Below are 210697 nucleotides of genomic sequence, written 5' to 3' on the forward strand. Positions count from 1 at the left end.
CATTTGATGCAGACTTCTTTTTTGCTCGTTCGACTGATCAACGAAATTTTGAAAAGTGCTTAATCTCTTGCCTAATGATTCCGATATCTATAAAGCGGTACGTACAAGTATGCGATCATGACCTGTCGGTTGCCGACAGCGTTTTACATCAGGACTGTACCGCTATCATGAACTACGAAAAGGACGGGGTCGGGCATGGATCGTAAAGATATTATTCTCTGGAAACGCAACAAATTGGTGAGTTACATGATGTGGGCGATCGTCTCGATCAGCGCAACGCTGGCGATTATCGTACCGGAGTTTTTGACCGTCGTACTGATCTCTTTGATCGTACCGGTAGTGGTCACCGTCGCTAATATTTTCAAAAAGTGGATTCGGATCGTTCCCTGGATCGTTACGGTCTGGGTCATCGCAAGCGCAGTCGTAATCAATCTCGAACAAGTCAGTATTGTGCAGGGAATTCTCATCCTGCTGCCGCTGCTGCTGTATCCAAGCAGCAGGCACTACAATATTTCGTTCGGGATCGTGCTGGTTTATTTTAGCGCGCATATGCTCGTGAAGCCCGCGGCCGATGCGGCCGTCTTGTTCAATGATCTCGTCAGCCTGAGCATGTTCGCCGTGTCGGGGATCATTCTGATCACGCTGTCGAATGTGAACAAGAAGCTGTTCCTAAGCAGCGAGAAGCGCCGGGAAGAAGTGGAACAGTCGCAGGTTCGCGTCGAGGCCATGCTGAACCGGGTCCGCGAGTCGGTGGAAGGATTGACCGGATTCACCGAAGAATTGAAACGCAAAGTCCACGATACCGTTTCGGTCTCCGACGAAATCACGATCGGTTTCGGCGAAGTGGCGCGCGGCGTAGAGCTGCAGGCGGCCAACGTGGCCGAAATTTCCGAATCGCTGGCCGTTACGGACAGCCATATTCAGGATGTGGCTTCGTATTCGCAGCAGATGAAAGGCATTTCGGCGGATATGGCCGGAAGCACGGAAGTCGGCAGTTCGAAAATGGATCTGCTGAATACGCAGATGGACGATCTGTATGCGGCGATGACGACGACAGCCGAAGACATGCAGAACTTCAACAAGGAAAGCGAGTCCATGACGACGATCCTGAACGGCATTTCCGATATCGCCCGTCAGACGAATCTGCTGGCTCTGAACGCCGCGATCGAAGCGGCCCGGGCCGGCGAACATGGCAAAGGCTTTGCGGTCGTATCGGACGAGGTACGCAAACTGGCCGAACACTCGGGGCAGTCGGCGACGGACATCGGCGCGATTCTCGCTACGCTCCAGGGCCGTACTCGCGAGCTGACCCAACGTTTCGATCAGATGCAGGCTTCGCTTGAAGAAGGGCGAGAAGGGGTCCGGACGGCGGAAGAAGCTTTCCGGACGATCAACGACAGTTCGCGCGAAGTGCTGACGCAGGCTTCGAATATGCAGAGCAGTTCCGTGACCATGCGGGATTCTTCCAGCCGGGTCGTGGGCGAAGTGACGGAAATCTCCAGTCTGACGGAGCAGTCCAGCGCCGCTTCGCAGGAAATTCTGGCAGGCATGGAGCAGCAGCGCGAGCTGACCCGTCAGATGGTTGCCAGCTTCCGGGAGCTGGAAGAATTGATCGTGGGACTGAACGAACTGGTGGCGGATTCCGACGAAACCTCGGCCGGCCGGATCGACGCGGTCCCGGCGAACCGTGCCCGGATTTCGAGCGATCAAGTACCGGCTTAAGCCCGGAAAGAAACCGTATCATACCCAAAATGGAAAGTGAAAAAGAAATACAAAATAAAAGTAAAAGTCAAAAAACAGCCCGCGTCCGCTGCGGGCTGTTTTTTTGACTTCTTTTATCTGCATCTTGTTGGCGGCTGCTTCATCCATTTACGGGTGGTGCGGCTCGTCTTTCGTTCAAATAGGAGGCTCGTCTTCATGCAGTTCGACGGATTTCAGCAGCAGCCGGGAAGTTCCCGTGCCGCTCGGATCTTCGATCTTGATCCCGACCGTTTTGACCTTGGAGAGGTCGACGCCCGGCGAACCCGCCGCAGCCGGCAGCGCCAGGGTAAGCTGCGTATAGCCGGAGGAATCGACGGACACGGAAGCGCCGCTGTCGGACCAGGTCCAGGCATCTCCGGTCTTAATGAACAGCCGGGCTTTCGCGCTGCCTTCGGACAGTTTCACGCTGGCGGACAGTGTTCCCAGCCCGTCGATATTCAAGCGTTCCGGGTTTACGGCCAGCTCGAACGATTCGTTGAAGTTTCCGTTCGCATCCTGTCCGGTGTTGGCCAGGTCAAACGTCGTACTCAGCGCCTGTTCGGTCTCGTCGAACACAGGAGGCTGCGCCTGGGCGCTGGCTCCGTCGGAGATGTTCCAGCCGGAGAGGTCTTCGGCCGAAGCGAATCCGTACAGAAGGCCGGGAGCATGCGCATCCGGCTGTCCGCCGCCGCCATCGGCGAGATCGGGCAGCGAAGGATCGTAAAGAGCGCGGATATCGTCAAAATAAAGCGTTCCTTCATGCGCCGCGCCGTCCATGGCATTCACGTACAGATTGAAATTCTGGACCTGGCGCAGTCTTTCCGGGGTTAGAGGCCCCGGCTTGCCCCAGCTCATTTCGGCCAGATCTTTGAGAGGGATGACCACATGCCCGTTTTGCCCGGGAATAACGGTCGGATAAGCTTCGAAATAACCGCCGTCGATCACCAGCTGCACGACCAGTTTCAGCGGCTGCCCTTGCCGGGCATATCCTTCGGCGCCGTCCGATGCAATCCACAGACCGAGGCCGTTATAATCCGACCAATCAAGCACGCCGAGGCTTTTGCCTACGCCCGTATAACCGGCATTGTTCAGTTTATAATCCAGTTTCATGCCTTGGCTGCCCGCAGCTTTGCGGTCCGGGCTGAGCGAGACGGAAATATCGTCGCCGCCCGCTTTGGGATATTTGGCGGACAGAGCGTCGTCGCTGGAGCCGTAAGATTCGAAATCGTCGACCCGGGCCTTATCCGCTGCCGGTTCGGCATAGGTCCGGTACAGACCGATGTCGTCGATATAAATCGGCAGCTCGCCGGATTGCACGAAGCCGCTGCCAACGATCGAAAGAGCGAGACCCGAAGCCGCTGCCGTCTTCGAAGTATCGTTCAATTCGATCGAAGCGTCGAATCGGTAATACGCGGCGCCGCCGAGCGTAACGGTCGGCAGATCGGACAAAGCCCGGTAAGTGCTGTCCATGCCGTACTTGTTGTCCCAGTCATCCGGCAGCTGCACGATTCCGCGTACGGCGGCCGTTCCGGTGTCGTTTTGCGCCGCTGCGGGAATCCAGGCCCTGAATTTCACTTTCCCGACTTCCGCCAGCCGGATGCCTTCCAGGCCCTCGGGAGTCAGCTGCAGCTTCAATTCCTGCCAGGTGTCGCCAGCCGTCAGGCCTTCCAGCACGCGCACGGCGAGTTTGCCGTCGCCGTCCGGTGCGGCATATCCCAACTCGGTCCGGATCGCCGAGCCGTTTCCGGCCGAACCCGACCACGTTCCATTGCTTTGGATCGAGCCCAGCTCGCTTTCCGAGCCGAATGAAAGAGTACGCAGCGGAAGTTCCTTGATCTTCACAAAGACCGTCAGCTGCTGGACCAGCGGCTCGGGCAAAGCTCCGTACGCTTTGACGGTAATCGAAGTCGAAGTGCCGTTCAGAGCGGCATCCGGATTCCACACGGCGGAATAGTAACCGTCCTGCCCCAACGTCATCGGGATTTCCGTGCCGGAATCGCCTGCCGTATAGACGACGCGGTCCGGCGTAAAGTTCGCCGTTTTGGCGCGGATAATCGCTGACGTTCCCGTTACCGTTCCGATATCGTTGGGCGTGACAATATGCAGCAGCGGAGCCTGCGGAGCGGAGCGCACGACCTGCCCGTATTTGTTGTCCGTCCGGATATCGCTTGCAAACGCCGTATACGGATCACGCTCGAAATCGATGAAATCGTTCAGCAGCTCGTGATCGCTTTTGCCCGGTACACTCTTGTAAGGCACATACAGATTGTTGCCTTCGCCGAAGTTGGCCCAGGTCAGCATGTAGGAGATCCGGGAAGCATCGGGATCCGCTTTGATGGCATTCAGCACTTTGGTGAACCACTGTTTGTCGTTGTTGCCGGTTGTTTTCATGCCTGCGGCGCTGTAGCCGTATTCCGACAGCGTGACGATTTTGCCTTTGGACCGGGCCAGCTTGGAAATCATCTTCAAATCGCCGACCAGACCGTTCAAGAATCCTTCCGAACCGGCGTTGTCTTTGTTGTCGTATTGGTCCATGCCGAGGATGTCGACGTACGCATCACCCGGATACGTTTTCAGATACTCCGCTTCGTTTCCGTTGAACGATCCGTTCGGGGAGAAGACATACAGGAAATTGTGGACACCCTTGACGTCTCTCAGATATTCGACGGTGTAGCGGTACAGCTCGATATATTCGCTTTTGGTCGTCGTGGCGGCGCCCCACCAGAACCAGCCTCCGTTTTGCTCATGAAAAGGACGGAACAAGACGGGAATGGGCTGGCCGGTATCGTCTTTGAGCTGGTTGGCGAAGTTTGCGATCCGGTCGAGATAAGCGTTGAATTCGGCGTTTTTGTCGCCGCCGGGCAGGATCCGGGCCGCGACGGAAGATTCGGCGCCCCGGGTGTTGCCGGTGTCGTTGAAGCTTCCGCCGGTCGCGAAGTTGTACGGATGCGTGCTCAGGGTTACGATTCCGCCCAGTTTATCGGCTTGTTTCATGGCTGCGGTCAGTCCCAGGCGGCTCGCTTCGTAATCGCCGCTGACGCCGGGAGGCGACTCGTAGCCGTCCAGCGAGAGCGTATCCCAGCCGAACACGGCCGGATAGTCGCCGGTAGAGCTGTATACGTCCGAGATGACGCTGCCTTTGTCGTCTTTGCCCGCAAAAGACACCGTTGTATCGTGTTGATGGCCGAACAGGACCTGTTTGCCGCTTTTTTCTTCGAGGTAGGCAAACAGGGATCGGGCCGATGCCGAAGCATTCGGATCGGCGAGGCGAACAAGGCGGGTCTCATCCGTACCTCCGCCCGTATCTCCCGGAGAGCCGCCGCTGCCGGTATTTCCGCCGCTTGGCTGCGCCGCGGGAACCGAGGGGGAAGGGGCGGGAACAGGCTCTGCGGAAGCTGCGGTAAATACGCCTTCCCGCAGCGCCTCCCCGTTGCGGGTTACCCCTGCGGTGAGGACTTCCAGACGCTTTATCGTTCCCTGAACGTTCAGCGCCGACCCTTCGGCGCCCTGCTCGATCAGAGCCGTTTCAATGACCGAACCGGTCTCTACATCGATCTGCGCCGGCGACTCTACGGACAGCTGCTGGACCGTAGAAGAACCTTCCAGCGAGATCCGAACCCGGCCGTCCGGCCGATCGACGACGACCCGGCCCAGTTTGGCATTTTTGAAATGGATCGAACGGCCGCCGCCGCCCGCCACGTACACGGTACCGTCGACAACCAGATTTTCGAATTCGGCGTCGCCTTCTCCGATTCCCGGCGTCACATACAGGTTGCCCGCGATCCGCGTATCGCGGAGCGTTACGCCGCTGCGGTTCACCATCGCGCCGCCGGCGAGGGTTCCGCCGGATACGCGTCCCGGCTCCGCATAATAGCCGACGACCAGGCGGTCGAACAAGCTGACCACTTCCGCTCTTGTAATAGAGGCGTGCGGACGGAAGGAACCGTCCGGGTAACCCGTAATCAGGCCCTGCATGGCGTGAACGGATTCGGCCGCATAAGCGGAAATTTCACTGTCATCGACAAAGGAAGAAGAGGTCTTCGAAGGCTCCAGCGAGAAGACGCCTGCCAGCAGAACCGCGGCATCCTGCCGGCTGAGAGGCGTGTTCGCGCGGGCTTCATTGCCCGGGAATCCCCGGTAATAGCCGGCCTGCCGGGCGATCGACAGATCTTCGGCGTACCAGCTTTCTGCGGCAGTATCGGAGAACGGGGCAGTCGAGCGTGCGGTGAATCCGAATAACCGGTTGACCATACTCACAAGTTCCGCGCGGGTGACTTGACGATCCGGCCGAAAGTCGCCGTTTGCGTAACCCTGCACGATCTTGTTTGTTTTCCATCTGTCGATACTGGCGCGTGCCCAATGCGAGTTCCAGTCTCTCGGAGCCTGTTCGGCTGCGGATACCGGGATAACCGTAACCAGCAGCGTAACGGCAGCCAATGCCGCCGCAAACGATTTTTTGAACGCTCTCAAATGAAGTGCCTCCTTTTATGTAAGGGTTTTCAAATAATAATTCTCGAAAATATTAGCATTTAAAATTCAGAATTACAATAACGATTTTTTGAGCAATCACAGTCTTTACTCCGGAATCAGCTTTTTTTAAAGACCATTTAAGCTAAATAAGAACTAATAAATCGGAAATTAATGCTAACGGAAATATAACAGCCGAAAAAACCGGGACCATAATTCAAAAAATAAGCCCAATAAGGATAAAAGGGAACCAAAAAAAGATGAGCCAGGACAGCCGGAAAAAGAAGAACGGATTGAGCGGAAGTGTCAAGCGAATAAAAATGCGTATCGGCTCAAAAAATTAAAAAAAAGGGCTTTCGATTGAGGAGACGGAGGACTGTTCGGATTTGAGACCCGGAAGATACAGGTTCGTTTCGCCGATCGAACTCTTACCGCGCTCCCGATAAAATAGAGAAGATTTGCAAAAACGGCTGGAAAATCGACCAGGCGCGTGTCGTCATGCCGGCGGATGCCGGATAAACCGAGTGGCAGACGCTTTTTGTATCGTCTATGCTGGTAAGGGATGCTGAACCACGTACAAACTCTTAATTCAAAGGGGATTTTACAGATGAAAAAACGTATTCTACTTCCCGCTGCCCTCGTCTTCGGACTTACCCTTACAGGTATGGGGAGCTTCGCAGCCCCTTCCGCGCATGCGGCGCAGGCCAAACAGGCGCTCGCGCTAGCCGGAGGAGGCACCTATTACGGCCAGGTCGAGAACGGCCTGCCGGATGGTCGGGGAACCGCCAAATGGCCGGGGAGCAAGACGTACTCCGGCGAGTTTGCCGACGGGAAGCGTTCGGGAACAGGCAAATATATCAACGAATACAAAGAAGCGGACACGGGATACCGGTACAAAATCGTGTATACCGGTTCCTGGGCCAATGACCGGATGAGCGGCCAGGGCGTATGGACGGAGAAACGGTTTGATGAAAACGGACGCGTGATTTCGAACAAGATCCGCACGGGCGTTTTTGCCAATAATATCTTGAGCCCGGGTTACGAAGTGATTCACGCCGAAGCCGATCCCGAGTACAGCTTCACTTATCGGGGGGACGTAATGAGTCTGAACGTGATGGGAAGCCGGGAAAATCTGACTTCGTCCTGGAAAAAAGGAAGTCTGTTCAGCGCGTCGTACAAAAAAGGTTCGGTGACCCGCAGCTATTCCATTTTCCCGGAAGACTCGGCAGCCAAAGAACGCGAACGTCTGGCTTCGGTCAAATACCTGCAGAAGATGACGGCTCAGGTCGCTCCGCATCTGCAGAAGTTCGAGCAGCTGGCGAAACAGGTTCCTTTGAAATAAAACGCGATATTCCGACTGCATACTGAAGCCAAAGGAGAGAAGATCGGTGATCTATGTGGCACTGCTGCGGGGAATCAATGTAGGCGGCAACAACAAAGTGGATATGAAAAGGCTCAAGACTGCTTTTGAACAAGTCGGTATGGAACGGGTCAAGACTTATATCAATTCGGGCAATATCGTATTCGTAAACGAAAATCTGCCCCGGACAGAACTTGCGGGCGTTCTGGAAGGCGCGATCGAAGCCGAATTCGGACTGGATATCCGAGTGCTCGTCCGCAGCCTGGAGGAGATGGAAGCGATCTTCGCCGTGCTGCCGGAGCATTGGAGCAACGGCGACGAGATGAAAAGCGACGTCTTCTTTCTCTGGGACGAAGTGGACCAGGCCGCTGTTCCGGGGGAGCTTCCTTTGACTCCGGGCGTAGGCACTCTGCTGTTTGCGCCGCGTGCGGTATTGTTCGCGGTAGACCGGGCGAATGCCGGCCGCAGCGGGATGAACAAGCTGATCGGCTCCAAGCTGTACGCACGGATGACTGTACGCAACGTCAATACGACCCGGCAGCTGTTAAAAATGATGCGGGAGCTTGCGTAGAACGAATGACTCCGGATTTGCTCTTCTCCAAATCTCAAGCAGCCCAAAAAACCGGCCCGCGTTCCTTGGCGGCTCCGGTTTTTTGGGCTTTTTCTCGACTGCGTACAGCGATAAGCTTATTCTTGCGGATTCTGAACCGGATTGCCCGGGTCAGCCGTCGCCGTTCAAAGCCCGCTTGCCCAGATCCTGAACCGGGCGGTGATTATCGGGGAAGCGCTGTGCGAACAGGTCGATCTGCGCCTGCGATAGGGTAATCGGTTCTTCAAGCACACTCCAGTTCACATGTTCCGAACAAGGCGGCGTAGTCAGGGAACCGTCGTAATGAACGGCATGCAAATTTTGCGGCAGCAGGGCAAGGAGGTCGATCGGCGTGTCCAGCGTCTCGCCGTCCGTATTTGCCGGATCGGGCAGATGCGACCAGAGCTGTTCGATGACCGGATTGGATGCCCCCGGATGAATCAGTACGCCGACGACGGCTTTTTCTCCTTTGGCATTTTCGTGAACGAGGTGAAGTTCCATTTCCGCATTTTTTCCGTCGGTCTGATGTTCGCTCGGATGATGGAAATGGAACTGCAGCAGCGTATATTTTTCTCCGTCGAGCATTATGTAGGAATCTTTGTCCGCGGCATTGACCTGAATGGTGTGTCCGTTATCGACCATTGTCGCGTTCTCGAGCTTGGCGTAATGGGGTTCGATCGGCTTGATGTCGCCCGATTTGACGATTTGGGTATGGTCGATGTTGATCGGGGATTGGGCTTGGCCGATCTTGCAGGTCTCGAATTCGCTCCCCAGTTCGGCCCAATGCTCGGGACCGGTATCCGCGGCGTAAGACCAATGCGAGGCGGCATGCCCGGCTTTGACCGGTGTCGGTACGGCAGCGGTGACAGGAGCGGGAGCCGGGATTTCAAAATGCGATTTAGGGAAGAGCGGTGCTTTTGTCCGTTATCAGGAGCATCTGGCCGGACTTTTACGAATGGGTTCGGCTGGGCTTTTCTGTTCCCGGCTCAGTGGAACTCTATCGGGATGAGACCGGGAGAGCCGTATTGGGGCTGTCTTTGTTTTCCCGTATAATGATAAACATTACGCCGGATGGAACCAATCACGGGCATTCGGCGTCGGAAATCCACGATTGGAAAGGATGAAGAACATTGAGTTATACGGAAGTATTGGAACGCAAAAGCGAGATTCTGAAGAAGACCGTCGGGACCTGGATCCTGAAAGAGAACCGCGATGGCTTGAACCGCCAAGAAGCCCATATTTACCGGAACATGCTCAAGGAACTTCACCAAAACGAACAAGAACTGGGTACCGCGCGCGACGAAGAAGCGGGCAGACAGCCGGACATTACCGCTGTGGAATCCCGGAATTAAGTCCGACTTCGTTTGACGAGTGTGGAATACCGAATAAGAAAGCCCGTCCGAACTTCGCATGGCGCGAAGTTCGGACGGGCTTTTTGCCGGTAAGCCGTGAATGGGAGGTTACAGCCTGACAATCCGCCGTCTTTGCCTTTGCCGGTAAATCCGGAGACAAGTGCCTCGGCCGCATGGACGGACCGATCTCGCTGCCCCAAGGGAACAGCGTCCGGCAGCCTGCGCCGTACAGATACTCCCATTCGTCTTCGCTTGGCAGGTCTAGGCCCACGCCGATATTCGCTTCGCACCATTCTTCGAAACTTTCGCTCTCGTCGAATCGATACAGCTTCAGCGAGCCGCCGTCGCGTTCAATCCAATAGGCTTGAGGCGTTGATTTCATGCGGAAAAACAGGCCGGATTCCCGCAGCCCGTTCGCCGTTTCGGACCGGATAAAATTCGAAGCCGACTCCTCGGCGGGGGTCTAGGTAACGGAGTTTCAGGACTTGTGCCGCTTCGGGTTGTTCGCGCATGGCTCAACTTTCTTTCGATGACAAAAGCGTGCGGCGCCGCCGCTTCATGGCAGCCGCATATGCAGGATCGATAATGGCCTGTCAGCTGCCCGATAGGTCCTGCGCATGCGTAACCCGGTTGCGGCCTCCGGTTTTGGAAGCGTACAAAGCGAGATCGGCCCTGTGCAGCAGCGATTCTTCGGTGGAATCGTCCGCGGACGTCTCGACACCGATACTCACGGTGACCCGGTGGGAACCGTGAGTTGCGGCTTCGATCGCGCCCCGGATACGTTCCGCGGCGGCGGCGGCCGCGGAGCGGTCCAAGCCGGGCAGCAGCACGACGAATTCTTCGCCGCCGAACCGGGCGCAGATACCCGAAGATCCCGCTTCTTCGCGCAGCAGGCGGGCCAGCCCGGTCAGGACGAAATCTCCGGCCGGGTGGCCGTACGTATCGTTGATTTTCTTGAAATGATCGATATCCACAATCAGCAGCGACAGCCGGGAACCGTTATCCGAACAAGAGATCCGCTCCTTACGCAGACGTTCCTGGAAAAAGCGCCGGTTGTATAGACCCGTCAGCGGATCGGTGGAAGCCAGAGTCTCCAGTCGGCGGTTCATCTCGATCAATTCCAGCTGTTTCTGCTCGTATTCGGCATGAAGCAGCTGCAGTTGACCGTTCATTTCGCGTGTTTCTTTATATAATTCTTCAAGTTCGCGTTTGCTGCGCAGGGCGGTTTTTTCGTATGCAAGTCTTTTGCGCATCAGGAGAGCCACGCAATCGATTGAGATTTCGCCGTCCCTTTCCTGGCGCAGGCCGTTAAGCAGGACAGGGACATTTTGTTTGTCCGCCGTACGGAAAGAGAAATACACCTCGTCCACATGGCCGTAAAGCTGGATATGCGGATAAAAATACGTATGAAAAAACATTTTGTTGGTTACGGACATGACCGATTCGATATGCTGTCCGATCAGCGCCGTATCTTCGCGCAGACCGAGCATGTCAAGAAATGTCCGATTGGCCGACCGCACGAATCCCGATTCGGAGAACGAAAAATATCCGCCGGGCGCACGGTCCAGTTGGTTATCCATGTGAAGGCTGCCTTTCTTCCGTCTGCTTAGAGAACGGTTAAGTATTCGGCGATCAGCGAAAATGTCTCGTCGGGCTGGCTTAACTGCGGATAGTGGCCTTTGGCCGTCATCCGGTTAAGCGTGCTGTCGTGCAGGTTGCGGTGCAGGAAGTCGCCGACTTCAATCGGAGCGATACTGTCCTCGGAGCACTGAAGAATCAGCGTGGGTACCGTAACTTCGGACAGGATATCGCGGCAGTCGCAGTAAAAAGTCACTTCGGCGAACTGTCGGGCGATACGGGGATCGCGCGAAGCGAACTGCCGCTCGAGTTCTTTCGCCAGTTCGGCCCGTTCGGTGTTTTTCATAGCGGCCGGAGCCATATAGCTTGCCCAGCCGCTGAAATTGAGCTGCATCATCTCGAGCAGTTCGTCGATATCCTCGCGGTCGAACCCTCCGTAATAGTCCGGCAGATCGTTCAGATAGCGGGGCGAAGGGCCGACCATGATAATCCGGCTGAAATAATCGGGCCGCCGAATCGAAGCCAGCGCGCCGATCATGCTGCTGACCGAATGGCCTACAAATACGGCGTCCTTCAACTGCAGCGCATCCATGACATCCAGCAGGTCGCTGGCGTAACCGTTAAGATGGGCATACTTGGCCGGATCGTATTGATCGAGCGCTGAACGTCCGGAGCCGACGTAATCGAACAGCACAACGCGGAAGCGGCCGGCAAAACGCGGGGCAACCAGCCTCCACATTTCCTGGTCGCATCCGAAACCGTGTCCGAATACCATCGTACGATCTCCGCTGCCCAGTACGGTAACATGATTGCGTTTCAAAATATCCAATGTCCAAGCCCTCTTTTCTGTTCCGAATCCCAATGGTCAATCTTTTAAGTCTTCCCTATTTAAGAATAGAGGGCAAGTGACTCTACGCTCATTATTATATCGGAAATTGTCCGATTGTAGGTAAGATGCAAAATTTTAATGAAAGGCGGCTTTCAGATATATCGGTTTCTCGAACCGTTTTTAAATCCTTTTTTGCGCTATGTTATACATAACTACACAAAATAGTACGTTTGCTCTAACAACTCAGCCTAAATCGGGCGATAAATGTAATGGATGTTCAGACAAATAGAGTGGGGTGCAAAGATGCAGAAAATGACAAAAGCCAAGCTCCTGGTTTGGATTCCCGCACTGGCTTCGCTGCTGATCGCGGGATGCGGTTCACAGCAGACTCCTACGGCAGGCGCCGCGGAACGACCGGAAGTCGGGGTTGTGCTCTCCGATGTGGGTCTGGGCGATCAGTCTTACAGCGATGCGGCTTTTCGCGGGCTGGCCAAATCGCGCGACGAAGACGGAATCTTGTTCGACTACAGGGAACTCGATCAAGCGGGAAGCTATGACGAAGCCTTCAAGCAGCTGATCGAAAAAGACAACGATCTGATTATCGGGCTCGGATACATGGTCAAGGAAAGTCTGGAAGCCGCCGCCAAAGCGCATCCGGAGAAGCAGTTTCTGATCGTCGACGACAAATCGGAGCTGCCGAATGTCGCTTCGATTACGTTTAAGGAAGAAGAAGGCAGTTATCTGGCGGGCGTTGTGGCGGGAATGACGACAAAGAGCAACCGGGTCGGATTTCTGGGAGGCGTCGAATCCGATCTGCTGAAGAAATTCCAGGCCGGCTACGAGCAGGGGGTCAAAGCGGCCAATCCCGCGGCGCAGGTGAAATCGACGTACGCCGGCGACTTCGGGGATTCCGATCTCGGCGCTTCGATCGCTTCCTCGATGATGAAAGACGACGCGATCGACGTGATTTATACGGCTGCCGGATTGACCGGGGTCGGCGCCCTGCAGGAAGCCGAGCGTCAGGGGCATTATGCGATCGGAGTCGACGCCGACCAGTTCTTTATCGCGGAAAAAGCGATTGTCACTTCCATGGTGAAAAATGTCGATACGGCGATCTTCAAAGCGGTCGGCACGTTCAACGAGAACGGGGGATCTTTTCCTCAAAAAGATATGGTGTTCGGCTTGAAAGAAGAAGGCGTAGGCATCGCGCCGATCCGCGTCGCCAACCTCACGCCGCAGCAGCAGGAGAAAATCGACGAATTGAAAGAAGCGTTGATCTCCGGCAAGATCGCTATTCAGCTTCCCTAAAACCGGACGGAGGTAAAGTGTATGAAATTGCAGGGTAAACTGCTGTTAAACGCCATGATCTCGCTCGTGGCTTCGTTGGCGCTTGTCGCCTATATCATCGTACAGCTGCTCCAGATGAATTCGCAGAACCGTACGCTTGTACCGGATATGATGAATGTCCAGCAGTTGAACGCGGATCTGAGCGGGCTGAGCCAGTCGCTCGACGGCTATTCGTTCTCGATGACCGAAAGCAACAAGGCGGAGGTGACTTCGCATCTGGAGACGGTCGGAGCCACACTCGCCCTGCTGACCGACAGTGAAGAGACCAGTCTCGACAGCCAGGAACAGATGGACTGGCTGACTTCCATCAGCGGAAAGTTCACGGAGCTGTCGACCGAATCGACCCAGGCGATCGAAAGCCAGGACAGCCCGGAAGCCAAACGCCAGGCTGCGCGCATCCAGGGAATCCAGAACGACGCGTATCGTCTGGATATCCTGACCAAGGAACGTTACGACCTCTATACGGCCAAGTTGACTTCCAGTATCGAGCTGACCTGGCATATCGCTCTGGCAGGATCCGTCCTGCTGCTGATCGCGCTCGGATGGTTTAACGCCTATTTCGCCCGCAGACTTGCCCGGCGGATCCGGACGATGAAAGATGCGGCCGTACGAATCGCGGACGGCGATCTGAGCCTTCATCTGGAGCAGGCCAAAGGACGCGACGAGCTGGATGAATTGAACAATGCGTTCGGCACCATGGTCGACAATCTGCGGGGAATCGTACGTTCGATCGAGAGCAGCGGCAGCGTGCTGGACCGGGTTGCCGAAGAACTCGACGGACAAAACGACAAGATGCAGGAGATCGTGTCGCAGGTTGCGACGTCGACGGAAGAACTTGCGATCGGCAGCCAGCGTATCGCGGAAGATCTCGGGCACACGGTAGAAGTGGTCGATGGGATGCAGCGCAATTTCGAAGCCAATCTGGAAGAAACGGTGCAATCTTCTTCCGCGACGGAAGAAGCGCTGAGTTTCGTCGAACACGGCGAAGCGGTGATGCGCGAGCAGCTGCGCATCACGAGCGTGAACCGTTCCGCGATGGGAGAAGTCGAACAGACGGTGCGGGAACTGGAGACCAGTGCCGAACGGATTGCCACGATGACGGAACATGTCACGCAGATCGCCAAGCAGACTACCCTGCTCTCGCTGAACGCTTCGATCGAGGCGGCACGCGCGGGCGAAGCGGGCAAAGGCTTCGCCGTCGTTGCCGGCGAAGTGAACAAACTGGCGGACCAGTCGGATTCCGCAGCCCGCGAAATCTTCGCGGCGGTCGAAGACATTGCCGCTTCCATGACCCGAGTCAAAGGATCGGTCAAGCAAAGCCTCGATCTGTTCCGCCAGCAGGAAGAAGCTTCCGCGACGACGGAACAATCGTTTGGAGCGATCAGCGGCAAGGTTCGCCAGATCGCGGGCAGCGTCGGCAAGCTGTCGGAAGATATGCAAGAATCGCGCCGCTTGAGTATGCAGGTACAGCAGGCGGTCGAGAATATCAGCGCGGTCACCGAACAATCGGCGGCGGGCAGCGAGGAGATCACCGCCTCCACGGATGAGCAGAAGCGTTCGTTCGAGGAGATTGGCGGGAAGGTCAAAGAGCTGCTTCAGGTACGCGAAGAAATGCAGCGGGAACTGGAACGTTTCCGATTGGACGCTTAGGCAATCCCTGCGATCAGCCGGAGATTTATACCCATGCAGCACGAGGCTCTGCGCAGTGCCTGAACGGATTTCTATAATTCTCCGAACCGGACAGACCCACAGGGTCTTGTCCGGTTTTTTGCATTTAAACAGACATACACTTTATTAAAATATACTTGTGTAAAAAAGTAAGTAAAAAGTATTGCGAAGGCGAAAAAGCTGTGCTATGATTCTTTTATAACAAAAAGTTAGTAACTTAAATTATTAACATAAACGGAGGAATCAATCATGGAAAAGTTGAACATCGGCATTATTCTCGGAAGTACGCGTCAAGGGCGTCTGAGCCCGCAGGTCGGCGAATGGGTAAAACGGATCGCGGACGAACGCGGAGATGCCCATTATCAAATCGTCGATATTGCGGACTATCATCTGCCGCTGTTGGGTGAAGCCGATGCGTCCGAACAAGCGACCGCATGGAATACGAAGCTGGCCGAGCTGGACGGATTCGTATTCGTCGTCCAAGAGTACAATCACAGCATTTCGGCGTCGCTCAAGAACGCCCTGGATTATGCCCGTGAAGCCTGGAACAACAAAGCGGCCGGCATCGTCAGCTACGGATCGGTAGGCGGAGCGCGTGCGGCCGAACATCTGCGCGGCATTCTGGGCGAGCTGTCCGTAGCCGACGTCCGCGTTCATCCGGCACTTTCGCTGTTCACCGACTTCGAGAACGGTTCGGTCTTCAAACCGGCCGATCTGCATCTGGTCAACGTAAACGGAATGCTCGACCAGGTCGTGGCTTGGAGCGGAGCGCTCAAGACGCTGCGCGTGCCGGCTGCCGCGTTGTAAGCCGGATTTCCTCGACGCCGGGAGCTTCTTTTCCGGCACGATCCGAAGCAAAGACGAAAAAGCCCGATTCCCTTCAAGGGAATCGGGCTTTTTGCTGGTTGGAAGCTTATCGACCGTTCAACCGTCGTTTAATGCGCAGCGTTTTTGCTGACGCGGATCCGGTTGATCAAGAAAGTAATGGCGAATACGGCGATCAGAACAATGAAGAACGTCGTATGGCTCATTTCGTAGATATGGGCTGTACTGAGAATCATTTTGACCCCGATAATGAAGATAAGAACGAACGCCGCATTCTCCAGTTCCGGAATTTTATCCATCAGCTTGAGAATGAAGGTTGCGACCAGACGCATCATCAGGATACCGAGCAGACCGCCGGCAATCAGGATCCACGGGTTCGGCGAGATGGCGAACGCGGCCAGGATCGAATCGATCGAGAACGCGATGTCCATCATTTCGACCGTGATGATCGTACGAACGAACAGGCTCAGACCGGTCTTGGCCAGAATCTTCTGCAATCCCGATTCTTCTTCCGCTTCGTCATCGTCTTCACCCTTGGCTCTGGCTTTATCCCAGAAGTGCTTGATGGCGATCCAGAGCAGATACGCGGCTCCGATATACTTGACCCAGGCGATCTGAACGAGGTAAATCCCGACCCCGATCGCGATAATCCGGAAAACATACGCGCCCCACAATCCGTAAAGCAGTGCTTTTTTTCTCTGCTTCTCGGGAAGCTTGTTGACGATTGCGGCGAGAACGAGTGCGTTGTCCGCCGACAACAGTCCTTCGATCACGATCAGCGATAAAATGAATCCCCACCCTTGGAGCGTTCCGAACGCCTGGAGAAAGGTACTCATTTCAAACAAATGGCTGTAGCCCATTTCCATTCTGGTACAATCCTTTCCTGGTCATAATATGTTGAAATTGACACTTGCTTTCGGTACTACGCGGCAGCTTCGATTTCGTTTCAATTTTTTGAGAAAAATTAAAGACAAAATTCAAAGTCGAAAAAAATCTTTTTTTCGTGCCAACTTTCATTTTTCATACGTGCAAGTGTACCATAATTATAGAAAAAAGAAACGGAAATTTGCAAGGCGTCCCGTTCGGCTGTTCCGATTCGGGAAGGAGCAAGGACGGGTAACGGGTAAGAGAGCAAAAAACAGGCGGAGAAGGGCGGCGGATCATTCATGAATCGGACGGGAATCCATGCGATCGGAGGCACCCGGTTTCATATCTCGATACAGGGCGTAGGCAGTCCTCTCGTATTGATGCACGGCGAACACTGCAATCTGGAAGTGTGGGACGACCATGTGGAGATGCTGTCGCGCAGCTTTACCGTCGTTCGTTACGACCGCCGCGGATACGGCAAAAGCGAAGCGATCTCCGGCCCCTATTCTCCCTATGCGGATCTGAAAGCGATTCTCGACTATTTCGGTCTGCGCCGCGCTTCGATTATCGGAGCCTGCAGCGGCGGGGGCGTCGCGATCGACTTTGCGCTGGCCCATCCCGAATATGTCGAACAGCTTGTGCTGGTCGCTCCCCGGCTGAACGGCACCCTGCCTCCGCTCCGGTTGATCTGGGAGCGTCTTGGCGATGCGCGGCGCGTCAAACGGGACGGCATGGAGCGTGCCGCGGCCCGCTTTCTGCGCAGCCGGTACTGGAGGTATGCCGTCCCCCGCGACCGCAAAGCGCGGGCGCGCTTCAAAGAAATGTATCTCGGAAACGCAGTACATTATCAATCGCGCCCCGGCATGGAACGTCCGCTGCTGAACCGATCCCACAAGCGGCTGGGCGAGATCGGATGTCCCGTGCTGATTGTCATGGGCGAATGGGATTCGTCGTTCAACCGCAGAATCTGCCGGCAGCTGCACGCACGGATCCTGCACTCGTCGCTGATCCGGATGGAAGGTTGCGGCCATCTGCCGCAGCTTGATCTCCCGCTCGAGTTTTCGGCAATCGCGCTGAGCGCGCTGAAAGCTTCGGCGGCCGGGCGCTAGAAGAGAAGAATCCGCATACAGCTATAGAAAAAGAAAGGGGCTTTGCACCGATGAAAAAGAAAGTACTGCTCACGCTGCTGTTGGCCGCCGCCGTGCCGCTGGCCGGCTTGAGCCCGCTGCCTGCCTCGACGCCTTCGGCACAGGCCGCGTCCGCGAAGCAGTGGCTGCGGCTTCCGTCCGGCGCCAGCTACTATGGCGAAGTGAAAAACGGCCGGCCGAACGGCCGCGGAACGATCAAATGGAGCTTAGGCAAACAGTATTCCGGCGATTTCCGTTCGGGCAAGCGCAGCGGAACGGGGAAATACGTCAATACGTATGCCGATCCCAAGACAAGCCTGCTGCACCGCGTCGTCTATGACGGGATCTGGAGCGGCGATCGCATGCACGGTCGAGGCGTATGGACCGAGAAAATCTCCGTGCCCGGCGGCGGCGTATACTCCAACGGGATCCGTACGGGTGTTTTTGCCCAAAACGAACTGATTCGGGGTTACCGCGTTGTGCATGCGCAGGCCGATCCGGATTACAGTTTCTCGTACCTGAGCCCGAATTTTCGACTCGATGTCTTGGGCAGCAACGTAAGTCCGCTCCAGGACTGGAAGAACGGAACCCTGTTCGACGTACGCTACCGCAAAGGTTCCGTCAGCCGGAACTATTCGCTGTTCCAGGGCGAGACGGCGGCGAAAGAGAAGCATCGTCTGGCCTCGCTGCGCTACCTGCTCGGCGTGACGGATGAAGTGTCTCCTTACCTGCGGCAGTTCCGGACGCTGTCCAGGCAGCTGCCGCTGAAATAAGCGGAATCCGGGCGCAGGCTGGAGAGCAGATCGGAACTTGCCGAGGGATCACCCGGACCGTTCGCCGATTTCGACCCGGCGAACGGTTTTTTGGCTGTCCGAACAGCAAAAAATTCCCTGGACGGTGTCCGGGAATGCCTTCCTTGCCGTGAGCTGCCGCACCTGTCTGCGGCCGCCGCTTTTGATTACAGAGCCAAAGCTTCTTCCGTGATCCGCTTGATATCGACCGGCGACAGCGTTTCTTCATTCACCATTTCAGGCAGAATATGATCAAGGAAATAATCGACGCAGGCCAGCTTGATCCGTTTGATCTTGACCAGCGCGTTGCGGTACATGACTACGAATTCTTTTTCGGTATTGCCTTTTTGCAGTTCGGCGAATGCTTCGTACACCTGATCCATTTTGTCCGCGACTTCGAGAATCAATCCTTCGATCGAATCGTCCTTGCCTTCGCGCAGCTGTCTGCGGAACGTGGGCTTGAACTCTTCCGGAATGTTTTCTTCGATAAAATGCGCGATCATGCCTTCTTCGACCTGCTGGATCAGCTGTCGAAGCTCCGGCGAAGAATGCTTGACCGGCGTCTTGATATCCCCGATAAAAATCTCGCCGTAATCGTGGCTGCTCGTGATTTCGTACAGCTTCTTCCAGTCGATCACCGCGCCGTGCTGCTCTTCGATATCGGCCAGCGTCTTGGCGTATTGGACCACTTTCCAGGAATGCGCGGCCACGCTGTGCTGTTCGAATTTGAATTTGCCGGGACAGCGGATGATGCGTTCCAGCCCGTCGAGCGAGCGGAAGTAACGATGAATTCCCATGGCTTGTCCTTCTTTCTTCTTCTATATAAGGGAGAGGGCCGAAGCGGATTGAGGGTTCCGGCACTGCCAGTATAACGGGAGGGTATTCGGGCAGCGTCAACGCAGGGTCAAGCGGGAGTCAAAGTTTACGTTGATTGGAAGGGATTTGTTCGGTGAACGTTTTGAAAAAGCCCGAAAAAGCCGGACCTACGTGGTCCGGCTTTTTCGCATGCTTTTTTAACGCGTTCGGCTTGGGAAAGCCGTGTTAGTTCTGCCGCCGCTTCATCGCGTAGAACACCGGCAGCCCGATCAGGGTAATGCCGATCCCGATCAGCGAGCGGACCGGACTATCCTGCAGCGTGCTGACCAGAATGTACAGGCCGCCGGCGATTCCGATGATCGGCGTCAGCGGATACAGGGGCACCCGGTAGCGACCGGGCTCTGTGCCGATCTTGCGCCGCAGCACGAACACTCCGAATACGCCTGCGGTGAAGAAGATCCACAGCACGAAGACAAGCAGATCGGTCAGCGTATTGAACGTGCCCGAGAAAATATAGAGGATCGCGAGAACGGCCTGGAAAATCAGGGCGTTGGCCGGCGTGCCGAAGCGCGGATGGATCCGCCGCAGGAAAGCGGAGAACGGCACGATGCCGCGTTCGCCCATCGCCTGCGGAACGCGCGCCGCGGTCATCAGATATCCGTTCAGGGCACCCAGTACGGATACGATGATGCCTGCGGTAATGAACGCACCGCCTCCGCTGCCGAGCAGCGCTTCGGCCGCATCGGCCCCCGGCGTAGCCGAGGAGACAATCTGTTCCGGCGGCAGGGCGCGGAAGATGGCCAGGTTGAACAGGACATAGACAACAATCACGAACGAGACGCCGATGAGGATAACGCGGGGCAGCGTCTTCGCCGGATTTTTCATCTCGCCGGCCATATTGGTGACGCCGATCCAGCCGTCATAGGCCCACAGCGTGCCGAGGATGGCCGCTCCGAAGCTTGCCGATCCCGCTGTCAGGCCCGAGACGCCGGCGAAGCCCGGCTGGCTGCCCGACAGAAGTCCGAATGCCACGATCCCCGCAACGGGAACGAGCTTGCCTGCCGTCGCGAGCAGCTGAATGATCCCGCCGTACCTGGTCGAGATCACATTCATCAGCAGAATAAACAGCAGGATGCCGACCGCAAGGCCTTTCTGCTGGATCCCGTCCATCGGCAGAAAATAGCCCGAGTAGGAAGCGAAAGCGATCGCGAGCGCCGCGACGGAAGCGGGATAGGAGATGACCGCCTGCACCCAGCCGAGCAGAAAGCCGACGGCTTCGCCGTAGAGTTCTTCCAGATAGGCGTACAAGCCGCCGGATTTGGGGACAGCGGCGGCAATTTCCGCTACGGCCAGTGCCGAAGCGAGCGTAATGATTCCGCCCGCGATCCAGGCCAGAATACTCATCCAGGGCGAACCGGCGCTTGCCAGTACGATACCGGGCTTCAAAAAGATACCGGAGCCGATAATCACGCCGACGACGATGGCCATGGCTTCAAGAAAGGTTACCGATTTTTTGAGGGAGGGAGGAGCGGCGGAAAGAACGGCCGATTCGGCTTCCGCGCTCCGGGTTTTTTTGGACAAGGGAATCACGTTTCCTTTCGCATACGAATCATCGATTCGACGAGTCACCGCGAGAATGCGCTGCAACCCAGAGACCGACCGAACTATTCTACCACTTTTTCACCTATTCGAATATGATATCTTTGGTTCGATTGGCGAAACGATTCGAAGATTTGAACACGAAAAAACAAACATCATCCCTGAATAATTTCCATTGTATGCGTTTACAGAAAAAGCCATAATAACCGTAGCAAGAAGCTTCAGACCATGAATCAAGGGGAGGAAATACCGTGACAAAGAGAAAGATGAAGTGGTTCGGTATGACAATGACAGGCCTGCTGGCACTCAGCCTTAGCGCCTGCGGCGGCGGAGGCACGGCCGCGACCAACAACGCAAGCGGCGATGCCGGCGGAGCGAAGACCGAACCTGCGGCGGCAAGCGATCCGGCAGCCAAAGACATCACGATCACCTTCCAAAACATTTATCCGGACGCCAGCGATCCGAAGAACCAGATGATGAAGAAAATCGTCGAGCAGTACCAAAGCGAGAATCCGAACGTGACGATCGAACTCGACTCGCTCAATACGGACCAGCAGAAGCTGAAGCTCAAGACGCAGGCCGCTTCCAAAGAAGTGCCGGACATTACGGTCGTGAACCCGGCCGCGCAGATGCAGCCTTTCGTCGATGCGGACCTGTTCGCTCCGCTGAACGACATGGTCGAAGAGAACGGACTCAAAGACACGTTCCAATCCGGCATCCTCGACTACTATACGTTCGATAACAATCTGTATGCCCTGCCGGACGGCAACAACATCGGCGTCGTGTACTACAACAAAAAGTTGATGGCAGAAGGCGGCGTGGAAGTGCCGAAGACCTTCGAAGAAATGATCGAAGCGATCAAAACGCTCAAATCCAAAGGCATTCAGCCTATGGTTATCGGCGAAAAAGACAGCTGGACAGGTTCGTTCCTGTTCATGAACATCCTGCTGAGAACGAACGGCGGTCCGGGCTTCCTGCAGGACGTGCTGGACGGCAAGAAAACGTTCGAAGACCCGGCGTACGTCGAAGCGATTTCGGCATTCCAACAGCTGGTTGACGCGGGAGCTTTCCAGGACGGAGCCACTTCGTTCGACTATAACGCGGGCGAGAACCTGTTTAAGACAGGCACGGCAGCCATGTACTACATGGGCAGCTGGGCCACGGGCGGAATCGAAACCGCCGAAGTGAGCAAAGACGGCAATGTCGGCGTCTTCCAGTTCCCGACTGTCGGAGGCAAAGGCAATCCGGATGAGTTCATGCTGGCGCCGGGCAGTGCATTCGCCATCTCCAAAGACAGCGAAAACCTGGACGAAACCAAGAAGTTCCTGAACTACTTCATGCTGAACTTCCCGAAAGAAGCGTTTGAAGCCAAAGGCGCTGTCGGGATTGCCCAGAACGTGGAAGGCGACTTCAAAGCCGCCGGTTACTCGGACATGGCGATGAACGTGCTGGACCTGTTCAAAAAGGTCAAAGGCGGCGACCTCGCGTTCGACAACACGATCAACCCGGCTACCACCCAGGTTCACCTGTCGGGTACGCAAAGCCTGTTCGTCGAAAAGAAAGATCCTGCCGCAGTAGCGAAAGAGCTGCAGGCCGCATTCGAAGAAAACAAATAACAAAGGCAAGCCGGACGGACAAGAAGAAGGGGACCCGCGGTCCCCTTCTCTTCGTCGGCTGCTCTTATGAGGAGGCGAACTCCGCGTGAATGTATTGAAGGTATCCCGCTGGACGATCGCGGCTTTTATTCTGCCGTGTCTGATCGTTTACGTCAGTCTTGTGTTCGTCCCGATTCTTGTCTCGCTGTACAGCGGACTTTTGGATTGGAACGGGATCGGCAAATCGACTTTTATCGGAATCGACAACTACGTCAAAATGTTTACCAATGATTCGGTGTTCTGGCCGGCGCTGCGCCGTACGTTCACCTTGGCCGGATTCTCCATGCTGGTACAGGTGCCGGTCGCGCTGCTGGTCGCCATTTTGATCACCCGTTTTGTCCGGCGTCCGAACTTCCTGGTATCCAGTTACTTCCTGCCGGTCATTTTGTCCGTTGCGATCATCGGGCAGCTGTGGAAAACGATCTACAATCCGGCTTCGATGGGCGGTATGATCAACCAGATTCTGACCGGCGTCGGACTGGAATCGTGGACCCACTCCTGGCTGACCGAGCCGAAGATCGCCATCTATGCGATTATTCTTGTCTCGCTGTGGCAGTACCTCGGGTATCATATTCTGATTCAGTTCACGGGGATCCAGAACATTCCGGGCGAAATTTACGAGGCGGCCAAGATCGACGGAGCGGACGGCTTCAAAGCGGACCGTTACATTACGCTTCCGATGGTACTCCCGATTCTCAAAATCTCTATTGTGCTCTCGTTTATCGGATCGCTCCAGTCTTTCGACCTCATTATGGTCATGACAGGCGGCGGACCCGCGCATGCGACCGAAGTGCTTGCAAGCCATATGTACAATATGTCGTTCATTACCATGGAATACGGATACGGCAGCTCCATTGCCAACGTCCTGATCGCCGTCTGTCTGATCGCCACGGTACTGATCAATCTGCTGTTCACCCGTCTGGAGAAACGCTATACGTAGAAAGGGGGCTCCGTCGATGAGCCAGTTCGCAAGTTCCGCGGGCTCCAAACCCGCACTTAAAGTTCGCAGCCGGCGTATTTCGCCCAAAACCATCATCGCCTTTGTCTTTTTCGGTCTCCTGCTTGTCACGCAGCTGTATCCGCTGCTGTGGCTGCTGATATACTCGCTCAAGACCAACGAGGAGATCCTGTCGGGCAGCTTCTTCGCCCTGCCGGCCGAGTGGCAGTGGAGCAATTATCAAGGAGCGATCGAAGGCGGCAGCTATTTCCGCTATCTCGGCAACAGCCTGTTCGTCACGGTGACGACGATGATCGGGGTTCTGCTGCTGGCTTCGCTGGCGGCCTTCGCCATCAGCCGCTTCCGCTGGAAATACGGCCAGATCGTTCTGCTGCTGTTCCTGCTCGGCATGATGATTCCGATGCAGGGCACACTGCTGCCGCTGATGATCATCTTCAAAAATCTGAATATCCTCAACACGCATCTGGCTCTGATTCTGCCGTATATCGCGTTCCAGATGCCGATTGCCGTCTTTATTCTCAGCGGCTTCCTGCGCACGATTCCGCACGAGATCGAAGAATCCGCGATTATGGACGGAGCCGGCGCTTTCCGGATCTTCCGCAGCATTATCCTGCCGGTCTCGGTGCCGCCGATGATGACCGTCTGCATCCTGACTTTCATTAACGTCTGGAACGAATATATCCTGGCCGCGACTTTCATTTCGGCGGAACGTCTCAAGACCCTTCCGTTCGGCGTGTACAGTTTCGTCAGCCAGTATTCCGTCAATTACGGCGCGATCGGAGCGTTCCTGGTGCTTGCCGCCCTGCCGGTTATCCTGGTCTACTTTCTGCTTGCCGAAAAAATTACCAAAGGCATGGTGGCGGGTGCGGTTAAGGGTTAAGATGGATTTATGAGACGCGTAAAGAAACGACTAAACACGATTTACGGCCGGCTGTTTCCGGTATTCCTGTTCAGCCTGCTCGGTCTTCTGCTGATTGTCAGCCTTGTCTATTACCAGCGGGCGACCGATCAGGTTCGGGAACAGGTCGGAACCCTGGCCGAAAAAAACATGTCCCAGACCGTTTCCTTGTTCGAACAGCTTCTGGACGGATATGACAGCGTGACCAAGACGCTCAACAGCAACGGCGAACTGATGCGTCTGCTCCGGCAGTCCTATCCTTCGGCGGGGTCGAGCAAGCAGATCCAGGCGGAGCGGAGGATTACCGATATCCTGGGCGCGATCTTCTATTCGCGCAGCGATATCGTCGGGATTCATATGCTGGCCGACAGCGGCAAAGTCTATAGTTTCGTACGCTCGACGGGAGCTTCGATCCGAACCTACCCGGACAAACCGTGGTTTGCCGAATTGAAGCGTTCGCGGGGCGATATTCGCTGGCTGGGCGTGTATCCCGAGTCGCTGATGAGCAGTTGGACGGATGGCCCCGTCTTTGCTTTCGGCCGACAGGTGTTCGAATTGGAAGGGCTGCAGTCGGTCGGCTATGTGCTGATCGAGGTCGAAGCCGATGCGATTACGTCGGCGGTCTCGAACGCCAGCCTCGGACAGAACACCCAGGTTGCTATTCGTGACGGAGTAGGTAACGAGATCATCCGAACGAGTGCGGAAGAAGAAGCCTGGTCTTCTGTGCCCGAAGGTTGGCCCGGTCGCCTCGAAGCCGGCAAGATCCGTTCTTACGAAGGAGGCGACTGGCTGCTGACCGCGGCTCAGGTAGAGAAGACCGGCTGGACCATTCTGCGCGCTTCGCCCCAGAGCGATCTGAAGCTTGAACTGCGCGAGACCCAGCAGTTCCTGCTAAGCGTGATCGTTGCGCTGATTGTTGCCGCGACCCTTTTGTCGACGATCGTCTCGCGTTCGTTCTCGCTGCCGTTCAAACGGCTCGTTCAGCAGATGAAGCAGGTCGAGACCGGAAACTTCAAAGGACAGGTGCATATCCAGTCCTATCAGGAGATCAATGTGCTGGTCGGTTCGTTTAACCGGATGGTGCGGGAAATGGACGGGCTGATCGAGGGAATCAAGCAGGCTTCGATCAGCGAGAAAAATGCCCAGCTGCAGGCGCTTCAGTCGCAGATCAATCCCCATTTTCTGTTCAACACGCTCGATATGATCTACTGGATGCTCGACGAGCGGGAAGACGACCGGCTTGAAGGCGTCATTTTGGCCCTTTCCAAGATGTTCCGTTACAGCAGCGATTGGGAAGAAGGCGCGAAGGTTCGGTTGCGGCTCGAGCTGGAACAGCTCAAGTCCTATCTGACCATTATCGAGACCCGTCTGGGCCGCCGTGTTCTGACGGAGATCGATGTGGAAGAACGCTGGCTGGATGCACCGGTTCCCAAGATGATCCTGCAGCCGATTGTGGAAAATGCCGTCAAATACGGACTCGAACCTCTGCGCGAAGGCGGCACCCTGCATATTTACTCCGAAGCGGACGAGGAATATCTGCATATCGTCGTGGAAGACAACGGTGCCGGAATCGACGCGGTTACCCTGCGGCGTCTGGAAATTCTGCTGGATTATCCGCCGGCCGCCGACCGCCACGTTGAAGGAGGGCGGATCGGCATCGGACTGCTCAATGTACAGCGACGCATCCGTCTGATGTACGGCGATGCGTATGGACTTACGATCCACAGCATACCGGGAACCGGCACGAAGGTTACCGTAACCTTTCCGCTGCCGGACGAGGAGGGCTTAGTGTGAATATACTCGTCGTGGACGACGAACCGATTATCCGCAGCGGCATTCAGCGCACGATCCAGCGGACTTTTCCGCAGCACAAAGTCATTCTCGCCGAAGGGCCCATCGATGCGGTCCACCGGCTCAAAAGCGAGCTGATCGATTTGGTGCTGACCGACGTGCTCATGCCGGGCATGAACGGGCTCGAGCTTATGGAAGTCTCCCGCACGCTGCATCCCGATGCCAAGTGGGTCGTGATTTCCGCCTACTCCGAATTCGAGTACGCGAAAAAGGCGGTTCGGCTCGGGGCACGGGATTATTTGCTCAAACCGATCGGCAAAGACATCCTGGTCGAGCTGATTAAAAAAATGGGCGAAGAGATCGCGGAAAGAAATGTGCGGGCCAAAGAAAGCCAGCTGCTCAAACAAAATTTGCGTTTTCTGCGCGAAGCCGTGTTTGCCAGATGGGCATCGGGCCTCGATCTCGGAGGAATCGATCTGGCGTCTTTTACCGAATCGTATCCGGACTTTCATCTGCTGATGGTCCATGTGGAGAGCGATGCGGACACGAAACTGGAGCACTTCATCGTGGAGAATGTGATGAATGAGCTGATCGGCTCGTTCGGACGCGGTTTTGTCGCCAGTATCGACGCCAAAAGTCTGCTGGGACTCGTCAAATTCGAGCGCAGCGGACTGGCGTCATTAAACGAAGAGCTGCGAAGCTGCCTCAAACGCTACCTCAAGAAACCTTTTCAACTGCTGGCTTCGGGAAGGATCGAAGATCCTTCCCGGGTTCCGGACGAAGTGCGCCTGATGCGCGAAACGTCGGAGTACCAAGTATACGATCATTATGCCAGCGGGGGCGAGCAGGCTGTCGAAGTGGCGCTTCAATACATCAAGGCACGTTACGGCTCGGAATTATCGCTGGAAAAAGTCGCTTCCGTCGTGTATCTGAATCCCGCTTATTTCAGTCAGCTGTTCAAGCAGAAGACGGGACAGGGCTTCAAAGATTACGTTACCCAGCTCCGGCTGGACCGCGCCATGGAAATGCTGGGCGAGTCCGAACTCAAAGTCGGCGATATTGCCGAGCGGGTCGGGTATCCGGATGTGCGCCATTTTTCGCAGGTGTTTCGCAAAAAAATAGGCCGTACGCCGTCGGAGTATCGGGAACAAATCAAAAGCAGATGCTGAACTTCTTGTACGGTGTCTGTCCATAGGGAAGAAAAGGAGAAGCGACTTAGCTTTTCCTTTTTTTATTTATTTTTGTATTTTTATGTTAGTAGGTCGATTTAAATGGATAAAATAATTAATGTGTGGAAAAAACCTTATGCCGGAAGGGGAAGTGAACGGGTGAAAAACAGGGTTCGAACGTCACTGCTTCGTCGCATGTCCATGGTCTTGTTGGGGGTAGTCTTGGTGGCTTCGTCGGCGGTATGGCCGGGCGGCAGCCGGAAAGCGGCAGCCGCGGATTCGCCCATATGGGCGCAGGTTTATCCCGGAGAAGGAGAGAATCCGGCCGGGCAGTTTCGCAGTGTAGAGTACCATGACGGAGTATGGATTGCGGTTGGGCAAGGGGTTTTCCGCTCGAAAGATGGTGTGAAGTGGAGCCGTATAGCGGACACGGAATTTGAAAACGGTAATTCTTATTTCTATGATGTTACTTTCGGCAATGGACTTTGGGTAGCTGCAGGAAATCAAGAATCTATTTATGTATCTACAGACGGAGTGGAATGGGAACAAAAGTATACAACAGATACAAACTCGGGAACGAATTCGCAGATTGTAGCCGTTACTTACGGAGAAAGTGGATTTGTAGCAAGTTCTTACAGTTATTCTTCGTCCGAAGAACAAAATATTTCGACGTATACGTCCCAGAACGGATTGACTTGGACCAAACATCCCAATGCCATTTTGTCTAATCAAGGAGGATTGGGAGGCGCTTGGGGAGATCTCGTGTATGGTGAAGGCAAGTACGTGATGGGAATCTTCAACGGAGGAAATAGCAACGGAGTTTATATTTCGACAGACGGAATACAGTGGACGCCGTCGTCCAGCGAACAAACTTTTTATCCGTTTGCTCTTGCTTACGATGGAAGTGAATTCTGGGCTACATCGGAATACGATGAGTCTGAAAATGAGTTGGCGGTATACCGATCCGCCGATGGCAATACGTGGACCCGGCAGATCATCGAAGGAACCCTGCAAAGCAACAGGGATATATACGGTATTGATTACACGAACGGAAGATACACGGCGGTAGGATTTGAATATACCAGCGAAATAAACGGGTACCGACCTCTTATTTACGTATCTTCCGATGGAGAAAATTGGAGCCGGGAAGAAGCTGCTTATTTAGACAACTCCATGTTCAGCCCTTTGATTGCGGTAGCTTCCAGCTCTAGTCAATCTGTTGCACTGGGCTATTCGGGAATCATTTATGCTAGGGACCTGCAGCTTTCCGGAGAAAATAATCTGACGAGCCTCCAAGTCTCTCCCGGTACTCTTGATGGCGCATTTGATCCGGAAGACAAGGAATACGCGGTGACCGTCACCGACGATGTCTACGATATCGATGTTACGGTAACGTCCAGCGTATATGCGACGACCCGGATCTATTCGCCGACGATCGAAGAGGAAGGACGGGTGGCGGCAGACGAAGAACCCGTCAACGTGCCTCTTTCCGGTCCGGTAACGCCGATCAATGTTGTCGTGACGGCGCAGAACGGGGATGAACAAGTTTACACGTTGACGGTGACACGCGAAGCGCCGCCGAGTACGGATGCTTCTTTAAGCGGATTGATGATCAGCAGCGGGACGCTTGATCCCGAATTTGCCGCGGAAAAGACTCAATATCGAGCTACCGTGACAAACGATGTTTATCGAATTGACGTAACGCCGACGGCCAACAGCGATGCGGCGACCATTACGGTAGAAGGAGCCGAAATCGGAAGCGGCGGTTCTGTGCCTGTAGACCTTCAAGTAGGCGAGAACACGGTTGATGTCGTCGTTACGCCGCAAAGTGGAGCTTCCAGGACTTATCAGGTTATCGTCACACGCCAGACGGCACCGGTGAACCCGAATCCGGATCCCGGTCCCGTCACGCCAAGTCCGGCGCCGGTAACGCCGACCACACCGGTTACGCCAACCCCGACACCAACTCCGACTCCGCCGGCCAACGGTCTTGAAGTGATCGTGAACGGACAGCCGACGACGATTGTGGCGACGGGCGGCACGACGCAGGTCGAAGGGGAGACTGTCTTCACGGCGACCATCGATACGGCGCGCCTGGCGACTCTGCTCAGCGGAGCGGGCGCCAATCAGAGCGTCATCATTCCGGTCCGGACCGAAGCGGATCGCGTCATCGCGACGCTGACGGGCGAAGCGGCCGGACTGCTGAGCGGCAGTCAGGCTACGCTGCGCATCGAGACGCCGCTGGGCAATTATACGATTCCTTCTTCGCAGTTGAATCTGAGTGCAGCGGCCAACAGCTTGGGTCTTCCGGCGAATTCCGCCGACCTGCTTGTCAATGTCGTGATCGAGAAGAGCGAACCCCAAGTACAAACGGCGCTGTCGCAGGCAGCAGCCAATGCAGGATTTACAGGAGTTTCGGCTCCGATCGACTTCACGATTACCGCTTCTTCCGGCGGTCGTACGGTAGAAGTCAACAGCTTTACGGAGTATGTGGAGCGCGAGATTCCGCTGCCGGCAGGCGTGGATCCGAACCGCGTGACCACGGCGGTTGTGATTGAGCCGAACGGCACGGTGCGCCATGTGCCGACCGAGGTCACCCGGACGCAGACTACCGATTATGCCCGTGTCAACAGCTTGACGAACAGCAGCTATGCGCTGATCTTCAATCCGAAGCAGTTCCCGGACGTAGCCGGCAAGTGGTCGCAGGCCGCCGTCAACGATATGGCTTCCCGCCTTGTCGTTAACGGAATCGGCACGGACCGCTACAATCCGGAAGGTGCGGTCACCCGTGCCGAATTTGCAGCTATTCTGGTACGTGCGCTTGGACTTCCGAGCGGCGGACAAGCGGGCGGATTCAGCGATATCGCAGCCGCGGATTGGTATGCAGGCTCGGCGGCAACCGCCAATGCCTACGGATTGATCACCGGTTACCCGGACGGTACGTTCCGTCCGAACGATACGATTACGCGGCAGGAAGCCTTTGCGATTCTGGACCGCGCCGCGCAGATCGTACCGCTGCAGGCGGGAGAAGGAAGCAGCGAGCTCGGGAGCTACCGCGACCGTGCGAAAGTGGCGGATTGGGCCAAGTCTTCGGCGCAGGCCGTTCTTGCCGCGGGACTGGCGGAAGGCAGCGGCGGATGGCTCCGTCCGCTGGAGACGCTGTCGCGTGCCGAATCGGCAGCCGTTGCGCAGCGTCTGCTGCAGCAGGCCAACCTGATCGACCAGTAAAAAATCAGGAAGCAACCGCATCGCTTAAAATCGTTTGAATAAAAAGCTCCGGTCCCTCTGCAGCGCGGGGACCGGGGCTTTTTTGCCGTTTTTTCAAACAATCCTTGGCCCACGACGATTACGAAGCGGGTACAAAATGAATTTTGATATGCTAGTATGGAAATATAAGGAGGGGATGGAATGAGAGCAGAACAAAAACGGGAAATGCGGCGGACGACCGGATCTACGATCTTTTCCTTGGCTTTTCTGATCATTTTGCTACCGATTGAGAAGGATTTATTGGGAATTCTAATCGCCGGAAATCTTATCGGATTGATTATTTCGCTGGTCAGAATCCGGAACGAAGAGACGAGCGGTGAACGTTTTGTTCGCAAACGCGAAGAGAACGGGCCTCCGGGATTTTGGCGGGGAACCTTTTCGGAAAGCGGGCGGATATTCGCTCAGATGATTGTCGGATTGATGATCCTGGCCCTGCTTCTTTATTGGACGGAAGGGACGAACCTGGTCCAGACTTTGGTTGATCAGTCATTGGAGACGATCGGACTTATAACGCTGATCTTGGTCATTGTCTCTTTCCTTCTCGGGGCCGTCGGTCATAATCGGGGCGAAGAACGGTACGAGAGATTGAAACAAAGACTGGAGTGCCGCGATTAGGCGCTCTTTTTTGTGCCGATTTTTGAGATAACGCTTACAAAAAAAGCGCGGCTGTATCCTTTTTATTTTTCCAAGCCGGCAGCCGGCAAAAATGACAAATATTATTACGGAGTGGAGCTGGAGGTGCCGGAAGAGGCGAAAAACGGGCTTCAAGCGGAACTGCGGGGATTGGCGGGATCGAATCGAATTCGGGTGATGTAGGCCGTCCGGTCATCTGTAAGGGCTCTGCGGATTACATGGGACTCGCTCCTTTTGAATAGATTGGGCGTGGAATGGGCAGACGACGGGTTACGGTAACGGCTTCGCCAGTTCGTTCGGTTCTACCGGCCGGCTCAGCCAGTGTTCATCCGTCTGCACGTGGTTCTTGCGTACAAATTTGGCCAGATTGGATCTGAAATCTTCGTAACCGAAAGAGTTCGTCAGACGTATCACATAACCTTCCTGTTCGCCGCCGCAGTTCGATTGGCGCGTGTAACAGGATTTGACCGCTTGTTCGTCCCAAATGCCGCGGTAAAGCACGGGAACGGTCGGGATATGCAGCCGATGCGCCAGTTTCTCCGTCTCGTCCCACGACAGACAGACGTTGCGGTCGTTCCAGGCCGAGAAGAGCATGAAATAGCCCGGCAGCGCTTCGTACTTGATCGAATGTTTGGCATACATATTTTCTCCGCACAGGCGCCAGCCTTCCGGAATAAGATAGCGGATGCCTCCGTGCAGCGTTTTGACATAGTGCCTGGAAGAATGGTCTTTGCTGTCGAGCGAACGGGCATGGATATGATCCGGGTACATCGTCGTGTTTTCCCCGTCCATTTTCTCCGTTACGACCACTTCTTGTCCGATAAAATGCGCCGTGCTCCGCAGAATCTTGTCGTCGTCCGTATAGCTTCTGGACCAGGGCAGGTGCATCGTTTTCGGATATTTGATTTTCATGGGATCGCCTCGCTTGTTTCTCAATTGCAGTTTGCCCGCGTAAATTCCTCGATGATCCGGTTCTTCAATTTACTTTCCATACGTGTCGGCTTCCGCGAAAAAGTACATTTTGGCCAGTTTCTCGCCGCCCAGCAGATGATAAATGTTCGATGCGCCCGCGTCGCCGCCGTGCAGAATTTCCATATGGCACTCGATCCGGCCGGCTACGTCGAGGGTGAAGTCGTCGCTATACCCGAGTGCCTTCAGCAGATGGCAGCCGATCGAAGCGGAGACGTGTTCGTGCCCGAAGTACGAGTAATATCCCCGGGCTTCTTTCCACGTTTTGCAAAACGGCTTGCCGATATCGTGCAGCAGCGCCGTCCACTGCATTTGCAGCCGGTCGTTTTCCTCGTAAAAGGCGTTCACGTATTCCAGTACCGCGTACGTGTGCCGGGACAGCGTGCGGCTGTGATACGGATTGCCCTGGTCGTAGCCGAGCATCTGCGCGAAAAGGGGAAAGGCCGACAGGCATTCGAACAGCTCGTCGTGCCCGGCCTCCTGCCGAAGCAGACGCTCGATAGCCGTTCGAAGGTCGTCGGCGCGGTGCGCCGCGGCATTCTTCGATGCCTGCCCCGGACGGGAGAGGACGGAGCGTGCCGAGATGTCCGATTCGATTCCGGGTTCGATGCCGTACAGGACGGACCCATCGGGCCTATGCACGGGAAGCAGCGCCGCAAACCCTTCGCCGGGGAGCGGAAACTGCAGATTCTTCGCGTACTTGGATAGAATTTTGTCATCCAGCTTGCGCTTGCGCGAAGATATTCGCCGCGAGGCCGTCTCGTACAGCGTATCGAATACATGGGCCTGCACCGGATAATCGGCAAAACGTTTCAAAAATTTGCTCCGCCGGTCCCGGTCGACATTGGTCGCGTCGAAGATGACGTCGCGGCCGGCCGTTAGCGCGGCCTCGATTTCGCTGAACGCCTCGTCGAAAATGACGTAGGTGTTTTTTTGCCGCGATTCGCCGCCGAACAGCTTCAGGCGGATGGCGTCCGTCGAAACGATTACGCCGCGGGTGGTCTGTTCCAGCTCGCGGGCATAAACGCTTTTGCCGCTGCCGGGAATGCCGATCAGCATATGGATGCTGTTGGTTTGAACGGTTCTCATTGGGAGATTCACCTCCTTCCGGGGGAGGGACCCGCTACCAGTATACCGCAAAACAGGTTGGAGCGGCAGGGGACACCGGCACAGGGACCTCTGCCGCATTTTCAGAATGCGCTTGTCAGGTTTGAAACGTTTCGTTTATAATACAACTGTGTTAAAAAGAAAAATAGAAAAGAGGAACGGAATTGAGAAGTTTGGAGATGCTGCTGGCGGTCGTGAACCTTGCGGTGCTGGCACTCATGCTGTGGAAAAAGACGAGGTCGATAGGCTGGGCGGCAGTCGGGTTCTCGGGTTCTGCCGCCGTGTTGTCGGCGCATGCCTGGCTGGAGGGCGCAAGATGGGAAATGATTCCGCTGTACGCACTGACTCTGCTTCCGGCCGGGGTGATGCTGCGGAGAATGTCGGCAAGGAAGGAAAGGGAAGCGAAGAAGCGGCGCTTGGGATTCCGGCTGCTGATCGGCGCGGCCGCGCTGCTCTACGGAACCGCCGCCGTGCTGCTGCCCGTCGTCCTGCCGGTATTCAAGTTCGTGCCGCTGGAAGGGCCTTACCGGGTAGGCACGGTTACCTATGCCTGGACGGACGAGTCGCGCCCGCAGGTGCATACGCAGGAAGCGGCAAAACGCAGAGAGATGCTGGTGCAGTTCTGGTATCCGACGGATGGATCGGCATCGGCTCAAGCCGCGCCCTATATCACGCACCCTCGGATTTTTGCGGAGGCATTCGCGGGAAACGAAGGCGTGCCGCCGCTGCTGTTCGACAGCATGCGGCTCGTGCGCACCCATTCGCAGCCGGCGGCGCCGCTGTCCGCGGCGAAGCGCGACTACCCGGTCGTGATCTATTCGCACGGCAACCGGGGCTGGAGCGGGCAGAGCACCTTTCTGACGGAGCAGCTGGCTTCGCAGGGATATATTGTTGTAGGCATCGAGCATGCCGGAGGTACCCATGCGACGGTGTTCCCGGACGGCGAAGTGATGCCGTTCTATGCGGACGCAGGGCAAAAGCTGGACAACGGCGCGTTCGACCGGCTGGCCGACGAGGTCTGGGTGCCGGACGTCAAGTTCGTGCTGGATCAGTTGGAGACGATCGAAGGCCGAAACAACGGGGACACCAAGCCGGAACCCGGCAGCGCGGCCGCGAAGAACGGAAGTCCGGGAAGCTTGGAAGCGGGCTCTGGCATTGCCGAGGCGGCCGAACGGTTCGGGGGACGGCTCGATACGAAGCGGATGGGTATCGTAGGCTACTCGATGGGCGGCGCGGCCGCGGTTCAGGCGCTGCTGAGCGACGACCGGCTCAAGGCCGGCATCGATATGGACGGAGGGTTCTACGGCTCGCTGCGCGCGCCGAACGGCATCGGCCGGCCGTTCATGCTGATCAGCGCGGACCGCACATTCCGGCCGGATTCAATGAGCGATGAAGCGTTGGCGCAAATTGGCGCTTCCCGATCGGAATACGACGAGACGGTCGGCGAACTGTTGAAACGTCAGGCCCAGGCGGCCGCCGGAGGCAATTACGTGCTGACGTTGAAAAATACCGACCATACAAGCTTCTCGGACGCGCCGCTGTATTCGCCGCTGCTGTCCGCGGCATCCGGTCTGGACGCGCGCGGAGCGCACGAGGTGATCCGCGTCTATACGGAGGCCTTTTTCGACAAGTACCTGAAAGGGGCAAAAGTGGAGCTGCCCGCTCTCGAAGCGCGAACGGAGGGCGATTACAAGCTGATCCAAGGTCAATAAAAAGCCAAGAGGAAGGGCCGAGGAGTCAGACCGCTCCCCGGCTGCCCGCTTCGCGAATCAGCGCAAGCAAACGGGCAGCCGCCGGAGACAGGGACTCGCCGCGCCGGATGCATACGGCAATAACGTTCTGCAGCGCCGCGTCTTCGACGCGAACGCGGCACAATTGTCCGCGCGCGACGTAATCCCGCACGACGAGCGAAGAGACGAAGTTGGCGCCGTAACCGGCGACGACCGCCCGTATCGCTTCGTGGAGCCCGCTGAACTGCAGCGCCACGCGGGGCGAAGGCAGGCCGTGGGTGCGGCAGAGCGCAAACAGCCGCTCGCGCGTCGAGCTGCCTTCGCCCCGCATGACGAAAGGCTCCCGCATCATCTCGGCCAGCGAGACGGCGCGGTTCGCGAAAGGATGGTCCGGCGCGACGACGAACCAGAGTTCGTCGCGGAACAGCTCTTCGGCGGCGATCTCGTCCGAATGGCGTTCCGGCAGGCCGCCGTAAACGGCGAGATCCGCCTGCAAATCAAGCAGTCGGCGCAGCGCGCCCTCCGCATGGGTCGTCGTGATCGAAAGCTCGACCCGCTCGTGCTTCTGTTTGAAAGCCGCGATCCAGCCGGGAAGCAGGAAGTTCGCGGGGAGATACGTGGCGGCGATCGCCACGCCGCCGATTTCGCCGCGGCCGTAGTCGGCGGCGAAACGCTCGATGCGCTGTTCCTCCGCGAACAGCCGCGCGGCAAGCCTGCGCATCCCGGCTCCGGCTTCGGTCAGAGCAATGCCGCGTCCTTCCCTGCGCAGCAGGGGGAGGGCGAGTTCCTGCTCGAACTTCTTGAGCTGCGCCGTGATCGCCGGCTGGCTGATGTTCAATTTCTCCGAAGCGCGCGTTACGCTTCCCGCGCAGGCCACCTCGTAAAATAAACGCAAAGCATGAAGATTCATGGCCGGTCCTTTCGAATTCCGTTTCCGCAAGTTAGGGACGGAGTTCTTTTTGTTTTCAGATTAAATATATATTTTATCTATAAATTAGAGTGAAAGATATATTATATTTATCTTTTCGTTCCGTTTACAATCAAAGTGCGGAAAGGGAAAGCGGGTCAGGCAGAGCGGCTTTCCCAATCCAATCCGTTTACCGAAAGGAACGTGATTCTGATGAACACGCAGACAAAGCCGAGAGACCGCTCGCATACTTGGGCCAAAGCAGACCGTTATTTGGAACGCAAGCTCATTGCGCACGATCCTGCCCTGGAGCGTGCGCTGGACGACAACGAAGCCGCCGGACTTCCGCCTTACGACGTGTCGCCGCTGCAGGGCAAGCTGCTGCAGCTGCTGATCCGTATGAACGGAGCCCGGCGCGTGCTTGAGATCGGCACGCTCGGCGGCTACAGTACGATCTGGATGGCGCGCGCGCTGCCGGAAGGCGGCCGTCTGATTACGTTGGAGCTGGAACCCAAGCACGCCGAAACGGCGCGCGTCAATCTGCGCGGCGCCGGAATCGCGGACAGTACGGTCGAAATCCGGGTCGGCGATGCGCGGCATCAGCTTCGGAAGCTGGAAGAGGAGCAGGCAGAGCCGTTCGATTTCATTTTTATCGACGCCGACAAACCGAATAACCCCGCCTATCTCGAAGCCGCGCTGCGGCTGTCGAAACCGGGCACGGTCATCGTGGGCGACAATGTTGTCCGGGACGGCGAAATCATCGACGAAGCGAGCGAAGACGTCAGAGTACAGGGCGTGCGCCGATTTTTCGATCTGCTGGAACAGGATCCCCGGATCGAGGCGACGGCCGTGCAGACGGTAGGCGGCAAAGGCTACGACGGGTTCATGCTGGGCATCGTGCGCTGACCGATCGGCAAAACGGGAGCATGACGGGGAACAGGGGAAAGCAGCAGCGCAAAAGCAGCCGGGTCCGTAAGGACGAGCGGCTGCTTTTCGGCATCCGGACGTTCAGGCGTTCGGATATGTAGGGTGACCCCGGCGTCCGCTCAAGGCAGAATGGCAAACGACCGCACCGGGAACCCCGACGCTTTTTCCGCTTTCGGCACGATATTGAAAATGACCGCGCCCGTAGGCGGAACAAGGTCCAGGTTGGTCAGCAGCTCCACTTGATAAACATCCTGTTCCAGCACATAATATTCGCCGAGCAGCGCGCCGTTCTTGGTATAATCCGCGGCGGAATCCGTGTCGAACGTCTCATGGCCGACAGCCTGGACGCCGCGGTCCTTCAGCAGCAGCGCAAGCGCTTCGATCGACCAGCCCGGCGCGTGGTTGCGGCCGTCCGCGTCTTTGTTCTCGAATTCCTCCTGACTTGGCCAGCGTTTGCTCCAGTCCGTACGCAGCGCAACGAAGCTGCCCGGCTGAATCCGACCGTGCTGCGCTTCGAATGCTTCGATGTCTGCCGCCGACAGCGAATAATCCGCATCCGCCGCCGCTTCGGCCGACTTGTCGATCACGATCAGCGGCAGCACCAGTTCTTTCAGCTCCAACTGGTCGAGATAGCGGGCATCCCGGACGAAATGAATCGGAGCATCCAGATGCGTGCCGTATTGGCCGGGGAAATGGAAGCGTTGGGCAAAAAAACCGTCCTCGTGCGTAAACAGCGTCTCGAATTCGGCAGCGGCAAAAGCGGCGAAATGCGGAGAGTCCGGGCCGAAGGTATGGGTCAGATCGATCCACTGTTTTTCTTTGAGCAGCTTAAGGGCGTCGAGCAGAGCGTTTGTCATGGAATCCCACCTCTTTTTTCCTTTTTAATCGTTCATTATAAAGCGTAAGGTTTGGAGAAAACAAGGTTACGCTTGGGTGCGGCCTATGATAACATGGAAATTAATGCTTAACGAGGGAAAAAAACAGGAAGAGGAGGATTTTCTTTCATGACCGAAACAGCCGGAGCTCCGAAAGTCCGCATATCCGAACAAACGACCCGGGTCTTCGACCGTCTGACCCAAGATCCGTCGGTTCATCGGGCATTCGATTTTCTCAAGGAAGACAACGAACGGACCACCGGCGAACAAATTGAACTGACCGAAATCGAAGCGCCTACGTTCGAAGAGGCGGAGAAGGGACGGTTGTTCGCGCGCAAGCTGTCCGAATTGGGCGTCGAAGACGTCGCTGTCGACGAAGCCGGCAGTGTGTTCGGCCTGCGTAAAGGAAACGGCAGCGGGCCTCGGCTTGTAGTCTGCGCCCATCTCGACACCGTCTTTCCGCGCGGAACAAATGTCCAAGCCCGCCGGGAAGGAAGCCGGATCTATGCTCCCGGGATTGCCGACGATGGCCGCGGCCTGGCCTCGGTATTGACCCTGCTGCGCGCGTTGAACCAAGCCGGCCTCCGTACGGAAGGCGACCTGCTGGTCGGCGCCACCGTCGGCGAAGAAGGACTCGGCGATTTGCGCGGAGTCAAAACGCTGTTTGCAGGCCGCCGCGATCTTGACGGCTTTATCTCGATCGAGCCGGGAACGCCGGACCGGATCACTTATCTGGGTGCAGGCAGCAAACGCTACAAAGTAACGTTCGAAGGCCCCGGCGGGCACAGCTTCGGCAGCTTTGGCACACCGAGTCCGATCCATGCCCTGGGCCGGGCAATCGGCAGAATCGCCGACCTTGAGGTGCCGCATCATCCGAAAACGACGTTCAATATCGGCGTGGTCCAAGGCGGCACATCGGTCAATACGATTGCCGAAACGGCGGAAGCCGTTATCGATCTGCGCTCCGTTTCCCGGGAGCATCTGGAGCGCCTGGAAAGCCGGGTGCTCGAGTTGATCCGGCAGGCCGCCCACGACGAAAATAGCCGCTGGCGGCGTACGGATGCGATCAAAGTACGGATCGAGCGGGTCGGCGATCGTCCGGCCGGCTCCCAATCTCCCGACAGCGCAATCGTACAGGCGGCGGCCGGAGCCGGGATCGCCATGGGCTTCCGTCCGATTCTCGAAGGGCCGAGCAGTACCGATGCGAATGTTCCGATCGACTTGGGGATTCCGGCCGTTACACTTGGCGGAGGCGGCGATTTCGGCGGTGCGCATACGCTGGGCGAGTATTACGATCCGACCGATGCCCATCTCGGTGTACAGAAGATTCTGCTGACGATCCTCGGCCTTGTCGGACTTGCCGGGGTTACGGATCCTCTGCTGCCGAAGCGGAGCGGGCAGCAAGCGGAAGATTAGACATACAGGTAGGCAAAGCAAATAAGCCGTCCGACAGGTCGATGACCTGACTGGACGGCTTATTCGTGCTGCTGGTTTTGGCCAAACCGAGCTTTTACTTGCGGGCAAAACGCGCTTCGTGCTGCAGCAGCCATTCTTTGCGCCACAGTCCGCCGGCGTAGCCCGTGAGCTTGCCGTTGCTGCCGATGATGCGGTGGCACGGCAGCACGATGCTGAGTTTGTTGCGTCCGTTGGCGGAGCCGACGGCCCGCACGGCCCGTTCGCTGCCTACGGCGACGGCGAGGTCTTTGTAGGAACGGGAAGCCGCATAAGGGACAGAAGCCAGTTCGTTCCAGACGGAGCGCTGGAAGACCGTACCGTCGAAAGCATACGGGAAATCGAACGTCTGCCGTTCGCCGCGGAAATACTCGGCAAGTTGGTTCCGGGCCTGCCGCAGGGGCTCGGGTAGAGCCGATTCCGCAAGGTCTTCTTCGGATCCCGCCGTCCGTTCGGGGATCGAAGGGGGCGGGAACGGATTCACGGCCGGCCAGCCTTCGGGCATGGTCAGATCCGTGAACAGGATCGAATAGACGGCTTCCGAGGTCCCTTCGATTGCGAGCTCGCCGAGCGGCGACAGGTAGAGCAGCCGATGCATCGAAGCGGCATCGCCGGCCGGGCGAATATCGGCGGAGAGCTCTACCGCCGGCGCGGCGGAAATTGCGGGAGCGGATAAAGCGGGTTTGCTGTTCATGGGACAATACCTCCTGAGGAATGATCTTACAGCAGCGACTGCCACAGATAGAAAGCCGCCATTGCTTCGAAGCCGCGCCAGCCGGCGGCGGCCTGCTCGATTTCGGCCGGCAGCGGTTTGCGGTCAAGTCCGAGACCGGCTTTGAGTGCCTGATGCAGTCCGGCGTCCCCGGCGGGAAAAGCGTCCGGGTGACGCAGACATTTGATGCCGACATAGTCCGCCGTCCAGGCGCCTACACCCCGGATCGCAAGCAGCGTCTCGCGCGCTTCGGGTTGTTCCATGCGCAGCAGCGAACATTTGGACAAGCGGCCTTCTTCCAGCAGCCGGGCGGCGCCGATCACGTATTCCGCTTTGCGCCCCGAGAACTGCAGGGGCCGCAGATCGTCCGGCGCCAGCGCCGCGATCACATCCGGACGAGGAAAGAGGCGTTCGGGCCCGCTCCATGGATCTTCGCCCGGCAGCGCTTCGCCGTAAGTTTCAACCAGCCGTTTCTTCATCGTATAGGCAAACGGCAGATTGATCTGCTGGCCGATTATCGCCCAGGCCAAAGCTTCGAACAGATCGGGAATGCCGATCAGCCGCAGTCCGCGGTGGGCCGATACGACGGGCGCCAGAAGCGGGTCTTTTTGAGCCATGGCATAGAACGGCTCAAGGTCTTCGTCCAGGCCGAACCATTCGCGGACGTAACAGGCAGCGGCCGTGCGAATCTCCGGCGGTTCGTTCTGCGGGAATTCGATAAGCAGCATGGCCGTATCCTTTGCAGGCTGGATTTTCAGGCGTACAAGATGCCCGTCCAGATCGACGACTTCGACCAGCTGTTCGCCTTCGATCCGGTGCAGCACCTCAAGCTTCGATCTTCCCAGATAAGCGAGACATTCCGGCCAGCTGAACAGGGAAGGGAGAGGCAGCTCTATTCGGTGCGCAGCCGCAGGATTTGGCGGATCGTCCGCAGAACCGCTCACGTCGCCGACGCCGCGCTGCCGCGGCGAAGCTCCGGAATCGGCGGTTTGCTCCGGATGGTCTCGCGAACGACAGGGGTTCCCCGTGCCCGGTACTCGCCGGGGGAACAATCGTGCAGACGCCGGAACGCCCGGTAGAAATTGGACGGCGTGTGAAAGCCCGCTTCGTAACCGATCTCGAGATTCGACAAGGTGCTGCATCTCAGCAGGTGGGCCGCCCGGTCGACGCGGATTTTTTCCAGATAGATCCTCGGCGTTTCGCCGGTCTCCTGTTTGAACAGACGTTCGAAATAGTACGGACTCAGACCGACATGGTTGGCGATATCCGCAAGCATCGGGTTTTCCCGGTAATGGGCAATGAGGTAGGAACGTGCCTGAAGCACGCAGTCGTTCCATGGCGAATGTTCGACTTCCGGCTGGCATCGTTTGCAGGGCCGGTAGCCGGCCGCTTCCGACTCGGACAAGCCCAGGTAGAACTCTACATTTTGTTTTTTCGGTTTGCGGGAACGGCAGGACGGCCGGCAGTAGATCCGGGTCGTCTTCACGGCGGTGAAGAACAATCCGTCGTACCGGGCATCGCAGGCCAGTATCTTCTCCCACATCTCTTCGAAAGAAAGCGAAATGGCGCTTCTCATCGCGAATCTCCCCTTTTCCTGCATCGGGTTGGCGGTGTTTCTGTCTTTTATTGTAACAGTCCCGGCATCCAAACGGACTCCTAATTATTGCTCTCACGGTCTGTGGCAGAACAAAAAAAGCGAGAGCCCCGGCATCGGGGCTTTCGCTTTTTGGAATCAATCAAGACCCAGGTATTCTTTCAGTCCGTCCACGATCGCTTCCGCGACTTTCTGCTGGAAATCGTCCTGCGCGATCGCGGCGGCTTCCTGCGCATTGGTCAAAAATCCGATTTCCAGCAGGGCCGCCGGCATCGTCGTTTGACGAATCACGATGAAGTTGGCCTGTTTGGAACCGCGATCCCTGAAGCCTGTAGCCGCCTGAACATGTTTCTGGATCGTGTCCGACAGCGATTTGCTGCGAGCGGCGTCGGCGTAAAACGTCTCGGTGCCGACCGCGCTTGCGGCTGCCGCATTGGTGTGGATCGACAAGAATACGTCCGCTCCGGCATCGTTGGCAAGCTTCGCGCGCCCTTCGCGCGTCGGATAGGTATCGTCGCTGCGCGTCATGATCAAATCGATATCCGGCTCCTGCCTAAGCAGGGCGGCGACCTTCAAGCTTACACTCAGAACCATATCTTTTTCTTTGAGGCCGTTTCCGATCCCGCCGGCATCTTGAGCGCCGTGTCCCGGATCGATGACCACGATCTTTTTGCCGTCGGTTCCGACAGGAGGAGCGGTGCCTTCGTCGTTCAGTTCCACGATGACCAGATTGCCCTGGGGATACACATTGTAGCCGACGGCACGGTTGAGGTCGATTACGACCCGTACGGTCGAAGGACTTTCGCTGTAGAGCGAGTAGCGGACCTGCTTGACGGCCGGCGAAGTTTCCACCGGGAGCGTCGCCACTTGTCCCAGCTTCAACGGGCCGTTCTGCAGCAGGCCGGCTCCGATATAGCTGCCGGGCAGGTCGACGACGATTCGGTCGGGACCGGTCAGCGCGGAAGCTTTCGGGTTCAGGAGCGCGGCCGCGGAAATCGTCAGGCGGTTATCGCTGAAGCTGATTCCGTCAATGGAAGTTCCGATCTGCGGTGCGGGTCCGGTCGGCGGCAGCGGCGTTTCCGGCTGCGGAATAGCAGGAGGATTCGCCGGGGTATTGGCCGGATTCTCAAACTGCGTTTGCAGATAGACCGTTTTGCTGTTCTGTTCCCATTTGACGCCAAGTCCCATCTGCGAACCTACGAAACGAAGCGGTACGTAAGTCGTATCGGCCTGAACAAAAGGAGCCTGCTGCATCGTGACGGAAGCCGTTCCGGCATTCGCCGTCAGGCTTCCGAGGGTCAGCACCAGCGGAGAAGCGGAACTGCCGATCGTGATTCGTCCCGCCGACCGGTTCCAGTTGACCGAATAACCGAGCTGCTGCGACACGACCCGGATCGGAACCATCGTGGTTCCGCCGACGACCACAGGTTCCGCTCCTTCGATCGTGCGGCCGTCCAATACGATACTCGTACCGGCTCCGGCAGCCGCGGCGGACAGGTGCGTGCCCGGCAGGGCCAAGACGAACAGCAGCACGACAGCCAGGAAAACGGAAGCCGTCTTTTTCCATACTTGTTTTCCGAATTTCATTCTCACTTCTCCTTTTTCTCTGATGGACAGGGAACGGGCCAACTCTTCAAAGGTTTAGACGCGGGAGAGACGCAAATAGTTCCCTCAAGGCAAAAAGGTTTGTTTTACACAAAACTATAGCATAGCGGAGCAGAGTTCAACCTTTTTTAAGTTTGACAGAATTCGCATAAAGCCGTATATTTTGATTAATCGTAATTATTACTATTAAATCCGGGCAAGAGCCGGCTTTTCGTATTCGGTCCTGCGGATTTTCGGAGAAAGAGGAGAGAGACTTTATGGATACCTGGACAGAGAAACGGCTCGAAGCGCTGCTGCGCGGCTATATTTCGGAGAAGATTCCGCCGAGCATGCGCACGGCCGTTCGAATCGTGTACCGTCTGGAAAAAGACCGCGTCACGCTGACGGAAGAACGTCCCGAGTCTCCGCGCCAAGGCTGGACCGGCAAAGACCTGGCGCAGTTCCGCCTCGAACAAGGAGCATGGAGTATATATGCCAAACAGGGCGACGGACCCGAAGAATGGATCCCTGCCCGCTCGATCGAACCGAGACCGGATTTTGAAGATCAGCTGGAGCAGTTTGAGTTGGACCAAGAAGGTCTGTTCTGGAAGTAAGCACGGCCGAAACAGACGGTCCGATTCATCGGCGTGTTTGCCGCGGGGAATGCCGTCAGGTCGTCGCCCGCTCCACCAGCCGGAAATTCAGCGGACGCAGCGGCAGTTCGATGTCTTCGATCCGGCTGCGGATCATCGCAAATGCGTTGGCCGCCTGCTCGTCTACCGGATAATGGATGGTTGTCAGGTCCAGCAGATGGGCGAAGTCGAGATTGTCGAAGCCGCATACGGCAAAATCTTCCGGCACCCGCAGACCCAGCCTGCGGGCTTCCGCGACCAGACCGGCAGCGACTTGATCGTTGGTGGTGGCGAAAGCGTCTGGAATCCGTCCGGATTCCAGCCACCAGCGGGCCAGCTCTTCGCCGTGCGCCGTTGTCCCCCGTTCCATAAAAGACGGCGCAGCCTGGGGATCGAGGTCGTATTTGCGGCAAAAATCCGCGAAAGCTTCGATCCGGCTCTGCGTATTCAGGCGCGTGCCGACTCCGTATACGTTGCAGATCCGGCGATAGCCGCGTGCATGCAAGTGCTCGAGGCCCAGCATGTAACCGTCGTACTGATCCATGAATACGGAAGGAACTTCCTCGTGCACGACCCGCTGCCAGGAAACGATAGGTCCGTACTTGGCATAGCTTGCGATCGTCGGCAGCCCGCTCAGGAACATCACAAATACGAGGGCATCCACCTGTTTGCGGCGCAGCCCTTCGAGCGCTTCGCGTTCTTTGGCCGTATCGAACCCGGTCATGAACAAGGTGACGGTATAACCGTTCTCCTGAGCCGCCCGCACGAAGCCGCCCGTAAACAGACTGACCGACTCTTCAAAAGAAGGCGCGACCAGCCCGATCCGCCGGGTTGTTCCGCTCTTGAGCAGAACGGCGTTCGCGTTGGGCACGTAATCGAACTGCCGGGCGACCTCGAGCACCCTGAGCTTCTTCTCTTCGCTGACATAGCCTTTCCCGCTGAGCGCACGCGAAGCCGTGGATGGCGATACGCCGGCTCTTCGGGCGATTTCCTGAATATTGGTCACATGCTTCGCCTCCCCTCACCCAAGTATAACCCGAAAAATATTTCGCCTGCCGCTCCAAAAGCGGTTGACCTGAAATCGATGCCATATCTTAAGCTGGGGACAGAGAAGATCGGGCAGATCGAAAACGGAGGCGGAACATATGAAAATTACGCAAATCATCAACGACCATGCGGTGGTCGCACAGACGGAATATACGGGACAAGCCGGGAATCTATCCGGCTGCACGAAAGCAAGCGGGGAAGCGCGATATTTGCGTGCCGTAATCGAAACCGCATTCGATTTGATCGGCCGGCGGTTCGGAGTCGAAGCCGCGGATGTATCGGCGCTCACCTACCGGAGGTTTGCCGAGCATCTGCGGACTACGATTCGCCGGGCGATCGGGACCGAGCGGCGCGGTTCGGCGGTCGACCCGGCATTGGGCCGGCTGGTCCGCACGCATCTGCCGGATTGTTTCGAATGTGCGGCGGACATCCGGATGGAACTGGAATGTCTCTGCGGCGCACGGCTGCCGGAAGACGAACTGTTCGATTTGATGCTGCATGTGCATAAGATCGTTTCGAATACGGACAAGCGGATCAGGCCTGCGGGAACTCACACTTCCCCGAAGGTCTGAGGATCGCCGGCAGGCATACGGCGCAGCCGGCGGACATCGCTGAGAGGAGGCAGACCGAACAGTCTGGCGTATTCCCGGTTGAACTGCGAAGGGCTCTCCTAACCGACACGGAAAGCGGCTTCGGCCGCCTGGACCGGTTCGCTCAGCAGCATCTTTCTCGCTTCCTGCAGCCGGATCCGTTTCTGGAACTGCAAAGGACTCATGGCGGTGATTGCGCGGAAATAACGATGCAGCGAAGAAGTGCTCATCTTGGCTTCTCCCGCAAGTTTTTCGATCCGCAGCGGGATCGGCGAGGCGGCGGCACGTCTGCTGGCCGATCGCGGAGCGAAAGTAATGCTCGGGGCCAGACGCACGGTGCGCGAGTATCGGCGTATCTCGCTGCCGGCTCGGGCAATCGCCGAAGCGATTCTCTACGCGGTCTCCCAGCCGGAAGGAGTCGACGTCAACGAGCTGACCGTCCGGCCTTCGAAGGATGCCGCTGAACCCGGCCCGACCGCCTTCCGCACGCAAAGAACCCCGGGACGAATCTCCATTCGTCCCGGGGTTCTTTGTCGTGATGTATGTCAGGGCAAACGGAGAGGCTGCTCTATGCTCTACTGCCCCGGGATCAACCTTCCGCTTGTTCGTGCCCTTTGGTACGGAACTGGCGGGTGACGGACTGCATGCCGTCCGCAAGTTCGGCCAGACGCTGGGAGACCGCGTTCAGTTCTCGTGCGGAGCGCTGCTGTTCGTCCGCGCTGGCCGCCACTTCTTCGGTCATGGCCGAAGTTTGTTCGGTAGCCGCCGCAATATCGTTCATATGCTGTTCTACCTCCCGCCGCACCTCCTGCATATCGCCGGTTCTGCGCTGAAGCTGACCGGCGAGCCCTTCGACTTGTCCCGAGATATCCAACACTTCGCCAAAAGTTTGCAGACAATCCGAGATCTGCGCTTCCTGTTCCCGGGTCAAGACGCGGTTTACTTCGAAGTGTCCGTTCATTATGCCCACCTGGTCGACGAAGGAACCGAGAATACGGTCGATTTCCTGAATGGAATCTTTGGACTGCTGGGCGAGCAGTCCCATTTCTCCGGCGACGACCGCAAATCCTTTGCCGGCTTCTCCCGCCCGCGAAGCTTCGATCGTGGCGTTGAGCGCCAGAATCTGTGTTTGTTTGACGATGGTGTTCAGCTGTCCGCTGATCGAAGCGGCCAGCTTCGATTTCTGGTCGAGTTCGCTGGACATCGCGGTCAGGTCGTCGGTGCGCCGCGCATTCTCCCGGCTTTTCTCGAGCAGCACTTCATGTTCGCGGCTGACTTTTACCTGAACACTGCCCAGCTGCTTCGACATGTCGGTAAATCGGAGCACGTACGAACCGACCTCGTCCATCATGCCGCCGAGCTGATCGGTCAAACGTACGGCATTCTCCGTTTCTTCCGCCTGCTGCATCGAACCCGAAGCGATCTCCCGAATGGCCCGTGTCAATTCCTCGGCCTGTTGACCGTTCGTATGGGAAGACTGTTCGATATGGCTGGCCGATTCCACAAGCGTGTCCGAGCCGCTCTTGATCTGTTCGATCATATCCGTGATCCGGGAAGTCATATGACCGGTCAGCTGCGCAATATCGCCAAGCTGATCGCCCGTAATCCGGTCGACGGATACGTCGAGGTTGCCTTGGGCAGCTTGTTCCAGTCCTTCTTTGATTCCGGCGACCTGCTTGAGCAGACGGTTGACCACCCACAGCATAATGAGCATCGAAACGATCAAGGCCGCGGCGAATACCGGGATTACGATCAGGTATGCACTCTTGAGGGTCTCCGACGTCACTTGCTCCAGGGTGTTTGCGGCAACGTCGATTCCGAGGTAGCCGATTATGGCATTGTCGGCGCCGCGGATCGGAGTGAAGGACGAGAACAGCTTGCCCCATTCTTCGCTGTCGACGACCGGTGTGTTGACCGTCAGACCTTTAATCAGATTGCCTTCGACATCGGCGTCGAATTCGGCTTCCATTCCCAGAGGGCTATATTCTTTGTCGTCCCAAGCCGCTCCGTCGACGGTATATCTCCAGCCGGAGTCGGTCTTGTCGAGCATATAGACGTAGAGAACGCCTGATTGCAGGCGAAGGGCGTTCAATTCTTCCCGCAGTTTACGGTAATCTTCCGTCTTTTCACCGTTTTCGTAAACGTTTTGAATGGCTTCCGATTGGGTGCCGAGCCGCAGTGCCGTGTTCTCGGCCAGCCGCTGCGTATCTTTTTGCATGGTGGAGAGCGCAGCCTGCTCGACCGCCGAGCGTGTCATTAGCGTGACAAGTATACCGATAATCAAAAGCGGTACCAGGATTACCAGATAGAGTTTCGTGCGTAGCCCATAAAATCTGCGATTCTTTGTGTTCAAAATTTCTGTACCTCCTTGATGTTCGTCTGGCTCTTCATTATCGTCGAAAAATGTCGCATTTTTAATAGTTATTCGTAAACAAGTGAAAGAAAATGAGTAGATGCCCAGCGCCGAAGCGTACGAAAACCGGCAAATGGCCGACAGATCCGTTCCTGCCGCGAATGTCCCTAAGAAAAGGCCCAAACCAAAAAAACCGGTCCGCATGCAGACCGGTTTTTGGAAGGATCTGTCCCTGTGCGGCTGCAAAGGACGTTTATTCGTCGGCCTCATACAGCGAAGCCGTAGTCCGATGCCGCCAAAGTTCCGCAGCGGAGCGATCCAGCCAAGCGAACATCTTGTCGGATAACGCGTTGCCGAAGCTGAATCGGCGGACGCCCAGCGTGTGCAGGCGGGAAGGGGAAGTCAGCCCCGGAAGCGACATGATATTCAGCGGAACCGTGATCGCCGAAGCGGCTGCGGCAATGTCTTCGTCTTTTCCCAGTCCCGGCACGAAAATCCCGCTGGCTCCGCTGCCGGCATAAGCTTCGGCCCGGATCAGCGTCTCCTTGAGCGGATCTGCCAAGCCGGAGATCAGATAAGAATCGGTGCGGGCGTTGAGGAACAATCCCTTGAACCCCCGTGTGTCCAGCGCATGTCGAATCTGTGCCAGCAGTCTGGCCTGTTCGGTGTAATCGCGCAGGCCGACTTGGTCTTTCGGCGAATCTTCGACATTGAGACCGGCTGCGCCCGCATCGGCCATACGGAGCGCATTGTCGACAATGTCTCCGAACCGCGAAGCGTAACCGGCTTCGATATCCGCCGATACCGGAACGTGCAGATGAGCGGTCATATCGCGTACGATCGACACGTGGCGGTCGAAACCGACCTGTTCGCCGTCGCCCGCTCCGATTCCGTCGGCAATGCCCCGACTGGTCGTTCCGACTGCCGGAAAGCCGGCCCGTTCGAGAGAAAGCGCGGAAGCGGTATCCCAGGCGTTTCCGAGAAACAGGATTTCCGGTGCGTGATGCAGACGGTTGAATACGGAAATGGCGGACGTGTGCAGATCTGTATTCGCTGCGGCAAACGGGTGTGGAGAGTGGATCGGATCGGTCATGATAATAGCCTCCTGTCGGGTATGGAATCAGTCTACAGGCAGGAGGCGCCATGAAACCTCCTTATTCTTGCCCACAGGGTCCCGGGAAGGAACAGGATGCGAAGAAGCGGCCCGTGCCGGCGGGGCGCAAGCTGCTTCTCAGGCAGGAAGTTTGGAGGCTGCCGATTGAATCGCCGCCGAGATCTGTTTCTCCCAACCGTAAATCGTGCGCTGGGAAGCGTGGATCTTCCGCAGTTGGTCGTACATCAGCGTCAGTTCCGCCGCCGCGGTAATCGCATTGCCCTGCTTGACGGCGGAGCGGTAGCGCTTGTAGGCCGCCGCCCTTGTCTTGTTGCAGGACACGATGGTTTTGTTCTCGGCCGTTACCTGTTTCTTCAGCGCCGCTGCGGGAGCAAGGGCGTCTTTGACCGTTTTGGCTTTGGCGGCGGCTTGTTTCTTGGCGAAAGCCAGCGCTTCTTGGGCTTTCTTGAGCTCCAGCTTGGCGGCGTCGGCCGAAGGCTTCAGTTTGTTGCGCTTCAAGTCGAGCAGATCGGCGCTTTTCTTGTCTTTGCGTTTGCGGGCTTCGGCCGCCTGTTTGCCGAGATCGCTGTACTGCCGAATCAGAGGGGCGTGTTTACCCTTGAGCGCCGTCCATTCGGTATTCAAGCGATCGATCTTGGACTTGTCGATCGCTTTCACGGAAGCGTTGACGCTCTTGAGCCGTACCGCACTGTCTTTGCGCAGCGTCTGGATCTCCAGCTTCTCGATCTTGTTGGCGGTCTCCAGCGCGGTGTAGCCGTCGTACAGGGCATCGATGCCCGAAAGCGCCGATGCCCAGGCGCCGGCCGAGGCGCGTCCGGGCGGTGCGGCAAACGGAAAGATCAAGACGAGCGACAGCAGCAGGGCGGTCAAGCGGACGGCAAAGCGGGATTTCGACGGCGTGAATCGGAAAGCGGACATAGGGATTTCAGCTCCTTGTATGAGATGGACCGGAACGTGAAAACGCAAAAAAGCACCCTGCGGAAAGGTTCGGAAACCTTGTCCGCAGGGTGCTTCCCCGCGCCGTTCATGATCGATTGCGTCCACTATACCACAGCCGAAAAACAAGCGTCAATCGAAAAAACGAACGCATGTTTGAAAACTTCCGCCCCGGTTTCGCCCGGAAGAAACCGCCGCATCCGTCCCCGAAACCGCCGGGATTATGGTACACTGGCTGTCGGAGAAGGGGATCGCCTTTCCCGACAGCCTACTGCCAGCGATTAAGGAGATATGCCCCATGAAATTGATTTCCTGGAACGTCAACGGTCTTCGGGCCGCCGTCACCAAAGGTTTCAACGAATATTTCGAACAGCAGGATGCGGATATTTTCTGCGTGCAGGAGACCAAGCTGCAGGAAGGCCAGATCAAGATCGAGCCGACCCGCGGCTATCACCAATATTGGAATTATGCGCTCAAGAAAGGGTATTCCGGAACCGCCGTCTTTACCAAAGTCCGTCCGCTGAGCGTGCGCTACGGCATGGAAGAAGACCGGGAAGACGAAGGCCGGCTGCTGACTTTGGAATACGAATCTTTTTACCTGGTCAATGTCTATACGCCGAATGCCAAGCGCGACCTGACCCGCCTGCCGTACCGGCTGGAGTGGGAAGACCGCTTCCGCCATTATCTCAAGACGCTGGACGCCGTCAAGCCGGTTCTCGTCTGCGGGGATCTGAACGTCGCGCACCGGGAGATCGACCTGAAGAACGCGCGTTCCAATATCGGCAACTCGGGCTTTACGGACGAAGAGCGCGGCAAGATGACCGAGCTGCTGGACGCCGGCTTTATCGATACGTTCCGCTACTTCTATCCGGACCGCGAAGGGGTCTACAGCTGGTGGTCGTATATGATGAAGGTACGCGAACGCAATATCGGTTGGCGGATCGATTATTTCCTCGCTTCCGAGCGCCTGGCTCCCCGGCTGACCGATGCGCGGATCGACTGCCAGATTCTGGGGAGCGATCATTGTCCGGTCGTGCTGGAAATGGAAGAGCCGTGAGCGACAGGGACGATTAACGTCCGAAGACCAAGGCCGCCCCGGAAGAACGTTCTTCCCTAGGGGCGGCCGCGGCTTCGCCGGCAGGCAGGCTTCTTTAATTTGAACAGGCGATCTTTAGTTTTCCCTCTTAATGAAAAGGCTTTCATCGTCTAAGGTAACAAGATGGGGACCTGCGTCGATGGGAGATTCATGTCCGGTACGAGTGGACAGGCGGCGAACGGAGTGCGAAAATATCGAAAAAAAGGGCAGCGGAGAGGAGCGGGGCATGGATATCCTGGGATTTTACCGGAGGACGGTCAAAAACAATCTGTTTACCAAAACCATTCTGCTCTTCTCCTTTATCACGATTGTCACGATTATCGCTTTTTCGTATTTTATGTTTGTCTCCATGTCCCAGTCGACGGTGCGGCGGGAGCTGGACAACCAGAAAGCGGCGATGTCCGCGATCGACCGGTATATCGGCCTGCGGATCGGCGAAGCGTCTTCGATCATGCCCGACCTGTACCGGGATGACGCGCTGTCGCTCGATCTGTCTTATTTCCTCCTGAATCCGTACGCCGACTATGTCCGCTACCGGCTCGACCGGTATGCGCAGACGGGGATCGATGCAGCCAATGCCAAATCCTATTTCAAAAACGTACTCGAGAGCCGCCCGGATATCCGGGCGCTCGTACTCTACAGCAGCGAGCAGCAGGCTTTGTACGCGTATCATCCCGACGGGGAATTTCGGGTAGTGCCGGTCAATGCTTCGCAATCTTATGTGCCCGACGCGATGGCGCTTGAGAACGCGAACGTCTCGGAGCCCAACGCCTGGGTGAACCGGGCGCTCGGAGGAATCGGGGAAGCCATGTACTCGGTCACGGTGCCGGTCAACGACAAACAAAGCTTCAAGAATCTCGGGCAGCTCACCGTCTGGTTCGATTCGGGCCGGCTGCATCAGGCGCTTACCGCTTATGAACAGGAATTCAAAGGCGATATTTTCGTCTTGTCCGCGGACGGCCGGGTACTGTTCGATACGTCGGGCCGTTATTACGGACAGCGTTTTCCGTATGCGCAGCGGCTGGAATCGGTCTACGATGTCAATTCGTCGGGTCCCGCGCCGGAGAACGGTCTGTATTTCAACAAACTGGCTTCGACCGCCGGCGGCTATACCGTTGCGGGAATCCTGGGCGAGCGGGAGGCCGCGGAATCGTACCGGAACCTCCAGCGGACCATTGTGACGATCGGGGCGGTCTGCATCGTATTCGCGATTCTGGTGCCTTCGCTGTTCATTTTCAATTTTGCCAAACGGACGAACCGGATCATCCGGCTGACGCAGCGCGTCAAACGCGGAGACCTGAAGACCCGGCTCAAGGATACGAAAGAAGACGAGCTGGGGCAGATTGCAAGCAGCTTCGACGATATGCTCGACGAGCTGAATCAATATATCGACCGGGTGTACAAAGCGGACATCAAGCAGAAGCATACCGAACTCGCGGCGCTGCAGGCGAGGGTCAATCCGCATTTTTTGTACAATACGCTCGAAGTGATCCGGATGCGGGCCGTATCGCAGGGGGCCAAAGACGTCGGGGAGATGATCTACAGCCTGTCCATGCTGTTCAAAAGCTTCGTGCAGCAAAAAGAAAAGCATACGCTCAAAGACGAGCTGGAAGCCTGCCGGTTGTATCTGGAATTGTTCCGTATCCGCTACAAAGACCGGCTCGCCTACGATATCCAGGCCGATCCTCAGCTGCTTGATCTCGAAGTGCCGAGATTGTCCGTGCAGCCGATCGTCGAGAATTATATCGTGCACGGGATCCGCAGCCGCGACGAAGATAACCGCCTTGTGATCTTTGCGGACCGGGAACAAGGAGATATTGCCGTTCGGGTAAGGGACAACGGCCGGGGCATTCCGGCCGGCAAGCTGCGCGAGCTGCATGCGGGACTCGGCCGAAGCGGCGAAGAGCCGGAAGGCGGATTCGGACTGCGCAGCGTCCACGAACGGCTGCGGCTGCTGTACGGGCCGGAGTACGGCATCACGGTGCACAGCGGAGGACAGGGTCAGGGAACGTCGGTAGAAATTCGTTATCCGGATTCGGGGGAGGAGGAGCGGCATGTACAAAGTATTTCTGGTGGATGACGAACCGTTTATTATCGAAGGGTTGATCGATATCATCGATTGGGCTTCGTTCGGACTGGAAGTGGTCGGCAGTGCGCTTGACGGAAGCGAAGCGCTGGAAGCGCTCCGCGGCACGCCGGCGGATCTGCTGCTGACCGATATTTCCATGCCGGAGACGACCGGGCTGGAATTGATTCGCAGCGTCCGGGCATTCCGGCCGGAACTTAAGGTGATTGTGCTGAGCGGATTCAACGAATTTGATTATCTCAAAGAAGGCATGCGGCTCGGCATCGAGAATTATCTGCTCAAGCCGATCAATGTGGAAGAGCTGGAAGCCACGCTCGCCAACGTGACCGAGAAGCTGCGCCGGGCCGAACGCGAAGAACGGTTCGGCGTGTTCGGAGCCCGGATTATCCGGGACAATGTGCTGCACCGTTGGCTGACGGGGCAGATATCGCAGTCGGAGTTCAATGAGCGGGCGGGTCTTCTGGGCCTGCATTTCGGACATACGCGGCTGGGGGTATTGATTCTGCGCGCCGGGGAGGACGGCGAAGATCTGCCGCGGCGGACGGAAGAAGCGCTGGAAGACGAGAAAGACGGACTGGCGTTTCGGGATATGGACGGCGACGCGGCAGTCGTCGTGACCCTTGCGCAGGACGAAGGCGAAGAGCGGCTGCTGGAAATCGCACGCAAATTGGAGGAGAGACTGGGCAGCGGAATCCGGATCGGCGTCGGCAGCGCAGGTCCGCTGCCTCAGCACGGTTCGGCCAGCCGCAGCGAAGCCAAAAAAGCGTTGGAGTACGCGTTGGTCGATCCGGAACGCCGTTTGTTCCGGTATGCTCCGCCTTCCGCGGCGACTTCGGCCGCGGAGGTTTCCGCCGGGGCGTTGGCCGACCTCGGCCGGGAGTACGGCCGCCTCGTGCTGGCCCGCGACCGCGAAGGACTCATGAAGCGGATCGGCGAAGATATGGCCGCGATCGGCAGGGCGGAGGGCATGACGCCCGAGGAACTGCAGAATATTGCGCTTGGCATCTGCGCGGATCTGCGCGCCGTACTGCGGGAAGTCAAACGCGAAGATGACGGAGAGCCGTTTCTGCAGGTGCTCGACCGGATTCGGAGCGCTTCTCATATGGAGGAACTGGTCGAAGCCGTCCGGCGGGCGGCCGAGGAAACGGTCGGCATGCTGAACCGCGATACGCGCAGTCCGGTGGTGCAGCAGGTACTGGGCCATATCGCCGCCCATTACGGCGAGGAATTGTCGCTGAAGATGCTCGGTTCGCAGTATCGGGTACATCCCGTGTATCTGGGGCAGCTGTTCCACAAGGAAACGGGCGAAACCTTTACCGATTATTTGAACAAATACCGGATCGAGCGGGCCAAGGAAAAGCTGCGTACAACCGCCCAGAAAGTACAGGACATCTCCCGCAGCGTCGGATATTGGGAAACGGGCTATTTCTACAAACAGTTCAAAAAGCATGTCGGCATCTCACCGACCGAATACAAAACGCTTCAATAAAGCTTTCGTTTTCATGTTATTTTCATGTAAATTAATCTTTCATTTTAATGGTAGAGATCGCCTTTAAGGCGGTCTTTTCTTTATTTTGTACCCCGATATATTAGATTTCGAGCCTTTTTGAAAGTGCTTACATCCTTTAGAGTGAATATAGTTCTTACGGCAGGGCACACACAGACAGCAATTCAAAAGAGGAGGTCATAAGTTATGAAAAAAGGCAAAAAAAGAGTCTCGCTCGCGATCTCGATGTTGGCGGCGTTCAGTCTCGTTCTCTCCGCATGCGGCGGGGGCGGAAACGAAGCGGCGTCCGGCGGCGAGGGAACTGCGGAGAAACCGGTGGATCTGATCTGGTACACGATCGGCACCCCGCAAAAAGACGTCGACAAGGTCATGACCGAAGTCAGCAAATATACGGCCGAGAAGATCGGCGCCAACGTTACGATGAAGATGATCGACTGGGGCGATTACCAGCAGAAGATGCAGGTTCTGGTCGCGTCCGGCGAACCGATGGATATTATCTTCACGTCGTCCGGCGGTTTCGATTATGTACAGAATGCGCGCAAAGGCGCCTTCATGGAACTCGACAGCCTGATCGACGAGTATGGCAAAGGCATCAAGGATACGATTAACCCGGCCTTCCTCGAAGGCTCCAAAGTCGACGGTCACAACTATGCGATCCCGGCCAACAAAGAGCTTCCGCAGCAGGAAGTGTGGCGCTTCAACAAAAATGTGGCCGACGAATACGGCATCAAGACCGAAGGCGTCCGCACGCTGGACAGCCTGGAGCCGCTGCTCAAGACGATCAAGGATAAAGCGCCCGGTATCACGCCGTTCGCGATGGACAAAAACTATGTGCCTTACGTGCCTTACGACTACGTGATCCAGAACCTGCCGATGGCGGTCAAACTGGACACGACGGACTACAAAATCGTGAACATCCTGGAAACGCCGGAAATGAAAGAGGCGCTGACCACGATGAACAAATACTACAAAGCGGGCTACGTCGCTCCCGAAGCCGCCACGACCGGTTCGACGACCGATCTGATGACTTCCGGCAAATGGCTGCTCGACCGCGCGCAGACCCAACCGCTCGCCGACAACTCGTGGAGCGCAAGCTACGGCTACCCGGTCGTCTCGACGCCGGCCAGCGACGCGATTATCACGAACAACTCCGTGCAGGGCTCGATGATGGCGATCTCCGCCAACTCCGAATACCCGGAGAAAGCGATGGAGTTCCTAAACCTGCTGAACACCGATCCGGTGCTGCGCAACATGGTCGATTCCGGTATCGAAGGCACGCATTACAACAAAACGGCCGACAACCGGGTCGAGAACCTGCCGGAAGCGAAAAACTACGATATGCCGTCGTACTCGCTCGGCAACAACATGCTGCTCTACCTGAACCCGAACGATCCCGAGAACAAATGGGACGAGTTCGAAACGTTCAATGAAGCGGGCGTCGATTCGCCGATCCTCAGCTTCAACTTCGATCCGAAGAACGTCTCGTCGGAACTTGCCGCCGTGCAGAACGTCAAGGAGCAGTTCTGGTCTTCCCTGATGACCGGTACGGTCGATCCGGAAACGTATCTGCCGCAGGCGATCGAGAAGTTCAACCAGGCCGGCCTTGAGAAAGTCATGGCCGAAGCGCAGACGCAGCTTGACGCCTGGAAAGCCGAGAACAACAAGTAAGATCGATTCGCATCAGCAAATCAAAACGGGAATCGGGCGGGCAGGCACACGCCCGATTCTTTTTTATACCGATTTCGGGGCGACAAGGAGGGCGACACAAACATGGGAAACTTTTTGAGAAACGTAAGCCGCAATAAAGCGCTGCTGTTCATGGTGCTGCCGGGCGCGATCTGGTTCTTCTTCTTCTCCTATCTGCCGCTTGCGGGCACAATCGTGGCGTTCAAGGAATATCGCGTCAGCCGCAAAGGCTTCTGGGCCAGTATTTTCAACAGCGAGTGGGTCGGCTGGGACAACTTCAAATTTCTGTTCAGTACGGAAGACGCCTTCGTCATTACGCGGAACACGCTGCTCTACAACATTGCGTTTATCGCGCTTGGCCTGGTGTTCTCCGTATTGATGGCGATTATTTTGTCCGAGCTGGTCAGCCGGAAAATGTCAAAAATCTATCAGACGGGCATGTTCCTGCCGTACTTCCTTTCCTGGGTCATCGTCGGCTACTTCGTGTTCAGCTTCCTGAGCATGGACCGCGGACTGCTGAACCAGATGCTGGGCTGGTTCGGCATGGAGCCGGTTCAATGGTACTCGGATCCGAAGTATTGGCCGTATATCCTCGTCTTCGTTAATCTGTGGAAAATGGTCGGCTATAACAGCGTCGTCTATCTGGCGGCGATCCTCGGGATCGACCGTTCGCTGTACGAAGCGGCGATGATCGACGGAGCGAACAAATGGCAGCAGATCCGCCGGATCACCATTCCGATGCTGACGCCGATCATTACGATCATGACGCTGTTGGCCGTGGGCCGGATCTTCTACGCCGACTTCGGACTGTTCTATCAGGTGCCGAGAGACTCGGGTACCTTGTACGCCGTCACGAACGTTATCGACACGTATGTCTATCGCGGACTCATGACGACAGGCGAGATCGGCATGAGCGCGGCGGCGGGCCTGTATCAATCGGTCGTCGGCTTCACGCTCGTCATTCTGGCCAACTACGTGGTACGCCGGATCGACAAGGACAGCTCGCTGTTCTAAAAGGATGATAAGAAAGGAAGGTGTCTTCATGGCCCGCAAAACCAAACCGAAAGCGATCCGCGATTTCCAACAGATTACGCCGGCATGGAACGTCATTTTCAATTTGATTGCCGGCATCTTTGCTTTTATGTGCGTATTCCCGTTTCTGTTCGTCGTCATTATCTCCTTCACGGACGAAAGTGTACTCGCAAGCGAAGGCTACCGGCTGATTCCGTCCAAATGGAGCCTCGGCGCCTATCAATACATCTTCGAGAGCGGCGATACGCTGCTGCGGGCTTACGGGGTGACGATCGCGGTCACGCTTATCGGGACGGTGCTCAGTCTGTTCATGATCGCGCTGTACTCTTATGCGATCTCGCGCCGCAATTTCCGCTACCGCCGCTTCTTCTCGATCTTTGCCATTTTGACGATGCTGTTCAACGGCGGGATCATCCCGACCTACATGATCGTAGCGCAGCTGCTTGGGCTCAAAAACAGTATCTGGGCACTCGTGCTGCCGCTTGCGATGAACGCGTTCTACGTCATGATCCTGCGTACGTTCTACGCGACCAGCGTGCCGGACGCGCTCGTCGAATCGGGCAAAATCGACGGCGCCGGCGAATTCCGTATCTTTTTCAAAATTATCGTGCCGCTGTCCCTGCCGGGTCTTGCGACGATCGGATTGTTCAGCACGCTCGGCTATTGGAACGACTGGTTTAACGCGCTGCTGTATATCGACAATCCCAATCTGGTGCCGCTCCAATCCATGCTGATGCGGATCGAGTCGAGCATGCAGTTTATCCAGCAGAACTCGGCCAACAGCAATATCAACATGGCCGCGATGGGATCGCTGCCGCAGGATACGGCGCGCATGGCGATGGTCGTGCTGGCGACGCTGCCGATCATTTTCGCTTATCCGTTTTTCCAGCGTTATTTCGTGCAGGGTTTGACCCTCGGAGCGGTGAAAGAGTAAGGCGGCGATTGGATTGAAAGTCGGATTAAAAAAAGAACAGGACGGACGCGCTGCGCGTCCGTATGCCAAGGAGGAGGACCGCCCATGACGGAACGGACAACGGATACGGTGACGGAAAGACCCTGGATGAATACGGCTCTGCCTGCGGAAGAACGCTCGGAGCTGCTGCTTGCGGCCATGACGGCGCGCGAGAAGGTCGGGCAGCTTATTCAGCCGTTCGGCTGGATGACCTACTCGCGGCAGGGCGGAAAAGCGGAATTGACGGAAAGCTTCAAGGAGCAGGTGCGCGCGGGAGACGTCGGTTCGCTGTACGGCACCCTGCGCGCCGATCCGTGGACGGGCGTGACGCTTGCGACCGGGTTATCGCCGGCGGAAGGCGCCGAAGCGGTCAACGACATCCAGCGCTACGCCGTCGAGCATTCGCGGCTCGGCGTACCGCTTTTGATCGGCGAGGAATGCTCGCACGGGCATATGGCGATCGGGGGCACGGTGTTCCCGGTGCCGCTCGCGATCGGCAGCACGTGGAACGTCGGCCTGTACCGGGACATGTGCCGGGCGGTTGCCGCCGAGACGCGGGCGCAGGGCGGGGCGGCGACGTATTCGCCGGTGCTCGACGTCGTGCGCGATCCGCGCTGGGGCCGGACCGAAGAATGCTTCGGGGAAGATCCGTTCCTGATCGGCGAAATGGCCGTCGCTTCGGTGGAAGGGCTGCAGGGACAGCGGCTGGATGCACCGGATAGCGTCGCGGCGACGCTGAAGCATTTCGCGGGCTACGGCGCTTCCGAAGGGGGGCGCAACGCGGGCCCCGTACATATGGGCTGGCGCGAGCTGCTCGAAGTAGATCTGTATCCGTTCGAGCGGGCGGTTCGGGCGGGAGCGGCTTCGATCATGCCGGCCTACAACGAGATCGACGGCGTACCGTGCACGACGAACGAGCGCCTGCTCGGCGGTATCCTGCGCGGCGAATGGGGCTTCGACGGTCCGGTCATTACGGACTGCGGCGCGATCGACATGCTGGCGGCCGGCCACGATACGGCCGAAGACGGCGAAGACGCGGCGCTGCAATCGCTGCGTGCCGGTATCGATATGGAGATGTCCGGCGAGATGTTCGGCCGCCATCTGCTGGCGGCGTTCGAAGCCGGCCGGCTTGAGCCGGACGTGCTGGACCGCGCGGCGCTGCGCGTGCTGAAGCTCAAGTTCCGGCTCGGGCTGTTCGAGAACCCGTACGCCGACGCGCAGCGGGCCGCCGAGATCATCGGCAGCGAAAAGCATGCGCGGCTTGCGCGGGCGCTTGCGGCCGAGAGCGTCGTTCTGCTCAAGAACGACGGCGGCGTGCTGCCGCTTGCGGGCGGCGCCGGCCGCGTGGCGGTCATCGGTCCGAACGCGGACCGCGGCTACAACCAGCTCGGCGATTACACGTCGCCGCAGCCGGAAGGGAGCGTCGCGACCGTGCTGCGCGGCCTGACCGAGCGGCTGGGAGCGGAACGCGTGTCGTACGCGCCGGGCTGCCGCATTCGCGGCGAATCGCGCGAAGGCTTCGCGCGGGCACTGGAATGCGCGGCGGCAGCGGACGCCGTGGTGCTCGTCATGGGCGGGTCGAGCGCCCGGGATTTCGGCGAAGGCACGATCGACCTGCGGACCGGAGCTTCGAGGGTCACGGGCGAGGCGGTCAGCGACATGGACTGCGGCGAAGGCATCGACCGCATGACGCTGGGACTGTCGGGCGTGCAGCTCGACCTGATCCGCGAAGTGAGCGCGGCGGCGGCGGGCAAGCCGGTCGCCGTAGTCTATATCGGCGGGCGCCCGGTCGTGGAGCCGTGGGTGGAAGAGCATGTGCCCGCGCTGCTGCAGGCGTGGTATCCGGGGCAGGAAGGCGGCCATGCGATCGCCGACATCCTGCTCGGCGACGTCAATCCGTCGGGACGCCTGACGATCTCGGTGCCCAAGCATGTCGGGCAGCTGCCGGTCCATTACCTCGGCAAGCGCTCGCGCGGCAAACGGTATCTGGAAGACGATTCGAAGCCGCGGTATCCGTTCGGCTACGGGCTCAGCTACACGTCGTTCGGGTATTCGGCTCTTGAACTCTCGCAGAGCCGGCTGGCGCCGGCCGAGATCGAAGCCGGCGGCCGTGCGGCCGTGTCGGTAACGGTCTGCAATACCGGACAGCGCGCCGGGGCGGAAGTCGTCCAGCTCTATGTCTCCGACGCGGTCAGCGCCGCGACCCGTCCCGCGAACGAACTGAAAGGGTTCCGGAAGATCTGGCTGGAACCCGGCGAGAGCCGTCAAGTGACTTTCGACATCGGCGCGGAGCAGCTCCGCTATATCGGTCCCGACCTTGTATCGGTCGTCGAACCGGGACTGTTCCGGATTCGGATCGGCCGCCATGTGCAGGATACCCAAAGCATCGACTTTATCGTCGGAGAGGAATGAGAATCCATGCAGCGTTTAAACCGTTTTATCCATGAGCTGTCGCAGCGCCAGTGGCTGCGGCAGGAAGAACTGAAGAGTTGGGACATCACCCGGTCGACCTACGGCCTGCCGGGCCAATATACCGAAATCGAGCCGTATCCGCAGGGCAAAGAGCTGAATCCTTTTCCGAGCAAGAACGGCACGACCTATTTCTTCCGCACAAAGCTTGAACTGCCGGAAGACTGGAACGCGGATACCGCGGGACTGATCTTCGATTCCAGCGGCGAAGGGCTGCTGCGGGTGAACGGCGCTTCCTATCAGGGCATCGACGACAACCATACGTACGTCACGCTCGATCTGGGGCATGTCGGCCGGACGCCTGAACTCGAAATCGAAATGTTCGACATCATTCCCGAACCGCACGATCCGCTGAACCGGCAGGCGACGGTCAAGCCGCCGATTGCCTCGATCCGCAGTCTGCTCGTGCTGCCGAACGAACCCGTGCGCAGCCTCATGTATACGGTGACCGTCGTGCGCGATTCGGCAGTTCTGCTGCCGGAGACCGATTTCCGCCGCGTGCGCCTGATCGAAGCCCTGCACGGCGCGATGGATGCTTTTACCGGATTGAACGAAGAGGAAGTGCGCGCAGGTTCGGCGGTCTCCGGGATCGAAGGCAAGCTTCGCGGCCGCACGCTCGAGATCGGCGGCAACAACGCCGAAGGGCGCGAGATCATGGTCGGCCAGTCGCATATCGATATCGCCTGGCTGTGGCCGGTACGAGAGACGGTGCGCAAGACGAGCCGCACGTTCTCAAGCGTCGATACGCTGATGCGCGAATATCCGGGCTATCTGTATACGCAGAGCCAGCCGATCCTGTTCGATTTCCTCAAGCAGAACGATCCCGAACTGTTCGAGCGGGTCAAAGCCCGTATCCGCGAAGGACGCTGGGAACTGGTCGGGGGCATGTGGGTCGAACCGGATCTCAATATCCCGAGCGGCGAATCGCTGATGCGCCAGATGCTGTACGGACAGCGCTTCTACCAGGAGGAATTCGGCAAAATCTCGCGTATCGAATGGCTGCCGGACACGTTCGGCTACTGCGCGTCGCTGCCGCAGATTCTCAAGCACGGCGGCGTGGAATACTTCATGACGACCAAGTTGAACTGGAACGATACGAACACGTTCCCGTACGACCTGTTCCATTGGGTCGGCATCGACGGAACGCCGATCCTGTCTTACCTCAACCACGGCGTCAACGAGCATACGCATCCCAAAGACGTGCATGAACACTGGCAGTCCTACCGGCAAAAAGACAAACACACGGAGCAGATGCTGCTGTACGGGCACGGCGACGGCGGCGGCGGCGTGACGCGCGAGATGCTGGAGTATATCGACCGCGCCGAGCTGATGGTCGGCCAGCCTTCCAGCCGCTACGGCACGGCGGCGGAATTCTTCGACGGCATCCGCCAAGCGGATCCGGACCTGCCGGTCTGGCGCGGCGATCTGTATCTGGAGCTGCACCGCGGCACGTATACGACGCACGCCTACAACAAGCGGGCGAACCGCAAAGCCGAAGTGCTGTACCGCGAAGCGGAACTGTGGAACGTGCTGGCGGCGGGCGCAGACGAAATCGCGGCGTTGGAAGCGCGGGAGAACGCCTATACGGCGGCCCGGATCGCCGCGGCGGACGCGGCCGGCGAAGAACCGGCCGAGCTGAGCGAAGCCGAGCGCGGCGAACTGCTCGGTTTGGGAGCGGACGGCAGGCTGCCGGCTCTTCGCAGCCATGCGGGCTACGGCGAAGCATTGGAATCGCTGCACCGGGGCTGGAAGCTGATCCTGCTCAACCAGTTCCACGATATCATTCCGGGTTCGGCGATCACGGAAACGTACGAGACGTCGGACGCGGAATACGCGGAGGTGTTTGCCGAAGGCAAGCGCAGTCTGGACATCGGCACGCAATCGCTCGCGGAGCGGATCCATACCGAAGGCGAAGGCACGCCGTACGTCATTTTCAACAGCCTGGGCTGGTATCGCTTCGCGACCGTCACGATCGAACAGGCAGCGGGGCAGGAAGCTTACGACTCGGAAGGCGAACGCCTGGAAGCCGACTACGACGAAGGCAGCGGAAGCCTGACGGTGTACGTGCCGCATATTCCGTCTCTTGGGTACAAGACGATCTGGCTGCGCGAAGCGGGAGCGGGTGCGGGTGCGGAACCCGCGGCTGCCCGGCAGGAAGGTTCGTCGACGGAAAAGGGATTCCCGGATGTCTGGGAAGCGCCGTTCTACACCGTGCGCTTCAACGACCGCGGCGAGATCGTCTCGCTGATCGACAAGCAGGAGGAGCGCGAAGTGATCCAGCCGGGCGAAGCCGCGAACGTATTCCAGTTCTTCCATGACCGTCCGACGCAGTGGGATGCCTGGGATATCGATCCGCGGTTCGAGAAACAGCCTGCGGGCGCAGCCGAGCTGCTGGAACGTTCGGTGGTTGCGTCGGGCGGCGTGCGCGATATTCTGCGCTTCCGCTGGAAGCTCGGCGAATCGATCATCGAGCAGGACGTTATTTTCTACAAATACGACCGCCGTATCGACTTTAAGACCCATGTGTCGTGGCACGAAGCGCACAAGCTGCTCAAGGTCGCTTTCCCGGTCGATGTGCTGGCGGAAAAAGCGACCTACGAAATCCCGTTCGGTTCGCTGGAGCGGCCGACGCATCGCAATACGAGCTGGGAGCAGGCGCAGTTCGAAGTGTGCGGGCACCGGTTCGCCGACGTATCCGAGCGCGGATACGGCGTCAGCCTGCTGAACGACTGCAAATACGGCTACGACATTCAGGGCAGCACGATTCGCCTGTCGCTGCTCCGGGCGCCGAAATGGCCGGATACGCAGGCGGATCTGGGCGAACACGACTTCACGTATTCGCTGTATCCGCACGCGGGCAGCTGGGTGTCCGCCCATACGGTGCAGGCTGCGGCAGCACTCAATCAGGAACTTCCGGTGGTCCGTACGACGGCACATCCGGGCGACCTTTCGCCTTCGATGGAGTCCATTCTTTTCACGGGCGAGCATGTTATACTGGACACGATCAAACCGGCCGAAGACGGAACCGGCCTTATCGTACGGATGTACGAGTCGGCAGGCGGCCGGGAAACGGTCGGACTGAACTTCCGTTACGCGTTCGAGCGTGCGGTCCTGTCCGGTGCGCTGGAAGAAGACGGCGAAGAGCTTGACCTGATCGAGAACGCCGCGCTGTGGCTTACGTTCAAGCCGTACGAGATCAAGACGGTCAAACTGATCCGGAGCTAGACCCGAATCGGACCGGACTTGCGGCTTGCGTTCGCTTCGGTCCTTTCGATTCATCTGCCGGCGCCCCGCGGGAATCCGACGGCCTCTTTATACGGCCGAACCGATTTCTGCGGCGCGCCGGTTTTGATTTGGGGCGGTACGCCCTATCTTTTCCCAAAAAGGAGCGATTTCTCTTGGAACAATTCAGACTGCCCAAAATCCCGATGCCCAAGTTCGAACTGCCTCAGGCGGTGCAGGCCGCGTTGGCCGAAGCGGACAAAGAGCTGGCGCACCGTCCCAAGCTGCTGCAGCTGTTCAAGAACTGTTTTCCGAATACGCTGGAGACGACGACCAAACTGCTGGACGACGGGACGACGTTTGTCATCACCGGCGACATTCCGGCCAGCTGGCTGCGGGACTCGGTCGAGCAGGTGGTACACTATATTCCTTTTGCCAAAGAAGACAAAGACCTCCAGCGGATCATCGGCGGGCTGATCAAGCGCCATGTGCAGTACGTGCGGATCGATCCGTACGCGAACGCGTTCAACGAATCGGCCAACGATTGGCATTGGAACAAAAACGACGGCACCGAGATGTCCCCGTGGGTGTGGGAGCGCAAGTTCGAGATCGACTCGCTCTGCTTCGTCGTGCGTTTGGCTTATCTGTATTGGAAGGAAACGGAATCGACGGACATTTTCGACGAGGATTTCCGCATCGCGATGGAAGAGATCGTCAAAGTGTTCCGCACCGAGCAGTATCATATGGAGCAGTCTCCGTACCGTTTCGGCCGCGACAACGGCATTGCGCACGATACGCTGCAAAACAAAGGGCTCGGCATGCCGGTCAACTACACGGGTATGGTCTGGTCGGGCTTCCGTTCCAGCGACGACGCATGCGATTTCCATTACAATATCCCGGGCAACATGTTCGCGGTCGTGGCGCTGCGCCAGATGCAGGAGTTTTTCGAATGGATTTTCAGGGATCAGGATTACGTGCGCGAACTCAAAAATTTGGAGCAGGAAATCGACCGCGGCATCGCGCTGTACGGCGTGTACCGCCATCCGGAGTTCGGGCCGATCTACGCGTACGAGACGGACGGATTCGGCAACCACTGCCTGATGGACGACGCCGGCACGCCGGGCCTCATGTCTATTCCTTATCTGGGTTACACGAGCGCCGACGATCCGATCTACCAAAATACGCGGCGCTTCGCATTGAGCAAGGAAAATCCGTTCTATTACGAAGGCACGGCGGCAAAAGGAATCGGCAGTCCGCACACCCCGCCGAATTACGTCTGGCACATGGCGCTTTCGATGCAGGGCCTGACGGCGCAGAGCAAGGAAGAGAAGCTTGAATTGATCGCGATGCTGGAGAACACGGACGCGGACACCGGCTATATGCACGAAGGGTTCCATGCGGACGACCCGACGGTGTTTACGCGCAAATGGTTCGCCTGGTCGAACAGCCTGTTCTCGCAGCTTGTGTACAAATCGATGAAGGAGGGCATCCTGTGAGCGAAACTTATTTGAAAAAAGCGGCGGAGCCGGTTAACGGACGGGTGATCTTTTTCCGCGATCCGAGCTTTCCGGCTTCCGGCCCGCTGCCGGGACTGAAAGAACTAAGCGCGTACGGCATCGTGACGAGCGCGGCCGATCTCGGCGACGCCCTGAACGACCGCTGCGGCGACGGCAGCGGCGTGCTGGTCAATCTGCATGCGCCGTATTTCCCGGAGAGCGCGTGGAGCCGCATTCTGGAGTTCCTCCAAAAAGGCGGCGGCCTGCTGAGCGTCGGCGGCGCGCCGTTCAAGCGTCCGGTACGTCAGGAAAGCGGACGCTGGCGGATCGGCCCGGAGCAGACCGGCTATCACCAGCAGCTGCATATCCACGAAGCGCTGCCGGTGGACGCTTCCCGGGCGGTCCGCCTGGAAGCTTCGCCGGAGCGGCCGCTGCTGCGCGGCGACGAAATCCTGTTCGGCGGAGGCACCGGCGCGGAGCCGGGCTCCGCTGCGGGCTTCAGGCCGGACGCGGACTTGTCCGGATCGGGCGTCGGCACCTGGAATCTGGTGCCGCACACGACCCGCGACGCCGATCTGCCGGAGCAGATGGGCTCGGCGGGCACGATGAGTACGTTCATCACGCCGCTGCTGCGGGCGTACGACGCGTCGGACCGGCCGATCGCGGCGCCGGTCGTGCTGTGGGAGCAGGTGCGCGGCGCCTTCGCCGGCTCGCGCTGGATCTTCGTGAACCGGCCGCTGACGGTGTCGCTGTCCGAAGGGCAGGGGCTTGAAGCGCTGGCCCGCTGGGCGGCGTTCTGCGCCCGGGAGACCGCGGAGCTGTCGCTTGCGACCCGCAGCGCGGTCTACGAGCCGGGCGAGCGCGCGCGGCTGACGCTGCGCGCGCAGATCATCCGGCGCGCCGGGCTGCCGGCCAACCTGCCGGCTTTTGCGGGGCAGGAAGACGTCGGCCGGCTCATTGCCGGGGGCAAAGTCGAACGGATCGCTAAATCCGGCGGAGACGGTACGGCAGCGGCTGCCGCTGCCGCTGCGCAGACCGCCGCCGGCAATGCCGGGGCGCAGGCTTCGCCCGACACCTGGACGTTCCGCCTGAGCGTCGCGGCGCCGGACGGTTCGGAAGTATTCGCGCGGGAGATCGCTGCACCCGTCACGTACGATTGGACCGCGCTGAATATTCCGCTGACGTTCGACGTCGGGCCGGGACTGTATGTCGTCACGTGCGTTGCCGAATCGCCGGAAGGCGAAGCGCGCGTATTGAAGCAGGGCTTCTGGGGGCAGGACGAGCGTCTGCTCTCTTCCGGCAGTCCGATCTCGGCGAACCGCGATTATTTCGTCCAGGACGGACGTCCGCTGCCGATCGTCGGCATGACGTACATGACGTCGGACGTAGCGCGCAAATTCCTGTTCCTGCCGAACGCGGCCGTCTGGGACCGCGACATGGAGGCGATGGCGAATGCCGGCATCAACTGGATTCGTACCGGCATCTGGACCGCGTACCGCAACGTGATGCAGGTCGACGGACACGCGTCCGAGGAAGTGCTGCGCGCGATCGACGCTTTCCTGCTGACGGCGGCGAAGCATAAGCTGCACGTGACGTTCACATTCTTCTCGTTCACCCCGGAGACGTGGGAAGGCAGGAATCCGTACCTGGACCCGCAGAGCGTCGAAGCGCAGAAGCGCTTTATCCGCTCGATCGTCAGCCGCCATACGCGGACGACGCATGTCGATTGGGATCTGATCAACGAACCTTCGATGTTCGATCCGCTGCAGATCTTCTCGAACGGACCGCGCTCGCTGCATGACGAATACGAGCGGGCCGCTTTCGTGACCTGGCTCAAGAACCGTCACGGTTCGATTCACGAACTGCGCGAACACTGGAACATGACGCCGGCCGAACTGCCTTCGTTCGAAGCGGCGGCCGTGCCGGAGTTCGCCGACATCAATTTCGATGTGCAGGATATGCACAAAGGCAAAAAAGGCACGCGCTGGCTCGACTATTCGCTGTTCTCGGTCGAGATGCACAGCGCCTGGGCCGCCGAGCTGACGTCGTCGATCAAGCAGTTGGTCCCGGACCATCTCGTGACCGTCGGGCAGGACGAAGCGCTCGGCGCGCAGCGTCCGTCGCCGCTGTTCTACGAAGATGCCGTCGATTACACGACGGTGCATTCGTGGTGGCTGAACGACAGCCTCGTCTGGGACGGCGTGTTCACCAAGACGCCGGACAAGCCGAACGTGATCCAGGAGACCGGCATCATGTACGTGGAGACGCCGGACGGCCGGGCGAAGCGCAGCGAAGCCGAGCTGCGCAATTTCTTGGAACGCAAATACGCGTACGCTTTCTCGACGGGCGGCGCCGGCGCCATCCAGTGGATCTGGAATACCAATTTCTATATGGATAACGCCAACGAATCGCATATCGGCGCGCTGCGCGCCGACGGCACGGAGAAGCCGGAAGCGGACGTCTCGTACGATTTCGGAAGCTTCATGGCACAGATCCGCGACCTGTTCCAGGAACGCCGCCTGGAAGAAGTGGCGGCCGTGTTCCCGTACTCGAACGATTTCTCGAACCGCTCGTTCGCGGTCGAGAGTACGAACCGGCTGACGCGGGTGCTGACGTACGGACTCAAACTGCCGTTTCGCGCGGTGTCCGAATACCGGCTCGACAGCCTCAAGTCCCACCCGGCCAAGCTGATCCTGCTGCCGAGTCCGCACAACATGGACGAAGATTCGATGAAGAAGCTGCTGCGCATCGCCAAGTCGACGCAGGCGACGCTTGTCATTACCGGCCCGGCCGGACTCGACGCCTACTGGCACGAATCCGACCGCGCGGACAAACTGCTCGGGATCCGCACGCTGTCGAACGTGCGGCGCGAAGAGATGCTGGAGCTTGACGGCAGACGCCTGCCGGTCTCGTTCGGCGGACGCCGCATCGCGGAGACGCTCAAGGAAGTGCCGGCCGACGCCGAAGGCCGGGCGGATACGGTGCTTGACGTGCCGAACGGCAAAGGGCGCCTGATCTGGAGCCCGCTGCCGCTCGAACTTGGATCGGGCGACGAGCCGATCGCCGAACTGTACCGCTACGCCGCGAAGCAGGCCGGCGTCGTCGGCGACCTGGAATGGCTGGCCGGCGGGGAACTCGCCGGCGTGTACGGCCGCAAGCTGAGTTTCGCTTCCGGCAGCCTGTACGTATTCGTGTCCGAATACGCTTGGGATACGGAGATCAAGGTCCGCGACCGCAAGACGGGCAAAACGTACGACTTTATACTGGAGAGCGAGCGTTCCGTGCTGTTCGCGGCGGACGCTTCGGGCGCGGTTACGGCGGTTTACCGGCCGCACGAAGTGGAGATCGAAATCGGGGAATAGGTACGCAAGTAATTAGGCAAGCGAGTAGACAAGCCGCTGTTCGGGCATCGACAGATGTCCGAGGCTTTTCGGACTTTGTAGATCGAAGCCGAACGGTTGGGCTGTTTCGAACTTCCTGTGCGAATGCCGACTGCTAATCCTCACCGAAGCCGTCTTCCGCCAAAACCGACTTCATACAGGTTCTGACGCGTTTTCCCATGCGGAAAGCGCGTCTTTTTTATGCGAAAAATGGGCTCCGTCCGTGCCGTGCCTATGCGGAGACACGTCTTTTTGCCTGCTTTCCGAGTCACTCCGCCGGGTAAGGGTTAATTGGAGAAAGTGCGACGCAGGGGATTTTTTGTTGGAACTTTTCGGCAGGAGTCCGCGTCTATTTTCAACAGGAGGTGCATGAAGCATGAAAACTTACACTCGTGCGGCGAGCCTGCTCGGCGTACTGCTGCTGAGCGGAGCTTTGGCGGCCTGCGGTAACGAATCCGAACCCGCATCTCAGACCGAACCGGCCGGAACGGCCGCGACTTCGGGCCAAGACAGTATCGAGGAACCGGCGACAGCGCCGGCCGGCGAAGCGGCGGCAGACGACAAGACCGCTGCTGCGGACACGAAGGAAGAGGCGCCTTCGGGCGACAAAGCATCCGGTGACTCGGCAGCCGACGACAAAACGGCTTCGGGCGATTCCGCGGACGACAAGAAGGCGGAAGCTGCGGCTTCAGGCGCTGCCGACTCCAAGAACACCGATTCCAAAGGCGGAGCGTCAAGCGGTGCCGGAGCGGCGGCTGCCGATATCAAGCCGGCCGACAAAGCCAAACAGGGCAAAAAAGGCGAGGGAGCGGATCGTCCCAAAACCGAATCGTTTGAAGTGGCCGGAGCTTCTTCGACGGATTCCGTAACCGGCAAACTGCAGGAAGGGTACGGTTACGCTTTTTACGCGATGGAAGGCCTGAAATTCGATGCCGAGAAGAATCTGCTGACGATGGCGGACAATCCGGATTACTACGCGACGGTCACGCCGCTCGCCAAAGGCTACGGACTGGCCGGCCTGCGTAAAGAAGGACAGACCGCGCTCAAAGACTACGGCAAAGCCTCCGAGCTCAAAGGAGCGAACATACCGGCCGCCTTGTCGGCTTCGCGCTTGTTCATGTCGGCGGAAGGCGATAACGGCACCGGCCAATTCGGACTTTGGGAAACTCAAAACAAAGGGTACCAAGTCCAAATCCATATGCCTTCGGGTACGGAATCCAAGACGTTCGGACCGCTTGTCTACGCTTCGATCTCGACGCTTGCCGACTGAGCATCCGCTTATCCGTCGATCGTCGAAAGCCGCAGTCCGGTGTACGTTTCGTACGCCGGACCCTATTTGAAACAAGCCGTGCCGCAAGGCACGGTTTTTGCTTGCCGCCGGATGGGGTATGTTATACGTGCGCGGAGAAATTCAGACAGAAGCGGAGGCGATCGACTTGCCGGACCGAAAATTGCTTGAAGAACTGTACCGGATGCGGGATCTGAACGGAAACGACGACGATCTGGAGCGGTTTACGGATATATTGAACGAGCTGTGCGAGAAAGCTTCGGCGGACGTGATTGCGGATTTGTGCCGGATGCTGGAAGACGACGTGATCGAACCGAGCGCGGCGGGGGATCTGCTCGAGACGATTTTTTATATTTCGGAACGATGCGGAATCGAAGAAAGTATGCATTATCTGGCGCTGGGAATCCCGGGTCTGTTCCCGCGCGCGGAAGGCTGGGCGATTCGGCTGCACCGGATGCTGCTCGATTCGGACCGTCCCGATGCTCCGTATATCGAATATTACGGCACGGCGCTGCGCGGAATTCCCGCAAGGATGGTGCGCCGGGCCGTGAACACGGTGCTCGAGATCAAACGGGCGCAGCCGGAACTGTATACGCAAAAAGTGGATCTTTTCACGGAAGTGCTGATGCGCGGGGAAGAAGTAGGCGGAAATCGCGTCTGTACGCGGCATTAGAGAGTTACGGAAAGCGGAAGGATGGAGGTGGCGGACGTGACGATGGAACCGGAACAATTTAACGCGGTTTGGAACACGGGACTCGACGGGCCGCTGCTGCGGTTCGATGCCGAGGCGCTGGAAGCGGTACCTCTGACCGAAGAAGCCCGGCGATTCCTGATCGAAGCCGGACTGCCCGGCGACTCTGCTCCGTATCTGGAATTTCGTTCCGGCGAAGGCACATTGTCCGACCTGAAGACGGCTTTCGGCATGCCGAAAGAATATTCGGCCTACTGGCTGCTCGGAACGACGGGATACGGCGATCCGGTCTGCCTCAAAGCCGGCAGCTCGCAGGTGGTCTGCATCCGGATGGAACAAGGCGGTACCGAATGGTTTATCAATTCGTCGGTGCCGCAGTTCGCGGAATTTCTGCTGGTCTATGCGGAGCTTGTGCAGCGAACGATTCGCGAGAACGGACCTGACGCTTTTCTGGAAAACGAGATCCCTCCGGATACGCTGAAATGGGTCGTGCGGGAATTCGGCCGGATCGATCCGGCGGCGTTCGCGCAGGGAACGTTCTGGCGGCAGGAGGTGGAAGAACGCCTGCGGCGCTGAGTACTCGGATTTACATAATAAAATAGCGGCCTTTATGCAACTCACACCGTTCCTTCCGCGTCTATTTCTGCAACCCGATCGCCGCAGGCGAGAAAAAAGGGTCAGAACAGGCAGGAGGGATTTTTGATGCAGGTTCCCAAAAGAATCCGACCCACATTTCGATACAGCCGGTATGGAAAAAGAAAAACAGCCGCGGCTCTGATTATTCTGGGTGTTCTCGCGGCAGGCTGTGCAAGCGAGCCTAATGCGCTGCCGGAGAAGGCGGACGAACCGCAGACGGAGAGCTCCGCGGCAAACGCCGCACCGGCAGAGGTCAAAGTGCCCGACCCCGCAGCTTCGCCTGCCGCTCTGATCGATCCGAGTCATTATCGGGGGTCCTCGGTCAAACGCGATCAGATCGATCTGCTCAACCAGCTGCTGGCCGCGCAGAACGCAGGAGATCAAGAAGGGTATGCGGCCATGTTCGCGGCGGATACGCCCGAAGCAGCCAAACGGATTACGTTCCGGGTCGAACAAATTCAGCTGTATTCCGCCAATACCGAATCGGAGAAGGAGTCGCAGGTGGAAGGGGCGATTCGGGAAGAGCCGAACGGCGGCGATCATCCGGTCGTCTACAAGCTAAATCGGGAAGCGGGAGAGTGGCGTGTCGGCAGCATCGAGCGTGCGGCGGGACCTTACGCGGACGAAAAGGCGTATACCGGCGAAGAGTCGGAGATCGTCAAGCTGATCAATGCAAGTACCCGGTACCGGAACGGAGGCGATGCGCCGGGGTATAAACAGCTGTTCAAACCAGGCGGGCAGATGGGAGATCTCGGAGCGTATCCGGGCAAGATTGAAGAAACGCTGATTTCCAGAATCGAAACTCCCAATGAGAACGGGGTCGTCATCGTAAACGTCCTGCAGCGGTATGAAGGACAGCGGGACATCAAGAATCCGGCTTTTGCGCTGGGTCAAGAAGATGGGAAATGGTTCATTTACGATATCGATTGATGGTTTTATCGGGAAGAGAGCATCCTTCACCGACGGACGGTTTGCGTCCGTTCGGTGATTTTTTGCGCGATCCGATGCGGATTCGCGTTTTTTATTGTAGGATAGAGTGTGCGTCCCGCGAACGCGGGTCTGCATCACTGCATCAGAGAATCGGAGGAACATCACGTGGAATCTGTCAACAAGCCGGAAGGCGACAAGCTTCAGAAAAAACTGCTGCCCCGGCATATCAGCTTTATGGCAATGGGCGGCGTCATCGGAACGGGAATCTTCAAAGGAAGCGCCGAGACGATTGGCCTGGCGGGACCGGGCGTTGTCCTGACGTATCTGTTCGGCGGCCTGCTGCTGCTGGTCGTCATGGGCGCGATCGCGGAACTTGCGAGCGTCTACCCGAACCGCAATATGAAAGATTTTGTGCGGCAGGCATTCGGTCCCCGGCCGGCATTTATCGTGGGCTGGCTGTACGCGTTCCTGATGCTGACCGTCTGCGTGATCGAAGTGACGGCAGCCGGCTCGTTTTTGCAGTATTGGATGCCCGGCGTGCCTCTGTGGGTGCTCAGTCTCGCCAGCGCCGCAGTGATTCTCGGCATTAACCGGATGAGCGTCGAGACGTTCGGCGAAACGGAATTCTGGTTGGCGGGGATCAAGATCGCCATGATCGTGGTGTTTGTCATCCTCGGCGCGGGGCTGCTGTTCGGTCTGATTCCGGGGGCAGGCGGCGAAGCTCCGGGACTGACGAATTATACGGCGCACGGAGGGTTTCTGCCGAACGGCTGGCTGTCGGTGTTCTCCGCCCTTTTGGTTGTCATGTTCTCGTACGGCGGTTCCGAACTGATCGGCCTGACATTGACCGAAGCCAAAGACGCGGAGAAAGTCATGCCGCGTGTGGTCAAAAGCTTTATCGTGCGCGTCGTGCTGTTCTATACGCTGCCGATCCTGGTTATCTGCGGATTGATTCCGTGGAACCGGCTGGCCGGGCAGAATAGTCCGTTCGTACAGGTGCTGGAAGCGACGGGCCTGAGCGGTGCCGCGCACATCATCAACTTTATTCTGGTAACGGCGGTCCTGTCGGCGGCGAATTCCAGTATCTACGGAGCGACTCGGATGCTGCATTCGATGGCGGCAGCCGGCGAAGCGCCTAAAAGTCTCGGAACGACGACGCCACAAGGCGTTCCGGTCGGCAGCCTGCGTTTGTGTGCGGCCGTGCTGGTCCTGGGCGCGCTTGCGGCCTTCTTCATGGGCAACAGCCTGTTCTCGTTCCTGCTGGCCGTACCGGGCTTTGTCGTGCTGGTCGTCTGGGGTTCGATCTGTCTGGCCCAGCTCAAGCTGCGTCCGAGCTATCCCAAAGCGCCGACGTTCCGTATCTGGGGTTACCCGTATATCACGGGAGCGACGGCGGTCATTCTTGCGGTTATCGCGGCCGGCTTCCTGTTCGACCCGCAGAACCGGCTCAGCATCGGAGTGTGTACCGGCGTGCTGGTGCTGCTGATCGTCTGGTCGATCTTCAAATTCAAGAAATCATAACCCCTTTCCTATACGCACAGGGCAAAAAGCCTGCCGGCGATGGAAGTCGCGGCAGGCTTTTTGCGTGCATAAATCTTTACAGATATTCGCCGAAACAGACTCTCGCCCGGTCCCAATCCACGCCGAGATGTCCGCGCCAACCGGCCCAAGGCATCTCCAGATCGGAGCGGCCCTGCGTCGTGTCCAGTTCTCTGCCGGCTTCGACCATATCTTCGTAGTCGATCCAGCGCTCAGGCTCGATCCGCAGCCCCACATTCGGGACCACGCCGAGTTCCGACAGGACATCGAGCAGGCTGCGCCGCGTACCGCCGTTGCCGCGCAGTACCTTTTCGGCGCTGAGCCGTTTCTCCAGCTTGCCCGGCGTTTCGTCCGGCTCGGCGCGCGACAGCGCTTCGAGCAGACGCTTGAGCGCGCCCGCATCTTCCGCGGTCGGATCGACCTGCGGCAGTTCGACGCGCTCGCTCAAGTCGGCATAGACGCCTTCGGGCGTATGCCAGCGGTAGCCGAGCCAGAGAGATTCGCGGATCCGCGACAGCGCGATGGACCGGTTAAGCGAATGTTCGGCATGGCCGCATACGCCGCAGGAGAGAATCCTGCGCGCCGGTCGGTAGTCATGCGGCGGAATCAGCCGGGCGAAACGCAGAGCGACCGGTCCGTTCGCTCCGCGCCGATAGCTGCCGCCGACGGCGGCGACAAATTCGCCGGTCAGACGCGCGTCCGACAACCGTTCGTCCTGGCCCAACTCGGTGATTCGCGCGATCATCTCGTTGTGTTCCAACGCGATCATTTCGTTGGCTATCCAGCCGATCTCCTGCATGAACGCTTTTTCCTCGGCGGATAACACGGACTCGTCAAAAAGGGTCGTGCCGAGCTTGGGATCGTACGTGCCGTTATTGTAGGCATAGAGTTTTTTGTAGAGAGCTGTGCGTTTCTTGTAACCGGGGTCGATAGGGGTCATTTCGTCGCTCCTTTGGCCGGCAAGGTTGGATGGGGCGGGGGGGCTGCCGGATCGGCTGCCAACTCTCTGCGTACAAGCTGATCCGCCTGCCGGGTCGTCTCCGGCAGACGGTAGCGCGGGGCAAGCTTCAAGATCCATTGGCAGGCCGTCTCCGGCGAAATCAGATGGCCGGGCGAGACGAATACCGGTTTGACGCCGGTCTGCGTACGCAGAGCATAACCGACCAACTCGCCGCCGTCCAGCAGCGGCGAAGCGGAAGCGCGCCCGGCCGGCGGCTCGTCGTATTCGCCGACCAGCCGGGTCTTGCCGCAGCCGATCGACGGCGTGCCGAGCAGCAGGCCCAGATGGCTGGCCAGCCCGAACCGCCGGGGGTGCGCGATGCCCTGGCCGTCGCAGACGATCAGATCGGGCCGCCGTGTCAGGCGTCCGAATGCTTCCAATACGGGCGGCAGTTCCCGGAAAGAGAACAATCCCGGAATATAGGGAAAGGACGGCTTACCCCAAGCGGCAGCCGTCTCGACGATTTCGAGCGTATCGGCATCCAGCAAGGCGACCGCCGCGACAAGCCGGTCATCGTCTTTGGCATAAGCGACATCGACGCCTGCGATAAGCCGCACCTCGAAGGGGTCGGGATCGCGCAGCGAGATTTGGGCGGCCAGTTCAAGCTGCAGCGAGGCAGCTTCCTGTTCGTCAGGGTTCCAAGAGTGATTGATGGCAGTTTGCATGAGATACCTCCGTTAAGTGAGCTGTGGCGAATCGAATACGCGATTTTTGAAGACGTTCGTCAAACAGACACCGCGCAAAAGCGGTGTCTGTTTGTTTTCTTGGATCAAACCGCTTGTCCTTTTCCCGTTCTTCCCAGATAAATCATCAGGAACACGAACGCCGCCGCAAACGATGCCGTAATGATCCAGATCGGAATGCGGGGGTCAAGCGTGTAGGCCCAGCCGCCGACGATGCCGGCCGGCGAGGTCAGGAGCAGAATAACGACCGACAGCATGGAGAAGACTTTGGCGCGCTTCTCGTCGTCGATCGCATTCTGGACGGCCGCTTCGAGATACGGCGAGCTGATCATCAAGCCGACGGCGGCAAGTACGGTGCTGAGGCCGATCCAGAGCAGGCTTGAGGTCGGCCATAGCACCAGCATCACGTTCGACAGGACGGACAGCGCGAAACCGGCCATCATCGAGAGGGTTTCTTTTTCCGCCCGGATCTTCGGCATGATAAACCAGAGCGCAAGCAGCATGATGATCGAAGACACGGCCGGCACCAGCGAGATCAACCCGCTGTCCACATGCAGATAGTCGGCCAGATACAGCGACAAATAGGTGGTCTTGAGCGTCATCTGGAAGTTGAACAGGATGTAGACGACGAAGATCAGCATCAGGCTGCGGCTGGCGAACAGATCGCGGATCGCGCCGCTGTAGTCGATCAGACTGGCTTTGAGTCCGAGTTCTTTCGTTTCTTTCATCTTGCGATAGCCCATCTCCGTTTCTTTCGTCGTCAGATGGCGTCCGATAAACTGGAACGTCATCAGCACGGAACACATCACGTACATGATCCGCGTACCGTCGACCAGTCCGTAATGCTTGACCAGCAGACCGCCGAGCGGAGCGAACAGGCCGCCTACGACCCCGATGATCTGCAGCAGCGTGAACACGTAAGTGCGGTCTTTGGGCGGCGTATCTTCCACGATCAGACAGTAGAAAGCGACATGCGGCACCCGCTGCAGGCCGTTGATGAAGGTCGCGATCACGAAGAACCAGACATTCTGCGAAAAAGCGAAGATCAGCATCGCCACGCTCCAACTGAGCACGTCGAAGATCAGAATCGCGCGTTTGCGGCCCAGTCTGTCGGTCAGATACCCGCTCATAAACGCCGCCATCACCTGGACGAGCAGTCCGAGCGTCGTAATCCAGCCGATGTTCGTCTCGGTCACGCCCAGCTCGTACATGTAGAGCGTCGCATAGGTGGCTACCATACTGTACGGAATCAGGAAAAAAGGCTCGAAAGCCAGGCAGCCCCGGCTGTTGCCGCGGAGCTTCGGGAAAAACGTTCTTGCCATGCGATACTTCCTCCGGTGTCGTAAAATGAAAAAGATTAAAGCGTTTTCGATCCTGCTAAAATATAGGTTACTATAGAGGAAAAGAAAAAAATAGCCGAAGACAAAAAAAGTTGGGGAGGAACCGACATGGCTGAACGTACACCCCTCATTGAAGTCGCCTCGTACGATCCGGCCTGGCCGCAGGAGTTCGCCAGAATTGCCGCGGCGGTGAAGGAATGGATGGGCGATCTGCTGATCGGCATCGAGCATGTGGGCAGCACTTCGGTCGAAGGATTGGCGGCCAAACCGATCATCGACCTGGATGCCGTTCTCACAAGTGCCGACAGACTGCCGGAAGCGATCGAACGTCTGGCTGCCCAGGGGTTTGAACATCAAGGGGATCTGGGCATCGCAGGGCGGGAAGCTTTTCGTCCGACGCGGGATTTCGGCTTCATGAACTATCATCTGTATGTCTGTCCGCCGGAGGGCCGGGGATACCTGGAACATATCGCGCTGCGCGATTACCTGCGGGAACATGACGAGGCGCGGGACGAATACGCCCGGATCAAGCGGGAACTGGCCCAGGCGCACCGAACGGATATCGACGCTTATGTGGAAGGGAAGTCGGCGTTCGTGCAGGAAATTCTGCGCCGCACCGGCATCTAAACCGCAGCCGGAAAAAAGAGCAGGGAAGCCGCCGGTGAAATGGCGGTTCTCCTGCTCTTTTTTTGATGTGCCTATTTGTTTGGCGCTCTTCGCGCAGGAATCAATGAAGGCACGGGCCCCGGAAAAAGGTTACGCCCTGCCCAGCAGCTTGTCCGCCGCTATGGCGAGAAACGCTTGGCCCGCGATCAGCAGAGCGCGTTCATCGATATCGAAGCGCGGATGATGGTGCGGGAACGCGGTGTCTTCGCTGTCGTTCTGCGAACCGACGTTGAAGAAATGGCCCGGACGATGCTGCAGATAATAAGCGAAGTCTTCCGCACCCATCGAAGCGTCGAGGCCGTACAGCGCTTCTTCGCCGAATGTCCGCACGAAGATATCGCGTACCTGCTCCGCCTGCTCCGGCGGATTGACGAGCGCCGGATAGCCGTTGACGTAATCCAGCTCGTAAGTGGCATGCTCGGCCAGCGTGATGCCGTGCACCATATCGCGGATATCGCGTTCGAGCTGCCTGCGCACTTCGGGATCGAAGCTGCGTACGGTGCCTTCGATCTTGGCTTTGTCGGCGATCACGTTGAATGCCGAACCGGCCCGGAACACCCCTACGGTGACGACCGCGGGATGCAGCGGATTGATATGACGGGCGACGATATGCTGAAGCGAGGCGACGAGCTGGCTGCCGACGACGATCGCATCGACGGTCTGGTGCGGCTTGGCACCGTGACCGCCTTTGCCCTGCACCGTGATGTCGAACGAATCGACTGCCGCCATCGACGGCCCCGAAGAAACGGACAGTTTGCCGAGCGGCATATAGCTTGCCAGATGCGCTCCGTAGACTTCATCGATGCCTTCAAGCGCTCCGTCTTCGATCATGGCGATCGCGCCTCCCGGCAGTTTTTCTTCGGCATGCTGGAAAATAAAGCGCAGGCTTCCCCGCAGTTCCTGCTGGCGTCCTGCCAGGACCTTGGCGACTCCGAGCAGTGTCGAAGTGTGTCCGTCGTGTCCGCAGGCATGCATCACGCCGGGGTTATTCGATTTGTAGGGAACGTCGTTTTCTTCTTCGATCGGAAGGGCGTCGAAGTCCGCGCGGAAAGCGATCGCAGGCCCTGGATTTGCTCCTGCAAGATCCGCCAGGATGCCGTTGCCGCCTACGCCGGTACGCACCCGGTAGCCGAAACTTTCAAGCGTATCCGCGATAAATTCGGCCGTTTGCGTTTCCTGGAAAGAAAGCTCCGGGTGGGCATGCATATGACGGCGCCACTGCACGATCTGTTCGTATTCGCTCTCAAGCTGCCGGATCCACGTTTCTTGGGTTTGTAAAGTCATGGCTTGGGTTCCTCCCGTATCCTGTCGAATGATAAAACATACTATACCGCCCTGATATGTATACCAAACTATCACTTTCCAAAAAAAGCGTCAAATCGACGACTTTTTTCGACAAAAAGTATCAAAAAACGCACTCTGCTGCCGATAATAAAACGGTAGATAGAGAAGGACGTGCCATTTTTAAAACGAATATCCAAAATCAACCGGGAAGTAGGATGCGATATGAAAGTCAGAACGAAATTATTTTCCATTATCCTGCTGCTGGTCGCGGTGTTGGTCGGAAGCGGTATATTGTCTCTGGTCTCGATCGAAAAAGGGATGACGAACAGCGGTTTTCTCGAAGAGAAATTGGAAATGCAAAAATTTCTGAAGCAGCTTCAATACCGGATGACGGGATTCGCCAACGACGAACGCGGCTACCTGCTGACAGGCGATACGGAATTTGCCGAAGGCATCCAGAAAAAGACGGCCGAATTGGAAAAACTGTTGGCGGACGAATCGAAAAAATTGGACGGGCAGGACCTTGAGTCGCTGCAAAACATCGGCAGTGAGCTGAACGAGCTGATCGTACTCAACCGGCAGGTCGTCCAGTTTGTCGAACAGGGGCAGACCGGGCAGGCCCGGCAGCTGCATTTCGGCGAAGAGCGCACCCTGCGCAAAGAGCAGGTCGATCCCGCCGTCAATACCTTCGTCGAACGTCTGGATGCCGAAGTTGCGGCGCTCGAAGACAAGAACCGCCGCGAAGCGGATATCAGTCAAAATATTCTGTTCTACAGCGTTATCGCTTCGGCGATTATCGGTCTTGCGCTCGGTTTCTGGCTGCTGCGTTCCATCATGAAACCTCTCACGCTGCTTAACCGTCAGATGAGCGGAATCGCCGAGGGGGACGCCGATCTGACCCGTACGATCGAACTTCGGCAAAAAGACGAGTTCGGCGAACTGGCCGGCAGCTTTAACCGCTTTGTCGGTTCGCTGCGCGATATGATGCAGCGGGTCGGGGATGCGTCCGAACAGCTGGGCGCGGCTTCCGAGCAGTTCTCGGCCAGCGCGGAACAGTCCAAATCCACCTCGCACCAGGTTGCGGCGGCCATGCAGCAGATTGCCGAGCGTTCGGGCGAACAGGCACAGATCACCGGCCGCAGTACGGCATCGGCGCACGATGCGCTGGCGCAAATTACGGAAATTGCGTCTTCTACCGCCGCGGTGGCTTCTTTCTCGCAGGAAATGAGCCGCCAAGCGGATGAAGGCGAACGTGCCGTGATCCGGATCGCCGACCAAATGTCGGAGATCGATTCCGCTGTCGGCGACGCGGACGAACGGATCCGGCAGTTGGCCGTTCATGCGTCGCAGATCGATTCGATCGCTTCGATGATCGACGAGATCTCGGCGCAGACCCATCTGCTGTCCCTCAATGCTTCGATCGAAGCGGCACGGGCGGGCGAATCGGGACGGGGATTTGCCGTCGTCGCCGGAGAAGTCAAGAAACTGGCCGATCAATCCGGAGGGTCGACCCGCGAAATTCGCGAGCTGATCGTCAGTATTCAGCGGGAAACGCACGCGGCGATGGATATGATGCACGAAGTGAAACGCAAAGTGCACGAAGGGGCGGACGCTACGCGGCACGGCGCCAGCCAGTTCGTCGGCATTCTCGAGTCGATCGGAGAAGTCTCGGGCCGAACCGGCGCGATGGCGGCGTCGACCGAGCGGATCCACGCGGGCTTCGCGGAAGTCTCGCAGTCGATGGAGCGGGTCAGCGAAGGCACCAGCGAAATTTCCGGAGGCACGCAGGAGATCGCGGCGGCCACCGAAGAGCAGCTTGCGGCGAGCGAAGAAATGCTGCACGGCGCCTCTTCGCTGAATCGTCTGGCGGAAGAACTGCAGACGCTGGTCTCGCGGTTCAAGGTATAAAAAAGGGCCGCCGTTGTGGCGGCCCTTTTAAGCGGCTGAAGATCAGGCGTTTGAAACCGCGGCGATCGCTTCGAGAATCGCCGCTTTTTCTTTGCGCAGCACGGCTCCGGCGTGCAGGGCGTTCAGCAGTCGGAGCGGCTCCGCGCGCTCCGATCCGCCGTTCGGCCCGGCAAACAAGGCCGGAAGTTCCCCTTCGGCCAGGCGGCCGATCGCGGAGATGGCGGCTAGGCGCTGCGCGTCGGCGCCCTGCAGCCAGCGGATCAGGTCCTCCGCCTGCGGCCGGAAGGCGGCGAGAAGTTCGTCCCAGCCGCTGACTGGAAACGCGGCATAAGGCTCCATCCACGAGCCAGATCGAACAGCAGCAGATCGCCGTTGCCGGCCGTATGAAAAGCCAGGTAGCGCCGCTGCTCCGTTTCTTCGCCGTCCGCGTCGAAGAACAGGGAGAACTCAAGTTTCGACAGATTCCAGCCCAAATCGCCCTCGAATATATCGAACGGTACAAAGGCGGTAGACGGAAGGCTCCAGCGGACATCTGCCTGAAGTTCCATATTTTGAACAAGTTCTTCGGGATTATCTTTAAAACTGGTCACGGTTCCCTCGGGCACAAGTTTCGATTATTTGATTGCGCCAAATAAAATTTCAAAAAATTTTGTGTAAAGTGTTTGAATGTCCGCTAACTTGTATATAATAACTACTAGATAGTAAGAACCAGACCTAAAGACCTTTAATTACGTAAAAAAAACACCGAAGTACACTTTAAAGAAGTGTTATCGGGAAATAATTAGGCCTAAAGTCCTTTTTTACTCTCAAAACAACAAAAGAGGTGCGAAATGATGAAGAACCGTCTGGAAAAACTGACCGGAAGTTTATTGACCCGCATATTGGCCGCTGCCGTACTGGGGATGCTTCTTCCCATGTTGTTGAACTTAGTGCTCATGAGCGATTTCGTCCAGCAGGCGAATGTCTGGCATGCCGGACCGCTTGTGATTTCGATTCTCGGATTTGTCGTCTCGTTCACTCTTCTGTTTTTTATTGCAAAAGGGATCGTGCGTCCGATTCAAGCGGCTGCATCGCAGCTCAATCGGATGGCGGATGGCGATTTTACCGGACGCATGGAGGACAAACATTTAAAGCGCAGCGATGAAACCGGCCTCCTGACCCGGGCGGTCGACCGGATGCACGCCTCGTCTTTCCGGATGCTTTCGGCAGTCTCGCAGGAAGCGGACGAACTGAAGCAGGCGACCGAAGTTGCGCAGAGCAAATTCATCGCGATGGAGAACGGTCTGCGCCAAGTGACGGATACGACCGAAACGATGTCGGCGGGCATGCAGCAGACGGCCGCGTCGACCGAAGAGATCGACGCTTCGACCCAGGAATTCGGCCGGGCCGTCGGATCGATTGCCAAACGTGCAGAAGAAGGCGCGGAAGAAGCCGGGCAGGTCAGTGCGCGCGCCATGGAAATTCAAGAGAATCTGACCCAGGCCGTAGAGAACACGGGAAAAGTATATGCCGAAGTGAAACAGGAACTGGATTCGGCGCTTCAAGAATCGCATTCCGTTACGATGATCCGTACTCTGGCGGATTCCATCCTCCAGATTGCGCAGCAGACCAACCTGCTGGCGCTGAACGCTTCGATCGAGGCGGCCCGGGCCGGAGAAGCGGGCAAAGGCTTTGCTGTCGTGGCCGACGAGATCCGCAAACTGGCCGACGCTTCGAAAAGGTCCGTCGAACAAATTCACGGGGTGACGGAGAAAGTGATGGGTTCCGTCGACAATCTGCAGCGCCATTCGGGACGTCTGCTGAATCTGATGACGACGGAAATTGCGGCCGATTACCAGATGATGCAGGCCAATGCCGACTCTTATCTGCAGGATGCCCTGTATATCGAGAATATGGTCGCCGAGTTCAGTGCCACGAGCGAACAGCTCAGCGCCTCGGTACAAAATCTGTCCAAAGCGGTCAGCGAGATCGCAGCGGCCAACAATCAGGCAGCCGAAGGAACGCAGCATATTTTCGCGCAGGCTTCGGAGGTGCTTGAAGCTTCCGACGAAGTGGCCGTTCAGGCACGCCGGACCGGCGAGAGCTCGCAGCGTCTGGAAGAGATCGCGAATCAATTCCGGTTTGCGGACGAATCGGCGGGAGCCGCAGATCTGCCGGTCCTCCGGCCGACAGGCGGTTCTGTCCCGACTGTGATTGAACCGAAGACAGCGCGCAAACCGCAAACTCCGCGGACGGCCTGATCCCGAACGTTTTGGCGGCAGCCGTACCGTGGGGGAACGCTGAACGGGATGGATAACGGCCGCGCGGACGGCCCAATATTTGAGCGAAGCTTCTCTGTCGAAGCTTCGCTTTTTACTGTTTGATTCCAAACGGCGCAAGGGCATAACGAACACGAAAAGTGCCTAAATGCGAAAAAATTGTTACACTAACAGAGATAGACGGTTCGCGCAGGACTGCCGAACCGTCTCCAAGAACTGAAAAAGCGAGGGACAACAACCATGATCATCAAACCGAGAACGCGCGGATTTATCTGCACCACCGCCCATCCGGACGGCTGCGCCGCGCAGGTTCAGCAGCAGATCGACTATATCGCGGCCAAACCGCGCCTGGAAGGACCAAAGAAGGTGCTGGTCATCGGCGCATCGACCGGTTACGGCTTGTCGGCCCGCATCGCGGCCGCTTTCGGAGCCGGAGCGGCGACGGTCGGCGTATACCGCCCAAGCAAGAGCAGCGAGACCCGCACCGCATCCGCGGGCTGGTACAATTCGGCCGCGTTCGAGCGCAAAGCCGCCGAAGCGGGGCTTCGTTCGTTCAGCGTGACGGGCGACGCTTTCTCGGACGAGACCAAAGCCAAGACGGTCGAAGTGATTCGCGAAGAACTCGGCCAGGTCGATCTGGTCGTCTACAGCGTCGCTTCGGCGCGCCGGGTCAATCCGAAGACGGGCGAAGCGGCCAATTCCGTGCTTAAGCCGATCGGCGGTTCGTATACGAACAAGACGGTCAATTTCCATACCGGCGAAGTGAGCGAAGTGACGCTTGAGCCGGCGACGGAAGAAGAAGTGGCGGCCACCGTTGAAGTGATGGGCGGCGAAGATTGGCAGCTGTGGATCGACGCGCTGCGCAGCGGCGGCGTACTGGCCGACGACGCGACGACGATCGCGTATTCGTATATCGGTCCCGATCTGACGCAGCCGATCTACCGCGAAGGTTCGATCGGCCGGGCCAAAGACCATCTGGAAGCCACCGCGCTGCGGATCGGCGGGCAGTTGGCATCCGGCGGCGGCCGCTCGTTCGTATCCGTCAGCAAAGCGCTGGTGACGCAGTCGAGTTCGGCGATTCCGGTCGTGCCTTTGTACGTGTCCGTCCTGTACAAGATTATGAAGGAAAAAGGACTGCATGAAGGCTGTATCGAGCAGACCTATCGGTTGTTCGCGGATCGGCTGTACGGCGGCGGCGAAGTGCCGGTCGACGAGCAGGGCCGGATCCGGATCGACGATTGGGAAATGCGGGAAGACGTGCAGCGGGAAGTGGCGGAGATCTGGGAGCGGATTTCTTCGGACAACATCGGCGAACTGAGCGATCTGGCCGGATACCGTCAAGAGTTCTTCCAGCTGTTCGGTTTCGAAATCGACGGAGTCGACTACGAAGCGGATTGCGATCCGCAGGCCGGAATGCCGGAGAGCAGCCTGCGTCCGGTTCGCGAATAGTTTCCGCGGCAGCCGTACGCCAACGTCCGGGTACAAGTGAAGGAACCGGAATCGGATCGTCTTATCGATGAAAGGGGATTTTTCTTTGCGCGTATTTGACCGTTATGTTCAGGCGATCACCTGGATTTTGCTGGCCTTGATGGCCGTAAGTTTGTTTATTCTCGACAATGCCTATACTAGTATCCTTTCAACTCTTAATCCGAGGTTTACGTTTTCCTGAAACGCACACGCTTTAGGTGCGATTCAGGGGAGCGTAACCTTACTTTTAGTGTTGACAAGGTACCACGCCGCTTCTGATTGTTTACATGCTGCTGCTGGCTCTTCGCAATCGGCATATGATCGCGAATGTGCTGCGGCGCTCCACAGCCGGGCAGAAAACGGCGATGCTGCTCGCTTTTTCGGCGGCCGTCGCTTTCTCGTTCGTGCTGATCTGGTTCGGCGGACGGTTTCTGGAATCGCAGGGGATCGGGCCGGTATTCATCTATATCTGGATTGCGATCGTGCTGGCCGCCGCGATTGCCGGACTTCGCGCCGTCGCGATTCGCACGGGCATTCCGCTCGGATCGCGCAGATAACCGGCGTGCCCGGCTTCAAGCTGTACGGGAACGGTACTTGAGATTGGATCGGGCCGCCGGCCGCTTCGAACGGCTTGAGGCAAATCGGCGGTATACGAGAATAGGGAAGGCCGGAACGATTCGCGGCAGCGGACGTTTCCGGCCTTTTTGGATACGGGAACTCGGCCGAGACATCTATGGCGCGGAAGATTCGCTGCGGTTTTAAACAGTTGGGTACACGCGCAGCCGGTTAATAAACATTTGGTAAATGGCGCAAGTGGTACATCGATTTACGGGACAGTGGATTGGCCAAGTCATACTGTAACGAAGTCGCCTGCAACTGGAAGTATGGCTTCGCGATTAATGGCGTTAAATACTGATTCTTTGAAAAATCAAACAACTTTCTTTAGTGAAAAATCGTCTACAAAGATGAGGAATGCAAAGGAGGGAAAGCTTGAAAAAATTCGTATATTCTTTGGTTCTTTTGGTTGGCCTGACAGCTGTTACTTCAAGTGCTTTTGCTGCTGATTCTCTGAGAACCCGAGCAGATCAAGCAGTGGGACAAGGATATGATAAAGTGGTGCTTCATGTAGTAGGCGGAGATATACCTGCAAATACTTCAGTCAAAGGCACAAAATATAATAGCAAGTTTGTTCCGCTAAGAGATGTATTTGGAGCTTCGGCTGATGCAATCAAGTGGGATAACAAAAGGAAGATAGCTACTGTCGAAAATGATGGAAAGAAATTGGTGCTTAACTTTTCAGACGAAGACCTGTATGCCAAAGAAGGAGAAGTTATCGTACCCAGAACATGGATTACCATGCAAAATGGGAACACGATGATTGATGTATACGTGATTGCGTACATTCTTAATCGGTATGGGGATTCCTTTAAAGACACTGAAAGAGAACAATGGAACAAAAGACTCGATTTCCTGGGAATTGAATATGCAGAATCCTTACAAGGAATTCGTAATGATAGGATGAATATTTACGTTACTCTCCCAGATAAAAAATAACTTGCTATTCAAAAGGACGATACCGGATTTAATGGGTAGCGTCCTTTTTTTCTACAATTGCGATTACAACTTTTTGGGCATAAACTAAAAAAGTCGTTTTATCATGTAGAACATTTGGAAAGCGGAGGTGTAAGTAAAGGTGAATTCGAAAATCACTTCGTATCAGGATGATCCGCAGGTGCAGCAGCGCCGCTGGCGGATCCTGATCATACTCAATTTGTTCACCTTTATGGCGACGCTCGACGGCAGTATCGTCAACGTGGCGCTGCCTTCGATTTCGAGCAACCTGGGTCTGCAGCTGGGACACGCGCAGTGGGTATCGAGCATCTACCTGATGGCGATCTGCTCGTTCATCCTGCTGTTCGGGCGCTTGGGCGATATTTTCGGCAAAATCCGTATTTTCCGCATCGGTACGATCGTGTTCGTGGTCGGTTCGCTGCTGTGCGGACTGAGCGGATCGCTCGCCACGCTGATCGCCGCGCGTATCGTTCAGGCGATCGGCGCTTCGATGACCATGGCCAACAGCCAGGGCATCGTCACCGATATTTTCCCTTCGAACGAACGCGGCAAAGCGCTTGGTTTTGTCGGAACATTCGTCTCGCTTGGCAGTATCGCCGGACCGGGAATCGGCGGACTGATGGTATCTTCGCTCGGCTGGGAGTCGATCTTCTGGATCAATGTGCCGCTTGGGCTCATCGCGATCCTGCTTGGCGCCAAGCTGCTGCCTTCGGACCTTCGAACGGTCAAACGCTCGGTCGACGGCGGGGGCAGCCTGCTGTTCGCGGGTTTTGTCGTATCGCTGGTCGCCGCGATCCTGCTCGGGCAGGAGATCGGCTACGGAGACTGGCGGATCCTCGGACTCTTTGCTGTCGCTTCGGCGGCGTTCGCGATGTTCCTGTGGAGGGAGTCGCGGATCGATGAGCCGATGCTGAATCCGGGACTGTTCCGCAATCCGAACTTCTCGCTCAGTATTTTGTGCGGCTTCCTCGTGTTCGTCAGTATGTTCTGCTACAACATTATCGCGCCGTTCTACCTGCAGTCGATCCTCGGCTTGTCGCCGAGCAGCGCAGGTTGGATGATGATGCTCTATCCGCTCGTCATGGTCGTGGTCGCTCCGCTGAGCGGCGCGATGTCGGACCGTTTCGGCTCGGAATGGCTGACCTTTATCGGTCTGCTGCTGATGGTTGGCGCACAGGCGGGTCTGGCTTCGCTGCATGAAGGCAGCCCGCTTGCCGTGGTCGGAGGCTGCATTGCTCTGCTTGGTTTGGGCGGAGGACTGTTCCAGTCGCCGAACAACTCGCTCGTCATGTCCACCGTGCCGCGTCCGCAGCTCGGCATCGCCGGCAGCGTCAATTCGCTGATCCGCAATCTCGGTATGGTGACCGGTATCGCTGTCGCCACCACCACGCTGTTCGGCGTGATGAGCGACCGGGCAGGCTACCGCGTCACCGGCCTGATCCCGGATCGTCCGGACATTTTCCTGGACGGGATGCATGTGGTGTTTACCGTCTCGGCCTGCATCTGCGTCGTCGGTGCCCTGCTGACCGGTTGGCGTCTGCTTGGGCGCAGGCGTCAGCGCGGCGAAGGCGGCCAGCAGGAGCCTGGGAAAGCCTGAGTTGCCGGGCTTGCCGAGCATCCAGCCTTTTTGGTTGGCGGCTCGGCCAAGGCTGGGATCGCTTTTCAACAGAAGATGCCGTACGTTCCGAATAAAATGTTGTTGTTTTGAACGCAGTTTCTCCGCATACTGGTGTCCCCGTTCCAGCCGGCCGCGGCGTTCGCCCGAGCGCGCATCCGGATGCCGCCGCACAAAAATCGAGTGGGCGCGTTCGAATTCATGGAAATCGGCGGGGTCGGGCGGACGGCGCAGAGACGACTGAACGGGGTTTCGGTCTTTTTTGGACGGTGACAATTGAATTCCTCCTCCAACAAATAGCGTTCGACGCCAAAAAACGCCCTCTCCGCCGCTTGGGCCGGGAGGACGTTCTTCGTCGCTCGATCTTCCGGTTTAACCTTTGTTAATCTTCCGTTTAACCGAGGGTTAACGCGCCGTGCTATCATAGGGGAAACATGAACCAAGCCATATCCAACGGGACGGGAGATCCAGCCATGACGATTAAACGCAGGCTTTTTATATCCAATATTCTTATGATCGTTATTCCGATCGTACTGGCGCTCATGCTGTCGGCACTGCTTGTACTGCTGCTGTGGCAGAAGTTCGATTTTCAGTTCGACAACAGCGAAGACTATTACGGGGCGCGGGACTCCGTCATGGAAGCTTCCCGCGAGCTGCTGGAGAATCCCGACACCGACGTCCGGAAGCTGGACTTCATGGTCAGCCGGGTCGATCGCATACTGACGAACAACCACATGGCGCTGCGCATTTACGAGACAGCCGGCGAATCCGCAGAGCTCGGAACCGGCACGCTGACGTATTCGCTGGGAGGCGAGCCTTTTGCCGACCCGCAGTTGACGAAAGCGCTGGATACGCTTGGCGGGACCGGCCTGGTCGGCGCGGAAGGCCGCGAGCTGTATGTATCGGAGGCGGACGGCGCCGAGGGAAGCTACCGGATCGAGCTGTACAGCACACGCAAAGCGGCAGAGCAAGCTCCACCCGGCCATCCCGGCGGAAGCGCCGGCATCTGGTTCCCTATAGCGATCCTGCTGGGCATGATCGCCGTCGTCGTCCTGACCAGCCGCTTCCTCACCCGGTTCGTGTTCCAGAAGATCCGTCAGCCGCTCGAGATTCTGGCCGGCGGGGTCAACGAGATCCGCGACGGCAATCTGGATTACCGGATCGACTACACGCGCAAAGACGAATTCCGCCCGGTATGCGAAGCGTTCAACGAGATGGCGGGCCGGCTCAAAGAGTCGGTCTGGGCCGTGCAGAAGCAGGAGATGAACCGCAAAGAACTGCTCGCCGGCATCTCGCACGATCTGCGCTCGCCGCTGACTTCGATCAAAGCGTACGCCGAAGGGCTGCTCGACGGGGTCGCGGCAACCGAAGAAGCGCGGCGCCGCTACGCGGGCATGATCAAGACCAAAGCGGGCGATATCGATCATATGGTGTCGCGGCTGTTCCTTTTTTCCAAAATGGACCTGGGCGATTATCCGAATTATCCCGAAGACCTCGATCCGCGCGAAGAGCTGCAAAGTTTCTTCCGTGCGGCGGATGACGAATACGCCCAGCAGGGTCTGAAGGTGGCGCTCGGTGCGATGGAGGAAGGACTGCTTATTCATATCGATCCCGTGCAGTTTCGCCGCGTGCTGTCCAACATCGTGGAGAACAGCCTGAAGTACAAAGAACGTCCCGAAGTGACCGTGTCCGTCGACATGTACCGGGCCGGCAGCACGCTTGCGATCACGGTATCCGACGACGGGCCGGGCGTGACGGACGAAGCGCTGCCGAAGCTGTTCGACGTCTTCTACCGCAGCGACGCTTCCCGCAGCAGTCCGAACCGGGGCAGCGGGCTCGGTCTGGCCATCTCGGAAAAAGCGATCACGTTTATGCACGGCACGATCAAGGCGCGGCATGCGGACGGCGGCGGACTGCGGATCGTCATCGAACTGCCGGTCACTCAAGCGAAGGAGGCGTAACGACAGATGAACAACGGCAAAAAGATCCTGATCGTCGAAGACGACAGCGCGATCGCGGAGATCGAGCGGGATTATCTGGAGATCGACGGGTTTGGGGTGGAGATCGTCGATAACGGCACGGACGGTATCGGGCGCGGGAGCAGCGGGGAGTTTCATCTGATTCTGCTGGATGTGATGCTGCCGGGGGCGGACGGATTCGTCGTCTGCCGCAAGCTGCGCGAGACGGTCGATATTCCGATTCTGATGGTGACGGCCCGGCAGGAAGATATCGACAAGATCCGGGGGCTTGGCCTAGGGGCGGACGATTATATCGTGAAGCCTTTTTCGCCGGGGGAGCTGGTCGCGCGCGTCAAATCCAATCTCGCCCAGTATGAACGTCTGCGCAGCCGCAGCGACATGCCCGCGGGCGGCGAACTCAAGGTAGGCCAGATCGTCATTCGTCCGCAGTCGCGGCGCGTATACGTCCGGGGCGAAGAACTGACGCTCAAAAACAAAGAGTACGAGCTGCTGCTGTTCATGCTCGAACACGCCGACATGGTGCTGAGCAAAGAGACGCTGTACGAGAAAATCTGGGGTTACGACGCGATCGGCGACAGCGCGACGGTGGCCGTCCATATCAATCGCCTGCGGGAAAAGATCGAAGACAATCCGGGCGATCCCAAAGTGATCCAGACCGTCTGGGGGGCGGGGTACCGCTTCAAGGCGTAGCCCCTTTTGCGGGAGACCGATAAAAACAAGCAGCCGCATCCACGCATCAAACCGCTTTTCGATACGCAGCAAGAGCCCGGAGGCCCACAGCCCTGCCGGGGCTTTTTTTTGTGGCGATAACTATTTAAGAACCGTTTAAGTTTTGTTTAGAAAGTTCGCGGAAGCCGTTTATTTCTTCGGGTTACGATAAGGGTGCGACAAAGAACCACCCGCAAGGCGATCCAAACGGCATCCAAATCGAACACGGGGAGAGATGAACATGAAAAAAAGTATGCGTAACAAAACGATCGGTGTCATGGCGGCAGGCATGGTCTTGACGGCAAGTCTCGGAGCGGCGGCTTATGCCAACGGCAATGCCTACACTACCTTCAGGGACGCGGCGCTCAAGACGGCGGAGAACGACAACTCGACCCTGACTTCCAAGATCGAGATTCGCCAAAACGGAACCGTAACGGCAAGCGGGCAGCTGCAGGTGCAGTCGGCGGGCGAAGAAAGCTACTCGTTGGGGCAGTTCAAGATCGGCGGCAGCACGCTTGAAGTCGAACAATCCACCGAAGACGGAAAAGTGATTCTGCGCAAAGGCGATCAGTATTACTCGCTCGACGCGGAGCCGCAGAATGCCAAAGAGCAGTCGTTCGAATCTTCGCCAAGCGCGGAGCGGCTGATGGAAGCGGCAAGCGACCTGCTGCTGGGCGATATCAAGAAAAGCTTCACGGAAAACGGCCATACCGTCACGCTCAATCTGACGGACGCGCAAATTCCGGAACTCGCGAACCTGGCAATGAACGCGATGCTGGAAGTGGGCGCGCAGCACGGCCAGAAAGCTCTCGGCGAAGAAACGCAGTGGCAGCCGGAATGGGCCGACTTCGATCCGGCTTCGCTGTTCCCGATCACTTCGGACGGCCGGGTAGAGAATGTGCGTCTGGACGCGACACTGAAAAACGGGGCAATTGAGACTTTGAAAGCGACGCTCGGCGTATCCGGTCTGGACGGGAACGGTCAAAAAGTCCAGCTGCAGGCGACGATCGACAGCACGTTCGACAAGATCGGCAGTACCGTACCGCAGGATATCGACGTGACGGGCCGTACGGTCGAGCCGCTTGAGCTGCCTGAAGGCGCGGATCGCGGCCGCTTCGGTCACGGACCTTTCGGTCCGGGCCGTTCCGAATAAGGAGGAATAGATATGACCGTTGTTCGTATCGAAAAACTGACGAAGAAGTATGCCAACCGCCGCGGCGTGGACGGGCTGTCGTTTGAAGTCGAAGCGGGCCAGGTGCTCGGTCTGCTCGGCCCCAACGGAAGCGGCAAGACAACGGCCATGAAAGCCATGACCGGCCTGCTGCAGCCCGATTCGGGAGAGATCGCCCTGCTGGGGATGGATCCCGCGCAGCAGCTGCCCGCCATTCTGGAACGGACCGGCTGCATGATCGAAACGCCCGGCCTGTATCCGTACCTGACGGCCCGGCAGAATCTGCAGCTGACCGGCCGCTTCTATCCCGGTTTCGATACGGACACGGTCGACTCCCTGCTGGACCGGGTCGGTCTGCTGCCGTACCGCCGGGAGAAAGTCCGGCGGTTCTCCGTCGGCATGAAGCAGCGCCTGGCGCTGGCCTGCGCCCTGCTGCCGAAGCCCGATCTGCTCGTGCTCGACGAGCCGACGAACGGCATGGACATCGAAGGCACCGCGATGTTCCGCGAACTGCTGCTGCAGGAACGCGAACGCGGCTGCGCCGCCGTATTGTCCAGTCATCTGGCGCACGAGATGGAGCAGCTCTGCACACAGGTGGCCGTGCTGCAGGAAGGGGTGCTGGTCGACCGCGCTTCGGTATCCGAAGCGCTGGGACGTTACGGCAGCCTGGAGCGATATTATCTGAGCATGACCCAGGCGAACGGGAGGAATGCGATATGAGTACGCGGATAAAAGAAGCGGAAGCCGGACGGGCTGGGAATCCGATTTCGAACCGTGAAGGGATACTTTCGGGTAAAGCGGGACTGACGGATCGTCCTTCTGCCGGATCGGCAGCCGCCCGTACCGGCGCAAAAGGACCGGCGCCAAGCGCCATGATCGGCCGCTCGATCGAAGTCGAACTGCGCAAGATTCTCGCCCAGTTCAAGTACCGCGCGCTGCCGGTGCTGATCGCCCTGGCACCGCTGGCCCTGCTGCTGCTGAACCGGATGGAAGGCGGCATCGTGCGCTTCTCTGCCGAGAATCTGCCGTTCACGCTGCTATCGCTGGCTGCGTATATTCTGCTTCCTCTGGCCGCGTGCATGTTGGCGGCCGACCTGTTCGCCGGAGAACGGGAACGCGGCGAATTGAAGATTCCGCTCACCCGGCCGGTCAGCCGCGCCGCCCTTGCGGTCGGTAAGATCGGGGCGATCGTTCTCTACCAGGCCGGAATGTTGGGGATTCTGCTGGTTCTGTCACTGGCGGCGGCTGTCTTGTCGGGCGCCGGAATCGGCGAGCTGAATCTGCCGGGGATTCTGGGCGCTTATGCGCTGACGCTGCTGCCGGCGGCGGTGATTACGGCCTTGGCGGCGCTGGCTTCGACGCTTGCCCGCAGCGCCACATCCGGTTTTATGCTGGGCGTCGCCCTGATCGCCGTCATGATCGGCGCCGGACTGCTGTTTCCTGCGGCCGCTCCGCTGCTGGCCGCGGATTACATGACGCTGTACAAGACGATCATCGGCTCGCAGGTCGCTTATGTGCAGTTGGGTCTTGGGGCCGGCATTCTACTTGGTTGGGGAGCGATTCTCACGGCGGCGCAGCTGCTGGTGTTCGACGGGAAAGAAGTCTGACCCGCGGACATCGCGAAGAAGCATGTTGGGGTCCGGGGTCGCCGGCTGTCGCCGCTTCGGCCAAGCGCCGGTCGGCTTCACGGACCGCGGCCGGCCGATCGGCGCGAAGTGCAGACCGATCGATGGACGAAGCTTGCGCAAACAACCCAAAAAACGTTCCTGCCGGCGATGCCGGCAGGAACGTTTTTTGGGTTTGGGAGGTGGCAGAAGCTGCGGAGGCCGCGATGCGCCCAGTCCAGCGTCCCCAACTGCATCGCCGCCCGCCGGCGAACGCCTGCTTAAGTGATCATTAGGATGACTTTTTATTCTGCGTATCCCTGCCGTTCCCGATTCACACACTAATTAAACCGACGGATATGCGGCGAGCAGAGGGCGGTCAGCAGAATCACGATACCGGCGCAGGCGAAGATCGCGATGGTCGGAATGCCGCCGATCATATCGGCCAGATGCCCGACCACCAGGTAACCGACCGGAAGCAGCGCGAACGAACCGAGCATATCGAGACTGGCGACGCGTCCGAAGCTTTCGGCGGGAACGAGTTCCTGCAGGCTGATCTCCCAAATAATCATAAACATCATCATGCCGAAGCCTTCGAGAACCATCGCCATGACGAGTCCCGGTACCCATGTGATAACGGAGAGCAGCAGCAGGGCGGCACCGCCCAGCAGCGCACCGCCGTAGGCGACCAGTCCGCGGCGTTTCCAGTCGCGTTTGGACCCGAACAGCACGGCGGCGAGAATCGCGCCCACGGCGGTGCCGGCCATCGCGATCCCGTATGTGGAAGGCGGCAGTCCGTGATGGACTTTGAACAGCCAGGGTACGAGCACAGCCACAATGCCGGTATAACAAATATTCAGCAGCGAAAAAGCGAGAATCGTAATCCACAGCCACGGCAGTTTGCGCAGCACATGAACGCCTTCCATAAACTCCGCGCCGAAGCCGGAGGGCACGGACGGGAGCTGCGCTGCAGCCGCAGTCGCTCGGACTGCTGTTCCTTCGCGTAGAGGGGCCGCGTCAGCCGATGGGCCTTCTCCGCCTGTCGTGTTTCCGTGCGCGGACACGCCAGCGTCGGCAGGCTCGCCCGTGCGAAGCGCCGCGGTATGTTTTTCATCCTGCGTGCCGGCGTGATCGCCGTTCTTGACCGATCGGGCGGGCCATCCGCTGACGGGGCGGCCTTTTTGCTGCGCCAGCACCCGTCCGAGCATCAGGAAGCACAGCAGCGAGATCAGATACGTGACCGAATCGAGCGCGAACCCGGCCCCCGGCGACGCCGCGGTGACCAGCATGCCGCCGAGCGCGGGGCCGAGCAGCCGAACGCCCTGGATGCTGATCTGGCTCAGCGCGTTGGCGGCGTTGCGAATATCCGGCGTAAACACTTCGGCGCGCAGGGCGGAGTAAGCGGGGTTGAACACGCCTTCCATGATGCCGTAGAAAACGAGCCCGATATACAGCCGCTCCAGCGTCAGGCTGCCATTAAAGATCGAGATCGCCGCCAGCAGCATGATGCACAGCCGCGCCGAGTTGCTCAGCATGACCAGCCGCAGCCGATCCGTCTTGTCCACGATCCACCCGGCAAAAGGCAGCGCGATAATGTTCGGCAGCATGTAGCAGGTCATGGCAAGTCCCAGCGCCGTCGACGAATCGGTCAGCGAATAGACGACGAGCGGCAGGATGAGGACGGACACGGAACTGCCGAGCATGGCGATCCATTGACCGAGCCACAAATAGGTAAAAGCTTTTGATTTGCGAATCGGAGAAAGGAACAGGGCCAGCCGGGAAGCGTTGGAGTCTTCGTTTTCCGCGGTATTTTTGTCGAGATCGGTCAGCATGCTCAGGCGTCCCCTCTCTCGTCGATCCGTCCGATCCGAATACTGACGCCGTATTCCCGCCCGCCTTCGGTGTGCAGCTCCCACTTTTCCAGCAGCGCTTTGAGTTCATCGAAGAACCGTGCGGCTTCTTCGTCCGACAGATCGAGCCGCGTCGCATGGTATTCCGAGAAAGGGCCGGCCCCGGTCCAGGCTTCGTCGTCTTTTTGCCAGGCTTCGCCTTCGGCCGATCCGGGAAAATGAAACTGCGACGCCGGAGCGGAATAATACTTCTCCATAATCCCAGAGACGCTGCGCGTATCCGCCAATTCGAGCAGTCCTCCTTCGTACAGCCGTTGAATATGATAGTGAACGTTGCCCGGCGTTTTGCGCAAACGATCGGCGACCTGCTTCGAGGTCATCGGCTCGCGCGACAGCGCGTGCATGATCTTGATGCGCAGGGCGTTCTGGAGCAGCTTGTTCTGGTTGGCGTCGATAATCAGCGAGCCGTTTGGCGTCATGGGTTTGTCCGTCAATGTAATGTCCTCCTTGTTGGAGCCGGATCGATCCGGATGCCTAATGATCTGGAATCAGATCATTCTATAAACAGATCAATCTGGAATCCAGATTATGAAAATAATATAGCATCGTTTGCAAGCGGTGTAAACGGAAATCGATCCCGCAAACAGAAAAAAGCCCGTCACGGATAAACGGTCCGTTAACGGGCTAAGCTTCCTCGCCCAAATAGGGGAAAGGTTCAGATGAACCGCTCTCGTCCGACAGGTTACGAGAACGTATCAAGCAGGATCGCGGTCAGCAGACCCATCGAGGCGATAAAACCGACGGCCGGACCTCCTTCTTCGAAAGCTTCCGGCATCATGGTCGAGCACAGCATGGCGATGATGCCGCCGCCGGCGAACGCGCCGATCGCGGCTTTCATTTCGCCGGAGAGCTGCTCGAGGAACAGATAGCCGCCCATGGCGGCCAGTGCCGAGACCAGCAGGACCGAACCCCACATCAGAAATATTTTTTTGCGCGAATACCCGTTTTTTTGCAGGCCCACCGTACTCGACAAGCCTTCCGGGATATTGCTGACGAAGATCGAGGCGACCAGCACGACGCTGATGCCGTTGCCTGCGATCAGACTGGCGCCGAGCATAATCGATTCCGGAATGGCGTCCATTACGGTACCGGCGAAGATGCCGAGTCCGCTCTGATCGGCTTCGCCGCCGGCCGCTTTCGAACCGGAATCGTCTTTGCCCGAACGTTTGCGGTTCGAGCCGCCGCGCCGGGAGACGATCAGGTCAAACACCGTATAGACGAGCGCGCCCGCCGTAAATCCGATCCCCGTCGCGAGCACCCCGCCGTCCTCCAGGGCGTCGCCGAGCAGTTCGAACGCGGCCGCGCCGATCAGCGTGCCGACGCCAAAAGCCATAATCCAGCCGATATACCGTTTTTTGATCCGCAAAAATAACGCAGCCAACGCGCCGAGCACGACGGCCGACGCGGAAATGCCGCCCCATAACAATGCGCTCCACATGTTTGTTTCTCCTCTCGTTTCTTTCTGCGCGCTATGTTGAAAGTTTCGCATGCAAGCGCTCCTGCTCGTTCATTAACCGGTCGGCGGCTTCCGCAAACGCGGGGGCTTTTTCGCAATGACGGCTGCCCGATGATATAATTCGGCATATGCGTATACAAAAGCGCCGATCGGGCAAACGGACGAACTTCGCGTACGGATCGAATGGGACGCCGCGCCGGCCGATCTCGACGTCAGCTGCTTCATGGTCGGAGAGAACGGCAGAGTGCCGTCGGACGATTATTTTATCTTCTATAACCAGGATACAAGCCCGGCGGGACATGTGCGTTATGAACGGACGGGACCCAACAAGGTCGCGTTCGTCATCCGGACCAACGAGCTGGACCCCGGTCTGATCGCCAAATGCGTATTTTCCGCGACCCTGGACGGGAACGGGACTTTTGCCGATATCAAAGGATGCCGGATTATCGCGGAGACGGCAGGCGGCGAGATCTTGTACGAGATTACGGAAGCCACACAGGAGCGTTCGCTTGTCTTCATGGAATTGTACCGGCATGCGTCGGGTCTCAAGCTGCGGGCTGTCGGCCGGGGCTTCAACGGCGGGCTCAAACCGCTGGCCGAAGCGCACGGCGTCGAGATCGAAGACGAAGAAACGCCGGTGCCGCCGAATGTACCTCAGCCGCCCGCGAACGCGTCTGCCGCAGATTCGCGTATGGCATCGGGCTCAACGGCGGCCGCTCCAGCGAAGCCTCCCGCCCAGCCGTCGCGCCCGCTCGGCAAGATCGATCTGCTTAAACGCAAAGTCGGCATTTCGCTGGAGAAGAAAAACATCGCGCATGAAAAAGCCCGCGTAGCCGTCATCTTCGACGCTTCGGGTTCCATGACGCAGCTGTACAAAAAAGGCACGGTCCAGCGCGCGTTCGAACGGATTCTCGCGGTCTCGGCCCAATTTGAAATAAGGAGCAAACCTCATGAACACACATCCGGAATCTTCTTCCAGCGTCTCCGATTCGCCCTCGCTTACGCTGGGACAATGCCTGAATCTGCTGCACAAAGACCTGGTTCTTGTCGACATGGCAAGTCCCGGCAAGCCGACCCATCCGGTATCGAAATGGAAAAAGCTGCTGCCGCTGGACGCGCCCGGCTATGAGCTGCGCACGATGAGCTTCAACCATGGCCGCACGCAAAAAAAATCGATCGTGCAGACCGGCGGTCCGCGCGCGTGGCACGAGTGGTAAACGGGTAATAACTTCTGTATCCTTCTCCATCTTTTCCGTCGGGATTTCCCGAAACGCCATGTGGATCAGATCGATCAGAGAAATGGGAGGCGATCTTAATATGAAACAGGACATCGGAGAACATCAGGATTTCTATATTGTCCGCGCGGCCGACGCACCCGAGCCGCAGGACCCGCCCGGCACCGTGCCGGGAAGCGACCCGGAGATTCAACCGGTCGATCCGCCGGGTGTTCAACCGGGACAGGCGCCGGAGTTCGACCCGGACGATATGCCGGGCGTTCAGCCGCACCGGCCCGAGATTGCGCCCGGCGAACTTCCCGGTGTACAGCCGGGGCAGGTGCCGGAGGTCCAGCCGGTCAACCCGCCGGATGTGCAGCCCGTGCAGCAGCCGGAGATCCAGCCGATCGATCCGCCGGATGTCCAACCCAGCCAGCCGCGGGAATTTTGAGCGGAGGCACGACCCGATTCGATTGCCAGTGTCCGGATTCACGGCAGCAGCAAACCAAAAGAGGCTCCGTCCCAATGGGCGAAGCTTCTTTTTTTGTGCCGGTTTTACGGACAGCGGCACCGCAGGAGCAGCAAGCGGTCGGGAGAGTCCCGGCCGCCTAAAGGCGGACGAATGCCGCGCGTTAGACCTTGGAGTCGTTTTTGACGTAAAACGTCTCCCCGCTCTCGATCGCAATGGCATTAAGCTGCCCGCCGAAGACGGCTCCTCCGTCGATGCCGACGATTCGGTTCGCTCCGTAATACACATTATGGTTATCGGGATCGCCGTGCAGGCCGCTTGTGGGCGTATGGCCGAATACGACCGTCTTGTCTCCTTCGTATCCCCGATGGAACTCCTCGCGAATCCAGATCAGGTCGGACGGATCGGCTTCGGCCGCCGTCAGGCCCGGAGGAATGCCCGCATGGACAAAGATGAACGCATCCGTTTCGTAATACAGATCCAGATCGCGGACAAAAGCCAGATGGCGTTCCAGCATCCCGGATTTCAGTTCGGGGCGGCGATAGTTCTCGCCCAGTTCGACCCGCAGCGCTTTATCGGTAAATCCGTAGCTTTCGAGGGTGGCACTGCCGCCGTTGCGTACGATCCAGCGCTTCCAGTCTTCTTCGCCTCCGCCATCCAGCGCACGCAGCATCAGATCCTCATGGTTTCCTTTCAGCGCGATCGCACCTTTTTCGCAAAGTTCCATGACGCGTTCAAGCGTCTGCATCGATTCGGCACCGCGATCCACATAGTCGCCAAGCAGCACCAACTGATCGCAAACGGGATCGTAGCCGGTTTGCTCCAGCAGACGATCGAGCAGATGCCGTTCGCCGTGGATATCGCTGATGGCCAGTGTTCTTTTGGGCATGGACGGGGCCTCTCTTTCCGGAGGAAGTCGTGTTTCTAAACTCTCCCCATTCTAGACGTCCTGCAGCATTCAAGCAAGAACGAGGGTGCGGGTAACCGAAGCGCAGCGGGGAAAGAAAAAAACTTCTTGCCGTTTTAGTTTACTTGAGTTAATTTATTTACATGAGTTAATTAATTGGAAAAAGCAGAGGAGGAGCCGTTTGCCGGAAGTTCATTTTTCACTGCGCGAAATCAAGAAAGCCCGAACGCGCATCAAGCTGTACGAGAGCGGGTTGACTTTGATGCGCACACGCAAGTTCAGCGAGATCATGGTCGACGAAATCTGCCGCGAGTCGGAAACGTCCAAAGTCACTTTTTTTAAATGTTTTCCGCACAAGGAAGCGCTGTTGGTTTATTTTATGCGGGTCTGGTTGACCGGACGCTTGTTGGAGATCGACGAGAAAGACAAGCGCGGATTTGAGGCTGTGCGCCATCTGCTGGAGAGCGTGGTGGAGTGGAGCGAAGACGTACCGGGCGTTATGCCCAGCCTGATCGCTTTTTTGGCCGAGAAGGATATGCACCCGTGGATGCCCGAGCTCAGCGAAGCGGAGATCCATCTGCTGTTCCCCGGGAAGGAAGCCGCGGCTGCCGTATCTCCCGATCTGGCGGAGCTGTTTCGGCGCTGCATGCTCGAAGCGCGGAGCGACGGTACGCTGGACCCTGTTTTGTCGGTCGACGATGCAGTCAAGCTGCTGTGGACCGTCTTCTATGGAGCCTTTCTGACGGCACGGTTGTACGCTTCGACCGATATCCGCGGATTTTATGAGCTGCACCTGAATCGTTTGGAAAAAGGCTGAGGAGGCGAAAAGCATGGCGAAAGTAATCCCGGGCAGACAGATGGCCCAGATCGAAGGACCGTTTGTTGTATTCATCATCGGAGCGCGTATCAACAAATGGTACGCCGTGCATAAGTGGCTGCCCGTACTGCGTTCGATGGGACCCATGCTTCAGGAATTGTACACCCACAAAGAATTGGGTTTTCTCGACGCGTCTTTCTTCATGACGGGCCGCGGGGTATCGATTGTCCAGTATTGGCGCTCCTACGACCAGCTGGAACATTATGCCCGCGGCAAAGCCAATCACCTCACCGCCTGGAAAAACTTCAACCGCAAAGCGCGTTCGGGCGAAGCTGTCGGCATTTACCATGAGACCTATATGGTCGAAAACGGCGCCTACGAGTCGATCTACGTGAATATGCCGCCGACGGGGATGGGCCGCGCCGGGGCATTGAATCCGGTCGGATCGGGCCGGGAAAGTTCGCGCGAGCGGGCGGGACTTGGCGGCGAGGGTCAGGGAGAGCCTTCCCCGGACCTGCCGACAAGCTGAGGCTTCGGTCTTCCGAGCAACGGCAAAAAGGAGCGGATTTTTTTCCGCTCCTTTTTGGGCTGCCGTTAATGGCCGGCCAAAGCCCGCTGCACTGCAGCCTTGCGGATAAAAGACATCAAGAAAAAGCTCTTTTCGATAATGATAATCGTTATCACATATGACGGAGAGCGGGGACAACCGGATCGAACGCTTTAGTGGAGGTGCGCGGGCCGCGATCATGAAAACCGACAAATTGCATGGGGAATGCAGATTATCAATGCGAAACGAAGGGCGACAGGTAAACTATTTTTCATTTTGATATTGAAATTCAAAGATCTCAGACAAAAAGATGGACAACCCGAGGCGGATTCGCTAACATAGGAAAATGCAAAACCGCAGTACAGCGGAAACGAATTAAACTCGGAAAGAGGTAGAGGAATGAGCGGGTTGGATAAAAAAACCGGTAAGACCGTCGAAAGACCCGGAGAGGGCGCGGCAGGCTTTTCCAAGAACGGATTTATCCTTGCGGCGATCGGAAGCTCGGTCGGCTTGGGCAACATGTGGAAATTCCCTTATATTACGGGCGAGAACGGGGGAGCGGCTTTCTTCCTGCTGTTTATCCTCTGCCTGGTCGTCGTAGGTCTGCCGATTCTGCTGGCGGAAATGACCATTGGACGCGGCGGACGCGGCAACGCTTCCGCATCGCTGTTCAATTTGACGAACAAGAAGCATTGGAAATGGTTCGGCCTGATTTCGATCATCACCGCTTTCCTGATCATGTCGTATTACAGCGTCGTAGCGGGTTGGACGCTGCATTACATGATCCAGTCGTTCGCCGGCGCACTGTCGGATGTCAATATGGATTATGCGGCAGCGTTCCTCGGCTTTGCGGGCGGCTATATGCCGATCTTCTGGAGCGCGGTCGTCATGGCTATTACCGGTTTCGTCATTGCTAGAGGGATCTCGGGCGGAATCGAGAAGTTCAACAAGATCCTGATTCCCGGCTTCCTGATTCTCCTGCTGATCATGATGGTTCGCGCGTTGACGCTGCCGGGTGCCTTGGAAGGCGCGGAATTCTTCCTGAAGCCGGACTTCTCGAAGCTGAACGAAGAATCGGTGCTGATCGCGCTGGGCCACTCGTTCTTCTCGCTCTCGCTCGGCATGGGCTGTATGCTGACTTACGGTTCGTATGTGCGCAAAGACCAATCGCTCGGCAAAGCGACGCTTGCGATCGGTGCGGGCGATCTGCTGTACGCGTTCATCGCCGGTCTGGTGATCTTCCCGACCGTATTCGCTTATGGTATGGAACCTTCCAGCGGCGTAGGCCTTGCGTTCATCGCGCTGCCGGCCGCGTTCGCGCAGATGCCGCTCGGCTTCCTGTTCGGCGGCTTATTCTTCCTGCTGCTGGCGATCGCCGCACTGACTTCCGCCGTTTCCATCCTCGAAGTTCCGGTCGCCTACGCGATGGAACAGTGGAAATGGAGCCGCAAAAAAACGGCGGTCATCATGGCGACTCTGGCGTTCCTGCTCGGCGTACCGTCGGCATTGTCCGTCGAAGGCGCCAACGGGCCGCTCAGCAACGTAGTCCTGTTCGGCAAAACGATCTTCGATCTGTTCGACTTCTCGACTTCGTATATCCTGATGCCGATCGGCGGACTGATTATCACGCTGTTTACCGGTTATGCCTGGAAACGCGCGGGCGTAGAAGCGGGACTCACGGGCGGCTTATACCGCACCTGGATGTTCCTGCTCCGTTACGTCTGCCCGCTGTTGATCATCCTGATCTTCCTGTATTCGGTCGGCGTACTGAAATTCTAGATTATTTTTTGCTTCTGGGCGTTCCGCTTCGGCGGAACGTCTTTTTTTGTCGTTTCGGCGCAAAAAAGTTAAATTTTTATAAAAAACGTTCGCTTTCGTATAAAGACCCCCCCTAAAAAGCGATGCTATGCTGGAACACGTAAACGACAAGACGGCGCCGAATAAATGGAAGCGCTATCTATAACGGAATGCGGGAGGGAATCCGGTGATGAGAAGAATAGCGGTGCTTCTGCTCGCGCTGATGCTGACGGCGGTCCTCGGCGGCTGCAACCTGGCGGAACGCAGTGCGGGAAGTGCGGAGAAAGGGTATATCGGCTTGTCGATGCCGACCAAATCGTCGGAACGCTGGGTCGGGGACGGAAGCAATATGCGGCGGCTGTTCGAGCAGCAGGGCTACAAGACCGATTTGCAGTATGCGGAAGACGTAGTCGAGAACCAGATTTCGCAGATCGAGAACATGATTACCAAAGGCGTGGACGTGATCGTGATCGCGGCGGTGGACGGCAACACGCTGACCGATGTCATCGGCAAAGCGCACGACCAGGGAATCCGGGTCATCGCTTACGACCGTTTGATCCGCAACACGCCTCATATCAGCTATTACTCGACCTTCGACAACTTTAAGGTAGGGGTGCTTCAGGCTTCTTACATCGAACAGGCTCTCGGTCTGAAAGAAGGCAAAGGGCCTTTCAATATCGAACTGTTCGCCGGGTCTCCGGACGACAACAACGCCTACTTCTTCTATGACGGCGCGATGTCGATTCTTCAACCGTACATCGATTCTGGCAAGCTGGTTGTCCGCAGCAAGCAGACGACCATGGCCCAGATCGCGACGCTGCGCTGGGACGGCTCGCTGGCCCAGTCCCGAATGGACAATCTGCTCAGCGCCTATTACTCCGACGAACATCTGGATGCGGTATTGTCGCCGTACGACGGCATCAGCATCGGGATTTTGTCGTCGCTCAAAGGGATCGGCTACGGATCGTCCGCGAAGCCGCTGCCGGTGATTACCGGGCAGGACGCCGAGCTGGCTTCGATCAAGTCGATCGTGGCCGGCGAGCAGACGCAGACGGTGTTCAAGGATACCCGCAAGCTTGCGCAGCAGACTGTAAACATGGCGGAAAGCGTCCTCAAGGGCGAAGAAGCCGAAGTGAACGATACGAAGTCGTACGACAACGGCATCAAAGTCGTTCCGGCTTATCTGCTGGATCCCGTATCGGTCGACAAAAATAACGTGCAGCAGGAAATCGTGGACCAGGACTATTACACCCAGGAAGAAATCGGTCTGAAATAAAGCAGGAAGCCAAGACCGGCCGAATCGAACGAAGCAGCAGAACAGGAGGGCTGAACCATGTCGGAGTATATCTTGGAAATGCGCGGGATCGTCAAGACGTTTCCCGGTGTCAAAGCGCTGGACGATGTGAATATCCGGGTGCGCCAGGGCGAGATTCATTCGCTGTGCGGAGAGAACGGAGCGGGCAAGTCGACATTGATGAAAGTGCTGAGCGGCGTGTATCCGTTCGGCAGCTACGAAGGCGATATTCTGTTCGAAGGCCGCCCGTGCGAATTCAAGGATATCAAGCAGAGTGAGGAAAAAGGCATCGTCATCATTCACCAGGAGCTGGCGCTTATCCCGTATCTGTCGATTGCGGAGAATATTTTTCTCGGCAACGAACGGTCGAAAAAAGGCATCATCGATTGGAACGAGACGATTATGCGGACCGGCGAACTGCTGAAGAAAGTCGGTTTGAGCGAAAATCCCAATACGCTCGTCGGCAATATCGGCGTCGGCAAACAGCAGTTGGCCGAGATTGCCAAAGCGCTGTCCAAAAAGGTCAAGCTGCTCATCCTCGACGAGCCGACCGCGGCCCTGAACGAGCGTGACAGCGAGAATCTGATGCGGCTAATGCTGGAATTCAAACGCGAAGGCATCACCTGCATTTTGATCTCCCACAAGCTGAACGAAGTGACCCGGGTATCGGATTCGATCACGATTCTGCGCGACGGCCATACGATCGAAACGATGAGTATGCAAGAAGACGGGGTCACGGAAGACCGGATCATCAGCGGCATGGTCGGGCGCGACATGACGCACCGGTACCCCGAGCGGACGCCTGAGATCGGCGAAGTGGCGCTCGAAGTCCGCGGCTGGACCGTCTATCACGAACATCATCCGGACCGCAAAGCGCTGGACGATATCAATCTGACGCTGCGCCACGGCGAAATCGTCGGTATCGCGGGATTGATGGGGGCGGGCCGGACGGAGCTTGCGATGAGCATCTTCGGCAAATCCTACGGCCGGAACATCAGCGGACAGCTTGTCAAAGACGGCCAGGAAATCCGCAACGATTCGGTCAGCCAGGCGATCGCCAACGGCTTCGCCTATGTGACGGAAGACCGCAAGGAATACGGGTTGATTCTGATGGACGATATCAAGCGCAACATTTCGCTGACGGGCATCGGCAAGCTGACCAAGCGGGCGGTCGTCAACGAACGCGAAGAAGTGCTGGTCGCCGAAGACATGCGCAAACGGATGAATATCAAGACGCCGAGCATCCTGCAGAAGACCGGCAATCTGAGCGGAGGCAATCAGCAGAAAGTCGTACTCGGCAAATGGATCTTCTCGGAACCGGATATTCTGATTCTGGATGAACCGACCCGGGGGATCGACGTCGGCGCCAAATACGAAATCTATACGATCATTCAACAGCTGGCCGCGCAGGGCAAAGCCGTTCTCGTCATTTCGTCGGAACTGCCGGAAGTGATCGGACTCAGCGACCGCATTTATGTCATGAACGCCGGCCGGATCACGGGCGAAGTCAGCCGCGAGCAGGCGTCCCAAGAGACGTTGATGAAATATATGACCCATACAGGAGGCGTTAAGCGTGGAAGCGATCACCAAACTGTTTAAAAACAACGTCCGGCAGTACGGCATGATTATTGCCCTGGTCGTCATCATGATTCTGTTTACGGTGCTGACGGGAGGACTGCTCGTCAAACCGATCAATATCACCAACCTGATTCTGCAAAACAGCTACATCCTCGTGCTGGCGATCGGCATGGTGCTCGTCATTATCACCGGCCATATCGATCTGTCCGTCGGATCGGTCGCCGCGTTCGTGGGCGCCCTGTCGGCGATCATGATGGTAGACTGGGGCCTGCCGGCCTGGATCGCGGTTATCGCGTCGCTGGCAGCCGGAGCGCTGATCGGCGCCTGGCAGGGGTTCTGGGTCGCCTACGTCAAGATTCCCGCCTTTATCGTGACGCTGGCCGGGATGCTGCTGTTCCGGGGCTTGACCATGATCGTGCTGGAAGGCCAATCAATCTCCCCGTTCCCGGACGGATTCACGAAGATCAGTTCCGGCTTCGTGCCGAATTTGGCCGATACGGCGACCAATCTGGTCGCGATTCTCGCCGGCGTCGCGTTCACGGTGCTGTACATCCTGAACGAGCTGCGCGGCCGCCGCGAACAGGCCCGGTATAATTTTGAAGTGACGTCGACCGGATTGTTCGTGCTCAAACTTGCGGTGATCGCGATCGTCATCAACGCGTTTACGTTTATGCTGGCCAGCTATGCGGGGATTCCGAACATTCTGGTGCTGCTGTTCGTGCTTATTCTCGCCTACTCGTTCATGATGAACAAGACGGTTATGGGACGCCATATTTACGCCTTGGGCGGCAACGAGAAAGCGGCGGGACTGTCGGGTGTCAAAACAAAAAAAGTCACGTTTTGGGTATTCGTCAATATGGGCGTATTGGCCGCGGTCAGCGGACTGATCTTCGCGGCCCGTCTGGACGCGGCAACGCCGAGAGCCGGTACCAACTTCGAACTTGATGCGATCGCGGCCTGCTTCATCGGAGGCGCGTCGGCTGCCGGCGGGATCGGGACCGTGTTCGGCGCGATCATCGGCGGGCTTGTCATGGGCGTGCTGAACAACGGCATGTCGCTGATCGGGCTCGGGATCGACTGGCAGCAGGGAATCAAAGGTCTGGTGCTGCTGCTTGCGGTCGCGTTCGATATCTACAACAAAAACAAAAGAGCCGCTTAATCCGAGGCGCCGGGGCATACTCCCGCTTTTCGGCTGACAGCCGTATCCAAACCTGCCGCTTATGCCGCAGGTTTGGATACGGCTTCGCCGCGGTTTGGCGCCGTATTCGTCGGAATTCTCTTTTTTTCGCGATCCGATTTGGATACACTTAAGCCTGAAGGGATTGAGGCGGCGCAAGCCGCGGGTGCAGAAGGAAGGAGGCAGGCGGTACGTGAAGAAAATGGCTCTGCTCTACATGGTGCTGATTGCGGCTTTTCTGGCTTATGCCGCCCAGCATATTTATACGAACAAAGCCGACGAGCGATCGTTCCGTTCGCAGCAGCTGCGGGGAGAACTCGGCGAAAATTATGTGATGGTTACCTTTTTGTCGGGAATCGAATATTGGAAAAGCTGTCTGAAAGGGTTCGAAGACGCGGCCGGCGCGCTGAACGTGTCGATCGAATACCGCGGCGCGACGCAGTACGATGCCCGGGAACAAATTACGGTGCTGGAACAGATTATTGCCAAAAAACCTGCGGGAATCGCGATTTCCGCCATCGATACCCATTCGCTGACCGGTGTGATCGACAAAGCGGTGGATGCGGGCATTCCCGTCGTCCTGTTCGATTCCGGGGCGGAAGGCAGCAAAGCCTACTCGTTTCTCGGCACGGACAATTATGCGGCAGGAGCCGCGGCGGCGGAGCGGATGGCCGATCTGCTCGGCGGACAAGGGAAAGTGGCGGTGATTACGCTTCCTTTCCAGCAGAATCACGAAGAGCGCACACGGGGCTTCCGCGAAGCGATCGAGCGGTCGTATCCGGCCATGAAGGTCGTCGCGACGGAAGACGACAAAGGCGACGCGATGGTGGCCAAGAATCTGACCCGGTCCCTGCTGCGCAAACATCCGGATCTGGCCGGCGTATTCGTGACCGAAGCGGCCGGAGGCAAAGGGGCCGGTGAAGCCGCAGCCGAGCTTGTACGAGGCGCGAAGCTGCGGGTCATCGCGTTCGATACCGACAAGGACACGCTCGATATGATCCGCGAAGGCAGCATCTCGGCCACGATTGCCCAGGGGACCTGGAACATGGGATATTGGTCGCTGCAGTACCTGTTTCACCTGCATCACGATCTGACGATTCCGTCTCCGGCGGCTTCCGGCGATGTGTCGCCTCTGCCGGTCGGCGTCGATACGGGGATTTCGATCGTAACGCCGGACAATGTGGACGATTATTATGCCAAATGAACGGCGAACGTCGGCGGAACGTAGAGCGGACCGAACTTTTGCGCGCCTGAAGCCGCCGCGCCTGCACGATCTGCGTCTGCGCTATCAGCTGATGATTCTGTTTCTGCTGGTCAGTCTGCTGCCCTCGATCGGACTCGGTTATCTCGTAAACTGGACCGTAAGCCGGGTATTGGAGAAACAGGCCGTCGAGCATACGCTGCAGCTGATCGGGAAAGTCAACCAGACGCTGGACAGCGATATGGAAAGTTTGCAGAATATGACCTACCTGATCGGATTCGACGAAAGCGTCCGTGCGTTCATGAACGGCGGCGAGGCGTCCGACGACGAAACTTATCGGCTTAAGCAGTATCTGCAGCGCTATACGACCCTGTATCCGGAGATCGCGGGACTGCTTGTCGTCGGCAGGAACGGCGATTATGTCAGCAACGAGCTGTACGCCCGCACGCCTGCGAATTTGACGGAGGAACCCTGGTACCGCGAAGCGCTTGAACGTGAAGGGCTGTTTACGGTTCTGGGACAGCCTTCGGAGCGGAATTTGACCTCGCATGTCAATTACCGGGGCGACGAGGTGGTTACGGTCGTGCGCGCGGTCATGGACCCCGATACCGAGCAGGCGATCGGGGTCGTGCTGATTGATCTGAAGCTGTGGACCGTATCGAAGGCTGCACGCGATATCAAGCTCGGCAGAACCGGATATTTGACGGTGGTGGACCGGGAAGGCGGACAGATTTACGCACCCGAGCAGCCTTATGCCGACCGTCTGCCTGCCGGGTGGTTCGAAGGAGGGGAGACCGGGGCGGTCACGCGTACGGTAGACGGCCAGGAGCTGCAGCTGATCTACGCCGAGTCTGCGTTCACCGGCTGGCGAACGGTCGGCGTGTTTCTGACGAAGGAATCGGTGTACGAGGTCGGACAGATCCATTTCTATGTCATCTGCTTCCTGTTCTTCGTCTGTCTGCTCGGATTGACGGCTTCCCTGCGTTTATCGAAATCGATCTCCGATCCGATCGGCGGTCTGATGGCCTCTATGCGCCGCGCCGAATCGGGAGACCTATCCGTCCCGTATACGGAAATTCGCGGCGACGAGATCGGAATGCTGGGACACAGCTTCAATCACATGCTGGTCGAACTGCGCAGTCAGATCAAGCTGGTCGAGCGCAAGGAACGTCAGAAAAGGGAAGCGGAGCTGCGGAGTCTGCAGGACAATATCAAGCCGCATTTTCTGTACAATACGCTGGATACCATCCACTGGATGGCCCGCAAAAAAGACGCCGGCGAAGTATCCGAGATGGTGGAATCTCTGTCGAAGCTGTTCCGGATCGGACTCAGCAAAGGCAGCGATATCATCCCCCTCGCGGACGAAATCGAGCATATCCGCAGTTACCTGGTGATCCAGCAGACCCGGTATACAGGACGGCTTGCGGTCGAGATCGAAGCCGACTCCCGGTCGGAGCCGGCTTTCGTCTTGAAGCTGCTGCTTCAGCCGCTGGTCGAAAATGCGATCTATCACGGGATCAAAGCGCGCCGGGGACCCGGCGTGATCCGGATCCGGATTGCAGCGGGGCCGGGCGAGCTGCTGCTGGAAGTGGCGGACGACGGAGCGGGGATGGAGCCGGAGCGGCTCGCGGAGCTGCGGCAGAAGCTGCGGCACCCGCTGGAAGCGCTCGAGCGCCAGTCTTCGGAGCGTGAACGCAGCGGCCGCAGCTACGGTATGCTGAATGTTCAGGCGAGATTGAATCTTGCTTTTGGAGAAGCTTACGGACTCAAGATCGACAGCAGGCCCGGAGAAGGAACCGTCGTGACGGTTCGCCATCCGCTGCTGTTCGAACCGCCGGCGACCGGAAGCGACGAGGAGGAGAAGAAATGAGAGAAACGCCTTATCGGGTATTGATTGCGGATGACGAACCGATTATCCGCGAAGGGCTGCGGGAAGCGGTGAATGGAGCGGGACTCGGCATGGAAGTGGTCGGCGAAGCGGAAGACGGCGAAGAAGCGCTTGAACTTGCCCTGAGTCTGAATGTGCATCTGGTCCTCGTGGACATGAACATGCCGTTTCTGAACGGGATCGCGCTGATGCGCAAGCTGCGGGAACAGCTGCCGGACTGCCGTTTCGTCATTATCACGGGACACGACGAATTCGATTACGCGCGTGAAGGGATCCGCCTCGGGGTCGAAGATTATATGCTCAAGCCCGTCAATCCGGAACTGCTGCGGGGAGTCCTGCTTCGGGTCAAAGAAAATCTGGACAATCTGGCCAAGCAGGCGGGGTACCTGAAGCTTGCTTCCGAGCAGATTCGCCGCAATATTCCGCTGCTCAAAGCGCGTTTCGGCCAGGAATGGGCGGAAGGGCTGCTTGGCGAAGACGAGATCGAAGAACGGCTCGGTTTTCTGGGGCTTCCCTCTTCCAGCCCGGTGCAGTTGTGCGTGATTCGCTGGGGCGAGCGGGAATCCGTGCAGCCGGTCCTGCGGGAAAGCGATCGCCAGCTGTATACGTTCGCAACGGAGAATATCGTCTCGGAGCTGACCGGGAGCAGACGGAATATGCTGATGCAGGATACGGCGGGGCTTCTGCTGCTGTTTCTGTGGGATGCGGCCGAAGCGGATCTTGCGGCAATCATCGAACGCAGCGTCAGACGCTTTCTCAAAATCGCGGTAAACGCGCATATGGAACCGGTGTCAGGAGGCGTCTTGTCGCTGCCGGATACGTATCTGCGCTGCCGGGCCGCCGTGTACAAAGACGCGCAGCTGTCGCCGCTTGTCCGGCGTGCGCGGGAATATCTGGGCGAGTATTACGGCGACCCCGAACTTACCCTCGAATCGTTTGCCCGGACGCTCCAGGTATCGCCCGTCTACCTGAGCCGTATTCTCAAAAAAGAGCTGGGCGATTCGTTCGTGGCGCTGCTGACCCATGCCCGTATCCGCAAAGCGATCGAGCTGCTGAATTCGACCGATCTGCCGATCTACGAGATTGCGGAACGCAGCGGGTACGACAGCCAGCATTACTTCAGTACCGCCTTCAAAAAGGTGATCGGCGTATCGCCGAATCAATATCGGCGCGGGGCGGCTTTCCCCGATCAGCCTGCCGGACGCTGAGCGGAAGCCGGTCTTTCTTCGGGACCCCGGGCTGCGGCAGGTTCGCCTATGGTTGCGAATGGCGCCGGACGTGTAATAGAACTTAGCGGCCGGGCAGAAGTTCCGGCCGGGAAGCCTGGAGAAAAGAGGGGAAAAGATGGAACGATCCAAAAAATTCAGCCTGCGTTTCGATTGGCCTTACCATTTCGTGACGCTTCCGCTTGCTCTTGCGGTGTTCACCGCTTCGATCGTAAATCTGGTTCGGGTATGGGATGAGGACGGAGCGGCTCTGCCGGCCTGGATCTTGACGGGAATTTCGCTGTGCCTGATCTTCGCGGCGACCCGGATTCGCGTCTATGCGACCAAGACGCAGGATCGTATCGTTCGCGTCGAAGAAGGATTCCGCTATTACCGCCTGACGGGACGCGAAATCGATCGGCGCTTGAGCATGGCGCAGGTCATCGCCCTTCGCAACGCGGGCGACAAAGAATTTCCGTCGCTGTGTTCGCGTGCGGCCGAAGAGAACTGGGACGCCAAGCGGATCCGCTCCGCGATCAAAGAGTTCCGGCCGGACACGATGCGGATTTGATCCGGCCTGCGGCGGCTTCGCCGAAACCGGAAGGTTACCGCGGTTTGAATGATGCCTTGAAATCGCAGGCCGGAAACGAACGTCAAAAAGAGCGAAACCGATCGCGATCGGTTTCGCTCTTTTTGGGTTGTAACAGACGTTCGTTCAATCCGGGCTGCCGATTCGGCCGCCCGCTTGGAAGAATCGGCGGATTAAACGACGCCCTGCGCAATCATGGCATCGGCGACTTTCAGGAACCCGGCAATATTGGCGCCGACGACCAGATTGCCCGGATGGCCGTATTCTTCGGCTTCCTGCCGGCAGTCGGCATGGATGCGTTTCATGATCCGCTGCAGCTGGGTATCGACTTCTTCGAAGCTCCACGAGACCCGGGCGCTGTTCTGCGCCATTTCCAGCGCCGATACGGCGACGCCGCCGGCATTGGCCGCTTTGGCCGGACCGAACAGCACGCCGGCTTCGAGGAAGCGCTCGATAGCCGCAAGCGTCGAAGGCATATTGGCGCCTTCTCCGACCGCTTTGACGCCGCCTTGAATCAGCAGTTCGGCTGCCGCCGCATCGATTTCATTTTGCGTGGCGCACGGCAGGGCAATCTCGCACGGCAGGCTCCAGATGCCTTCGCATCCTTCCGTGTAGACGGCATGCGGGTGCTCCGAGATATATTCGGAGATACGTCCCCGTCCCGCTTCCTTGATCCGTTTGACCGCGGCCAGGTCGATGCCTTCGGGATCATGGATATAGCCGGAAGAGTCGCTGCACGCGATCACGGCAGCTCCGAGCGCCTGCGCTTTTTCGATAGCATAGATAGACACGTTCCCGGAGCCCGATACCACCACGCGGCTGCCGTCGAAGTCGAGTCCGGCGCTCTGCAGCATTTCCTGCACGAAGTAAACGCAGCCGTAACCGGTTGCTTCGGTGCGGGCCAGGCTGCCGCCGTACAGCGGATTCTTGCCGGTCAGTACGCCCGCTTCGCTGGCTCCGCGAATCCGTTTGTACTGGCCGTACATATAGCCGATTTCGCGTGCTCCCACTCCGATATCGCCGGCCGGCACATCGGTATCGGGACCGATATGGCGGTACAGTTCGGTCATGAAGCTTTGGGTAAAACGCATGACTTCCATATCGGATTTACCTTTGGGATCGAAGTCGGAGCCGCCTTTGCCGCCGCCGATCGGCTGCCCGGTCAGCGAGTTTTTGAGTACCTGCTCGAAGCCGAGGAATTTGATGATGCTCGCGTTTACCGAAGGGTGAAACCGCAGGCCGCCTTTGTAAGGACCGATCGCACTGTTGAACTGGACCCGGAAACCGCGGTTGACCTGTACGCGCCCGGAATCGTCGACCCAGGGTACCCGGAACGAAATAAGCCGCTCGGGTTCGGAAAGGCGCTCCAGCAGTCCGTGTTCGCGATAGCGGGGATGCTTGGCGAATACGGGAACGAGCGAGTCGAAAATTTCGCGCACGGCTTGATGAAACTCGTCTTCGTAAGGGTTGCGCCGGACGACAGTATCAAATACATGTTCGACGTAAGCTTTTGCTTCCGTGTAGGCGGTTTCGTTATAAGTTTCGATCATAAAAGGCACGCTCCTTTTCGAATGAGAGGTCGCTCCGATCCGAAATCGATATCGGCAGCGATCGGACAGCAAGATTCGCTTCTTCGGTACACCAAGGACAAGCGTTAATCGAATAAAGAACAGAGGCGAAAAGCACCGTCAAACGGCTGAAGATCCGGATGACGGCCGGGAGAACGAACTACAACAATTCACTTCGCAGCTTCCGCAAAGTAAATTGGACTACAACAATTCACTTCGCAGCTTCCGCAAAGTAAATTGGACTACAACAATTCACTTCGCAGTTGAGCTGCGGATTTCGGGGACAAGTGGCCGAGCGGGATATCGAATACGGTGCGGGCGCCGCTCTGGCCTTCGGCGGCCAGACGGTAAGCGGCCCGGGCATAGGCGACGAGGACGCTGGCGGTGAATTCCGGGTTGCTTTCGAGTTCCAGTCCGAACTCGATCCGCTGCTTCGTTCCGGTTCCGGTGACGCCGCTGCGCATGACGAAGCCGCCGTGCGGCATACCGGAGTGTTCGCGTTCCAATTCGTCCATCGTGATGAACGTGACGCTGGTGTTATAGTCGGCAAAATAGTTCGGCATGGACACGATCGCTTCACGGATGGCATTTTCGTCCGCGCCTTCTTCCGCCACGACATAACAATCGCGCATATGTTTGTCGCGCGTCTTGAGATCCGGCGTTTCGCCCGAACGGATCAGGTCGATCGCCGTTTGGACAGGGACCGTGTACTGGACGCCGGCGCGTACGCCCGGAACCCGGCGGATCGCGTCGGAATGTCCCTGGCTGACGCCTTTGCCCCAAAACGTATATTCTTCGCCTTCCGGCAGGATGGACTGGGCCAGCAGGCGGTTCATGGAGAACAAGCCCGGGTCCCATCCGGTCGAGATGACGCTGAGCTTGCCGCTCAGCAGAGCCGCCGTATTGACCCGGTCGTAGAACTCCGGAATTTTGGCATGGGTATCGAAACTGTCTACCGTATGGAACAGCGCGGCCAGCTGCGGCGTCTGCTCCGGCAGATCCGTAGCGGACCCGCCGCACAGGATCATGACGTCGATCTCTTCTTTATAACGTTCGACGTCCGCCATATGTACGAAACGGACCGATTCTCCCCGCTGCTCCAGCGACTTGGGATCGCGCCGGCTGAATACGGCGGCAAGCTCCATGTCCGGGTTTTGCGCGATGGCGCTGCGTACGCCGCGGCCCAGGTTGCCGTAACCGGCGATACCGATTCTGATTTTCTGCTGCATGAAAGAACCCTCCTTTTTGTAAACGGTTGAATGGAAACGGCCGAATATCGCTTAAGTATAAAAAAAGTTGACACAAAGAGTAAACTGTTAGAGGTCATTTTCAAGTAAAACGCAACCAAAGTCCTAGATATATTGCATAGATTCTGACTCTTCTGGCGGACGGATCCGATTTGGCTTAAACTATGGGACAAGGCGTTTCCAGTCGAAGACCGGAAGCGCCGCCCGAAGAGAAACGAAAGCCGGAGCGGGCGGCCGCGGATTGCAGAGATCGGCGGGATGCGAAGCGACGGAAGAAGGAGGACCGGCTGTGACCGGAACGATACTGATTATTGAAGACGAAGAGAAAATCGCCCGGCTGCTGGAACTGGAGCTCGGTTATGAAGGATATCGGACAGGCCGTGCCGGGTCGGGTTCGGAAGGATTGGACAAATACCGGGAAGGCGGCTGGGATCTGATCCTGTTGGACGTGATGCTGCCGGGTTTCAGCGGGATCGAAGTGCTGAGGCGGATTCGGTCGGCCGATTCGCTGACTCCCGTTATTCTCTTGACCGCAAAAGATTCGGTAGAAGACAAAGTGTCGGGACTCGATCTCGGGGCGAGCGACTATGTGACCAAGCCGTTCCAGATCGAGGAGCTGCTGGCGCGGATCCGTTCGGCCCTGCGAGCCAGCGCGGCCGCCGGTTCGGGCCGCGAAGGATCGGCGCAGCCGGAAGAGTCCCTTACGGCGGGCAGCCTCAGATTAAACGAACAGACAAGAGAAGTCTTCCGCGGCGAACGGCGGATCGAACTGACTCCCCGGGAATTCGATCTGCTCGTCTTCCTGCTGCGCAACCAGCGCCAAGTCTTGAGCCGGGAGCAGATGATCCGCGAGGTGTGGGGATACGATTACGCCGGCGATACGAACGTCGTCGATGTCTATATCCGTTACGTGCGCAAAAAAATCGATGAAGAGGGCCTTCCCGAGCTGATCCATACGGTTCGCGGCGTCGGTTATGTGCTGAAGGAATCCCCATGAGGCTCAAAAGCAAAATCTATCTCTATTCGTCGGTGCTGTTTGCGGCGCTGCTGGCGGCGGCCTGCATCTCGATCTACCTGCTGTTCGAGAAAATGTCGCTGGATGCGGAAAGCCTGCGCTTCGAGATGGAGGCGGAGCTGACCGCCGAGCGAATCAGCGAATCGGCTTCGCGTACCGCGCCGGACGACCTGCTGCGTGCCTATGCGCCGGCCGACGGCATGCTGAGGGTCGTCCAGCCGGACGGGACAAGTCTGGCGCGTCCCGTGACGGCAAGCGAAGATACGCAGCTCAGCGAACGCCTCAGCAGCGAACCTTATGCCTATACGGCTTCGCATGCGGCCGAGCGCCTGAGCAGCGGCGGCAAAGGGTATATCCGGGTCTCCGTACCGGTGATCTGGCCCGACGGCGAAGTGCTGAGCGTTCAGGTCAGCCGCAGCATCGCCGATATCGAAGACCGTTTCGACGTACTGAAGACCGTACTGGTCATTGTGGCGCTGCTGGCCCTGATTCCGGCGGTACTGGCCAGCACCGTGCTGGCGAACCGGATTGTCAGGCCGATTGCCGCGCTGACCGGCACGATGGGCGATATCCGGCGCAGCGGCCGGTTTCAGCAGATCGAGACGGGGCAGCGCCCCGGCGACGAACTGGCGGAGATGGGACGAACATTCAATGAAATGATCGGACTGCTGGAAGGGAACTTTGCGCGGCAGGAGCGTTTTGTCTCCGACGCTTCGCATGAGCTGAAGACGCCGCTAACCATTATCGAGAGCTACGCGAGCCTGTTGAAACGCAGAGGCAAAGACAGGCCCGAAGTGTTCGACGAAGCGGTCGATGCCATCTTGTCCGAGTCCGTGCGGATGCGCGAGTTGACCGAGCGCCTGCTGCAGTTGGCCCGAAGCCCGGAAGCCGACCGGCTTGAGATCGCCGATACCGATCTGTCGGAATCGGCCGGAGAGTCGGCGCGGGCGTTCATGCGCGCTTACGGACGGGAGATCGAAGTGGAGGCGCCTCGGCCGGTCTTCGTCCGGACCGATGCGGCCAAGGTGCGGCAGCTGCTCTTCATACTGCTGGATAACGCGCGGAAATACAGCGAAGACCGGATTACGCTGACCGTGACCGGAGGCGAGGATAAGCCCGCCGAATTGAAAGTGGTCGACCGGGGAATCGGGATTTCCGAAGAAGAGCTGCCGAAAGTGTTCGACCGTTTCTATCGGGTGGATACTTCCCGGACCCGCAGTACCGGCGCCGGAGGTTCGGGTCTTGGCCTGTCTTTGGCCCAGGATCTGGCCCAGGCTCTCGGGATCCGGATCGCGATGAAGAGCGAAGTCGGGGAAGGAACGGCGGTTACGCTGCATTTTCCGGCCGGAGAAACCGGCGACCGGGGAGGAGAGCGTTTTAGGCGCGATATTCTTCCGGCGCGCGGGCGGCGGTCCAGAAGCGAGGAAGGAGGGGAATCGCCATGAAACGAAGAACGGCATGGGCGGCAGCATTCCTGCTGGCGCTCGCTGTGGCCGGCGGGCTGCTGGTCTGGAGCCCCTGGAGTTCGGCAGAGCCTTCGCTTACGCGGACGGAAGCCGAGAAGAAGCTGCTCAAACTGTACTCGGGCCGGATCGAGTCGGCCCGCCAAACCGGAGAGTTGTACGAAATGCAGCTTCGGACCGAAGCGGGACTGTATACCGTCAAGCTGTACGCGGCGGACGGCCGGGTCGAGTCGATCCGGCGGCTTGAAGCGGCGGCGGCTCCGCCGCGCGAAATCATAAGCCGGAGCGAGATCAAGGCCCGGCTTGAGCGGCAGGCGGGTGTCCGGGTCGAGCGGCTTGAACTGGAAAAGGGCAGCGGGGAATCGCGTCTGTATGCGGCGGAACTGACCGAAGCTTCGGGCGAACGCCGCGGACTTACGATCGACGCGTATACCGGAGAAACGCTGACGGATGCGCCGCTGCCCGGCAGCGGCGCATCCGCGGGCGGACAGGTGCCGGACGAAGATCCGTCGCCGCCGCAGGAACCCGGTGACGGCATTCCGTCTTCCGGGGGAAGCCCCGCTTCGCCTGACGATCCCGGAGGCGCAAATGCCCGGCTGCTGAGCGAGCGGCAGGCCAAAGCCGCGGCTGCCGCCGCGCTTGGCGTCGAATCCGGTGCCGTGGAAGACAGCGACGCCGAACTGCGCAGCGAAGAAGACGGGCAGGCATATTATCTGGTCGACGTCGAATTGAAGACCGGCCGCCAAGCCGAGGTGCAGATCAACGCCGTATCCGGAGCGATGCAGACGATTACCTGGGACGAAGAGGAGGACAGCGATTCCGACCCGCCGTCTTCCGGACAGGAAGATTCTCCGAATCCGGACGATGACTCGGATCCAGACGAGAGCAGCGACGAGGATACGTAACAGGCCCAAGAACGTTTGGCCGCATCCATCCAAGACCGTTTCCGGGGAGACTTCGGGAACGGTCTTTTTTCTCACCGAATTCTAATGAAGCTCTCCCCTCCTTCTCAGACAGGAGCGTTAATCTAAGAGTGCGGCAGGGAACAGAAACAAGTCCTGCAAATTAGAGAAGAGAAAGAGGAGGAGATTGATATGGTAAAACGCAAAATGATGATCGGAGCGGTAGCGGCGGCATTGACACTCGGAGGAACGGCGGCGCTGGCAAGCGGAGCGGGAACGGGAGCCGCTTCCACGCAGACAGGTGCGGCAGCCGTATCGGATTCCAAGACGATGATTTCCAAAACCCAAGCGAAAGAAATCGCGCTCAAAGCCCAAAAAGGAACGGTAGACGATATTGAACTCGAGACGCGCGCAGGCAAAACCTACTATGAAGTCGATATCGACCGCACATCGGGAGATGTGGATGTTTGGGTCGACGCTTACAGCGGCTCGGTACTCAAAGTCGTGGAAGACGACGATCTAAACGATAACGACGATGATCGCACAGGCGGTGCTTCGAATACGGGAGCCGCTGTCGCAGATGTCAAATATACGGCGGAGCAGGCCGCTTCCACGGCCGTGAAGCATGTCGGCGGAGGCAAAGTGACGGACAACGACCTGGATGAAGAGGACGGCCGTTATGTGTACGAGATCGATATTCGGACTGCGACGGGCGAAGCCGATGTGACCGTGGATGCCCAAACAGGCAAAGTGCTGTCAAGCGATATCGACAGCGACGATGACGATAACGATAAGGATGACAACGATCGCGACAATGACGACGATAACGACAATGACGACGATAACGACAGCGATGACGACGACAACTGAGTGATCGGAAACGTCTGAAGAAGCGGGGCAGCCCGCTTCTTTTTTGCTGCGTTCGCAAGACCAGGCAGCCCGGCAGACTCACAATAAGTGGATAGAAAGTCGTGTTTTCAAAATCCACCATCTATTTCCTGTTCTTTTGAAATGCTGTTATGGTAGCCTGTTAAAGCCCGTGTCGATAGACGGGTACCGGACAGAACCGAGCGTGTGCCGCCCGGTTCTGTCCGGTTTATCAGCAGACGAAAGAGGGAAAACGAACATGCAAATCGGATGGAAATGGATGAAAAGATTGACGTTATCGGGGATGGCCGCGGCACTGATCGCAGCCGGAACAGCCGTACCTTCGACAGATGCGGCAGCACCGCGGCAGGCGGACGTGTATTACGTATCGGACGGAGACTTGTACCGGGTGGCGACGGACAGCGGCGTTTCGCAGCAGCTGCGCCGGAATTTCGACGGGACCGAGCTCAAGCCGGCCGGAGACTATATGTACTATCTGTACGACGACACGTCGACGACGCTGCTTCGTCTGTCGCTGACGGATTCGGTCGCCAAAGCTTCGAGTTTCAGCAAAGACAAGCGCGTGGTCCACTTCGATACCGAAGGCAATACGGTCTACGCGATGGACGATAAAGGAGTGCTGTACGCCGCGCCGGCCAATGCCGGCAAACTGACCGACGGCGTCCAAATCACGGGAATGGCCGATCCTGATTTTCCGGCTTTTAAAGTGGTCGGAGACCGGATCTACTATAATGCGCTCAAAGATGGCCGAACAACCTGGGTCGCTTCCCAAAAAACGGACGGTACAGGCAGCGTGCAGTGGATTGCCAAAGGCGCTCTGGACAATGCCTATTACGCCCGGACCGACAGCAAACGCCTCTATCTGATGATCAACACCGACCCGCAGGAGTCCCAGTATTCGACCGACTGCATGGTGCTGTACTCGCTGCCCCTGCAGGGCGGAGCGGCCAAAGCGCTGAATGCCAAGTCGCCGCTTGACGCGAATGCGGTATACTCGGGAGCTTGGGCAAACGGCTATTACGCTTTCAACAAAGGGATTCGCCTAGGCGGAGACGGAGATTTCGACTATGCCAAAGGGCAGGGTTATGTCATCAGCGGCACGACAGGCAAAGTAATCAAGCTGCATACCGGCAGCGTACACGAGATTGCCAATGTCGGAAGCAGCAGCCTGGCGTTCAACGATGCCAAAGGCATTGCGTACGCCGCGACGATCGTGAACGGAAAAGTAACCAAAACCAAAAAACTTTCCGTAGGCAGCGTCGGCTATATCCGCAATCTGACGAACCAGGGCGTCGTGCGCTCGACAGTCGTGTTCGCCCAGAGCGGCGCCTATGTGCTGAACCCGGCGACGCTCGCTCTCAAGAAAATGACCGGTGTCGAATGGGATCTGTGCCAGTACGAAGACGACGTGGAAGGCATCTTCTATGTGAACGCGGCGGACGGAGGACGTCTGTACCGGATGAACGAGAACGGAACGAAAAGCGTCAAATTGACGGACGAGAAAGTATCGCGCATCGTTCTGATCGACAAAAAATAACAGTTTGAACGGATTGCGATTCCGGGAATCGGATTCGGCAGGTCAAAGGGAGGTTCCGCAGCTGCGGAATCTCCCTTTTTGCCATTTGCCGCGAACGTAAGGCGATGGAGAGCGAACACCGCCTTACGCGTGCAGTAAGCAGGCGTTAAGACAAATCGATGGCCCGCTGCATGAATAAGACTTACTCTGGGAAAAACGCCGATATCGAAACGATACCCGGGTATAAGCTTGGACAGAGGAGAAATCATGAAAAGAATCGAATCGATCGACATACTGAGAGGGTTTGCGCTGCTGGGCATTTTGTTCATCAATATGCAGCAGATGCTGCTTCCCGTTACGGATATTGAGGCAAGAGCGGCAGACCGGATCCTTTTCAATGGGTTCGAATATGGAATCAGCCACCGTTTTTTTGTTATTTTTTCTTTTTTGTTCGGAGCGGGATTTTATCTGTTTATGAAAAACGCCGAAGGAAGAGGGGAGAAGGCTTCGCTGCTTTTTGTACGCCGACTGCTGATTTTGCTGGCGATCGGGATCGGACATCATCTGTTTCAGCCGGGCGAGGTGCTGGTGTATTACGCGGTGCTCGGGTTTCTGCTGATGCCGTTTCGGCGGGCTAATGCTTGGATTCTGCTGGCTGCAGGTCTCGTTATGACCGGACTTGGCGTGTATTTGGGATCGATCTTCATGACCTATGGCATGTTTCTGCTGGGGTACGGCGCGGCAAGGATCGGACTGTTCGAGCCGGGCGCATACAGGGGAGGATTGCTCGCAGCCCAGCTGATTTCGCTGCTGCTGATCTATCCGTGTGCGCTGCTTCAGCGCACCGTGATGGATTCGACCGGATTCTACGATACGGCCAGCGCGATCGGCGGACTGCCGCTCAGCGTCTTCTATGTAACGACGATTCTGCTGCTGTGCGGCTCGCCTTCCGTTCGCCGCCGTTTGGGACCGCTTGGGAATATGGGACGGATGGCGCTGACGAACTATCTGATGCAGACGGCGGTCATCGTCTCGCTGTCCGCGCTGCTTGGTTGGGAAGGGACGATCGGACTGCCGCTGTTGAGCGCAGCTGCGGTTGTATTGTTGGCCGCACAGGCTCTGCTCAGTACACTCTGGCTGCGCCGGTTTACCATGGGACCGTGCGAATACCTGTGGCGGCTCGGCACGTACGGGAGAAGGTCCGCCAAGCCGTTCCGCCGGCCGGTGCGCGAAGCGGCATAAGCGCCCTGTTTGCCTATGGGGTCGACAACGTTCCGTCCTATCCGTTTGATCCGGCGAAGCAGACACCAAAAAGCGTCTCCTCCAGGGAGACGCTTTTTGGTAGGGTAGCCGGTGCGCGGACGATTATTCGGCTTCGATCAGGCTCGCCGAGAGCGCCGCTCCGTACAGAATATCCGCGGCGGCGGCACGGGTCAGAGGTTCGTTGGGGCGGATGCGTCCATCGGCATCAAGTTCCAGCATATCGAAAACGAGCGCCTGCTGCATCAGGCCGCTGCGGCCTTCCGGAATGGCGGCTTCGTCTTGGATCTCTACCGGGCTCAGGCGAAATACCGGCAAAGCGGCCTGCTGGTGACCTGCCAGAATCAAGAGGGAAGCAAACGAGGAACGGGTAGCCGGGGCATTCGGATCCAAGTCTTTCGGCAGATCGAGATCGCTGTGGGCCGCAATGATCAGCGTACCCGCATACCACGCCTTGTCGCTTGCTTTGGCGAAATAATCGGAAGCTTCGGGTTTGCGGATAAATTGAATATCGTCCATATTCAATTTGAATGTGTCTACGGCAAGGCGGATCGCCTGGGCGTTGGTCAGGGGATCCTGCGGGTTGAACCTTCCGTCCGGCGAACCGTTCAGCAGTCCTGCTTCGCGCAGAGTCAAGATCCGCGAAGCTTCCGGAATTCCTTGCAGGTCTCCAAAAGGCGCAGCCGCGTACGCCTGTCCGCCGGCCAGGGCTGCAAACAAGACAACCGCAGCGGCCGGAAGAGCCCATTTGCTTTTTGCAGGCTTCTTTTTCACCGGTTATTTCCTCCTTTAATCTCTCATGGATGCCTTCCAGACGGGGAAAGCGGAACAAATGTTGCGTCAATTGTAAAAAAAGCGGAGCAATTGTGTAAACTCGGGGTAAAAAATAGCAGGCGTTCGTGAAATGCCGAATCAGAAGGATTCGCGTAAGGTTTGAATCGGAGAGGAGTCGGGCAATGGGATATTTCAATATGATCGATCTGCCGATGGAATTGGAGCATCTGCTCCGTATTCTGATCGCCGGCATGTGCGGAGCTTTGATCGGATACGAACGAAAAAGCAGACGCAAAGAAGCCGGAACGCGGACCCACTTCATTGTCGCGGTCGGTTCGGCGCTGATTATGGTCATTTCCAAATACGGATTTATGGATCTGGAAGGACGGGACGGCGTGCAGATCGACCCGACCAAAGTCGCTTCGGAGATTGTCAGCGGTATCGGATTCCTGGGCGCGGGCATGATCTTCATGCGCAAGTATACGATCAACGGGCTGACTACGGCCGCAGGCATGTGGGCAACGGCGGGTGTCGGCATGGCAATGGGCGCGGGTCTGTATATCTTGGGCATTATCGCGACCCTGCTGATCTATCTGACACAGATCATGATGCACGGCAGCTTCAAAGGCCGCTTCGTCGCGTCCACGCACCGGCTGATCGTCACGGTCCGGCAGGAACAGGGAGCCTCCGAACAATTCAGGAAACGGATCGAAGAACGCGGACTGACGGTGATCGATTTCAAAGCGGGCGGCAAAGACCAAGAAAAGAAACAGCTGATTCTGGATATGGTCGTCCGGATGCCCAAAGGCATGACCGCAGACCGATTGATGCCGCTGCTGGAAGAGAAAGAAGAGATTCTGGGGATCGAATTCAAATAAAAAGCCAAAAAAAGAGAGGGGCATTCAGCCCCTCTCTTTTAACAGTTGTTCGGCAAACCTATGATAGTAATCGTTGCCGTTGCGGGTATCGAGAGCGGAAGCGGTGGCGAAGGCTTCTTCCTCCAGCTTCGTACGAAGTTCTTCCGGCTTGCCCGCCAGCTCGTAGAACTTCGAGGAAGGCGGAAGATTCAGCACAAACGCTTCTTGGGTCCGGTTCAATTTGCGCAGCAGCGCGGCGGCATTGAGCAGGAACATCATTCGGCTCAGCGGATCTTCATGCGATTCGACCTGCGGCAGATGCCGTTCCAGGATCGGCAGGGCACGATGCGGATCGACAACCGACAAATAGCCGATATGTTCGCCGAACTCCTCGACAAAGCTCAGATTATCCCGGATCATCCGGTAGCTCTTCGGCTGCATGGCTTTGGCTTCGTCCCCGCGCCCCAGACGGTGAAGGGGAAGCAGCAGATAAGGCAGCGTGACATGCGGAATATGCGCGCAGCGCTGGAGCCCTTCGATGATCGGTTTGGCTTTTTTGATAGCGGCTTCGTCCTTGCCGGTCCGCAGCAGGTAGCGGACCTGTTCGTCCAGCTCGCAGGCGGAGCAGTCGCTCATCTCGTCTTTTTTCAGTTTGCGGAACGCTTTGAGCGCTTCGCCCGCTTGGTCGAGATCGCCCATGTACATGGACAGACGGAAACGATAATACCAATACGTCCGCTCACTGACTCCGTAAGACTCATAGCGGCTGCGCAGATCCTGAAGCAGCGATTCGATCTGTTCGGCCGGTACATCCGGGAATGAAGGCACATCGTCGATGACCCATTTGTAATTCCAATACAGCGTTCTGGCGTCGAAACGGTCCGGATTGCGGTCGTACTGGCCGAGCTGCCAGGAGTAGGCGACGATCGCTTTCATCGGAAATCCGCCGTAGCTGCCCGCCTCCACGATCGCTTCGCGCGCTTCGTAACCGGAGTCGATGTCTCCCGCCAGGTCGGCAATTTCCGCAGCCCGTTCCAGCAGCGCGATTTTGGTTGCGCTGTAAGGCAGGTCGTAAGCCTGCTCCATCAAATCTTCGAATTCCAGCGTAAAGTCTTCCACCGCGTTCTATTCCCCCTTTTCCGATTCCATGCTCCAGTTGATCAAGGACAAGATGCCTCCGTTGAGCAGGGCCAGCTCCTGGCGGCTCATCGGGTAATGGCCCATCATCAGCGCATTGGCGTACAGCATCTCGATCAGCGTATTCAAGCGCCGGGTCGGAGGGCCGGAGAAGAGCCGTTCCACAACCGCATTGTTCAAATTCAAATACAGAATGGACTGCGTGCTGCCCTGCATCGAATTTCCGAGGCTGCCCAGCACCGAAGCGAACGCCTGCGGGCTTTCTTCGCCGGCCCGTTCGATCGAACGCAGCGTGGCCGCTTCCTCCGGAAGCGTGAACAAAGCGGACAGTTCGTCCGGTTTGAAGCGTTTCAGCATCACACGGCAGCGGAAGCGCTGAAGCGCCAGATCGGCGGCGCGTGCGGCTTCCAGTGTCGAAGCCCGTTCCTCCGTATTCAGATCGGTAAAAGACAGCGAGACATCTTCCGGCAGCAGACGCCGAGTATCGGCTCCGTGCACGATTCGGGGCAGCGCTTCCAGCAGTTGGGCTTCGTAAATGTAGCCGCCGTTGACGACGAGCAGCGACTGGGCCGAGGCGACGTGGCGGAGCTGGCGGTAATGATCCAGCGAAGCCGTGTAGTGCAGGGTACGGCGTTCGTCGAGCAGTTCGCCGAGGGTCTTGTATCCGTATGTACTTTCGAATGGGAGCCAGCGGTAGATCATCCGGTAAAATTCTTCGTCTTCCACAGCCAGGCTTTTCATGGAGAGGGCATGCAGGTCGATAATCCGGCGCAGCCGCTGCCGATCATTATCGCCCATGGCGATCAATTCGGCCCGAATCGACTGTCCCAGCTCGCCGCGTACCCGTTCAAGCTGTTCGTTCTCATAGAAATGTTCACGCGAAGCGGTCGGCTGAAGTTCGTCGGTCCAGACCAGGCATTTGACGAAAAAAGCCCATTCCGGCAAAATATTGTCCGCCTGCTCGGAGATCAGCATCCGTTTCAGATAGACTTTATGCAGACGTTTGGCGCTCAAATTGACGGCATGCGGCAGAATGTAGGCGATACCGCCGGTACGCCCGTTGGCCGTCCGCAGCGGAATGAAATCGCGGAAACGTTCGCCGAGCATATCTTCTCCGAAGCGCAGGACTTCGTCCCGATGGGCGGAAGCCAGCTCCGGGCGTGCGATCCAGGCCGGCGGCTCGGGGTTGATCCGGCGTTCCCGGCCATTCTCGGACAGGCGGATCGGATAAGGCAGCAGGGCGCCGTAATGCAGCAGATCCATCTCTACCGTCTCGGCCTCGAAGTAGAGATCGGTCTCGGGTTTGCAGCGCAGGTAGACTTTGGTTCCGGGAATCAGCGAAGATTCCAGCTTGCGAATCGTATAGGTGCCGTCGGGCCGGCCGCGCCATTCGATAGAGGGGCCTCCTTTGGCCGACTGCGTGAGCATGACGATCTCGTCGCTGACCATGAAGCAGGAGAGCAGCCCAATCCCGAAGCGTCCGATGAACGAGGTTTCGCCGAGCAGCTCCGCTCCGTTTCGTTTGGAAGAATGTCCGATCATGGCCAGGAATTCGTGGACGTCTTCTTCGGTCAGTCCAACCCCGTTATCTTGGATCAGCAGGGTCGAATCTTCGCCGGAGCCGGCCAGTTCGACAAAGACTTCGCCGCGATGCACCGGGTCCAGATCCATCCGTGCGGTAATGGCGTCGGTGGCGTTTTGCAGCAGCTCCCGCAGGAAGACACGAGGACTGCTGTACAAGTGATTCGATAAAATGTCGATCATTCCGCTCAGGTTGACCTGGAAGCGGTACTCTTCGTGATCCGGCATCGTTTGACCTCCTCTTATATGTATAACGGAAAAAAGTCTTGCCTCCATTTTAGCCGTCTTTGTCTCCGTTTCCAAATCCGAATTTCGTTTCGGGATTTTCGGCATGCAAAAAGGCGTCCCGCCTATCCGTTGATAGGGGAGACGCCTTGACGTTTCGGCTCCTAGGCGATTGTAGTCGATTATTCCGTAATCGTACCGTAAATCAGCGTAGGCGCCTGGGCGCTGTCCGCGATAGAGATCGCCGCGAGGATTTTCTCTTTCACGTTGGCCACGTCTTCGCTGTTCGCGTGAATGGTCACGAGCGATTCGCCTTCCTGCACGGCTTCGCCGACTTTTTTGTTCAGCATCAGGCCGACCGCAAGATCGATTTCCGATTCTTTGGTTGCACGGCCCGCACCCAGCCACATGGCGGCTACGCCGATTTCGTCGGCAATGATCTCGGAGACGACACCGCTGCGCGGAGCCGGAACTTCAATCTTGTAGGCGGCCTGCGGCAGACGTTCCGGATGATCCACAACCGAAGCGTCGCCGCCTTGGTTCGCGAGGAAATCGCGGAACTTGTCGAGCGCTTTGCCGTTCGCAATCACTTCGCGCAGCTTATTCTCCGCATCTTCGAGCGAAGAGGCTTTGCCGGCGAGGAAGACCATTTGGCTGCCGAGTGCCATACACAGGTCTTCGAGGTCTTTCGGCCCGTGGCCTTTGAGCGTATCGATCGCTTCCTGCACTTCCAGGGCGTTGCCGATTGCGGCGCCGAGCGGCTGGCTCATGTCGGAAATGACGGCCATCGTTTTGCGGCCGACTTTGTTGCCGATACCCACCATGGCGTGTGCGAGATTATGCGCGTCCGCCTCGGTCTTCATGAATGCGCCTGCGCCGGTCTTGACGTCAAGCACGATCGCGTCCGCGCCGGCTGCGATCTTCTTGCTCATGATCGAGCTTGCGATCATCGGGATCGAATCGACCGTTGCCGTCACGTCGCGCAGCGCATAGAGCTTTTTGTCGGCCGGCGTCAGGTTGCCGCTTTGGCCGATGACGGCGATCTTGTGCTCGTTGACGAGCTTCACGAACTCTTCGTTCGTGATCTCGACGTGAAAGCCGGCTACGGCTTCCAATTTGTCGACCGTACCGCCCGTGTGGCCGAGGCCGCGACCGGACATTTTAGCGACCGGGACGTCAAGCGCCGCAACGAGCGGAGCGAGTACCAGTGTCGTCGTATCGCCGACGCCGCCTGTGGAATGCTTGTCGACCTTGACGCCTTCGATCGCCGACAGGTCGATCGTGTCGCCGGAGTTGACCATCGCCATCGTCAGGTCGGCCCGTTCGCGCTGCGTCATGTCTTTGAAGAAGACCGCCATGGCGAATGCGCTTACTTGATAATCCGGAATATCTCCCTTGGTGTAGCCTTCGATAATGAAGTTGATTTCCTCTGTCGTCAGTTCTTTGCCGTCACGTTTTTTCTCGATCAAGTCTACCATTCTCATCTTTGTCTGCCTCGCTTTCGTAAAATGGATCCGGCCGTATTTCGCGCACTGGGCGAATCCGGCCGGCCGATGTCTATTACAGGGTCAGAGCCGTCTCCAATGCCACTTCCATCATGTCGTTAAACGTCGATTGACGCTCGGCCGACGTTGTTTCTTCGCCGGTCAGCAGATGGTCGCTTACGGTCAGGATGGTCAGGGCGTTCACGCCGAATTTCGCCGCCAGCGAGTACAGCGCCGTCGTTTCCATTTCGACGCCGAGTACGCCGTACTCCATCAGTTTGGTCGTAACCGTCTTGTCGTCGCGATAGAAGATGTCGGAGCTGAGAATGTTGCCGACATGCACATTCAGTCCTTTGTCCACGGCGCGCTCGTACGCTTCTTTCAGCAAACCGAAGCTTGCGATCGGAGCGAAGTCGAAGCCCGGGAACGTATTGCGGTTCATGCTGGAATCCGTACACGCGGCCTGCGCCAGGATAACGTCGCGGACACGTACGCTTTCCTGCATGCCGCCGCAGGTGCCGACACGGATCAGGTTCTTCACGCCGTATTCGCTGATCAGCTCATTGGCGTAGATCGCGAACGACGGGATCCCCATCCCGGAGCCCTGAACGGAAACGCGACGGCCTTTGTATGTGCCGGTAAAACCGAGCATGCCGCGGACCTGGTTGTAGCAGACGACGTCTTCGAGATACGTGTCGGCGATAAATTTGGCTCTCAGCGGATCGCCGGGGAGCAGGATCGTTTCGGCGATGTCGCCGACTTTGGCTTCGATATGAACACTCATTGGGTGAAAACCTCCGTTTATGGTGTGAGGCGCTGCGAATGGGATAGGCCTGCGGACGCTTCGCTTCTCCGGCTCTATCCCATTCTCCGCTGATACGAGGTGTAAAAGCAGGTTTTCGCAGCCGCCTTGCTTTTTTTGATGACAGGAAGATCCTGTTTGTTTCGTTCAGAAAACGTCCGGGACGAAGCGGGCTTACTTCAAATCGCCCAGGAAGCTGGTGCCGTATTCCGGCATCTTGACGCCGAAGTTCTCGGCGACGGTAGCGGCAATGTCGGCAAAAGTGGTGCGCACGGGCAGTTTGGTGCCTCCGCTTGCGAAGCTCGGCGAGTAGGCGAGCAGCGGGACGTATTCGCGTGTATGGTCGGTGCCGCGGTACGTCGGGTCGTTGCCGTGGTCGGCGGTGATGAGCAGCAGATCGTCGCCGGTCATTTTGGCGAAGACTTCCGGCAGACGGGCATCGTATTCTTCGAGCGCCTGCCCGTAACCCTGCGGATCGCGGCGGTGGCCGAACATGGCGTCGAAATCGACGAGGTTCAGGAAGCTGAGTCCGTGGAACGGCTTGCCCATTTCTTCGACCAGCTTGTCCATGCCGTCCATATTGGATACGGTGCGAACGGATTTGGTGACGCCTTCGCCGTCGTAAATATCGGCGATTTTGCCAAGGGCGATCACGTCGAAGCCGCCGTCTTGCAGTTCGTTCATGGTCGTGCGGCCGAAAGGTTTCAGCGCGTAGTCGTGACGGCCGGAGGTACGTTTGAATGCTCCCGGTTCGCCGATGAACGGACGGGCGATGATGCGTCCGAGCATGTAGGGATCTTCAAGCGTGATTTCGCGGCAGAACTCGCAAATTTCATACAGTTCCTTGAGCGGAACGATATCTTCGTGCGCAGCGACCTGGAGAACGGAGTCGGCCGATGTGTAAACGATCAGCGCGCCGGTTTTCATGTGTTCCTCGCCGAGTTCGTCGAGAATCTCCGTGCCGCTGGCCGGTTTGTTGCCGATCACTTTGCGTCCGGTTTTCTTTTCGATCCGCTGAATCAGCTCGTCCGGGAAGCCGTCCGGGAATACGCGGAACGGCGTATCGATATACAGGCCCATGATTTCCCAGTGTCCGGTCATCGTGTCTTTGCCCCGGGAAGCTTCCTGCATTTTGGTGTGGTAGGCGAGAGGGCGGTCCGCTTTGGCTACCCCCTGGACTTCCTCGATGTTGGACAGGCCGAGTTTGGCCATGTTCGGCATGTTCAGTCCGCCCATTTCGCGGGCAATATGGCCGAAAGTGTCGACTCCGAAATCGTCGAACTCCGCGGCATCCGGCGCTTCGCCGATACCGACCGAGTCCATCACGATCAGGTGAATGCGTTTGAATGTAGACATGGTTTATGCTCCTTTCGAAAAATCCTATTTTACACCTTAAGCGTTAAATGAACAATCCGACGATGATGGCCGAGAGCATGCTGACGAGCGTCGCGCCGTACAGCAGTTTGAGTCCGAATCTTGCGACAACGTTACCCTGTTTCTCGTGCAGCCCTTTGACCGCGCCGGCGATGATGCCGATCGAGGAGAAGTTGGCGAACGAGACGAGGAAGACAGATACGATACCGATCGTCCGATCGCTCAGGCTTCCGGCTTCGATCAATGCTTTCAACTCGAACATGGCGGTGAATTCGTTGGTCATCAATTTGGTTGCCATGATGCTGCCGGCGGTAACGGCTTCGTTCCAGGGAATACCCATGACAAAAGCGAACGGCGAGAAGACGTAGCCAAGCATTTCCTGGAACGAGATGCCGAAGATCGCGGCGAAAATGCCGTTCAGCATAGCGATCAGGGCGACGAAACCGATCAGCATGGCGGCCACGACGATCGCAACCTTGAAGCCGTCCATAATGTATTCGCCGAGCATTTCGAAGAACGACTGCTTTTCTTCTTCCTGCACTTCCAGTATATCTTCTTCCGGCGTCACTTTATAAGGATTAATGATCGAAGCGATGATAAATCCGCCGAACAGGTTGAGCACGAGCGCAGTGACGACATATTTGGGCGGAATCAGACCCATATAGGCGCCGACGATCGACATGGAGACCGTGGACATGGCCGATGCGCACAGCGTGTACAGCCGGTGTTTCGGCAGCAGGCCGATCTGTTTTTTGACGGAAATGAACACTTCGGATTGACCGAGAATAGCCGATGCGACGGCGTTGTACGATTCCAGCTTGCCCATGCCGTTGATCTTGCTCAGTACGAGCCCGATGTAGCGGATGATAAACGGAAGAATGCGCAGGTATTGGAGAATACCGATAAGCGCCGAGATGAAGACGATCGGCATCAGGACGTCCAGGAAAAAGACGGTTGCCGGGCCATCCGGGGTCTCGTTCCTTGTCAGGCCGCCGAACACGAAGCCGATACCGGCTTTGGCGTACCCGAGCAGATGCTCGAACGTATTGGAAAATGCGGTAATTAAAGTGGTACCCAGTACGGTGTTGAGCAGCAGGAACGCCAGCAGCGCCTGCAGCACCACCATGACGATCAATGGACGGTAACGAATCTTTTTTCGGCCGTTGCTGGCCACGAAGGCAAGAGCGAATACGACAACCAAACCGAGCAGAGCGATAAGAATATGCATGAGCGGATATCTCCCGGAAGTTATTTGGTAAGCAAAAAAAGCGGCGTTGACGGATAAGCAGGCAGGTGCCGGACTCCGAAAGCAAAAAGCGTACGGCCTCATCGGGCGTGACTTTCTTTATGAGAAGGGAGCGGCTGCCGACGGCGGAAAATGATTGAAGCGGTTACAAAAACAGAGAAGAGGGAAACGAAAGCGAAAAGGTTGGACGTTTCCTCCGCTGCCGGGCAGAAGCGGAAACGTCCGTCGACCGTTCTATTTCGTCTTGTCCATATCTTTGGCCTGGAAGTATCCCGGAAGCAGGCGATCCATCGTCCATTCCTCGGTACTGCCGTGAAGATTCGTCAGGTAGATACGCGTATTCTCGTCGGCAAACTCCGCAATCACCTGGCGGCAGGCGCCGCACGGCGAGACCGGCCCTTCCGTATCCGCTACGACCGCGATCGCTTCGATACGGCGGATGCCTTCGGAGGCGGCTTTGAAAATGGCGGTGCGTTCGGCGCAGTTCGTCAGGCCAAACGAAGCGTTCTCGATATTGCAGCCGGAATAAATGGTGCCGCCGGCCAACAGCGCGGCGCCGACTTCAAAATGGGAATAAGGGACGTAAGCGGACGACCGGGCTTCGATCGCGGCTTCGATAAGACGGTCTTTCATGGGATGGCTCATCTGGGAAGACCTCCTGGGATCAAGTATTCGAAATAAGGGACGAAACGCTTACATTCGTTCGCAAAACGAATTCGAAGCATCGACCCCGCCCGATGGACGGGGGCCGGCTTCGATCCGCTTCGATCAATACGAAGAGTCGGACTGGCCGCCCTGCATAATCTTCACGCCGGAGCTTGCTCCGATGCGCGTCGCGCCGGCTTGAATCATCGCTTCCATGTCTTCGCGGCTGCGAACGCCGCCCGAAGCTTTGACGCCGATATCGGGACCGACGGTTTTGCGCATCAAGGCGACATCTTCAGGCGTTGCTCCGCCCGTGGAGAAGCCGGTGGACGTTTTCACGAAGTCGGCTCCCGCGCGAACGGACATTTCGCAGGCGAGGACTTTTTCTTCGTCGGTCAGCAGGCAGGTCTCGATGATGACTTTGACGAGAGCTTTGCCCGAAGCGGCTTCCACAACGGCGCGGATATCGCGCTCGGCCAATTCGGTGTTGCCGCTTTTCAAGGCGCCGATGTTGAGAACCATATCGATTTCTCCGGCTCCTTTTTCGATCGCGTCGCGGGTCTCGAACGCTTTGGTCTCCGGCGTGGACGCTCCCAGCGGAAAGCCGATGACGGTGCAGACTTTCACTTCGGTACCGTTCAGGCGTTCGGCCGAGTAGGCCACCCAAGTCGGATTAACGCAGACGGAAGCAAATTTGTAGGTCTTCGCTTCCTCGATCAGCTTGGCGACTTCCGTTTCCGCAGCGTCGGCGCGCAGAAGCGTATGGTCGATCATGGATGCAAGATTCATCGTGGATCTCTCCTTCGAATTCGGATTTATTCTTATCATACCATCTTCGTGAACAAATGCAAAAGGTTACATGAAATTTTGTTCAAGAAAATAAAAAGGCGGTATTCGAAGAGGGATACGGCAGCCGTGAAGAACGCAGATCCATACCCGCAGACGCAAACCGCCCGCCTGCTTTCCTCTGTTCGTAGAGGAAAGCGGGCGGGCGGTTTTTGGCTGTAGATCCCTTAAAACCTGCAGTCCAAAGGGATGAGGCACAGCGGGCGGGACCGATGGGCCGAATACGTTATTTGCCTGCAGCGGCCGATTTTCGGGCGGCGGGCCGCACGGCTTTCGACGCTGCCGCAGCCGTACCGCCGGCAGTCAGCGAAGAAGATCTGCGGGAAGCGGCGGCAGCCGTCTTCTCCCGGAGTTTCTTCCAGCCTTCGTAATCGTGTACGGCAAAGCCGGCGAACGCCGGACTTTTCCCGAGAAGGGTTCGGACTTCTTCAAGCTGGGCGTTCATAAACGAGGAACCTTCTTCGTAGAAAGTGACTTTGGGCGTTTCCGAAGAAGGATTCGTTTCCACCGCGATCCGTACCGGTTTGCCCAGTTTTGCGGCTTCCGCCAGTTCGTTTCGCGCCGCATCGGCGATCCGCTCCGCGGAATCGCGATAAGCCATGATCGTTACGCCGTCGAACCGGCCGATCAGCCAGGCGCTTAACGTGCCCGGCTCGCCGGGCATGGCATGTTCGTCGAACCAAAAAGGAATATCGGCTTCGACGTTCAGACCCAGCCGGTCGGCGCCCGACAATAAAGCTGCAATGCTGTCTTTCCAGGATCGCAGGAGAGCCTCTTGTCCGCTTGTCCATTCCGGAAGCAGGTAAGGCTCCACGTCGACATGGATTCCGGCGAACCGTTCCTCGGCCGAAGCCCCGGACTGATAAGTGGACAGCCAATCGATAAAAGCTTTCGGCAGATGGCGTTCAAGTGCCCAGCGGGGCGCCCCGTCCAGTGCGTATACGCGGACCTGTTGCGCCGAAGCGCGGCGGATAAACGACGCGTAGTCCGCGGGATTCATATCCGGGTCGATCTGCAGATACAGGGTATCGATGTCGTTTGCCGCCGCGAAACGCAGCAGATCGCCGGACGAGGAACGCAGCAGCCAGGGGTTCCAGACCCAGGTCGAGAATCCGCCCGGCTCGCGCGAATAGGCGCTGCCGGCTCCCGTCAAACCGGAAGACCAGGCCAGCAGCAGACAAAAAACGAGGCAGCGGGAAATGACGGGATGAGTCTTCATGGGGGTTCCGCACCTTTCAGGTTGTCCGTGAATCGGGAGAGTGCTGCGCGAAAAGGCTTCGCGTTCTAGTACCTTGCCAACTCTTAATCCGAGGTTTACGTTTTCCTGAAACAACAATTCCGTCGGAGACTTCGTACCCGCTTCAGGTACGAAATCTCAGGGGAACGCAACCTCACCTTTAGCGTTGACAAGGTTCTACCTATATCGGCAGATTGGCGGGCAAATTCAATCCGCCAGCAGCGAGAGGGCCGTAAATTGGTCGGTTACGAGGATATTGGCATATCGCCCCGCAAGTGCGGCGCGGATCGCCCGGATCTTGCGCGGACCGCCCGCGACCAGGATCGATTTTTCTTTGCGGCGCAGTTCGGGCAGGTCGATTCCCACGGTTCGGGCATTGATCTCTTCGCTGCATATCTGGCCCCGATCGTCGAAGAAACGGGAGCAGATATCGCCGGCCCCCGATGCCCGGAGCATTTGGCGCTGCCGGTCGTCGAAGTAGCCCAGGCGAAACAGCAGGGCATCTTCTTCGACCGTGCCAACCGTAAAGACGGCGACATTGGCCTGGCGTCCCAATTCGATGATCCGCTGGATATGCCGGTCTTCCTCGACCATTTCCTTAAGTTCCACGCTGTCAAAAATAACGGGCAGCGGCAGATAGCGGGCGACGGTACTGAACGCTTCCGCAAACAAGTTGGCCGTCTCCGCCGCATAGGTAGGCACCTGGGAATGGCTGACGCCGCCTTTGAGCTGGACAATTTCCACGCCTTTGACGGCTTTGTGCCGCAGACCGAGTGCGAGTGCATACATGGTGGTACCCCAGGTGATCCCGATGATGTCGCCGTCCTGCACCGTCTCGTCCAGATATTCCGCCGCTGCGGCGGCGACGCGCCCGCGGATTTCGCGGTACTCGTTCTCGGGCGAGTAGCAGACGCGTACACCTTGCAGGCCGTACCGGCGTGCGACTTCGGCGCCCAGGGCATCCAGATCTTCGAGCGGGTCCGAGATACTGATCCGGACGAATCCGTTTTCTTTGGCATGTTGAAGAAGCCGCGATACCGTGGGACGGGAGACGCCCAGTCGAGTCGCGATTTCCTGCTGGCTGTAGTCGGACAGATAATAGAGGCGGGCCGCTTCAATACTGAGCCGCTGTCTGTCCAGATCGATTTTATCCGTCATGATCGTCCCCTCGGTTTTTTTAAACTCATTATACGTGTCCGCTTTCCGCTTTGCACGGAAGAAAGGAAGTCACCTAAAAGTAGGGATCGAAAAAATGGGTCTAAAGGATTAAATGATACTTTTTTCTTAAAACTATTTGATTTCACGGAGAATGTTCCGATATTCTTTAGGTGAGATTTTTTGGTATCATAGGAACGAAGAACGAATTTGAAGTGTCTTGCGCCGCATATTTGGGCGAACGGGAAGGGGCCGAATCCTTATCGAAGTGTATGCTGCCGCTCTTCGAACACTGCCGGACCCAGCGGAATGGAACCGCTGGTTTCCCGCTTTTTTTTCGGAAGAACGGGCAAGAATTTTGCGTTTTGCACGCGAAGAAGACCGGTTCTCCAGAGCCGTGTCCCACATGCTCCTCTCCGCTTTGCTCGGCGAACGGCTGCAGCTTCGTTATGAAGAACTGATTTTTCGCCGGAGCGGATACGGGAAGCCTTATCTGGATCTGCCGGGGACGCCCGCTTTCAATCTGTCCCACTCGGGCAGAATGGTCGTATGCGCCGTGGCACACACCGAGGTCGGCATCGATGTGGAGCGGATCGAGCCGCTGGACCGGGCTACCCTTCGAACGATGCTGGGAGCGGAAGCGGCCGGGCGGACAGCGCGGATGACGGAAGCCGAAACGACCGATTTTTTCTACGGGCGCTGGACGCTGCTGGAGAGCTGGCTCAAAGCCGAAGGGACCGGATTGAACAACAAGCATACGCTCGAGACGTTCGCTCCGCGGTTCGACGGGGAAAGTTTGGTCATGGATCCCGAGAAACCGGAAGGAACATCGTGGGCGCTTGGCACACTGGCGCTTGATTCGCCGTTTCCCGAACGTTATGCGCTGGCCGTATGCCGGAAGCCCCAAGAAAGCCTGCCCGGTCACGTGCAGTTCATTGAAGTGCCCGAGCTGATCGCGAGATTCCGCGCGCTGCTCTAACTTAAGACTGCGCAGGAACCTGTTTTGCCAAAATCCAGATGATATAAGAAGCGGAAGGGGAAAAAAGAGAGCGATGAAGGCAGAGTTGAAGCGAATTTCGGATATCGAAACGTATTGGTTGAAGCAGTTGGAGGCCGTGGAAGAAAAGACGCTGCTGACAGGAGAGACACCGCCCGCCGCGGCGGGAATCGGGGTCGTCGAACGCGAGTTTCTGGCGGTCGACCCCCTGTTTCGCCAAGGAGACGCGTGTGCGGCCTGGTCGGTTCTGCTGCAGCGCTATTTGCGCGCCGAAGAATTGGCTTTCGCGGTTCAACGTTCTTCCCGGGAAGGGATGACTCCGCTGCTGTTTCGAGGCGGCCGGGAAGATACCTTCCGCATGCGTACGGAAACGGCGGCCGCCCTTCTGCGCGAATCGAACGAGTTTGCCCAGGAAGCTGCGGTCTTTGCGAACTGGTATGCTTCGGGTCTTGCCGAGCGCCCTTATAACACGGGGATCGGATTCGGCCCGGACGTCCAGGCCGTCCAAGCGCTTGAATCTGCCGGCTGCGATCTGTTTATCGTTTTCACAGGTACGGACCGTCTGCGCGTCCGTGCGGCATTCCGCGAAGACGTCTTCAGTGAAAGCTTCGTCCGAGAGATGCTGATTCACCTTCACGGACTCGTCGTGCGTATGGAGCAGTCTCCGGATGCCCGGATCGGCGAAAGCGATTTGCTCGGCGAGCAGGAGCGGCAGATCCTGCTGAATCTGTGGAGCGGGGCGGCGGGAGAATTCGAAGTATCCGGTCCGATCCACCGGATGATCTCCAAGCAGGCGGCTTTGTTCCCGTCCCGCGAAGCCGTCGTCTGCGAAGACGGCTCGCTCAGTTACGGAGAATTGGAGAGCCGCTCGAATGCCCTCGCGGCCGAACTGCGCCGGTCGGGACTCGGGGACGGAGGTCTCGCGGGCATCATGGCCCGTCCGTCGATCGAAATGATCGTATCCGTGCTGGCCGTGCTGAAGACCGGAGCGGCGTATCTGCCGATCGATCCCGAGTATCCGGCGGAGCGGATCCGGTTCATGCTCGAAGACAGCGGGGCGGGGCTGCTGCTGTTGACTCCGCGGCTTCGGGCGCCGGAAGACTACGCCGGTCTTACGCTGCATGTCGACAACGCCCGGGAATGGGAAGCGGCGGAAGCCGATCTGAACTCCGGTTCCGCCGACGCGCCCGCTTACGTCATCTATACTTCGGGCTCGACCGGCACACCCAAAGGGGTAGTGGTCGAACATCGTTCGCTGATCAATCTGGCACAGTGGCATATCGATCATTTCCGCATTACGCCGGAAGACCGGACCGTCAAATATGCCGGATTCGGGTTCGACGCTTCGGTATGGGAGATTTTCCCTTACCTGCTGCAGGGAGCGTCCATCCATATGATTCCGGAAGACCTCAGACTCGACCCTGCCGGTCTCAACGATCATTTCAATGAAAAAGGCATCACCGTCGCGTTCCTGCCGACCCAGCTGTGCGAGCAGTTTATGGAATACGACAACTATTCGCTGCGTGTGCTGCTGACGGGCGGCGACAAGCTCAAGACTTTCCGCCCCCGCCCCTATGAGCTGCACAACTGTTACGGCCCTACCGAGAATACGATCGTGACCACTTCCCATCTGGTGACCGAGATGGAAGCGAATATTCCGATCGGCAAGCCGATCCGGGGCTCGCAGATTCTGATTCTCGACGATTACGGCCATCTGCAGCCGATCGGCGTCGCCGGCGAACTGTGCGTGGCCGGAGACGGATTGGCGCGCGGGTATCTGAACCGTCCGGAATTGACGAACGAAAAATTCGTTTCCCATCCTTACCGGGAAGGCGCCCGCATGTACCGGACAGGCGATCTGGCCCGCTGGAAGCGCGACGGTACGATCGAGTTCCTCGGCAGGCTCGACCATCAGGTCAAAATCCGCGGATTCCGGATCGAAATCGGCGAAATCGAGCAGCGGATTCTGGAATGCGAAGGCGTGAGAACCTGCATCGTCGTTCCTCTGCAGGACGCGGCCGGCGATGCGTATCTGTGCGCCTACGTCGAGTCAGGCAGCGGCGGACCTGCCGAATGGAGCGCTTCGCTTGCGCGCACCCTGCCCGACTACATGGTGCCGGCCCGCTTCGTCGCGATGGAGAAGCTGCCGGTCAATGCCAACGGCAAGATCGATCGCCGTGCGCTGCCGCAGCCGGAGTCTATGGAAGAGACGATCCGGGAAATGCCGCTGGGCGAAACGGAAGAACAGCTGCACACGCTGTGGAGCGGCGTTCTCGCGCATGACCGGTTCGGCGTTCTTGACCGCTTCTTCGATGTGGGCGGCCACTCGCTGCAGGCTGCGATTCTGCGCGCCCGGATCGAGCGCCGCTTCGGGGCGAAGCTGTCGATTCGCGAGCTGTTCGAATATACGACCATCCGCTCCCAGGCCGAAGAAATTGCCAAGCGTACCGCGGGCGGAGCTCCCGCGCGGGAACTCTCGATCACGACCGCGCCGACAGCGCCGACCGGGCGCTACCCGGCGTATCCGGCGCAGGCCCGATTGTTCCTGATCGAACAGATGGAAGGCGCCGGCACGGCTTACAATGCGCCTGCCCTGCTGCGGATCGAAGGACCGGTCGATGCCGGACGCCTGGAACGTTCGCTGCTTCGGATGCTGGACAGACACGAGGCGCTGCGCACTTCTTTTGAACTGTTGGGCGAGCGGATCATGCAGCGTGTACATGAAGAGGCCGGGCTGCGCCTGGCGGTGCGGCAGGGCCGCGAAGAAGAAATCCGGGAACGGATGGACGCTTTCGTTCGTCCGTTCGATCTGGGCCAAGCGCCGCTGATGCGCGCGGAGCTGGTCTCCTGCGGCGAAGAGCTGCATTTCATGATGCTTGATTTTCACCATATCGCGGTGGACGGCGTATCGATGCATGTCTTCTTCGAAGAATGGTCGGCCTTTTACCAAAGCGATTCCGCAGAGCTCGCTCCGCCGGTGCAGTTCAAAGACTTCTCCGTCTGGTATGAACGCGAAGCCGCGGCTCCGATCCGCGATTCGCAGCTCGGTTACTGGCGCGGGCGTCTAAGCGGAGAGCTGCCGATGCTTCAGCTTCCGGCGGACCAACCGCGTCCCGAGAAACAAAGCTTCCGCGGAGCGACGCTGCACGGAGAGATCGGAGCGGGCCTGCAGTCGGATCTCAAACGCTTGGCCGACCGTACGGGAACGACGCTGTTTATGGTCATGCTGGCCGCCTACGGTACCCTGCTCGGCCGTTATGCCGGACAGGAAGATGTGATCGTCGGCGTGCCGGTCGCCAACCGGAGCCGCGAAGAGCTGCACGGCGTAATGGGCATGTTCGTCAACACGCTGCCGCTGCGTACGTATCCGGACAAGGCCAAGACTTTTGCGGATTATTTGGGAGAAGTCAAAGCCGAGCTGCTCGGCGCGTTCGATCATCAGGAGTATGAGCTGGGCGAGCTGGTCAACGAACTTAACGTGCCGAGAATCGCCGGCCGCAGTCCGCTGTTCGATACGATGTTCGTGATGCAGAATACCGGAAGCCTGGCACCGGATTTTGCGGAAGCCCGTACAACCGCCGAACGGTACGCGCCGCAGATTGCCAAATACGATCTGATGGCGGATGTAACGGAAGAAGAAGACGGGATCCGGATCGATTTCCAATACTGCACCGATCTGTTCGAAGAGCGTACGATCCGTATGATGGCGGATCACTATATCCGGCTGCTGGAATCGGCTGCGTCGAACGAGCATACCGGACTGCATGCCATGCCGATGCTGGGCGCCGAAGAAATCCGGGATCTGGCATGGGGTCTGAACGATACTGCGTCCGCCTACGAGCGGACCCTGACTCTCCAGCAGGCGTTCGAGCGCCGCGCCGCCGAGCGGCCGGACCATCCGGCGCTGACGTTCGAAGGAACGTCGCTGACTTACGCGGAATTGAACGAACGGGCCAATCGTCTTGCGCACACGCTTATTGAAAAAGGCATTGCCGCCGATAAATTGGTGGGACTCATGACGGACCGTTCGCTGGAGATGATCGTCGGATTGCTCGGCATTCTCAAATCGGGCGGCGCTTATGTGCCGATCGATCCGGAATATCCCGAAGAACGTATCCTTTATATGATGGAGAACAGCGGAGCGGATCTGCTGCTCACCCAGCGTCATTTGGGCGGAAAGCTGCATTTCGCGGGGGAAAGCCTGTATCTCGATGAAGCGGATGTCTATTCGCCGCATACGGAGAATCCTCCGGCGCGCAGCACCGCAGCCGATCTGCTGTATGTCATTTATACGTCGGGAACGACGGGCCGTCCAAAAGGCGTCATGCTGGAGCATCGCAACATGATGAACCTGCTGCATTACGAATATACAAGCACCAACATCGACTATACGGGCCGGGTCCTGCAGTTCACGACGCTCAGTTTCGACGTCTGTTCGCAGGAAATCTGGTCGACCTTGATCGCGGGCGGAACCCTGTGCATGATCCGCAGCGAAATGCGGCGGGAAGTGGGGCAGCTGCTTGATCTGATCGGACAGCAGCAGATCGGCGTCCTGTTCATGCCGGTGTCGTTCCTGAAATTTATCCTGAGCGAAAAAGAATACGAAGACCGTTTCCCGACCTGTATCCGCCATATCGTCACGGCGGGCGAACAGCTTACGGTACCGGAAAAATTCCGCGAACATCTGCGCCGCCACCATATTTTCCTGCACAATCATTACGGCCCTTCGGAGACGCATGTCGCAACCGCGCATACGCTTGATCCCGCGGGCGCGATTCCCGAGCTGCCTCCGATTGGCAAACCGATTGCCAATACGCGTGTTTATCTGCTGAACGAGGCGCTTCATCTTCAACCGAGAGGCGCAGCGGGCGAAGTGTACATCTCGGGCGAATGCGTAGGCCGGGGTTATTACAATCAGCCGGAGCTGACGGAAGAACGTTATTTGCCCGATCCGTTCGAAGCCGGCAGCCGGATGTACCGGACCGGAGACCTGGCCCGCTGGAATGAAGCCGGGGAGCTGGAGTTTCTGGGCCGGCTGGATCACCAGGTCAAGATCCGGGGCTTCCGGATCGAACTGGGCGAGATCGAGGCGGCCCTGCTGGAGCATCCGTTGGTCAAGGAAACGATCGTGCTGGCGAAAGAAGATCCTTCGGGCGTCAAGTCGCTCTGCGCCTATACCGCCTCTCCCGTCAGGGCATCGCTGCGCGAGCTGCGCGACCATCTGGCCGGGCGTCTGCCGGATTATATGATTCCTTCGCATTTCGTCCAGCTGGATGCCCTGCCGCTGACGCCAAACGGCAAGATCGACCGGAGGGCTCTGCCCGAACCGCAGCCGGGTGAAGGCTCGGCGGCCGCGACGTACGCGGCGCCGCAGTCCGACCCCGAACGGAAGATTGCGGAAGTCTGGCAGGCTGTGCTGGGTACGCAGCGGGTCGGCCTGCATGACAACTTCTTCGAGCTTGGCGGTCATTCGCTCAAAGCGGCGGTGATGGTTGCCCGTCTGCAGGAGCAGTTCGAGCTCAGTATCAACGACGTATTCGAGCATCAGACGCTGGCGGAACTGGCCGCGGTCGTCAAGCCGGCTTCGGGCCGTATCGTCGAGAAGTTGGCGGAACTGAAAGAAGCCAGCCGCAGAATCGGCGAAGATACGCTGGCCGAGTCCCGTCAAACGTATCGGAGCCGCGCCGAAGCCGATACGGCTGCCGTCGATGTGACCAAGCTCCGGCCTTACCGCGGCGTTCTGCTGACCGGAGCGACAGGATATGTCGGCGCGCATCTGCTGCACGATCTGCTGGCCCATACCGATTGGAACGTCTATGCGATTGTGCGGGGAGACGATGATGTCCAGGCGCTGCGCCGGGTTCGGTCCAAGCTTGATTTCTACTTCGGCGAAGGCCGGCTGGCAGGTGAGGAACCGCGCCTGCACGTCTTGGCCGGAGATCTGTCCGAAGAGCGGATGGGACTTGACGAAGAGCATTACGCAAGACTCGAACGCGAAACGGATGTCATCTTGCATGCCGCCGCGACGGTCAAACATTACGGCAGCTACGAAGACTTCAGACGCCACAATGTGGAAGCGACGGAGCGGCTGCTGGAGTTGGCCGGCAGTGCGGAGCGGAGCAAAGATTTTCACCATGTCTCCACGCTCGGCGTAGCGACCGGCATTATTCCGCAGCATGAAGAAGCCTTTTTCGGCGAATACGATCTGGATCTTGGACAGGAATACGAGAATTATTATGCCAAGACCAAATTCGAAGCCGAACGGAAAGTGGTGGAAGCCCGGGAACGGGGATTGCGTACCAGCATCTACCGGCTCGGCAACGTCGTGTTCCATTCGGAGACGGGAAGATTCCAGCAAAATATCGGAGACAACGCTTTTTATACCCTGATGCAGTCTTTCGCGCGTCTTGGCCTGGTGCCGGAACTCGAACCCGATACGGACTTTTCCTATGTCGACGGAGTCAGCCGGGCGATCCTGCTGTTGATGCAGCCGGAAGCCCTGCAGAATGAAATCTTCCATCTGCTTAATCCGAATCTGGAAAGCATGCACCGCATTTTGACAAAAGAAAGACTCGGCTATCAGGTAGAGACTCTTGAATTTGCAGAATTTGTCGACGCTCTGGCCGAAAAATTCTCGTCGGGCGAATCGCGGGCGGAGATCGACAAGATCATGCTGCACTACGGCTGGCTTGAAAGTGCGCAGATCCAGACCCGTTTCGAGATCGCTTCCGATCGTACCGTTTCCTATTTGATGCGGCTTGGATTCACTTGGAAAGCAATGGACGACACCTTGGTCGAACGGATGATCGGCTATGCGAAACAGACGGGATTTTTGGATATCCAGCCTGATGGAAAACATGAATTTTAAAGAAAATATGCAATTTTTTTCTTTGAATTCGACAAAATTTTTAGTACACTGTATAAGAAGGTTTATAATTGAATCGAGGGGGAGTTTCCATGTTTAAAATCGAGTATTTCCCAGCCGAGAATCGTGTTGTATGTACGGTAGAAAGCATTACGATGGACGAAGTGGAAGCATACCGCAAAGAGTACACCGCGATCATGACAAAAGTTAAACCGGGCTTTACCGGCCTGACCGATCTCAGCAAAGGCAAACTGTTCACGCAGGAAGTGGCGGTAGCTCTGGCTCCTACGGGAGAAGAGTCTATGGCAAAAGGGCTGACCAAGTGGGCGTACTATACCGGCTCTGCCGTATCGAAAATGCAAATGAAGCGCATGTTCGGCGATATCGTCGTTTCGTTCGAAAAACTCGAAGATGCGGAAGCTTACCTGAACAGCTGATCGGAACCGGCAGCCGCGTACGGACGTATGGCGTACGCGGCGCTGCTGTTCCGATACATAAAGCGGGCCCGGCATGCCGGGCTTTTTTGGCGGACGTTCTTGGGAGTGGACGTTCGAAGCGGGACGGATCGTCGTGCCGACTTTCAAACAACGGGTGGGAGAATCCATGAATAAAGAGACGAACAAACGCCTGATGGTTATCGGGGCAGGAACCGCGGCCATATTGGAAATGCTTATTGCTTTTCTGTTTATGATGCCCGGACGAGGCTGGGGGAGCTTCGTGCCCGGATTGATTCTGGCGGGGATTGTCGGCGGCGGCGCCTTTGCGGCCGGCCTTATACTGCTTCTGCGCGAAGCGGATCGCAGAGCGGCCGAGATTAACAAGCATTTTGCAGCATCCGATCCGGCCGACAATGGACAGGAAGGCGCTTCTGCCGATCCGGCGTCCGGCGAGCCGGGTTATGCTTCGCATCAAGCGATGGAACGGATGCAGAACTATCTGCTGGATATCGACCGGAACGTCGAACAGGTCAAATCGAGTGCCGAAGTCGGGCTGATCGTATCCGATCTGATTGCCGAGTCTGCCCGCAGTGCGGCGTCGCGTTCGGAAGAACAAACGGAGAAAATGAAAGAAATCGCCCGCACCGCGGGGGAGATGTCCGCTGCCGTACAGCAGGTTGCCGGAAGCACGGACGAAGTAGCCAGTGCGACGCTGATTACGTCGGAGCAGGCCGCTACGGGATACAAACAGCTGGTGAACGCGATGGGTGAGGTTCGCAAGACCGACGTTTCGATCCAGGCGCTGCTTCAGCAGGTCCACCGTCTCGACGAGAAGTCGGGCGAAATCGAATATTTTGTCAGTATCATTACCGAGATCGCGTCGCAGACGCATCTGCTTGCGCTGAATGCCGCCATCGAAGCGGCGCGCGCGGGCGAGTACGGACAAGGCTTTTCCGTCATCGCCTCGGAAGTGCGCAAGCTGGCCGAACAGTCTTCGGAGTCGGCCAAGCGGGTATCGACGATCAATGCCAGTATTCAGCAGGATACGGGCGAAGTCGTCGGAACTTCCTCGCAGGTTGCCCATGATATGAAACAGGGCATCGGTTCGCTTGAGGAAGCCGGCCGTTCGTTCCAGTTTATCCAGGCCGCGGTCGACGAGGTCAATATGCAGATGCAGGACGTATCGGCTGCCGTGGAAGAAATTGCGGCCCATACCGAACAGGTGAGCGATACGATCGGCCATGCCGAAGAGATGATCGCCAGCACCTCGGAGGAAGTCGCGACCGTTCGCGGCGCAGCCGAAGAACAGCTGGCCAGCATGCAGCAGCTGTCCGAGACGATCGCCGGACTGGGCGAACTGACCGGTGCGGTGAAGCAGGCGGTTGAACATTTCCGCGAGCAGCAGCCGATTCGATAAAAAAACAACAAAAAAAGAGCACATGTCCGTGTAAACGGGATGTGCTCTTTTTTATGGGTACGCATGCGTTTATCTTCTAACGAGACAAATCACGGGGACGTACCCGACTCGGAGTCGAACCAAGGACTTAAGCCCGGTTTCTACGACCCATCGAACGCATGATCAGGCTGACAACCGCAACGAGTACAATCGCGCCAATCAGTGCCGGGATAATGTAGAATCCGCCGATTTCCGGACCAAGTTTACCCAGGATTACTCCACCGAGCCAACCACCGATGAATCCGGCGATAATGTTCCCGATAATCCCGCCAGGAATATCTCTGCCCACGATGAGTCCGGCCAACCAACCGATGATGCCGCCAATAATTAACGACCAAATGATACCCATTTTGTATCGCCTCCGCTTATGTTTTTGTTTGCTCAACTACAACTTAACCTTCTAGCAAGCATTTGAATAATAAGTTGCAAATTTTATTTTTGAAACAGCTTAGCAACAATTATTTTTCAATGTGTTTACAGGTTTTTTTTCATAGATGAAGACTGGAACAAAGCACGAAAAAAACGGGTTTCCTCATTATAGCGAGGAACCCGTCTTCTTGATTCTGGGTTATTCGGTTGGCGCGTCCGATCCGTTCAACGCATATTTGACCAACGATCCATTCTCGGCGGCATAGAGGATTCCGCCGGCGTAGGAGAACGCGTATTCCGCATGCAGCGGGCGGTTCGATACGGCCTGCAGGATATCCAGTTTGTCCGGATCGAGCACATACAGCGTGTCGGCCATATCGATCTGCAGCTCTCCGTCATCGGAATGCTCCAGGATCACGATTTGACCCGGTTTGTCGCTGAGCGTACATTCCGCCCGTTTGCCTTCGAGATCGAAAGCGGTCAGCTGGCGCTTCGAATACGTGACGTATCCGCTGCCGGTCGAAGCGATAACGGAATCGGCCGGAATGGTCCGTCCCCAGAGCAGTCTGCCCTGCGGGGACAAAGCAAACAGTTTGTTGACCGTGCCGGCCACCGATCCGCGGAAGATGACCGTATTGTCTTTTTGCACCAGGATCGAAGGTCCGCCGCCGTCTCCAAGCAGATTGACGCTTGCCGGGAATTTGTAGCCGTATACCCGCTTGAGTTCCGGGGTATAGACTTCGATGGAAGGGCTCGGAGAACGGTCCCAAGCCGTGCCGTGTTTGACGAGGCGGCTTGCGTCGATCACGATCCGTCCGCCTTCGGCGGCGAGGACGCTGCCTGCAAGGTTCTTGGAAGCGAGCGTTTTTCCGGCGGCATCGAAACGGACGAGAGAAGTTTTGACCCCTCCCGCTTTGTCCGGCCCCTGCCGGGAAGCGACCAGCAGGCTTTCGTCGCCGAGCAGATAGATGTCGCTTCCGTAAGCGACGGACCGGGTCCATGCCGACTTGCCGTCCGGTTTCAGCGCATAGACCTGCTGGGTCTTGTCGGAGAAAGTTCCGGTAAAATACACGGTTCCGTCCCCGGCATACAGAATCGAACTTGCAATCGTGTAAGGGCCGGCTTTCTCATGGAACGTACGGGACCATTTCTGGGCTCCGGTCGCAGCATCGAAGGCGGTCACGGTCTCCAGATGCCAATCGTACGAAGTCTTCGACGAATTCTTTTTGACGTTCTGTACGGTATGGACATACACGAGCCCTCGCGATTTGACGAAACGGATCTCGTGCGCGGAAGCGGACGAGGTGTCGTAGACGGAAGCGGACGTCCAGCTTGGCCGGGGGAGAGTGCTTCCCGCCTGGGTTCCGGCAGCATTTGCATAACCGGGGGCGCTGAGCAGCACGGCGGCACTCAGTACGAAGGCGCCCCATTTCTCGGTTGATTTCATAAACGGTTTTCCATTCCTTTCTCTAACCTAACGCACGGTGTGAATTGGCTATGCTGATTATACACGCTGCTTTGAATGTTTACCAGAAGTTTACGTTTCAAAAGATCGCGCCGCGGGTATTTTTACAAACTGATCCCATAGGCCGGGCTTTTTTTGATTTTAGACAGTCAATAGGCTTGTTTAACACTTGTATATAGTTTTTTTTACAAAAAAAGATAGGTTTACATCAGTATAGTCACAGGGACACAGAAGCTGCGGCTTCAGTTGCGTTTTGCATGCAAACCGTGGACCTTTGTCCCTGAAAAGCTCAAAATCGGTTTATTTTTGAGTGGCCCGGGTTATATAGTCGTTAATGAAGAAGCGAGCGACCGATAATCGGCAAATGCAGGAAGGGGAACGAAGAAGATGAACTTGAGCGTACATAATCTGATGGCTTTCAACTCCCACTATTTCAGACCGCAGCCTGCGGTATCTCATCAAAAAAGCATAAACGACGAGAAAGAAAAAAGCTTCCACGAAATCTTGAGCGAAAAAATGGCGCGTCCCGTTTCCAAATAAACGGCGCGCCCCGGGTTCTTTCAACCGCATATTACCCTGGGAAGGAGGCGGAGTGGTTGGAATTCAATTACACGACCGCCGTTTTGGCGCTTATCGTATTTTCGCTGATGCTGATGGTGATCCGTCTGCGCTTCGATGTGCGCCAGCTGCGGGAAGAAATCGACCGGATCGCGGCGGGACCGAGGTTTCACCGGTCGCCGGCTTCGGGCATGGCGGATCCGGAGCCCCGCGCTTCCCGTCCTGCAGCCGGAGGCGAAGAGAAGCTGCGCGATCTGGTGGCCAGGGGAAGAAAGATCGAGGCGATCAAGGAGGCGCGCGAGATGTACAATATGTCGCTCAAAGACGCCAAGGACTATGTGGAATCTCTCTAATCGCACAGCGGCGGCCGTACGCCTGAAGGCGGGCAGTCCGGCCGTCAGGATAGTCCGCCAGCCGCAGCGCTCTCGCTCTATAGAGATGCCGGACGCGACTTTACGGCAATCGTTTTTTTTGGACAAAAAAAGCGCTTTTCGATCACGAAACGTTCTTAACGGAGAAAGAACGTTTCGCGCCGAAAAGCGCTTTTTGCCGTTTGCGAATAAAAGAGGCGGTGGAAAATCAATCTTCTTCGGGTCCCGGAGGTTCGGCGCGGTCGTTCCTGCGTTCTTCCGCTCCGAAAGAGACGGGAGGACCGGACAGTCCGGCATCGGCCAATTCGTCCTGGACACTGCCGTTCCACAGCGGGACGCCGCTTCGGTAGGCCGCCCGGCCGTTCAAATGCCCCGCAAGGGGCGCCGTGATAAAAAAGAAAACGATACCGAGCAGAATGTTCATACTGGCTGTCTGCATTACGGAAGCAAAGTAAAGAAAAACGCCGCTCAGCACGCACAGAACGCCCAGCGTGGAGCTTTTGGTGGCCGCGTGCGACCGCAGATACACATCGGGCAGCCGGATCAGACCGAAAGCGCTCAATACGCTGAGCAGCGCGCCGCACAGGATCAGCAGCACGGCGATCCATTCAATCACCGGTTGAATCGTCTGGAGCATCGAGAACCTTCCCCCTTTCCATATAACGGGCGAGCGCCACCGTGCCGAGAAAAGCCAGAATGCCGATCAGCAGCACCAGTTCAAAATAGGCGGTGGACTGCGTATAGGCACCCGCGACGGCGACTTCGGCGGCTACATTGACCCCGATCGTGTCCAGCGCCGCGATCCGGTCGGCGATCGAAGGGCCTTTGAGCACCCGGTACAGGCAGCCCGCAATCGCAAGCGCCAACAGAACCATCGAGAGCAGCAGTACGGTTTGCATCAGCTTCGGGTCACCTCCATGATCGCTTTTTCGAACGTTTCGCGGATATGCTTCTCCACGCCGTGCGCTTCCTGGATATGCATCGCGTGAATATACAGCGTCTTCTCGTCGGGACTGACTTCGAGCAGCAGCGTGCCCGGCGTCAGATTGAGCAGCCCGCACAGCAGGGTCACTTCCCAGCCGGAATTCAATTCCGTTTCATAAGCGAATATGCCCGGGGTAAACGTAAGCTTGGGCTTGATAATCTGGCCGATCACGGAGAACGAAGACACGACCAGTTCTTTCAGCAGCAAGGCAAACAACTTGATACAGGCCCAAACTTTTCTCGGATAAAAAGGCTTCGGGAAAAATCGCCGCATCAGGGTCATCAGCAGCAGGCCGATCAGCAGACCTACCAGAAACCCGGATACGCTCAAATCCCGCATAAGCAGCATCCATGCAAAAGCGATGGCCAGATTGAGCAGCAGTTGGAAGGCCAAGGGCATCTACTCCTTAAATACGGCTTGAATATAGATCGTCGGATCGACCAATACACTCGAAGCATTCTCGACATAAGGCATAAAGGCTTCGGCGAACACCCCGAGCAGGACGATAATCAGCATCAGCGGAGCGGAACTGAGCAGCAGTTTGGGCGTCTGTTTCCATTCCGATTCGCGCAGTCGGCGGGGCTTGCCCCAGAAAGCGAGAATAAAAATCTTGATCAACGAGTACAGCAGCATCAGGGTCAGCAGTACGCCGGCCGCCGCCATGAGGTACTGTCCGCTTTCCAGACTGCCCTGGATAATCAGCAGTTTGCCGGGGAATCCGCTCAGCGGCGGGATTCCGACGACGGCCAGCGAAGCGATCAGGAACATCCAGCCGAGCAGCGGGGAATGAGTCAATACGCCGCCCATCCGGTTAATGCGCTCCGTGCCCGTCTCGGCGACGAGGATGCCGGCAAGCAGAAACAGCAGCGCTTTGACGATCATGTCGTGAACCAGGTAAAAGACGGCACCCGTTAGCGCGTCTTCGTTGGAGACGGCGAGGGCGAGCGACATAAAGCCGATACTGGCAATGACGTTATACCCCAGAATCCGGTTGACATTCGTCTGCGAAACGGCGCCGAATCCTCCGAGCACGATAGTGGCAATAGCCATGGTGCCGATCAGCATATGCGTCACTTCGGCTTGGTGGTAAAAGATCAGCGTAAAAGTCCGGATCAGGGCGTACATGCCGACTTTGGTCAGCAGGGCGCCGAACAGGGCCGAGATTGCGGCCGGAGGCGCGCCGTAGGAACCGGGCAGCCAGAAGAACAGAAACAGCCCGGCTTTGACGCTGAACACGACGAGCAGCAGGGCGGAGACCGCCGTGATCGGTCCGCTCTGGCCGCTCTCGGCAATCCGCATGGACAAATGTGCCAGATTGAGCGTGCCGGTCGCGCCGTAGAGATAGGCGATCGAAGCGACGAACAGGGTCGAGGACAGCACATTGATCAGAATGTAATGAAGGGTTTCCCGGAACTGCCGCTTGGTTCCTCCAAGAACGATCAGCGCATAGGAAGACATCAGCATCAGTTCGAAGCAGACGAACAGATTGAACAAGTCGCCGGTCAGGAACGATCCGCTGACTCCGGCAAGCATGAAGTGCACGAGCGAGTAAAAATAATGCCGTTCCCGCTGCTCGTCGATACCGCGGAACGAATACAGCAGGCAGCAGGCGCTGACGATCGAAGCGGCCAGTACCAGCAGAACGGCGAACATATCGGCTACAAGAACAATGCCGTACGGCGGGGCCCAGCCGCTCATATTGAGCGTCTGGATTCCGTTATGCTGAACCTGATACAGTAGAATAACAGCTGCACCGACGTTCAGCAGAGCGCTTATCAGGCTGATCCAGCGCTGAAGCTTCAGCTTGTTGTGCAGAAAGATCAAGATGACCGCCGTAAAGAGCGGAATCAGCATGGGCGCGACTACCCAGTTGTTCATTGGCTGCGCCCCCTATGTCTGGAAGATTCGCTTCGCATCCGTTCCATGTCCGTCGTATCGAGTTTCTGATAAGCCCGGTAAGACAGGACGAGGAAGAAAGCGGTAATGCCGAAGTTGATAACGATCGACGTCAGGATCAATGCCTGCGGCAGCGGGTCCACGATGTCTTCGGCTCCCCGGCCCAGCAGCGGAGCCGAACCGGTCTTCAGCATCGCCATCGTCATCAGCAGCAGATGCACGGCATGCGTCAGCAGCGAAGTGCCCAGCACGATCCGCAGCAGATCCTGCGTCAAGATGAGATAGATGCCGACGGCGAACAGAATGCCTACGATGACGGCTACGATGACTTCCATCAGCGGTCCTCTCCGATCGTCAGCAGAATCGTCATGGTAACTCCCACGACTGCCAGGTAAACGCCCAGGTCGAAGATCAGGGCGGTATGCAGCTCGGTATCGCCGAGCAGCGGAAGATCGAAATGGCCGAAAGCGTGCTTCAGAAACGGCTGCCCGAACAATAGGGCGCCCGTTCCCGTACCCAGCGCAATCAGCAGCCCGATCGCGGTGATGAGTTTAAAGTCGAACGGCACGACTTTGCGCACCGTTTCGATATCGTAGGCGAGAGCCAGCAGAAGCAGGGCTCCGGCACTCATCAGCCCGGCGATAAATCCGCCGCCGGGGCTGCCGTGGCCGGTAAAGAACAGGTACAAAGCGAATGCCAGTACCAGGAAGACCACGATTTTGGATACGTTTTGCAGAAAAATATCACTGCCTTTAGGCATCCGAATCTCCTCCTTTCATGCGGGGAACTTCGGTTTCGGGCGAAGCGGAGTCCCTGTCGTCCGGTTCTCCGAGTTCGGACAATTTTCCTCCCTCGGATTCGGAAGTTTCCGCTTCGAGAGGTTCGAGCTGTTCATTTTCGGCGCTCCCCCGTTCGTCGAGGGTTTCTTCGGTCGGGCCGTCATGTCCATACTGGGCATGGCGGAACACCGCGGCGTCTTCATCCGATTCGTCGCCGTCGTGCGAGACGTGGCGGGAACCGACATCGGTCGCTTTTCTGCGCAGCTTGATCATGTTGTAAATGCCAATCGAAGCGACGGCAAGCACCATGATTTCCAGCATCGTATCGAAGCCCCGGAAATCGACCAGAATAACATTGACGATATTTTTTCCGCCGGCCGATTCATAGCTTTCTCGGACGTAATAATCCGAAATCGGCTCAAACGGATTGGTGCCCAGTACCGCAAGCGCAACGAGTGTCATCAGCACGCCTACCGCAATGGCCACCAGGAAATTCGGCAGACGGAAGCGGACGGCCTGCTGCTCGGTCCGCAGCTTCGGCAGATGATAGAAGCAGAGCAGATACAGCGTGACGGAGATCGATTCGACGACCATCTGCGTCAGTGCCAGATCGGGCGCCCGCAGGAAGACGAACATCAGCGTCATCATATAACCGACCGTACCGGTCAGAATGATCGCGACAGGTCGGGATTTCGCAAACGGAACGGCGATGCCGCCGGCAGCGAGTCCCAGCAGAATAACCCACTCGTAAGGAGCGATTTGCGCATAGGCGCCGACGCGGAACGTCACATCCGTCGAATTGAACAGAATAAAGCCGAGCACGAGCATCATAAAGCCCAGAATGTATTTGACGTAACTGCGCGACGATCCGTTCATATAGAACGCGGTTACCCAGACGGTAATCCGTTCGAAGAAGCGAAGGCTGGCATCGTAGAAACGGTTGATCGACAATCTGCGCGGGAAAAAGGCATACAGTTTCGCCCAGCGCCGCGCGCTCCAGGCCAACAGGGCCCCGAAGGCGACGATGCCGATCGTCATCCACAGCGCAGGCGTCCAGCCGTGCCAGAATTTGATCTCGACCGGGATTCTTCCGCCGTCCGCCGCGGCGATCGGCATCATGGCTTCCGCCGCGGGCTGGATCAGCGAATAAGCGGCCAGGCCGGGAAACAACCCCAGAACAAGAGCCAGCGCGGCAAGCAGTGCCGGGGGAATCGTCATGAGTGCCGGCGCATCGTGGATTTTTAGACCGCGCATCGCTTTCTTGCGCGGACCCAGGAAGGTTCGGGTAACAAACAACGCGGAATAGATGAAGGTGAAGACGCTGGCGATCCAGGCGACGAACGGAAACAAGGCGGCCCAGGTGTGCAGATCGAATACGCCCGCATGCAGCGTCTCGACAACGGCTTCAAGAAACATTTCCTTGCTGAGAAAACCGCCGAACGGAGGCAGGCCCGCCATTGAAAAAGCGCCAAACAGCGAGATGGTGAACGCGATCGGCATCACCTGGGCCAGGCCGCCGAGTTTGCGGATATCGCGTGTGCCGGTTTCATGATCGACGATGCCGGCGACCATGAACAAAGCGCCTTTGAATACGGCGTGATTCAGCAGGTGGAACAAGGCGGCCGTCCCGGCGGCGGCATACAGCAGCTGTTCTTCGCCGTCGAAGATGCCCGACAGCGAAGACAGGCCGAGCAGGCACATGATCAGACCCAACTGACTGATCGTCGAATAGGCGAGTATGCCTTTAAGATCGGTTTGTTTGACCGCCGCAACCGATCCGTACAGCAGGGTAACGAGTCCTCCGAGCGAGACCAGCCAGAACCATTCCGGCGTGCCGGAAAAGACGGGACTGAGCCGGGCGACCAGGTAAAGACCCGCTTTGACCATGGTGGCCGAGTGCAGATAAGCGCTGACCGGCGTCGGAGCTTCCATCGCATCGGGCAGCCAGATATGGAACGGATACTGGGCCGATTTGGTGAAAGCGCCGACGAGAATCAGGATCATGGCCGGCAGGAACAACGGATGCGAAGCCAGCGGGGCTCCGACTTCGAACAGCTCGCGAATCCGGTATGTGCCGCTCATCACATAGAGCAGCACGAATCCGCTGAGCAGTCCCAGTCCGCCCGTCATCGTAATCAGCAGCGATTTGAGCGCGCCGTAGCGTGCCCGGTAATTTTCATGCCTGTAACCGATCAGCAGGAACGAGGTAATGCTGGTGAGTTCCCAGAATCCGTAAAGGGTCAGTAGATTGTCGGACAATACGAGGCCGAGCATGGCACCCATAAAGGTCAGAAGACAGACGTAAAACGAGGTCGGCGATTCTTTGGAAGAATCCATATAGGCGACGGAATAGACGGCGACCAAAGCACCCATTCCGGTAATCATGAGGGCGAACAGCAGAGACAATCCGTCCAGATACAAGGTGAACGAAATGCCGAGGGACGGAATCCAGGCAAAGGATTCGGTAATCGGGGAACCGGCGCGTACCTCGGGCAAATAGCCGAGCAAAGCCGCGAACAACAGCGCCGACAAGGCCGCGGCAAACCATCCTGTGTGCAGACGGGGGACCGCTTTTCCAAGCAGAGGGATCAAAGCGGCAAGCAGGAACGGCGACAGCGTCAAGAGATGGAGTAGGGACAAACGGCTTCTCCTTTCCGCTTTATGAATTTTGTGCTTGGCAGCTTACAACCAAGCTTTACTTTTTACTATTACCCGGGTTTGGGTAATATAAAGCTGACAAATCGGTTTTTTATACGAAAAAGGGGCTTTCGCCGACCTGCTTCGATCGTGCCATGTGAGCTTCTCCAAAGAGCGGGCAGGACCGTTTTGCTTGCGAAAAACCAAACAGGTTCGGGACATTTTCGTCCCGAACCTGTTTGGCGGCAATGGGTACCGCGTTTCTTGCGGCATAAGCAGCCCGTTTTATTTCTCCGGTACGCTGACCTGTGCGGAACCGTAGGTTTCGAACCAGCCTTTGATCGTATCGAAATCTTCCGAGAACGAGAGCGAGAGCAGCAGCATGAGCCGCGCGTGAGCCGCGTTCAGGTTATCGCCGGCAATGATATTTTCGCCGCCGGAATAGCTGCTGCCCGAGCCCGTGCGGGTCGTGGATACGAAGATCGTATCGTGATCCTTGATGGCCGCCGTCCGTTCGGCGCCCATCGCCCGGGAAATGCCGCCGGCTCCGGTTCCTGCCGTTACGATGCCGTCCGCCCCATTGGCGACAAAGGCCGCGATGGCGCCTGCGCCCGCATCCTGGTACGAGTAGGCAATTTCGACTTTGGCAAGATTCGGTTTGGCGATCTTCGACAGATCGAACGGCGTGTTCCAATCCGCTGCGCCCAGCAGGGCGCGGGACGGTGCCCGGTAGATACGAACGCCGGCTTCGTCGATATAGCCGAGCGCGCCCAATTCGGGCGTGACGAACGTATCGGTGCGGTAGGCGTTGGATTTCGTCACTTCGCGTGCGGCGTGGAATTCGTCGTTCAGCATCAGTACCGTGCCGAAATACTTCGTCTTGCCGCTCGCGGCCAGCTTGATGGCGTTATACAGGTTGGCCTGCGCGTCGCTGCCGATTACGGTCCAGGGACGCATCGATCCGGTGACCACGACCGGCTTCGAACTGCGGACGGTCAGGTCGAGGAAATAGGCGATCTCTTCCATCGTGTCCGTACCGCTGGTCACGACAACCGCGTCCTGCGTCTTCAGCGCTTGATCCACACGGAGAGAAAGATCGTACAAATCGGCGATGCTGTAAGCGCTGGAGCCCGAGTTGCCGAACTGGTATGTACTGACCTGCGCGATTTTCTCTTTGTCCGGAAGTTCGGCTACCATGTCCGCGATCAGCAGCGTGCCGGCCCGATAGTTGGCGAAGCTTGTGGCGTCGGCGGATTGGCCTGCGATCGTTCCGCCCGTGGCGATGACTTCGACTTTGGGCAGGGCTTTGACGGCCGGCGCGGCAGCCGACCCTGCCGGAGCCGGCGTGCTGGAGACGACCGTGCCCGTCACTTCCGCCGCGGAGGCGCCGGGAAGGCGAACGATCGGCGCTGCGGCTGCAGCGGTAACACCAAGGGCAAGAACGGCTTTCATAACCTTCATAGACATCGTGGACATGGAACTCCTCCTCGTAGGCGAATGGTGGGAAGGAAGAAAAGGTGACCCAACTTGCTTCCCGATGTCTATAAATATAAGTCCATGTAATGTTATTTAACAAAGTCGGTATTCAGTTAATAAAACGCTTTATTCGACTTATTTCGTTTATTTTCGTCTTTTAACTCGCTTTAACGGAGTGAGTCGTTTAGTTTCGATTTATTTTCATTCAATAAAATCGATAATAAACCTTTACATATGTCAGTTAATATGACTCATTAAGAAAAAGATAAAAAGATGAAAATAAATCGAACCGGAAAATGAATAATAATACATTAAAAAGAATTAATATCCGTAATAAACAGAGCAGCTCATTTATTCCCGCAGGTCCAGTGTCCAGCTTTCGACTTCGAAACTCATGCCGTAATAAGAAACGGTTGGACGGTCGGTCTGCTTGAAGCCCCGTTTGGACAGCATTCCCTGCAGGCGGCGTTGATCCCGAATCGTCCAGATCAGCATCTGCTTGCTGTCTGTCCCGTTGGCAAAGCGTATTGCTTGATCCAGCAGGCTGCCTCCGATGCCAAGCCCTCTTCGCTTGGGTTCAACCATAAGCAGTTTGATATGAAGCCGGTCTTGGTCCAACTGTTCCAGTACGATCGAACCGACGCTTTCTCCGTTCATTTCCGCGATCCAGCAGTGCGCCTGCCGTAAATCGGTGATTTCGAACAGAAGAGCGGCCGTATCGGTCAAAGCTTGGCGGAATTCGCCTGCCGAACCGAAGGTTTGTTCAAACAGCGCTTCATATCCGCGTGCAATCCGTTCCGCGTCGGACGGTTCGGCTTCCCGCAAAAAGTACCGGCTGTCCGCGATGCGGTTCCCGCGCGAGTCGTTGATTTCGTTGATGACGTGGATCGCGTCCATCAATCTGGACTGGTCGCATTCGGTCAGTCCCGCCAGATACTCGGCAATATCGTCGTCGACTCTGCGGTTCAGCAGCCCGGCAATCCTTTTGCCGCCAGGGGTGAGCTTCAGCACGCGTCTTCGTCCGTCCCGCTTGCTGCGCGGACGTTCGATGACGCCTCCCGTTTCCAGCCTGCCGAGCAGGCGGCTCAGATAACCGGGATCCAGCCCCAGGTCACGGCTCAAGTCTGTGGCGGTCAATGAGGTCCGGCGCGAAATTTCCAGAATGATCCGCGACTCCGTCAGCGAGTAGGAGCTGTGCAGCAGGCGTTCTCGCAGCACGCCGGCCTGCATGATATCGCTGTAGTTGAAATCGCGAATCGTCCGGATTCTTTTTTTCCAGATCAAAGGTTCCGGCATCGTGCACTTCCTTTCCCGGCTTCGCAAAACCGGTTGTTGATAGTTGGAGTAGAAGGAAGAAGGCGAAAGGCTCTTTTTCGATTATACCAAGAAAGAGAGCCGGGAATGAAGCTTGCGGGTATCCGAAAATTTGAGACTGGGTATCAAATTTTCGAATTAGTACTTATCCGAAAATTTGAGACTCTAATCCAAAATATGGAGCCTTACCGGAACGAAGAAGGGGAGCTACAATAAATTCAGAGATGTAAGCGATTGCAAATACAGGAACCGCAGGGTTGAAAGGGGCGGAAAGATGGAGAGAAAAATAGCGGCGGGCGCTTCGGAGCTGCCGTCCGACCGGGAAGGAAGATCGCGCAGATGGTGGAGAAGACTGCTGCAGCAGCGGCATCTGCAGACGATGGCGCTGCTTGGCGTCGCCTGGATGTTCATCTTCAATTATATTCCGATGTACGGCATCATCATTGCGTTCAAGGAATACAACATCGTCGACAGTATCGCCAATTCGCCTTGGGTCGGACTGGATCATTTCAGGGAATTTTTGCAGGACGACGAACTTGGCGGAGTGATCCGCAACACGCTGGGAATCAGCTTGATCAAGCTGTTGATCGGTTTTCCGCTGCCGATCGTGTTCGCCTTGTTTCTGAATGAACTTCGTTCGGTCCGCTTCAAGAAAACGGTGCAGACGATTTCGTATCTGCCGCACTTTCTGTCTTGGGTTATCCTCGGGGGCATCCTGGCAACCTGGCTTGCCGATGTCGGCATCATCAACAATATATTGATGGCCCTCGGGCTGATCAGCGAGCCGATCTCGTATCTGGCGGAGCCGAAATATTTCTGGGGGATCGTCATCACCTCGGATATCTGGAAAGAGCTCGGATGGTCGGCGATCATTTACCTGGCGGCCATGGCAAGCGTATCGCCGGAGCAGTACGAAGCGGCGACGATGGACGGAGCCGGACGGTTCCAGAAAATGTTCTACGTCACGCTGCCGAATATTCGTCCGACGATCGCGATCCTGTTCATCCTGGCGGTCAGCGGCGTCCTGAATTCCAATTTCGACCAGATTCTCGTGCTGCGCAACTCCCTGAACGAGAGCGCCAGCAACGTGATCGATATTTACGTCTACCAAACAGGGATTCAGCAGGGACGCTTCTCCTATTCGACCGCGGTCGGCCTGCTCAAGTCGGTGATCGCGCTGGTTCTGCTGCTGGTTGCCAACGGCGTGACCAAGAAATTGAACAACACTTCGCTTTTCTAGCCAAATGGAAGGAGGAACCGGTGCATGTTGATGTTAAAACGCAAAACGAGAGGCGAAGCGATATTCGATTTTCTGAATGCTTTGGGCATGGCGCTCATCTGCTTCGTTACGATCTACCCGATCTGGTACGTGCTGGTCAATTCGTTCAACGACGGTACGGATGCGATGCGCGGCGGCATTTACTGGTGGCCGAGACAATTCAGCCTGGATAATTTCGGCGCCGTTTTTCGCAGCGAAGGCATTATGATGGCGATGGGCGTGACGGTCGCGAAGACGCTGGTCGGCACGGTCGCCCACGTTTTTTTCACCGCGATGGTCGCTTACGCCTTCTCCCGCAGAGGGCTGATCGGAGGCAAGATTTATATCCTGATCGGCACGGTGACGCTGTTCTTCGGAGGCGGACTCATTCCGACCTATCTGCTGATCCGGGATCTGCATCTGCTGGATAATTTCCTGGTCTATATCATTCCCGTATTGTTCAGTTTCTTCGACCTCATCATCTTCATGACGTTCTTCCGGGAAATTCCCGAAGGACTCGAGGAAGCGGCGAGAATCGACGGAGCGAACGACTGGTCGATCTTCCTGCGAATCGTGCTGCCGGTCTCGATGCCGGTACTCGCGACGATCGCGCTGTTCCACGGCGTTTATCAATGGAACGATTATTTTACCGGCATGATCTACATCAACAATACGGATTTGCAGCCGATCCAGACGTATCTGTACCGGGTCGTGGCGGAATCCAGTTCGAATCAGATGATGGCGGCGGTACCGGGAGGCGTTACGCGTTCCGTCACTTCGCAGTCGATCAAGCTGGCGACGATGGTCGTGACCACCGCACCGATCGTATTCGTGTATCCGTTCCTGCAGAAATATTTTGTCAAAGGCATGATGATCGGCTCGATCAAAGGCTGAGGCCTACGGCCGAAAGGTTTGGACGATCCGCTTCGGTTTACCGGCAGAGGTTTCACGTTTCATTTGACATACAGCCGCTGTAAGGCGGAGGGCAGCAGCGGTACATCGTTCTTCCATCACACAGAAAAGGGGTACGCACATGAAAAAAAGAGGAAAAAAATTCTCGATCCTGCTCGCGGCGATGCTGATGATCTTCAGCACGGCCTGCTCGTCCGGAGGGGACAGCAAAGAAGCAGCGAAAAAAGAAGAAGCCGCGCAGGCGGCGGTCGATCCGAGCCAACCGGCCTGGAAAAACGATACTTCGCCGATTACGTTCGACTGGTATATCAACTTTGCCTGGTACACGGGAACGGATTGGGGCAAAGACCTGACCAGCCAGTATGTGACCAAAAAGACCGGCGCCAGCATCAACTTTATCGTACCGGCCGGCAACGAAGCCGAGAAGATGAATACCATGATCGCTTCCGGCAAGCTGCCCGACTTCGTCACGATCGCCTGGAGCGACGACGCGGTCAAGAAGATGATCGAAGGCAAGCTGGTGCTGCCGCTGAACGAACTGGCGGACAAGTACGATCCGTTTTTCGTCTCGAACGTCGCCGATCCGGCCAAACTATCCTGGTACACCCAGGAAGACGGCAACGTGTACGGGTATCCGAACGCTTCGTCTTCGCCGGCCGACTTTGAGAAATACGGCGAGAACTACGTCTCCAACCAGGTCTTCGTCGTGCGCAAAGACATGTACGAAGCGATCGGCAAACCGGACATGAGCACCCCGGAAGGCTTCCTGGCCGGACTCCAGGCCGCCAAAGAAAAGTTCCCGGACGTCAACGGGCAGCCGATGATCCCGATCGGTCTGCACGAGTTCACCGACAACGGCAACTATTCGCTCGAAGGTTATCTGCAGAACTTCCTGGCGATTCCGCAGCAAAAAGACGGCAAGCTGTACGACCGCCAGACCGACCCGGAATATGTGCGCTGGCTCAAGACATTCCGTCAGGCGAACGAGAACGGACTGCTCGCCAAAGACATTTTTATCGACAAACGGGCTCAAATGGAAGAAAAAATCGCGCAGGGCCGTTACTTCGCCATGATGTATCAGCGCAGCGATTTTACGAATCCGCAGAACGCGCTGTTCGCGAACGATCCGAACTCCGTATACATGGCGGTAGAAGGTCCTTCGAACGCCGCTTCCGACGAACCGACGCTGTCGGGTCCCGGCATCTCCGGTTGGACACTGACCCTGATCTCCAAAGACGTCAAGGATAAAGCGCGCGCAATCGCCTTCCTGGAATACCTGACAAGCGAAGAAGGCCAGCGCGACTTGTATATGGGCGAAGAAGGCGTGACGTACGAGATGGAAGGCGACAAGCCGGTATTCAAACCGGAAGTGCTGAACATGCTCAATACCGACCGTGCGGCATTCGATACGAAATACGGCGCTTCGCACAAATACTGGATGATGATGGACACGAACGTCACCGACCAGTGGGCACCGGCTCCGGTCGAGCCTTTCAAACAAATGATGGACTGGACGCGCGGCAAGACGGTCAGCGCCTCCGAATTCGATCAGATCAACCCAACGGGCAACTCCAAGGAAGGGATCGCCAACACGAAGCTTGGACAGCTGTGGGGCAAGACCCTGCCGAAGCTGCTGCTCGCTTCTTCCGAAGCGGAGTTCGACCAACTGTGGAACGATTATCAGGAAAAACGCAAATCGACGGGACTTGCGGAAGTCCAAGCGTATCAACAAACGGAATACGAGAAAAATATCGAGAAGCTGGGCGGAACCCAGTAACCGTTATTCGTCTGGATAAGGCTGCGTCCGATCGCAGCCGCGAAATTCCCAGCGGTCCCAAGCCCCGGAGCAAAATGCCGGGGCTTGAGGTCCGTTTTGCGGGTTTGGGTCTTGTCGCTGGCAGCGCGTCTTTATATGATAGAAAGGCTTGATCGCGGCATGCGCCGCGCGAACCGGGACGGGAGGGGAACCGATGCGACGAAAAGGCAGGGACGCGGGCGCCGCGGTTCTTCGCTGGCTGCAAACGAGGTCGCTGCAGAGCCGGCTGGTAACCGCTTACGCGCTGCTCATTTTGATTCCGAGCACGCTGCTGTCGACGTATTTGTACGAAGATATCCAGCAGAGTTATGTCGAAGACGCCCGGCTCAAAAGCGAGTACTTGATGCAGAGCGAGAAGCAGGTGATCGTCAACCAGATCGAAACGATGGAACGGGCGGCCCAGCTTCCCCTGTCCGACCAGGATGTGAGGCGTTATCTCACCGAGCAGGTCGATCCGACGGCGGCCGAACTGGTCGATTTCAACAATACGGCCTACGCCAATCTGGCCCGGATCCAGATCAACAACCCCGCGCTGCTGCATCTTCGATTGTATACGGCCAATGAACGCAATTACGAGATTTGGCCGATTATTTTCCGGGAGAGCCGTGTCCGCAAGCAGCCCTGGTTTAAGCTGACGCAGGGGCTTGGCGAAAGGCAGATCTGGTATTTCCAACCGGAAGAGGCTCTGCAGGATGTAAGCGCGACGGAGGAAGATCCGCCGAAACTGTCTTTGCTGCGGGAAGTCAATCTGCCCAAAGACCAGCATATCGGCGTCGTGCAGGTGGATATGCAGCTGGACCGGTTTTCGCCGAGAACGTTCGGGGAACTGCAGGAAGACGGATCGCAAATGCTGCTGGTCACCCGAAGCGGCGTGTACACCCGGGAATCCGAAGAAGCGCTGCCTCCGCAATCGCCGGTCATCCAGGATTCGGCGTCCAAGCTGCGTGCGCTCGGCGATCCCGGAGAAGTCCCGAATATCGCCGACGGATTTTTCCGTTATGAACAAGCCGGCAAATCCTATCTGATGATCTATACGCCGGTAGACCGGATGGATGCCTATCTGTTGAACGCCGTATCGCTGGAAAAGGTGCTCAAAGACGTGAATCGCACGCGGGGCATGCTGATCTACGCCAATATCGGGTTCGTCCTTGTGCTGGCGCTGCTGACTTATATCATGAACTCGTTTATTCTCAAAAATCTCAAACATCTGGCCGACGCCATGAAAAAAGTGCGAAAAGGAGAGCTTCAGCCTTCGCTTCCGATCCGGGGAGGAGGCGAGATCGGCGCACTGGCGCATCATTTCAACAAGATGACCCAGACGATCAACGAGCTGATTGCCGAAGCGGTGCGCAAGCAGGCCCTGATGAAAGAAGCCGAGCTGCGCACCTTGTACAATCAGATCGATTCGCATTTCCTGTACAATACGCTTGAAAATATCAAGATGCTGGCCGAAATCGAAGATCAACGCAAAATTTCGGACGCGCTGACCTCGCTCGGAGGCATGATGCGCTACAACTTCAAATGGACAGGGGAATACGTCAAGCTGAAAGACGAGATGCGCCATATCGAAAACTATATCGAAGTGACCAATATCCGTTTCGACGAGCCGGTCGAACTGAGCTGCGAGATTCCCAAACCTTTTATGGAACTGGAGATTCTCAAAATGTCGCTGCAGCCGATTGTGGAGAATGCCGTAAAGCATGCCTGGCAGGAACTCGGAGAAGGCGAACGGCGGACGTTTCGGATCGAAGCGTATGAGGCGGAAGCTTCCAGGATCGAGATCCGGATGACGGACAACGGGGACGGGCTGGATCCGCAGCGTCTGACCGAGCTGAACGAAGAGATTCGAAAGACCGGAGACGACGGGCCCGGTTCGGCCTATACGGGGGTCAAGCTCGGCGGAATCGGCCTGCGCAACGTGCATCAGCGTATCCGGCTGTTCTACGGAGCGGAATACGGGTTGTTTTTGGAGAGCGAAAAAGGCGTTTGCACGCGCGTTGTACTGACGATTCCGAAAGTGCTGCTTACCGGAGGGGGATGGGACGAATGAGACAGCTTCTGATCGTGGACGACGAGAAAAATATCCGTCTGGGACTGAAAGTCATGATTGAACGGGAATGGGGAGGAGCTTGCGAGATTCGCCTGGCGGCAAACGGGCGCGAAGCGCTGGAGATGCATCGGCTGCAGCCGGCGGAGATTGTCATTACCGATATTCGGATGCCCGTCATGAACGGGATGGAGATGCTGGCCCAGCTTCGGCTGGAACAGCGGGCGGCGGAAGGTCCGGTTGTGCTGGTGCTAAGCGGGTACGACGAATTCGAATATGCCAAGACGGCGATCCGTTTTCAGGTCCGGGATTATTTGCTCAAACCGATCCGCCGCGAAGATCTGTTCGAAGCGCTTGCCCGCGCCCAGGAAGAATTGGACAGCCGTACGTCGGATGCCCAGCGGGTCGATGCCGTGCAGGATTATAAAAAAAGGCTGAGACTCGCCGGCCTTGGACAGCTTCTGGAAGCCGAGGGCGCGGAGCTTGAGCGCGTGCGGGGCGAGCTTGCGGCGGAAGGGGCGGAGCTGTGCGCGCCGTTCTCGCTTGCGGTCGTTTCCTATCGGCATGAACAGGGGGGCAGCATGGACCGGGAAGAGCTTGCGGCGCTGATCGAACGGCTGGACGGCCCGCTGGCGTCCGGCTACCAGGCAGCGTTATGGGACCGGGAAGGGCGTTTGGTGCTGATCGATTCGTCGGCCGAACGCTTTGTCAGACTGGCCCGGCTTGCGGAGAAGCGGGAATTGGGCGGACTGCTGATTGGTCTGAGCCTAGCCGGAAGCGGACTGGACGAACTGCCCCGCTGCTACCGCTCCGCGTGCCGCGCTCTGCAGTATACGTTTTTGCATCCCGGCGTCCATCTGGTCGATGCCCGGGCCGTCGAAGGAGGACGGGAGATGTTTCCGCCGCCCGAAGAAGAAGTCCGGATGCTGGGAAACCTGCTGGGAACCGACAGGCAGAAGGAGATGAACGAGCGGCTGTATCGCATTTTCCGGATCGACCAGTTGGCCCGTATCGATATTGCCTATATTCAGCAGACCGTGCGGCTGATCAACGAAAAAGTGCTGGACGAAGTGTTCCGGCGCTACGGCGAAGCTTCGATGGAAGTGCTGAAACTGTATCGCAGGGTAGGAGACTGGAACAACTTCCGGTATTTTCACGATTATTTCCGCAGCCTGGAGAATCTCCTGTCCAGTCTGAACGACTATATCAAGCAGGTTCGTCTGGCCTACACGGAGAATGAAAATCTCAAAGAAGCGGTCGCCTTTATCGAAACGAATTATGCCCGTCCGCTCAATATGGCGACGGTCAGCAACCATGTCTCGCTCAATTATTCGTATTTCAGCGAGGCATTCAAAGCTTATACCGGAGAAAGTTTCGTCGTTTATTTGAAAAAAATTCGGATCGAACACGCAAAGGAACTGCTCGCCGAACGCGGATTGAAAACGGCCGAGATCGGCGAAGCGGTGGGGTTCGAGAACACCAAGCAGTTTGCGCGGGTGTTTAAGGAGTTGGAGGGCATTTCTCCGCACGAATACCGGAGCAAAGCGCATACGCAGAATCCCTGTTAAGCGGCGGATGCCGTGCGCAATCCGCCATGGCGTGTGCGGCGGCGCAGGGCACGCTTCGGACAAGCGCACCCAAAAAGGCCCGGAAGCCTTAAAGGCTTCCGGGCCTTGATACGTTTAGGGGCATTTTGCAGCGGCATGCCTTCAGGAACGCGCGGCGCCGCTTGCGGCTTTTCTTTAAACGCTGAATTTGCCGATGACTTCCTGCAGCTCCTGCGCCATCCGGCTGAGTTCTTCCGCCGAATGGGACACGTCGGCCATGGAAGCGCTCTGCTGCTGGGTCGACGCGGCGACGCTCTGCGTGCTGTCGGCCGAGCGCGAAGCAATGCCCGCCATTTCTTCGACGCCTTCGACCATGTCCGCCGAGCTGATATTGACCTGTTCCACAATAGCCGATACCGCTGACGCTTCGTCCGCGACCCGACCGATCGACGAGAGGATTTCTTCGAACGCGGCCCCCGTCAACGAGACCATCCGGATGCCGTCTTCCACAACCTGCGTGCCTTCGCGCATCGAACGGACGGCTTTGTCCGATTCACTCTGGATTTCGCCGATCAGGGCCGTAATGCTGCCCGCGGCTCCAGCCGATTGCTCGGCCAACTTGCGCACTTCGTCCGCCACGATGGCAAAGCCCCGTCCGTGTTCGCCGGCGCGCGCCGCTTCGATCGCGGCGTTCAGCGCAAGCAGATTGGTCTGCGACGCGATTTCCGTAATCAGGCCGACGATGGTGCCGATCTCGCTCGTTTTTCTGCCCAGCGCATTGACGACTTCGGCGGCATCGGTCGTCGTAGACTGGATGCGCTGCATTTGTCCGACCGTCTGCTGCACGACTTCGTTGCCTTCCTGGGCTTTGCCGTTGGTTGTGTCGGTCAGCTCGGATACGAATTGGATCGAAGCGGCCGCTTCTTCCATACCGCCGGAGATTTCGCGGGTCGCCCGGGCAAATCCTTCCGAACTGTTCACCTGTTTGTCCGAACCGTCCGCGATGTCCTGGATCGACAGGGCGATATGCTCCGACGTCGCGCGCGTCTGTTCGGCGCTCGCCGACAATTCTTCCGACGTTGCGGCAACCTGTTCGGCGTTGAAGCCGATTTGTTCGATCAGCTGCCGGAGGTTTTGGCGCATCGTGTTAACCGAGCCGGCCAGATGCCCAAGCTCGTCGTTCGAAGTGACCTCCACTTCTTCGCGCAGTTCGCCGCCGGCCATTTTTTGCGTAGCCAGCATGAGGCGCTTCAGCGGCAGGTTGATCGAACGCACGACCCACCAAGTCAACAGCATGCCGAGTATGACGGCGGCCGCGATCACGATGACGGTCGTGACGAGGATGGCCTGATTGGCGGCCGTGATTTCCGACTGATTGATCACGCCGACGATTTTCCATCCGGTCAATGCGTTGGTCGCATAAACCGCGGTTTGGTCTTCGCCGCCGGACACGAACGGAATTTCTCCCGCAGGCTGGCCGTCCAGTTTGGCCGCGTAAGCTTCGCCGTTCTCGGTGCCCGCCGCGATTTCGGGATGGGTCAGATAGGCGTGGGCCGGATCGAGAATGGTCACGTAGCCGGTCTCGCCGACTTTAATGGCATTGGTTTGTTCCGCCAGATGGCCCAGACTCAATACGACGCTCACTACGCCCGTTCCGTCCTGACTCGCTTTGGAAGGGACGACGATGACCTTTCCGTCCTGCGCGACGATCGGGCTGTTGACGAGCGCCTTTCCTTTTTGGGCAAAGGCGTCTTTGTACCACTGGCGTTCGCGCGGATCGAAGCCGGCTTCGAACTGCTGCTGCGGCGAGTTGAGCAGCTTGCCGTCCGCCGTGGCGAATTGAACATGGTCGTATTCGGCTTTGACCGCTTTGATCGGATCGAGAATCTGCCGCAGCTGCGGGCTGTCCGTTCCCTGCACCATGCCGCCTTTGACGGCTCCGGACAAGTAATCCAGATCGTTCAGGCTCGACTGGATGATTCCCGTCAGTTGGCTGTCGACGGATTGGACGGTTTGACGGGTGTTTTTCATGAACTGTTCCGTAATTTCCGTTTTGGATTTCTGGTAGGAGATCAAGCCCAGCGTAACGGTCGGAATCAGCAAAATGACGAGGAAAGCAGCAAAAAGCCGACTGCGTATGCTGAGCTGCAGATTTCTTTTTTTGAACGCGTTCGATTTGTTTCTCATGATTTTCCCCCTTGTATGTACGTGCGATGCACGTTGCTCACTCTTGTAACGCCGCTCCTTGCCTGATTTTTGGCAGACTTTTTTTATTGTCGGCGGACAATTGCACAACGGTTAGTTTTGTATCCGTTTCCCTGGAAAAAATGATTCTAAGTACCTGGTTTTTTATGTTTGCGAATTATTCTAAACAGATATAAAATCGGTTTCGAAACGATAAAACGGTTCGCGATATCTGAATATCAAATTGACACCGGAAACCGGTATGGTATATTAGTCCTTGCTTACCGGGCGGGAAACAGACCGGAAAGCAGCCGGAAAAGGACTGGAATCCGTCGAGACCTCAAGTTTGGAGTGAATAAAATGTTCAAAGCAAAGAAAACGGCGTGGAAAATGCTGGCCGGCGCCGCTGCCGTTCAGATCGGCCTGTCGAGTTACGGATCTGCCGCTTTCGCGCAGCCGACGCTCGTGTCGCCGAACGGAGTTCAAACGCTGTCTCCTCCGGGAGCGATTCAATCGACGGGCACGTGGGATCTCGGTACGCGTGCGGGAGATTATGTATATGTGGCAGGCATGCGGGGAATCGTTCCGTCCACCAATCGTTTGGTCGGCGACGAAGAAGGACGTATTCGCCAGGCCTTTTTGAATATGAAACTGATCGCGGAATCCGAAGGGGCCAGCCTGCGCGACGCGACGCGTCTCGTCGTGTACACGACGGACATGTACCGCTACCGCCCGATCGTGAACAAAGTGCAGGAAGAACTGTGGGGAGCGGGACCGTATCCGCCGCGCACGATTATCGAGGTGGACCGTCTGAACCAGGACGATATCGTCGAGGTGGAAGGCACGTTCTACGCCCCCCCGGTCACGGCAGGCGGCGCGGCGGCGGTTTCCGCAGATCCGAACGTATCGCCGAACGGCGTGAAGACGCTGTTCCCGGCAGGAGCGATCCGGCCGACCGGCCCGTGGAATCTGGCAACCCGCGCGGGAGACAGCGTCTACGTCGCGGGCATGCGCGGCATCGATCCGAAGACCGATCAATTGGTCGGCGGCGAAGAAGCGCGTATCCGCCAGGCGTTCCTGAACATGAAGACGATCGCGGAATCCGAAGGGGCCAGCCTGCGCGACGCGACGCGTCTCGTCGTGTACACGACGGACATGTACCGCTACCGCCCGATCGTGAACAAAGTGCAGGAAGAACTGTGGGGAGCGGGACCGTATCCGCCGCGCACAATCGTCGAAGTGGACCGTCTGAACCAGGACGATATCTTGGAAGTCGAAGGGACGTTCCATACGAAGAAGCGGGCGGCACCCGAACAATCCGGGGCATCCGGCGGCACGCAGTTTTCGACCGGCAAATCTAACGTGTCGCCGAACGGCGTCAAAACGCTGTTCCCGATCGGGGCGATCCGGCCGACCGGCACATGGAATCTGGCGACCCGCGCGGGCGACAGCATCTACATTGCAGGCATGCGGGGAATCGATCCGAAGACCGATCAATTGGTCGGCGGCGAAGAAGCGCGTATCCGCCAGGCATTCCTGAACATGAAGACGATCGCGGAATCCGAAGGGGCCAGCCTGCGCGACGCGACGCGTCTTATCGTGTACACGACGGACATGTACCGCTACCGCCCGATCGTGAACAAAGTGCAGGAAGAACTGTGGGGAGCGGGACCGTATCCGCCGCGCACAATCGTCGAAGTGGACCGTCTGAACCAGGACGATATCGTGGAAGTCGAAGGCACGTTCCACGCACCGGCCGCGAAGGCTGCCGGGCTTTCTCAGCTTCGATAACCGCGCGCAAAAACCGGATGCCCGGGCTTTGCCCGGTTTTTCGGCTCCATGTGTGCACCGGGACTCGCCTGCCGCCGAAGCGGTAGGCGTTTTTGGCATGCTCCGCCATAAATAAGATGAAGTCCAAACCGCGTTAAAAGCAAAGCAAAAGGTTAAAAATGGGTATACGAAGGGAGTGGACACACGATGAAGAAAATTTCCGGAGAAAAAACGAAAAAGACCGCGCTTGCCTTCCTGGCTGCCGCCCTGATTACGTCGCTGCCGCTGTTTTTGCAGGCGAAAACCGCTTCGGCGGCCGGCGCGACGGTATACATAAACGGCAAGGCCGCTTCGGGCGACGTGCTGTTCCGAAACGGACGGACCTATTTGACGCTGACGGACATGAGAGCGCTCGGCGGCTATTCGTTCCGCTACAACAAAACGTGGAAAACGATCACGATTACCGGAGGGGAAGACGGGGCGCGCCACGTATTGACGCTCGGCAGCCGGGAAGCCCGCCGCAACGGACAAAGCCTGACGCTCGAAGCGGCACCGCTGTCGTACGAGAACAAAACGATGATTCCGGTCCGCGTCGCGGCGCAGCTGTTCGATGCTGAGCTGGAATGGGACTCGAACGGAAATCGCGTCATGCTCACCAAGGATACGGAAAGCGAAGGCTCTTCGGCGAGACCTCCGGCTTCGCCCTCCCGTCCGCCCGTCCCGCCGCCCGGACCCTCCGGGCCGTCGGTACCCAAGCCGCCTACGCCGCCTTCCGTTCGTTAACAGAAAAAGTCCGGGCTCCCGCACGGGAACCTGGACTTTTTGGCGAAACGCGCAGAAATGGCCGGTCGAAAAGCAGCGAAAAAGAGCCTTCCCGAAGGAAGGCTCCCAATCTTATACGTCCCAGGAGGGATTCGAACCCCCGACCGTGCGCTTAGAAGGCGCATGCTCTATCCAACTGAGCTACTGGGACAAGAAGTGAAAAACAGAACAGAAATTAATATACCATATAAGCATTATTCCCGCAAGCGGATTTGTGAAAAAAACCGGAAGAAGCTGCGGGTTCATTTTTCCCTACATCTTATTAGAACTTGTCCGAAGCACGGGTTCGGACAGACGGAGACGGATAAGTCCCGGGCAGCCGGCGCGGCAGACGCGGGCTTGCGGCTTGTGATATAATGTAGCCTCACAAAGATGCCGCAAGCGGAAGCCGGCCTACGGAAAAGGAGGGTTGACTTATCGATTCCACACGAAGAACGGACAAGGCGGGAGTGGTGCTGCTTCCCAAGACGCTCGACTATTACCAGGAGCAGGTGACCCGGATGCTGGAGAGCGAACGCTACGGCGAAGCGATCGAGACGCTGGAATTTCTGTTGGGCTGCGAAGGCCAGGATGAACAGCGGCGCCAGGAATGGAGCACGCTGCTCGAATGGCTGCGGGTCGCTTTTCCCGGAGGAGCGGAGGATGCCTACGGCAACGAAGCCGTGCTGGCGGGCGAAGAACCGGAAGACGCGGCGCAGGCGCTCAAGCGGCGGACACTGGAGAAGCAGCGCGAAGATTCCGGCTACGAGCGGGAACTGCTTCGCCGCGTCACGCAGGAGCCGCTGACGGAGCGGGGACAAATTGCACTGGAGCAGCTCGCTTACCTGGAAGGTCCGGAGACGGACCGCGAGCTGATCGGATGGCTGGAGTCGGAAGAGCTTCATCCGCTGCTGCAGTTCCGCACCCTGCAGACGCTGAAGCGGCGGGGCGCGTCAGGGATCGTCCGTCTTCGCCGGGACGGAATTACGATCGAACCGGAGATCGAACGGACGCCGCTGCTGCCGCACGAATTCCCGATTGCGGTCGCCGAAGTGCTGACGAGGGTGGCGAACCAGACGGAGAGCGGCGATCCTTCCCTGTTCTATTTCGCGCGCGAGATGTGGATGCAGTTCGTGATGGCGGCATACGGAACCGCCGATTACGAAGGGCTGATCCGCGGAGGCGAAGAAGAGATCGATGCCTGGGCCGCCGCTCTGCACGCCCAAACGTCGGAGACGCTTGAAGGAGGCGGGAAAAGCGAACAAATCCGCGATGCCTACGGAATCACGGGAGAACTGCGTTTTCGCTGCGAACGCGCCGAACGCTCGCTCCGCGCATTTGCCAAAGGAAGTCTGAGAAGGTAAGCGGAAGGGGAAACGGTTACTTTTCAGGCCGAAACCCCGGCGTTTTGGCGCAGCGTTGGCGTTTGCGCTTGAAATCCGCCGGAAATTTGTTTATGATAGAATGGTTATTGCGAACGTGGATGTAGTATGCTAAATTAACTTAATTGATAGCTAATTGTTGGAGGGGAATACTTAATATGACAGCAAGTTGGGAAAAAACCGAGAAGAACCTTGGTGTTCTTGAAGTCGAAGTTGCAGCGGAACGCGTTGAATCCGCGCTTGATAAAGCTTTCCAAAAAGTCGTGAAGAAAGCCAATGTTCCAGGTTTCCGCAAAGGCAAAGTGCCGCGGTCGATCTTCGAAGCCCGTTTTGGCGTAGAAAGCCTGTACAACGACGCGATCGACATTCTGCTGCCTGAAGCCTACGGCGAAGCGGTAGAAGAAGCCGGTATCTTCCCGGTAGACCGTCCGGAAATCGACATCGAACAATTCGGCAAAGGCCAGACGCTGAAGTTCAAAGCGAAAGTTACCGTAAAACCTGAAGTGAAACTGGGCGAATACAAAGGCGTGGAAGTGCCTGTATCCGAAATCAGCGTAACGGAAGAAGAAATCGCATCCGAGCTGGAGCGTCTGCAAACCCGTCATGCCGAGCTGATCGTCGTTGACGAAGAAGCGGCAGCCGACGGAGACACCGTATCGATCGATTTCGACGGATACGTAGGCGACGAAGCCTTCGAAGGCGGCAAAGCCGAGAACTACTCGCTCGAACTCGGATCGGGTTCGTTCATTCCGGGCTTTGAAGAGCAGGTTGTAGGCATGTCGACAGGCGATTCCAAAGACGTTACCGTAACGTTCCCGGAAGCCTACCATGCAGCCGAGCTGGCCGGCAAAGAAGCCGTCTTCAAAGTAAAACTGCACGAAATCAAACGCAAACAGCTTCCTGAGCTGGACGACGAGTTCGCGAAAGACGTTAGCGAATTCGAAACGCTGGACGAGTACAAGGAAGATCTGAAGAAACAAATCGAAGACCGCAAGAAAAGCGAAAGCAACGCAGCCCGTGAAAACGCGGTTGTCGAAGCTGTAGCCGCAGCTGCGGAAGTCGAAATTCCGGAAGCCATGGTGGAAAGCGAAGTCGAGAACATGATGCGCGATTTCGACAACCGTCTGCGCCAACAAGGAATGAACCTGGAAATGTACACAAGCTTCTCCGGCCAAACGGCTGAAGATCTGCGTACGCAAATGAAAACAGATGCCGAAAAGCGCGTAATGAACAACCTCGTGCTGGAAGCAATCGCGAAGCAGGAGAACATTTCGGCATCCGAAGAGGATATCGAAAAAGAACTGCAAACGATGGCTGATATGTACAAGCGCAGCCTGGACGAGATCCGCGGTATCCTGGGCGCCAACGGTTCGCTGGCCAGCCTGAACGATGAGATCACTCTGCGCAAGACAATCGAATTCCTGCTGGAAAACAGCAAAGAAGTCGCAGCTCCTGCCGAAGAGTCGGCCGAGTAAGCTTTTGCTTCGAAAGGCAATCGAATAGTTTGACTTGCCTGGGCAAGGCACGTATGATTCTATGCGTGCCTTGTCCTTTTATTTTTCGGATGAAGATGGACCGGTTTTCGGCCCGGATCCGCATTTCTTTTATCGAAAAATGACATCGGCTTTTGAAAATGGTAAACTAACAATACAGGCTGAACAAACGGCCGGATTCGGCTGCTTGCTCCCTAAGATATTCCCTTACGAAAGAGAGGTTGATCGCATGAGTTTAGTCCCTACAGTTATTGAACAAACAAGCCGCGGAGAGCGCTCCTACGATATTTATTCGAGGCTTCTCAAAGACCGGATCATTCTGCTTGGCGATGCGATCGACGATCATGTAGCGAATCTGATTGTTGCGCAGCTGCTGTTTTTGGCGGCGGAAGATCCCGAGAAAGACATCTACTTGTACATTAATTCCCCCGGTGGTTCTGTAACTGCGGGCATGGGTATATATGATACAATGCAATACATTAAGCCGGATGTATCCACGATTTGCGTCGGGATGGCGGCAAGTATGGGATCGCTTCTGCTGACGGCCGGAGCGCCGGGCAAGCGTTTTGCGCTGCCGAACAGCGAAGTCATGATTCACCAGCCGCTTGGCGGTGTCAGCGGCCAAGCTTCGGACATTCTGATTCATACGGATTGGATCATTAAGACGAAGCGCAAGCTGAATAACATTTATGTGGATACGACCGGTCAGCCCCTTGAGAAAATCGAGCGGGACACAGACCGTGACTTTTTCATGAGTGCAGAAGAAGCCAAGTCTTATGGACTGATCGATAAAGTTCTTGAGCGACCGATTAATTCTTAATCCTCGAAGGGGTGGTTAGATGTTTAAATTTAACGAAGAAAAGGGTCAGCTGAAGTGCTCCTTCTGCGGTAAAACGCAGGAGCAGGTACGGAAGCTCGTAGCCGGACCCGGCGTATATATTTGCGACGAGTGCATCGAACTGTGCACAGAGATCGTGGAAGAGGAACTGGGACATGAAGAAGAAGTCGATCTCAAAGACATTCCGAAACCCCAGGAAATCCGTGCGATTCTCGATCAATACGTAATCGGCCAGGATCAAGCGAAGAAATCGCTGTCCGTAGCCGTATACAATCATTACAAACGCGTGAATGCGCAGAGCAAATCGGAAGATGTGGAACTGTCGAAAAGCAACATCATGCTGATCGGACCTACAGGTTCGGGTAAAACGCTGCTTGCGCAGACGATGGCCCGTATTCTGAACGTACCGTTCGCGATTGCGGATGCCACATCCTTGACGGAAGCCGGTTATGTCGGCGAAGATGTCGAGAATATTCTGCTTAAGCTGATCCAGGCTGCCGATTACGATGTGGAAAAAGCCGAACGCGGCATTATCTATATCGATGAAATCGATAAAGTGGCCCGCAAATCGGAGAACCCTTCGATTACGCGCGACGTATCCGGCGAAGGCGTGCAGCAGGCGCTGCTGAAAATCCTCGAAGGCACGGTTGCCTCCGTTCCTCCGCAGGGCGGACGCAAGCACCCGCATCAAGAATTCATTCAAATCGATACGACGAACATCCTGTTTATCTGCGGCGGTGCCTTTGACGGCCTCGAGCAGATGATCAAACGCCGTATTGGCAAAAAAGTCATCGGCTTCAATGCGGACGGCGAAGGCCAACGCGAATTGAAAGCCGGCGAATACCTGATGATGGCGCTGCCGGAAGATCTGCTTAAGTTTGGTCTGATTCCGGAGTTTGTCGGACGTCTTCCGGTTATTTCGACTCTGGCTCCGCTGGACGAAGAAACACTGGTACGCATCTTGTCCGAGCCTAAAAACGCCCTGACTAGGCAGTACAAGAAACTGCTGGAGATGGATAACGTTAATCTTGTATTCGAAGATGCCGCTCTGGTCGCAATCGCCGAAGAAGCGATCAAGCGCAAGACGGGTGCGCGCGGTCTGAGAGCGATCATCGAAGGCTTGATGCTTGATGTCATGTACGAAGTGCCTTCGCGCGACGATGTGACGGAATGCGTCATTACCGAGAAAGTCGTTCGGGAAAAGACAGTGCCCGAGCTTGGCGAAGGTAAAGATAAAAAGCGGGAAGAAAGCGCCTAAGACGCTTTCTTCCATCAAATAGTCTCGTGCCGAGCCGGTCAACCTTAGAGGGTTTGGCCGGTTTGCCATGAGAAGCCGGGATTCCCTGAAAGCTGTAGTTTTGCGTCGTTACGAGGCGCTATCTTGCTTGTTCCGATATGGAGGTCGAACGAAATGTACTTAAGACATCAAACACGGCCTGTAAAGGTCGGCAATCTGGTGATTGGTGGCAGCGACGAAGTCATCATTCAAAGTATGTGCACTACCAAAACGGCCGATGTCGAAGCGACAGTCGCCGAAATTCTCCGTTTGGAAGAAGCCGGCTGTCAGGTCGTACGCGTTACGGTCAACAACGACGAAGCGGCCGATGCCATCAAAGAAATCAAAAAACGGATCCACATTCCGCTTGTGGCCGATATCCATTTCAATTACAAGCTGGCTCTGAAATCGATCGAGAACGGCATCGACAAAGTCCGGATCAATCCGGGCAATATCGGTAAACGGGAAAAAGTCGAAGCGGTCGTCAAAGCCTGCAAAGAAAAAGGGATTCCGATCCGGATTGGCGTCAACGCCGGTTCGCTCGAAAATCACCTGCTCGAGAAATACGGTTATCCGACTGCCGATGCCATGGTCGAAAGCGCCTTGTTCCATATCGGTATTTTGGAAGAGCTGGATTTCCACGATATTATCGTGTCGCTCAAAGCATCCGATGTGCCGATGGCTATCGAAGCTTACAGCAAAGCGGCGCAGGTCATTCCTTATCCGCTGCATCTCGGGATCACCGAAGCGGGTACGCTGCATGCGGGAACGATCAAAAGTTCGGCCGGCATCGGTGCCCTGCTGGCTATGGGCATCGGCTCCACGGTCCGGATCTCGCTTAGCGCGGACCCGGTGGAGGAAGTCAAGGTGGCGCGTGAACTGCTCAAGACCTTCGGCTTGATCACAAATGCGGCGACTCTTGTATCCTGCCCGACCTGCGGACGTCTCGATATTGATCTGTTCTCGATTGCCAACGAAGTCGAAGAGTACATTTCGAAGATCAAGGTACCGATCAAAGTGTCGGTACTGGGCTGCGCGGTCAACGGTCCCGGAGAAGCTCGCGAAGCGGATATCGGGATTGCCGGTGCACGGGGAGAAGGTTTGTTGTTCCGTTACGGAAAAATGATCCGCAAAGTCCCGGAAGCCGATATGGTACAAGAACTGAAAAAAGAAATCGATGCGATTGTAGTCGCCTACGAAGCCACCGGACAAATTCCGGGACGCGAAGAGCGGCATCAGCCGAAAGCATCGAAGATCGAAGCTTAGGCCGCGCAGCAAGCAGATGCGCCCCGAGCAGCAGGGACGGCAGCCGGAAGACCCGGCGTGCCGTCTTTTTTGTCCGAAAACAACCTTTCTTTTTGCGGGTTGAAGCGGCGGTATGCTACACTTAACACACGCGTAAGCGCCGCATGCCGCACATGCGCGATAAGCCTTTTTGGGGGTGTGAAAACGATGGGATTGAACAAACAGAAAAACCGCCGTTTTCCGTTGCTGCCTTTGCGCGGACTTCTCGTCTATCCGAGTATGGTTCTCCATTTGGATGTCGGACGGGAACGCTCGGTCAAGGCACTGGAAAAGGCAATGGTCGACGATCATTTGATTCTTCTCTGCTCGCAGTCCGAGGTGAATATCGAGGAACCGGCGCAGGATGATATATTCCGAATCGGAACGGTTGCAAAAGTCAGACAAATGCTCAAGCTGCCGAACGGCACGATTCGCGTGCTGGTCGAAGGGCTGGAGCGTGCGGAAGTACTCGAATACATCGAAGAAAATACGGAGTTTTACGAGGTGTATGCCCGGGAACTGCCGGAACCGGGAACGGAAGATCCGGAAGTGGATGCGCTTATGCGCACGGTACTGACGCAGTTCGAAAGTTACATCAACTTATCGAAAAAAGTGACGCCGGAAACGCTTGCCGCCGTATCGGATATCGATGAACCCGGCCGTCTGGTCGATGTAATTACGAGCCATCTTCCGCTCAAGATCAAAGACAAACAGGCGATCCTGGAAACGGTGGATTTTCGTCTGCGTCTGGAGAAGCTGCTTGAACTGCTCAATAACGAGCGGGAAGTGCTGGAACTGGAACGCAAAATCGGTCAGCGCGTCAAAAAGCAGATGGAAAAAACGCAGAAGGAATATTACCTGCGCGAACAAATGAAGGCGATTCAAAAAGAGCTCGGCGAAAAAGAAGGACGCGCCGGTGAAGTCGAAGAACTGCGCGAGCAGCTGGAAGACGGTGCTTTTCCGGAGAAGGTCTACGAGCGGATCAAGAAAGAGATCGACCGCCTGGAGCGTATGCCGACCAGTGCGGCGGAAGGCGGGATCATCCGCGGATACGTCGATTGGCTGCTGGCGCTGCCGTGGAACAAAGAAACGGAAGATGTCCTGGATATCGTCCGCGCTGAAGACATCCTGAACGAAGACCACTACGGACTGGAGAAACCGAAAGAGCGCGTGCTCGAATATCTGGCCGTACAGCAGCTTGTCAAAAAGCTGAAAGGGCCGATTCTTTGTCTCGTCGGGCCTCCCGGCGTCGGCAAGACGTCGCTGGCCCGTTCGATCGCACGCTCGCTGGGCCGCGAGTTTGTACGGATATCGCTGGGCGGCGTACGCGACGAAGCGGAAATTCGCGGTCACCGGCGGACGTATGTAGGCGCCATGCCGGGCCGGATTCTGCAGGGGATCCGTACGGCCGGCAGCTCCAATCCCGTATTCCTGCTCGACGAGATCGACAAGATGGCTTCGGACTTCCGCGGCGATCCTTCTTCGGCGCTGCTGGAAGTGCTCGACCCCGAACAGAACAATACGTTCAGCGACCACTTTGTCGAGATTCCGTACGATTTGTCCAAAGTCATGTTTGTGACGACGGCCAATATGCTGCAGGGCATTCCCCGTCCGCTGCTCGACCGTATGGAAGTGCTGAATATTCCGGGATACACGGAGCTGGAGAAACTCGAGATCGCCAACCGTTATCTGCTGCCCAAGCAAAAAAAGGAGCACGGACTCGCCGAAGAACAGCTTGATCTTCCGCGGGAAGGTCTGCTGCAGATCATTCGCGAGTATACCCGGGAATCCGGTGTACGGAACCTGGAACAGCAGATTGCGGCTATCTGCCGCAAATCGGCCAAACGGCTGGTATCGGGCAGCGTAGAACGGATCGAAGTCACTGCCGATTCCATCAAGGAATACCTTGGCAATCCGAAATTCCGTTACGGATTGGCGGAAGCCGAAGATCAGGTCGGGAGCGCTACGGGGCTGGCCTGGACCGAAGTCGGCGGCGAAACGCTGACGATTGAGGTCAGCGTGCTACCGGGCAGCGGCAAGCTTACCCTGACCGGCAAACTTGGCGATGTTATGAAAGAATCGGCGCAGGCAGCGTTCAGTTATACGCGTTCGCGGGCGAATCAGCTTGGGATCGACAGCCAGTTTTACGAGAAAAACGATGTGCATATCCATATTCCCGAAGGCGCGGTACCCAAAGACGGTCCGTCTGCGGGCATTACGCTTGCGACAGCGCTGATCTCGGCCCTGACCGGCCGTGCCGTATCCAAAGAGGTGGCCATGACCGGCGAAGTGACGCTGCGCGGCCGCGTACTGCCTATCGGCGGATTGAAAGAAAAGTCGCTTGCGGCTCATCGGGCCGGCTACACGAAAGTTCTGCTGCCGGCCGATAACGAGCGGGATCTGCGCGATATCCCGGACAGTGTCAAAGAAGCGATTCGCTTCATTCCGGTATCGCATATGGATCAGGTACTGGAGCACGCGCTGCTGGCCAAAGCGGTCCAGCCGCCGGTTGCGGAAGGTGCGCAGGCGCATTGATCGGGCGGAGCGCTTTTGAATAGGCTCGCCCCTGTTTGAAGAAGTAACGGACAACAAGGACGGCCGCCTGCAGGTCAAGCGGTTGATCCGGTTCCGGAGAGGATTTTTTAACGATGAATGTAACAAGTTCCGAATTCAAAATCAGTGCGGTCGGACCCGACCAGTACCCGGAGGACGGCCTGCCGGAGATTGCGCTCGCCGGACGTTCCAATGTCGGCAAGTCTTCGCTGATCAACCGTCTGCTTCGCCGCAAGAACCTGGCCCGAACCAGTTCCGTACCGGGCAAGACGCAGCATATGAACTATTATCTGATCAACCAGTCGTTCTTTTTCGTCGACTTTCCGGGCTACGGCTTCGCGAAAGTATCGAAGCAGCAGCGCGAAGTATGGGGGCAGATGATCGAGCGCTACATGTTGGGCCGAGAAACATTGAAACTCGTAATTATGGTCGTCGATCTGCGTCACCCGCCGAGCAAGGACGATATCATGATGTACGAGTGGCTGACCCATTACAATCGGCCGATCTGTGTCGTGACGACCAAAGCGGACAAAGTGCCGAAGACCCGCTGGCCGAAGCATGCCAAAGTGATCAAGCAGGATCTCGGCATGCGTCCGGAAGATCCGTTCGTCCTGTTTTCCTCGGAGAACGACATGGGCAAAGAAGAGCTGTGGACGATTGTGGAAAGCTATCTCGGCGAACTCAAAACACTCGATCAACGCGCGGCGGAAGCGCAGGCGGAGTTGGATGTGGAAGCCGGGCACGAAGAGCAGCCAAGCGAAGAAGAAACGGAAGAATAACCGAACGGACGGTCCCTACAAGGGGACCGTTTTTTTGTGTAAAACGGGTATAATAAGGATATATCCCATCCACTGAGGAATCGAGGAGATCCGTTATGGCGCAGCGATTAGCTACGGAATTCGTAAAAGCCCGTTTACTGCTGCCGGAAAGCCAGATGTCGAACTTTATCCTTCACCTTCAAGATCCGCGTGTCCGATACCGGGTCAGGGTGCTCGACGGGGGAAGCCGGGAGATTCTTCTCGAAGACGAAAGCGGAGAAGAAGTCAGCCTTCCATTCGACCGTCATCGAAACTTGTTTGTGTGCGAACTTTCTTTTCGACTCGTCAATCCGCGCCTAACCCATCTTATTCGCAGATTGTTTGTCGCATTCAAGGGGGATGGGATGATCCGCCGGATCTATCCGGACTTCGTTATGATTGATTTTTATGCGGACGGGCTGGTGCGCCGAATCATCGAGCTGACCGGCAGTGCCAGCCGTCTGGTGTTTGAACATCGCGATCAGCTGCCGGAGCTTGAATATCTCTTTGCTTCAACCGATATTGAACAAGAGATCGAACGAATCCGGGCCCGGGCGGATCGGCTGCTCGACAAGAGAAGGATTGCGACAGACATTGCGGAAATCGCCTGGATCGACGGGGAGCTGCATAAAGCCGCCCGGCGATTATTTCAGTTGGAAGCTTAAACAGCCGCCTATCCCCTTGTCAACTCTTGATCCAAGGTTTACGTTCCCTTCAAATGCACACGCTTCAGGTGCGTTTGAAGGGGGCGTAATCTTACCTTTATCGTTGACAAGGGATTAGCTTCGCTAAACATTCATAAACATTTCATTTAATTTGTCCTAATAAACAAAAACGTTGTGATATACTTTATATAGTTTGTTTCGTACGGATTTATTGGCACCAATTCTTAGACCAGGCGGTGAACTTGTTATGCACATTATGGTAGTCGGATTGAATTACCGTACGGCTCCAGTCGACATCAGAGAACGGTTCGCGATTGCGGAACAAGACCTTCCGGAGGCGCTCGATCGACTGAAAGAAACCAAAAGCGTTCTGGAAGGCGTAATCGTAGGCACCTGCAACCGCACCGAATTGTACGTCGTGGTGGACCGGCTGCATATGTGCGCTTTTTATATTCATAATTTTATGGAGCAGTGGTTCGGGATTCCCAAAGCCGAATTCACCCAGCACCTTTATATGTACGAAGACGAACGGGCCGTCGAACATTTGATGAACGTGGTCTGCGGGCTCGATTCGATGGTACTCGGCGAGACGCAGATTCTGGGTCAGGTCAAACAGGCATTTCTGATGGCACAGACGGAAAAAGCGACCGGAACCTGGTTTAACATGCTGTTCAAACAGGCGGTTACCCTTGGCAAACGCGCCCATTCCGAAACGTCGATCGGCGAAAACGCAGTCTCGGTCAGCTATGCGGCGATCGAACTCGGCAAACGCATTTTCGGGATGTTTACCGACAAAAAAGTGCTGATTCTCGGTGCGGGAAAAATGAGCGAGCTGACCGTAAAACATTTGTATGCGAGCGGCGCAGCCCAGGTCATCGTAGCCAACCGCACACTGGAAAAAGCGCGCGAGCTGGCCGGCAAGTTTAACGGCGTGCCCTGCACGCTGAACGAAGGCGTCGCCATGCTTGGCGAAGTCGACATCGTGATCAGTTCGACCGGCTCTTCGGATTATGTGCTGACCCGTGAGCAAGTCAAGGAACTCTCGGCATCGCGCCGTTCGCGGCCGCTGTTCATGATCGACATCGCGGTACCGCGCAACATCGATCCGGCGATCGCCGAACTGCCGGGCGTGTTCCTGTACGATATTGACGACCTCGAAGGCATCGTGGAGAGCAATATGGAACTTCGCCGCGCGGAAGCCGTCAAGATCCAGCGGATGATCGAGCAGGAATCGGACAATTTCTACGGCTGGTTGAAGACGCTGGGCGTTCGTCCCGTCATTCGCGCCCTGCAGGACAAAGCGGCCGATATTCATCAAGAGACGCTCGAAAGTTTGTTCAACAAACTGCCGGAACTGGACGAGCGCCAGCGCAAAGTGATTGGCCGACTGATGAAAAGCGTAGCCAACCAGATGATGCACGATCCGATCAATCGGGTCAAAGAGATGGCGGCGGACAAAAACGGCGCCGAAGCGGTCGACATGTTCACGAAAATTTTTGCTTTGGAGTCGAGACTTGAAGAGGCCGAACCGGCCGTTGAACGACAATCGGTTAAATCGACTGCGGACAGTTCGGCTTTTACCTTGCGTCCGGCAGTCTTCTAGGCAGGTGAACGGCATGCTGCTGCTTGCGAGTTTGATCGAGCTTATGATTTACATCTATGCCCTGAGCCTTCTGTTCTATTTCTCCGATTGCGTAAGCCGCAGCGTGAGATCGCGGCGGATCGGCGCAGGGCTTCTTGGCATTACGGCGCTGCTGCAGTTTGCTGTAATTGTCGTACGCATCGTCATCGAAGGCCGGGTACCGTTGTTTTCCGTATACGATTTCTTGTTTTTGTTCATCTTTGTGCTGACTTTGACGGGTGTCGGATTAGCCTTGACCCAAAAAGCCGAATTTGTCGTGCTGCTGCTCGGCATCGTCGGATTTACGGCCAGCGTGCTGAACGAATTCTGGTTCCCGGTAGGCGAACATGCGGATCATATCGGATACACCCAGCAGCTGCTGCTGATTCTGCATGTGGTGCTGGCGAATCTGAGCCTTGTAGCTCTGACGATCGCCGCCGTATTCGGCATCTTGTATCTGTTCTTGTACGCCATGCTCAAAAAAAAGAAATGGAACGATACGGTCCGCCGGCTGCCCAGTCTGGAGCAGACGGAACGCTGGGCGCATCTGTCGGTGCTGACCGGTACGCCGCTCCTGATCGTCTCGCTGCTGGTCGCTTTTCTGCTGATTGTCGCCCAGAAGCGCTGGGAGATGCTGCTTGATGTCAAAGGCATTACGACATTTGCCGCTCTTGCGGTATACGGGCTCTACTTCCTGCTGAAGCGCACACGCAAATATTCCGGATTTTCGATCGCCAAGTGGACGCTGGTAGGCTACGCGCTGGTGATTATCAACCTGCTGAGCAACGCTTTTTCCGAGTATCACAAATGGAACGGGGGTTGATCGCATGACGGAATATATGCCGATTATGCTCGACGTAAGCGGTATGGAGGTGCTGGTGATCGGCGGCGGGAAAATAGCGGGTCGGAAAGCGGGACAGCTGGCCGCGGCCGGCGCCGTGATTACCGTAGTCAGTCCCGAAGCGGGTGAAGAGATTCGAAAGCTCGAGAAGGCGGGTAAGCTGCGCTGGGTCGTACGGGAAGCTTCCGAAGAAGATCCCGAGGGGTTCCGTCTGGTTTATGCGGCCAGCGGCGACGAAGCGCTGAACGAACGGCTGGCCGAAGCGGCGCGCCGCTTCGGGGCGTTCGTCAATGTATCCAGCCGTGCGGAATCGGGCGACTTTATTCATCCGGCGGTTATGCGCCGGGGCAGGCTCGTGGTAGCGGCGTCGACGTCCGGTGCCGGCCCGGCCGCGGCGTCCGCGCTGATTCGGGAACTCGACGAACGTTTCGGCGATGAATACGAAACGTATGCCGAGTTTCTTTTTTTTATGCGCAGACAGGTCAGAGAGCTTGTGGACGATCCCGAAATCCGGCATCGGCTGATGCGAAAACTGTCGGAAAAGGATATACTGGACCAGATCAGAAAAGAGACATTCGTGCCGTGGAGCGAAGCCGCAGCCGCCGCATGGATAGCGAAAGAGCGGGAGGAATAAAGCAAATGCGTACAATCGTAGTGGGAACGAGACAAAGCACGCTGGCGCTGACGCAGACGAACCAGGTGATCGGGGAATTGGAACGCCTGGCCGGCGATCTGGGCCTCGCCGTCGGTTTTGAAGTGAAAAAAATCATTACCAAAGGCGACCGGATCCTGGATGTGACCCTGTCGAAAGTCGGTGGCAAAGGATTGTTTGTCAAAGAAATCGAACAGGCGCTGCTTGACGGTGAAATCGATATGGCCGTACATAGCATGAAGGATATGCCTGCCGTGCTGCCGGAGGGGCTGATCAACGGAGCGGTGCCTCTGCGCCAGGATGCCCGGGACTGTCTGATCTCCCGGGAAGGAGTCGATCTCGACGGCCTGCCTCACGGGGCCAAAGTGGGGACGAGCAGTTTGCGGCGTTCCAGCCAACTGCTGGCCTACCGGCCGGACCTGAAGCTGGAATGGATTCGCGGCAATATCGATTCGCGTCTGCGCAAGCTGGAGAGCGAAGGATTCGATGCGATTCTGCTGGCGGCAGCCGGTCTTAAGCGTATGGGGTGGGAAGACCGCATTACCTCCTATATTCCTGTCGAGATCTGTCTGCCGGCCGTCGGCCAGGGTGCGCTTGGCATTGAATGCCGGGAGAACGACGCGGAATTGCGGGAACTATTGGCGCGTTACCAAGATGCCGATACGGCGCTTACGGTATCGGCCGAGCGTTCGCTGCTGCTGTCGCTGAACGGCGGCTGCCAGGTTCCGATCGGCGCGTATGCGGTGTTGGGCGAAGACGGCGCTACGGTGAATCTCACGGGTCTTGTCGGCCGGCCCGACGGCAGCGTCCTGCTGAAAGAGTCCGCGTCCGGAACCGATCCGGAAGCATTGGGACGCGAAGTGGCCCGGATGCTGGCGGATAAAGGCGCGGACGGGATTCTTGAACAGGCGAGGGGTTGAGCGGATGAGCAAGGGAAAAGTATATCTGGTCGGTGCAGGCCCGGGCGATGCCAAACTGATTACGATCAAAGGGCTGGAATGTATCAAAAAAGCCGATGCGGTCGTGTACGACCGGTTGGCCAGTCCTAGGTTGCTGCGTCAGATGAAACCGGGAGCCCGGAAGATCTATGTCGGCAAACGGACGGAACGCCATACGATGAAGCAGGAAGATATCAACAAGCTGCTGGTCGATCTGGCGCTTGAAGGCCTGGTCGTCGTGCGTCTCAAAGGCGGCGATCCGACCGTGTTCGGCCGCGTGGGCGAAGAAGCGGAAGAACTGCGCAAGCACGATATCGTCTACGAGATCGTACCGGGGATTACGTCTTCGATCGCTGTTCCCGCTTATGCCGGCATTCCGGTTACACACCGGAATCTGGCTTCCTCGTTCTCGGTCATCACGGGACACGAGAATCCCGAGAAACTCGACAAGATGATCAAATGGGACAAGGTAACGAACGCGACCGGCACGCTGGTGTTCATGATGGGCGTGGCCCAGATCGGACATATTACGGCGCAGCTGCTGAAACACGGCCGCCCGGCTTCTACGCCGGTCGCCTTGGTCCGCTGGGGATCCCGCGCCGAACAGGAGACGCTTGTCGGCACGCTGGCGGATATTGCGGAGAAGGTAGCCGAACGCGAATTCAGGCCTCCTGCGGTTATCGTAGTAGGCGATGTTGTCGGACAGCGGGACCGTCTCCAATGGGCGGAACAGATGCCTCTGTTCGGACGCCGCATCCTCGTCACCCGATCGCGCAGCCAGGCCAGCGAACTGGTCGACCGGATCGAAGAACTTGGCGGAGAGCCGTATGAATTCCCCGTGATCGAGACCGTCATGCCCGAAGGAGAAGACAAACTTGCGGCGATTCGCGAAGCGTTTGCGGCGGCAGAGAGTTACGATTGGATCTTTTTTACCAGCGTAAACGGCGTGGAGTATTTCTTCGAACATTTGGACAGAGAGGACCTGGATGTCCGGGCATTCCACCGGGCCAAGATTGCGGCGGTGGGACCGGCCACGATCGAAGCGCTTCGCAGCCGCGGTATTCGCTGCGAAGCTCCGCCGGAGACGTTCGACGCCGAAGGCATGATTGCCTCTTACGGAGAGCGGATGCTGCCGGGGCAGTGCGTGCTGCTGCCTCGGGGCGATCTGGCCCGTACCTGGATGTCCGAGACGCTGCGCGCATGCGGACTTAAAGTGACGGAACTTGATACGTACGAGACCGTGCTGACGGGAGAAGACGACGAAGAACTGCTGGATCTGCTGCAGGAAGACAAAGTTCACGCGGTGACGTTCACCAGTTCGTCGACTGTCCGCAATCTGATTGCGGTACTAAAACGGATGGGGGAAGCGGACCCGGCGGCTCTCCTGAATCGCTCCACGATCGCCTGTATCGGTCCGCAAACGGCCAAAACGGCCAAGGAATCCGGATTGAACGTCGATCTGCTGGCGGAAGAAGCCACCATCGAAGGACTGTTGACCGCGCTTTGCGTCTGGAAAGCAAGCACGAACAAAATGGATTTGTGAAGCGGGTAACGAAGGCCGGATTCCTCTGGGGGAGATCCGGCCGGTTTGCTGCGGGAATAATTCTGCCTGGAACGGTTAAATAAGAAACAAGGTCGGAATCAGGCGAAGCCGGATCGAAGCGGCACTCGGCCGCGATCGGCGGATTCTTCGCTCAATTTATAAATAAAGGAGTTTTTTATCATGGCATTTCCTACAGTCAGACATCGCCGTCTGCGCCGCACCGCGGCACTTCGCAGCATGGTGCGCGAAACGGCGATCAGCGCGGACGACTTTATCATGCCGATCTTCGTCACTTACGGCGAAGGCGTAAAAAAAGAAATCGGATCGATGCCGGGAGTGTACCAATTCTCGCTCGATACGCTCCGCGGCGAAGTGGATGAAATTGCGGAACTGGGCATCAAAGCGGTCATCTTGTTCGGCATTCCCGAAACGAAAGACAGCCTGGGAACCGAAGCTTATGCGCGGGATGGAATCATCCAGCAGGCGACGCGCAAAGTCAAAGAGTGGCATCCGGACCTGCTTGTCGTAGCCGATACGTGCTTGTGCGAGTTTACGGATCACGGTCACTGCGGAATGGTGCATACTTTCGAGCGGGACGGTCATATACACGGCGATGTGCTGAACGACGAGTCGCTCAAGCTGCTCGTGCAGACGGCCGTATCGCAGGCGGAAGCGGGAGCGGACATCATCGCCCCTTCGAATATGATGGACGGTTACGTGCTGGCGATCCGTGCAGGATTGGACGAGGCGGGCTACGATCAAATTCCGATCATGGCCTATTCGGTCAAGTATGCGTCGGCTTTCTACGGGCCGTTTCGCGAAGCTGCCGAGTCCGCACCCCAGTTCGGGGACCGCAAAACGTATCAAATGGACCCGGCCAATGCTCTGGAAGCGATCCGCGAAGCGGAAAGCGATGTGCAGGAAGGCGCGGACATGCTGATGGTCAAACCGGCCTTGGCTTATATGGATATTATCCGTACCATCAAGAACGAATTCGATCTGCCGCTGGTCGCTTACAACGTCAGCGGCGAGTATTCGATGGTCAAAGCGGCTTCGGCCAACGGCTGGATTAGCGAAAAAGCGATCGTACTCGAGCTGCTGACCGGACTCAAACGCGCCGGCGCCGATATCATTATCACCTATCATTCCAAAGATGCGGCCCGCTGGCTGCGCGAAGCCCGGAACTGAATCGGGCAAAACGGCGTTCCAAGACCGATTCCCAACGGATCGGTTCAACGTCCGGCCTTTCGCCGCATTCCGGCGCGAAGCTGCCGGACGATCCATTTTCCGAGGAGTGATTTCATGAACGAATCCGTATCCAAACGCGTCGACACCCGTTCAAGTGCCGCTTTTGAAGAGGCCAAAAAGTATATTCCCGGCGGCGTCAACAGTCCGGTCCGGGCATTCAAATCGGTCGGCCTGACACCGGTTTATATCGAGCGCGGAGAAGGCTGCCGGGTCTATGATATCGACGGCAATACCTTTATCGATTATGTCGGTTCCTGGGGACCGCTGATTATGGGGCATGCGCATCCCGAGGTTGTACGCGCCCTGCAGGAAACGGCTGCCAAAGGCACAAGCTTCGGCGCCCCGACGCTGCTCGAAACCGAAATGGCCAAGCTCGTCGCCGAACGGGTCCCGTCGGTCGATATTGTGCGCATGGTCAACTCGGGCACCGAAGCCACGATGAGCGCGATCCGCCTTGCGCGGGGAGTGACCAAGCGGGACAAGATTCTGAAGTTCGAAGGTTCCTATCACGGCCACGGCGACAGTCTGCTGATCAAAGCGGGTTCCGGAGTCGCCACATTGGGGCTGCCGGACAGTCCGGGCGTACCGGAATCCGTAGCTTCGAATACGATTACGGTGCCTTACAACGACCTGGATTCGTTCCGGGTGGCTTTTGACAAGTTCGGCGAACAGATCGCCTGCGTCATCGTTGAACCGGTTGCCGGGAATATGGGCGTCGTTCCTCCAAAAGCGGGCTTCCTGGAAGGGCTGCGCGAAGTGACGGAGCGTTACGGCAGTCTGCTGATTTTTGACGAAGTGATGACCGGCTTCCGCGTCGGCCTGAATTCGGCGCAGGGGCGCTTCGGCGTCACGCCCGATCTGACCTGCTTCGGCAAAGTGATCGGCGGCGGCCTGCCGGTCGGCGCTTACGGCGGCAAGCGGGAGATCATGGAGCAGATCGCTCCGAGCGGTCCGATCTACCAGGCGGGTACGCTCAGCGGTAATCCGCTGGCGATGGCCGCAGGGTATACGACGCTGAACCTGCTGACGCCGGCCGTTTACGAACGCCTCGAAGAAGCGGGGGCGCGTCTGCAGGCGGGCTTCGAGAATAACGCTCGGGAAGCGGGCATCCCCGTGACGATCAACCGGGTCGGTTCGATGGTCTGCCCGTTCTTTAACGAAGGTCCCGTCGTCGATTACGACACGGCCAAAGCCAGCGATCTGGACCTGTTCCGCCGTTATTTCGCCGCCATGATCGACCGCGGTGTCAGCGTGGCGCCTTCGCAGTTTGAAGGCATGTTCGTATCGGGCGTGCACAGCGACGCCGATATCGATGCCACGATCGACGCGCACCGCAGCGCGCTGCGTTCGCTCTGATGGCGCGTTCCTGGACGCGCCGCGGCGAGTGGGTCGAGACGGCGCTGCCGGCCAAGACTCCCCGGAGCGAAGAAGATGAAGGAAGACGGGAAGCGGAAGACCTGGGCGCGGTAACGGCTGCCGGGCTGGAAATCTCCGCCGCCGCTGCGCTGGGCGTGCCGGAGAAGCTGGCCCGCCGGCTGCTGCACGCGGGCGAAATGCAGGTCCGGGGCGGCCGCGTGCGGCTGCGGCTGCGCCCGGACGAAGACCTTGGCTTCGATCCCGTCTGGACGGAAGACGGGATCGAAGCGCTGTATGAGGACGACTTCTGCCTCGTCGTCCATAAGCCTGCCGGGATGCCGGTGCATCCCGACGGAGGCGCGAAGCGCCTGACGCTGGCGAACGCCGTCGCCGCGCATTACCAAATGCACGGCGAAGCCTGCGCCGTGCATCATGTGCATCGGCTGGACGAGCATACGTCCGGGCCGGTGCTGTACGCCAAGGGCGAGCTCGCGCGGCAGGCGCTCGACGAGCAGATGCGCGGCAAAGAAATCGGCCGCGTCTATCTGGCGATCGTGCAGGGTAGGGTCGCGCCTTCCCTGCGGGTAATCGACGCGCCGATTGGCCGCGATCGCCATCATAACAGCCGCCGGCGGATTTCTCCCGGCGGACAGGACGCGCTCACTCGCGTCGAAGTCGTGGAGACGCTGGCCGGCGGCCGCGCCAGTCTGGTCCGGCTCGTATTGGAGACCGGCCGGACGCACCAGATTCGGGTGCATATGGCCCATGCCGGCCATCCGCTGATCGGCGACACGCTGTATGGCGGCCCCGCCGATCGGCTGAACCGTCAGGCTCTGCACGGGGAAAAGTTGAAGTTCAGACATCCTTTTGGCGGCGAACAGATCGAAATTTCCGCTCCGCTGCCGGGCGATATGGAAGATCTGCTCGATCGTCTGTCATGACGTGACAGCTTTCGCGAAGAATCATTGACGAGCGGGGAAGCTCACGGTATGATAAAGGATATTCATGAACTTTTAAATCAAAGACGGGGAACGGGAAGAGTAGGCAGCAGACCCTTCAGAGAGCGGAATCCATCAGGCTGGAAGATTCCGCAGGACCGAAGCTGGCCGAAGTCGCCCGGGAGTCGTTTTTCTGAACCTTTTGTCCTTCGATTGCTTGATTGCCAAAAGCTAGGAAAGACCGGTTTACGGCCGTTATCCGTACGAGTGCCGCAGCCAAAATGCCGAACAAGCACGCCTGCTTCTCGGAGAGATTCCGGGAAGATGAACGGTTTTCTTTCAGAAAACGTACAGGTGATTTGTAAGGACACCGATTTTCCTTGGGAAAACGAATAGGCGTCTTACAAAGGTTACCGATTTTTCTTCGAAAAACGGTGGGTTGCGGAACAAAGGTGGTACCGCGAAAGCAAGTCCTTTCGTCCTTTGCGACGAAGGGCTTTTTTTATTGTTTTCTAATCGTTTTTCAGACAAAATCCAATGAACGAATAACGGGAGGGCTGTCCGATGTCGGATATTCAAAGTAACGAAAACCAAACGTCGCTGCCGACGACTTACGATCCGAAGTCCGCGGAGCAAAAATGGTACACGTATTGGATGGAGAATGACTTCTTCAAAGCGGGCCGCGTGCCGGAAGCGAAGCCGTATACCATCGTTATTCCGCCGCCAAACGTAACGGGCGTGCTGCATATCGGCCACGCGCTGGACTTTACATTGCAGGATATTCTGGTTCGCACCAAGCGGATGCAGGGGTACGACGCGCTCTGGCTGCCGGGCTCCGACCATGCCGGTATCGCCACGCAGGCCAAAGTCGAACAGAAACTGCGCGAACAGGGCGTAACCCGCCACGATCTGGGCCGCGAGAAATTCCTGGAGCAGACGTGGGAATGGAAAGAAACGTATGCCGCCAACATCAAAGCCCAGTGGGCAAAGATCGGTCTGTCGCTCGACTATTCGCGCGAACGCTTCACGCTCGACGAAGGATTGTCCGAAGCGGTCAAGGAAGTATTCGTCAAGCTGTATGACAAAGGCCTGATCTACCGCGGCAAACGCATTATCAACTGGGACCCCGCCGCACGTACCGCGCTGTCGGATATCGAAGTGGAATACAAGGAAACGCAGGGACATCTGTATCACCTGGAATATCCGCTCAAAGACGGCAGCGGGTCGATCACGGTCGCCACGACACGCCCGGAGACGATGCTGGGCGATACGGCCGTTGCCGTTCACCCGGAAGACGAGCGGTATCAAGACATGATCGGGAAGACGCTTGTTCTGCCGATCATCGGGCGCGAGATTCCGGTCATCGCCGATGAGTATGTCGAAAAAGACTTCGGCAGCGGCGCGGTCAAGATTACGCCGGCGCACGATCCGAACGACTTTGAAGTAGGCCAGCGCCACGACCTGCCGCAGATCATCGTCATGGACGAAGGCGGCATCATGAACGGCGAAGCCGGTCCGTACGAAGGAATGGACCGCGCGGACTGCCGCAAGAAAATCGTGGCCGACCTCAAGGAACAGGGCGTCCTGATCAAGATCGAAGACCATCTGCATCAGGTGGGACACAGCGAGCGTACCGACGCCGTTGTCGAGCCTTATTTGTCCACGCAGTGGTTCGTCAAAATGCAACCGCTCGCGGAACCGGTCGTAAACGCACAGAAATCCGGCGAAGGCGTGAAGTTCGTACCCGACCGCTTCGAGCGGACCTATCTGCACTGGATGGAAAATGTACGCGATTGGTGTATCTCCCGTCAGCTGTGGTGGGGTCACCGGATCCCGGCCTGGTATTCGCAGGAAACGGGCGAGATGGTCGTAGCCAAGACCGAAGAAGAAGCGCGCGAGAAACTCGGCCGCGACGATCTGGTTCAAGACAACGATGTACTCGATACCTGGTTCAGCTCGGCGCTCTGGCCGTTCTCGACGATGGGTTGGCCGGACGAAGACAGCGCCGACTTCAAACGCTATTATCCGGTGGATGTACTCGTTACGGGTTACGACATCATTCCGTTCTGGGTATCGCGCATGATCTTCCAAGGCTATGAATTTACCGGCAAAATGCCGTTCAAAGATACGCTCATCCACGGTTTGGTGCGCGACAGCGAAGGACGCAAAATGTCCAAATCGCTCGGCAACGGCGTCGATCCGCTCGAAGTGATCGAGAAATACGGCGCCGACGCCATGCGCTTCATGCTGTCCACCGGCATCACGCCGGGACAGGATCTGCGCTTCCGCTGGGAACGCGTCGAACAGATCCGCAATTTTGCGAACAAGATCTGGAACGCTTCGCGTTTCGCCCTGATGAATCTTGAAGGATTCACCTACGACCAGATCGATATCACCGGCGATCTGACGACGGCCGACCGCTGGATCCTGCACCGGATGAACGAGACGTCCCGCGATATTACTCGTCTGATCGATTCGTACGAATTCGGGGAAACCGGGCGCCTGCTGTATAACTTCATCTGGGACGATCTGTGCGATTGGTACATCGAATTCGCCAAGCTGTCGCTGTACGGCGAAGACGAAGCGGCAAAGAAGAAAACGCAGTCCGTGCTCGCTTACGTGCTCGACCGCACGATGCGCATGATCCACCCGTTCATGCCGTTTATCTCCGAAGAAATTTGGCAGCATCTGCCGCACGAAGGCGAGACCATTACGCTGGCCCAGTGGCCGAATTACGACGAGTCGTTCGAGAACCCGGCGTCCGCGCGCGAAATGGAACTGCTGATGGAAGTCATCCGTTCGGTCCGCAACATCCGCGCCGAAGTAAACGTGCCGATGAGCAAAAAGATCGAGCTGAACATCAAAGCCACTTCGCCGGAGATGCTGGATATCCTGAGCGCCAACGAAGGGTATATCCGCCGCTTCTGCAACACGTCCGAATATGCCAGCGGGCTGGATCTGCAGGCGCCGGACAAAGCGATGACGTCGGTGATCACGGGGGCCGAGTTGTACCTGCCGCTTGCGGGTCTGATCGATATCGCCCAAGAGATTGTCCGGCTTGAAAAAGAAGTCAAAACGCTGACGTCCGAAGTGGAGCGCGTCGACAAGAAGCTCTCCAATCCGGGCTTCACGTCAAAAGCTCCGGCGCATGTCATCGAAGAAGAACGCGCCAAGCAGGCCGATTATTCCGACAAGCGCGACAAGGTACTGGCCCGTATTGCCGAATTGAAAGGGTAAGGTGGGTCAGCCATGGACAACAACGACCGGGGCGCTTCGGCGTCCCTGGCTTCCTATGCGGAAGCGGTAGACTGGATCAATGGGCTTATCCCGTTCGGGATCCGTCCGGGCCTTGAGCGAATCGAAGCCCTGATGGAACATTTCGGGCATCCGCACCGCCGCCTGAAGTTCGTTCATGTCGCCGGTACGAACGGCAAAGGATCGACCTGCGCTTTTCTGACCCGTGCGCTGATTGCCAACGGTTATGATGTCGGCACGTTCACGTCGCCGTATATCACAAAGTTCACGAACCGTTTTCAATATAACGGTGCGGACATTCCGGACGACGTGCTGCTTAAGCTGTCGAATAAGCTGCGCCCCGTCGTGGAGAACCTGGCGGAGACCGAACTCGGTTCGCCGACCATGTTCGAAGTCTCGACGGCGCTTGCGATTTTGTATTACGCCGAAGTGTGTTTCCCGGATGTCGTCATTTGGGAGACGGGGCTCGGCGGCCGCATGGATGTGACGAACCTCGTCAATCCGGTTCTCTCGGTCATTACGAATGTGGGCCACGATCACATGGATATTCTCGGCGACACCTTGGAGAAGATTGCGGCAGAGAAAGCGGGTATTATCAAACCCGGCGTCCCTGTCGTCACAAGCGTCAGCCAGCCGGAAGCGCTGGAAGTCATCAAGCGGACGGCGCATGAACGCCGAAGCAGCTGTTACGTGGCGGGCGAGCAGTTCTCCTATGAACAAACGCAGAGCGGAGAAAGCGGACAAAGCCTGCATTTCAAAGGACCGTTCCGGGATTTTGATCTGTCCCTTTCCCTGCGGGGAGAATATCAGTTGGAGAATGCGGCGGGCGCTTTCATGGCGCTCGAATTGCTCCGCCAATACATGGCGTTCCAATTGGACGACGAAAAAACGGCGGCCGGATTCAAAGAAACATTCTGGGCCGGACGTATGGAGCTGGTTCGCCGGGAGCCGCGGATTCTCATGGACGGCGCGCACAACCCCGAAGGGGCGGCGGCGCTGGCACAAAGTCTGCAGAGCGGCTGGACCTACGGCCGATTGGTACTGATGATGGGCATGCTGTCCACCAAAAGCCACGAGGACTATTTCAAATCGATTCTGCCTTTGGTCGACGAATTGATCTTGACGGAACCGGATTTTCGCAAAAAAATGAATGCTTCGGCGCTGGCCGAGATTGCGGAGGGACTGCGGGCGGATTACGCCAAGCCGGACCTTCGCATCGTCGTGCAGCCCGAATGGAAAACGGCTTTAACACAGTTCGAAGCTTCAATCGGACCGGAAGACCTCGGGGTTGTTTCCGGGACGCTGTATTTGATCTCCGACGTGCGTGCGCAGCTGCTGCACCAGGCCGATTCTGAGAAAGGTTGGTGAAACGTATTATGAAAAAGACAGAACACATCCATTTCATCGGCATCGGCGGTTACGGTATGAGCGCGATTGCCCGGGTACTGCTGGAAATGGGATATAAGATCACGGGATCCGATGTGGCGGAACAAAGCCTCACCAAAAAACTGGTTGATGGAGGCGCCGAAATCCATTACGGCCACCAAGCCGAATATGTACAGGGTGCCGATACGGTCGTTTATTCGACCGCACTGCCGGAAGACAATGTGGAGCGCGTGGAAGCGCAGCGCCTCGGCATTCCGACGCTGCACCGTTCGCAGATGCTGGCGCGCCTGCTCAACGAGCGCAAAGGCATCGCGGTGGCGGGAGCCCATGGCAAGACGACGACATCGTCGATGACCGCGCTTGCGATGGAAGAATGCGGCACCGATCCGACCTATATTATCGGCGGCGAGATTGTGGGCTTCGGCACCAATGCCAAAGCCGGCAAAAGCGAATACGTCGTGGCGGAAGCCGACGAGAGCGACGGTACGTTCCTGCAGTATCATCCGTACATCAGCATCGTTACCAATATCGAAGCCGACCATCTGGAGAATTACGAAGGCAGCTTCGAGAAAATCAAGGAAGCCTATGTCCAGTTTCTGAACCAGACGCGCGAAGAAGGCTGCGCGATCGTCTGCGGCGACGACGAGAACCTGCGCGAATTGATGCCGCAGCTCAGCTGCAAACTCGTCACGTACGGAATGGGCGAAGGTGCCGATTACCGGATTTCGGAGATCGAGCTGGGCGATCGCCGTTCTTCGTTTACCGTGAGCACCGAAGGCCGCGAACTTGGCCGGGTGAACCTGTTCGTACCGGGCAAGTATAATGTCTATAATGCGACAGCCGCTCTGATCGCCTGCATCAAGTCGGGTATTCCTTTCGAGGAAGCGGCGGAAGGGCTGTCCAAATTCAACGGCGCCAAGCGGCGTTTCCAGGTGCTGGCCGATACGGCCGGTGCCTTGGTCGTAGACGATTACGCGCATCATCCGACCGAGATTGAAGCGACGCTGCGCGCCGCCAAATCCACAGGCAAACGGATTGTTGCCGTGTTCCAGCCGCAGCGGTATACACGGACCTTTTTCCTGCTCGACGCGTTCAGCCGTGCTTTTGCCGACGCGGACGAAGCGATTATCGTCGATATCTACTCCCCCGCCGGCGAAGAGCCGATCGAAGGGGTACATTCTTCTTCGCTGACCGAATTGATCCGGCAGAACAGCAACCCGAATGCCCGTTATCTGGCGACGAAGGAAGAAGTGCTGGAAGATCTGACCGGCCGTATCGGCGATGGGGACCTCGTGATTACGATGGGAGCCGGCGATATCTGGAAAGTCTCGCACTCGTTCGCGGAAGACTGGAATCGCAAGAACGCCTGACTTTCAAAAAGGCCGGGTGTCCATAGACAAGCCTGACGGCCGCAGCCGTTCCGGGATCGCCTTAGGCGTTTCCGGAACGGCTGTTTTGTTTCCCGCCGCGCCGCTTAAGCGATTTAAGTTTGTATTGCCGCCCGATAGCACGTATAATAATGTTTGTTCTGAACCCTTAAGGGCGCCGAACAGATCAACGGAGCTGCGCTTCGGCTGTGCCGAAGGCTTGCCGCAGCTGTATTCCGGTTGTGGAGCGGACCGCCAACGGTTCGTCGCGCGGACGTCCAAGCCGTCCCGGAAGTACCGGTTGAACGCGAAGCGGAGTGCTGCGGCAGCGTACCGGCCGGCTCAAAGGAGCTTTTTCATTTTGACCAATCACTCGTACAACAGACACGCCCGTCAAATTATACTGGCTTCCGCTTCTCCGCGGAGACGGGAGCTGCTGGCTTCGCTTGGAGCAGACTTTATTGTCGAGCCCAGCAAAGCTTCAGAGGAGGTTCCGGCAGACTGGACGCCGGAGCGGATCGTCGAAGAACTGGCACTGCGCAAAGCCCAATCGGTACTGGACAGGTATCCCGGCGAAGGGGTAGTGGTCGGCAGCGATACGATCGTCGTATTGGACGGCTCGGTGCTTGGCAAACCGGAGGATGAACAAGACGCGGTCCGGATGCTCGGCATGCTGCAGGGACGCGAACATTTCGTCTATACGGGCGTAGCCTGTCTGCATAAGGCAAGCGGGCGAAGAGAAGTTCGTCACCGCTTTACGCGCGTGCGCATGAAAGACTTAACCGAACAGCGAATAGAAGATTATGTGAAAAGCGGAGAGCCGATGGACAAGGCGGGCGCTTATGCGATACAGGGTCTTGGAGCGCTGCTCGTCGAATCGATCGAAGGCGATTATTTTACGGTAGTGGGTCTTCCTCTGTCTCTGCTGGGCGAAATGCTCGAAGGCTTCGGGATCGATCTGCTGCCGTCCAATCCATAAGGTTCCGTATTTTCGGCTGCCCTGCGGTAGACATACATAATTGGAACGCCGCTTGAACCACGCATGAGGACCCGGTTTCGGAAACCTGCGAAAAGAGGAACGTCATGGATTCGCAAGCTGTCCATCTGCTGCGCGATCTGCCGGGCGAAGAACGGCCGAGAGAGCGTATGCTTCAGTACGGCGCGGGAGCGCTGAGCCATTCCGAACTGCTGGCCATTTTGATTCGGACCGGCAGGCAGGGAGAATCGGCGGTGCATCTGGCCCAGCGTGTGCTGAACGAAGCGGGCACGCTCAAAGGCCTGGCCGATTTGAACCTGTCCGAATTGATGCAGATCAAGGGAGTCGGGCCTGCGAAAGCGGTGCAGATCAAAGCCGGAATCGAGCTTGGTCTTCGTTTGTCGCGCAGAAGTTCCGCCGATAAAGTCGTCGTGCGCAGTCCGCATGACGCCTATGAAGCGGTGGCCGTCGAACTTCGCGATTTGCGCAAAGAACATTTTGTCTGTCTGTTTTTGAATACGAAAAATCATGTGATCGGCACCGAAACGCTGTCGGTCGGAAGTTTGAACGCTTCGATCGTGCATCCGCGGGAAGTCTTTCGTGCGGCGATCAAGTGCAGCAGCGCTTCGATCGTGTGCGCGCACAATCATCCGAGCGGCGACCCCGCTCCGAGTCCGGAAGATATTTCGCTGACCCGGAGGCTGGTGGAAGCGGGACGCATTGTCGGGATCGATGTGCTGGACCATATCGTGGTGGGAGACGGAACCTATGTAAGTCTGAAAGAGCAGGGTTTGATGTGAGCATTCCGTCCCTATACGGACGGGTTTTATTTATGCGCCTGAAACAGAAGCGGCTTCCGTAAAAATCGGCTGTCCGCAGATGAAATACGCTTGAAAATACATCCGAATACGAACGAGAGAGGGAGTTTAAGAGAATGATGGGCAATAAAGATCTGGGTATCGATTTGGGAACGGCAAACACGCTGGTATATGTACGAGGAAAAGGAATTGTGGTCAGAGAACCTTCCGTGGTGGCAATCCGCACCGACACCAAAACGATTGAAGCGGTCGGCGAAGACGCGAAGAAAATGATCGGCCGTACGCCGGGCAATATCCGCGCAATCCGTCCGATGAAAGACGGCGTGATCGCCGACTTCGATACGACGGCGACCATGATCAAATACTTCATCAACCAAGCGCAGAAGAAACGTTCGTTCTTCCAGCGTCATCCGAACGTCATGGTCTGCGTGCCTTCCGGTATTACGGCTGTCGAACAGCGTGCGGTCGAAGATGCGACCAAACAGGCGGGAGCTCGTGAAGCTTACACGATCGAAGAACCGTTTGCAGCGGCAATCGGAGCGGACCTTCCGGTCTGGGAACCGACAGGCAGCATGGTCGTCGATATCGGCGGAGGCACAACGGAAGTGGCTGTGATCTCGCTCGGGGGGATCGTAACGGCACGTTCGGTGCGCGTAGCCGGCGACGAAATGGACGAGTCCATTATTCAATACGTGAAGCGCCAGTATAATCTGATGATCGGTGAACGCACATCGGAAATGCTCAAAATGGAAATTGGTTCCGCTATTCAACTGGAAACGCCGGAAACGATCGAAATTCGCGGACGCGATCTGGTCAGCGGCCTGCCGAAGACCATCTCGATCACCTCGCACGAAATCACCGAGGCTCTGGCCGATACGGTGAGCGCAATCGTCGAAGCGGTCAAAGTCACGCTGGAGAAATGTCCGCCGGAACTTGCGGCCGATATCATGGACCGCGGAATCGTTCTGACCGGCGGCGGCGCGCTGCTGCGCAACCTGGATAAACTGCTCGCCGGCGAAACCGGGATGCCGGTGATCGTGGCCGAAAACCCGCTGGACTGCGTAGCGATCGGTACAGGCCGCGCACTCGACAATATTCACCTGTTCAAATCCCGCGGAACCAGCAATTCGCGTTCCAAGCGCGGCTAACCCGGAGGCGAACCATGCTTACGGACAATTCATGGATGTTAGAAGGTGTTCGAACTGTTTAGAATGCTTGGAAGTCGGAAACTGTTTGTCCTGCTGATCGTGCTGGTACTGTTTATCGCCCTGATGGGCGTAACGCTCGGCGATCGGATCGGCTTGACCTGGCCGGAGAAATTCGTCAAGGACACGGTCGGCTATACGCAGAAACTTGTCAACAAACCGGCGTCGGCGCTGTCCGGATTCTTCGAAGACATTTCGGAGCTGGGCGGCGTTTACGAAGAGAATGAGAGACTGAGAATCAAGGTTGCCCAGCTTGATCGCGAGCTGATCGATTATGAGTCAGTGAAGACCAAAGTTATCGATCTTCAAAAGAATCTTGATTTTACACTAAACCAGACGAAGAATTCGGATAAACATTTCCGATTTGCTCAGGTTATTTCAGTCAACGAAGACGTTAACAATCCGACTATTAATATTGACGTCGGTGCTAAAGACGGGGTCGAAGTAGGCATGGCGGTAACGAGTATCGAAGGCATGGTCGGGATAATCAGCACTACGACCGATTATACGTCTACGGTTCAGCTTATTACTTCCCTGAGTCTGACGTCGCCCGACAGCTACGCCATTTCCGCTACCGCAACCGGCAAGCCCGGAACATTCGGCATTGTCGAAAGTTACGATGTCAAAGAAAAACTTCTGGTCATGACCGGTATCAAAAACGACGTTCCGAATAAAGTGATCGCCGTTAACGATACCATCGTTACTTCGGGCAGCGGCGGCGTATTCCCGGCCGGGATCGTGCTGGGTAAAGTTAAAGCGATCGAATCGAGCGAGTTCGGTTTGACGAAGACGGCCAAGATTATCCCTTCGGCAAGTTTTGTGGAATGGAAAGAACTGTTCGTCGTTGTTCCGGGACCGGAGCCTGCGGAGGGAGACGATACGCCATGACCTGGCGCAAGCAGATTCTCGCCTTGCTGCTATTCGTTCTGTTTCTGATCGAAGGCAGCGTGCTGCCCTGGTTCATGCCGCAGTCCTGGATTCCGCATCTTATGCCGAATCTGGTGTTCGTCTGTATCTTGTTTGTGACCGTATACCGTCACCGCTACGCGGCGATGGCTCTCGGTGTCGTCTTCGGGATGCTGCACGATGTCGTCTATTACGGAGCCATGCTGGGACCGTATGCGTTTACTATGGGCTTTACCGCTTATCTGCTGGGCTTGGTTTTTTCTCTTCCAAAAGCTCCGCTGCCGGTGATGCTTAGCGTGGTTATGCTCGGCAGCTTCATATTGGACAGTATGCTGTACGGCATTTATAGGGTGTTCCATTTCAACGAGCAGACGTACGATTGGGCACTCATCCAGTACATCATTCCCGATCTTCTGTTCCGACTGGTATTTGCGCTGATCGTTTACGTGCCGATCCGCCGGCAGTTCGACAAGATGCCGCTGCGGGTCAAAAAAGAAGATAACAAATAGGCGCGGCAGCAACTTTTATACGATTCGTGCAGGAGAAAGGGACCTTCGTCTCGAAAAGATTCAGTCGAAGGGGGAGCGGGGGAGATGTCCATCAAACGCAGTCTCATTACAATCAAGGGAATCAAGGACGGCCTCGTATTCCGTCTGGACGAACAGTGCGATTTCGATGAACTGTTGGCCGAACTGCAGGACATGCTGGAGAACAGCCATCAGGCGATCTTGAGCGGCCCGCTTGTCGCGATCGACGTACAGTTCGGCAGACGCCAGCTTGCGGACGAACAAAAGCTGCAAATTTTGGATATACTGCGAACCAAACGCAATCTGCTTGTCCGTTCGATTGAAGGCTTCAAGTCGGTCGAAGTCCGCGAGACGGCGGCGCTCCGTACACCGGTAACGACCATCAGCGGCATGGTTCGTTCCGGGCAGGTGCTCAGGCACGACGGGAATCTGCTCTTTCTGGGAGATGTCAATCCGGGCGGGTCGATCGTCTGTACCGGAGATATCTATATTCTCGGAGCACTGCGCGGAATGGCTCATGCCGGTTCGGAAGGCAGCGAACATGCGATTGTCGGCGCTTCCTACCTTGCGCCGACACAGCTGCGGATTGCGGAAGTGATCAGCCGTCCGCCCGACAGCGGCGAAGAGGAGAGTTCCCATCCGCACGAGACGCAGATGGAATTCGCCTATCTTCTGGACGGGCAGATGCAGATCGACAAGATGGCGAATATTGCCCGGTTGCGCCGGGATCTGAATGTGTTCAAAGGAGTGTAGAGAATGGGAGAGGCTATAGTCGTCACTTCGGGAAAAGGCGGCGTCGGCAAAACGACGACCACGGCCAATATCGGAACGGCGCTGGCGCTGCTTGGCAAAAAGGTTTGTCTGGTCGATACGGATATCGGCCTGCGCAACCTGGATGTCGTGATGGGGCTGGAGAACCGGATCATTTACGATATTTGCGACGTGGCCGACGGCCGATGCCGTCTGCACCAGGCGCTGGTTAAGGATAAACGCTTCGAAGAGCTTTACATGCTTCCGGCCGCGCAGACCAAGGACAAAAACGCCGTGTCGCCGGAGCAGATCCGCGATATCATTCTCGAATTGAAGAACGAATTTCAATACGTACTGATCGACTGCCCGGCCGGCATCGAGCAGGGTTTCAAGAATGCCATTGCGGGCGCCGATCAGGCGATCGTGGTCACCACACCGGAGAATGCGGCCGTGCGCGACGCCGACCGGGTTATCGGTCTGCTGGAAAGTTCGCATATCGGCTCGCCCAAACTCATCGTTAACCGGATTCGGCCGAATATGGTCAGAGCCGGCGAGATGCTGGATGTGGACGAAGTGCTGCAGGTACTCAATATCGATCTGCTCGGGATTGTGCCGGATGACGAAATGGTCATCAAGGCGGCCAATACCGGCGAGCCGACCGTCATGAATCCCGATTCCAAAGCTTCGATCGCTTACCGGAACATCGCCCGCCGTATACAGGGAGATACCGTCCCCCTGATGCAGCTTGACGAGAAGAAGGGGCGTTTCAATTTGTTCAAGAAAATTTTCGGTGTCGGCAGATAATGGGTCGGCTTAACCAAAAAGACCTTCCGCTTTCAAGCGGAGGGTCTTTTTTACATCTGAGGAGCAAAGGCGAAACTTTTCGACAAGAGAGCGCGTCTAGTGCTGTAGAGGCGGACGCAATACGCGTACTGCGCCGATTACCGGCGGCATGCCGGGCAAGAGGTGAAGCATGAAACAATTGGTTGTGCATAACGAAGCGGAGTGGACCGAGACGGCACTGCTGGAAGACGGACGGCTAATCGAATTTGCGGCGGAACGCGTGCGGGAATACGGCATGGCCGGCAGTTTTTACAAAGGACGCATCGTCAACGTGCTGCCCGGCATGCAGGCCGCTTTTGTGGATATCGGTTTGAAGAAGAACGCTTTTCTATATATCGACGACATGCTGCCCGCGCATCTGGACAAACAGTCCGATACCAAACCTTCGATCGAACAAATTGCCCGCAAAGGCCAGCAGGTGCTGGTGCAGATCACCAAGGAGCCGCTTGGAGGCAAAGGCGCACGGGTCACCATGCATTATTCGCTGCCGGGACGGTATATCGTCTACATGCCGGAAGCGGATTACGTTGCCGTTTCCAGGAAGATCGAGCCCGAGTCGGAACGCGTTCGGTTGAAGTCGCTTGGCGAGCATTTGCGCCGTTCCGGCGAAGGCATGATCCTGCGTACGGCGGCGGGAGACGGAAACGATGACAGCCTGGGCGAGGAACTGAAAAGGCTGCGGAGTCAGTGGGACTCGATCCGCAGCTTTGCCGAGTCGACCGAAGCGCCGCATGAGCTGTTCCGGGATCTGGATCTTGCGCAGCGCATGATCCGCGATGTGTTTAATCCGAACGCGGACGAACTGATCCTGGACGATGCCGAGGCTCGCGAACGTGCAGGTCTCTATATGCAGCGGATGATGCCGGGCGTTCAGCCGCGGGTGCGGCTGCATCGCGACCCGACGCCGTTATTCGAGACCTATCCGGTCGAGCGTCAACTGCACCGGGATTTCGGCCGCAAGATCTGGCTGCCGGGTGGAGGTACGCTTATCTGGGATCAGACCGAAGCGCTTACGGTGGTGGATGTCAACACGGGAAAATTTACGGGAGCGGACGGCAGCTTGGAGACGACGGTAACCGATACGAATTTGGAAGCGGCCGAAGAAATTGCGCGCCTGCTGCGCCTGCGGGATGTCGGCGGCATCGTGATCGTCGATTTTATCGACATGCAGGAAGAGAGCAACCGCCAGCGCGTACTTGTCCGGCTCGAAGAAAAGCTGTCGAAAGACCGGACCCAGTCCCATATCGTCGGCTGGACCAAGCTTGGGCTGCTGGAAATGACGCGCAAAAAGGTACGGGAGAGCGGGGCCGGGCTGTTTTATGAACCCTGTTCGACATGCGAAGGAACGGGACGAATTATGATTCGCTGATAACCGTTGACTTCGATCGCAAAGCATGCTAAGATACGTTGGTATGTGTGCCGGTGTATTTCACATTGCACAACATGCTGTAACCGCACAGGCCGGGTCAAAGCGATCTTCGCTTTGCGAAGAATCCACCCGAACCAGGCGAGTCTGAGACATGAGGAGGTGCAAGAAGATGTACGCAATTATCGAAACAGGCGGTAAGCAGTACAAAGTCCAAGAGGGCGACGTATTGTTCATCGAGAAGCTTGAAGCCGTAGACGGCGAAAGCGTGACGTTTGACCGTGTTCTGGCCGTTTCCCAAGAAAACGGACTGACAATCGGCGCACCGATGGTATCGGGAGCAACCGTAACGGCAAAAGTCGAGAAGCACGGTAAAGGCCAAAAGGTTGTTGTATACAAATACAAGCCTAAAAAGAACTACCACAAGAAACAAGGCCATCGTCAACCGTATACTAAAGTAACGATCGAAAAAATCCAAGCATAATTGAGGTTGATAACTTGGTTATCGTCCAAATTGTAAGATCGCCGGACGGGAAAATTACCGGTTTTAAAGTCGAAGGTCATGCGGGTTACGCCAATCGCGGCGAAGACATTGTCTGCTCTGCCATTTCGGCCATTACGGTCGGTACGGTGAATGCGGTCGAAGTCCTTACCGGAGCGGTAATGAAGACCCGGATGAAGAACGGTTTTCTCAGCGGAACCCTTCCGCCGTTCAAATCGAACGAACCCAAGGCCCAAGCCGAGTTGATTCTCGAATCGATGGTGGTCATGCTGGAAACAATCGTGACTTCTTACAGTGAATATATTCGGATCGATAAGGTTACAAAATAAGCAAAGAAGGAGGTAGACCATCATGTTGAAATTGGATCTCCAGTTATTCGCTTCCAAAAAAGGTGTAGGTTCGACGAAAAACGGACGGGACAGCCACTCGAAGCGCCTCGGCGCTAAACGTGCGGACGGTCAAGCCGTACGCGGCGGCGGAATCATCTTCCGTCAGCGCGGAACGAAGATTCACCCAGGAACGAACGTAGGTATTGGCAAAGACGACACTTTGTTTGCTCTGATCGACGGCGTTGTGAAATTCGAACGTCTCGGCCGCGACCGCAAAAAAGTCAGCGTCTACCCGGTGCAAGTTGCTGAAGTAGCAGCTTCCGTAGAGGCCTAAGACCTAACCGGTAATCAAGAAGCCTTCGGTATTCGTACCGAAGGTCTTTTTTTGTTCAAAGGTAGAAGAGGCGCAGATTCGAGGTAAATGGAACGAAGATCCGACACCTTGGATTTTTTTCGGATTCTGGGTATACTCAAACTGAGTCGTTTCCGCCGAAATCGCTGGGCCCAAAGTCATTTTTACTACGATCAGAAACGGAGAGAGCCGATGAGAAGGTGGAGAGACTTATCCGTATTGATGCCGCTGTCTACTGCAATTCCTTGGATTCTGGCTTGGATTTTTCCGGGAACGTTCACCTTTGTCCTGCTTGGGCTTTGGCTCGCTGCCGTGTTTTTTCTGCTGCCTAGGCAGGAGAAACGCCGCAGGGAAAACGAGCTTCACCGTTTAAGACAATCGCTGCAGAACTTTTTCCTGAATGTTTTGAGTCATCAGCGGCACGATTGGATGAATGATCTTCAACTGATTTTTGGCTATTCCCGGATGGGTAAGACCGACCGGATCGAAGAGATTATCACGCGGGTCAGCGGTGAAATGCACAAAGAAAGCCGGATTGCAAAGCTGGGTCTGCCCGAGTTCGTTTTCTATTTGACGACAGTCAAGGGAGAGAATCGGGAAGTGGCCCTGCATGTCAAAGCGGACGAAGAACTGTGTTATGCCGGAAGCTTGACGCCGGAAGAAGAAGAAGGATTGATTCGCGCCGTGCGCGCGGGGTTGTCGGCTTACCGTTATTCGGGGCTGGCAGCCAAAGTTTCGGAACCGGCGCTGCGGATCGTGTTCGGCGAAGAGAGCGGGGAAGCGACTTTGTTCATCGAACCGGAAAATGATCCGCAGGCTGTGCCCGTACTGCATCGTGCGGTTCAGGAAGCACTTGAGTCCTACTCGCTACTGACGGTATCTGCCGAAGGTGGCACGCTGATCCGTTGGAAGCTTCCTGTTCAAACTTAAAAGAGGTGACATTCATGTTTGTAGATAAAGCGAAGATTTATGTAAAAGCCGGCGACGGCGGAGACGGTGTCGTAGCGTTCCGGCGTGAAAAATATGTACCGAACGGAGGACCTGCCGGCGGAGACGGCGGTAGAGGCGGAGACGTTATCTTCCGCGTTGACGAAGGTCTGCGTACCTTGATGGATTTCCGGTACCAGCGCCATTTCAAAGCCAAGCGCGGAGAAAAAGGACGCAACAAGAATCAGTACGGAGCGAACGCCGAACATTTGGTTGTCCGGATTCCTCCCGGTACGCTGATTATCGATGACGATACCCAGGAAGTTCTGGCGGATATGACCCGTAACGGTCAGGAAATCGTCGTCGCTCGCGGAGGACGCGGAGGGCGCGGCAATGTTAAATTGGCCACGCAGAACAATACGGCTCCGGAACTTGCGGAGAACGGCGAAGAAGGCAAAGAGCGCTATATCGTGCTTGAGCTTAAAGTCATGGCCGATGTCGGTCTGGTCGGCTTCCCGAGCGTGGGCAAGTCGACCCTGCTGTCCGTCGTATCGGCAGCAACGCCGAAGATCGGAGCTTACCACTTCACAACCATTACGCCAAACCTCGGGGTCGTCGAGATCGACGAAGGCCGCAGTTTCGTGATGGCCGATCTGCCGGGTCTGATCGAAGGCGCGCACGAAGGCGTCGGCCTGGGGCACGAGTTCCTGCGCCATGTCGAGCGGACCCGCGTCATTATCCACGTCGTGGATATGTCCGGTTCCGAAGGACGGGATCCGTTCGACGACTGGCTGAAGATTAACGAAGAAATCAAGCTGTACAATGCGGAGCTCGAGAAGCGTCCGCAGATTGTCGCGGCCAACAAAATGGATATGCCGGATTCGGAAGAAAACCTCCGCATTTTCAAAGAAAAAGTGGCGGAAATCAATCCGGATCTCGAGATCATGTCGATTTCTTCGCTGACCCGTAAAGGCGTGAAGGAACTGATGTATCGCGCAGTCGATGTGCTGGATTCGATTTCGGACGTTCCGGCTATCGAAGAAGCCACCGATCAGACCGAGCGCAAAGTCTACCGGGCCGAAGAAGCCAAAGAAGAAGGCTTTACGGTTCGGCGCGAGAACGAAATGTTCGTTGTGGAGAGTGTCCAAATCGAGCGCATGATGAAGCGGATGCAATTGACTACGCACGATGCGATTCTTAAATTGGCACGTACACTGCGCCACATGGGCGTGGACGAAGAGCTGCGCAAGCGCGGTGCAAAGGACGGCACGATCGTTCGGATCGCGGACTTCGAGTTCGAGTTCGTTGAGGGCAGCAGTTACTATTGAGCAGGCGAGCGGTTTGCGCTTGTCGCTCCGGGTTGTTTTCCTCTGCGGGCTCTAATCGAGTCCGGCAGTAAGGGGAAAGCCAAAAGTCGCTCCAATCGCAAACCGCTCGCCGGGATGGGGGAGAGGGAAGAAGTTCCCTCGCCTTCATGTAGGGCTCGGGGAGAGATTTGGCGGCTTTTTTTGTCCACCGCCGTAGGGTGAGCTTAAGGGGATCGCAGGCGCAGCCCAATATGGCCGCTATGCGATGAAACCCTCGGAAGATCGCAGGCGCAGCCTCTTAGGGCTGCTGTGCGATCGGGATACATTAAAAACAAACAAAAAATAAAGCGGAAGCCTTCTCCATTTCGGGGAACAGGCTTTCGCTTTTTTGTTGAAAAAAGTTGATGTTTTTCTGCAAGGATAACGTGTCGTGTAACTTTTTTGCTGCAAAGGGTTGACGCTGAGTTGGTTTCTTCGATATAATGTCCGCTATATGAAAACATCAGTCTTTAAGGAGAGGACGTTATATGAAAGAGCGTTATTATCTGGCCAGAGAAGATATTTTGCCCGAAGCGATTTTGAAAACCCTGCATGTCAAAGAGCTGCTTGCAGGAGGCCAGGCGAAGACGGTTAATGAAGCGGTAGCGATCGCAGGCATCAGCCGAAGCGCTTTTTACAAATACAAAGACGGGATCCATCAGGTCAACCAGTTGGATCGGGAAAGACTGGTGACATTATCCCTTCTGCTGGAACACCGGGCGGGCGTATTGTTCAAAGTATTGGGATTGATTGCGGAAAGCGGAGGGAACGTACTGACCATCAATCAGAGCATTCCCCTGCAGGGAACGGCAAATGTGGTATTATCGGTAGAAACGTCCCGGCTGCACGATGAACTGAGCGGACTGACGGCATCGCTGGAGTCGTTGGCGGGCGTCAGCCGGGTTGTCGTGATCGGACAGGGATAAGCCGGCAGGCAATCGCTTGGAAATCGGAACAGGCAGCAGAGACGGCGAAACAGGAACCGAATCAGAAACTGCACAGGGACGGGGAGGAAAATGTACGTGAGTAACAAACCGATAAAGGTAGGACTGCTCGGTCTCGGTACGGTAGGCACGGGTGTCGTCCGGATCGTGGATATGCATCAGGAAGACTTGAGCGGACAAGTGGGCTCGCCGATCATCATCGAAAAGATTTCGGTCAAGGACCGGGAAAAGGTGCGCAACATTCCGATCGATCCGTCCAAATTGACCGACGATCCTTGGGAAGTCATCCATGACCCGGAGATCGACGTGATTGTGGAAGTGATGGGCGGCGTCGAGCAGACCCGTACCTATATTCTCGAAGCATTGGCCCGGGGCAAACATATCGTAACGGCGAACAAGGATTTGATGGCGCTTTACGGCACGGAGATTTTGGCCAAAGCGCAGGAAATGAAATGCGATGTCTTTTATGAAGCGAGTGTAGCCGGCGGGATTCCGATCATCCGTACCCTGATCGAAGGATTCTCGTCGGATCGGATCACGAAAATTATGGGCATTGTGAACGGAACGACCAATTACATGCTGACCAAAATGAGCAAAGAAGGCGTATCGTACGAGGATGTGCTTACCGAAGCGCAGCAGCTCGGCTATGCGGAGTCCGATCCGACATCCGATGTCGAAGGGCTCGACGCGGCCCGCAAGATGACGATTCTCGGGACACTCGGTTTCCGTACGAACGTGGAATTGGCCGATGTGAGCGTCAAAGGCATCACGGGCGTCAGCCAATCGGACATCGCCTATGCCAAAAATCTCGGTTACGTCATCAAGCTGCTCGGCATCGCCGACCGCGAAGACGATGCGATCTCGATCAGCGTACAGCCGACCATGGTCAAAGCCTCGCATCCGATCGCATCCGTCAACGGTGTTTTTAACGCGGTTTATGTGCATGGAGAAGCGGTAGGGGAAACCATGTTCTACGGAGCGGGTGCAGGCGAGATGCCGACTGCCACTTCGGTTGTCGCCGACCTGGTGTCGGTGATCAAGAATCTGCGGCTGGGCGTCAACGGACTGAAGCATATCGCGCCGCACAAACCGAAAAGGCTCAAGAACGATACGGAAATCTCGTTCAAAAACTTCATTTTGCTCCATGTGGACGATAAAGCGGGAGTTTTGGCACGGATTACGCAGATTTTCACCGAGTACGAGGTCAGTCTGGCGTCCGTGGTTCAACAGCCCAACGAGCTTAATCCGAATGCGGAGATCGTGATCGTCACGCACAAGGCGAGCAAGGAAAGTATCGATAAGGTGTTGAGACGCTTTGAAGAACTTGAAGTGGTTCGCAGAGTGGTCAGCGTCTATCGGGTAGAAGGATAACACGCAGTCGTCGGAAGGAGCGGAAAGATGAAGAATGCAAGCGCCGGGTCGGTACGTGTAAGAGTGCCGGCCAGTACGGCTAACCTGGGACCCGGTTTCGATACGCTCGGGATGTCGCTTTCCCTGTATATTTGGATCGAAATGAGCCGGGCGGAGCAAACAAGCGTCCGCTTTGAAGGAGAAGGATTCGAAGGGATTCCGACCGACAAAGAAAACCTGATTTACAAAGTCGCCCGTCTCGTGTTTGAAGCGGCGGGAGAAGAAGCGCCGGAGCTTGCGATCGCAATGCGTTCGGATATTCCGCTGACGCGCGGTTTGGGCAGCAGCGCTTCCGCGATTATTGCGGGAATGGTAGCGGCGAATGCCCTGGTCGAGTCTCCTCTTTCCAAAAGCCGTCTGTTTGACCTGGCTACGGGACTGGAGCGTCATCCGGATAATGTCGGCGCTTCGCTGTTCGGCGGTATTATTGCGGCGGCGTGGGATGGCGAGCACGCGGATTATGTCCGGATCGAACCGCCGCGGAATCTTCGGGTGCTGGCGCTTATTCCCGAATTCGAATTGGCTACTTCGGCGGCGCGCGCGGTTCTTCCGGATCGGTTGAGTCTGCAGGACGCCGTTTATAACATCAGCCGCTCTTCCCTGCTTACCGCCGCTTTGGCATCGGGAAGACTCGACTTGCTGGAATTTGCCATGCGCGACCGGATCCACCAGCCTTACCGGGCCGCTCTTGTTCCCGGAATGGAAAAGATATTGGCCGAAGCTTCACTGAACGGCGCACTCGGAGCGGCTTTGAGCGGAGCGGGACCCACTTTGCTCGCGCTCGTTGACCGTGAGAGCACACGTCAAAGCGAACTTGAATCCTTTATGAAGAATGTCATGCGGGAAAACGGCATCGAGGCGCGTACCCTGTGGCTCGAACCCGATTTGGAAGGTGCCGTTTGCGAAAGCGGAAGTTATTCGGAACCCTTTTTGCCTATGATCAAAGGAGATCTTTCATCATGAAACGTATTGCTCTTCTTCCTGCCGGTTCGGTCTCTCACGAAGCGGTCGATTATCTGCTGGCAAATGAACCGGTTCAATTTCTTTATTACAAAGTCATTTCCGATGTGTTTATGGCCGTAGTGAACGGTGAAGCCGATTACGCGGTGATTCCGGTCGAAAATACAATCGAGGGTTCCGTCAGTCTGCACATGGATTGGCTCGTTAACGAAGTCGATATTCCGATGCGGGCCGAATGGGTATACCCGTCGATCCAGAATCTTGTGGGACGGCGGGAGGAATTTGCGGATGCAGACGGGGCAGTCGATTTTTCGAAAATACGCAAAGTGCTTTCCCACCCTGTTGCGATCGCGCAGTGCCGGGCCTTCATCTCCGAGCATCTGCCGCATGCCGAATTGGAGAATGCCAGCAGTACCGCGGAAGGAGCCGCCCAGGCAGCGGCTCATCCGGGCAGCGGCTGGGCGGCTTTTTCTACCCGGCTCGGTGCGGAACGTTACGGTCTGGATCTTTTGGCGCAGCGGGTAACCGATCACAATAACAATTATACCCGCTTTGTGCTGATCGGCCCCGAACCGCTGAACTTATCCAAAGAAAGTGAACATGAAAAAACAAGCGTACAGGTCATTTTGCCGGAAGATTACGCGGGCGCCCTGCATCAAGTGCTGTCGGCTTTTGCCTGGAGAAGGCTGAACCTGTCGCGGATCGAATCCCGTCCAACCAAAAAGAAACTTGGAAATTATTACTTCTATATCGATGTGCTGGTGGCCGGGGATTCGATCCTGTTCCAGGCAGCCGTCGAAGAAATCGAAGCGCTGGGCTGCCAGGTTCGGATTCTCGGCTCGTATTCCTGCTACCCCTACGAATCGGGAGAAACCGAAGTCTAGAGATTCTTCAAAATCAAGCAAGTGCTTGTAGAATCCGGGATAGGCAGGATACCTTCGTACTGCGGATAGCGAAAATCAGACAGGGGGGAAGGAGCGCCAAGCGCTCCTTTTTCTTGTGTTGAAGCAGGGTGGCAAATCTATTCCCTTAAAGCATGAAAGTTGCCCGATGTAAAAATAATTGGCAATAGGCTTGAAAAGTGAACGAAGCGATGGTATACTAAAAGTCCAGTCGAGTTGAGGCTTGACCGGACGTTCGAGTTCGGAAAGCACGTCTTACAAGGAATCGAAAATTCAACTTCGTAAGAAGCTGACAAAAAGATTTTAAAAAAAGACTTGCAAAACGAAAACGAACATGCTAATATATAAGAGTTGCTGCTGCGAGAGAAACACAAACAGCGGAAACGAAAACAACGAGTTTGTTCCTTGAAAACTGAACAGTAAGTGAGTCGCGACGATGAAGATCGTCGTGAGAACGGATCTTCAAATGGCCGACCCCTTTGGGCAAGGTGATTTGAAGGTCCCGCGACAAGCGAAAGCTTGAAGCGTATAGAGAATGAAAATTCTCGCCACGTTTTAACGAGCACATGGTGCTTTCTTTTAAACGGCGACTTCGGTCGCCACCTTAATGGAGAGTTTGATCCTGGCTCAGGACGAACGCTGGCGGCATGCCTAATACATGCAAGTCGAGCGGAGTATTCGAGAAGCTTGCTTCTCGGATGCTTAGCGGCGGACGGGTGAGTAACACGTAGGCAACCTGCCTGACAACCTGGGATAACTTCCGGAAACGGATGCTAATACCGGATACATCGTTTCTTCGCCTGGAGAGATGAGGAAAGACGGCGCAAGCTGTCGGTGTCAGATGGGCCTGCGGCGCATTAGCTAGTTGGTGGGGTAACGGCTCACCAAGGCGACGATGCGTAGCCGACCTGAGAGGGTGAACGGCCACACTGGGACTGAGACACGGCCCAGACTCCTACGGGAGGCAGCAGTAGGGAATCTTCCACAATGGGCGAAAGCCTGATGGAGCAATGCCGCGTGAGTGATGAAGGTTTTCGGATCGTAAAGCTCTGTTGCCAGGGAAGAACGTCCGGGTGAGTAACTGCACCCGGAGTGACGGTACCTGAGAAGAAAGCCCCGGCTAACTACGTGCCAGCAGCCGCGGTAATACGTAGGGGGCAAGCGTTGTCCGGAATTATTGGGCGTAAAGCGCGTGCAGGCGGCGGTTTAAGTCGGATGTTTAAGATCGGGGCTCAACCCCGATTCGCATCCGAAACTGGGCCGCTTGAGTGTAGGAGAGGAAAGTGGAATTCCACGTGTAGCGGTGAAATGCGTAGAGATGTGGAGGAACACCAGTGGCGAAGGCGACTTTCTGGCCTATAACTGACGCTGAGGCGCGAAAGCGTGGGGAGCAAACAGGATTAGATACCCTGGTAGTCCACGCTGTAAACGATGAGTGCTAGGTGTTCGGGGTTTCGATACCCTGGGTGCCGAAGTTAACGCATTAAGCACTCCGCCTGGGGAGTACGGTCGCAAGACTGAAACTCAAAGGAATTGACGGGGACCCGCACAAGCAGTGGAGTATGTGGTTTAATTCGAAGCAACGCGAAGAACCTTACCAGGTCTTGACATCGGCATGACCGGCTTAGAGATAAGCCTTTCCTTCGGGACATGCCAGACAGGTGGTGCATGGTTGTCGTCAGCTCGTGTCGTGAGATGTTGGGTTAAGTCCCGCAACGAGCGCAACCCTTGACTTTAGTTGCCAGCAGGTTAAGCTGGGCACTCTAGAGTGACTGCCGGTGACAAACCGGAGGAAGGCGGGGATGACGTCAAATCATCATGCCCCTTATGACCTGGGCTACACACGTACTACAATGGCCGGTACAGAGGG

General features: G+C 57.1%; 172 protein-coding genes, 1 tRNA gene, 1 rRNA gene and 1 pseudogene. 118 read left to right on the plus strand and 57 right to left on the minus strand.

Annotated elements, in window-relative coordinates; genetic code table 11:
- The first annotated feature begins 195 nt into the window (after positions 1 to 195).
- The gene (locus HOP44_RS14315; RefSeq protein WP_172254474.1) at positions 196 to 1722 is read left to right on the plus strand and encodes a methyl-accepting chemotaxis protein; all 1527 of its coding nucleotides are present in this window, start codon (positions 196 to 198) and stop codon (positions 1720 to 1722) included.
- Positions 1723 to 1896: 174 nt separating this feature from the next.
- Here HOP44_RS14315 and HOP44_RS14320 read toward each other — a convergent pair whose 3' ends face one another.
- Complete coding sequence (locus tag HOP44_RS14320; RefSeq protein ID WP_172254475.1) at positions 1897 to 6210, minus strand: glycosyl hydrolase; 4314 nt, start codon at positions 6208 to 6210, stop codon at positions 1897 to 1899.
- A gap of 604 nt (positions 6211 to 6814) precedes the next feature.
- Here HOP44_RS14320 and HOP44_RS14325 point away from each other — a divergent pair.
- Together HOP44_RS14325 and HOP44_RS14330 are read left to right on the plus strand one after the other, a co-directional pair.
- Positions 6815 to 7549 (plus strand): MORN repeat-containing protein, encoded by a 735-nt coding sequence (locus tag HOP44_RS14325; protein ID WP_172254476.1) that lies wholly within the window; start codon positions 6815 to 6817, stop codon positions 7547 to 7549.
- Positions 7550 to 7595: 46 nt separating this feature from the next.
- Positions 7596 to 8138, plus strand: coding sequence for a DUF1697 domain-containing protein (locus HOP44_RS14330; RefSeq protein WP_172254477.1), 543 nt, complete (start codon positions 7596 to 7598; stop codon positions 8136 to 8138).
- 150 nt (positions 8139 to 8288) lie between these two features.
- Here the strand turns inward: HOP44_RS14330 and HOP44_RS14335 are convergent, their stop codons facing one another.
- Positions 8289 to 9041 carry a carbonic anhydrase family protein gene (locus HOP44_RS14335; protein ID WP_172254780.1) on the minus strand — a complete coding sequence of 251 codons (753 nt, stop codon included), beginning with the start codon at positions 9039 to 9041 and terminating at the stop codon, positions 8289 to 8291.
- A 245-nt stretch (positions 9042 to 9286) separates the two neighbouring features.
- Between HOP44_RS14335 and HOP44_RS14340 the strand changes: the two genes are divergently transcribed.
- Positions 9287 to 9508 carry a hypothetical protein gene (locus HOP44_RS14340; protein WP_172254478.1) on the plus strand — a complete coding sequence of 74 codons (222 nt, stop codon included), beginning with the start codon at positions 9287 to 9289 and terminating at the stop codon, positions 9506 to 9508.
- Here HOP44_RS14340 and HOP44_RS14345 read toward each other — a convergent pair.
- From HOP44_RS14345 to HOP44_RS14355, 3 genes are all read right to left on the minus strand, one after another.
- On the minus strand, positions 9483 to 9890 hold the full coding sequence (locus tag HOP44_RS14345; protein ID WP_172254479.1) for a formylglycine-generating enzyme family protein: 408 nt from the start codon (positions 9888 to 9890) through the stop codon (positions 9483 to 9485). The two genes, HOP44_RS14340 and HOP44_RS14345, sit on opposite strands and share 26 nt — an antisense overlap.
- 211 nt (positions 9891 to 10101) lie before the next feature.
- Complete coding sequence (locus HOP44_RS14350; protein ID WP_172254480.1) at positions 10102 to 11088, minus strand: sensor domain-containing diguanylate cyclase; 987 nt, start codon at positions 11086 to 11088, stop codon at positions 10102 to 10104.
- Between the two features lie 26 nt (positions 11089 to 11114).
- Positions 11115 to 11861, minus strand: a complete 747-nt coding sequence (locus tag HOP44_RS14355; RefSeq protein ID WP_172254782.1) for an alpha/beta fold hydrolase — start codon at positions 11859 to 11861, stop codon at positions 11115 to 11117.
- Between the two features lie 357 nt (positions 11862 to 12218).
- Between HOP44_RS14355 and HOP44_RS14360 the strand changes: the two genes are divergently transcribed.
- The 3 genes from HOP44_RS14360 to HOP44_RS14370 all read left to right on the plus strand — a co-directional run bounded on the left by HOP44_RS14360 (position 12219) and on the right by HOP44_RS14370 (position 15737).
- Positions 12219 to 13223 (plus strand): BMP family lipoprotein, encoded by a 1005-nt coding sequence (locus tag HOP44_RS14360; protein ID WP_246369826.1) that lies wholly within the window; start codon positions 12219 to 12221, stop codon positions 13221 to 13223.
- A gap of 21 nt (positions 13224 to 13244) precedes the next feature.
- Positions 13245 to 14912 (plus strand): methyl-accepting chemotaxis protein, encoded by a 1668-nt coding sequence (locus HOP44_RS14365; protein ID WP_172254482.1) that lies wholly within the window; start codon positions 13245 to 13247, stop codon positions 14910 to 14912.
- 267 nt (positions 14913 to 15179) lie between these two features.
- A complete protein-coding gene (locus tag HOP44_RS14370) occupies positions 15180 to 15737 on the plus strand; it encodes an NADPH-dependent FMN reductase (protein ID WP_172254484.1) in 558 nt (185 codons plus the stop codon).
- 128 nt (positions 15738 to 15865) lie between these two features.
- On the opposite strand, the gene HOP44_RS14375 is transcribed toward HOP44_RS14370, so the two are convergent.
- Positions 15866 to 16621: a TerC family protein gene (locus HOP44_RS14375; protein ID WP_172254486.1), complete on the minus strand. Its 756-nt coding sequence runs from the start codon at positions 16619 to 16621 to the stop codon at positions 15866 to 15868.
- A 300-nt stretch (positions 16622 to 16921) separates the two neighbouring features.
- Between HOP44_RS14375 and HOP44_RS14380 the strand changes: the two genes are divergently transcribed.
- A complete protein-coding gene (locus HOP44_RS14380; RefSeq protein ID WP_172254488.1) occupies positions 16922 to 17731 on the plus strand; it encodes an alpha/beta fold hydrolase in 810 nt (269 codons plus the stop codon).
- A gap of 50 nt (positions 17732 to 17781) precedes the next feature.
- Positions 17782 to 18522 (plus strand): MORN repeat-containing protein, encoded by a 741-nt coding sequence (locus HOP44_RS14385; RefSeq protein WP_172254490.1) that lies wholly within the window; start codon positions 17782 to 17784, stop codon positions 18520 to 18522.
- A gap of 185 nt (positions 18523 to 18707) precedes the next feature.
- On the opposite strand, the gene HOP44_RS14390 is transcribed toward HOP44_RS14385, so the two are convergent.
- Positions 18708 to 19337 (minus strand): YfbR-like 5'-deoxynucleotidase, encoded by a 630-nt coding sequence (locus HOP44_RS14390; RefSeq protein ID WP_172200592.1) that lies wholly within the window; start codon positions 19335 to 19337, stop codon positions 18708 to 18710.
- Between the two features lie 244 nt (positions 19338 to 19581).
- The gene (locus HOP44_RS14395) at positions 19582 to 20937 is read right to left on the minus strand and encodes an APC family permease (RefSeq protein WP_246369827.1); all 1356 of its coding nucleotides are present in this window, start codon (positions 20935 to 20937) and stop codon (positions 19582 to 19584) included.
- Between the two features lie 269 nt (positions 20938 to 21206).
- Here HOP44_RS14395 and HOP44_RS14400 point away from each other — a divergent pair, with 269 nt between their 5' ends.
- The 7 genes from HOP44_RS14400 to HOP44_RS14430 all read left to right on the plus strand — a co-directional run bounded on the left by HOP44_RS14400 (position 21207) and on the right by HOP44_RS14430 (position 31308).
- Positions 21207 to 22571, plus strand: a complete 1365-nt coding sequence (locus HOP44_RS14400) for an extracellular solute-binding protein (protein WP_425501876.1) — start codon at positions 21207 to 21209, stop codon at positions 22569 to 22571.
- A gap of 85 nt (positions 22572 to 22656) precedes the next feature.
- Positions 22657 to 23550, plus strand: a complete 894-nt coding sequence (locus HOP44_RS14405; RefSeq protein WP_172254492.1) for an ABC transporter permease subunit — start codon at positions 22657 to 22659, stop codon at positions 23548 to 23550.
- A 16-nt stretch (positions 23551 to 23566) separates the two neighbouring features.
- A complete protein-coding gene (locus tag HOP44_RS14410) occupies positions 23567 to 24448 on the plus strand; it encodes a carbohydrate ABC transporter permease (RefSeq protein WP_172254494.1) in 882 nt (293 codons plus the stop codon).
- Positions 24449 to 24457: 9 nt separating this feature from the next.
- Positions 24458 to 26260 (plus strand): cache domain-containing sensor histidine kinase, encoded by a 1803-nt coding sequence (locus tag HOP44_RS14415; protein WP_172254496.1) that lies wholly within the window; start codon positions 24458 to 24460, stop codon positions 26258 to 26260.
- Positions 26257 to 27426, plus strand: a complete 1170-nt coding sequence (locus tag HOP44_RS14420) for a response regulator (protein WP_172254498.1) — start codon at positions 26257 to 26259, stop codon at positions 27424 to 27426. The genes HOP44_RS14415 and HOP44_RS14420 overlap by 4 nt, the downstream gene beginning before the upstream one ends.
- Positions 27427 to 28599: 1173 nt before the next feature.
- Complete coding sequence (locus HOP44_RS14425; RefSeq protein WP_172254500.1) at positions 28600 to 30654, plus strand: S-layer homology domain-containing protein; 2055 nt, start codon at positions 28600 to 28602, stop codon at positions 30652 to 30654.
- Positions 30655 to 30834: 180 nt separating this feature from the next.
- On the plus strand, positions 30835 to 31308 hold the full coding sequence (locus HOP44_RS14430) for a hypothetical protein (protein ID WP_172254502.1): 474 nt from the start codon (positions 30835 to 30837) through the stop codon (positions 31306 to 31308).
- A gap of 288 nt (positions 31309 to 31596) precedes the next feature.
- Here HOP44_RS14430 and HOP44_RS14435 read toward each other — a convergent pair whose 3' ends face one another.
- Both HOP44_RS14435 and HOP44_RS22830 read right to left on the minus strand, forming a co-directional pair.
- A complete protein-coding gene (locus tag HOP44_RS14435; RefSeq protein WP_172254504.1) occupies positions 31597 to 32238 on the minus strand; it encodes an RNA ligase family protein in 642 nt (213 codons plus the stop codon).
- 69 nt (positions 32239 to 32307) lie between these two features.
- Entirely contained in the window at positions 32308 to 33384 is a 1077-nt protein-coding gene (locus HOP44_RS22830) for an AAA family ATPase (protein ID WP_246369828.1), read from the minus strand.
- Positions 33385 to 33566: 182 nt separating this feature from the next.
- Here HOP44_RS22830 and HOP44_RS14450 point away from each other — a divergent pair, with 182 nt between their 5' ends.
- The gene (locus HOP44_RS14450) at positions 33567 to 35114 is read left to right on the plus strand and encodes an alpha/beta hydrolase family protein (protein ID WP_172254506.1); all 1548 of its coding nucleotides are present in this window, start codon (positions 33567 to 33569) and stop codon (positions 35112 to 35114) included.
- Positions 35115 to 35139: 25 nt separating this feature from the next.
- Here HOP44_RS14450 and HOP44_RS14455 read toward each other — a convergent pair whose 3' ends face one another.
- Positions 35140 to 36042, minus strand: coding sequence for a LysR family transcriptional regulator (locus HOP44_RS14455; RefSeq protein ID WP_172254508.1), 903 nt, complete (start codon positions 36040 to 36042; stop codon positions 35140 to 35142).
- A 210-nt stretch (positions 36043 to 36252) separates the two neighbouring features.
- On the opposite strand from HOP44_RS14455, the gene HOP44_RS14460 reads away from it, so the two are divergent.
- Positions 36253 to 36945, plus strand: a complete 693-nt coding sequence (locus HOP44_RS14460) for an O-methyltransferase (RefSeq protein ID WP_172254510.1) — start codon at positions 36253 to 36255, stop codon at positions 36943 to 36945.
- Positions 36946 to 37085: 140 nt separating this feature from the next.
- Here HOP44_RS14460 and HOP44_RS14465 read toward each other — a convergent pair whose 3' ends face one another.
- Positions 37086 to 37823, minus strand: a complete 738-nt coding sequence (locus HOP44_RS14465; protein ID WP_172254512.1) for a cyclase family protein — start codon at positions 37821 to 37823, stop codon at positions 37086 to 37088.
- Between the two features lie 147 nt (positions 37824 to 37970).
- Here HOP44_RS14465 and HOP44_RS14470 point away from each other — a divergent pair, with 147 nt between their 5' ends.
- Positions 37971 to 39257 carry a M20/M25/M40 family metallo-hydrolase gene (locus HOP44_RS14470; protein WP_172254514.1) on the plus strand — a complete coding sequence of 429 codons (1287 nt, stop codon included), beginning with the start codon at positions 37971 to 37973 and terminating at the stop codon, positions 39255 to 39257.
- Between the two features lie 94 nt (positions 39258 to 39351).
- Here HOP44_RS14470 and HOP44_RS14475 read toward each other — a convergent pair whose 3' ends face one another.
- From HOP44_RS14475 to HOP44_RS14490, 4 genes are all read right to left on the minus strand, one after another.
- Positions 39352 to 39987: a methylated-DNA--[protein]-cysteine S-methyltransferase gene (locus HOP44_RS14475; protein ID WP_425501877.1), complete on the minus strand. Its 636-nt coding sequence runs from the start codon at positions 39985 to 39987 to the stop codon at positions 39352 to 39354.
- A 26-nt stretch (positions 39988 to 40013) separates the two neighbouring features.
- Positions 40014 to 40949 (minus strand): DNA-3-methyladenine glycosylase 2, encoded by a 936-nt coding sequence (locus tag HOP44_RS14480; RefSeq protein WP_343059898.1) that lies wholly within the window; start codon positions 40947 to 40949, stop codon positions 40014 to 40016.
- On the minus strand, positions 40946 to 41581 hold the full coding sequence (locus tag HOP44_RS14485; RefSeq protein WP_172254516.1) for a bifunctional transcriptional activator/DNA repair enzyme AdaA: 636 nt from the start codon (positions 41579 to 41581) through the stop codon (positions 40946 to 40948). Before HOP44_RS14485 ends, HOP44_RS14480 begins: the two co-directional genes overlap by 4 nt.
- A 156-nt stretch (positions 41582 to 41737) precedes the next feature.
- Complete coding sequence (locus HOP44_RS14490) at positions 41738 to 43186, minus strand: N-acetylmuramoyl-L-alanine amidase family protein (RefSeq protein ID WP_172254518.1); 1449 nt, start codon at positions 43184 to 43186, stop codon at positions 41738 to 41740.
- Between the two features lie 275 nt (positions 43187 to 43461).
- Between HOP44_RS14490 and HOP44_RS14495 the strand changes: the two genes are divergently transcribed.
- Positions 43462 to 43797 carry a DUF3024 domain-containing protein gene (locus tag HOP44_RS14495; protein WP_172254520.1) on the plus strand — a complete coding sequence of 112 codons (336 nt, stop codon included), beginning with the start codon at positions 43462 to 43464 and terminating at the stop codon, positions 43795 to 43797.
- A 55-nt stretch (positions 43798 to 43852) separates the two neighbouring features.
- Here HOP44_RS14495 and HOP44_RS14500 read toward each other — a convergent pair whose 3' ends face one another.
- Positions 43853 to 44821: a substrate-binding domain-containing protein gene (locus HOP44_RS14500; protein ID WP_172254522.1), complete on the minus strand. Its 969-nt coding sequence runs from the start codon at positions 44819 to 44821 to the stop codon at positions 43853 to 43855.
- A 139-nt stretch (positions 44822 to 44960) separates the two neighbouring features.
- On the opposite strand from HOP44_RS14500, the gene HOP44_RS14505 reads away from it, so the two are divergent.
- Positions 44961 to 45434 (plus strand): PRD domain-containing protein, encoded by a 474-nt coding sequence (locus tag HOP44_RS14505; RefSeq protein ID WP_172254529.1) that lies wholly within the window; start codon positions 44961 to 44963, stop codon positions 45432 to 45434.
- Here the strand turns inward: HOP44_RS14505 and HOP44_RS14510 are convergent.
- Positions 45413 to 45718: pseudogene (locus tag HOP44_RS14510) on the minus strand (helix-turn-helix transcriptional regulator); the annotation flags it as partial. The gene HOP44_RS14505 and the pseudogene HOP44_RS14510 overlap by 22 nt on opposite strands.
- Here HOP44_RS14510 and HOP44_RS22640 point away from each other — a divergent pair.
- Positions 45684 to 46088 carry a hypothetical protein gene (locus HOP44_RS22640; protein ID WP_216667593.1) on the plus strand — a complete coding sequence of 135 codons (405 nt, stop codon included), beginning with the start codon at positions 45684 to 45686 and terminating at the stop codon, positions 46086 to 46088. The pseudogene HOP44_RS14510 and the gene HOP44_RS22640 overlap by 35 nt on opposite strands.
- Here the strand turns inward: HOP44_RS22640 and HOP44_RS14520 are convergent.
- From HOP44_RS14520 to HOP44_RS14530, 3 genes are all read right to left on the minus strand, one after another.
- Positions 46042 to 47805, minus strand: coding sequence for a methyl-accepting chemotaxis protein (locus tag HOP44_RS14520; RefSeq protein WP_172254530.1), 1764 nt, complete (start codon positions 47803 to 47805; stop codon positions 46042 to 46044). The two genes, HOP44_RS22640 and HOP44_RS14520, sit on opposite strands and share 47 nt — an antisense overlap.
- A 253-nt stretch (positions 47806 to 48058) precedes the next feature.
- Complete coding sequence (locus tag HOP44_RS14525) at positions 48059 to 48898, minus strand: isocitrate lyase/PEP mutase family protein (RefSeq protein ID WP_172254531.1); 840 nt, start codon at positions 48896 to 48898, stop codon at positions 48059 to 48061.
- Positions 48899 to 49036: 138 nt separating this feature from the next.
- The gene (locus HOP44_RS14530; RefSeq protein WP_172254532.1) at positions 49037 to 49837 is read right to left on the minus strand and encodes a hypothetical protein; all 801 of its coding nucleotides are present in this window, start codon (positions 49835 to 49837) and stop codon (positions 49037 to 49039) included.
- A gap of 316 nt (positions 49838 to 50153) precedes the next feature.
- On the opposite strand from HOP44_RS14530, the gene HOP44_RS14535 reads away from it, so the two are divergent.
- The 15 genes from HOP44_RS14535 to HOP44_RS14605 all read left to right on the plus strand — a co-directional run bounded on the left by HOP44_RS14535 (position 50154) and on the right by HOP44_RS14605 (position 73847).
- Positions 50154 to 50912 carry an exodeoxyribonuclease III gene (locus tag HOP44_RS14535; protein WP_172254533.1) on the plus strand — a complete coding sequence of 253 codons (759 nt, stop codon included), beginning with the start codon at positions 50154 to 50156 and terminating at the stop codon, positions 50910 to 50912.
- Positions 50913 to 51177: 265 nt separating this feature from the next.
- Positions 51178 to 53031 (plus strand): sensor histidine kinase, encoded by a 1854-nt coding sequence (locus HOP44_RS14540; protein WP_172254534.1) that lies wholly within the window; start codon positions 51178 to 51180, stop codon positions 53029 to 53031.
- Positions 53006 to 54526 carry a response regulator transcription factor gene (locus HOP44_RS14545; protein ID WP_172254536.1) on the plus strand — a complete coding sequence of 507 codons (1521 nt, stop codon included), beginning with the start codon at positions 53006 to 53008 and terminating at the stop codon, positions 54524 to 54526. Before HOP44_RS14540 ends, HOP44_RS14545 begins: the two co-directional genes overlap by 26 nt.
- A gap of 204 nt (positions 54527 to 54730) precedes the next feature.
- Positions 54731 to 56212: an ABC transporter substrate-binding protein gene (locus HOP44_RS14550; protein ID WP_172254537.1), complete on the plus strand. Its 1482-nt coding sequence runs from the start codon at positions 54731 to 54733 to the stop codon at positions 56210 to 56212.
- Between the two features lie 102 nt (positions 56213 to 56314).
- The gene (locus HOP44_RS14555; protein ID WP_172254538.1) at positions 56315 to 57244 is read left to right on the plus strand and encodes an ABC transporter permease; all 930 of its coding nucleotides are present in this window, start codon (positions 56315 to 56317) and stop codon (positions 57242 to 57244) included.
- A 28-nt stretch (positions 57245 to 57272) separates the two neighbouring features.
- Positions 57273 to 58196 (plus strand): carbohydrate ABC transporter permease, encoded by a 924-nt coding sequence (locus HOP44_RS14560; RefSeq protein ID WP_172254539.1) that lies wholly within the window; start codon positions 57273 to 57275, stop codon positions 58194 to 58196.
- Between the two features lie 84 nt (positions 58197 to 58280).
- The gene (locus HOP44_RS14565) at positions 58281 to 60626 is read left to right on the plus strand and encodes a glycoside hydrolase family 3 N-terminal domain-containing protein (protein WP_172254540.1); all 2346 of its coding nucleotides are present in this window, start codon (positions 58281 to 58283) and stop codon (positions 60624 to 60626) included.
- Between the two features lie 6 nt (positions 60627 to 60632).
- On the plus strand, positions 60633 to 63908 hold the full coding sequence (locus HOP44_RS14570) for an alpha-mannosidase (protein WP_172254541.1): 3276 nt from the start codon (positions 60633 to 60635) through the stop codon (positions 63906 to 63908).
- A 173-nt stretch (positions 63909 to 64081) separates the two neighbouring features.
- Positions 64082 to 65401, plus strand: coding sequence for a glycoside hydrolase family 125 protein (locus HOP44_RS14575; RefSeq protein ID WP_172254542.1), 1320 nt, complete (start codon positions 64082 to 64084; stop codon positions 65399 to 65401).
- Positions 65398 to 68763, plus strand: coding sequence for a beta-galactosidase (locus HOP44_RS14580; RefSeq protein ID WP_172254543.1), 3366 nt, complete (start codon positions 65398 to 65400; stop codon positions 68761 to 68763). Before HOP44_RS14575 ends, HOP44_RS14580 begins: the two co-directional genes overlap by 4 nt.
- Before the next feature lie 394 nt (positions 68764 to 69157).
- On the plus strand, positions 69158 to 70051 hold the full coding sequence (locus HOP44_RS14585; RefSeq protein ID WP_172254544.1) for a hypothetical protein: 894 nt from the start codon (positions 69158 to 69160) through the stop codon (positions 70049 to 70051).
- A gap of 166 nt (positions 70052 to 70217) precedes the next feature.
- Positions 70218 to 70742 (plus strand): hypothetical protein, encoded by a 525-nt coding sequence (locus HOP44_RS14590; RefSeq protein WP_172254546.1) that lies wholly within the window; start codon positions 70218 to 70220, stop codon positions 70740 to 70742.
- 42 nt (positions 70743 to 70784) lie between these two features.
- Entirely contained in the window at positions 70785 to 71336 is a 552-nt protein-coding gene (locus tag HOP44_RS14595) for an SUKH-4 family immunity protein (protein WP_246369843.1), read from the plus strand.
- Between the two features lie 126 nt (positions 71337 to 71462).
- Positions 71463 to 72326 carry a hypothetical protein gene (locus tag HOP44_RS14600; protein ID WP_172254550.1) on the plus strand — a complete coding sequence of 288 codons (864 nt, stop codon included), beginning with the start codon at positions 71463 to 71465 and terminating at the stop codon, positions 72324 to 72326.
- Between the two features lie 234 nt (positions 72327 to 72560).
- Positions 72561 to 73847, plus strand: a complete 1287-nt coding sequence (locus HOP44_RS14605) for an amino acid permease (RefSeq protein ID WP_172254804.1) — start codon at positions 72561 to 72563, stop codon at positions 73845 to 73847.
- 76 nt (positions 73848 to 73923) lie between these two features.
- Here the strand turns inward: HOP44_RS14605 and HOP44_RS14610 are convergent, their stop codons facing one another.
- The 3 genes from HOP44_RS14610 to HOP44_RS14620 all read right to left on the minus strand — a co-directional run bounded on the left by HOP44_RS14610 (position 73924) and on the right by HOP44_RS14620 (position 76870).
- A complete protein-coding gene (locus tag HOP44_RS14610; RefSeq protein WP_172254552.1) occupies positions 73924 to 74805 on the minus strand; it encodes a hypothetical protein in 882 nt (293 codons plus the stop codon).
- The gene (nfi, locus tag HOP44_RS14615; protein ID WP_172254554.1) at positions 74802 to 75530 is read right to left on the minus strand and encodes a deoxyribonuclease V; all 729 of its coding nucleotides are present in this window, start codon (positions 75528 to 75530) and stop codon (positions 74802 to 74804) included. The genes HOP44_RS14610 and nfi overlap by 4 nt, the downstream gene beginning before the upstream one ends.
- A gap of 104 nt (positions 75531 to 75634) precedes the next feature.
- The gene (locus HOP44_RS14620; protein WP_172254556.1) at positions 75635 to 76870 is read right to left on the minus strand and encodes an MFS transporter; all 1236 of its coding nucleotides are present in this window, start codon (positions 76868 to 76870) and stop codon (positions 75635 to 75637) included.
- Positions 76871 to 76996: 126 nt separating this feature from the next.
- Between HOP44_RS14620 and HOP44_RS14625 the strand changes: the two genes are divergently transcribed.
- Positions 76997 to 77515, plus strand: coding sequence for a GrpB family protein (locus tag HOP44_RS14625; RefSeq protein WP_172254558.1), 519 nt, complete (start codon positions 76997 to 76999; stop codon positions 77513 to 77515).
- 129 nt (positions 77516 to 77644) lie between these two features.
- Here HOP44_RS14625 and HOP44_RS14630 read toward each other — a convergent pair whose 3' ends face one another.
- Positions 77645 to 78838 carry a M20 metallopeptidase family protein gene (locus tag HOP44_RS14630; protein ID WP_172254560.1) on the minus strand — a complete coding sequence of 398 codons (1194 nt, stop codon included), beginning with the start codon at positions 78836 to 78838 and terminating at the stop codon, positions 77645 to 77647.
- Positions 78839 to 79060: 222 nt separating this feature from the next.
- On the opposite strand from HOP44_RS14630, the gene HOP44_RS14635 reads away from it, so the two are divergent.
- Positions 79061 to 80746, plus strand: coding sequence for a methyl-accepting chemotaxis protein (locus HOP44_RS14635; protein ID WP_172254562.1), 1686 nt, complete (start codon positions 79061 to 79063; stop codon positions 80744 to 80746).
- Between the two features lie 42 nt (positions 80747 to 80788).
- Here the strand turns inward: HOP44_RS14635 and HOP44_RS14640 are convergent, their stop codons facing one another.
- Both HOP44_RS14640 and HOP44_RS14645 read right to left on the minus strand, forming a co-directional pair.
- A complete protein-coding gene (locus HOP44_RS14640; RefSeq protein WP_172254564.1) occupies positions 80789 to 81085 on the minus strand; it encodes a hypothetical protein in 297 nt (98 codons plus the stop codon).
- Positions 81007 to 81294 carry a hypothetical protein gene (locus HOP44_RS14645; RefSeq protein ID WP_172254566.1) on the minus strand — a complete coding sequence of 96 codons (288 nt, stop codon included), beginning with the start codon at positions 81292 to 81294 and terminating at the stop codon, positions 81007 to 81009. Before HOP44_RS14645 ends, HOP44_RS14640 begins: the two co-directional genes overlap by 79 nt.
- A 282-nt stretch (positions 81295 to 81576) precedes the next feature.
- Between HOP44_RS14645 and HOP44_RS14650 the strand changes: the two genes are divergently transcribed.
- From HOP44_RS14650 to HOP44_RS14695, 10 genes are all read left to right on the plus strand, one after another.
- Positions 81577 to 82986 (plus strand): methyl-accepting chemotaxis protein, encoded by a 1410-nt coding sequence (locus HOP44_RS14650; protein WP_172254568.1) that lies wholly within the window; start codon positions 81577 to 81579, stop codon positions 82984 to 82986.
- 258 nt (positions 82987 to 83244) lie between these two features.
- The gene (fabV, locus tag HOP44_RS14655) at positions 83245 to 84453 is read left to right on the plus strand and encodes an enoyl-ACP reductase FabV (RefSeq protein ID WP_172254570.1); all 1209 of its coding nucleotides are present in this window, start codon (positions 83245 to 83247) and stop codon (positions 84451 to 84453) included.
- Between the two features lie 305 nt (positions 84454 to 84758).
- Positions 84759 to 85028, plus strand: coding sequence for a hypothetical protein (locus HOP44_RS14660; RefSeq protein ID WP_172254572.1), 270 nt, complete (start codon positions 84759 to 84761; stop codon positions 85026 to 85028).
- 433 nt (positions 85029 to 85461) lie between these two features.
- Positions 85462 to 86025 carry a stalk domain-containing protein gene (locus tag HOP44_RS14665; RefSeq protein ID WP_172254574.1) on the plus strand — a complete coding sequence of 188 codons (564 nt, stop codon included), beginning with the start codon at positions 85462 to 85464 and terminating at the stop codon, positions 86023 to 86025.
- A gap of 139 nt (positions 86026 to 86164) precedes the next feature.
- The gene (locus tag HOP44_RS14670) at positions 86165 to 87640 is read left to right on the plus strand and encodes an MFS transporter (RefSeq protein WP_172254576.1); all 1476 of its coding nucleotides are present in this window, start codon (positions 86165 to 86167) and stop codon (positions 87638 to 87640) included.
- Positions 87641 to 88131: 491 nt separating this feature from the next.
- Positions 88132 to 89619: a sensor histidine kinase gene (locus tag HOP44_RS14675; protein ID WP_172254578.1), complete on the plus strand. Its 1488-nt coding sequence runs from the start codon at positions 88132 to 88134 to the stop codon at positions 89617 to 89619.
- A gap of 6 nt (positions 89620 to 89625) precedes the next feature.
- Positions 89626 to 90327, plus strand: coding sequence for a response regulator transcription factor (locus HOP44_RS14680; RefSeq protein WP_172254580.1), 702 nt, complete (start codon positions 89626 to 89628; stop codon positions 90325 to 90327).
- A gap of 259 nt (positions 90328 to 90586) precedes the next feature.
- Positions 90587 to 91498 (plus strand): hypothetical protein, encoded by a 912-nt coding sequence (locus tag HOP44_RS14685; RefSeq protein ID WP_172254582.1) that lies wholly within the window; start codon positions 90587 to 90589, stop codon positions 91496 to 91498.
- Between the two features lie 12 nt (positions 91499 to 91510).
- Complete coding sequence (locus HOP44_RS14690) at positions 91511 to 92236, plus strand: ABC transporter ATP-binding protein (RefSeq protein ID WP_172254584.1); 726 nt, start codon at positions 91511 to 91513, stop codon at positions 92234 to 92236.
- Positions 92233 to 93123 carry an ABC transporter permease gene (locus HOP44_RS14695; RefSeq protein WP_172254586.1) on the plus strand — a complete coding sequence of 297 codons (891 nt, stop codon included), beginning with the start codon at positions 92233 to 92235 and terminating at the stop codon, positions 93121 to 93123. Before HOP44_RS14690 ends, HOP44_RS14695 begins: the two co-directional genes overlap by 4 nt.
- A gap of 338 nt (positions 93124 to 93461) precedes the next feature.
- On the opposite strand, the gene HOP44_RS14700 is transcribed toward HOP44_RS14695, so the two are convergent.
- The 3 genes from HOP44_RS14700 to HOP44_RS14710 all read right to left on the minus strand — a co-directional run bounded on the left by HOP44_RS14700 (position 93462) and on the right by HOP44_RS14710 (position 96468).
- Positions 93462 to 94952: an MFS transporter gene (locus tag HOP44_RS14700; RefSeq protein WP_172254588.1), complete on the minus strand. Its 1491-nt coding sequence runs from the start codon at positions 94950 to 94952 to the stop codon at positions 93462 to 93464.
- A gap of 2 nt (positions 94953 to 94954) precedes the next feature.
- Positions 94955 to 95464, minus strand: coding sequence for an ArsR/SmtB family transcription factor (locus HOP44_RS14705; protein ID WP_246369829.1), 510 nt, complete (start codon positions 95462 to 95464; stop codon positions 94955 to 94957).
- 248 nt (positions 95465 to 95712) lie between these two features.
- The gene (locus HOP44_RS14710; protein ID WP_172254590.1) at positions 95713 to 96468 is read right to left on the minus strand and encodes a ZIP family metal transporter; all 756 of its coding nucleotides are present in this window, start codon (positions 96466 to 96468) and stop codon (positions 95713 to 95715) included.
- A 196-nt stretch (positions 96469 to 96664) separates the two neighbouring features.
- Between HOP44_RS14710 and HOP44_RS23180 the strand changes: the two genes are divergently transcribed.
- Positions 96665 to 97615, plus strand: coding sequence for a TerD family protein (locus HOP44_RS23180; protein ID WP_425501882.1), 951 nt, complete (start codon positions 96665 to 96667; stop codon positions 97613 to 97615).
- A gap of 188 nt (positions 97616 to 97803) precedes the next feature.
- Positions 97804 to 98151, plus strand: a complete 348-nt coding sequence (locus HOP44_RS14720; RefSeq protein ID WP_172254594.1) for a hypothetical protein — start codon at positions 97804 to 97806, stop codon at positions 98149 to 98151.
- Positions 98152 to 98332: 181 nt separating this feature from the next.
- Here the strand turns inward: HOP44_RS14720 and HOP44_RS14725 are convergent, their stop codons facing one another.
- The gene (locus tag HOP44_RS14725; protein WP_172254596.1) at positions 98333 to 99058 is read right to left on the minus strand and encodes a metallophosphoesterase family protein; all 726 of its coding nucleotides are present in this window, start codon (positions 99056 to 99058) and stop codon (positions 98333 to 98335) included.
- Between the two features lie 199 nt (positions 99059 to 99257).
- Here HOP44_RS14725 and HOP44_RS14730 point away from each other — a divergent pair, with 199 nt between their 5' ends.
- The 10 genes from HOP44_RS14730 (at position 99258) to HOP44_RS14775 (ending at position 111151) form a co-directional block, all read left to right on the plus strand.
- Positions 99258 to 99893, plus strand: coding sequence for a TetR/AcrR family transcriptional regulator (locus tag HOP44_RS14730; RefSeq protein ID WP_172254598.1), 636 nt, complete (start codon positions 99258 to 99260; stop codon positions 99891 to 99893).
- 13 nt (positions 99894 to 99906) lie between these two features.
- Positions 99907 to 100422, plus strand: a complete 516-nt coding sequence (locus tag HOP44_RS14735) for a DUF4188 domain-containing protein (protein WP_172254600.1) — start codon at positions 99907 to 99909, stop codon at positions 100420 to 100422.
- 417 nt (positions 100423 to 100839) lie between these two features.
- On the plus strand, positions 100840 to 102219 hold the full coding sequence (locus tag HOP44_RS14740) for a sodium-dependent transporter (protein ID WP_172254602.1): 1380 nt from the start codon (positions 100840 to 100842) through the stop codon (positions 102217 to 102219).
- A 208-nt stretch (positions 102220 to 102427) separates the two neighbouring features.
- Positions 102428 to 103513: a multiple monosaccharide ABC transporter substrate-binding protein gene (gene chvE, locus HOP44_RS14745; protein WP_172254808.1), complete on the plus strand. Its 1086-nt coding sequence runs from the start codon at positions 102428 to 102430 to the stop codon at positions 103511 to 103513.
- Positions 103514 to 103570: 57 nt separating this feature from the next.
- Positions 103571 to 105130 (plus strand): multiple monosaccharide ABC transporter ATP-binding protein, encoded by a 1560-nt coding sequence (gene mmsA, locus HOP44_RS14750; RefSeq protein WP_172254613.1) that lies wholly within the window; start codon positions 103571 to 103573, stop codon positions 105128 to 105130.
- Complete coding sequence (gene mmsB, locus HOP44_RS14755) at positions 105105 to 106268, plus strand: multiple monosaccharide ABC transporter permease (protein WP_172254615.1); 1164 nt, start codon at positions 105105 to 105107, stop codon at positions 106266 to 106268. Before mmsA ends, mmsB begins: the two co-directional genes overlap by 26 nt.
- A gap of 211 nt (positions 106269 to 106479) precedes the next feature.
- Positions 106480 to 107490, plus strand: coding sequence for a substrate-binding domain-containing protein (locus tag HOP44_RS14760; protein WP_172254617.1), 1011 nt, complete (start codon positions 106480 to 106482; stop codon positions 107488 to 107490).
- Positions 107480 to 109357, plus strand: coding sequence for a cache domain-containing sensor histidine kinase (locus HOP44_RS14765; RefSeq protein WP_172254619.1), 1878 nt, complete (start codon positions 107480 to 107482; stop codon positions 109355 to 109357). The genes HOP44_RS14760 and HOP44_RS14765 overlap by 11 nt, the downstream gene beginning before the upstream one ends.
- The gene (locus HOP44_RS14770; RefSeq protein ID WP_172254621.1) at positions 109354 to 110583 is read left to right on the plus strand and encodes a response regulator; all 1230 of its coding nucleotides are present in this window, start codon (positions 109354 to 109356) and stop codon (positions 110581 to 110583) included. Before HOP44_RS14765 ends, HOP44_RS14770 begins: the two co-directional genes overlap by 4 nt.
- Positions 110584 to 110719: 136 nt before the next feature.
- The gene (locus HOP44_RS14775; RefSeq protein ID WP_172254623.1) at positions 110720 to 111151 is read left to right on the plus strand and encodes a DUF6526 family protein; all 432 of its coding nucleotides are present in this window, start codon (positions 110720 to 110722) and stop codon (positions 111149 to 111151) included.
- 191 nt (positions 111152 to 111342) lie between these two features.
- Here HOP44_RS14775 and gdhA read toward each other — a convergent pair whose 3' ends face one another.
- Complete coding sequence (gene gdhA, locus HOP44_RS14780) at positions 111343 to 112719, minus strand: NADP-specific glutamate dehydrogenase (protein WP_172254625.1); 1377 nt, start codon at positions 112717 to 112719, stop codon at positions 111343 to 111345.
- 260 nt (positions 112720 to 112979) lie between these two features.
- The gene (locus HOP44_RS14785; protein ID WP_172254627.1) at positions 112980 to 113966 is read right to left on the minus strand and encodes a diaminopimelate dehydrogenase; all 987 of its coding nucleotides are present in this window, start codon (positions 113964 to 113966) and stop codon (positions 112980 to 112982) included.
- 307 nt (positions 113967 to 114273) lie between these two features.
- On the opposite strand from HOP44_RS14785, the gene HOP44_RS14790 reads away from it, so the two are divergent.
- The 6 genes from HOP44_RS14790 to HOP44_RS14815 all read left to right on the plus strand — a co-directional run bounded on the left by HOP44_RS14790 (position 114274) and on the right by HOP44_RS14815 (position 121010).
- The gene (locus HOP44_RS14790; RefSeq protein WP_172195272.1) at positions 114274 to 114981 is read left to right on the plus strand and encodes a winged helix-turn-helix domain-containing protein; all 708 of its coding nucleotides are present in this window, start codon (positions 114274 to 114276) and stop codon (positions 114979 to 114981) included.
- A complete protein-coding gene (locus HOP44_RS14795) occupies positions 114978 to 116444 on the plus strand; it encodes a sensor histidine kinase (RefSeq protein ID WP_172254629.1) in 1467 nt (488 codons plus the stop codon). The genes HOP44_RS14790 and HOP44_RS14795 overlap by 4 nt, the downstream gene beginning before the upstream one ends.
- Positions 116441 to 117367 carry a PepSY domain-containing protein gene (locus HOP44_RS14800; RefSeq protein WP_181286075.1) on the plus strand — a complete coding sequence of 309 codons (927 nt, stop codon included), beginning with the start codon at positions 116441 to 116443 and terminating at the stop codon, positions 117365 to 117367. The genes HOP44_RS14795 and HOP44_RS14800 overlap by 4 nt, the downstream gene beginning before the upstream one ends.
- Before the next feature lie 189 nt (positions 117368 to 117556).
- Positions 117557 to 118234, plus strand: a complete 678-nt coding sequence (locus HOP44_RS14805; protein WP_172254631.1) for a PepSY domain-containing protein — start codon at positions 117557 to 117559, stop codon at positions 118232 to 118234.
- A gap of 256 nt (positions 118235 to 118490) precedes the next feature.
- A complete protein-coding gene (locus HOP44_RS14810; RefSeq protein ID WP_181286076.1) occupies positions 118491 to 119789 on the plus strand; it encodes a DUF5050 domain-containing protein in 1299 nt (432 codons plus the stop codon).
- A 246-nt stretch (positions 119790 to 120035) separates the two neighbouring features.
- On the plus strand, positions 120036 to 121010 hold the full coding sequence (locus HOP44_RS14815) for a DUF418 domain-containing protein (protein ID WP_172254633.1): 975 nt from the start codon (positions 120036 to 120038) through the stop codon (positions 121008 to 121010).
- Between the two features lie 123 nt (positions 121011 to 121133).
- Here the strand turns inward: HOP44_RS14815 and HOP44_RS14820 are convergent, their stop codons facing one another.
- A complete protein-coding gene (locus HOP44_RS14820; RefSeq protein WP_172254635.1) occupies positions 121134 to 121802 on the minus strand; it encodes an S-layer homology domain-containing protein in 669 nt (222 codons plus the stop codon).
- Between the two features lie 182 nt (positions 121803 to 121984).
- Here HOP44_RS14820 and HOP44_RS14825 point away from each other — a divergent pair, with 182 nt between their 5' ends.
- Complete coding sequence (locus HOP44_RS14825; protein WP_246369831.1) at positions 121985 to 122680, plus strand: MgtC/SapB family protein; 696 nt, start codon at positions 121985 to 121987, stop codon at positions 122678 to 122680.
- Positions 122681 to 122704: 24 nt separating this feature from the next.
- Here HOP44_RS14825 and HOP44_RS14830 read toward each other — a convergent pair whose 3' ends face one another.
- From HOP44_RS14830 to deoR, 10 genes are all read right to left on the minus strand, one after another.
- Positions 122705 to 123778, minus strand: coding sequence for a hypothetical protein (locus HOP44_RS14830; protein WP_172254637.1), 1074 nt, complete (start codon positions 123776 to 123778; stop codon positions 122705 to 122707).
- Between the two features lie 6 nt (positions 123779 to 123784).
- Positions 123785 to 125605: an HSP90 family protein gene (locus HOP44_RS14835; protein ID WP_172254639.1), complete on the minus strand. Its 1821-nt coding sequence runs from the start codon at positions 125603 to 125605 to the stop codon at positions 123785 to 123787.
- Between the two features lie 179 nt (positions 125606 to 125784).
- Positions 125785 to 127086: a pyrimidine-nucleoside phosphorylase gene (locus tag HOP44_RS14840; protein WP_172254641.1), complete on the minus strand. Its 1302-nt coding sequence runs from the start codon at positions 127084 to 127086 to the stop codon at positions 125785 to 125787.
- Positions 127087 to 127162: 76 nt separating this feature from the next.
- Positions 127163 to 127870: a purine-nucleoside phosphorylase gene (gene deoD, locus HOP44_RS14845; RefSeq protein ID WP_172254643.1), complete on the minus strand. Its 708-nt coding sequence runs from the start codon at positions 127868 to 127870 to the stop codon at positions 127163 to 127165.
- Between the two features lie 192 nt (positions 127871 to 128062).
- The gene (gene deoB, locus HOP44_RS14850; RefSeq protein ID WP_172254645.1) at positions 128063 to 129244 is read right to left on the minus strand and encodes a phosphopentomutase; all 1182 of its coding nucleotides are present in this window, start codon (positions 129242 to 129244) and stop codon (positions 128063 to 128065) included.
- A 43-nt stretch (positions 129245 to 129287) separates the two neighbouring features.
- Positions 129288 to 130490 (minus strand): NupC/NupG family nucleoside CNT transporter, encoded by a 1203-nt coding sequence (locus tag HOP44_RS14855; RefSeq protein ID WP_172254647.1) that lies wholly within the window; start codon positions 130488 to 130490, stop codon positions 129288 to 129290.
- Between the two features lie 252 nt (positions 130491 to 130742).
- Entirely contained in the window at positions 130743 to 131141 is a 399-nt protein-coding gene (locus tag HOP44_RS14860; RefSeq protein ID WP_172254814.1) for a cytidine deaminase, read from the minus strand.
- Between the two features lie 135 nt (positions 131142 to 131276).
- The gene (gene deoC, locus HOP44_RS14865; RefSeq protein ID WP_172254649.1) at positions 131277 to 131942 is read right to left on the minus strand and encodes a deoxyribose-phosphate aldolase; all 666 of its coding nucleotides are present in this window, start codon (positions 131940 to 131942) and stop codon (positions 131277 to 131279) included.
- Positions 131943 to 132225: 283 nt separating this feature from the next.
- A complete protein-coding gene (locus tag HOP44_RS14870; protein WP_172254651.1) occupies positions 132226 to 133218 on the minus strand; it encodes a hypothetical protein in 993 nt (330 codons plus the stop codon).
- A gap of 225 nt (positions 133219 to 133443) precedes the next feature.
- Positions 133444 to 134382, minus strand: a complete 939-nt coding sequence (gene deoR / locus HOP44_RS14875) for a DNA-binding transcriptional repressor DeoR (RefSeq protein ID WP_343059910.1) — start codon at positions 134380 to 134382, stop codon at positions 133444 to 133446.
- A gap of 277 nt (positions 134383 to 134659) precedes the next feature.
- Here deoR and HOP44_RS14880 point away from each other — a divergent pair, with 277 nt between their 5' ends.
- The 4 genes from HOP44_RS14880 to HOP44_RS14895 all read left to right on the plus strand — a co-directional run bounded on the left by HOP44_RS14880 (position 134660) and on the right by HOP44_RS14895 (position 144107).
- Complete coding sequence (locus HOP44_RS14880; protein WP_425501879.1) at positions 134660 to 135370, plus strand: 4'-phosphopantetheinyl transferase family protein; 711 nt, start codon at positions 134660 to 134662, stop codon at positions 135368 to 135370.
- Between the two features lie 73 nt (positions 135371 to 135443).
- Positions 135444 to 142256, plus strand: a complete 6813-nt coding sequence (locus HOP44_RS14885; RefSeq protein ID WP_172254657.1) for a non-ribosomal peptide synthetase — start codon at positions 135444 to 135446, stop codon at positions 142254 to 142256.
- A gap of 89 nt (positions 142257 to 142345) precedes the next feature.
- Positions 142346 to 142690 (plus strand): hypothetical protein, encoded by a 345-nt coding sequence (locus HOP44_RS14890; RefSeq protein ID WP_172254658.1) that lies wholly within the window; start codon positions 142346 to 142348, stop codon positions 142688 to 142690.
- Between the two features lie 73 nt (positions 142691 to 142763).
- Complete coding sequence (locus tag HOP44_RS14895; protein ID WP_172254659.1) at positions 142764 to 144107, plus strand: methyl-accepting chemotaxis protein; 1344 nt, start codon at positions 142764 to 142766, stop codon at positions 144105 to 144107.
- 127 nt (positions 144108 to 144234) lie between these two features.
- On the opposite strand, the gene HOP44_RS14900 is transcribed toward HOP44_RS14895, so the two are convergent.
- Together HOP44_RS14900 and HOP44_RS14905 are read right to left on the minus strand one after the other, a co-directional pair.
- The gene (locus HOP44_RS14900; protein WP_172195234.1) at positions 144235 to 144495 is read right to left on the minus strand and encodes a GlsB/YeaQ/YmgE family stress response membrane protein; all 261 of its coding nucleotides are present in this window, start codon (positions 144493 to 144495) and stop codon (positions 144235 to 144237) included.
- Positions 144496 to 144714: 219 nt separating this feature from the next.
- Positions 144715 to 145962 (minus strand): outer membrane protein assembly factor BamB family protein, encoded by a 1248-nt coding sequence (locus tag HOP44_RS14905; RefSeq protein ID WP_172254660.1) that lies wholly within the window; start codon positions 145960 to 145962, stop codon positions 144715 to 144717.
- A 405-nt stretch (positions 145963 to 146367) separates the two neighbouring features.
- Here HOP44_RS14905 and HOP44_RS14910 point away from each other — a divergent pair, with 405 nt between their 5' ends.
- Both HOP44_RS14910 and HOP44_RS14915 read left to right on the plus strand, forming a co-directional pair.
- Positions 146368 to 146520, plus strand: a complete 153-nt coding sequence (locus HOP44_RS14910) for a hypothetical protein (RefSeq protein ID WP_172254661.1) — start codon at positions 146368 to 146370, stop codon at positions 146518 to 146520.
- Between the two features lie 56 nt (positions 146521 to 146576).
- A complete protein-coding gene (locus tag HOP44_RS14915) occupies positions 146577 to 146891 on the plus strand; it encodes a ribosomal L7/L12 family protein (RefSeq protein WP_172254662.1) in 315 nt (104 codons plus the stop codon).
- 226 nt (positions 146892 to 147117) lie between these two features.
- Here HOP44_RS14915 and mnhG read toward each other — a convergent pair whose 3' ends face one another.
- The 9 genes from mnhG to HOP44_RS14960 all read right to left on the minus strand — a co-directional run bounded on the left by mnhG (position 147118) and on the right by HOP44_RS14960 (position 155978).
- Complete coding sequence (mnhG, locus tag HOP44_RS14920) at positions 147118 to 147546, minus strand: monovalent cation/H(+) antiporter subunit G (protein WP_172254663.1); 429 nt, start codon at positions 147544 to 147546, stop codon at positions 147118 to 147120.
- The gene (locus HOP44_RS14925) at positions 147518 to 147808 is read right to left on the minus strand and encodes a Na(+)/H(+) antiporter subunit F1 (protein WP_172254664.1); all 291 of its coding nucleotides are present in this window, start codon (positions 147806 to 147808) and stop codon (positions 147518 to 147520) included. The genes mnhG and HOP44_RS14925 overlap by 29 nt, the downstream gene beginning before the upstream one ends.
- Complete coding sequence (locus tag HOP44_RS14930) at positions 147808 to 148287, minus strand: Na+/H+ antiporter subunit E (protein ID WP_172254665.1); 480 nt, start codon at positions 148285 to 148287, stop codon at positions 147808 to 147810. The genes HOP44_RS14925 and HOP44_RS14930 overlap by 1 nt, the downstream gene beginning before the upstream one ends.
- Positions 148288 to 148293: 6 nt before the next feature.
- On the minus strand, positions 148294 to 149772 hold the full coding sequence (locus HOP44_RS14935; protein ID WP_172254666.1) for a Na+/H+ antiporter subunit D: 1479 nt from the start codon (positions 149770 to 149772) through the stop codon (positions 148294 to 148296).
- A complete protein-coding gene (locus tag HOP44_RS14940) occupies positions 149769 to 150125 on the minus strand; it encodes a Na(+)/H(+) antiporter subunit C (protein WP_172195220.1) in 357 nt (118 codons plus the stop codon). The genes HOP44_RS14935 and HOP44_RS14940 overlap by 4 nt, the downstream gene beginning before the upstream one ends.
- Positions 150125 to 150556, minus strand: a complete 432-nt coding sequence (locus HOP44_RS14945) for a Na(+)/H(+) antiporter subunit B (protein WP_172254816.1) — start codon at positions 150554 to 150556, stop codon at positions 150125 to 150127. Before HOP44_RS14945 ends, HOP44_RS14940 begins: the two co-directional genes overlap by 1 nt.
- Positions 150543 to 153209 carry a Na+/H+ antiporter subunit A gene (locus tag HOP44_RS14950; RefSeq protein WP_172254667.1) on the minus strand — a complete coding sequence of 889 codons (2667 nt, stop codon included), beginning with the start codon at positions 153207 to 153209 and terminating at the stop codon, positions 150543 to 150545. Before HOP44_RS14950 ends, HOP44_RS14945 begins: the two co-directional genes overlap by 14 nt.
- Before the next feature lie 282 nt (positions 153210 to 153491).
- On the minus strand, positions 153492 to 154682 hold the full coding sequence (locus HOP44_RS14955) for an asparaginase (protein WP_172254668.1): 1191 nt from the start codon (positions 154680 to 154682) through the stop codon (positions 153492 to 153494).
- 351 nt (positions 154683 to 155033) lie between these two features.
- Positions 155034 to 155978 carry a bifunctional helix-turn-helix transcriptional regulator/GNAT family N-acetyltransferase gene (locus HOP44_RS14960; RefSeq protein WP_172254670.1) on the minus strand — a complete coding sequence of 315 codons (945 nt, stop codon included), beginning with the start codon at positions 155976 to 155978 and terminating at the stop codon, positions 155034 to 155036.
- A 292-nt stretch (positions 155979 to 156270) separates the two neighbouring features.
- On the opposite strand from HOP44_RS14960, the gene HOP44_RS14965 reads away from it, so the two are divergent.
- The 5 genes from HOP44_RS14965 (at position 156271) to HOP44_RS14985 (ending at position 163597) form a co-directional block, all read left to right on the plus strand.
- On the plus strand, positions 156271 to 157236 hold the full coding sequence (locus HOP44_RS14965; protein WP_172254672.1) for an ABC transporter permease: 966 nt from the start codon (positions 156271 to 156273) through the stop codon (positions 157234 to 157236).
- Between the two features lie 24 nt (positions 157237 to 157260).
- Positions 157261 to 158148, plus strand: coding sequence for a carbohydrate ABC transporter permease (locus HOP44_RS14970; RefSeq protein ID WP_172254674.1), 888 nt, complete (start codon positions 157261 to 157263; stop codon positions 158146 to 158148).
- A gap of 139 nt (positions 158149 to 158287) precedes the next feature.
- Positions 158288 to 159943 (plus strand): extracellular solute-binding protein, encoded by a 1656-nt coding sequence (locus tag HOP44_RS14975; RefSeq protein ID WP_172254676.1) that lies wholly within the window; start codon positions 158288 to 158290, stop codon positions 159941 to 159943.
- Between the two features lie 193 nt (positions 159944 to 160136).
- Positions 160137 to 162032, plus strand: coding sequence for a cache domain-containing sensor histidine kinase (locus tag HOP44_RS14980; RefSeq protein WP_246369833.1), 1896 nt, complete (start codon positions 160137 to 160139; stop codon positions 162030 to 162032).
- On the plus strand, positions 162029 to 163597 hold the full coding sequence (locus tag HOP44_RS14985; protein ID WP_172254678.1) for a response regulator: 1569 nt from the start codon (positions 162029 to 162031) through the stop codon (positions 163595 to 163597). The genes HOP44_RS14980 and HOP44_RS14985 overlap by 4 nt, the downstream gene beginning before the upstream one ends.
- A 174-nt stretch (positions 163598 to 163771) precedes the next feature.
- On the opposite strand, the gene HOP44_RS14990 is transcribed toward HOP44_RS14985, so the two are convergent.
- A complete protein-coding gene (locus HOP44_RS14990; RefSeq protein ID WP_172254680.1) occupies positions 163772 to 165763 on the minus strand; it encodes a methyl-accepting chemotaxis protein in 1992 nt (663 codons plus the stop codon).
- Between the two features lie 357 nt (positions 165764 to 166120).
- Here HOP44_RS14990 and HOP44_RS22645 point away from each other — a divergent pair, with 357 nt between their 5' ends.
- Together HOP44_RS22645 and HOP44_RS15010 are read left to right on the plus strand one after the other, a co-directional pair.
- The gene (locus HOP44_RS22645; RefSeq protein WP_216667597.1) at positions 166121 to 167551 is read left to right on the plus strand and encodes a RidA family protein; all 1431 of its coding nucleotides are present in this window, start codon (positions 166121 to 166123) and stop codon (positions 167549 to 167551) included.
- Between the two features lie 186 nt (positions 167552 to 167737).
- Positions 167738 to 168313 carry a copper amine oxidase N-terminal domain-containing protein gene (locus HOP44_RS15010; RefSeq protein ID WP_172254682.1) on the plus strand — a complete coding sequence of 192 codons (576 nt, stop codon included), beginning with the start codon at positions 167738 to 167740 and terminating at the stop codon, positions 168311 to 168313.
- Positions 168314 to 168429: 116 nt separating this feature from the next.
- Here the strand turns inward: HOP44_RS15010 and HOP44_RS15015 are convergent.
- A tRNA-Arg gene (locus tag HOP44_RS15015) sits at positions 168430 to 168503 on the minus strand.
- 301 nt (positions 168504 to 168804) lie between these two features.
- Here HOP44_RS15015 and HOP44_RS15020 point away from each other — a divergent pair.
- The 37 genes from HOP44_RS15020 to HOP44_RS15200 form a co-directional block, all read left to right on the plus strand.
- Positions 168805 to 169695, plus strand: a complete 891-nt coding sequence (locus tag HOP44_RS15020; protein ID WP_343059902.1) for a hypothetical protein — start codon at positions 168805 to 168807, stop codon at positions 169693 to 169695.
- A 176-nt stretch (positions 169696 to 169871) separates the two neighbouring features.
- Complete coding sequence (gene tig, locus HOP44_RS15025; RefSeq protein ID WP_172195179.1) at positions 169872 to 171188, plus strand: trigger factor; 1317 nt, start codon at positions 169872 to 169874, stop codon at positions 171186 to 171188.
- Between the two features lie 247 nt (positions 171189 to 171435).
- The gene (gene clpP / locus HOP44_RS15030; RefSeq protein WP_172195410.1) at positions 171436 to 172026 is read left to right on the plus strand and encodes an ATP-dependent Clp endopeptidase proteolytic subunit ClpP; all 591 of its coding nucleotides are present in this window, start codon (positions 171436 to 171438) and stop codon (positions 172024 to 172026) included.
- Positions 172027 to 172045: 19 nt separating this feature from the next.
- Positions 172046 to 173302 (plus strand): ATP-dependent protease ATP-binding subunit ClpX, encoded by a 1257-nt coding sequence (clpX, locus tag HOP44_RS15035; protein ID WP_172254683.1) that lies wholly within the window; start codon positions 172046 to 172048, stop codon positions 173300 to 173302.
- Positions 173303 to 173455: 153 nt separating this feature from the next.
- Complete coding sequence (gene ispG, locus HOP44_RS15040) at positions 173456 to 174586, plus strand: flavodoxin-dependent (E)-4-hydroxy-3-methylbut-2-enyl-diphosphate synthase (protein WP_172254684.1); 1131 nt, start codon at positions 173456 to 173458, stop codon at positions 174584 to 174586.
- Between the two features lie 186 nt (positions 174587 to 174772).
- The gene (lon, locus tag HOP44_RS15045) at positions 174773 to 177139 is read left to right on the plus strand and encodes an endopeptidase La (protein WP_172254685.1); all 2367 of its coding nucleotides are present in this window, start codon (positions 174773 to 174775) and stop codon (positions 177137 to 177139) included.
- A gap of 113 nt (positions 177140 to 177252) precedes the next feature.
- Positions 177253 to 177936, plus strand: coding sequence for a ribosome biogenesis GTP-binding protein YihA/YsxC (yihA, locus tag HOP44_RS15050; RefSeq protein WP_172254686.1), 684 nt, complete (start codon positions 177253 to 177255; stop codon positions 177934 to 177936).
- Positions 177937 to 178031: 95 nt separating this feature from the next.
- Positions 178032 to 178619 (plus strand): non-ribosomal peptide synthetase module, encoded by a 588-nt coding sequence (locus HOP44_RS15055; RefSeq protein ID WP_172254687.1) that lies wholly within the window; start codon positions 178032 to 178034, stop codon positions 178617 to 178619.
- A 247-nt stretch (positions 178620 to 178866) separates the two neighbouring features.
- Positions 178867 to 180222: a glutamyl-tRNA reductase gene (hemA, locus tag HOP44_RS15060; RefSeq protein ID WP_172254688.1), complete on the plus strand. Its 1356-nt coding sequence runs from the start codon at positions 178867 to 178869 to the stop codon at positions 180220 to 180222.
- Positions 180223 to 180235: 13 nt separating this feature from the next.
- Positions 180236 to 181063: a cytochrome c biogenesis protein CcsA gene (ccsA, locus tag HOP44_RS15065; RefSeq protein WP_172254695.1), complete on the plus strand. Its 828-nt coding sequence runs from the start codon at positions 180236 to 180238 to the stop codon at positions 181061 to 181063.
- Between the two features lie 4 nt (positions 181064 to 181067).
- A complete protein-coding gene (locus HOP44_RS15070; protein ID WP_172254697.1) occupies positions 181068 to 181715 on the plus strand; it encodes a precorrin-2 dehydrogenase/sirohydrochlorin ferrochelatase family protein in 648 nt (215 codons plus the stop codon).
- Positions 181716 to 181720: 5 nt separating this feature from the next.
- The gene (gene hemC, locus HOP44_RS15075) at positions 181721 to 182653 is read left to right on the plus strand and encodes a hydroxymethylbilane synthase (protein WP_172254699.1); all 933 of its coding nucleotides are present in this window, start codon (positions 181721 to 181723) and stop codon (positions 182651 to 182653) included.
- A 4-nt stretch (positions 182654 to 182657) separates the two neighbouring features.
- Entirely contained in the window at positions 182658 to 184214 is a 1557-nt protein-coding gene (gene cobA, locus HOP44_RS15080) for a uroporphyrinogen-III C-methyltransferase (RefSeq protein WP_172254701.1), read from the plus strand.
- 180 nt (positions 184215 to 184394) lie between these two features.
- Positions 184395 to 185402: a porphobilinogen synthase gene (gene hemB, locus HOP44_RS15085; protein WP_172254703.1), complete on the plus strand. Its 1008-nt coding sequence runs from the start codon at positions 184395 to 184397 to the stop codon at positions 185400 to 185402.
- A gap of 114 nt (positions 185403 to 185516) precedes the next feature.
- Positions 185517 to 186818, plus strand: a complete 1302-nt coding sequence (gene hemL / locus HOP44_RS15090; RefSeq protein ID WP_172254705.1) for a glutamate-1-semialdehyde 2,1-aminomutase — start codon at positions 185517 to 185519, stop codon at positions 186816 to 186818.
- Positions 186818 to 187759: an RluA family pseudouridine synthase gene (locus HOP44_RS15095; RefSeq protein ID WP_172254707.1), complete on the plus strand. Its 942-nt coding sequence runs from the start codon at positions 186818 to 186820 to the stop codon at positions 187757 to 187759. The genes hemL and HOP44_RS15095 overlap by 1 nt, the downstream gene beginning before the upstream one ends.
- Before the next feature lie 561 nt (positions 187760 to 188320).
- Positions 188321 to 190993, plus strand: coding sequence for a valine--tRNA ligase (locus HOP44_RS15100; protein WP_172254718.1), 2673 nt, complete (start codon positions 188321 to 188323; stop codon positions 190991 to 190993).
- 12 nt (positions 190994 to 191005) lie between these two features.
- Positions 191006 to 192379, plus strand: coding sequence for a bifunctional folylpolyglutamate synthase/dihydrofolate synthase (locus HOP44_RS15105; RefSeq protein ID WP_172254720.1), 1374 nt, complete (start codon positions 191006 to 191008; stop codon positions 192377 to 192379).
- An 8-nt stretch (positions 192380 to 192387) separates the two neighbouring features.
- Positions 192388 to 193767, plus strand: coding sequence for a UDP-N-acetylmuramate--L-alanine ligase (gene murC, locus HOP44_RS15110; RefSeq protein WP_172254722.1), 1380 nt, complete (start codon positions 192388 to 192390; stop codon positions 193765 to 193767).
- 358 nt (positions 193768 to 194125) lie between these two features.
- Positions 194126 to 194743 carry a Maf family protein gene (locus HOP44_RS15115; RefSeq protein ID WP_172254724.1) on the plus strand — a complete coding sequence of 206 codons (618 nt, stop codon included), beginning with the start codon at positions 194126 to 194128 and terminating at the stop codon, positions 194741 to 194743.
- A gap of 104 nt (positions 194744 to 194847) precedes the next feature.
- Positions 194848 to 195540 (plus strand): RadC family protein, encoded by a 693-nt coding sequence (gene radC / locus HOP44_RS15120; protein WP_172254726.1) that lies wholly within the window; start codon positions 194848 to 194850, stop codon positions 195538 to 195540.
- Between the two features lie 134 nt (positions 195541 to 195674).
- On the plus strand, positions 195675 to 196706 hold the full coding sequence (locus HOP44_RS15125; RefSeq protein WP_172195143.1) for a rod shape-determining protein: 1032 nt from the start codon (positions 195675 to 195677) through the stop codon (positions 196704 to 196706).
- Positions 196707 to 196751: 45 nt separating this feature from the next.
- A complete protein-coding gene (gene mreC, locus HOP44_RS15130; protein WP_172254728.1) occupies positions 196752 to 197651 on the plus strand; it encodes a rod shape-determining protein MreC in 900 nt (299 codons plus the stop codon).
- Positions 197648 to 198178 (plus strand): rod shape-determining protein MreD, encoded by a 531-nt coding sequence (gene mreD, locus HOP44_RS15135; RefSeq protein WP_172254730.1) that lies wholly within the window; start codon positions 197648 to 197650, stop codon positions 198176 to 198178. The genes mreC and mreD overlap by 4 nt, the downstream gene beginning before the upstream one ends.
- A gap of 84 nt (positions 198179 to 198262) precedes the next feature.
- Positions 198263 to 198949 carry a septum site-determining protein MinC gene (locus tag HOP44_RS15140; protein WP_172254732.1) on the plus strand — a complete coding sequence of 229 codons (687 nt, stop codon included), beginning with the start codon at positions 198263 to 198265 and terminating at the stop codon, positions 198947 to 198949.
- A gap of 3 nt (positions 198950 to 198952) precedes the next feature.
- Positions 198953 to 199750, plus strand: a complete 798-nt coding sequence (minD, locus tag HOP44_RS15145; RefSeq protein ID WP_172195136.1) for a septum site-determining protein MinD — start codon at positions 198953 to 198955, stop codon at positions 199748 to 199750.
- A gap of 169 nt (positions 199751 to 199919) precedes the next feature.
- Positions 199920 to 201158, plus strand: a complete 1239-nt coding sequence (locus tag HOP44_RS15150) for an Rne/Rng family ribonuclease (protein WP_172254734.1) — start codon at positions 199920 to 199922, stop codon at positions 201156 to 201158.
- Between the two features lie 169 nt (positions 201159 to 201327).
- Complete coding sequence (rplU, locus tag HOP44_RS15155) at positions 201328 to 201639, plus strand: 50S ribosomal protein L21 (RefSeq protein ID WP_172254736.1); 312 nt, start codon at positions 201328 to 201330, stop codon at positions 201637 to 201639.
- A 14-nt stretch (positions 201640 to 201653) separates the two neighbouring features.
- Positions 201654 to 201986 carry a ribosomal-processing cysteine protease Prp gene (locus HOP44_RS15160; protein WP_172254738.1) on the plus strand — a complete coding sequence of 111 codons (333 nt, stop codon included), beginning with the start codon at positions 201654 to 201656 and terminating at the stop codon, positions 201984 to 201986.
- Positions 201987 to 202008: 22 nt separating this feature from the next.
- On the plus strand, positions 202009 to 202320 hold the full coding sequence (rpmA, locus tag HOP44_RS15165; RefSeq protein WP_172195128.1) for a 50S ribosomal protein L27: 312 nt from the start codon (positions 202009 to 202011) through the stop codon (positions 202318 to 202320).
- Positions 202321 to 202530: 210 nt separating this feature from the next.
- Complete coding sequence (locus HOP44_RS15170) at positions 202531 to 203268, plus strand: Spo0B domain-containing protein (RefSeq protein WP_172254740.1); 738 nt, start codon at positions 202531 to 202533, stop codon at positions 203266 to 203268.
- Positions 203269 to 203282: 14 nt separating this feature from the next.
- Positions 203283 to 204593 (plus strand): GTPase ObgE, encoded by a 1311-nt coding sequence (gene obgE / locus HOP44_RS15175; protein ID WP_172254742.1) that lies wholly within the window; start codon positions 203283 to 203285, stop codon positions 204591 to 204593.
- Positions 204594 to 205099: 506 nt separating this feature from the next.
- Positions 205100 to 205537, plus strand: a complete 438-nt coding sequence (locus tag HOP44_RS15180; RefSeq protein ID WP_172195123.1) for an ACT domain-containing protein — start codon at positions 205100 to 205102, stop codon at positions 205535 to 205537.
- A 90-nt stretch (positions 205538 to 205627) separates the two neighbouring features.
- The gene (locus HOP44_RS15185) at positions 205628 to 206926 is read left to right on the plus strand and encodes a homoserine dehydrogenase (protein WP_172195121.1); all 1299 of its coding nucleotides are present in this window, start codon (positions 205628 to 205630) and stop codon (positions 206924 to 206926) included.
- 27 nt (positions 206927 to 206953) lie between these two features.
- Positions 206954 to 207928, plus strand: a complete 975-nt coding sequence (thrB, locus tag HOP44_RS15190) for a homoserine kinase (RefSeq protein WP_172254744.1) — start codon at positions 206954 to 206956, stop codon at positions 207926 to 207928.
- Complete coding sequence (pheA, locus tag HOP44_RS15195; RefSeq protein ID WP_172254746.1) at positions 207925 to 208809, plus strand: prephenate dehydratase; 885 nt, start codon at positions 207925 to 207927, stop codon at positions 208807 to 208809. The genes thrB and pheA overlap by 4 nt, the downstream gene beginning before the upstream one ends.
- Positions 208810 to 209431: 622 nt before the next feature.
- Positions 209432 to 210697, plus strand: a 16S ribosomal RNA gene (locus HOP44_RS15200); the annotation flags it as partial.

It is taken from the genome of Saccharibacillus deserti (genome assembly GCF_013618475.1).
GTDB classification, from domain to species: domain Bacteria; phylum Bacillota; class Bacilli; order Paenibacillales; family Paenibacillaceae; genus Saccharibacillus; species Saccharibacillus deserti.

What these genes read in the sequence shown, in the direction of transcription:
- HOP44_RS14675 (WP_172254578.1), top strand. Translation starts at nt 88,132, where the DNA reads ATGACGATTAAACGCAGGCTTTTTATATCCAATATTCTTATGATCGTT.
- HOP44_RS14635 (WP_172254562.1), top strand. Translation starts at nt 79,061, where the DNA reads ATGAAAGTCAGAACGAAATTATTTTCCATTATCCTGCTGCTGGTCGCG.
- HOP44_RS14800 (WP_181286075.1), top strand. Translation starts at nt 116,441, where the DNA reads ATGAAACGAAGAACGGCATGGGCGGCAGCATTCCTGCTGGCGCTCGCT.
- HOP44_RS14545 (WP_172254536.1), top strand. Translation starts at nt 53,006, where the DNA reads ATGTACAAAGTATTTCTGGTGGATGACGAACCGTTTATTATCGAAGGG.
- HOP44_RS15170 (WP_172254740.1), top strand. Translation starts at nt 202,531, where the DNA reads ATGAGAAGGTGGAGAGACTTATCCGTATTGATGCCGCTGTCTACTGCA.
- HOP44_RS14540 (WP_172254534.1), top strand. Translation starts at nt 51,178, where the DNA reads ATGGATATCCTGGGATTTTACCGGAGGACGGTCAAAAACAATCTGTTT.
- HOP44_RS14550 (WP_172254537.1), top strand. Translation starts at nt 54,731, where the DNA reads ATGAAAAAAGGCAAAAAAAGAGTCTCGCTCGCGATCTCGATGTTGGCG.
- HOP44_RS14595 (WP_246369843.1), top strand. Translation starts at nt 70,785, where the DNA reads ATGGAACCGGAACAATTTAACGCGGTTTGGAACACGGGACTCGACGGG.
- HOP44_RS14650 (WP_172254568.1), top strand. Translation starts at nt 81,577, where the DNA reads ATGATGAAGAACCGTCTGGAAAAACTGACCGGAAGTTTATTGACCCGC.
- deoD (WP_172254643.1), bottom strand. Translation starts at nt 127,870, where the DNA reads ATGAGTGTTCATATCGAAGCCAAAGTCGGCGACATCGCCGAAACGATC.
- HOP44_RS14350 (WP_172254480.1), bottom strand. Translation starts at nt 11,088, where the DNA reads ATGGATAACCAACTGGACCGTGCGCCCGGCGGATATTTTTCGTTCTCC.
- obgE (WP_172254742.1), top strand. Translation starts at nt 203,283, where the DNA reads ATGTTTGTAGATAAAGCGAAGATTTATGTAAAAGCCGGCGACGGCGGA.
- HOP44_RS14645 (WP_172254566.1), bottom strand. Translation starts at nt 81,294, where the DNA reads ATGGAACTTCAGGCAGATGTCCGCTGGAGCCTTCCGTCTACCGCCTTT.
- HOP44_RS14825 (WP_246369831.1), top strand. Translation starts at nt 121,985, where the DNA reads ATGGGATATTTCAATATGATCGATCTGCCGATGGAATTGGAGCATCTG.
- HOP44_RS14640 (WP_172254564.1), bottom strand. Translation starts at nt 81,085, where the DNA reads ATGGAGCCTTATGCCGCGTTTCCAGTCAGCGGCTGGGACGAACTTCTC.
- HOP44_RS14725 (WP_172254596.1), bottom strand. Translation starts at nt 99,058, where the DNA reads ATGCCCAAAAGAACACTGGCCATCAGCGATATCCACGGCGAACGGCAT.
- ispG (WP_172254684.1), top strand. Translation starts at nt 173,456, where the DNA reads ATGTACTTAAGACATCAAACACGGCCTGTAAAGGTCGGCAATCTGGTG.
- HOP44_RS14990 (WP_172254680.1), bottom strand. Translation starts at nt 165,763, where the DNA reads ATGAGAAACAAATCGAACGCGTTCAAAAAAAGAAATCTGCAGCTCAGC.
- hemA (WP_172254688.1), top strand. Translation starts at nt 178,867, where the DNA reads ATGCACATTATGGTAGTCGGATTGAATTACCGTACGGCTCCAGTCGAC.
- HOP44_RS14370 (WP_172254484.1), top strand. Translation starts at nt 15,180, where the DNA reads ATGGAAAAGTTGAACATCGGCATTATTCTCGGAAGTACGCGTCAAGGG.
- HOP44_RS14855 (WP_172254647.1), bottom strand. Translation starts at nt 130,490, where the DNA reads ATGCATATTCTTATCGCTCTGCTCGGTTTGGTTGTCGTATTCGCTCTT.
- HOP44_RS15105 (WP_172254720.1), top strand. Translation starts at nt 191,006, where the DNA reads ATGGACAACAACGACCGGGGCGCTTCGGCGTCCCTGGCTTCCTATGCG.
- HOP44_RS14720 (WP_172254594.1), top strand. Translation starts at nt 97,804, where the DNA reads ATGAAACAGGACATCGGAGAACATCAGGATTTCTATATTGTCCGCGCG.
- HOP44_RS14490 (WP_172254518.1), bottom strand. Translation starts at nt 43,186, where the DNA reads ATGAAATTCGGAAAACAAGTATGGAAAAAGACGGCTTCCGTTTTCCTG.
- lon (WP_172254685.1), top strand. Translation starts at nt 174,773, where the DNA reads ATGGGATTGAACAAACAGAAAAACCGCCGTTTTCCGTTGCTGCCTTTG.
- HOP44_RS14965 (WP_172254672.1), top strand. Translation starts at nt 156,271, where the DNA reads ATGGAGAGAAAAATAGCGGCGGGCGCTTCGGAGCTGCCGTCCGACCGG.
- HOP44_RS14390 (WP_172200592.1), bottom strand. Translation starts at nt 19,337, where the DNA reads ATGGGAATTCATCGTTACTTCCGCTCGCTCGACGGGCTGGAACGCATC.
- HOP44_RS14325 (WP_172254476.1), top strand. Translation starts at nt 6,815, where the DNA reads ATGAAAAAACGTATTCTACTTCCCGCTGCCCTCGTCTTCGGACTTACC.
- mreD (WP_172254730.1), top strand. Translation starts at nt 197,648, where the DNA reads ATGACCTGGCGCAAGCAGATTCTCGCCTTGCTGCTATTCGTTCTGTTT.
- HOP44_RS14530 (WP_172254532.1), bottom strand. Translation starts at nt 49,837, where the DNA reads ATGTCCGCTTTCCGATTCACGCCGTCGAAATCCCGCTTTGCCGTCCGC.
- HOP44_RS14970 (WP_172254674.1), top strand. Translation starts at nt 157,261, where the DNA reads ATGTTGATGTTAAAACGCAAAACGAGAGGCGAAGCGATATTCGATTTT.
- HOP44_RS14925 (WP_172254664.1), bottom strand. Translation starts at nt 147,808, where the DNA reads ATGCAAACCGTACTGCTGCTCTCGATGGTTCTGTTGGCGCTTGCGATT.
- HOP44_RS22645 (WP_216667597.1), top strand. Translation starts at nt 166,121, where the DNA reads ATGTTCAAAGCAAAGAAAACGGCGTGGAAAATGCTGGCCGGCGCCGCT.
- chvE (WP_172254808.1), top strand. Translation starts at nt 102,428, where the DNA reads ATGAGAAGAATAGCGGTGCTTCTGCTCGCGCTGATGCTGACGGCGGTC.
- HOP44_RS14465 (WP_172254512.1), bottom strand. Translation starts at nt 37,823, where the DNA reads ATGACAAACGCTCTGCTCGACGCCCTTAAGCTGCTCAAAGAAAAACAG.
- HOP44_RS14560 (WP_172254539.1), top strand. Translation starts at nt 57,273, where the DNA reads ATGGCCCGCAAAACCAAACCGAAAGCGATCCGCGATTTCCAACAGATT.
- yihA (WP_172254686.1), top strand. Translation starts at nt 177,253, where the DNA reads ATGAATGTAACAAGTTCCGAATTCAAAATCAGTGCGGTCGGACCCGAC.
- radC (WP_172254726.1), top strand. Translation starts at nt 194,848, where the DNA reads ATGGATTCGCAAGCTGTCCATCTGCTGCGCGATCTGCCGGGCGAAGAA.
- HOP44_RS14605 (WP_172254804.1), top strand. Translation starts at nt 72,561, where the DNA reads ATGGCAATGGGCGGCGTCATCGGAACGGGAATCTTCAAAGGAAGCGCC.
- HOP44_RS14475 (WP_425501877.1), bottom strand. Translation starts at nt 39,987, where the DNA reads ATGAACAGCAAACCCGCTTTATCCGCTCCCGCAATTTCCGCCGCGCCG.
- HOP44_RS15055 (WP_172254687.1), top strand. Translation starts at nt 178,032, where the DNA reads ATGGCGCAGCGATTAGCTACGGAATTCGTAAAAGCCCGTTTACTGCTG.
- clpX (WP_172254683.1), top strand. Translation starts at nt 172,046, where the DNA reads ATGTTTAAATTTAACGAAGAAAAGGGTCAGCTGAAGTGCTCCTTCTGC.
- mmsA (WP_172254613.1), top strand. Translation starts at nt 103,571, where the DNA reads ATGTCGGAGTATATCTTGGAAATGCGCGGGATCGTCAAGACGTTTCCC.
- tig (WP_172195179.1), top strand. Translation starts at nt 169,872, where the DNA reads ATGACAGCAAGTTGGGAAAAAACCGAGAAGAACCTTGGTGTTCTTGAA.
- HOP44_RS14770 (WP_172254621.1), top strand. Translation starts at nt 109,354, where the DNA reads ATGAGAGAAACGCCTTATCGGGTATTGATTGCGGATGACGAACCGATT.
- gdhA (WP_172254625.1), bottom strand. Translation starts at nt 112,719, where the DNA reads ATGATCGAAACTTATAACGAAACCGCCTACACGGAAGCAAAAGCTTAC.
- HOP44_RS14385 (WP_172254490.1), top strand. Translation starts at nt 17,782, where the DNA reads ATGAAAAAGAAAGTACTGCTCACGCTGCTGTTGGCCGCCGCCGTGCCG.
- clpP (WP_172195410.1), top strand. Translation starts at nt 171,436, where the DNA reads ATGAGTTTAGTCCCTACAGTTATTGAACAAACAAGCCGCGGAGAGCGC.
- HOP44_RS14485 (WP_172254516.1), bottom strand. Translation starts at nt 41,581, where the DNA reads ATGAGAAGCGCCATTTCGCTTTCTTTCGAAGAGATGTGGGAGAAGATA.
- pheA (WP_172254746.1), top strand. Translation starts at nt 207,925, where the DNA reads ATGAAACGTATTGCTCTTCTTCCTGCCGGTTCGGTCTCTCACGAAGCG.
- deoC (WP_172254649.1), bottom strand. Translation starts at nt 131,942, where the DNA reads ATGAATCTTGCATCCATGATCGACCATACGCTTCTGCGCGCCGACGCT.
- HOP44_RS15095 (WP_172254707.1), top strand. Translation starts at nt 186,818, where the DNA reads ATGGCGCGTTCCTGGACGCGCCGCGGCGAGTGGGTCGAGACGGCGCTG.
- HOP44_RS14955 (WP_172254668.1), bottom strand. Translation starts at nt 154,682, where the DNA reads ATGTCCACGATGTCTATGAAGGTTATGAAAGCCGTTCTTGCCCTTGGT.
- HOP44_RS14870 (WP_172254651.1), bottom strand. Translation starts at nt 133,218, where the DNA reads ATGAAGACTCATCCCGTCATTTCCCGCTGCCTCGTTTTTTGTCTGCTG.
- HOP44_RS14600 (WP_172254550.1), top strand. Translation starts at nt 71,463, where the DNA reads ATGCAGGTTCCCAAAAGAATCCGACCCACATTTCGATACAGCCGGTAT.
- HOP44_RS14795 (WP_172254629.1), top strand. Translation starts at nt 114,978, where the DNA reads ATGAGGCTCAAAAGCAAAATCTATCTCTATTCGTCGGTGCTGTTTGCG.
- HOP44_RS14355 (WP_172254782.1), bottom strand. Translation starts at nt 11,861, where the DNA reads ATGGTATTCGGACACGGTTTCGGATGCGACCAGGAAATGTGGAGGCTG.
- HOP44_RS15150 (WP_172254734.1), top strand. Translation starts at nt 199,920, where the DNA reads ATGAAACAATTGGTTGTGCATAACGAAGCGGAGTGGACCGAGACGGCA.
- HOP44_RS14470 (WP_172254514.1), top strand. Translation starts at nt 37,971, where the DNA reads ATGACCGAAACAGCCGGAGCTCCGAAAGTCCGCATATCCGAACAAACG.
- HOP44_RS14625 (WP_172254558.1), top strand. Translation starts at nt 76,997, where the DNA reads ATGGCTGAACGTACACCCCTCATTGAAGTCGCCTCGTACGATCCGGCC.
- HOP44_RS14425 (WP_172254500.1), top strand. Translation starts at nt 28,600, where the DNA reads ATGTTCAGCCCTTTGATTGCGGTAGCTTCCAGCTCTAGTCAATCTGTT.
- HOP44_RS14415 (WP_172254496.1), top strand. Translation starts at nt 24,458, where the DNA reads ATGAGACGCGTAAAGAAACGACTAAACACGATTTACGGCCGGCTGTTT.
- HOP44_RS14525 (WP_172254531.1), bottom strand. Translation starts at nt 48,898, where the DNA reads ATGACCGATCCGATCCACTCTCCACACCCGTTTGCCGCAGCGAATACA.
- HOP44_RS14690 (WP_172254584.1), top strand. Translation starts at nt 91,511, where the DNA reads ATGACCGTTGTTCGTATCGAAAAACTGACGAAGAAGTATGCCAACCGC.
- HOP44_RS14900 (WP_172195234.1), bottom strand. Translation starts at nt 144,495, where the DNA reads ATGGGTATCATTTGGTCGTTAATTATTGGCGGCATCATCGGTTGGTTG.
- HOP44_RS14835 (WP_172254639.1), bottom strand. Translation starts at nt 125,605, where the DNA reads ATGCCGGATCACGAAGAGTACCGCTTCCAGGTCAACCTGAGCGGAATG.
- HOP44_RS14895 (WP_172254659.1), top strand. Translation starts at nt 142,764, where the DNA reads ATGCCGGGCTTTTTTGGCGGACGTTCTTGGGAGTGGACGTTCGAAGCG.
- HOP44_RS15100 (WP_172254718.1), top strand. Translation starts at nt 188,321, where the DNA reads ATGTCGGATATTCAAAGTAACGAAAACCAAACGTCGCTGCCGACGACT.
- HOP44_RS15180 (WP_172195123.1), top strand. Translation starts at nt 205,100, where the DNA reads ATGAAAGAGCGTTATTATCTGGCCAGAGAAGATATTTTGCCCGAAGCG.
- HOP44_RS14315 (WP_172254474.1), top strand. Translation starts at nt 196, where the DNA reads ATGGATCGTAAAGATATTATTCTCTGGAAACGCAACAAATTGGTGAGT.
- HOP44_RS14435 (WP_172254504.1), bottom strand. Translation starts at nt 32,238, where the DNA reads ATGAAAATCAAATATCCGAAAACGATGCACCTGCCCTGGTCCAGAAGC.
- HOP44_RS14765 (WP_172254619.1), top strand. Translation starts at nt 107,480, where the DNA reads ATGCCAAATGAACGGCGAACGTCGGCGGAACGTAGAGCGGACCGAACT.
- fabV (WP_172254570.1), top strand. Translation starts at nt 83,245, where the DNA reads ATGATCATCAAACCGAGAACGCGCGGATTTATCTGCACCACCGCCCAT.
- HOP44_RS14985 (WP_172254678.1), top strand. Translation starts at nt 162,029, where the DNA reads ATGAGACAGCTTCTGATCGTGGACGACGAGAAAAATATCCGTCTGGGA.
- HOP44_RS14535 (WP_172254533.1), top strand. Translation starts at nt 50,154, where the DNA reads ATGAAATTGATTTCCTGGAACGTCAACGGTCTTCGGGCCGCCGTCACC.
- hemC (WP_172254699.1), top strand. Translation starts at nt 181,721, where the DNA reads ATGCGTACAATCGTAGTGGGAACGAGACAAAGCACGCTGGCGCTGACG.
- HOP44_RS14885 (WP_172254657.1), top strand. Translation starts at nt 135,444, where the DNA reads ATGAAGGCAGAGTTGAAGCGAATTTCGGATATCGAAACGTATTGGTTG.
- HOP44_RS14660 (WP_172254572.1), top strand. Translation starts at nt 84,759, where the DNA reads ATGCTGCTGCTGGCTCTTCGCAATCGGCATATGATCGCGAATGTGCTG.
- HOP44_RS15125 (WP_172195143.1), top strand. Translation starts at nt 195,675, where the DNA reads ATGATGGGCAATAAAGATCTGGGTATCGATTTGGGAACGGCAAACACG.
- HOP44_RS14860 (WP_172254814.1), bottom strand. Translation starts at nt 131,141, where the DNA reads ATGAAAGACCGTCTTATCGAAGCCGCGATCGAAGCCCGGTCGTCCGCT.
- HOP44_RS14980 (WP_246369833.1), top strand. Translation starts at nt 160,137, where the DNA reads ATGCGACGAAAAGGCAGGGACGCGGGCGCCGCGGTTCTTCGCTGGCTG.
- HOP44_RS14570 (WP_172254541.1), top strand. Translation starts at nt 60,633, where the DNA reads ATGCAGCGTTTAAACCGTTTTATCCATGAGCTGTCGCAGCGCCAGTGG.
- HOP44_RS14495 (WP_172254520.1), top strand. Translation starts at nt 43,462, where the DNA reads ATGGATACCTGGACAGAGAAACGGCTCGAAGCGCTGCTGCGCGGCTAT.
- HOP44_RS14685 (WP_172254582.1), top strand. Translation starts at nt 90,587, where the DNA reads ATGAAAAAAAGTATGCGTAACAAAACGATCGGTGTCATGGCGGCAGGC.
- deoB (WP_172254645.1), bottom strand. Translation starts at nt 129,244, where the DNA reads ATGTCTACATTCAAACGCATTCACCTGATCGTGATGGACTCGGTCGGT.
- HOP44_RS14910 (WP_172254661.1), top strand. Translation starts at nt 146,368, where the DNA reads ATGAACTTGAGCGTACATAATCTGATGGCTTTCAACTCCCACTATTTC.
- HOP44_RS14695 (WP_172254586.1), top strand. Translation starts at nt 92,233, where the DNA reads ATGAGTACGCGGATAAAAGAAGCGGAAGCCGGACGGGCTGGGAATCCG.
- HOP44_RS14505 (WP_172254529.1), top strand. Translation starts at nt 44,961, where the DNA reads ATGAAAATTACGCAAATCATCAACGACCATGCGGTGGTCGCACAGACG.
- HOP44_RS15070 (WP_172254697.1), top strand. Translation starts at nt 181,068, where the DNA reads ATGACGGAATATATGCCGATTATGCTCGACGTAAGCGGTATGGAGGTG.
- HOP44_RS14610 (WP_172254552.1), bottom strand. Translation starts at nt 74,805, where the DNA reads ATGACCCCTATCGACCCCGGTTACAAGAAACGCACAGCTCTCTACAAA.
- HOP44_RS14805 (WP_172254631.1), top strand. Translation starts at nt 117,557, where the DNA reads ATGGTAAAACGCAAAATGATGATCGGAGCGGTAGCGGCGGCATTGACA.
- HOP44_RS14680 (WP_172254580.1), top strand. Translation starts at nt 89,626, where the DNA reads ATGAACAACGGCAAAAAGATCCTGATCGTCGAAGACGACAGCGCGATC.
- HOP44_RS14975 (WP_172254676.1), top strand. Translation starts at nt 158,288, where the DNA reads ATGAAAAAAAGAGGAAAAAAATTCTCGATCCTGCTCGCGGCGATGCTG.
- HOP44_RS14940 (WP_172195220.1), bottom strand. Translation starts at nt 150,125, where the DNA reads ATGGAAGTCATCGTAGCCGTCATCGTAGGCATTCTGTTCGCCGTCGGC.
- HOP44_RS14775 (WP_172254623.1), top strand. Translation starts at nt 110,720, where the DNA reads ATGGAACGATCCAAAAAATTCAGCCTGCGTTTCGATTGGCCTTACCAT.
- HOP44_RS15010 (WP_172254682.1), top strand. Translation starts at nt 167,738, where the DNA reads ATGAAGAAAATTTCCGGAGAAAAAACGAAAAAGACCGCGCTTGCCTTC.
- HOP44_RS14810 (WP_181286076.1), top strand. Translation starts at nt 118,491, where the DNA reads ATGCAAATCGGATGGAAATGGATGAAAAGATTGACGTTATCGGGGATG.
- HOP44_RS14815 (WP_172254633.1), top strand. Translation starts at nt 120,036, where the DNA reads ATGAAAAGAATCGAATCGATCGACATACTGAGAGGGTTTGCGCTGCTG.
- HOP44_RS14555 (WP_172254538.1), top strand. Translation starts at nt 56,315, where the DNA reads ATGGGAAACTTTTTGAGAAACGTAAGCCGCAATAAAGCGCTGCTGTTC.
- HOP44_RS15185 (WP_172195121.1), top strand. Translation starts at nt 205,628, where the DNA reads ATGTACGTGAGTAACAAACCGATAAAGGTAGGACTGCTCGGTCTCGGT.
- HOP44_RS22830 (WP_246369828.1), bottom strand. Translation starts at nt 33,384, where the DNA reads ATGAGAACCGTTCAAACCAACAGCATCCATATGCTGATCGGCATTCCC.
- HOP44_RS14935 (WP_172254666.1), bottom strand. Translation starts at nt 149,772, where the DNA reads ATGAACAACTGGGTAGTCGCGCCCATGCTGATTCCGCTCTTTACGGCG.
- HOP44_RS14710 (WP_172254590.1), bottom strand. Translation starts at nt 96,468, where the DNA reads ATGTGGAGCGCATTGTTATGGGGCGGCATTTCCGCGTCGGCCGTCGTG.
- HOP44_RS14620 (WP_172254556.1), bottom strand. Translation starts at nt 76,870, where the DNA reads ATGGCAAGAACGTTTTTCCCGAAGCTCCGCGGCAACAGCCGGGGCTGC.
- minD (WP_172195136.1), top strand. Translation starts at nt 198,953, where the DNA reads ATGGGAGAGGCTATAGTCGTCACTTCGGGAAAAGGCGGCGTCGGCAAA.
- HOP44_RS14585 (WP_172254544.1), top strand. Translation starts at nt 69,158, where the DNA reads ATGAAAACTTACACTCGTGCGGCGAGCCTGCTCGGCGTACTGCTGCTG.
- HOP44_RS14905 (WP_172254660.1), bottom strand. Translation starts at nt 145,962, where the DNA reads ATGAAATCAACCGAGAAATGGGGCGCCTTCGTACTGAGTGCCGCCGTG.
- mnhG (WP_172254663.1), bottom strand. Translation starts at nt 147,546, where the DNA reads ATGCTCCAGACGATTCAACCGGTGATTGAATGGATCGCCGTGCTGCTG.
- hemB (WP_172254703.1), top strand. Translation starts at nt 184,395, where the DNA reads ATGGCATTTCCTACAGTCAGACATCGCCGTCTGCGCCGCACCGCGGCA.
- HOP44_RS14460 (WP_172254510.1), top strand. Translation starts at nt 36,253, where the DNA reads ATGAACACGCAGACAAAGCCGAGAGACCGCTCGCATACTTGGGCCAAA.
- HOP44_RS14365 (WP_172254482.1), top strand. Translation starts at nt 13,245, where the DNA reads ATGAAATTGCAGGGTAAACTGCTGTTAAACGCCATGATCTCGCTCGTG.
- HOP44_RS14565 (WP_172254540.1), top strand. Translation starts at nt 58,281, where the DNA reads ATGACGGAACGGACAACGGATACGGTGACGGAAAGACCCTGGATGAAT.
- rplU (WP_172254736.1), top strand. Translation starts at nt 201,328, where the DNA reads ATGTACGCAATTATCGAAACAGGCGGTAAGCAGTACAAAGTCCAAGAG.
- HOP44_RS14455 (WP_172254508.1), bottom strand. Translation starts at nt 36,042, where the DNA reads ATGAATCTTCATGCTTTGCGTTTATTTTACGAGGTGGCCTGCGCGGGA.
- nfi (WP_172254554.1), bottom strand. Translation starts at nt 75,530, where the DNA reads ATGCAAACTGCCATCAATCACTCTTGGAACCCTGACGAACAGGAAGCT.
- HOP44_RS14840 (WP_172254641.1), bottom strand. Translation starts at nt 127,086, where the DNA reads ATGAGAATGGTAGACTTGATCGAGAAAAAACGTGACGGCAAAGAACTG.
- HOP44_RS14700 (WP_172254588.1), bottom strand. Translation starts at nt 94,952, where the DNA reads ATGCTGACCGATCTCGACAAAAATACCGCGGAAAACGAAGACTCCAAC.
- HOP44_RS15140 (WP_172254732.1), top strand. Translation starts at nt 198,263, where the DNA reads ATGTCCATCAAACGCAGTCTCATTACAATCAAGGGAATCAAGGACGGC.
- HOP44_RS14630 (WP_172254560.1), bottom strand. Translation starts at nt 78,838, where the DNA reads ATGACTTTACAAACCCAAGAAACGTGGATCCGGCAGCTTGAGAGCGAA.
- HOP44_RS14360 (WP_246369826.1), top strand. Translation starts at nt 12,219, where the DNA reads ATGCAGAAAATGACAAAAGCCAAGCTCCTGGTTTGGATTCCCGCACTG.
- HOP44_RS14430 (WP_172254502.1), top strand. Translation starts at nt 30,835, where the DNA reads ATGAGAGCAGAACAAAAACGGGAAATGCGGCGGACGACCGGATCTACG.
- HOP44_RS14890 (WP_172254658.1), top strand. Translation starts at nt 142,346, where the DNA reads ATGTTTAAAATCGAGTATTTCCCAGCCGAGAATCGTGTTGTATGTACG.
- hemL (WP_172254705.1), top strand. Translation starts at nt 185,517, where the DNA reads ATGAACGAATCCGTATCCAAACGCGTCGACACCCGTTCAAGTGCCGCT.
- HOP44_RS14375 (WP_172254486.1), bottom strand. Translation starts at nt 16,621, where the DNA reads ATGGAAATGGGCTACAGCCATTTGTTTGAAATGAGTACCTTTCTCCAG.
- HOP44_RS14960 (WP_172254670.1), bottom strand. Translation starts at nt 155,978, where the DNA reads ATGCCGGAACCTTTGATCTGGAAAAAAAGAATCCGGACGATTCGCGAT.
- HOP44_RS14410 (WP_172254494.1), top strand. Translation starts at nt 23,567, where the DNA reads ATGAGCCAGTTCGCAAGTTCCGCGGGCTCCAAACCCGCACTTAAAGTT.
- murC (WP_172254722.1), top strand. Translation starts at nt 192,388, where the DNA reads ATGAAAAAGACAGAACACATCCATTTCATCGGCATCGGCGGTTACGGT.
- rpmA (WP_172195128.1), top strand. Translation starts at nt 202,009, where the DNA reads ATGTTGAAATTGGATCTCCAGTTATTCGCTTCCAAAAAAGGTGTAGGT.
- HOP44_RS14345 (WP_172254479.1), bottom strand. Translation starts at nt 9,890, where the DNA reads ATGAAATCAACGCCTCAAGCCTATTGGATTGAACGCGACGGCGGCTCG.
- HOP44_RS14735 (WP_172254600.1), top strand. Translation starts at nt 99,907, where the DNA reads ATGGCGAAAGTAATCCCGGGCAGACAGATGGCCCAGATCGAAGGACCG.
- HOP44_RS14380 (WP_172254488.1), top strand. Translation starts at nt 16,922, where the DNA reads ATGAATCGGACGGGAATCCATGCGATCGGAGGCACCCGGTTTCATATC.
- HOP44_RS14785 (WP_172254627.1), bottom strand. Translation starts at nt 113,966, where the DNA reads ATGCAGCAGAAAATCAGAATCGGTATCGCCGGTTACGGCAACCTGGGC.
- ccsA (WP_172254695.1), top strand. Translation starts at nt 180,236, where the DNA reads ATGCTGCTGCTTGCGAGTTTGATCGAGCTTATGATTTACATCTATGCC.
- cobA (WP_172254701.1), top strand. Translation starts at nt 182,658, where the DNA reads ATGAGCAAGGGAAAAGTATATCTGGTCGGTGCAGGCCCGGGCGATGCC.
- thrB (WP_172254744.1), top strand. Translation starts at nt 206,954, where the DNA reads ATGAAGAATGCAAGCGCCGGGTCGGTACGTGTAAGAGTGCCGGCCAGT.
- HOP44_RS14740 (WP_172254602.1), top strand. Translation starts at nt 100,840, where the DNA reads ATGAGCGGGTTGGATAAAAAAACCGGTAAGACCGTCGAAAGACCCGGA.